Annotated in this window: 212 protein-coding genes, 5 tRNA genes and 1 pseudogene; 117 read left to right on the top strand and 101 right to left on the bottom strand. The window is 58.9% G+C overall.

What is annotated here, in order from left to right; all coding sequences use genetic code 11:
* The first annotated feature begins 169 nt into the window (after positions 1 to 169).
* Positions 170 to 1084: a LysR family transcriptional regulator gene (locus AC2I9W_RS08185; protein WP_486409498.1), complete on the top strand. Its 915-nt coding sequence runs from the start codon at positions 170 to 172 to the stop codon at positions 1082 to 1084.
* A gap of 161 nt (positions 1085 to 1245) precedes the next feature.
* A complete protein-coding gene (locus AC2I9W_RS08180; RefSeq protein ID WP_486409497.1) occupies positions 1246 to 1467 on the top strand; it encodes a hypothetical protein in 222 nt (73 codons plus the stop codon).
* Positions 1468 to 1548: 81 nt separating this feature from the next.
* Here the strand turns inward: AC2I9W_RS08180 and AC2I9W_RS08175 are convergent, their stop codons facing one another.
* Positions 1549 to 2049, bottom strand: coding sequence for a CreA family protein (locus AC2I9W_RS08175; protein WP_486409496.1), 501 nt, complete (start codon positions 2047 to 2049; stop codon positions 1549 to 1551).
* A 395-nt stretch (positions 2050 to 2444) separates the two neighbouring features.
* Here AC2I9W_RS08175 and AC2I9W_RS08170 point away from each other — a divergent pair, with 395 nt between their 5' ends.
* Positions 2445 to 3644, top strand: a complete 1200-nt coding sequence (locus AC2I9W_RS08170) for an MFS transporter (RefSeq protein ID WP_486409495.1) — start codon at positions 2445 to 2447, stop codon at positions 3642 to 3644.
* Positions 3645 to 4057: 413 nt separating this feature from the next.
* On the opposite strand, the gene cphA is transcribed toward AC2I9W_RS08170, so the two are convergent.
* Together cphA and AC2I9W_RS08160 are read right to left on the bottom strand one after the other, a co-directional pair.
* Positions 4058 to 6628, bottom strand: coding sequence for a cyanophycin synthetase (gene cphA / locus AC2I9W_RS08165; RefSeq protein WP_486409494.1), 2571 nt, complete (start codon positions 6626 to 6628; stop codon positions 4058 to 4060).
* Positions 6629 to 6730: 102 nt separating this feature from the next.
* Positions 6731 to 8911, bottom strand: a complete 2181-nt coding sequence (locus AC2I9W_RS08160; RefSeq protein ID WP_486409493.1) for a cyanophycin synthetase — start codon at positions 8909 to 8911, stop codon at positions 6731 to 6733.
* Positions 8912 to 9136: 225 nt separating this feature from the next.
* On the opposite strand from AC2I9W_RS08160, the gene AC2I9W_RS08155 reads away from it, so the two are divergent.
* The 3 genes from AC2I9W_RS08155 (at position 9137) to AC2I9W_RS08145 (ending at position 12595) form a co-directional block, all read left to right on the top strand.
* A complete protein-coding gene (locus AC2I9W_RS08155; RefSeq protein WP_486409492.1) occupies positions 9137 to 11434 on the top strand; it encodes a cyanophycin metabolism-associated ABC transporter in 2298 nt (765 codons plus the stop codon).
* Positions 11431 to 11922, top strand: coding sequence for a cyanophycin metabolism-associated DUF1854 family protein (locus AC2I9W_RS08150; RefSeq protein ID WP_486409491.1), 492 nt, complete (start codon positions 11431 to 11433; stop codon positions 11920 to 11922). Before AC2I9W_RS08155 ends, AC2I9W_RS08150 begins: the two co-directional genes overlap by 4 nt.
* A gap of 235 nt (positions 11923 to 12157) precedes the next feature.
* Positions 12158 to 12595, top strand: coding sequence for a hypothetical protein (locus AC2I9W_RS08145; RefSeq protein ID WP_486409490.1), 438 nt, complete (start codon positions 12158 to 12160; stop codon positions 12593 to 12595).
* A 59-nt stretch (positions 12596 to 12654) separates the two neighbouring features.
* Here the strand turns inward: AC2I9W_RS08145 and AC2I9W_RS08140 are convergent, their stop codons facing one another.
* From AC2I9W_RS08140 to AC2I9W_RS08120, 5 genes are all read right to left on the bottom strand, one after another.
* Positions 12655 to 13110, bottom strand: a complete 456-nt coding sequence (locus AC2I9W_RS08140) for an EF-hand domain-containing protein (RefSeq protein ID WP_486409489.1) — start codon at positions 13108 to 13110, stop codon at positions 12655 to 12657.
* 92 nt (positions 13111 to 13202) lie between these two features.
* On the bottom strand, positions 13203 to 14120 hold the full coding sequence (locus tag AC2I9W_RS08135) for a 5'-nucleotidase (RefSeq protein ID WP_486409488.1): 918 nt from the start codon (positions 14118 to 14120) through the stop codon (positions 13203 to 13205).
* A gap of 153 nt (positions 14121 to 14273) precedes the next feature.
* Complete coding sequence (gene gspF / locus AC2I9W_RS08130) at positions 14274 to 15497, bottom strand: type II secretion system inner membrane protein GspF (RefSeq protein ID WP_486409487.1); 1224 nt, start codon at positions 15495 to 15497, stop codon at positions 14274 to 14276.
* A gap of 80 nt (positions 15498 to 15577) precedes the next feature.
* Positions 15578 to 16582 carry an LLM class flavin-dependent oxidoreductase gene (locus tag AC2I9W_RS08125; RefSeq protein ID WP_486409486.1) on the bottom strand — a complete coding sequence of 335 codons (1005 nt, stop codon included), beginning with the start codon at positions 16580 to 16582 and terminating at the stop codon, positions 15578 to 15580.
* Positions 16583 to 16628: 46 nt separating this feature from the next.
* Positions 16629 to 16913, bottom strand: a complete 285-nt coding sequence (locus AC2I9W_RS08120; protein ID WP_486409485.1) for a hypothetical protein — start codon at positions 16911 to 16913, stop codon at positions 16629 to 16631.
* A 252-nt stretch (positions 16914 to 17165) separates the two neighbouring features.
* Here AC2I9W_RS08120 and AC2I9W_RS08115 point away from each other — a divergent pair, with 252 nt between their 5' ends.
* Complete coding sequence (locus AC2I9W_RS08115; protein WP_486409484.1) at positions 17166 to 17669, top strand: hypothetical protein; 504 nt, start codon at positions 17166 to 17168, stop codon at positions 17667 to 17669.
* Here the strand turns inward: AC2I9W_RS08115 and AC2I9W_RS08110 are convergent.
* The 10 genes from AC2I9W_RS08110 to gspG form a co-directional block, all read right to left on the bottom strand.
* Positions 17656 to 19017: a GspE/PulE family protein gene (locus AC2I9W_RS08110; protein WP_486409483.1), complete on the bottom strand. Its 1362-nt coding sequence runs from the start codon at positions 19015 to 19017 to the stop codon at positions 17656 to 17658. The genes AC2I9W_RS08115 and AC2I9W_RS08110 overlap by 14 nt on opposite strands.
* 13 nt (positions 19018 to 19030) lie before the next feature.
* Positions 19031 to 21421, bottom strand: a complete 2391-nt coding sequence (gene gspD, locus AC2I9W_RS08105; protein ID WP_486409482.1) for a type II secretion system secretin GspD — start codon at positions 21419 to 21421, stop codon at positions 19031 to 19033.
* 3 nt (positions 21422 to 21424) lie between these two features.
* Entirely contained in the window at positions 21425 to 22255 is an 831-nt protein-coding gene (gene gspN, locus AC2I9W_RS08100) for a type II secretion system protein N (RefSeq protein ID WP_486409481.1), read from the bottom strand.
* A 9-nt stretch (positions 22256 to 22264) separates the two neighbouring features.
* Entirely contained in the window at positions 22265 to 22804 is a 540-nt protein-coding gene (gene gspM, locus AC2I9W_RS08095; RefSeq protein ID WP_486409480.1) for a type II secretion system protein GspM, read from the bottom strand.
* Positions 22801 to 24030 (bottom strand): type II secretion system protein GspL, encoded by a 1230-nt coding sequence (gene gspL / locus AC2I9W_RS08090; protein ID WP_486409479.1) that lies wholly within the window; start codon positions 24028 to 24030, stop codon positions 22801 to 22803. Before gspL ends, gspM begins: the two co-directional genes overlap by 4 nt.
* 45 nt (positions 24031 to 24075) lie before the next feature.
* On the bottom strand, positions 24076 to 25002 hold the full coding sequence (gene gspK, locus AC2I9W_RS08085; RefSeq protein ID WP_486409589.1) for a type II secretion system minor pseudopilin GspK: 927 nt from the start codon (positions 25000 to 25002) through the stop codon (positions 24076 to 24078).
* 134 nt (positions 25003 to 25136) lie between these two features.
* On the bottom strand, positions 25137 to 25814 hold the full coding sequence (locus AC2I9W_RS08080; RefSeq protein ID WP_486409478.1) for a PulJ/GspJ family protein: 678 nt from the start codon (positions 25812 to 25814) through the stop codon (positions 25137 to 25139).
* Positions 25815 to 25817: 3 nt separating this feature from the next.
* Entirely contained in the window at positions 25818 to 26183 is a 366-nt protein-coding gene (gene gspI / locus AC2I9W_RS08075) for a type II secretion system minor pseudopilin GspI (protein WP_486409477.1), read from the bottom strand.
* Entirely contained in the window at positions 26180 to 26620 is a 441-nt protein-coding gene (locus AC2I9W_RS08070) for a prepilin-type N-terminal cleavage/methylation domain-containing protein (RefSeq protein WP_486409476.1), read from the bottom strand. The genes gspI and AC2I9W_RS08070 overlap by 4 nt, the downstream gene beginning before the upstream one ends.
* Positions 26621 to 26787: 167 nt before the next feature.
* Positions 26788 to 27240 carry a type II secretion system major pseudopilin GspG gene (gene gspG, locus AC2I9W_RS08065; RefSeq protein ID WP_486409475.1) on the bottom strand — a complete coding sequence of 151 codons (453 nt, stop codon included), beginning with the start codon at positions 27238 to 27240 and terminating at the stop codon, positions 26788 to 26790.
* Between the two features lie 46 nt (positions 27241 to 27286).
* On the opposite strand from gspG, the gene AC2I9W_RS08060 reads away from it, so the two are divergent.
* Positions 27287 to 27760, top strand: a complete 474-nt coding sequence (locus tag AC2I9W_RS08060) for a type II secretion system protein N (RefSeq protein ID WP_486409474.1) — start codon at positions 27287 to 27289, stop codon at positions 27758 to 27760.
* Here the strand turns inward: AC2I9W_RS08060 and AC2I9W_RS08055 are convergent.
* The 3 genes from AC2I9W_RS08055 to ilvA all read right to left on the bottom strand — a co-directional run bounded on the left by AC2I9W_RS08055 (position 27753) and on the right by ilvA (position 30822).
* Positions 27753 to 28316, bottom strand: coding sequence for a histidine phosphatase family protein (locus AC2I9W_RS08055; RefSeq protein ID WP_486409473.1), 564 nt, complete (start codon positions 28314 to 28316; stop codon positions 27753 to 27755). The genes AC2I9W_RS08060 and AC2I9W_RS08055 overlap by 8 nt on opposite strands.
* Positions 28317 to 28323: 7 nt before the next feature.
* Entirely contained in the window at positions 28324 to 29160 is an 837-nt protein-coding gene (locus AC2I9W_RS08050; protein WP_486409472.1) for an adenosylcobinamide-GDP ribazoletransferase, read from the bottom strand.
* 108 nt (positions 29161 to 29268) lie between these two features.
* A complete protein-coding gene (gene ilvA, locus AC2I9W_RS08045; protein WP_486409471.1) occupies positions 29269 to 30822 on the bottom strand; it encodes a threonine ammonia-lyase, biosynthetic in 1554 nt (517 codons plus the stop codon).
* Between the two features lie 383 nt (positions 30823 to 31205).
* Between ilvA and AC2I9W_RS08040 the strand changes: the two genes are divergently transcribed.
* A complete protein-coding gene (locus AC2I9W_RS08040; RefSeq protein ID WP_486409470.1) occupies positions 31206 to 31658 on the top strand; it encodes an OsmC family protein in 453 nt (150 codons plus the stop codon).
* 65 nt (positions 31659 to 31723) lie between these two features.
* Here AC2I9W_RS08040 and coq7 read toward each other — a convergent pair whose 3' ends face one another.
* Positions 31724 to 32341, bottom strand: coding sequence for a 2-polyprenyl-3-methyl-6-methoxy-1,4-benzoquinone monooxygenase (gene coq7, locus AC2I9W_RS08035; RefSeq protein ID WP_486409469.1), 618 nt, complete (start codon positions 32339 to 32341; stop codon positions 31724 to 31726).
* A 326-nt stretch (positions 32342 to 32667) separates the two neighbouring features.
* Here coq7 and AC2I9W_RS08030 point away from each other — a divergent pair, with 326 nt between their 5' ends.
* Positions 32668 to 33732, top strand: a complete 1065-nt coding sequence (locus AC2I9W_RS08030) for a porin (protein ID WP_486409468.1) — start codon at positions 32668 to 32670, stop codon at positions 33730 to 33732.
* 231 nt (positions 33733 to 33963) lie between these two features.
* Positions 33964 to 35118, top strand: a complete 1155-nt coding sequence (locus AC2I9W_RS08025; RefSeq protein ID WP_486409467.1) for a porin — start codon at positions 33964 to 33966, stop codon at positions 35116 to 35118.
* Positions 35119 to 35277: 159 nt separating this feature from the next.
* Here the strand turns inward: AC2I9W_RS08025 and groL are convergent, their stop codons facing one another.
* From groL to AC2I9W_RS07985, 8 genes are all read right to left on the bottom strand, one after another.
* Complete coding sequence (gene groL, locus AC2I9W_RS08020; protein ID WP_486409466.1) at positions 35278 to 36921, bottom strand: chaperonin GroEL; 1644 nt, start codon at positions 36919 to 36921, stop codon at positions 35278 to 35280.
* Between the two features lie 106 nt (positions 36922 to 37027).
* Positions 37028 to 37318, bottom strand: coding sequence for a co-chaperone GroES (groES, locus tag AC2I9W_RS08015; RefSeq protein WP_158389406.1), 291 nt, complete (start codon positions 37316 to 37318; stop codon positions 37028 to 37030).
* A gap of 395 nt (positions 37319 to 37713) precedes the next feature.
* The gene (locus tag AC2I9W_RS08010) at positions 37714 to 38052 is read right to left on the bottom strand and encodes an H-NS histone family protein (RefSeq protein ID WP_486409465.1); all 339 of its coding nucleotides are present in this window, start codon (positions 38050 to 38052) and stop codon (positions 37714 to 37716) included.
* A gap of 189 nt (positions 38053 to 38241) precedes the next feature.
* Positions 38242 to 38736: a GNAT family N-acetyltransferase gene (locus AC2I9W_RS08005; protein ID WP_486409464.1), complete on the bottom strand. Its 495-nt coding sequence runs from the start codon at positions 38734 to 38736 to the stop codon at positions 38242 to 38244.
* Between the two features lie 75 nt (positions 38737 to 38811).
* The gene (locus AC2I9W_RS08000) at positions 38812 to 39972 is read right to left on the bottom strand and encodes a bifunctional nicotinamide-nucleotide adenylyltransferase/Nudix hydroxylase (protein ID WP_486409463.1); all 1161 of its coding nucleotides are present in this window, start codon (positions 39970 to 39972) and stop codon (positions 38812 to 38814) included.
* Positions 39973 to 40084: 112 nt separating this feature from the next.
* Complete coding sequence (locus AC2I9W_RS07995) at positions 40085 to 41788, bottom strand: NAD+ synthase (protein ID WP_486409462.1); 1704 nt, start codon at positions 41786 to 41788, stop codon at positions 40085 to 40087.
* 30 nt (positions 41789 to 41818) lie between these two features.
* Entirely contained in the window at positions 41819 to 43024 is a 1206-nt protein-coding gene (pncB, locus tag AC2I9W_RS07990) for a nicotinate phosphoribosyltransferase (protein WP_486409461.1), read from the bottom strand.
* A gap of 66 nt (positions 43025 to 43090) precedes the next feature.
* Positions 43091 to 43951 carry a cysteine hydrolase family protein gene (locus tag AC2I9W_RS07985; protein ID WP_486409460.1) on the bottom strand — a complete coding sequence of 287 codons (861 nt, stop codon included), beginning with the start codon at positions 43949 to 43951 and terminating at the stop codon, positions 43091 to 43093.
* Positions 43952 to 44074: 123 nt separating this feature from the next.
* Here AC2I9W_RS07985 and AC2I9W_RS07980 point away from each other — a divergent pair, with 123 nt between their 5' ends.
* Positions 44075 to 44758 carry an NUDIX hydrolase gene (locus AC2I9W_RS07980; protein ID WP_486409459.1) on the top strand — a complete coding sequence of 228 codons (684 nt, stop codon included), beginning with the start codon at positions 44075 to 44077 and terminating at the stop codon, positions 44756 to 44758.
* A 61-nt stretch (positions 44759 to 44819) separates the two neighbouring features.
* On the opposite strand, the gene AC2I9W_RS07975 is transcribed toward AC2I9W_RS07980, so the two are convergent.
* Both AC2I9W_RS07975 and metK read right to left on the bottom strand, forming a co-directional pair.
* Positions 44820 to 44993: a DUF1328 domain-containing protein gene (locus tag AC2I9W_RS07975; RefSeq protein WP_158389448.1), complete on the bottom strand. Its 174-nt coding sequence runs from the start codon at positions 44991 to 44993 to the stop codon at positions 44820 to 44822.
* Between the two features lie 271 nt (positions 44994 to 45264).
* Positions 45265 to 46452 carry a methionine adenosyltransferase gene (metK, locus tag AC2I9W_RS07970; RefSeq protein WP_486409458.1) on the bottom strand — a complete coding sequence of 396 codons (1188 nt, stop codon included), beginning with the start codon at positions 46450 to 46452 and terminating at the stop codon, positions 45265 to 45267.
* Positions 46453 to 46585: 133 nt separating this feature from the next.
* On the opposite strand from metK, the gene AC2I9W_RS07965 reads away from it, so the two are divergent.
* On the top strand, positions 46586 to 47434 hold the full coding sequence (locus AC2I9W_RS07965) for a lysophospholipid acyltransferase family protein (RefSeq protein ID WP_486409457.1): 849 nt from the start codon (positions 46586 to 46588) through the stop codon (positions 47432 to 47434).
* Positions 47431 to 48312, top strand: a complete 882-nt coding sequence (locus AC2I9W_RS07960) for a lysophospholipid acyltransferase family protein (RefSeq protein ID WP_486409456.1) — start codon at positions 47431 to 47433, stop codon at positions 48310 to 48312. Before AC2I9W_RS07965 ends, AC2I9W_RS07960 begins: the two co-directional genes overlap by 4 nt.
* Before the next feature lie 51 nt (positions 48313 to 48363).
* On the opposite strand, the gene AC2I9W_RS07955 is transcribed toward AC2I9W_RS07960, so the two are convergent.
* Together AC2I9W_RS07955 and yihA are read right to left on the bottom strand one after the other, a co-directional pair.
* Entirely contained in the window at positions 48364 to 49275 is a 912-nt protein-coding gene (locus AC2I9W_RS07955) for an alpha/beta fold hydrolase (RefSeq protein WP_486409455.1), read from the bottom strand.
* Positions 49276 to 49319: 44 nt separating this feature from the next.
* Positions 49320 to 50060, bottom strand: coding sequence for a ribosome biogenesis GTP-binding protein YihA/YsxC (gene yihA, locus AC2I9W_RS07950; protein ID WP_486409454.1), 741 nt, complete (start codon positions 50058 to 50060; stop codon positions 49320 to 49322).
* 77 nt (positions 50061 to 50137) lie between these two features.
* On the opposite strand from yihA, the gene AC2I9W_RS07945 reads away from it, so the two are divergent.
* From AC2I9W_RS07945 to AC2I9W_RS07925, 5 genes are all read left to right on the top strand, one after another.
* Positions 50138 to 50761, top strand: coding sequence for a c-type cytochrome (locus AC2I9W_RS07945; RefSeq protein WP_486409453.1), 624 nt, complete (start codon positions 50138 to 50140; stop codon positions 50759 to 50761).
* 132 nt (positions 50762 to 50893) lie between these two features.
* Complete coding sequence (locus tag AC2I9W_RS07940) at positions 50894 to 53071, top strand: cytochrome c biogenesis protein ResB (RefSeq protein WP_486409452.1); 2178 nt, start codon at positions 50894 to 50896, stop codon at positions 53069 to 53071.
* Complete coding sequence (gene ccsB / locus AC2I9W_RS07935; protein ID WP_486409451.1) at positions 53068 to 54402, top strand: c-type cytochrome biogenesis protein CcsB; 1335 nt, start codon at positions 53068 to 53070, stop codon at positions 54400 to 54402. The genes AC2I9W_RS07940 and ccsB overlap by 4 nt, the downstream gene beginning before the upstream one ends.
* 204 nt (positions 54403 to 54606) lie before the next feature.
* Complete coding sequence (gene msrP / locus AC2I9W_RS07930) at positions 54607 to 55599, top strand: protein-methionine-sulfoxide reductase catalytic subunit MsrP (RefSeq protein ID WP_486409450.1); 993 nt, start codon at positions 54607 to 54609, stop codon at positions 55597 to 55599.
* Between the two features lie 11 nt (positions 55600 to 55610).
* Entirely contained in the window at positions 55611 to 56207 is a 597-nt protein-coding gene (locus AC2I9W_RS07925; protein ID WP_486409588.1) for a protein-methionine-sulfoxide reductase heme-binding subunit MsrQ, read from the top strand.
* On the opposite strand, the gene AC2I9W_RS07920 is transcribed toward AC2I9W_RS07925, so the two are convergent.
* Both AC2I9W_RS07920 and AC2I9W_RS07915 read right to left on the bottom strand, forming a co-directional pair.
* Positions 56208 to 57032: an oxygen-binding di-iron domain-containing protein gene (locus tag AC2I9W_RS07920; RefSeq protein WP_486409449.1), complete on the bottom strand. Its 825-nt coding sequence runs from the start codon at positions 57030 to 57032 to the stop codon at positions 56208 to 56210.
* 248 nt (positions 57033 to 57280) lie between these two features.
* A pseudogene (locus AC2I9W_RS07915) lies at positions 57281 to 57358 on the bottom strand (LPS translocon maturation chaperone LptM); the annotation flags it as partial.
* Positions 57359 to 57370: 12 nt separating this feature from the next.
* Between AC2I9W_RS07915 and cyaY the strand changes: the two are divergent.
* Entirely contained in the window at positions 57371 to 57712 is a 342-nt protein-coding gene (cyaY, locus tag AC2I9W_RS07910; RefSeq protein ID WP_486409448.1) for an iron donor protein CyaY, read from the top strand.
* Between the two features lie 60 nt (positions 57713 to 57772).
* On the opposite strand, the gene AC2I9W_RS07905 is transcribed toward cyaY, so the two are convergent.
* Complete coding sequence (locus tag AC2I9W_RS07905; RefSeq protein ID WP_486409447.1) at positions 57773 to 60106, bottom strand: penicillin-binding protein 1A; 2334 nt, start codon at positions 60104 to 60106, stop codon at positions 57773 to 57775.
* 359 nt (positions 60107 to 60465) lie between these two features.
* On the opposite strand from AC2I9W_RS07905, the gene AC2I9W_RS07900 reads away from it, so the two are divergent.
* The 10 genes from AC2I9W_RS07900 (at position 60466) to AC2I9W_RS07855 (ending at position 70273) form a co-directional block, all read left to right on the top strand.
* Entirely contained in the window at positions 60466 to 61545 is a 1080-nt protein-coding gene (locus AC2I9W_RS07900; protein WP_486409446.1) for a pilus assembly protein PilM, read from the top strand.
* On the top strand, positions 61542 to 62153 hold the full coding sequence (locus AC2I9W_RS07895) for a PilN domain-containing protein (RefSeq protein WP_486409445.1): 612 nt from the start codon (positions 61542 to 61544) through the stop codon (positions 62151 to 62153). Before AC2I9W_RS07900 ends, AC2I9W_RS07895 begins: the two co-directional genes overlap by 4 nt.
* Complete coding sequence (locus tag AC2I9W_RS07890) at positions 62153 to 62833, top strand: type IV pilus inner membrane component PilO (RefSeq protein WP_486409444.1); 681 nt, start codon at positions 62153 to 62155, stop codon at positions 62831 to 62833. Before AC2I9W_RS07895 ends, AC2I9W_RS07890 begins: the two co-directional genes overlap by 1 nt.
* Positions 62830 to 63381, top strand: coding sequence for a pilus assembly protein PilP (locus AC2I9W_RS07885; RefSeq protein ID WP_486409443.1), 552 nt, complete (start codon positions 62830 to 62832; stop codon positions 63379 to 63381). The genes AC2I9W_RS07890 and AC2I9W_RS07885 overlap by 4 nt, the downstream gene beginning before the upstream one ends.
* Positions 63378 to 65498 carry a type IV pilus secretin PilQ gene (locus tag AC2I9W_RS07880; RefSeq protein ID WP_486409442.1) on the top strand — a complete coding sequence of 707 codons (2121 nt, stop codon included), beginning with the start codon at positions 63378 to 63380 and terminating at the stop codon, positions 65496 to 65498. Before AC2I9W_RS07885 ends, AC2I9W_RS07880 begins: the two co-directional genes overlap by 4 nt.
* A 118-nt stretch (positions 65499 to 65616) precedes the next feature.
* Positions 65617 to 66153 carry a shikimate kinase gene (locus AC2I9W_RS07875; protein WP_486409441.1) on the top strand — a complete coding sequence of 179 codons (537 nt, stop codon included), beginning with the start codon at positions 65617 to 65619 and terminating at the stop codon, positions 66151 to 66153.
* Positions 66154 to 66219: 66 nt separating this feature from the next.
* Positions 66220 to 67311: a 3-dehydroquinate synthase gene (gene aroB / locus AC2I9W_RS07870; RefSeq protein WP_486409440.1), complete on the top strand. Its 1092-nt coding sequence runs from the start codon at positions 66220 to 66222 to the stop codon at positions 67309 to 67311.
* Positions 67312 to 67394: 83 nt separating this feature from the next.
* On the top strand, positions 67395 to 68573 hold the full coding sequence (locus AC2I9W_RS07865) for a deoxyguanosinetriphosphate triphosphohydrolase (protein WP_486409439.1): 1179 nt from the start codon (positions 67395 to 67397) through the stop codon (positions 68571 to 68573).
* Between the two features lie 156 nt (positions 68574 to 68729).
* Positions 68730 to 69347, top strand: a complete 618-nt coding sequence (locus AC2I9W_RS07860) for a DUF1415 domain-containing protein (protein WP_486409438.1) — start codon at positions 68730 to 68732, stop codon at positions 69345 to 69347.
* A complete protein-coding gene (locus AC2I9W_RS07855) occupies positions 69347 to 70273 on the top strand; it encodes a class I SAM-dependent methyltransferase (RefSeq protein WP_486409437.1) in 927 nt (308 codons plus the stop codon). The genes AC2I9W_RS07860 and AC2I9W_RS07855 overlap by 1 nt, the downstream gene beginning before the upstream one ends.
* A gap of 113 nt (positions 70274 to 70386) precedes the next feature.
* Here the strand turns inward: AC2I9W_RS07855 and pgi are convergent, their stop codons facing one another.
* Both pgi and tal read right to left on the bottom strand, forming a co-directional pair.
* Positions 70387 to 71988, bottom strand: coding sequence for a glucose-6-phosphate isomerase (gene pgi, locus AC2I9W_RS07850; protein WP_486409436.1), 1602 nt, complete (start codon positions 71986 to 71988; stop codon positions 70387 to 70389).
* Positions 71989 to 72004: 16 nt separating this feature from the next.
* A complete protein-coding gene (gene tal / locus AC2I9W_RS07845; RefSeq protein WP_486409435.1) occupies positions 72005 to 72967 on the bottom strand; it encodes a transaldolase in 963 nt (320 codons plus the stop codon).
* A 52-nt stretch (positions 72968 to 73019) separates the two neighbouring features.
* Here tal and AC2I9W_RS07840 point away from each other — a divergent pair, with 52 nt between their 5' ends.
* Both AC2I9W_RS07840 and AC2I9W_RS07835 read left to right on the top strand, forming a co-directional pair.
* On the top strand, positions 73020 to 73190 hold the full coding sequence (locus AC2I9W_RS07840; protein ID WP_486409434.1) for a hypothetical protein: 171 nt from the start codon (positions 73020 to 73022) through the stop codon (positions 73188 to 73190).
* A 21-nt stretch (positions 73191 to 73211) separates the two neighbouring features.
* Positions 73212 to 74060 carry an SIS domain-containing protein gene (locus AC2I9W_RS07835; protein WP_158389499.1) on the top strand — a complete coding sequence of 283 codons (849 nt, stop codon included), beginning with the start codon at positions 73212 to 73214 and terminating at the stop codon, positions 74058 to 74060.
* 27 nt (positions 74061 to 74087) lie between these two features.
* On the opposite strand, the gene pcaF is transcribed toward AC2I9W_RS07835, so the two are convergent.
* Positions 74088 to 75299, bottom strand: a complete 1212-nt coding sequence (gene pcaF / locus AC2I9W_RS07830) for a 3-oxoadipyl-CoA thiolase (protein ID WP_486409433.1) — start codon at positions 75297 to 75299, stop codon at positions 74088 to 74090.
* 156 nt (positions 75300 to 75455) lie between these two features.
* Here pcaF and AC2I9W_RS07825 point away from each other — a divergent pair, with 156 nt between their 5' ends.
* The 3 genes from AC2I9W_RS07825 (at position 75456) to AC2I9W_RS07815 (ending at position 82642) form a co-directional block, all read left to right on the top strand.
* On the top strand, positions 75456 to 76163 hold the full coding sequence (locus AC2I9W_RS07825; RefSeq protein ID WP_486409432.1) for a transposase: 708 nt from the start codon (positions 75456 to 75458) through the stop codon (positions 76161 to 76163).
* A gap of 183 nt (positions 76164 to 76346) precedes the next feature.
* Entirely contained in the window at positions 76347 to 81095 is a 4749-nt protein-coding gene (locus tag AC2I9W_RS07820; protein ID WP_486409431.1) for a glutamate synthase-related protein, read from the top strand.
* Positions 81096 to 81166: 71 nt separating this feature from the next.
* A complete protein-coding gene (locus AC2I9W_RS07815; protein WP_486409430.1) occupies positions 81167 to 82642 on the top strand; it encodes a glutamate synthase subunit beta in 1476 nt (491 codons plus the stop codon).
* A gap of 147 nt (positions 82643 to 82789) precedes the next feature.
* Here AC2I9W_RS07815 and AC2I9W_RS07810 read toward each other — a convergent pair whose 3' ends face one another.
* Complete coding sequence (locus AC2I9W_RS07810; protein WP_486409429.1) at positions 82790 to 83245, bottom strand: DUF3293 domain-containing protein; 456 nt, start codon at positions 83243 to 83245, stop codon at positions 82790 to 82792.
* Positions 83246 to 83424: 179 nt separating this feature from the next.
* Between AC2I9W_RS07810 and AC2I9W_RS07805 the strand changes: the two genes are divergently transcribed.
* The 16 genes from AC2I9W_RS07805 (at position 83425) to AC2I9W_RS07730 (ending at position 96562) form a co-directional block, all read left to right on the top strand.
* The gene (locus tag AC2I9W_RS07805; RefSeq protein ID WP_486409428.1) at positions 83425 to 84234 is read left to right on the top strand and encodes an amino acid ABC transporter substrate-binding protein; all 810 of its coding nucleotides are present in this window, start codon (positions 83425 to 83427) and stop codon (positions 84232 to 84234) included.
* 184 nt (positions 84235 to 84418) lie between these two features.
* Entirely contained in the window at positions 84419 to 85072 is a 654-nt protein-coding gene (locus AC2I9W_RS07800; protein WP_486409427.1) for an amino acid ABC transporter permease, read from the top strand.
* Positions 85073 to 85126: 54 nt separating this feature from the next.
* On the top strand, positions 85127 to 85879 hold the full coding sequence (locus tag AC2I9W_RS07795; protein WP_486409426.1) for an amino acid ABC transporter ATP-binding protein: 753 nt from the start codon (positions 85127 to 85129) through the stop codon (positions 85877 to 85879).
* Positions 85880 to 86101: 222 nt separating this feature from the next.
* Positions 86102 to 86914 carry an ABC transporter ATP-binding protein gene (locus tag AC2I9W_RS07790; RefSeq protein ID WP_486409425.1) on the top strand — a complete coding sequence of 271 codons (813 nt, stop codon included), beginning with the start codon at positions 86102 to 86104 and terminating at the stop codon, positions 86912 to 86914.
* Complete coding sequence (gene mlaE / locus AC2I9W_RS07785) at positions 86911 to 87687, top strand: lipid asymmetry maintenance ABC transporter permease subunit MlaE (protein WP_158389517.1); 777 nt, start codon at positions 86911 to 86913, stop codon at positions 87685 to 87687. Before AC2I9W_RS07790 ends, mlaE begins: the two co-directional genes overlap by 4 nt.
* Positions 87688 to 87717: 30 nt before the next feature.
* Complete coding sequence (mlaD, locus tag AC2I9W_RS07780) at positions 87718 to 88218, top strand: outer membrane lipid asymmetry maintenance protein MlaD (RefSeq protein WP_486409424.1); 501 nt, start codon at positions 87718 to 87720, stop codon at positions 88216 to 88218.
* The gene (locus AC2I9W_RS07775; RefSeq protein WP_486409423.1) at positions 88215 to 89018 is read left to right on the top strand and encodes an MlaA family lipoprotein; all 804 of its coding nucleotides are present in this window, start codon (positions 88215 to 88217) and stop codon (positions 89016 to 89018) included. Before mlaD ends, AC2I9W_RS07775 begins: the two co-directional genes overlap by 4 nt.
* Before the next feature lie 77 nt (positions 89019 to 89095).
* On the top strand, positions 89096 to 89728 hold the full coding sequence (locus tag AC2I9W_RS07770; protein ID WP_486409422.1) for an MlaC/ttg2D family ABC transporter substrate-binding protein: 633 nt from the start codon (positions 89096 to 89098) through the stop codon (positions 89726 to 89728).
* A gap of 15 nt (positions 89729 to 89743) precedes the next feature.
* Complete coding sequence (locus AC2I9W_RS07765) at positions 89744 to 90070, top strand: STAS domain-containing protein (protein ID WP_486409421.1); 327 nt, start codon at positions 89744 to 89746, stop codon at positions 90068 to 90070.
* A gap of 69 nt (positions 90071 to 90139) precedes the next feature.
* Entirely contained in the window at positions 90140 to 91066 is a 927-nt protein-coding gene (locus tag AC2I9W_RS07760; protein ID WP_486409420.1) for an ABC transporter ATP-binding protein, read from the top strand.
* Positions 91063 to 91818: an ABC transporter permease gene (locus AC2I9W_RS07755; protein WP_486409419.1), complete on the top strand. Its 756-nt coding sequence runs from the start codon at positions 91063 to 91065 to the stop codon at positions 91816 to 91818. The genes AC2I9W_RS07760 and AC2I9W_RS07755 overlap by 4 nt, the downstream gene beginning before the upstream one ends.
* Positions 91819 to 91892: 74 nt before the next feature.
* Positions 91893 to 92135, top strand: a complete 243-nt coding sequence (locus tag AC2I9W_RS07750) for a BolA family protein (protein ID WP_486409418.1) — start codon at positions 91893 to 91895, stop codon at positions 92133 to 92135.
* Between the two features lie 88 nt (positions 92136 to 92223).
* The gene (gene murA / locus AC2I9W_RS07745) at positions 92224 to 93495 is read left to right on the top strand and encodes a UDP-N-acetylglucosamine 1-carboxyvinyltransferase (protein ID WP_486409417.1); all 1272 of its coding nucleotides are present in this window, start codon (positions 92224 to 92226) and stop codon (positions 93493 to 93495) included.
* Complete coding sequence (gene hisG, locus AC2I9W_RS07740; protein ID WP_158389535.1) at positions 93492 to 94154, top strand: ATP phosphoribosyltransferase; 663 nt, start codon at positions 93492 to 93494, stop codon at positions 94152 to 94154. The genes murA and hisG overlap by 4 nt, the downstream gene beginning before the upstream one ends.
* A gap of 21 nt (positions 94155 to 94175) precedes the next feature.
* Positions 94176 to 95492 (top strand): histidinol dehydrogenase, encoded by a 1317-nt coding sequence (gene hisD, locus AC2I9W_RS07735; protein ID WP_486409416.1) that lies wholly within the window; start codon positions 94176 to 94178, stop codon positions 95490 to 95492.
* Positions 95493 to 95647: 155 nt separating this feature from the next.
* Positions 95648 to 96562 (top strand): hypothetical protein, encoded by a 915-nt coding sequence (locus tag AC2I9W_RS07730; RefSeq protein WP_486409415.1) that lies wholly within the window; start codon positions 95648 to 95650, stop codon positions 96560 to 96562.
* Between the two features lie 33 nt (positions 96563 to 96595).
* Here AC2I9W_RS07730 and AC2I9W_RS07725 read toward each other — a convergent pair whose 3' ends face one another.
* Positions 96596 to 97006: a lysozyme inhibitor LprI family protein gene (locus AC2I9W_RS07725; RefSeq protein WP_486409414.1), complete on the bottom strand. Its 411-nt coding sequence runs from the start codon at positions 97004 to 97006 to the stop codon at positions 96596 to 96598.
* A gap of 137 nt (positions 97007 to 97143) precedes the next feature.
* Here AC2I9W_RS07725 and AC2I9W_RS07720 point away from each other — a divergent pair, with 137 nt between their 5' ends.
* From AC2I9W_RS07720 to AC2I9W_RS07690, 7 genes are all read left to right on the top strand, one after another.
* Complete coding sequence (locus tag AC2I9W_RS07720; protein WP_158389545.1) at positions 97144 to 97419, top strand: hypothetical protein; 276 nt, start codon at positions 97144 to 97146, stop codon at positions 97417 to 97419.
* A complete protein-coding gene (locus AC2I9W_RS07715; RefSeq protein ID WP_486409413.1) occupies positions 97416 to 97865 on the top strand; it encodes a PIN domain-containing protein in 450 nt (149 codons plus the stop codon). The genes AC2I9W_RS07720 and AC2I9W_RS07715 overlap by 4 nt, the downstream gene beginning before the upstream one ends.
* A gap of 69 nt (positions 97866 to 97934) precedes the next feature.
* Complete coding sequence (gene hisC, locus AC2I9W_RS07710; RefSeq protein WP_486409412.1) at positions 97935 to 99053, top strand: histidinol-phosphate transaminase; 1119 nt, start codon at positions 97935 to 97937, stop codon at positions 99051 to 99053.
* Positions 99050 to 99673 (top strand): imidazoleglycerol-phosphate dehydratase HisB, encoded by a 624-nt coding sequence (gene hisB, locus AC2I9W_RS07705; protein WP_486409411.1) that lies wholly within the window; start codon positions 99050 to 99052, stop codon positions 99671 to 99673. The genes hisC and hisB overlap by 4 nt, the downstream gene beginning before the upstream one ends.
* An 81-nt stretch (positions 99674 to 99754) precedes the next feature.
* Positions 99755 to 100423: an imidazole glycerol phosphate synthase subunit HisH gene (gene hisH, locus AC2I9W_RS07700; protein ID WP_486409410.1), complete on the top strand. Its 669-nt coding sequence runs from the start codon at positions 99755 to 99757 to the stop codon at positions 100421 to 100423.
* 100 nt (positions 100424 to 100523) lie between these two features.
* Positions 100524 to 101267, top strand: a complete 744-nt coding sequence (gene hisA, locus AC2I9W_RS07695) for a 1-(5-phosphoribosyl)-5-[(5-phosphoribosylamino)methylideneamino]imidazole-4-carboxamide isomerase (protein ID WP_486409409.1) — start codon at positions 100524 to 100526, stop codon at positions 101265 to 101267.
* Entirely contained in the window at positions 101260 to 102117 is an 858-nt protein-coding gene (locus AC2I9W_RS07690) for a D-hexose-6-phosphate mutarotase (protein ID WP_486409408.1), read from the top strand. The genes hisA and AC2I9W_RS07690 overlap by 8 nt, the downstream gene beginning before the upstream one ends.
* Before the next feature lie 84 nt (positions 102118 to 102201).
* On the opposite strand, the gene pelG is transcribed toward AC2I9W_RS07690, so the two are convergent.
* The 7 genes from pelG to AC2I9W_RS07655 form a co-directional block, all read right to left on the bottom strand.
* On the bottom strand, positions 102202 to 103575 hold the full coding sequence (gene pelG, locus AC2I9W_RS07685) for an exopolysaccharide Pel transporter PelG (RefSeq protein ID WP_486409407.1): 1374 nt from the start codon (positions 103573 to 103575) through the stop codon (positions 102202 to 102204).
* Entirely contained in the window at positions 103575 to 105125 is a 1551-nt protein-coding gene (gene pelF / locus AC2I9W_RS07680) for a GT4 family glycosyltransferase PelF (protein WP_486409406.1), read from the bottom strand. The genes pelG and pelF overlap by 1 nt, the downstream gene beginning before the upstream one ends.
* Positions 105122 to 106024 carry a tetratricopeptide repeat protein gene (locus AC2I9W_RS07675; RefSeq protein ID WP_486409405.1) on the bottom strand — a complete coding sequence of 301 codons (903 nt, stop codon included), beginning with the start codon at positions 106022 to 106024 and terminating at the stop codon, positions 105122 to 105124. The genes pelF and AC2I9W_RS07675 overlap by 4 nt, the downstream gene beginning before the upstream one ends.
* Before the next feature lie 112 nt (positions 106025 to 106136).
* Positions 106137 to 107483, bottom strand: coding sequence for a PelD GGDEF domain-containing protein (locus AC2I9W_RS07670; RefSeq protein WP_486409404.1), 1347 nt, complete (start codon positions 107481 to 107483; stop codon positions 106137 to 106139).
* Between the two features lie 61 nt (positions 107484 to 107544).
* Complete coding sequence (locus AC2I9W_RS07665; protein WP_486409403.1) at positions 107545 to 108108, bottom strand: penicillin-binding protein activator LpoB; 564 nt, start codon at positions 108106 to 108108, stop codon at positions 107545 to 107547.
* 17 nt (positions 108109 to 108125) lie between these two features.
* Positions 108126 to 111974: a tetratricopeptide repeat protein gene (locus tag AC2I9W_RS07660; protein WP_486409402.1), complete on the bottom strand. Its 3849-nt coding sequence runs from the start codon at positions 111972 to 111974 to the stop codon at positions 108126 to 108128.
* Positions 111940 to 114723, bottom strand: a complete 2784-nt coding sequence (locus AC2I9W_RS07655) for a bifunctional glycoside hydrolase/polysaccharide deacetylase family protein (protein ID WP_486409587.1) — start codon at positions 114721 to 114723, stop codon at positions 111940 to 111942. The genes AC2I9W_RS07660 and AC2I9W_RS07655 overlap by 35 nt, the downstream gene beginning before the upstream one ends.
* A gap of 332 nt (positions 114724 to 115055) precedes the next feature.
* Between AC2I9W_RS07655 and hisF the strand changes: the two genes are divergently transcribed.
* The 9 genes from hisF to tatC all read left to right on the top strand — a co-directional run bounded on the left by hisF (position 115056) and on the right by tatC (position 120785).
* A complete protein-coding gene (hisF, locus tag AC2I9W_RS07650; RefSeq protein ID WP_486409401.1) occupies positions 115056 to 115856 on the top strand; it encodes an imidazole glycerol phosphate synthase subunit HisF in 801 nt (266 codons plus the stop codon).
* 67 nt (positions 115857 to 115923) lie between these two features.
* Positions 115924 to 116355, top strand: coding sequence for a phosphoribosyl-AMP cyclohydrolase (hisI, locus tag AC2I9W_RS07645; RefSeq protein ID WP_486409586.1), 432 nt, complete (start codon positions 115924 to 115926; stop codon positions 116353 to 116355).
* 4 nt (positions 116356 to 116359) lie between these two features.
* Positions 116360 to 116758 carry a phosphoribosyl-ATP diphosphatase gene (locus tag AC2I9W_RS07640; RefSeq protein WP_486409400.1) on the top strand — a complete coding sequence of 133 codons (399 nt, stop codon included), beginning with the start codon at positions 116360 to 116362 and terminating at the stop codon, positions 116756 to 116758.
* A gap of 11 nt (positions 116759 to 116769) precedes the next feature.
* Positions 116770 to 117168, top strand: coding sequence for a DUF4870 family protein (locus AC2I9W_RS07635; protein WP_486409399.1), 399 nt, complete (start codon positions 116770 to 116772; stop codon positions 117166 to 117168).
* Positions 117169 to 117350: 182 nt separating this feature from the next.
* Complete coding sequence (locus AC2I9W_RS07630; RefSeq protein WP_486409398.1) at positions 117351 to 118391, top strand: patatin-like phospholipase family protein; 1041 nt, start codon at positions 117351 to 117353, stop codon at positions 118389 to 118391.
* A gap of 151 nt (positions 118392 to 118542) precedes the next feature.
* Positions 118543 to 118911 carry a histidine triad nucleotide-binding protein gene (locus AC2I9W_RS07625; RefSeq protein ID WP_486409397.1) on the top strand — a complete coding sequence of 123 codons (369 nt, stop codon included), beginning with the start codon at positions 118543 to 118545 and terminating at the stop codon, positions 118909 to 118911.
* 124 nt (positions 118912 to 119035) lie between these two features.
* Complete coding sequence (gene tatA, locus AC2I9W_RS07620) at positions 119036 to 119272, top strand: Sec-independent protein translocase subunit TatA (protein WP_486409396.1); 237 nt, start codon at positions 119036 to 119038, stop codon at positions 119270 to 119272.
* Positions 119273 to 119294: 22 nt separating this feature from the next.
* Positions 119295 to 119822, top strand: a complete 528-nt coding sequence (gene tatB / locus AC2I9W_RS07615) for a Sec-independent protein translocase protein TatB (protein WP_486409395.1) — start codon at positions 119295 to 119297, stop codon at positions 119820 to 119822.
* A 156-nt stretch (positions 119823 to 119978) separates the two neighbouring features.
* The gene (gene tatC, locus AC2I9W_RS07610) at positions 119979 to 120785 is read left to right on the top strand and encodes a twin-arginine translocase subunit TatC (protein WP_486409394.1); all 807 of its coding nucleotides are present in this window, start codon (positions 119979 to 119981) and stop codon (positions 120783 to 120785) included.
* A gap of 213 nt (positions 120786 to 120998) precedes the next feature.
* Here the strand turns inward: tatC and AC2I9W_RS07605 are convergent, their stop codons facing one another.
* Positions 120999 to 122159, bottom strand: a complete 1161-nt coding sequence (locus AC2I9W_RS07605; protein ID WP_486409393.1) for a S1C family serine protease — start codon at positions 122157 to 122159, stop codon at positions 120999 to 121001.
* Positions 122160 to 122523: 364 nt separating this feature from the next.
* Between AC2I9W_RS07605 and AC2I9W_RS07600 the strand changes: the two genes are divergently transcribed.
* From AC2I9W_RS07600 to pdxA, 3 genes are all read left to right on the top strand, one after another.
* Positions 122524 to 123849: an MFS transporter gene (locus AC2I9W_RS07600; protein ID WP_486409392.1), complete on the top strand. Its 1326-nt coding sequence runs from the start codon at positions 122524 to 122526 to the stop codon at positions 123847 to 123849.
* A 98-nt stretch (positions 123850 to 123947) separates the two neighbouring features.
* Positions 123948 to 124700, top strand: coding sequence for a Nif3-like dinuclear metal center hexameric protein (locus AC2I9W_RS07595; RefSeq protein WP_486409391.1), 753 nt, complete (start codon positions 123948 to 123950; stop codon positions 124698 to 124700).
* Positions 124701 to 124757: 57 nt separating this feature from the next.
* The gene (gene pdxA / locus AC2I9W_RS07590) at positions 124758 to 125822 is read left to right on the top strand and encodes a 4-hydroxythreonine-4-phosphate dehydrogenase PdxA (RefSeq protein ID WP_486409390.1); all 1065 of its coding nucleotides are present in this window, start codon (positions 124758 to 124760) and stop codon (positions 125820 to 125822) included.
* A 143-nt stretch (positions 125823 to 125965) separates the two neighbouring features.
* Here the strand turns inward: pdxA and mscL are convergent, their stop codons facing one another.
* Positions 125966 to 126397, bottom strand: a complete 432-nt coding sequence (mscL, locus tag AC2I9W_RS07585) for a large conductance mechanosensitive channel protein MscL (RefSeq protein ID WP_486409389.1) — start codon at positions 126395 to 126397, stop codon at positions 125966 to 125968.
* Between the two features lie 149 nt (positions 126398 to 126546).
* Here mscL and petA point away from each other — a divergent pair, with 149 nt between their 5' ends.
* The 6 genes from petA (at position 126547) to AC2I9W_RS07555 (ending at position 130824) form a co-directional block, all read left to right on the top strand.
* A complete protein-coding gene (gene petA / locus AC2I9W_RS07580) occupies positions 126547 to 127149 on the top strand; it encodes a ubiquinol-cytochrome c reductase iron-sulfur subunit (protein ID WP_486409388.1) in 603 nt (200 codons plus the stop codon).
* Positions 127150 to 127163: 14 nt separating this feature from the next.
* Positions 127164 to 128579, top strand: coding sequence for a cytochrome b (locus tag AC2I9W_RS07575; RefSeq protein WP_486409387.1), 1416 nt, complete (start codon positions 127164 to 127166; stop codon positions 128577 to 128579).
* 17 nt (positions 128580 to 128596) lie between these two features.
* Complete coding sequence (locus AC2I9W_RS07570; RefSeq protein WP_486409386.1) at positions 128597 to 129352, top strand: cytochrome c1; 756 nt, start codon at positions 128597 to 128599, stop codon at positions 129350 to 129352.
* Positions 129353 to 129452: 100 nt separating this feature from the next.
* Positions 129453 to 130064, top strand: a complete 612-nt coding sequence (locus AC2I9W_RS07565) for a glutathione S-transferase N-terminal domain-containing protein (protein ID WP_158389608.1) — start codon at positions 129453 to 129455, stop codon at positions 130062 to 130064.
* Positions 130065 to 130162: 98 nt separating this feature from the next.
* Positions 130163 to 130672, top strand: a complete 510-nt coding sequence (locus tag AC2I9W_RS07560; protein ID WP_158389610.1) for a ClpXP protease specificity-enhancing factor — start codon at positions 130163 to 130165, stop codon at positions 130670 to 130672.
* Between the two features lie 76 nt (positions 130673 to 130748).
* A tRNA-Thr gene (locus AC2I9W_RS07555) sits at positions 130749 to 130824 on the top strand.
* Between the two features lie 52 nt (positions 130825 to 130876).
* On the opposite strand, the gene AC2I9W_RS07550 is transcribed toward AC2I9W_RS07555, so the two are convergent.
* The gene (locus tag AC2I9W_RS07550) at positions 130877 to 131185 is read right to left on the bottom strand and encodes a hypothetical protein (protein ID WP_158389612.1); all 309 of its coding nucleotides are present in this window, start codon (positions 131183 to 131185) and stop codon (positions 130877 to 130879) included.
* A gap of 305 nt (positions 131186 to 131490) precedes the next feature.
* Here AC2I9W_RS07550 and secA point away from each other — a divergent pair, with 305 nt between their 5' ends.
* From secA to AC2I9W_RS07530, 4 genes are all read left to right on the top strand, one after another.
* Complete coding sequence (secA, locus tag AC2I9W_RS07545; protein WP_486409385.1) at positions 131491 to 134232, top strand: preprotein translocase subunit SecA; 2742 nt, start codon at positions 131491 to 131493, stop codon at positions 134230 to 134232.
* A 361-nt stretch (positions 134233 to 134593) separates the two neighbouring features.
* Positions 134594 to 135823, top strand: coding sequence for a bifunctional glutamate N-acetyltransferase/amino-acid acetyltransferase ArgJ (gene argJ, locus AC2I9W_RS07540; RefSeq protein ID WP_486409384.1), 1230 nt, complete (start codon positions 134594 to 134596; stop codon positions 135821 to 135823).
* A gap of 253 nt (positions 135824 to 136076) precedes the next feature.
* Complete coding sequence (locus tag AC2I9W_RS07535) at positions 136077 to 137012, top strand: ATP-binding protein (protein ID WP_486409383.1); 936 nt, start codon at positions 136077 to 136079, stop codon at positions 137010 to 137012.
* Positions 137013 to 137028: 16 nt separating this feature from the next.
* On the top strand, positions 137029 to 137496 hold the full coding sequence (locus tag AC2I9W_RS07530; RefSeq protein ID WP_486409382.1) for an NUDIX domain-containing protein: 468 nt from the start codon (positions 137029 to 137031) through the stop codon (positions 137494 to 137496).
* A gap of 120 nt (positions 137497 to 137616) precedes the next feature.
* Here AC2I9W_RS07530 and AC2I9W_RS07525 read toward each other — a convergent pair whose 3' ends face one another.
* From AC2I9W_RS07525 to AC2I9W_RS07490, 8 genes are all read right to left on the bottom strand, one after another.
* The gene (locus tag AC2I9W_RS07525) at positions 137617 to 137826 is read right to left on the bottom strand and encodes a DNA gyrase inhibitor YacG (RefSeq protein ID WP_486409381.1); all 210 of its coding nucleotides are present in this window, start codon (positions 137824 to 137826) and stop codon (positions 137617 to 137619) included.
* A gap of 96 nt (positions 137827 to 137922) precedes the next feature.
* Positions 137923 to 138678: a cell division protein ZapD gene (zapD, locus tag AC2I9W_RS07520; protein ID WP_486409380.1), complete on the bottom strand. Its 756-nt coding sequence runs from the start codon at positions 138676 to 138678 to the stop codon at positions 137923 to 137925.
* Between the two features lie 87 nt (positions 138679 to 138765).
* Positions 138766 to 139392, bottom strand: a complete 627-nt coding sequence (gene coaE, locus AC2I9W_RS07515) for a dephospho-CoA kinase (protein WP_486409379.1) — start codon at positions 139390 to 139392, stop codon at positions 138766 to 138768.
* A 6-nt stretch (positions 139393 to 139398) separates the two neighbouring features.
* Positions 139399 to 140268, bottom strand: a complete 870-nt coding sequence (locus tag AC2I9W_RS07510) for a prepilin peptidase (protein WP_486409378.1) — start codon at positions 140266 to 140268, stop codon at positions 139399 to 139401.
* Positions 140268 to 141485 carry a type II secretion system F family protein gene (locus tag AC2I9W_RS07505; protein WP_158389633.1) on the bottom strand — a complete coding sequence of 406 codons (1218 nt, stop codon included), beginning with the start codon at positions 141483 to 141485 and terminating at the stop codon, positions 140268 to 140270. The genes AC2I9W_RS07510 and AC2I9W_RS07505 overlap by 1 nt, the downstream gene beginning before the upstream one ends.
* A 22-nt stretch (positions 141486 to 141507) precedes the next feature.
* Positions 141508 to 143250: a type IV-A pilus assembly ATPase PilB gene (pilB, locus tag AC2I9W_RS07500; RefSeq protein ID WP_486409377.1), complete on the bottom strand. Its 1743-nt coding sequence runs from the start codon at positions 143248 to 143250 to the stop codon at positions 141508 to 141510.
* Between the two features lie 126 nt (positions 143251 to 143376).
* Positions 143377 to 143453: transfer RNA gene (locus AC2I9W_RS07495), tRNA-Pro, on the bottom strand.
* Between the two features lie 36 nt (positions 143454 to 143489).
* Positions 143490 to 144419 carry a polyprenyl synthetase family protein gene (locus tag AC2I9W_RS07490; RefSeq protein WP_486409585.1) on the bottom strand — a complete coding sequence of 310 codons (930 nt, stop codon included), beginning with the start codon at positions 144417 to 144419 and terminating at the stop codon, positions 143490 to 143492.
* 232 nt (positions 144420 to 144651) lie between these two features.
* Between AC2I9W_RS07490 and rplU the strand changes: the two genes are divergently transcribed.
* From rplU to proB, 4 genes are all read left to right on the top strand, one after another.
* Positions 144652 to 144963, top strand: a complete 312-nt coding sequence (rplU, locus tag AC2I9W_RS07485) for a 50S ribosomal protein L21 (RefSeq protein ID WP_158389720.1) — start codon at positions 144652 to 144654, stop codon at positions 144961 to 144963.
* Positions 144964 to 144981: 18 nt separating this feature from the next.
* Complete coding sequence (rpmA, locus tag AC2I9W_RS07480) at positions 144982 to 145239, top strand: 50S ribosomal protein L27 (protein ID WP_486409376.1); 258 nt, start codon at positions 144982 to 144984, stop codon at positions 145237 to 145239.
* Between the two features lie 158 nt (positions 145240 to 145397).
* Positions 145398 to 146513, top strand: a complete 1116-nt coding sequence (cgtA, locus tag AC2I9W_RS07475) for an Obg family GTPase CgtA (protein WP_486409375.1) — start codon at positions 145398 to 145400, stop codon at positions 146511 to 146513.
* A 109-nt stretch (positions 146514 to 146622) separates the two neighbouring features.
* The gene (gene proB / locus AC2I9W_RS07470) at positions 146623 to 147762 is read left to right on the top strand and encodes a glutamate 5-kinase (RefSeq protein ID WP_486409374.1); all 1140 of its coding nucleotides are present in this window, start codon (positions 146623 to 146625) and stop codon (positions 147760 to 147762) included.
* A 53-nt stretch (positions 147763 to 147815) separates the two neighbouring features.
* Here proB and AC2I9W_RS07465 read toward each other — a convergent pair whose 3' ends face one another.
* Positions 147816 to 148520, bottom strand: a complete 705-nt coding sequence (locus tag AC2I9W_RS07465) for an RNA pyrophosphohydrolase (RefSeq protein ID WP_486409373.1) — start codon at positions 148518 to 148520, stop codon at positions 147816 to 147818.
* Between the two features lie 94 nt (positions 148521 to 148614).
* On the opposite strand from AC2I9W_RS07465, the gene AC2I9W_RS07460 reads away from it, so the two are divergent.
* Both AC2I9W_RS07460 and AC2I9W_RS07455 read left to right on the top strand, forming a co-directional pair.
* Entirely contained in the window at positions 148615 to 150357 is a 1743-nt protein-coding gene (locus tag AC2I9W_RS07460; RefSeq protein ID WP_486409372.1) for a proline--tRNA ligase, read from the top strand.
* A 12-nt stretch (positions 150358 to 150369) separates the two neighbouring features.
* A complete protein-coding gene (locus AC2I9W_RS07455) occupies positions 150370 to 151017 on the top strand; it encodes a lytic transglycosylase domain-containing protein (protein WP_486409371.1) in 648 nt (215 codons plus the stop codon).
* A 35-nt stretch (positions 151018 to 151052) separates the two neighbouring features.
* Here the strand turns inward: AC2I9W_RS07455 and AC2I9W_RS07450 are convergent, their stop codons facing one another.
* The 7 genes from AC2I9W_RS07450 to hemA all read right to left on the bottom strand — a co-directional run bounded on the left by AC2I9W_RS07450 (position 151053) and on the right by hemA (position 158669).
* Positions 151053 to 152663, bottom strand: coding sequence for a hypothetical protein (locus AC2I9W_RS07450; protein WP_486409370.1), 1611 nt, complete (start codon positions 152661 to 152663; stop codon positions 151053 to 151055).
* 137 nt (positions 152664 to 152800) lie between these two features.
* Positions 152801 to 154204 (bottom strand): polyamine export protein PaeA, encoded by a 1404-nt coding sequence (gene paeA, locus AC2I9W_RS07445; protein ID WP_486409369.1) that lies wholly within the window; start codon positions 154202 to 154204, stop codon positions 152801 to 152803.
* A 151-nt stretch (positions 154205 to 154355) separates the two neighbouring features.
* On the bottom strand, positions 154356 to 154796 hold the full coding sequence (locus AC2I9W_RS07440) for a reverse transcriptase-like protein (protein WP_486409368.1): 441 nt from the start codon (positions 154794 to 154796) through the stop codon (positions 154356 to 154358).
* A gap of 45 nt (positions 154797 to 154841) precedes the next feature.
* Positions 154842 to 155162 carry a Grx4 family monothiol glutaredoxin gene (grxD, locus tag AC2I9W_RS07435; RefSeq protein ID WP_486409367.1) on the bottom strand — a complete coding sequence of 107 codons (321 nt, stop codon included), beginning with the start codon at positions 155160 to 155162 and terminating at the stop codon, positions 154842 to 154844.
* A gap of 127 nt (positions 155163 to 155289) precedes the next feature.
* Positions 155290 to 156144: a peptide chain release factor N(5)-glutamine methyltransferase gene (prmC, locus tag AC2I9W_RS07430; protein WP_486409366.1), complete on the bottom strand. Its 855-nt coding sequence runs from the start codon at positions 156142 to 156144 to the stop codon at positions 155290 to 155292.
* Between the two features lie 12 nt (positions 156145 to 156156).
* Positions 156157 to 157236, bottom strand: coding sequence for a peptide chain release factor 1 (gene prfA / locus AC2I9W_RS07425; protein ID WP_486409365.1), 1080 nt, complete (start codon positions 157234 to 157236; stop codon positions 156157 to 156159).
* A 128-nt stretch (positions 157237 to 157364) separates the two neighbouring features.
* Positions 157365 to 158669 (bottom strand): glutamyl-tRNA reductase, encoded by a 1305-nt coding sequence (hemA, locus tag AC2I9W_RS07420; protein WP_486409364.1) that lies wholly within the window; start codon positions 158667 to 158669, stop codon positions 157365 to 157367.
* Between the two features lie 54 nt (positions 158670 to 158723).
* Between hemA and AC2I9W_RS07415 the strand changes: the two genes are divergently transcribed.
* On the top strand, positions 158724 to 159017 hold the full coding sequence (locus AC2I9W_RS07415) for a hypothetical protein (RefSeq protein ID WP_486409363.1): 294 nt from the start codon (positions 158724 to 158726) through the stop codon (positions 159015 to 159017).
* Positions 159018 to 159101: 84 nt separating this feature from the next.
* Here the strand turns inward: AC2I9W_RS07415 and AC2I9W_RS07410 are convergent, their stop codons facing one another.
* On the bottom strand, positions 159102 to 160007 hold the full coding sequence (locus AC2I9W_RS07410) for a LysR substrate-binding domain-containing protein (protein ID WP_486409362.1): 906 nt from the start codon (positions 160005 to 160007) through the stop codon (positions 159102 to 159104).
* A 162-nt stretch (positions 160008 to 160169) separates the two neighbouring features.
* Here AC2I9W_RS07410 and AC2I9W_RS07405 point away from each other — a divergent pair, with 162 nt between their 5' ends.
* The 4 genes from AC2I9W_RS07405 to AC2I9W_RS07390 all read left to right on the top strand — a co-directional run bounded on the left by AC2I9W_RS07405 (position 160170) and on the right by AC2I9W_RS07390 (position 164090).
* Positions 160170 to 161159 carry a tripartite tricarboxylate transporter substrate binding protein BugE gene (locus tag AC2I9W_RS07405; protein ID WP_486409361.1) on the top strand — a complete coding sequence of 330 codons (990 nt, stop codon included), beginning with the start codon at positions 160170 to 160172 and terminating at the stop codon, positions 161157 to 161159.
* A gap of 11 nt (positions 161160 to 161170) precedes the next feature.
* Positions 161171 to 162064, top strand: coding sequence for an N-formylglutamate amidohydrolase (locus AC2I9W_RS07400; protein WP_486409360.1), 894 nt, complete (start codon positions 161171 to 161173; stop codon positions 162062 to 162064).
* A 198-nt stretch (positions 162065 to 162262) separates the two neighbouring features.
* A complete protein-coding gene (locus AC2I9W_RS07395) occupies positions 162263 to 163894 on the top strand; it encodes an SEL1-like repeat protein (protein WP_486409359.1) in 1632 nt (543 codons plus the stop codon).
* On the top strand, positions 163872 to 164090 hold the full coding sequence (locus AC2I9W_RS07390) for a hypothetical protein (RefSeq protein ID WP_486409358.1): 219 nt from the start codon (positions 163872 to 163874) through the stop codon (positions 164088 to 164090). Before AC2I9W_RS07395 ends, AC2I9W_RS07390 begins: the two co-directional genes overlap by 23 nt.
* 56 nt (positions 164091 to 164146) lie before the next feature.
* On the opposite strand, the gene ugpQ is transcribed toward AC2I9W_RS07390, so the two are convergent.
* The 5 genes from ugpQ to ugpB all read right to left on the bottom strand — a co-directional run bounded on the left by ugpQ (position 164147) and on the right by ugpB (position 169249).
* Positions 164147 to 164923 (bottom strand): glycerophosphodiester phosphodiesterase, encoded by a 777-nt coding sequence (ugpQ, locus tag AC2I9W_RS07385; RefSeq protein ID WP_486409357.1) that lies wholly within the window; start codon positions 164921 to 164923, stop codon positions 164147 to 164149.
* Between the two features lie 91 nt (positions 164924 to 165014).
* Complete coding sequence (locus tag AC2I9W_RS07380; RefSeq protein ID WP_486409356.1) at positions 165015 to 166022, bottom strand: sn-glycerol-3-phosphate import ATP-binding protein UgpC; 1008 nt, start codon at positions 166020 to 166022, stop codon at positions 165015 to 165017.
* A 63-nt stretch (positions 166023 to 166085) separates the two neighbouring features.
* The gene (gene ugpE, locus AC2I9W_RS07375; protein WP_486409355.1) at positions 166086 to 166934 is read right to left on the bottom strand and encodes a sn-glycerol-3-phosphate ABC transporter permease UgpE; all 849 of its coding nucleotides are present in this window, start codon (positions 166932 to 166934) and stop codon (positions 166086 to 166088) included.
* A gap of 2 nt (positions 166935 to 166936) precedes the next feature.
* Entirely contained in the window at positions 166937 to 167818 is an 882-nt protein-coding gene (ugpA, locus tag AC2I9W_RS07370; protein WP_158389758.1) for a sn-glycerol-3-phosphate ABC transporter permease UgpA, read from the bottom strand.
* 117 nt (positions 167819 to 167935) lie between these two features.
* On the bottom strand, positions 167936 to 169249 hold the full coding sequence (gene ugpB / locus AC2I9W_RS07365) for a sn-glycerol-3-phosphate ABC transporter substrate-binding protein UgpB (protein WP_158389760.1): 1314 nt from the start codon (positions 169247 to 169249) through the stop codon (positions 167936 to 167938).
* A 499-nt stretch (positions 169250 to 169748) separates the two neighbouring features.
* On the opposite strand from ugpB, the gene AC2I9W_RS07360 reads away from it, so the two are divergent.
* The 17 genes from AC2I9W_RS07360 to AC2I9W_RS07280 all read left to right on the top strand — a co-directional run bounded on the left by AC2I9W_RS07360 (position 169749) and on the right by AC2I9W_RS07280 (position 188514).
* Positions 169749 to 173666: a DUF3683 domain-containing protein gene (locus AC2I9W_RS07360; RefSeq protein ID WP_486409354.1), complete on the top strand. Its 3918-nt coding sequence runs from the start codon at positions 169749 to 169751 to the stop codon at positions 173664 to 173666.
* Between the two features lie 7 nt (positions 173667 to 173673).
* Positions 173674 to 174114: an HIT family protein gene (locus AC2I9W_RS07355; protein ID WP_486409353.1), complete on the top strand. Its 441-nt coding sequence runs from the start codon at positions 173674 to 173676 to the stop codon at positions 174112 to 174114.
* A gap of 73 nt (positions 174115 to 174187) precedes the next feature.
* Complete coding sequence (locus AC2I9W_RS07350) at positions 174188 to 174607, top strand: gamma-butyrobetaine hydroxylase family protein (RefSeq protein ID WP_486409352.1); 420 nt, start codon at positions 174188 to 174190, stop codon at positions 174605 to 174607.
* 244 nt (positions 174608 to 174851) lie between these two features.
* Positions 174852 to 175583, top strand: coding sequence for a bifunctional demethylmenaquinone methyltransferase/2-methoxy-6-polyprenyl-1,4-benzoquinol methylase UbiE (gene ubiE, locus AC2I9W_RS07345; protein WP_486409351.1), 732 nt, complete (start codon positions 174852 to 174854; stop codon positions 175581 to 175583).
* Positions 175584 to 175634: 51 nt separating this feature from the next.
* On the top strand, positions 175635 to 176636 hold the full coding sequence (locus AC2I9W_RS07340; RefSeq protein WP_486409350.1) for a Tim44 domain-containing protein: 1002 nt from the start codon (positions 175635 to 175637) through the stop codon (positions 176634 to 176636).
* Between the two features lie 136 nt (positions 176637 to 176772).
* Positions 176773 to 177384 (top strand): ubiquinone biosynthesis accessory factor UbiJ, encoded by a 612-nt coding sequence (locus AC2I9W_RS07335; RefSeq protein WP_486409349.1) that lies wholly within the window; start codon positions 176773 to 176775, stop codon positions 177382 to 177384.
* Positions 177381 to 178949 (top strand): ubiquinone biosynthesis regulatory protein kinase UbiB, encoded by a 1569-nt coding sequence (gene ubiB, locus AC2I9W_RS07330; RefSeq protein ID WP_486409348.1) that lies wholly within the window; start codon positions 177381 to 177383, stop codon positions 178947 to 178949. Before AC2I9W_RS07335 ends, ubiB begins: the two co-directional genes overlap by 4 nt.
* Positions 178950 to 178983: 34 nt before the next feature.
* On the top strand, positions 178984 to 180435 hold the full coding sequence (locus tag AC2I9W_RS07325; protein WP_486409347.1) for a high affinity choline transporter 1: 1452 nt from the start codon (positions 178984 to 178986) through the stop codon (positions 180433 to 180435).
* Positions 180436 to 180535: 100 nt separating this feature from the next.
* Positions 180536 to 180802 (top strand): FmdB family zinc ribbon protein, encoded by a 267-nt coding sequence (locus tag AC2I9W_RS07320; RefSeq protein WP_158389778.1) that lies wholly within the window; start codon positions 180536 to 180538, stop codon positions 180800 to 180802.
* Positions 180803 to 180816: 14 nt separating this feature from the next.
* Positions 180817 to 181461 (top strand): DUF502 domain-containing protein, encoded by a 645-nt coding sequence (locus AC2I9W_RS07315; RefSeq protein WP_486409346.1) that lies wholly within the window; start codon positions 180817 to 180819, stop codon positions 181459 to 181461.
* Positions 181462 to 181479: 18 nt separating this feature from the next.
* Positions 181480 to 183285 carry an aspartate--tRNA ligase gene (aspS, locus tag AC2I9W_RS07310; RefSeq protein WP_486409345.1) on the top strand — a complete coding sequence of 602 codons (1806 nt, stop codon included), beginning with the start codon at positions 181480 to 181482 and terminating at the stop codon, positions 183283 to 183285.
* 134 nt (positions 183286 to 183419) lie between these two features.
* Entirely contained in the window at positions 183420 to 184256 is an 837-nt protein-coding gene (locus AC2I9W_RS07305; protein WP_486409344.1) for a CsgG/HfaB family protein, read from the top strand.
* Positions 184257 to 184317: 61 nt separating this feature from the next.
* Positions 184318 to 184836, top strand: coding sequence for a dihydroneopterin triphosphate diphosphatase (gene nudB / locus AC2I9W_RS07300; protein ID WP_486409343.1), 519 nt, complete (start codon positions 184318 to 184320; stop codon positions 184834 to 184836).
* Between the two features lie 13 nt (positions 184837 to 184849).
* A complete protein-coding gene (locus AC2I9W_RS07295; RefSeq protein WP_486409342.1) occupies positions 184850 to 185614 on the top strand; it encodes an endonuclease/exonuclease/phosphatase family protein in 765 nt (254 codons plus the stop codon).
* Between the two features lie 238 nt (positions 185615 to 185852).
* Positions 185853 to 186578 (top strand): GTP cyclohydrolase I, encoded by a 726-nt coding sequence (gene folE / locus AC2I9W_RS07290; protein WP_486409341.1) that lies wholly within the window; start codon positions 185853 to 185855, stop codon positions 186576 to 186578.
* A 195-nt stretch (positions 186579 to 186773) separates the two neighbouring features.
* Positions 186774 to 187664 carry an EamA family transporter gene (locus AC2I9W_RS07285; RefSeq protein WP_486409340.1) on the top strand — a complete coding sequence of 297 codons (891 nt, stop codon included), beginning with the start codon at positions 186774 to 186776 and terminating at the stop codon, positions 187662 to 187664.
* A gap of 202 nt (positions 187665 to 187866) precedes the next feature.
* Positions 187867 to 188514, top strand: coding sequence for a LysE family translocator (locus AC2I9W_RS07280; RefSeq protein ID WP_486409339.1), 648 nt, complete (start codon positions 187867 to 187869; stop codon positions 188512 to 188514).
* 159 nt (positions 188515 to 188673) lie between these two features.
* On the opposite strand, the gene AC2I9W_RS07275 is transcribed toward AC2I9W_RS07280, so the two are convergent.
* From AC2I9W_RS07275 to AC2I9W_RS07255, 5 genes are all read right to left on the bottom strand, one after another.
* Positions 188674 to 190161, bottom strand: coding sequence for an ABC transporter substrate-binding protein (locus tag AC2I9W_RS07275; RefSeq protein WP_486409338.1), 1488 nt, complete (start codon positions 190159 to 190161; stop codon positions 188674 to 188676).
* A gap of 160 nt (positions 190162 to 190321) precedes the next feature.
* Positions 190322 to 191155, bottom strand: coding sequence for an ATP-binding cassette domain-containing protein (locus AC2I9W_RS07270; protein ID WP_486409337.1), 834 nt, complete (start codon positions 191153 to 191155; stop codon positions 190322 to 190324).
* Positions 191152 to 192177: an ABC transporter ATP-binding protein gene (locus AC2I9W_RS07265; protein ID WP_486409336.1), complete on the bottom strand. Its 1026-nt coding sequence runs from the start codon at positions 192175 to 192177 to the stop codon at positions 191152 to 191154. Before AC2I9W_RS07265 ends, AC2I9W_RS07270 begins: the two co-directional genes overlap by 4 nt.
* A gap of 18 nt (positions 192178 to 192195) precedes the next feature.
* Positions 192196 to 193095: an ABC transporter permease gene (locus AC2I9W_RS07260; RefSeq protein WP_486409584.1), complete on the bottom strand. Its 900-nt coding sequence runs from the start codon at positions 193093 to 193095 to the stop codon at positions 192196 to 192198.
* Positions 193096 to 193100: 5 nt separating this feature from the next.
* Positions 193101 to 194063 carry an ABC transporter permease gene (locus tag AC2I9W_RS07255; RefSeq protein WP_486409335.1) on the bottom strand — a complete coding sequence of 321 codons (963 nt, stop codon included), beginning with the start codon at positions 194061 to 194063 and terminating at the stop codon, positions 193101 to 193103.
* 282 nt (positions 194064 to 194345) lie between these two features.
* Between AC2I9W_RS07255 and AC2I9W_RS07250 the strand changes: the two genes are divergently transcribed.
* Positions 194346 to 194606: a YfhL family 4Fe-4S dicluster ferredoxin gene (locus AC2I9W_RS07250; protein ID WP_486409334.1), complete on the top strand. Its 261-nt coding sequence runs from the start codon at positions 194346 to 194348 to the stop codon at positions 194604 to 194606.
* An 84-nt stretch (positions 194607 to 194690) separates the two neighbouring features.
* Here the strand turns inward: AC2I9W_RS07250 and pth are convergent, their stop codons facing one another.
* The 7 genes from pth to AC2I9W_RS07215 form a co-directional block, all read right to left on the bottom strand.
* Positions 194691 to 195335 (bottom strand): aminoacyl-tRNA hydrolase, encoded by a 645-nt coding sequence (pth, locus tag AC2I9W_RS07245; protein ID WP_486409333.1) that lies wholly within the window; start codon positions 195333 to 195335, stop codon positions 194691 to 194693.
* Positions 195336 to 195464: 129 nt separating this feature from the next.
* Positions 195465 to 196091 carry a 50S ribosomal protein L25/general stress protein Ctc gene (locus AC2I9W_RS07240; RefSeq protein WP_486409332.1) on the bottom strand — a complete coding sequence of 209 codons (627 nt, stop codon included), beginning with the start codon at positions 196089 to 196091 and terminating at the stop codon, positions 195465 to 195467.
* A 156-nt stretch (positions 196092 to 196247) separates the two neighbouring features.
* Positions 196248 to 197207 carry a ribose-phosphate pyrophosphokinase gene (locus AC2I9W_RS07235; RefSeq protein ID WP_486409331.1) on the bottom strand — a complete coding sequence of 320 codons (960 nt, stop codon included), beginning with the start codon at positions 197205 to 197207 and terminating at the stop codon, positions 196248 to 196250.
* Between the two features lie 44 nt (positions 197208 to 197251).
* Positions 197252 to 197328, bottom strand: a tRNA-Gln gene (locus AC2I9W_RS07230).
* Positions 197329 to 197358: 30 nt separating this feature from the next.
* The gene (gene ispE, locus AC2I9W_RS07225; RefSeq protein ID WP_486409330.1) at positions 197359 to 198222 is read right to left on the bottom strand and encodes a 4-(cytidine 5'-diphospho)-2-C-methyl-D-erythritol kinase; all 864 of its coding nucleotides are present in this window, start codon (positions 198220 to 198222) and stop codon (positions 197359 to 197361) included.
* 54 nt (positions 198223 to 198276) lie between these two features.
* On the bottom strand, positions 198277 to 198795 hold the full coding sequence (locus tag AC2I9W_RS07220; protein ID WP_486409329.1) for a lipoprotein insertase outer membrane protein LolB: 519 nt from the start codon (positions 198793 to 198795) through the stop codon (positions 198277 to 198279).
* On the bottom strand, positions 198792 to 200591 hold the full coding sequence (locus AC2I9W_RS07215; protein ID WP_486409328.1) for a tetratricopeptide repeat protein: 1800 nt from the start codon (positions 200589 to 200591) through the stop codon (positions 198792 to 198794). Before AC2I9W_RS07215 ends, AC2I9W_RS07220 begins: the two co-directional genes overlap by 4 nt.
* A 50-nt stretch (positions 200592 to 200641) precedes the next feature.
* Here AC2I9W_RS07215 and mutM point away from each other — a divergent pair, with 50 nt between their 5' ends.
* The 3 genes from mutM to mutY all read left to right on the top strand — a co-directional run bounded on the left by mutM (position 200642) and on the right by mutY (position 204807).
* Entirely contained in the window at positions 200642 to 201475 is an 834-nt protein-coding gene (gene mutM / locus AC2I9W_RS07210) for a bifunctional DNA-formamidopyrimidine glycosylase/DNA-(apurinic or apyrimidinic site) lyase (protein ID WP_486409327.1), read from the top strand.
* A 262-nt stretch (positions 201476 to 201737) separates the two neighbouring features.
* A complete protein-coding gene (locus tag AC2I9W_RS07205; protein ID WP_486409326.1) occupies positions 201738 to 203735 on the top strand; it encodes a dynamin family protein in 1998 nt (665 codons plus the stop codon).
* A gap of 4 nt (positions 203736 to 203739) precedes the next feature.
* Positions 203740 to 204807, top strand: a complete 1068-nt coding sequence (gene mutY / locus AC2I9W_RS07200; RefSeq protein ID WP_486409325.1) for an A/G-specific adenine glycosylase — start codon at positions 203740 to 203742, stop codon at positions 204805 to 204807.
* 218 nt (positions 204808 to 205025) lie between these two features.
* Here the strand turns inward: mutY and AC2I9W_RS07195 are convergent, their stop codons facing one another.
* The 7 genes from AC2I9W_RS07195 to AC2I9W_RS07165 form a co-directional block, all read right to left on the bottom strand.
* Positions 205026 to 205307, bottom strand: a complete 282-nt coding sequence (locus AC2I9W_RS07195; protein WP_486409324.1) for a hypothetical protein — start codon at positions 205305 to 205307, stop codon at positions 205026 to 205028.
* Complete coding sequence (creD, locus tag AC2I9W_RS07190; protein ID WP_486409323.1) at positions 205304 to 206737, bottom strand: cell envelope integrity protein CreD; 1434 nt, start codon at positions 206735 to 206737, stop codon at positions 205304 to 205306. The genes AC2I9W_RS07195 and creD overlap by 4 nt, the downstream gene beginning before the upstream one ends.
* Positions 206738 to 206844: 107 nt before the next feature.
* A complete protein-coding gene (gene creC / locus AC2I9W_RS07185; protein ID WP_486409322.1) occupies positions 206845 to 208299 on the bottom strand; it encodes a two-component system sensor histidine kinase CreC in 1455 nt (484 codons plus the stop codon).
* 5 nt (positions 208300 to 208304) lie between these two features.
* Positions 208305 to 209012, bottom strand: coding sequence for a winged helix-turn-helix domain-containing protein (locus AC2I9W_RS07180; protein WP_486409321.1), 708 nt, complete (start codon positions 209010 to 209012; stop codon positions 208305 to 208307).
* An 11-nt stretch (positions 209013 to 209023) separates the two neighbouring features.
* On the bottom strand, positions 209024 to 209947 hold the full coding sequence (gene rapZ / locus AC2I9W_RS07175) for an RNase adapter RapZ (RefSeq protein WP_486409320.1): 924 nt from the start codon (positions 209945 to 209947) through the stop codon (positions 209024 to 209026).
* Between the two features lie 3 nt (positions 209948 to 209950).
* The gene (recN, locus tag AC2I9W_RS07170; protein WP_486409319.1) at positions 209951 to 211714 is read right to left on the bottom strand and encodes a DNA repair protein RecN; all 1764 of its coding nucleotides are present in this window, start codon (positions 211712 to 211714) and stop codon (positions 209951 to 209953) included.
* Positions 211715 to 211716: 2 nt separating this feature from the next.
* The gene (locus AC2I9W_RS07165; RefSeq protein WP_486409318.1) at positions 211717 to 212616 is read right to left on the bottom strand and encodes an NAD kinase; all 900 of its coding nucleotides are present in this window, start codon (positions 212614 to 212616) and stop codon (positions 211717 to 211719) included.
* A 29-nt stretch (positions 212617 to 212645) separates the two neighbouring features.
* On the opposite strand from AC2I9W_RS07165, the gene hrcA reads away from it, so the two are divergent.
* From hrcA to AC2I9W_RS07150, 3 genes are all read left to right on the top strand, one after another.
* Positions 212646 to 213653, top strand: a complete 1008-nt coding sequence (hrcA, locus tag AC2I9W_RS07160; RefSeq protein WP_486409317.1) for a heat-inducible transcriptional repressor HrcA — start codon at positions 212646 to 212648, stop codon at positions 213651 to 213653.
* 52 nt (positions 213654 to 213705) lie between these two features.
* Positions 213706 to 213782, top strand: a tRNA-Ile gene (locus AC2I9W_RS07155).
* A 116-nt stretch (positions 213783 to 213898) separates the two neighbouring features.
* Positions 213899 to 213975, top strand: a tRNA-Arg gene (locus AC2I9W_RS07150).
* Between the two features lie 66 nt (positions 213976 to 214041).
* Here AC2I9W_RS07150 and AC2I9W_RS07145 read toward each other — a convergent pair.
* The 5 genes from AC2I9W_RS07145 to AC2I9W_RS07125 form a co-directional block, all read right to left on the bottom strand.
* A complete protein-coding gene (locus AC2I9W_RS07145) occupies positions 214042 to 216405 on the bottom strand; it encodes a CHASE2 domain-containing protein (protein ID WP_486409316.1) in 2364 nt (787 codons plus the stop codon).
* 116 nt (positions 216406 to 216521) lie between these two features.
* Complete coding sequence (locus tag AC2I9W_RS07140) at positions 216522 to 218207, bottom strand: FecR family protein (RefSeq protein WP_486409583.1); 1686 nt, start codon at positions 218205 to 218207, stop codon at positions 216522 to 216524.
* A 113-nt stretch (positions 218208 to 218320) separates the two neighbouring features.
* Entirely contained in the window at positions 218321 to 219034 is a 714-nt protein-coding gene (locus tag AC2I9W_RS07135; protein WP_486409315.1) for a response regulator transcription factor, read from the bottom strand.
* Positions 219035 to 219124: 90 nt separating this feature from the next.
* Positions 219125 to 220426: a tryptophan--tRNA ligase gene (locus tag AC2I9W_RS07130; protein ID WP_486409314.1), complete on the bottom strand. Its 1302-nt coding sequence runs from the start codon at positions 220424 to 220426 to the stop codon at positions 219125 to 219127.
* 43 nt (positions 220427 to 220469) lie between these two features.
* Positions 220470 to 221138 (bottom strand): site-2 protease family protein, encoded by a 669-nt coding sequence (locus AC2I9W_RS07125; RefSeq protein WP_486409313.1) that lies wholly within the window; start codon positions 221136 to 221138, stop codon positions 220470 to 220472.
* A 230-nt stretch (positions 221139 to 221368) separates the two neighbouring features.
* Between AC2I9W_RS07125 and AC2I9W_RS07120 the strand changes: the two genes are divergently transcribed.
* Positions 221369 to 222628 carry a methyl-accepting chemotaxis protein gene (locus AC2I9W_RS07120; protein WP_486409312.1) on the top strand — a complete coding sequence of 420 codons (1260 nt, stop codon included), beginning with the start codon at positions 221369 to 221371 and terminating at the stop codon, positions 222626 to 222628.
* 1 nt (position 222629) lies between these two features.
* Here the strand turns inward: AC2I9W_RS07120 and AC2I9W_RS07115 are convergent, their stop codons facing one another.
* The 3 genes from AC2I9W_RS07115 to AC2I9W_RS07105 are packed head-to-tail and all read right to left on the bottom strand — an operon-like array spanning position 222630 to position 224488.
* Positions 222630 to 222950 carry a hypothetical protein gene (locus AC2I9W_RS07115; protein ID WP_486409311.1) on the bottom strand — a complete coding sequence of 107 codons (321 nt, stop codon included), beginning with the start codon at positions 222948 to 222950 and terminating at the stop codon, positions 222630 to 222632.
* A gap of 11 nt (positions 222951 to 222961) precedes the next feature.
* Positions 222962 to 223606, bottom strand: coding sequence for an L-threonylcarbamoyladenylate synthase (locus tag AC2I9W_RS07110; protein WP_486409310.1), 645 nt, complete (start codon positions 223604 to 223606; stop codon positions 222962 to 222964).
* Positions 223607 to 223624: 18 nt separating this feature from the next.
* The gene (locus tag AC2I9W_RS07105; RefSeq protein ID WP_486409309.1) at positions 223625 to 224488 is read right to left on the bottom strand and encodes a 3',5'-nucleoside bisphosphate phosphatase; all 864 of its coding nucleotides are present in this window, start codon (positions 224486 to 224488) and stop codon (positions 223625 to 223627) included.
* A gap of 179 nt (positions 224489 to 224667) precedes the next feature.
* On the opposite strand from AC2I9W_RS07105, the gene AC2I9W_RS07100 reads away from it, so the two are divergent.
* Positions 224668 to 225509, top strand: an 842-nt coding sequence (locus AC2I9W_RS07100) for a HAMP domain-containing protein (protein ID WP_486409308.1), incomplete at its 3' end; no start/stop codon positions are given.

The following is a 225509-nucleotide window of genomic DNA, read 5'->3' as shown; positions in this document are numbered from 1 at the left end:
TGAGGTCTGACAGCGGGCTTGGCGCTCACTTTAGATTTGTTGGTTATATTTGTATAACGAATAGTTTTTGTAAGATCAATCGAGAGAATAGGTAGATTGCCCTCGAGAGACCCGTGAGGAATTCTCTTGGGCGTTCTAAGCAATTGATTTCATTGAAGCGACAAGCCGCATGCTGCACCTGACCCTGCGTCAATTCGAGATTTTTTGCGCTGTAGCCCAGAGCGGGACGACGGTGGCTGCTGCAGAAGCGGTAGCGCTTTCGCAGTCCGCCACCAGCGCTGCGCTGCAGCAGCTCGAGCAAAGCCTGGGCGTGCAATTGTTCGAGCGTGTGGGCAAGCGTCTGGTGCTCAACGATGCGGGGCGCGCCCTGCTGCCACAGGCGCTAACCATGCTGGAGCAGGCGCGCAGCATTGAGCAGGCCTTTTCTGCCCGCACCGCGAATATGCCGGTGCGGCTGCGCGTGGCGGCCAGCACCACCATCGGGACTTATGCCCTGCCTGAAGTGCTGGCGCGGCTGGCGCGCACGCATCCGCTGGTGCGCGTCGATCTGCAGATCGCCAATACTCAGGAAGTGGGAGACGCCGTGCTGGCTATGGAGGTGGACATGGGCCTGATCGAAGGCAGCAGCCACTGGCAGGGTCTGGAGGTGGAGCCCTGGCTGCGCGATGAACTGGTCATCGTCGCATCGCCGCAAGACCCGCTGACAGAGCAGGCGCGCAGCAAGCCCCTGGGCGTGGCAGCGTTGCGCAAGGCTGCCTGGCTGCTGCGCGAGGCGGGATCGGGCACGCGCGAGATGGTCGAGCATGCGCTGCTGCCCCATCTGCACCAATTGCCTGCGGCGGCCACGCTGGGCAGCTCCGAAGCCATTGCGCGTTGCGTGGAGCAAGGGCTGGGCATCAGCTGCCTGTCGCGCGTGCTGGTGCAGTCCCAGCTGCAGACGCAGGCGCTGGAGATTCTTCCCACCACCTTGCCGCGCATGTGGCGCCATTTTTCGTTGGTGCAGCGCGAGGGTAAGCGCCGCTCTCCCGCGCTGCAGGCCTTTGTCGATGCCTGCAAGGCCAGCGCGCAGCCGCTGGCCGATTAACCAAGGCCAGTAACCAGACATCTACTCACAGCAGCATGGGCTGATAGCTATGGTTTTCATAGGAATGATTTTGCTTGTGCGCTCTGCTTTTGCCCCTATATTGCATAGACAAGCCACGCTCCAGCAGGATGTGGCGACAAGCACAGGCTGGGAGGAATGCCATGAAAACCATCGATGAAATGCTGCATCTGGATTTGCTCACGCATGAGCAGCACCTGCAGATCAGCCATTGGATCCAGGATGCTCAGACCCCCGAGGCCATTTTGCAAATGCCCGCCCCGCTATGGCAGGCCGTGGAGCGCGCCAGCCAGGTCATGGGGGTGAATGAGGATTTGCTGCGCCCGCCGGCGTTGGATGCCGAGGGGCTGAGCCTCAGTCACTGACCCATCTCGTGATTCGAGGCAAAACGCCTCCAGATGCAGGCAGCCAAAGTGCAGCCTGCTCTTGTTTTTGCTGCAGCGTTTTTACTTCAAGGGGATGGGCGTGCTCTGCGGCACAGGCACGGCGGCCACGCTGTTCTGAGGAGAGCCCTCAATCACGCGGTCCGAGTAGGTCATGTAGACCAGCGCATTGCGCTTGGCGTCCACCATGCGCACCACGCGCAGGCGCTTGAACAGCAGCGAAGTGCGCTCGGTAAACACATCTTCTTGCTGCTTGAGCGGCGCGGGGAACTGTATGGGCCCGGTGGCCTGGCAGGCAATCGAGGCTTCCGAGCGGTCTTCGGCCAAGCCCAGCCCGCCCTTGATGCCGCCCGTCTTGGCGCGCGAGACATAGCAGGTCACGCCCGGCACCTTGGGGTCGTCATAGGCATCGACCACGATTTTGTGATCCGGGCCAATCCACTTGAAGACGGTATCCACAGCGCCGATCTGCTCGGCATGGCTCATGCCGACAAAGGCCATGGTTCCAACGGTAGCGGCCGCAACGGCCAGGACGGCGGAAAGCAATTTCATAGTGGTGCGCATGGATTGAATAAAGGGTTAACCCTTGATTGTTGCTAGGGCATTGTGCCTGATGCAAGGGTGCGGGGCGGACTCTTAAGACAATACAGGTCTGCAGCGGAGCCGGGTGACAAGGGTACTCGCAGAGTGCATGGTCCCATGCCTCAATCCGGCACCTGGGACACCCCGGCCGCATGGCCCGGCCCCCATTCAACGTGCTTTCCATCCCGGATGGCTGCATCTCTTGCAGCCATCTGCCTTGGCCGAAACCGCTGCTGACGCGCCTTGTCTTCAGTGCCGGTGCTCCTGATTTTGAGCTGCCCCAGCTGGCATGGGGCGCTATTGCGGTCTTAGCCGCTTCTGTCTGATCACCTCTTTCATGCAAATGCCTCACCCATCGGGTGTAGCTGGTTTTATTCATGTCGGTCAAAGCTTCTGCGCCCGGATTGAGCGCTTCTTCCTTGCTGTTGATGGCCTTGGCCTGCGGACTTTGCGCAGGCGGCAACTATTTCAACCAGCCCTTGCTGCACTCGATTGCCGGGCACTTCTCGGTCAGTGAAGCGACGGCTGCCGCCAGCGTCACCTTGGCCCAGGTGGCTTATGCCGCAGGCTTGCTGCTGTTGACACCGCTGGGCGACAAGCTGCAGCGCCGTGGGTTGGCGGTCAGCCTGATGCTGCTCGCAGCTCTGGGGCAGGCGCTGTGCGGGCTGGCTGGCGAATTCAACGGCTTCTTGCTGGGCACGCTGATGGCGGGATTGTTCTCCGTCGCGGCCCAGGTGCTGGTGCCCATGGCAGCGGCGCTGGCGCAGCCGGGCCAGAGCGGGCGTGCCGTGGGCTGGGTGATGAGCGGGCTGCTGCTGGGCATTTTGCTGGCCCGCAGCGTGGCGGGAATGGTGTCGGATGTCTGGGGCTGGCAGGCTGTCTATCAAGGTGCGGCACTGGTGATGGCTGTGGTGGCGCTGTGGCTGTGGAAGGCACTGCCTGCATCGCGCAACCCCAGCCCGGTCAGTTATCCCCAGGTGCTGTCCAGCATGTGGGGGCTGTTGCGCACCCAGCCAGCGCTGCGCCAGCGCACCCTGGTCAGCGCCTTGGCGTTTGCCTCGGTCAGCGTGCTGTTTTCAACCATGGCATTGCAATTGTCCAGCGGCCCCTTGGCGCTGAATGACGGACAGATCGGCTTGATCGGCCTGGCCGGTGCCGCCGGCGCTTTGGTGGCCACGCAGGCCGGTCGTCTGGTGGACAAGGGTTTGGGCCGGTTGAGCTGCGCCATCGGTGCGCTGGCCCTGTTGCTGTCCTGGCCCATGCTGTGGGTGGGCGGTGCGCATCTGGGCTGGTTTGTGCTGGGCATGGTGGTGATTGATCTGGGGCTGCAATGCCTGAATATCACCAATCAGGCCTCGGTTGCCCAGCTGCTGCCTGCAGCGCGTGGCCGTATGAATGCGGTCTATATGACGGGATATTTCGCCGGGGCTGCTGCAGGTTCGGCGCTGGGGACGCTGGCCTGGCGCATGAACGGCTGGCAAGGCGCATGCGCGTTGGGACTGGTACTGGCATGCATGGCAGGCCTTGGCACGATAGGCATGCGCAAGACGCCCCGCCTGCAGACCCGTGCAGCCTGAGAATCTGTTGGCGATCTCGCTGAATATATAGAAGAAAAAAGGAGCTGAAGGCGCTCGTCACTGCTTGATTTCAGGTGAAAAACTATCTGAAATTCAATGCAGGTAAGCGCTATGTGCTTCCTTTATTGAGCTTGACTGGTATGCCGCCTCATAACGGCTGCCCAGTTGCGTGAATATTCCTGCACCGCATGAGGCATTCCCTCTGCCGCATGCTCTGCCTCTTCAAAAACCAAAAAACCGGCCTGAGCCGGGTGAGGAATCAGTGATCCAGGCATCGTTCAAGACCTGAAACACTGGCACGCTCCCCAGTCGGAGACAGCGAGCAAGCGCCGCCGCGCAGCGAAGCTGTCGTCCCCCTTCCTTAGCGCGAAGCGCGTAGAGAAAGGGGGAAGGCGCGTGAGCGCCTCAGGGGGTTACTGCTGCTCTATATGCTTGCGCAGATGCTCCAGTGCTTCCTCCACCTGATCCACCAGCACCAGGCACAGGTCGCCGGGCTGCAGGCGGGCCAGAGCGTGGTCGATGGCTAGGAATTCGCCGTGGATTTCTGTGCTGTAGCTGGTGCGGACAGCGCCTTCCAGCCCCTTACGCAGCAAGGCCAGCACTTCACCGTCCTCACGGCCGCGTTGGCAGGCATCCTGGTAGAGGATGACGTCGTCAAACACCTTGCCCAGAATCTGTGTCTGCTCGGTGATGTCCTGATCGCGGCGGTCGCCGGCGCCCGAGATCACCACGCTGCGGCGCTGGGCTGGCATGGCCTCCACGGCCTGAGTCAGGGCACGAATGGCATCGGGGTTATGGCCGTAGTCGGCAATGATGGTCGCGCCCTTGTAATCCATCACGTTAAAGCGGGCCGGGGCGTTGTCGCTGTCGCTGAGAAAGCCTGCCAGGCCACGGCGAATGGTCTGCCATGGCAGGCCGGATGCCCAGGCGGCACCAATGGAGGCCATGACGTTTTCCACCTGGAAGGTGATGGTGCCGTTGCGTGTCAGCGGAATGTCGCGCAGCGCAATGGTTTCGCGCCAGGAGCCTTCAGCCGCCACGATGGAATCGCCATCCACATAGACCACACGGTTGCCCTGGGCTCGGTGCGTGGCCATGACGGGGTGGTGGCGGTCGGCTGCAAAGAAGATGACCTTGCCGGGGCAGACATGGGCCATGGCTGCAACCAGCGGGTCGGCGGCGTTGAGCACGGCGTAGCCGGTGGGAGCCACGTTCTGGACAATGACGCGCTTCAAGACGCTCACATCTTCCTTAGTGGTGATGAAGTTCAGGCCCAGATGGTCGCCTTCGCCCACGTTGGTGACTACGGCGACCTGGCAGCGGTCAAAACCCAGGCCTTCACGCAAAATGCCGCCGCGCGCGCATTCGAGCACGGCTGCATCGGTCTCTGGGTGGGCCAGGGCATTGCGGGCGCTACGGGGGCCGGAGCAGTCGCCGCTGTCGATCTGGCGACCGTTGACCCACACGCCGTCGGTGTTGGTCATGGCGGTGCGCCAGCCGTGAGAAGTGAACAGGTGGGCAATGACGCGCGTGGTCGTGGTCTTGCCGTTGGTGCCGGTGACGGCGACCAGCGGGATGCGACCATCGTCGCCGGGGGCAAACAGCTCGTCCACCATGGGGACGCCCACATTGCGGGGGCGACCAAACGAAGGCGCCAGGTGCATGCGCAGGCCGGGCGCGGCGTTCACTTCCACAATGCCGCCGTTTTGCTCTTCCAGGGGTTTGAGCATGGTTTCGCAGACCACGTCCACGCCGCAGATGTGCAGGCCGATGGTCTGCGCAGCCTCGATGGCGCGGGCGGCGATTTCTGGGTGCACGTCGTCGGTCACATCGGTGGCGCTGCCGCCGGTGGACAGGTTGGCGTTGTTGCGCAGCACCACGCGCTGGCCCTGGGCTGGTACGGATTCAGGCGTCAGTCCTTCGCTGGCAATGCGGGCGATGGCGATCTCGTCCAGACGAATCTTGGTCAGTGCCGTGCCATGGCCCGAGCCGCGGCGAGGGTCCTGATTGACGATCTCGACCAGCTCGCGAATCGTGTGCGTGCCGTCACCCAGCACTTGCGGTGGCTCGCGACGGGCAGCGGCGACCAGCTGGCCGCCGACGACCAGCAGGCGGAAGTCGTGGCCGGGCAGAAAGCGCTCGACCAGAATCTCGTCGCCAAACTCGCTGGCTACCTTGAACGCGGCTTCCAGGCCTTCACGACTGGTGATGTTGACCACCACGCCCTTGCCCTGGTTGCCGTCCTGGGGCTTGACCACCACGGGCAGGCCCACTTCCTGGGCCACGGCCCAGGCGTCTTCCACGTCGGTGACGGGGCGGCCCATGGGCACGGGCACGCCAGCGGCGTGCAGCAGGCGCTTGGTCAGATCCTTGTCCTGCGCAATGGATTCGGCCACGGCGCTGGTGGAATCAATCTCGGCTGCCTGGAAACGGCGCGCACGGGAGCCCCAGCCCAGTTGCACCAGAGAACCAGTCGTCAGGCGGCGAAACGGTATGCCACGGGCCACCGCAGCATCCACAATCGCGCCGGTCGATGGGCCAATGCGCTCGTCTTCGTCCAGCTCGCGCAGCTGCGCAATTGTTGTGCTGGCATCGAAGGGGGTGTCGTTCAGGGCAGCCAGTATCAGCGCCTCTGCACGCTCCATGGCCAGCTTGCCCACGGATTCTTCGGTGTACTCGACCACGACCTGGAAAGTGCCGTGCTCCACCGTCTCATGCGTGCGGCTGAAGGTGACGGGGCAGCCCGCCTGGGCCTGCAGCGACAAGGCCGCAACTTCCAGCACATGGGCCAGAGACAGGCGCTGGTCCGCGCCATGGGGCTGCAGCGTGCCGATGGTGGGGAAGCGCGCACGCAGCTTGTCTTCAAAGCCGGGCATGGCGGTATACAGCAGCTCGCTGTCCGCGCAGTGCACGATGGCCTCGATGGCGGTGCTGCGGGTCCAGAGGTTGGGGCCACGCAGGGCTCTGGTGCGGGTGATCTGCATAGTGTTTCTTTCAGCTGAATTTCAAGCTATTTCTTGGTCTAGCGCTTATTGAATAATTGCTAGCAGCTATATTTATTGAAGCGTTTTGTCTTCAGGCCGGTATCAAGCCTGGTATTCAAAGGTCTTGATGCCAGCGCCGATCAGATCGGGCGTGATGTCCAGTGCCCAAGCCGTGGCAATGGCCGCCAGCAGGGCCGAGGTATCAGGCTTTTTGCCTCCGGGCAGGCTCAATGCATCCAGCGTTCCCAGAACGCGCTCTTGAGCGCCAGTCGCCATCACCACGTTCTGGCCCTTGACGAAGACAGCGCGGCCGCCCTCATGACGGGCTTCGGTGTTGGCGCGGTGGGCGGCGACAAACTCGTTGTCGGCGCTGGTGGCGTAGAAAATCACTTCACCGTCGCAGAGCTCGGCCAGATCGGCCACTTCGGGCAGATCGGCGTTGAGCACGCCAGCGCCTTCGTCCAACACCACGTCGATCTGGGTGCGGATCACGCGGCGCATCTGACCGGCTTCCAGCACATCGTGGTCGGCCAGCTGCTCGAAACCATCCATGTCGGTGACTACGCCGACCAGGCAGCGGTCGTAGGCCAGACCTTCTTCCAGAATGGAGCGGGCAGTGGTCTGGATGACGGCGGCTTGCGCCAGGCGGTTGGTCAGCAGTCGGTGCGCACCGGCCCAGTTGCCGGTATTGGTCTTCTGGGTCTGGCGGTTGGCAATGAACATGCCTTCGCTGCTGGCCACACCCGTGAGCTTGCCCGACAGCTGCAGCAGCCAGCCCACCAGGCGGGCGATAAAGGCGTTGTTGCGCGTGCCGACGATACCGGCGATAGGAATACGGCCAGCGCCGGGGCCGTCTTCACGAGGAAAGAGGTGGTCGGCAATCGCCATGCCTACAGGGCGGGGTGCGCCGCTGGTGGGTTTCAAGTGCATCAGCAGGCCGGGGCCGGCGTTGACTTCCAAAATGGCTCCCTGGCCTTGCATGGGCTGGGACACGTCCTTCAGGATCATGTCCATGCCGGCAATGTCCAGCCCGACAATCTTGGCGGCCAGCACGGCGTAGTAGGCCACGTCGGGGTGTACATCGTCCAGGCAGTCAATGGCCATATTGCCGTTGCGCTGCAGCAGCACGGCCTGGCCCTGGGGAATCACGCTGTCGGGTGTCACACGCTGGCGGTTGAGTTCGAGCTTGACGGCACCGGCTTCCAGATTGATCCAGTCCAGTGGGTACTCCTGCTCGGGGCCACGGCGGGGGTCCTGGTTCAGCACTTCGACCAGCTCACGCAGTGTGGACTTGCCGTTACCGTAGACGGAAACGGTCTCGCCCTTGGTGGCGGCGACGACCTTACCGCCCACAACCAGCAGGCGGTGTTCCACGCCATCAATGAATTTTTCAACAATCACGTCCGAGCCTTCGGGCTGAGCCAGCGCGAAAGCGGCCTTGATATCGGCTTCGTGCGACAGCTCTAGCGTCACGCCACGAGCGTGGTTGCCGTCCGAGGGCTTGACGGTCACGGGCAAGCCAATCTCCTGCGCCACTTCCCAGGCCTCTTCGGGCGAAGACACGATCTGGCCTTCGGGCACGGGCACGCCGCAGGCCGCGAGCAGGCGCTTGGTGAAGTCCTTGTCCTGGGCAATGCCTTCGGCAATGGCGCTGGTCTGGTCTGATTCTGCCGTCCAGATACGGCGCTGTGCGGCACCGTAGCCCAGTTGCACCAGGTTGCCGTCGTTCAGGCGGATATGGGGGATGCGACGCTCGGTCGCAGCATCGACGATGCAGCCGGTCGACGGGCCGAGGTAACGGTCATTGATCGCGGTCTTGATGGCGTGAATGGCGGGCTTGAGGTCAAATGGCTCATCGTTGATGGCCGCCATCAACAGCTTGTGGCCATATTCCAGCGCCACGCGGGCCACGGCCTCTTCGGGGCAGCGGAACACCATGCGGTAGACGCCGCGCTTGGAGATTTCACGCGTCTGGCCGAACTCGGCAGGCATGCCGGCCAGGTTCAGCAGCTCGATGATCACGTGCTCCATCACATGACCCATCCAGGTGCCACCTTCCAGACGCTGGATAAAGCCGCCGCGCTCGCCCACGCCGCAAGTGTGCTCGACGAGGTCGGGCAGCCAGCGGGTCAATCGTTCGTTGAGGCCGGGGATCTTGTTGGAGGGGTAGTCTTCCAGCTCTCCCAGATCCAACCAGACCTCCAGAACCGGGCGGTAGGTCCAGACACTGGGGCCACGCAGGAAAGTAGTGCGTAAGAGTTGGATGTCGTTGAATTTCGCCATGTGCGTCAGCGGATAAATGGGGGGAGAGCAGGATTTTTTAGAATCCTGCCCAAGATGGATTGGCATTGTGCGCTCAGAATTTGCATTGTGTCGCTTGTCAGCCTAAATGCAGGTTGGCGCGTTAACCAGAGTGTATTGGGCGTCAGGCACAGCCACGTTCACCATGTCGATGCGGTTGCCCGCATGACACTTGGAGCCGTCATCGGCGGAGAAAAATAACTCAACATGCAACATCACCATACTGTGGACGCCTCGGCAGTCTTTGCCGGTCCCTTGGGGGACGAACTGCGAGCCAAGCTCGCTTCTCATGAAAACGTATTAGCTGTCGTCCCGGTTGACCTGAGTGCGAAATTACAGTTTGGCAGTGGCCTTCTGGCCCTGACACAGGAACGTCTTCTGGCCTGCGATTCCCAGACGCATCAATGGGCCGAATGGCCGCTGACCGTGGACCAAAGCCTCAAGCTGCAAGACCATGGCGGCGTGGGCAATCTGGAGCTGCACAACCATGACGCTCGTCTGGCGCAATGGTTTGTAACGCTCAAGCACCAGACCTCGATGTTGCAACTGATGCAACAGTTTGATCGCCAGCGCGAGCGCATTGCCAAGCAAGAGAGCTACAGCGCCGTCAGCGATGAGGATCAGCCGCATTGCCCGGTCTGCCATACCGTGCTGCCACCCGATACCGAGGAGTGCCCCGCCTGCGCCCGCCAGCAGGCACCGCAGACATCGACCTGGGTGCTGCTGCGCCTGTGGCGCTTTGCCAAGCCCTACCAGGGCCAGTTGCTGCTGGGCTTTTTGCTGACGCTGGCCACCACGGCCGCGCAACTGGTGGCGCCATACCTGACCATCCCGCTGATGGACAAGATCCTGATCCCGTTCCAGAACGGTGAGAAGATCGATCAGGATCTGGTGTTCTTCTACCTGGGCATGCTGCTGCTGTCGGCCGTTGTAGCCTGGGGGCTGGGTTGGGCACGCACTTTTGTGCTGGCCAAGGTGTCCGAGCGCATTGGTTCCAACTTGCGCACCACCACCTATAACCACTTGCTGAAACTGTCCGTGGACTACTACGGCAGCAAGCGCACGGGCGACTTGATGGCGCGTATTGGTGCCGAAACCGATCGCATCAACCTGTTTCTATCGCTCAACGCACTCGATTTCGCGACCGATGTGCTGATGATCGTCATGACATCGGCCATCCTGTTCTCCATCAACCCCTGGCTGGCGTTGGTGACTCTGGTGCCGCTGCCCTTTATCGCCTGGATGATCCACACCGTGCGCGACCGTCTGCGCACCGGCTTCGAGAAGATTGACCGCGTCTGGTCCGAGGTGACCAATGTGCTGGCCGATACCATCCCCGGCATTCGGGTTGTGAAGGCCTTTGCCCAGGAAAAGCGCGAAGCCGACCGCTTTGCCGATGCCAATCTGGTCAACCTGCAGGCCAATGACAAGGTCAACAAGACCTGGTCGCTGTTCACCCCTACGGTGACGCTGCTGACCGAGGTCGGTATCCTGGTCGTCTGGGGTTTTGGTATCTATCTGGTGGCCGGTGGCTCCATCACGGTTGGTGTGCTGACGGCCTTCATCGCCTATATCGGCCGCTTCTATACCCGTCTGGACTCGATGAGCCGCATTGTCTCGGTCACGCAAAAAGCCGCTGCAGGTGCCAAGCGCATCTTCGACATCCTCGACCACGTGAGCAACGTGCCCGAACCCACCAATCCCGTGAAGCTGCCCGGCAGGGCCCAGGGCGCCATTACCATGGAAGACGTGAGCTTCCGCTATGGCAGTCGCGCCGTCATCAAGCATCTGGATCTGCAGATCCAACCCGGCGAGATGATTGGCCTGGTCGGCCACAGCGGCTCGGGCAAGAGCACGCTGGTCAACCTGATCTGCCGCTTCTATGACGTGAGCGAGGGCTCGATTCAGCTGGACGGTGTGGATGTGCGCCGCATGTCCGTGTCCGACTACCGCAGCAATATCGGCCTGGTGCTGCAGGAGCCCTTCCTGTTCTTTGGCACGATTGCCGAGAACATTGCCTACGGCAAGCCTGGCGCCACACGCGAAGAAGTGGTGGCTGCGGCGCGCGCTGCCCACGCCCATGAGTTCATTTTGCGTTTGCCCCATGGTTACGATTCGCTGGTGGGCGAGCGTGGTCAGGGCCTGTCGGGTGGCGAACGCCAGCGCATCTCCATTGCCCGCGCGCTGCTGATCGACCCGCGCATTCTGATCCTGGACGAAGCCACTTCGGCCGTGGATACCGAGACCGAAAAAGAGATTCAAAAGGCGCTGGACAACCTGGTGCAAGGCCGCACCACGATTGCGATTGCCCACCGTCTGTCCACGCTGCGCAAGGCCGACCGTCTGGTCGTCATGGACCGTGGCGAGATCGTGGAAGTCGGCCCGCATGACGAGCTGATGGCGCTCAAGGGCCATTACTTCCGCCTCTACGACGCCCAGGCCCGCCGCGCCGAAGAAGATGCACAGGCCGCCGGTCTGAAGCTGCAGAGCAAGGAGCAAGCATGATTGAAGCCCCTATTTCCGATCTGGCCGGCATGCAGCTGGTGCGTAACGCCCATGGCCGACTGGTGCTGACGCTGGGCAATGGCACGGTGTTCGAGGCCGTGGTGCCCGTGCGTGCCTTTCCGATTGCCGCGCCTACTGAAGGTATGTCGCTGATTGCCGTCGATGGCAAGGAAGCGCTGTGGGTGCCGCGCATGGCTGACCTGCAGCCAGAGCACCGTCAGCTGATTGAGCAGGACCTAGCGGTGCGCGAATTCGTGCCCACCATTGAGCGCATTCTCAAGGTCTCCAGCTTCTCCACGCCCAGCACCTGGGACTTGCAGACCGATCGCGGCCTGACGCAGATGGTGCTCAAGGCCGAGGAAGACATCCGCAAGCTGGCGGGCCGCACCAAGCTGCAGATCACGGGCCAGGACGGCGTGCAGTACCGCATTCCCGACAGCAACAAGCTGGACAAGCATTCGCGCAAGCTGCTGGAGCGCTTTCTCTGAGCGGCTGAGAAAGCAGGCTCTCCAAGACAAAGACCTCGCGGGCAACCGGCGAGGTCTTTTTGATACAGGGGCGTGCCAATTGACATGAAATAGCGCCCTGGCTCATATCCAGCAAGCGCTGGCTGCTATCAAACTGAAACGGAAAAAAAGTACTCAAGATTTCTCAAGCATGGCCGATAACAAGGCGAGATAGCTGTTTTTTCGCCTGCATCTTTCAACATCCGAGGGCCAAGCCATGCAAATACCACCTCTAGACCGGACCCAGACGCCTTGGCGTACGCAAGGTGCTGATTTGTATTCCACAGGCGCCTCGGGGGCTGCACCGGTCAGGCCGGTGAATGCGGTGCACGCGGCCGAATCTGTGGATAAGCTCGGTGAAGGGCGGACGGTGCGCGAGCCCGAGAAGCCTTCGGCACCTGATACCGAAAACCGCGACTGGACGCGACCGGAAGAGGTCAAGCAGAAAGAAGTGGTGGAAGAGCCGCCCAAGGAGCCTATCTCCAAGCAGCTCATTGAGTTCATTCAGTCCATGTGGCGCGCCAGCGCGCAGGCGGTGGAGCAGGCCCAGGAAACCAGCAAGGCCGAAGATGTGCTGCAGAGCAAGCAAATGGTTCGCAGCGAGCCGCTGACTTACGCAGAACCCAAGGTCAAGCGCACGGGTGGAAGCCAGTAACTATCAAGTTTGATAGCTTGAGGCGCTTGGTAGTTAAAGAATTAAGTACGAATCTTCAATCAATTGTTGGAGGGACTTGCGCCTTCAGCTTCTGATTTGTGAGCGCTTTCGGTGGTGCCGCTGCTTTGAGCGGATGCAAGCGCTTCGGCGGCCTTGGCTTTTTCGCGCGCTGCACGGTACTTCACGGCAAAGGCGCGTACTTCCTCATAGGTGACAAAGCCGTCCTTGTTGGTGTCGGTCTCGTCAAAGGCGGCTGCCAGCTTGGGGATGATGGCCACTTCGCTGCGGCTGAGCTTGCCATCCTGATTGAAGTCCAGCATCTTGAACTGTTGCTGGGCCTTGATCTCTCCCTTGGAGAGCTGGGTGCCCGGCTTATCCTGTGCTTTGCCATTGGCGGCTTCCTCGGCTCGCACAGAAGGCAGCAGCAAGACCGCACTGGTCAGCAAAACCCCCATGGCGGTCTTCACGACCGAAGTGCTGCGGGCGGCAATGGGTTTGTTTTTGACTGTATGCATGGTGAAGCAGGTGAGGGTTAGGCCTGTATTCTCAATCGCAGCCCTTGCATGCTTTCAAAGTTTTGCATTCGCTTGCCGGACTTTGCGTAGCTTTACGTGCGGCCTGAGGCCTTGGCATGGGCGATGCCGCTGCGCACATGGCCGGATGGCACATGGCTGGCCGCATTGCGCACATGGCCGGTCTGGTCGTCAAAGAAGAAGTCGGGCTCGAACTCACGCAGAAAAGCGCCTTTGGGCAGGCCCCCCAGGAACATGGCTTCGTCCACGTCGATCTTCCAATCCATCAGCGTGTTCAGGGCGCGCTCATGCGCGGGGGCGCTGCGCGCCGTGACCAGGGCCGTGCGAATGCGCATGCCGGGCACCTCCACTTGCTGCAGGCGGTGCAAAGCTGTGAGCAGCGGTTTGAACGGGCCTTCGGGCAGCGGCTGGGCGGCCTTTTCCTGTTCATGCCTTTGAAAGGCCTCCAGCCCTTCGGACTGGAATATGCGCTCGGCCTCGTCACTGAACAGCACGGCGTCGCCGTCAAAGGCAATGCGCACTTCCTGCGGGTGGCGGTCGCTGGCACGCATGGAGTCGGTAAAGACATGGGCGGCGGGGTAGCCCAGCTCCAGGGCCTGCGTCACATCATCGGCATTGGCAGAGAGAAACAACTGCGCACCCAGTGGGCGCAAGTAGCCAAACGGGTCGCGCCCCTGCGTGAACACCCCGCGCTGTATGGAGTGCAGGCCATGGGCCTGGGCCGAGCGAAACACACGCATGCCGCTGACGGGGTCGTTGCGCGAGAGCAGAACCACCTCTACGCGTTGCTGTCCTTCGGTATTGAAGGCCAGCAATTTTTTGACGAGCGAGAAGGCCACTCCCGGCGCTGCGGGCATGTCCAGTCGCTCACGCTGCAGGCGCAGATAGGTGGCGGGGTCGCTGTCTTCAAAGACGCTGTTTTCTTCCTCAAAATCGAACAGAGCGCGCGAAGAGATGGCGACGACGAGTTTGTCACTGAGAGAGGGAGACATATGCGTTGTCCAAGGATAAGAGCTAAAAAATGGACACAATCCCAAACCAGAGAGAGCAAGCAAGGGCCGCCCCGCAGCGAGGCTTTCGTCCTCCTCCCGCATTGCGCAGCAAAGCGAGAGAGGGGGAAGCGGCGTAGCCGCTCAGGGGGTGCTTCACTTCACAAACTGGTTGAGCTGAATGATGGGCATGAGCACGGCCAGCACGATGAGCATGACGACCAGGCCCATGGCGACGATGAGCAGCGGCTCCAGAATCGTGGCCAGGTGCATGGCGCGGCGTTGTACCTCGGTGGAAAGCTGGGTCGCGGCGCGCTGCAGCATCAGTGGCAGCTGGCCTGTTTGCTCGCCCAGACGGGCAAACATGGCAACCAGGCCGGGAAAGCGCTTTTTCTGCGCCAGGGCCGAGGCCAGCGGCGCGCCTTCGCGCACCAGCACCAGCGCGTCCATGGCATCGGCACGCAGGGCGCGGTTGTTCAGGGTTTCGGCAGCGGCCTGCAGTGCTTTCAGTATGGGTACACCAGCGCCTGCCAGCATGGCCAGCGTGCCGGCAAAGCGGGCCGCGTTGTAGCTGCGCGAGAGGCGGCCTACCAGCGGCAGGTTCAGCCACTGGGCATCAAAGCTTTCGCGAAAGGACTCGTTCTTGAGCGCCATGCGAAAGCCTGTAGCGCCCACAACCAGCAGGCCCAGCATGAGCCAGCCGTAGTTGCGCACAAAGTCGCTGACGTTGAGCATGACCGTGGTCAAAAAGGGCAAAGAGCGCTTGGTGCCGGCAAACACACCGGCCACTTGCGGCACCACGTAGCTGACCAGAAAGATGACGATGACGATGGCCACCAGTGTCACGATGGCAGGGTACAGCGATGCGCCAATCAGCTTGGACTGCAAGGCCTGGCGCGATTCCAGATCATCGGCCAGATTCTCCAGCACCGGGGCCAGACTGCCGCTGGATTCGCCTGCGCCAATCACTGCGCAGAAGATTTCGGAAAACTCGCGTGGGTGCTGCTCCAGCGCCCGTGCAAAGCTGGAGCCGGCATTGACCTCGGCGCGCAGCGCTGCCAGCAACTGGTGCTGGCGCTCGTCTTCGGCCTCATCGGCCAGCGCGGCCAGCGCGCGCTCGATGGGCAGGCCCGAGCTGACCAGCCCGGAGAGCTGGCGCGTCCAGACTGCCAGACTGGTGGAGTTGAAGACCGGGCGTGTGAGCCAGCGTGAAGCGCTGCCGCCTTCTCTGCTCTGCCCGGCGGTGACGGCTTGCACCTGCAGCGGAACCAGAGCCTGGCTGCGCAGCTGGCTGCGTGCAGCACGGGCGTTGTCGGCTTCCAGGGTTCCCTTGCGGGTCTGGCCCTGGGCATCCAGGGCTTCAAAGGTAAAGGCAGGCATGCACGGCAAAGGCGTTGTAATGATTGCCTTCGATGGTAGCGGCTATTGATGTCACTACGCGCACTCTGCGCAGAGCATGTTCAAGTCAGCTGCATGGCCTGTGCCGTGATTTCCAGGCTGCGCAGGCGCAGGTCGGCGTCATAGACATCGCTGACGATCATGAATTCGTCGGCCTGTGTTTCATCGGCCAGTTTTTGCAGACTCTGGCGCACGGTTTGCGGGCCACCGATGGCGCCTACAGCCAGGAAATCGGCAATGGCAGCCTGGGCGCGCGCATCCAGCTGCTCCCAGAAGTTTTCCACAGGCGGCATCAGGCGGCTGCGGTTGCCGGTGAGGATGCCAAGAACACGCTGGTAGGTGCTGCTGGCCAGGTACTGTGCTTCTTCGTCCGTAGGTGCAGCAATGACAGGTACACCCACTATGGCATAAGGCTTGGCCAGCGCAGCGCTGGGCTTGAACATCTGGCGGTAGATCGCCAAGGCCTGGTGCAGCATGCGCGGCGCAAAGTGCGAGGCAAAGGCATAGGGCAGGCCCAGGTGGGCGGCCAGCTGGGCCGAGAACAGGCTGGAGCCCAGCAGCCAGATTGGGACGTTGGTGCCCGCGCCTGGCATGGCGATGATGCGTGCGCCGTCCTGCTCGTCACCCAGCAGGCGCTGCAGCTCCTGCACATCGCGGGGAAAGTCCTCTTCGGTCTCGACTCGGTCACGGCGCAGGGCGCGCATGGTGGGGCCGTCGGTGCCGGGCGCACGACCCAGGCCCAGGTCGATGCGGCCAGGGTACAGCTCGGCCAGCGTGCCAAAGGCTTCTGCCACGACCAGTGGTGCATGGTTGGGCAGCATGATGCCGCCAGAGCCCACGCGAATCTTCTGCGTCGCGCCAGCGATATGACCGATCAGCACGGCAGTGGCGGAGCTGGCGATGCCGGGCATGTTGTGATGCTCGGCCAGCCAGTAGCGGGTAAAGCCCAGCTTTTCCGCCTGCTGGGCGGTGCGTACGGCAACCTGCAGGGCATGGGCGACGGTATTGCCCTCGCGCACAGCCACCAGATCGAGCATGGACAGCTTGACGTTGTTCAGAGGTTTCATGACAGACTCAATGCTTTTAAAAAGATAGCTTCTGGTGCTTGGCTGGTCAGCGCTTGAGGCTAATTTGTCTTCCGAAGAAGATGCCCACCAACATGCCCCAGACCAACAATACGCCAGCGATGGCGTAGTAGGCGCTGCCGGTTTGCATGGCAAAGACGGAGCCCAGCAAGGCCACGAGTGCTGCCACGCGAATCACGCGGCGCAGCTGGTCAACAGGCAGGCGCTGGCGGATGCTCAGCAGAATGCCGAAACTGATCAGAGCCAGAGCAATCAGCACCAGAAAAAGATCGCCGCCATAGGGCTGGGCGAAAGAGCGAAGGTTTTCAAGCATGGATTCATTGTGACAAAGCCCAAAAGGCTTTGCCCTTCAGGGCCATGAGACTGGCTTGTGTACTCGGGAGCAGGAAAACAGCCGTTAATTTGGGCAAAAGTGGGGCCATGAAGAAGCAAGCCTGCGCCTGGCGGAACTGCTTAGAAAAGCCGCAGGCGCTTGGGAGATCGATAAAAGTTTGCACAGCTGCGGAAGTGTGGGTAAATGTGTGCGGTCTCGCGATAACCCGTCATACCTCGACAGGAGGGGGCGATGGCTGATGCTCATCTTTCATCCCGGCTGCAGGAACAAGTGCCTGGCTTGATCGCCTCCATTTATGAGGCCTCTCTGGACTGTCAAAGATGGAGCGGTTTTCTGGATCAATTGGGTGCGGCCTTGCAGTCCCCGGCCCAGGTCATCTGGGACAATGACTTTGCGCAACGCACGGTGAATCTGGACGGAGGCTTTGGCAGCTTTGCGAGCAGCCGTGGCTTTGCAGAGGCGGAACTGCAAAGCTTTGCCGAGTGCTACCGCCAGCGCAATGTCTGGCTCCAGGATCCTGGCCTGCACAAAGCGGGGAAGGTGGTGAATTCATCGGCATTGTTCGCAGACCACCAACTGCCTTCTAAACACACGGCACGCAGTCAGTTCAAGTCTGCGGCGGCCAAGGTGGGCGTGAGGCGGCAGGCAGATTTTGTGCGCGTGCTGCTGACTGGCCCGGCCATGCTGCTCTGGCGGGAGCAGGCGGCACAGCACAGCTATCTCAGTCCCGCGTGACGCGCAGCACTTCGGCGGCGGTGGTAATGCCTTCTCGCACCAGGCGGTCGCCGTCTTCACGCATCAGCTGCATGCCGCTGGCCTGTGCGGTTGCACGAATTTCGGCTTCGCTGGCGCCGCGGTGAATCTGGGCGCGGATGGTGTCGTCCACCACCAGCATTTCGAAAATACCGGTGCGGCCCTTGTAGCCGCTGGGCTCGCTGTGATCGACCTTGCGCACCAGGCGCTGAGCCAGCACGCCCAGCAGCGATGAAGACAGCAAAAAGGGCTCTACGCCCATGTCGATCAGGCGGGTGACTGCGCTGGGGGCATCGTTGGTGTGCAGCGTGGCCAGCACCAGGTGCCCGGTGAGCGAGGCCTGAATGGCGATCTGTGCGGTTTCGAAGTCGCGGATTTCGCCAATCATGATCACGTCCGGGTCCTGGCGCAGCAGGGCGCGCAGAGCCTTGGCAAAGGTCAGGTCTATCTTGGCGTTGACCTGGGTCTGGCCCACGCCGGCCAGCTCATATTCGATGGGGTCTTCCACCGTCATGATGTTGTTGTGCTGGGCATCCATGCGCTGCAGCGCCGCATAAAGCGTGGTGGTCTTGCCCGATCCCGTGGGGCCGGTGACCAGCACAATGCCGTGCGGCTGAGCTGTCAGGTGCGTAAAGCGCTCCAGTGTCTTTCCGCCCATGCCCACGGCTTCGAGGCTGAGCTTGCTCTCGCTCTTGTCCAGCAGACGCAGCACGGCGCGCTCGCCGTGGACGCTGGGCAGGGTGGAGACACGCACGTCAATGGCGCGTGTGCCCAGACGCAGGCTGATGCGGCCATCTTGCGGCAGGCGCTTTTCGGCGATGTCCAGATCGGCCATGATCTTCAGGCGGCTGATGAGAGCCGCGTGCAAGGCGCGGTTGGGCTGGACGACTTCACGCAGATCGCCGTCCACGCGAAAGCGCACGCTGGAATGGCGCTCGTAAGGCTCGATGTGGATGTCCGATGCCCCGTCGCGTGCGGCCTGCGTGAGCAGGGCATTGAGCATGCGGATGATGGGCGCATCGTCAGCGGTCTCCAGCAGGTCTTCCACGGCGGGCAGGTCCTGCATCATGCGGGTCAGGTCGGCGTCGGATTCGACCTCGCTGACCACCATGGCGGCGCTGGAGTCGCTTTGCGCATAGGCGGCGCTGATGCGGTGGGCCAGCGCTGCGCTGTCCAGCAATTGCCAGTGCTGCACGGCGTGCTTGCGCTGCACCTCGGAGATGGCCGACCAGTCAGGCTGCGGGCCGTGCCAGAGCACGGGCTCATTGCCATCGTCCTCGATCAGCAACTGGCTGGCACGGGCAAAGGCATAGGGCAGGGGGTAGCGCATGCGAGGCCTTTGCTTACAGAGTGCCGGGCTGCACGGGCGCTGCAGGCGCAGCAGGCGTTGTGGGGGGCAGGGTGATGGGGCGGCCGTCTACGGTGGGGTGGCCGGGGTGGGTGAAGTCCACCAGTTCGGGCTTGGCACCGGGAACGATCACGACATCAGGCTGTGCCATGGAGGCTGTGCCGCCAAGCACGGGCAGCACCGGGGCTGCGCTGACATTGCGCATCAGCAGATTGGGGTCTGGCTGGGCCTTTTGCTGTATGCCGCGAATCGCCTCGTAGCGGTCTTGAGAGAACTGGTTGGTAGAGCTGGCATCGCGCAGCACGGTGGGGCGCAGAAACACCATCAGATTGGTCTTCTTGCGGGTACGCGCAGTGTTGCGAAACAGATTACCCACGATGGGAATATCGCCCAGCAAAGGAACCCGTTCTTGCTGCTGTGCGTACTCGTCGGCGATCAGCCCGCCCAGCACCACGATGGCACCATCTTCCACCAGCACATTCGACTCGATGGAGCGTTTGGTCGTGGTGGGGCCGGAGTTGGCGTTGGCCGCAGAGGAGGTGGCCTTGACGGCCGAGCTCTCTTGATAGACGGCCATCTTGATGGTGCCGTTTTCGTTGATCTGGGGGCGAATCTTGAGCAGCGTGCCCACGTCTTTGCGTTCATAGGTCGTGAACGGGTTGACGGTGCCGCCAGAGCTGCCGGTGTTGGTGTAGGAGCCTGTGGGGAAGGGCACGTTTTCGCCCACCATGATGCTGGCTTCTTCATTGTCCAGCGTCATGAGGTTGGGGGTGGAGAGGATGTTGGTATCGCCATCGCCCTGCATCAGGTTGACCAGGGCTCCGAGGCTGGTGTTGCCGTTGACCGTCTGGGTAAAGCCCAGGTTGGTGCCCTTGAGGCCGCCGATGGCCGCCGCATTGTCGCTGGAGACTGATCCGTTGTTGACGAGGTCGCCGACCGCCCCGGCCACACCGAAGATATTGGTGATGCCGTTGATGGAGCTGCCGCTGCCCAGCATACCCAGCACCTTGCCGTTGTTGCGGATGATGGAGCTCCACTGCACGCCCAGCTGGGCCGCCTTGTCGGCAGAGACTTCAACGATCAGTGCCTCGATCAGAACCTGGGCACGGCGGCTGTCGAGCTTGTCGATGACGCCGCGCAGCTGGCGGTACATGGGGCCGGGGGCCGTGATGATGAGCGAATTGGTGGACGGGTCGGCCTGAATCATGCCGCCCGTGGACGGCTGCTGGGCGGTGCCAAAGCGTGAGCTGGGGCCGGCATTGCCGCCGCCCAGGCCCACGGTGGCGCTGCCGTCCGTGCCGCGCGAAATGGTGGGCTGGGCCATGGCTGCATTGCTGCCTGTGGAGCCGGAAGCAGCGCCGCCCATGCCGACCTGACTGCCCAGGGCCGAGCTGGCGCTGGTCTGGGCGCTGATGGCGGCGCGCAGCGTGGCCGCCAGCGATACGGCGTCGGCGTTCTTCAGGTACACCACATGGATGTTTCCGTCGTCGCCCTGGCCCGTCATGGCGGGTTGATCCAGTCGTGCGATCAGCGAGCGGATCTGTGCCAGCTTAGCGGGGTTGGCGGCGCGAATCAGCACCGAGTTGCTGCGGGGCTCGGCGAGGATGGAGGTGCGAAAGCTGGTGTCGGCCTGCCCGGTGGCGGCATTGGCGGTGGCCACGGTGCCACCGGCCGGCATGGAGCCGCCTTCCATCAGGCGGCTGACCAGGGCCACCATGTCGCCGGCCACGGCATGGCGCAGGGCAATCACCTCCACATCGGTGGCGTTGGAGACATCGGTGCTGGCGATGATGCGGGAGATGCGCTGCAGGTTGTCCGCATAGTCGGTAATGACCAGCGAGTTATTGCCCGGGTTGACGTTGATGGTGTTGTTGGGGCTGATCAGAGGGCGCAGCACGGGCACCAGGTTGGCGGCATTTTCGTAGTTGAGCTTGAAGATCTGCGTGACGATGCCGCCGCCACTGCGGCCGCCGTGGCCCACTGCCACTTCGTTGGTCTGCAGTTTGGCGTCGGCTTCGGGAATGACCTTGAACAGACCGGCCGACTCCACCACCGTAAAGCCCTGCATGCGCAGCGCCGCAAGGTATTGCTGGTAGGCGGTTGCCGGGGAGACGGCCTTGTCGGTCAGCAGCGTGATCTGGCCTTTGACGCGCGGGTCCACCACCACGTTGCGGTTGGTGATGGCGGCCATGGCGCGCGAGACGGCCTCGATGTCGGCATTGGTGAAGTTCAGTGTGACGGGTTCACCGGGTCTCAAACTAGGAGTAGTGTTCGCAGGTACAGGCTGCGTTTGCGCATGAATCGGTGCTGAAATGCAGACGGCAAGCGCGGCAACAGCTATTGAATTCAGAGTGTTGTGCCAGGCGGTGCGTGAATGCTGAGTCATGGTTCAACCAAAAGTGATGATGGAGCGCGCCCCTTGGCGTCGTCCCAGAATATTGAGCAAGTTCGACAGCGCAGCTTCGCGCTCCGGGCTGGCAGAGGCCTCGCCGTGGAAGCGCAGGCGCGATCCCACCCACTGGCCCTGGCCGCTGAGCTGCAGGTCGCCGTTGAGGGTGGAGAGAGTGAGCTGGGCGTTGTCACCGCCTTGAATATCCAGCCGGTAGCTGCCCAGCGGCTTGAGCGGGGACAGGCGCGAAGACACGGACAGGGCCTCCAGTCGGGTCAGGCCCTGGCTGCTGGCGCGGCCCGCGCGGTACTGCAAGGACAGGCCGACTGTGGACAGGCGCAACTGGCCTTGCAGTGCCACGGTGTTCCAGGGCGTGCCCAGGCCGGCCAGCAAATCGGCCGGCAGCTGCAGGGCGGCATCGCTCATGTGCAGTGTCATGGCATTCCAGCCGGGAACCAGCCGGGCCAGCATGGGAGCCTGGGTGCAGCAATCGCTTTGCAGGGCCACGCTAGCGCCGTGCAGACCAGGGCGCAGTGTCCAGTTCAGGCGCGTGGGCAAGCTGGTGTGGTCGCGGCTGTCTTCGCCCCCGGTCAGCACCAGGCGGGCAGAGCCGCTCCAGACGGTGCCTCGCGCTTCTTGCAGCAACACTTGGCCGGCTGTGGCCGACTGCACGCCAGCGGCCAGCCAGCTTGCCGGCGCGAAGACGAGGGTGGTCAGCAGGGCGCCGAGCACAGCGCCGCAGACCGCCCAGCTGCGGGGCGAGCGCAAAGTGCCGGCCGAGCGAGGAGGGCGGGAGGTTTTTGGGGAGGGGCTGAGGCGGCGCAGACGCATGGCAGCCACTCAGTTGGGGCCGCCCAGGCTGCCGGGCATGTCCAGCAGCAGGCTGCCGCTCCAGCGGGTGATGGCGGCGTCGGCTGCATCACCGGCAATGCGGTTGAGCTTCATTTCGGCCACGGCCGCATGGCTGTTGTCGCGCACCTGGCTGAGCCAGCGGGCCAGGGCCGGGGCCGGGGCATTTGTCAGCGTGACCTGGGCGCGATCGCCCAGCCACTGTATTTGTGCAGTGCCGGCCAACTCTGTCTTGAGGGTTTGCTCCAGCAGCGTGCGGGCGTCGCCCAGCTTGCCCTGGGGCTGCTGGCGCAACTGCTCTGCCTGGGCTTGCAGTTGCAGCATGGTCTGCAGCTCCTGCTCGGCTGCTGCATGGCGTGCCGGTGCGGTACGCAGGCTGTGCAGGGCAGGGGCCAGAGCGATCCACCAGATCAGGGCGATCAGCAGCACGCTGGCGGCGACCAGCACCAGGTTTTGCTCGCGTGCCGCCATGGCGGCCCAGTGCTGGCGCAGCGGGGCGAGGGCGTGGTTCAGGGCGTTGTGCGGTTTCATGGCTGAGCCTTTGCGCTGAGCAGCAGCTCTGCGCCTTCTCGTTGCAGCAGATAGCCATCGGCCTGCAGGTTTTGTTGGGCATCCTCAAGCGCTTCGGCGCTCAGATCCAGCCCGGTCATGCGCAGCTGCTTGTCCTGGTATTGCAGGCTCTGGGCATTTTGTATGCCCTGAATGCCGGCGCTGGCGGCCAGCAGCGCCTCCAGGTCGCTGCTGGAAAGTGCACCGGAATGGCTGCGCAGCAGGTCCAGCTCGCGCTGCATTTGCACGGGCGCATCGATGATGACCGGCACATGGGGAAAGGTGGTCTGCAGCACTTGCTTGGCTTGCTGCTGGCGCTGGGCAATGGCCCGGTTTTCTTTGAAGGCCCAGGCGTTGAGACCGATGAGCTGGGCCACGATGGCCAGACCGGCAGCCCAGCGTGCGGCCCGCCACTGAGGCGCTTTGGCAAAGCTTTGCCAGGCGTCCAGCAGGCGCCGCTTGGCACGGGTGCTGCCACCGAGGTCCAGGTCGAACTGAGCCAGGTCGCCCGCGTAGCTTTGGCTTTGCAGCAGCCGTTGGGCAGCCGTGAAAAGAGAGACCGGGCGCTGCAGCACTTCTGCAGCACGGCTCAGCTGCGGCTCGGCCTGTACGCCCAGCTCGGCAGGCAGAGCTGCCAGCAGTTGCTGGAGCAAGCTGGCATCTGCATGCAAAGGGAGGGTCAGCAGCGTGCTTTGCGCTTCCAGGCCCGTGGCACTGAGCTGTGGGTTGTGGCTGTCGCCCCAAAGCAGCAGCTGGGGCTGGGCGCTGGGCCATTGCTCGGGCACCAGGCGGCTGGCCGGGCGACCGCTGCTCTCCAGAGCCTGCAGATGGGATTGGAGCCAGGCCTTGTCGCAAGCGGCAACCCAGCAGGCTTGGCCGCTGGAGGCTGCGCTATCCAGCGCCAGGTGCAGGGTAGAAGGGTCATCGAGCAGCTTCTCCTCCAGCAGCCCTTCCAGCACGGCACGCAGGCGCGGCTGCTGGCGGCGGCTTTGCACGTTCAGGCCCGGAGGCAGGGAGATGGCGTGCCAGGACAGCTGACTGGAAGGAATGACGGCTGTGACCTGCACGGTACGCCCGGAGGCCGGCAGCAGGGACGCCGCAGTCTGGCCGCTGCTCTGTGCGCTTTGACCATCATCGCTGAGGACGTATAAGTATTCCGTCGCAGGGCTGGCGAACTCTGCGGACAGCTGTATTAGCAAGGTGCTCATGAGGGAAGAAGCCGCATTCTAGAGGGGCGGTATGACGGCAAGGTGTCAACGTCCAGTAATTAAGGGCATACCCCAATCGGCACGCTCCTGCCATACGGTATTGACAGACATGTCCTTGCGCTCAATCAGTGAGCGCTGGCTCAGGACGTTATCGCCCAGCCGCAAACGCCCAAGCGCTTCGAAATAGTCGGTAGTGACAGAGTGGCGTCCCGATTTGAAGAGGCCGGATGCACCGATGGCAGACGCTGCCGCGTTCAGGGATTTGAAAGGTGAAGCGTTGCGTAACTGCACCAGCTGGTTGGCACGTGACCAGTCCAGGTCTTCGGTGGTGGCCCAGATGACTTCCGCACTGGCGGTGTTGAGGTTGACTGGTGTGCGTTGAGGCAGCAGGGTGACATAGGGCTCGATACGAGCGATCAGGCGGGCATCGATGCCCAGCCAGGTCAGTTGCGCCACGGTACGGGGCATCAGCGATGCGTTCTGTGCGTTGCCCCGGGACGCCTGCTGCATGGCCGTGGCAATCTGCGTGGCGGAGCTGGAGGGGACGCCCAGCCGCTCGAAAAGGCGCATGACACTGGTCAAGTCCTCTTCGGAGATGGTTTTGTTCAGGCCGCTGAGCAAGTTGCGCAGGTTGAGGCGGGACTGCAAGTCCACGATCTCGCCCGAGAGAAAGGCATCTTGCACATCAGCCATGCCGTCATCGACCTGACTGACATTGTTGGTGGCCGCCAGAAACGTGGACAGCCTCGACTCGCGCAGCGGAACGGCCCAGGGCTCGCCCAGGTGATCGACAGGGTTGCGGCGGTTGGCGCGTGAATCTTCTTGCAGCACCACGCGCGACCAGTCCAGTGCCCCCAGCAGCAGCCAGTTGGCTTGCACACGATTGCGCTCGGCGGTCTCGATTTCCACATCGCGCCATTGCTGCCAGAGGGCGGCGGAAGCCAGGGTGGCCACCAGCACCACCGTCAGCATGGCGGCCAGCAGTGCCGCGCCGCGCTGGCGCTTGCCAGCAGCGCGCGAAGCACAAGCGAGGGACGCCAGGCAAGAGCCGCCTCGCGGCGAAGGCGTCGTCCCCCTTGGGGGAAGGAGCGAAGCGACACAGGGGGTCATGATCTAGAGTTTGAGCGCAGCGGATTGACCCAGTCCACCGTCATCACGCCATGGAGCGCCTGGCCGGCAGGCAGGGTCAGCTCTATGCGCACACCGTCCGGAACAGCGGGCAGGATGCGGGACTTTTCGCTACCGGCGTTGTTTTGATCGCTGGAGAGCGGGTTGGTCCAGGCATTGCTGCGGTAGTAATACACACGCCACAGCTCCAGAGGCAGGAGCACGGTTTCGCGGCGTATCTGGTCGCTGGAGGGATTGCGTCCCCATTGCGCAGCCTGCCCCCAGGCATCATTCCACTCGCTGACGGTGCGTGTGGGCAGCGATTGCCAGCGCACCCACTGAAACTGGCCATCCACATTGCGGCGGCTCCAGGCCACGACGAGGGCGCCGTTGTCGATGGGGGCACTGGTCTTGCGGGTCAGGCGCAGGACTTGCCCGTCCCAGTCCAGCACCTGACGGCCTTGCAGCGGCATCAGCGCGTTGAGATCGGCATTCCACTGGGCCAGCACAGTTTGCATGATGGCGTGTTGCTCGCCTTGCGCGCGAGTGACCTCCTGAGCCCGCAGCATGCCGTCGATGCCGCGCCAGCTCATGATGGACAGCAGCGCCATGGCTGCCAGTGCAACCAGTAGCTCAATCAGCGTGAAACCCTTGTTTCTGTGGCGCATGCTGCTCATGACTCAATAGCGGCCGACGATAGTGGAGACACGCAGCACCGCAGCGGCTTCTGAAAAAACCTGTGTATCGACGCGTCTGAAACTGGGGTTGGGGGTGGGGCGCACGCTGACCTGCACCTGCATCTGTCTGCCCGCCTGCTGGCAGTTGACGCTGGTGTCGCCCACGGCAGGCATCTGGTTGAACAGGCGCAGGCGCACCAGCTCGTTTTGCGCGCACAGCTGTGCCAGGATGACGTCGGACTGGCGTTGTGCATTGCGCGTCAGGGCGCTGCTGGCCTGAAGACCAGCGAGCAAGGTGATGCCGACAATGCCCACGGCCACCAGTACTTCAATCAGCGTAAAGCCCCGCTGAGTCAAACGGCGCTTCATCGCGCCACCTGCAGGCTTTGAATGTGAAAGGGGCGCAGGCCGTCGGTGCTCAGCTGCAGTGCGGCTGAGTTGCTGCCCGGAAGCGACAAGGTCAGGTTTTGCTTGGGAATCAGGGGCTCAGGCCCTAGTACTAAAGGGGTGTCGGGCTGCACCTGAACGGCTGCTTGCAACCATTGCGTGGGCATGTTCACGTTTTTGGGCAGGCCCTCAAACCGAAAGCCCTGCGGCATGGGACGCCAGACGACCAGCGTGCCATTGGTGCGGGCCTGTGCACGAGCCGACTCCAGCAGCGTTGCCAGCCGCTGGGCTTCGCGCTCCAATTGCTGCTCGCCACTGTCGCGAATGGCCAAGCTCACGCCTGCGGTTGCCAGCGCCATGATGGAAATCACCACCAATAACTCTAAAAGAGTGAATCCGGCGTGTTTGAGTTGAGCCATGAAGGAGTGAGCGGCCGAATTGCTGATGTGAAGCGGGTTAGACGGAGGACGTTTCGCCGCCGGGCAGCCCCAAGGCGAAACTCGGCTTTAGCAGGTCAGGGCCCCTTGGGGCGGCGACCACACGCAGTGAGGGAGCGTGGGGTCGATGCTCTCGTGGGGGCGCATTGCTATTGCCAGGAGCCGATATCCGCATCCTTGCCTTCACCACCTGCCTTGCCGTCACCGCCAAAGGACATGATGTCGATGGGGCCCTTCACGCCGGGGTTCAGATACTGGTACGGATTGCCCCAGGGGTCATTGGGCAGCTTTTCCAGATAGGGCTTCCAGTTCTGCGGGATGGGGCCGGAAGTGGGCTTGGCCACCAGTGCCTGCAGGCCTTGCTCGCCAGTGGGGTAGCGCTGGTTGTCCAGACGGTACAGCTTGAGTGCCTGATTGATATTGGCGATATCGGTCTTGGCAGCGGTCACGCGCGCATCATCGGCGCGGTCCAGCACATTGGGCACGATCAGAGCCGCCAGTACGCCGATGATGACCAGAACCACCATCAGCTCAATCAGGGTGAAGCCACGCGAGGCAGCGTGACGAATAGCAGACAGAGGGCGGCGGCTGTTGGTGCTCATGGGGAACTGTAGGAAAAATGCAGTATTGCGCGATCATAATCGTCGAATGCGACTGCAATCTTTCAATACCGGTTCACTCCAGACCATGCCCGTCAAGTTGACAACCTTGCTGCTGTGGGCTGCTGCGGCAGCCATTGTGGTGTTTTGGGCGCTGCGATTTGCAGGTGGTGACAGTGAGCAGTTGCATTCTGTAACTCCTGCTCAGCCTGTGCAGGCCAATGCCCAAGCAATGGCCAAGGCTTTAGGAGCCGTGGCCTTGCCCGCCACGACCGTCGCCACTGCGCCGGTGAGCAGCCGTTATGCGCTGCTGGGCGTGCTGGCCGGGCATGACTCGGGTGGCGGGGCTGCCGTGATTGCTGTAGAGGGCAAAGGCAGCAAGGCCGTGCGCGTAGGAGAGGCCGTGGAAGACGGCGTCATCCTGCATTCACTGGCTGCGCGCGAAGCCAGACTGGGCGCTGTGGGAGGCCCTGTCAGCACGGTGCTGCAGCTGCCCAAACCGCCCATGGCCTCGTTCAACTGAGGGTGATCTTCATCCACTGCCCGTAGCTCGGGGCGGGCAAGGTCCACTCCTGGCTTTGTGGCTCTTGCGGGCCGTGCTGCACCAGCCACTGTGCACAACGGGCCACTCCCGCATGGCTGATCCAGACGATGTTTTGACAGGGACTGTCCTTGGCATCGCGCAGTGCCAGAGACACGCGCTGCAGCATCTGTGCCAGCGACTCACCGTCGCCAGGGGCGTGTTCAGCCAGGTTCTGTGACCAGGCATGGATGGCCGCTTCGCCGATCTCGTCCCAGCGCTGGCCTTCCCAGTGGCCGAAATCCATCTCTGCCAGGCGGTTGTCCGGCTTGGAGACGAAATCAGGCTCCAATGATTGCAGCTGCAGCGCTAGCTGCTTGCATCTTTGTAGCGGGGAATGCCATATCTGCAAATCGCCTCGGAGTGCTTGCAGTGCGCTTTGCAGCGCCTGTGCGGCCTGATGGGTGGTGTGATCATCGGCGGCCACATCCAGACGGCCATAGCAGCGGTCGGTGTCTATCAGGGGGCGGGCGTGGCGCACCATCCAGAGTGTTTTCATACCCCTGTTATAGCCAATGACGCAGGTAGATGCAGCTTGCCAGCAGCAGTGCCAGTTCATTGAGCTGCAGGCAGGCGCCCAGGCAGTCGCCTGTCATGCCGCCTAGACGCTGGTGCAACCAGCGCTTTAGCAGCCAGGTGGTCAGCAGCATGGCGGCCAGCAGGCAAGGCACAAAGCTCCAGGCACTCATCCCGCTCATCCAGATCAGCAGGCCCAGCGCAGGCAGGCACCACAGGGCGCCGGTCAGCAGCCCTTTCCAGCCCAGTTGCCGACCCGCGATATGCAGGGTCTTGCTGGTCGCGGCCAGGCCGACATGCGGCAGGCTGCGCATCAGCACCAGCGGGGCAAAGCGCGACAGCACATGAATGCTGCAGATCAGCGCCAGAACAGGTACAGGCCCCCAGAAAGGCTGCATCACAGACAGCAGCAAGGCGATGAGTGCCACCTTGGTGAGCAAAGCCATGATCAGCGTCATCACGCCGTAGGCACCCAGGCGCGAGTCTTTCATGATCTCCAGTGCGCGCTCGGGGGCGACAAAGCCGCCCAGTCCGTCTGCCACATCGGCCAGACCGTCCTCATGAAATCCGCCGGTCAGCCATAGCGTTGCGGCAGTGCTGATAAGGGCGGCCACCAAGGGGGTGAAGGGGCTGCTTGGCAGCAGCCAGAGCAGGCCGCCCAGCAACAGAGCCGCCCACAGCCCGACCAGCCAGCCCACGCCCGGCAGGTGTGCGGCGCTGGCGCGCTGCATCTCGGGGCTCCAGCCCACCCAGGCGGCCAGACGTCCGGCCACGGGGATGCGGCTGAAGAACTGAATGGCCAGCAGATAGTGGCGCAGGGCTTGCATAATGAATAAAAAGAAGAGCTGCTTGCGCTTGATGCATCAAGGTTTCAGATAGTTTTGTATCTGAAATCTTTTGCTAGCAAGCGGCGACAGCTCCTGTTATGGGAGTCCTTATTTCAGGAAGAGCTGATAAGCCGGGTTGCCGGTCTCTTCCACCCAGGGGTAGCCCAGGTTTTTAAGGAAGCTGTCGAACTTCTTGCTGTCCTTGGCCGGCACCTGCATGCCCACCAGGATGCGGCCGTAGTCCGCGCCCTGGTTGCGATAGTGGAACAGCGAGATGTTCCAGGTGGGCGCCATCAGGCTGAGGAACTTGAACAGCGCGCCGGGGCGCTCGGGGAAGACAAAGCGCAGCAGGCGCTCGTCCTGGGCCAGCGGTGAATGGCCGCCCACCATGTGGCGCAGGTGCTCCTTGGCCATTTCGTCAAAGGTTAGATCAATCGCCTCGAAGCCGTTTTTCTGGAAGTTCTTGCAGATCTTCTCGCTCTCGCCCTTGGTCGGCGTGGTCAGGCCGACAAACACATGGGCTTTGCTCTCGTGGCTGATGCGGTAGTTGAACTCGGTCACATTGCGCGGGCCGCCGGGCAACTTGCCTACTACTTCGCAAAAGCGCTTGAAGCTGCCGCGCTCTTCGGGAATGGTCACGGCAAACAGGGCTTCGCGCTCCTCGCCCACTTCGGCGCGCTCGGCGACAAAGCGCAGGCGGTCGAAGTTCATGTTCGCGCCGCTCAGGATGGCGGCATAGGTCTCGCCCTTGGTCTTGTGCTTGGCCACATACTGCTTGATGGCGGCAACACCCAAGGCACCCGAGGGCTCCACGATGGAGCGGGTGTCGGTAAAGATGTCCTTGATGGCGGCGCAGACGGCGTCGGTATCGACGGTCACATAGTCATCGACCAGGCCCTGGGTGATGCGGAAGGTTTCCTCGCCCACCAGCTTCACGGCTGTGCCGTCGGCAAACAGGCCCACATCGGCCAGCTCCACGCGCTCGCCCGCCTGCACGGACTGCATCATGGCGTTGGAATCCTTGGTGTGCACGCCAATCACCTTGACATCAGGGCGCACGGCCTTGATGTAGTTGGCAATGCCGGCAATCAGACCGCCGCCGCCGATGGGTACAAAAATCGCATCCAGCCGCTGGCTGCCCAGCTGCTGCAGCTGGCGCAGCATCTCCATGGCAATCGTGCCCTGGCCGGCAATCACATCGGGGTCGTCAAAGGGGTGGACAAAGGTCAGCCCTTCGGATTTTTGCAGCTTGACGGAGTGCTTGTAGGCATCGGAATAGCTCTCGCCGGCCAGCACCACTTCGCCGCCCAGTGCGGCCACGGCATCCACTTTGACCTGAGGCGTGGTGGTGGGCATCACGATCACGGCGCGGCAGCCCAGTTTCTTGGCGCTCAGGGCCGTGCCTTGGGCATGGTTGCCCGCGCTGGCGCAAATCACGCCTTTTTGCAGCTGCTCGGCCGTTAGGTTGGCCATCTTGTTGTAGGCGCCGCGCAGCTTGAAGCTGAAGACAGGCTGCTGATCTTCGCGTTTGAGCAACACCTTGTTGTGCAGGCGGCGGCTGAGGCTTTTGGCGATGTCCAGATCCGATTCCACGGCCACGTCATAGACGCGTGCATTGAGGATGCGAGTCAGATAATCGGCAGGGGTGAGGGCTTGGGTCATGGTGCGAGTCGAGAGCATTGCACCGAAGTCAGGGCAATCTGCCTGCCAGGTGCATGGAAGCCGACCATGATAGGCGCTTGAATGCTGCGCTGCAGTACTCACTCAAGAGGTGAGGGCTGGTGGTCAGAGAAGCAGGATGCACAGGGACGAAAAAAAGCCCCTAGCTAAAAAGCTAGGGGCTGAATCCACCATTAGAGGAGGTGGAGGAGACAACTGATGCGATACAGACTAGGACTATCCATTAATCTGCAGTCTGCCTGCGGGTTTGACCTCACAGGTAACGCTTGAGTTGTATTGTAGAGGGCTTGAAATTTCTGTGCATCAAAAGATTCGGGTTTTTATGTATTTGATGCAAAATTGCAACAGCTTTGAGAGGAGAAACAATGGAATGCACAGTGAGTTGGACTGGCGCGGCTGTCGGAACGCGCTCGGGCATGGGTTTTGTGGCAGAGACTGGCAGCGGCCATGTAGTGAACATGGATGGTGCTCCTGATGAAAAAAATCCTGCCAACGGCGGTCTTAACCAGGCGCCGCGCCCCATGGAGATGCTGCTGGCAGGTGCTGGTGGCTGCACTGCGTACGACGTGGTGCTCATCCTCAAACGTGGCCGTCATGACGTGAAGGGCTGCAGCGTTCAACTGACCTCAGAGCGTGCAGAGACTGAGCCCAAGGTGTTCACCAAGATTCATATGCAGTTCACGGTCAGCGGCAAGAACCTGCCCGCCGCAGCGGTCGAGCGTGCGATTGCCATGAGCCATGACAAATACTGCTCGGCGACCATCATGCTGGGCAAGACTGCTGAGATCACCACGGGCTTTGATATCGTCGAAGCCTGATCTTCACTTCACCCATGAAAAACGGGCCTGAGCGGCCCGTTTGCGTTTTTGTCACTGTGGCAAATTCAAATGCGGTGCGCCGTGGTCGTCATGACCTTAGCCGCCATGCGCATCAGACCTTGAGCGATCGGAGGCAACTGCATCGCGCCCTCGTCAATGGCGGCTGCGGCATGGCGCTCTTCATCCTCTTTCATGCGCTCCACCACAGCGCGCGAGGCCTCATCCTCTTCGGGCAAACGACCCAAATGGCTTTCCAGGTGAGAGGAAACCTGGTTTTCTGTTTCAACCACAAAGCCCAGGCTGGCGGCATCGCTGATCTTTGCAGCGACTGTGCCTATGGCGAAGGCGCCAGCAAACCATAAAGGATTGAGCAAGGACGGGCGATCACCCAGGGCGTGCAGACGCTCACGTGTCCAGGCCAGGTGATCCATTTCCTCACGGGCTGCCTGCAGCAGGTGCTCGCGCAACTCTGAATCTTTGGTCACCATTGCCTGAGCGTTATAGAGAGCCTGCGCGCAGACTTCTCCCACATGATTGACGCGCATCAAGGCTGCAGAGAGCTTGCGCTGTTCATCGCTCAGATCGGCTTCGGCGATCCCAGCTGCAGGCGAGCGCTCTGCGGCCACCGGGTCGGCAAACAGAGTGCGAAGAGCTGCATCGGCAGCGGTCAGAAATTGATCCATGACTAAAATTTGCTAAGGCACAGAAGACGTGCCAATGCCCGTAAGGTACACCAGAGCACTGCATCCATCATTTGTGCTGGGGCAATGCCAGGTGCGAACCCTCAAGAGGTTGCCTCTTGTATAGCGCTGTACTTTGTTGCGGTGCTGCAACGAAAACGCGCCGAATCGAGCGGTTTTGGGTGAATTCCTTTGCGCTGGGCTCGGGGGTCTGGTGCAATAGACCCAACTTCCCCACCAGGAGGTTGGCGCGGGAAACCGGTGGAGCTCGAGGCTCAAGTCTCTCTCCCATAGAACCGGCGCCCTTCTAAACCTTGGAGTAACTCGTAATGAAAAAATCTCTGATCGCCCTGGCAGTGCTGGCCGCTTCCGGCGCCGCAATGGCTCAATCTTCCGTGACCCTGTTCGGTATCGTTGACACTGGCGTGTCGTACGTGAGCAATGCTGACGGCGGCAACGGCAGCAACTACGGTATGCACACCAGCGGTAACGCAACCAGCCGTCTGGGCCTGCGCGGTACAGAAGACCTGGGTGGCGGTCTGAAGGCTGGTTTCTGGCTGGAAGGCGAAATCTTCGGTGACGACGGCAATGCTTCCGGCTTCAATTTCAAGCGCGAATCCACAGTCCGTCTGTCCGGTAACTTCGGTGAAGTTCGTCTGGGTCGTGAAACAACACCCACATTCCGTGCTGGTCTGAAGTATGACCTGTTCGGCGCTACCGGTATCGGCCAGAACATGGGTTACAAGGACTGGGCTGGTACAGGCTTGGCTGATGGCAACACCATCCGTAAGGACAACATGCTGTCCTACTCTTCGCCTAACTTCAGCGGCTTCACAGCTAACGTGAGCTATGCTTTTGATGAAAAGCAAGTTGCTGGTACCAAGCAAGGCCGTTATGTCGGTGGTAACGTTGGCTATGACAACGGCCCCCTGAGCGTGACAGCTGCTTACGGTACAGCGAAGACTGCTGTTGCTGGCTTGCAGGCTGACCGTGACGAATACTCTATCGGTGCCTCTTACAACTTTGGTGTGGCCAAGGTTGCAGGTCTGGCTCAGCAGATCAAGTACAAGCCCGAACTGGGCTCCAGCGCTAAGTTCAACAACTACCTGCTGGGCGTGTCCGCTCCTGTGGGTGGCGTTGGCGAAGTGAAGCTGCAGTACGCTCTGTACGACCAGAAGGCTGCTGACACCAAGGCTCACCAACTGTCCCTGGGTTATGTCCACAACCTGTCCAAGCGCACTGCTGTGTACGGTACTGTGGCTTACCTGAAGAACAAGGAAGGTTCTTACATGTCCCTGGCTTCCAAGGGTGTGAGCAACAACATCGGTCTGAAGGACAGCGGCGCTGCTCGCAACCAGACTGGCGTGCAAGTTGGTATCCGCCACGCTTTCTAATCAGTTGCTGGCATAAGCCAGTCATTGCTTAAAGCTTAAAAGGCCTGTCGAAAGACAGGCCTTTTTTATTTTGCCTTACCAAAGGGTTAGGCCTTAAAGAGTGGTGGCGAGAAGGTAATCCCTAAGAGGGGAAGGCCTGTGTTGCGCTTGCGCCAATGCACGCTCAGTTGTGAAAAGCATTTCTAGAATGAAATTTCCACCAACTGTTTGTGAACTGAGAGAGGCAACACAATGACAGCTTCGTTTGTGAAAAAGACATTGGCTTTGGCGGTACTGGGTTCTCTTGGAGGCATTGCTTATGCGCAAAGCAGCGTACAGCTTTATGGAATTGTGGATGCTGCGATTCGTCACACTACTAATGAAGGGGCAGATAAAAGTGGATTAACCCAAATGATTGGTGGCGGTATGTCGCAAAGTCGTTGGGGTATTAATGTGACCGAAGACTTGGGTGGAGGCTTATCGGCGATTGCAAACCTGGAGGCCCGCTTTCTGACGGATTCTGGTGTCTCGGCTAGTACTAATTTTTTTCAGCAGTCATGGGTTGGGCTGCGAAGCAAGAGTTTTGGTCAGATAACCATGGGCCGCCAATACAACATGTTGTTTGATTTGGTGACCTCAACCTATTCCTCTTTTCCATACTCTCCTTATATGGAGGCCTATAAGCCTGAAATTGGTATGTCCATGGGGGCGCGCGCCAATAACATGCTGAAATATGTGGCTGAGTTCGGCCCTGTGCGTGGGGCTTTGCAATACTCTTTTGATGAGGGTAATAAAGGCCCATTTACTTCTCCTGCTGATGTGGCGGGTGCGGTTGGTGGGCCTACAAAAACAGCAGGTGGCTATTTGCGTTACTCCCAAAGTGGAATTTCTTTGGGTGGTGGATTCTTGAGAACTACATTGCCAGCAGGTACGGCAGTCGATGCTTGGACGTTGGGTGGCTCTTATCGATCTGGTCCCTTGTATGTCAATTTGGGATACGGTGTGAATAAGCGCAAAGACGCATACTCTGCGACAAATCCCATTGATGCAGCGGTTGACTCCACTCTCTTGAGCCTTTACTGGCAAGGCTCATCTAACGGCGGCTTTATGGCAGGGAATGCCGATAAGCGTGAAATGTACAAGATTGGAGCGGGCTATCAAATCACGCCTCAGATTAATGCTGGACTGCATTATTACCATGCCAAACAATCTGGATCTGCTGGCGGAAGCTACAACGGTAAGGCAGACTTTATGGTCGCAGTCGTTGACTATGCGTTCTCGAAGAGAACTGATGCTTACTTTGGTGTAGACCACACCAAGGTGAAAGGTGGCAGTCAAGTGGCGCTGGATCAATATGGGGCCAAGAAGCGTACCGGTATCACTATTGGCCTGCGCCATCGCTTCTAATCATCAGTTGATTTAAAACTAAAAGCCAGCTAATTGATTTTCTGGCTTTTATTGCCCAAGGTATTTGAGAAGATCAAGCAGACGCAAAAAAGGCCGCGAAAGCGGCCTTTTTGTTTGCGGAACTGAGTAGTAAAAACCACCCAGTCAGCAGCCAGGCAATTACATGCCCATGCCACCCATACCGGCCATGCCACCCATGTCGGGCATGGCAGGTGCGCCTTCAGCCTTGGGGGCTTCAGCGATCATGCACTCGGTGGTCAGCAGCAGAGATGCCACGGAAGCGGCGTTTTGCAGAGCTGTACGGGTCACCTTGGTGGGGTCCAGGATACCCATTTCCAGCATGTCGCCGTAAGTTTCGTTAGCGGCGTTGAAACCGAAGTTGCCTTGGCCCTTCAGCACAGCATCCACCACCACGGAAGGCTCGCCACCGGCATTGGCCACGATTTCGCGCAGAGGCGCTTCGATGGCCTTCAACACCAGCTTCACGCCAGCGTCTTGCTCGACGTTGCCTGTCGAGATTTCACCCACGGCTTGCTTGGCGCGCAGCAGTGCCACGCCACCGCCGGCCACGATGCCTTCTTCCACGGCAGCGCGGGTAGCGTGCAGGGCGTCTTCCACGCGGGCCTTCTTTTCCTTCATTTCGACTTCGGTGGCAGCGCCAACCTTGATCACGGCCACACCGCCGGCCAGCTTGGCCACGCGCTCTTGCAGCTTTTCGCGGTCGTAGTCGGAAGTAGCTTCTTCGATCTGGATGCGGATTTGCTTCACGCGGGCTTCAATTTCGTCAGCCTTGCCAGCACCGTCGATGATGGTGGTGTTTTCCTTGCCGATTTCGACGCGTTGAGCTTGGCCCAGGTCTTCCAAAGTCACCTTGTCCAGCGACAGGCCCACTTCTTCAGCGATGACCTTGCCGCCAGTCAGGATGGCGATGTCTTCCAGCATGGCCTTGCGGCGGTCGCCGAAGCCAGGAGCCTTCACAGCCACAACCTTCAGGATGCCGCGGATGGTGTTGACCACCAGAGTCGCCAGGGCTTCGCCTTCAACGTCTTCTGCAATGATCAGCAGAGGACGGCCAGCCTTAGCGACGGCTTCCAGAGTAGGCAGCAGGTCACGGATGTTGCTGATCTTCTTGTCGAACAGCAGCACGAAGGGGTTGTCCAGAACAGCGGATTGCTTTTCGGGGTTGTTGATGAAGTAAGGCGACAGGTAGCCGCGGTCGAATTGCATGCCTTCGACGACATCCAGTTCGTTGGCCAGGCTCTTGCCTTCTTCCACGGTGATCACGCCTTCCTTGCCCACCTTATCCATGGCTTCAGCGATGATGCTGCCCACGGACTCGTCGGAGTTGGCGGAGATCGAACCCACTTGGGCGATTTCCTTGGAAGTGGTGGTGGCCTTGGATTGCTTCTTCAGCTCTTCCACCAGGGCTGCAACAGCCTTGTCGATACCGCGCTTCAGGTCCATGGGGTTCAGACCAGCGGCTACGTACTTAGAGCCTTCGCGCACGATGGCTTGTGCCAGCACGGTAGCAGTCGTTGTACCGTCACCAGCGATGTCGTTGGTCTTGGAAGCGACTTCCTTAACCAGCTGAGCACCCATGTTCTGCAGCTTGTCTTTCAGTTCCACTTCCTTGGCCACGGACACACCGTCCTTGGTCACGGTAGGAGCGCCGAACGAGCGCTCCAGCACCACGTTGCGACCCTTGGGGCCCAATGTAACCTTGACTGCGTTAGCCAGAATGTTCACGCCTTCAACCATGCGTGCACGTGCTTCACCGCCGAAAACTACGTCTTTTGCTGCCATTTTTGGCTCCTAAAGAATTGGGTTCAAATTGCCTGCCAGCCTTTATCTGGTAAGTGCTGGCAGCTATGAAATTCAGTGTTTGAATGAAGTAAATCGCTTGAGCGAATTACTTCTCGACGACTGCGAACAGATCGTCTTCCTTCATGACCAGCAGTTCGTCGCCGTTGATCTTCACGGCCTGGCCAGAGTACTTGCCAAACAGAACGCGGTCACCGACCTTCACGTTCAGAGCGATTTGCTCGCCCTTGTCATTGCGCTTGCCGGGACCCACAGCCAGCACCTCGCCTTGGTCAGGCTTCTCGGTGGCAGCATCAGGGAGCACGATGCCCGAGGCTGTCTTGGTTTCGTTTTCGAGGCGCTTGACGATCACGCGATCGTGCAGGGGACGCAGGTTCATACCAACTCCTAATACATCAACAAAGTTGAAACAAGACTTGCCAGCCATCCTAGCTGGCATTCGGAATAGCTGGGATTAAGTTGTTAGCACTCAACCCCATCGAGTGCTAATAATAAGGCAATTTTCTGGAGTTTCAAGAGCTGGTCTGTGTTGATGGCACAGAACTCATGACTAATGGGATGGAAGAGAGGTGGCGGTAGCCATGGAAGGGGCTTGAATACCCCAAGCAGCACGCAAGTGGTGTGCTGCGAGAACTCATTGCAAGCTCAGTGGGAGGTCAAAGTACATAAGACTGTGATGACCATGTAGGCCTGGGCGGGGCGTAGCGGCATTACTGTTGCAAGAGTTCGCTTCTGTATCCACTCCTGCAGCGCAGCATCGCATGAGTTTGGTGTTTACTGGACCGGGAATGGGTTTTTTTCGTCGCGCGGGGCGTTGAAGTCGTAGGTCGGTGTGGTGTCGATTAGATACTGCTCGCGATCCTTGCCCTCAATCCACTTTGGTGGCTTGCCGCGACCTGACCAAGTGGAGCCACTCTCGGGATCGTAGTACTTGGCTGTAACCTTTTTCTTTTCTTCGGGCTTCCAGGGGAAGACTTGTTGAGAAGTGAAGCCGAAGGTCTGAATCAGTTCTTTGATGGTGGCCAAAGCTTCTTTGGCTTCGGCGAGGCGTGCTTCTTCGATGAGCTTGTCCAGCGCATCTTTTTTAGCTTTGAGTTCTTGAGAGCTAGGCATCCAGGAGTCCAGAGGATAAGTGTGAAAGGCCAGCCCTGAGCGCCGCCTTTGTTGTTGCTTTTGGAAACTTCATATTTTGACGCAAACCAAACCTATTCGCATTGTTGAAGCTGCGTACACACTTGGTGCTGCTTGGGGCGCGCCGCACGCCTGGGCAGCTCTGTCTGAGGATGCTGCGCTGGAGCGTGCTTAGCGGTTTTGCCCGCCGCGTGCCATGGCTTGCAGTGCGTCACCTGTCATGCGGTAACGAATCCACTCTTTCTGGGGAAGTGCTCCGAGGCTGTCATAGAACTTGATGGAGGGGGTGTTCCAGTCCAGGCAGCTCCACTCAAAGCGGCCGCAGTCTTTTTCTAGCGCAATCTGTGCCAGGTGTTGGAGCAAAGCCTTGCCTGCGCCGTGACCGCGCGAGTCGGGTGTCACGTACAGGTCTTCCAGGTACAGGCCGTGCTGGCCTTGCCATGTCGAATAGTTGAAGAAATAAACGGCAAAGCCAACAGGCTTTGCATCGACTTCGCAGATCAAACCAAAGACGGCGGGGTTGTCGCAGAAGAGAGTACGCCGCACATGATCTGGTGTGGCTTTGACTTCATGCTCGGCCTTTTCATAAATGGCGAGTTCACGCACAAAGTGCAGGATGAGGTCTATGTCCTGCTCGGTAGCGGGGCGAATGTTGAGTTGACTCATGAAATTTATATAAAAAGTGCCTCAATCGCTTTCCTGGTAAGCGCTTGTAGCTATGGTTTTAATGTTTTCTCTGCCTTAGGCCACCTGCAGCGCTGGCTCGTGATGCGCCAGGGTAATGGGCAGGAATTGGCACAGGATCTGGAAGTGGTCCTCGAAGAACTCGCCCTCCATCTGCGCCAGATCGGCAATCGGCACCCAGCGGGCCAGGGCGGCATCGTCTGCGCCTTGCACCGGCGGCAGACTGGGCTGCACGCCCAGGTCCAGATAGTGCACATGGGTAATGGTACGCCCGCGCAGGCTGCGATCGGGGTGGTCAAACACCTGCACGGCTTGCAGGGCGGCCAGCAAGTCGGCCTCGCTAACGGCGGAGCAGGTTTCCTCGCGAAGCTCGCGCACGCAGGACTGCCACAGGCTGTCGCGCTGCTCCAGAAAGCCGCCGGGCATGGCCCACAGCCCTTGGCCGGGCGCGTGGCCGCGCTGAATCAGCAGCACCTGGTCCTTGCCTTTGGCGTGGCAGCGCAGCAGCGCGTCCACGGTGACAAACATGGGTGCATACGGTGCCTTGGCCCAGGCTTGCTTATAGGCCTGCAGCATGTGCCACTCTTTTTGCATGCGCACATACAGCGGCGTATGCGCCCAGTGGCGCAAAAAGGCCAGCGAGGTCTCGGGCATCTGGCTGGAGAGCTTGGCGAGGGCAGCCTCCATGGCTTCGGGTGAGACTGAGCCTTCGCCAAAGAAGATTTCGCGCAACGGCGTGGCATCAAACTGACCCAGACGCGGCAGGCTGATCAGCTCCCAGCCCGGAAAGCGCGCCAGATAGCTGCTGCTGGAGTCCTTGAAGTGGCCAACCAAGGCCACGCTGGCGCCCTCTGGCACGCGGGACGCCACGGCTTCGCGCACGGCCTGCACCCACAGCGGCTCGTTGTAATAGTCGCGCACGGGCACGCAGTGCACTCGCTCGGCGTCCTCTTTTGATAGCGCGTCGCGCATCATCTGCGCGCGTTCCTGCCAGCTGAACGGATTTTTTGGGTTGGGTGCCTGCCAGGCGCTGCCCAGCACCACCACAACTTGTCTTGCGCGCTCCAGCGCGGCGTGCAGCAGTGCCATATGGCCGTTGTGCAGCGGCTGAAAGCGGCCAATCAGCACGGCGGTGTGCAGCGGCATGGAGGTGGGCAAAGTCTCGGGAGCGGGAGAGATGACGCGCTTGCTGGCGGTATGGGAACTGGCTTGAGGCATGTGAGCGAAACCCGTACTGAAAACACGGCCCTTACGGGCAGGAAATAGATGAAAAGTGGCTGAAACGCTTGATGGGTAAGCGCTATCAGCTCACTTTTTGATAGATGGAAGCTTACTCGTAGTGTGCCGCAATTGGCATTTGCCGGCCGGTGCCAAAGGCGCGTGGGCGAACTCGCAGCATGGGCGGGGCCTGGCGCCGCTTGTATTCGCTACGGAACACCAGCTTTTGAACGTGGGCAATGATCTCGGGCCCGCCGGCCTGCATTCTGAGCTGCTCCACAAAGGCGGCAGCCTGGGCATATTCCTTGCTGGACAGGTGCTGGCCTTCGATATGCCATTTAAGGATCTCGTCCAGCACGGGGTAAGGCGGCAGGCTGTCATCATCGCGCTGGCCCGGTGCCAGTTCGGCCGAGGGCGGCTTGTCGATGATGGCCTGCGGAATCAGCTCGCGGCCCGCGTATTCATTGATGTGGCGCGACAGCTCAAACACCTCGGTCTTGTACAGGTCGCCCAGCAGGCCCAAGCCGCCGTTGGTGTCGCCGTACAGCGTGCAGTAGCCCACGGACACTTCGGATTTGTTGCCTGTGGTCAGTAGCAGGTGGCCAAAGGCGTTGGAAAACTCCATCAGCGTGGTGCCGCGTGCGCGGGCCTGCAGGTTCTCCAGCGCCAGCCCCTTGAGTGGCTCGCCAAAGCTGGCCTCGAACTGGCGCGCATAGGTGGTGACCAGTTCCTTTATCGGGTGCTCGTACAGCTTGATGCCCAGATTGCGGCACAAGTCCACAGAGTCATCGACCGAGCCAGCCGAGGAATAGTTGGATGGCATGGTGATGCCCACTACGTTGTCCGGACCCAGTGCATCTGCCGCCAAGGCCAGCGTCAGCGCCGAATCAATGCCGCCCGAGCTGCCCACTACTATCTGCTTGAAACCGCAGCGGCGCGCATAGTCGCGCAGGCCCAGCACGATTTGCTGGCGGTAGAACTCCATGGTGGGCAGACCCTGCACGGGCACGGCGGGGAATTGCGTGCCATCCACGCGCTGGAAGTGGCCGTTGTCGCCCAGCTCCAGTGTGTAGATGTCTTCCACAAAGCGCTTGGCTTCATACACCACACCGGCCTCGGGTTCGACGGCAAACGAGGCACCGTCAAACACGATCTGGTCCTGCCCGCCGATCTGGTTCACATAGAGGATGGACAGCTTGTGGCGCGCTGCCGCCTGCGTAAACACTTCATGGCGCTGCTCGCGCTTGCCCAGGTGGCTGGGGCTGGCGTTGATGCTGATGACCATATCCGGCGCGGCATCGCCCATGCGCGAGAACGGGTTGGTGGCGTAATCGGCGCCCTCATCATTCCAGCCGTCTTCGCAGACCAGAAAGCCCACCTGGCAGTTGCCAATGCGCAGCACCTTGGCCGTGTCCGCGCCGGGCTCGAAATGGCGGCGCTCGTCAAAGATGTTGTAGGTGGGCAGCAACTGCTTGTCGTACTGCAGGCGAATCTGGCCGTCTTTCAGCACCAGCAGGCTGTTGTGCAGCGGTTTGCCCGGCCCTTTGTGGCGCGTGGGGGCGCCCACAACCCAGTGCAGATCCGGGTACTGGCGCGTGGCGGCCAGCAGGTCTTGCAGGCCTTCGTCCAGGCGCTGCAAAAAGCTGGGCTCATCCAGCATGTCGCCGGGGTAGTAGCCGCACAGCGATAGCTCGGAAAAGACCACCAGATCGGCCTGATCGGCAGCGGCCTTGGCGGCGGCCTCTGTCATGCGACGGATATTGCCGCGGATATCGCCCACCATGTAGTTCAGTTGGGCCAGTGTGACTTTCAACATGCGCGCTCTCCGGTGAATTCAGGTGGCTGTTCAGGCTGGCTTGACGGCAGGATCAGGAATGCTGAAGACCTGGCGCAGATAGGCCAGATAGGTTTCGTCATTGCACAGCGTTTTGCCGGGCGAGTCTGAAATCTTGGCCACGGGCTGGCCGTTGGCGTGGGTGAGCTTCATCACGATATTGATGGTTTCCAGCCCCATGTCATTGGTCAGGCGGGTGCCAATACCAAAGCCGCACTGGATACGGTCGGCAAAGCGGTGGTAGAGCGCCAGAGCCGTGTCCAGGTTCAGGCCGTCCGAGAACACCAGGCGTTTGCTTTGCGGGGCAATGCGCAACTTTTCATAGTGGGCGATGGCTTTTTCGCCCCATTCAAATGGGTCGCCAGAGTCGTGGCGCAGGCCGTCGAACAGCTTGGCAAAGTACATATCAAAGTCGGCTAAAAAGGCATCCATGCCCACGGTATCGGTCAGGGCGATACCTAGGTCGCCCCGGTATTCCTGCACCCAGTCTTCCAGCGCGGCCACCTGAAAGTCACGCAGGCGCACGCCCAGCGCCTGGTAGGTTTGCAGATATTCGTGGGCCATGGTACCGATGGGCACCAGATTCAGATCGCGCGCCAGCAGCACATTGGATGTGCCTTTGAACCATTGTGAGGTTTCGTCGGCAAAGGCCTGAACGACCTCGCGCTGCCAGGTGCCCGAGAAGCGGCGGCGCACGCCAAAGTCAAACAGCTCAAAGGGGTTGCGCAGCTTGGCTTCCAGGGCCAGATGCTTGAGCTGTGCGACTTTTTGCGCCAGACGCTTGCGGCCCTCGATCAGTGCAGCTTCGGCATCAAAGCGGCGGAAGTACAGCTCGTTGACGATGGCCAGCACATAGATCTCAAAGCCCATCACATGCACCTGCGGGCCGCGTGCCACGATATGGAGGGTGTCGCCCTCGGCCCAGGCCTGAACAAAGGCCCGCTGGAACTGGAAGATGCGCAGAAAGTCGATGAAGTCGCTTTTCATGAAGCGCAGGCTGGCCAGATAGTCCAGCTCGCTCTGGTCAAAGCGCAGGCTGCACAGGGCATCCAGCTCGCGGTTCACCTCGGGCAGCAGGTCGGCCAGCGGGAAGGCGGTGGGCGTGCGGCAGACAAATTCATACTCCGCCTCGGTCTGAGGGTGGCGGTGCAGCATGGCCTGCCACATGGTGAATTTGTAGAGGTCTGTATCCAGCAGGCTGGTGATGATGGGAGTCATGCCGTCTTCTTTTCAAAAATATGAGCTGCTAGCGCTTGATGGGTAAGAGCTAGAGGTCAATTTGTCTTATAGGCCAAAGCTGGCGCTGGTTTCGCAGCGTACACCGATTGCCGCCATGCGCTGCAGGAAGTCGGCGTGGGCGGATTCGAAGCCGCCCACGGGGCTCATGCAGTCCGTCAGCAGCACGATACGAGAGAAGTCGTCGCTGCCCCAGTTTTCCACAATGTGCTCGGTGGTGGCACGCACACAGTGGCTGCTGGCCTCGCCCGCAATTACCAGCGTGTCGCAGTCGCGCAACTGAGCCAGCAAAGCCGTGTTCAGGCCAGTTTCGGGGTCCGTCGGGTCGGGCACCTCGGCGCGGATGGCGCTGTAGTGCTCGGTAAACGGATTCATGCCTTTGAAGACATGGTTGGCTGCGCGCAGCTGTCTTTCTTCCCAATCGCGATAAGCCTTGAGCACGGCTGCGTGCACACTGTGGCCCCAGCTGCCGATTTCGCAGTGCATGGGCCAAACCATCAGCGTGTAGCTGCCCTGGGCTTCGAGCTGATCGAGATAGGCCAGGGTGCGGGGCAGTTCATCACTGTTGCGGGGTACAAACTCACCAGCCCGCACCTGCGCTGCCGTGATCTGGGTGAACGGTTTCACCATGGCGCCATTGCCCTGCTGCCAGAAGGCGGGGTGGGCAATGTCATAGCTCTGGTGCGAATCCAGGGTCACCGTGATCTGGTCAATATGGGCGGCGTTGGCGCTGATCCAGTTAGCCAATCGCAGCATGTCTGCATGCGCCCCCGCAACTGGCAGCACCGGGGCCTGAACGGCATCCGGGTGCTGGCTGGGATTGGTGTATGCGGGCAGCCAGTCGTCCGGCAGATCACAAAAGTCGTTTTGCGGATCAATGATGAGTAGCTGTGTGCGGCGAGTGCTCATGGTTTTCATCTTCCGTGCATTGTGCGATGGCTGCAGTCTAAAATACTTAAAATAAAAATGCAACTAAGTTAATTGAATCCATTGTGAAATAATCTCTGAAAGAGAAAATGACTTGGTAAATAAATGAATCAAACTGCCGAAGATCGTGAGCCCCTGCATGTGACGGTGGATGTGGTGCTGCTGACCCTGGTGGAGCAGCAGTTGCACGCCGTGTTGCTGCGCCGTGCTGCCGCACCATTTGCCGGTGTGCTGGCGCTGCCCGGCGGCTACGTTCACCCGCAGGAGGACGAAGACGCCAAAGCCAGCGCGGCACGCGTATTGCGCAGCAAGGTGGGCATAGAGGGTGCATATCTGGAGCAACTGGCCACTTTCAGCGGCCCGGCGCGCGACCCGCGTGGCTGGTCAGTGGCGATTGCCTATTGCGCCCTGCTGCCGCAGCAAAGCTTGCCAAAGGGACGTGAGGACATCAGCGTGGTTCCTGTATCCAGCCTGCCGCAGCTGCCGTTTGACCACCGCGCCATCGTCGATGCTGCATTGGCGCGGGTGCGTAGCAAAAGCCTGTATTCCTCGCTGCCTGTGCACCTGTGCGGCGAGATCTTTACCTTGCCGCAGCTACAGCAGGTCTATGAAAACATCCTGGGCGAGCCGCTGAACAAGGTCAGCTTTCGCCGCAAGATGGATGAAATGGATTGGCTGGAAGCCGTGCCTGGCGCCATGCAAAGCGGTGCGGCGCACAGACCGGCGCAGCTGTATCGCGTCAAACCTGCGTTCAGGCAGGAGCTGGCACTGAGCCCCAGAGGGTTGTGACTTATCAATAAAAATGCCTGCGTACTTGCAGGCATTTTTCATGGAGTGCAAACCGGCTAGGCTAGCTGACCGCGCCAATGCCCAGCAGGGCCAGTACGACAAAGATCACTGCAATCGCAATAAAGATGAAGAACAGTATTTTGGCGATGCCAGCGGCTCCGGAAGCAACACCGGTAAAACCGAACACACCTGCCACCAGAGAGATGATGGCAAAAATAATGGCCCACTTGAGCATAAAGACTCCTTGTTTGCGTTGATAAAGCAAGATTAGGTGTTGCTCAGCGCTTGGGTGGTGCGTCTTTTTGGCGTTTCTTCGTAGGTTCAGACCTGCAATAAAAAAGCCACCCAAAGGTGGCTTTATGAGGTGAAGCTTGAATTACTTCAGGCCAGCAGCGGCGCGCAGTTCAGCGGCCTTATCGGTTTTTTGGTCTGCGTTCACATCGCTTGCGCGATATGAACTTCGCCCGCTCACCGACAGCCCCCACTTGTGCGGGGCGTCTGAAGTGTTACTTCAGACCGGCTGCTGCGCGAAGCTCCGCTGCCTTGTCCGTCTTTTCCCAAGTGAACTCGGGCTCTTCGCGACCGAAGTGGCCGTAGGCGGCGGTCTTGCTGTAGACGGGGCGCAGCAGATCCAGCATCTGGATGATGCCCTTGGGGCGCAGGTCAAAGTGCGCAGCCACCAGTTTGGCGATTTCCGTATCGGGAATCACACCTGTGCCTTCGGTGTACACGGTGATGTTCATGGGGCGGGCCACGCCGATGGCGTAGGCAACCTGCACCTGGCACTGGCGTGCCAGGCCGGCGGCCACGACGTTCTTGGCCACGTAGCGGGCAGCGTAGGCGGCCGATCGGTCCACCTTGGTTGGGTCCTTGCCGGAGAACGCACCACCACCATGGGGGCAGGCACCGCCGTAGGTGTCCACAATGATCTTGCGGCCGGTCAGGCCGCAGTCGCCCTGAGGGCCGCCCACGACGAAGCGGCCGGTGGGGTTGATCAGGTACTTGGTGTCCAGCAGCCATTCCTTGGGCAGCACGGGCTTGATGATCTCTTCAATGATGGCTTCGGTGAACGAGGCCTTCATCTTGGTCGCTGTTTCCGACTGGTCGGGGCTGTGCTGAGTGGAGAGCACCACGGTGTCAATGCTGTGGGGCTTGCCATCCACATAGCGCAGAGTCACTTGCGACTTGGCGTCAGGGCGCAGGAAGGGCAGGCGGCCATCCTTGCGCAGCTGCGACTGGCGCTCCATCAGGCGGTGTGCATAGTAGATGGGCGCGGGCATCAGCTCGGGCGTTTCATCGCAGGCGTAGCCGAACATCAGGCCTTGGTCGCCAGCGCCGGTATTCAGCTCGTCATCGCTGGCCTTGTCCACGCCCTGAGCGATGTCCTGGCTTTGCTTGTCGTAGGCAACTAGTACCGAGCAGCCCTTGTAATCAATGCCGTAGTCGGTGTTGTCGTAGCCAATGCGCTTGATGGTGTCGCGGGCCACCTGGATGTAGTCCACATTGGCGCCAGTGGTGATTTCACCAGCCAATACCACCAGACCGGTGTTGGTCAGTGTCTCGGCTGCCACGCGGCTGTGCGGGTCTTGGGTGAAAATAGCGTCCAGAATCGCGTCGGAGATCTGGTCCGCCACCTTGTCTGGATGGCCTTCAGAGACCGATTCCGAGGTGAACAGAAAATCGCTGTTTGCCATAAATGAAAAAACTCCTTCAGAACTTGGGCAATTGCGTTGCCCGGGCCCTTCAGGAGCTTGGCGAACGCTTTAGCAGTTTTGTTTTAACGTCGCCCTGCAAGTTGCTCTTTAACTCAGCGACCCCTCTATTCTAATGCCTTCCCTGTTTCGACTGTTTGCTGCACTGCCTTTGTGGCTATTGCATGGCCTGGGTGCTGCTATGGGCTGGGTGACCTGGGTGCTATCTCCCACCTATCGGCGTCGATTTGCGGCTAATGCGGCGCAAGCTGGATATAGCTTTAGGCAAGTGAGTGCAGCCGTAGGGCACGCCGGGCGCATGGTGTTTGAGATGCCGCGTATCTGGCTGGGCCAACTGCCTGCCTGTGATTTTGTGAATGCTGCATGTGCAGAAGCGGCCTATGCCAAAGGCAAGGGCATTGTCTATCTCACACCGCATCTGGGCTGCTTCGAGATGTCGGTACAGGCCGCAGCCCGTCGCTGGTCGGCCGAGCATGGCGATACGACTGTGCTCTACCGCCCGGCACGCCAGGGCTGGCTGGCTGAAATCCTGGAAACCGCACGCAACCGACCCGGTGTGCAGGCCGTACCCACTACGCTGGCAGGTGTGCGCCAGATGATCAAATCACTGCGCCAAGGCAAGGCCGTGGGCCTGCTGCCCGATCAGGTGCCACCCGATGGGCTGGGCATCTGGTCGCCATTCTTTGGCCGCGATGCGTATACGATGACGCTGGCAGCGCGACTGGTGCTGCAAACTGGGGCCACGGTGATCGTGGCCCGGTGCGAACGCAAGTCCTGGGGGCGGGGCTATGCGCTGTATTTAGAGGAATTGCCTGTGCCCGAATCTCAGACGCTGGAAGCCACGGTTCAGCAAATCAACGAGGCCATGGAAGCCACGATTCGCCAGTGTCCGCAGCAATACCTGTGGGGCTACGGTCGCTACAAGCAGCCGCGTGAAGAAAAATTGCAGGGGGAAAAGGCATGAGTGCCAGCAAGATCGCCATTGGATTCATGCATGTGCTGGCCAAGCTGCCGCTGCCCATGCTGCGCGGTCTGGGCAAGTTCATCGGTCGTGTGCTGTTTGTCTTGGCCGGGCAGCGCCGCCGCATTGCGCTGCGTAATCTGGAGCTGTGCTTTCCCGATGTGCCCGAAGCGCAGCGCAAAGCCTGGGCGAAAGAGTCTTTTGAAGTCTTTTGCCAGACGTTTCTGGACAGAAGCTGGCTGTGGTTCGGCTCGGAAGAGTTGGTGCGCAGCCGCGTCAAGCTGGTGGGGGCCACGCATGAGCTGGAAGGCGATACGCCCACCATCGTCTTCGCACCGCACTTCTACAGCATGGATGCGGGCGGCCTGGCGCTGCCGCTGAACACCGAGCGCGAGTTCACCTCTATCTTCGCCACCAACCCTGACCCAGACCTGGATGCCTGGTTCATGGCGGGCCGTCAGCGCTTTGGCCATGTGAAGATGCTCAACCGTGCCGATGGTGTCAAACCCATTATCTCCTGCGTGCGCAAGGGCGGCTTGCTGTATCTGCTGCCCGATATGGATTACGGCAAGCAGGATTCGGTATTCGTGCCGTTTTTTGCTGTGGAAAACACCGCAACCATCCCGTCGCTCTCGCGCTTTGCGCGCCTGGGCAAGGCCAAGGTGGTGGCGCTGTACAACCGCATGACGCCCGAAGGTTATTTGGCCGAGCTGACGCCTGCCTGGGAAAACTTCCCCACGGACAACCATGTGGCAGACACCGCCCGCATGAACCGCGAACTGCAAGCTGCCATCATGACCATGGTTCCCCAGTATTACTGGGTACATAAGCGCTTCAAGACGCGGCCGGACGGAGAGCCGTCGCTCTACACCAAAAAATAAGAGTCAAATTGGCCTCGGGCCCTTGATGGTAAAGCGCTAGCAGCTCCTTTTTCAGGAGTAATTCTGAGCCAGAAAGTCTTTCAGCGCACGCTGCACCGCTTCCGGCCTTTCGTGCACCACCCAGTGGCTGCAGCCCTGCAGGTGCTTCACTTCCAGTTGTGGCACCCATTGTTCCAGTCCATCAAGCAGGGTGGGCTGCAGTGCCCGGTCACTATCGCCCCACAGAATGCGCACGGGTACGGGAATATGCAGCATTTCGTCGGGCAGGCTCAGCCCGCGAATGTCCTGCAGCTCATCTTCGCTAGCGCCTGGGCGCGGCGGCACCAAGGGGCTTGCGGCATAGAACTTGCAGGCGCCATGTACGCCCAGACTCCAATGCTCACGATATTGCTGTTGGCGCTCTGGCGTCAGCCAGTCGGGCAGGCTCCCATCGGGGTGCTGGAAAAAGCCCAGCATGCGGCTCCAGTCGTTTTCGGCCAGCAGCTCGGGTGCATCGGGCCGGCGCAGAAAATGCATGTACTGGCTGGCGTCCTGCTGAGCAGGGTTTTGTTGAAGTTCGCGCAGAAAAGCACCGGGATGCGGGGAGTTGAGTATCAATAAGCGCTGAACCTGCGCGGGGTAACGATTGGCCAGCCCCCAGGCTACAGCGCCGCCCCAGTCATGGGCAATCACGCAGGCTGCGTGCCCTGCGCCTTCGATGGCAATCAGCGCGGCCAGATCTTCCACCAGATATTTGGCGCGGTAGTCGCTGATGGCTGTGGGCTGGCTGGATTTGCCGTAGCCGCGCAAATTGGGGGCCACGCAGCGGTAGCTGCTGCCAAATTCCTTGAGCAGCGCATCCCAGATGAAAGCGCCCTCGGGAAAACCGTGCAGAAACAACAACAGGGGCTGCCCCGGCGCGCCGCTGGTGCGGCATTCCAGTTCAACCCCTGTGGGAAGCGTATGCATGCAAGTCGTGCCCATGAAGCTCTCCTTTTTGTAGCTTCCGGCGCTTGCAAGGTCAGCGCCTACGGCTGATTTTGCTCAGATGCTTCGTCAGCGGGCGTCGCTTGGGCGACGGGTTCTGCTTGTGGCAAACCCTCGGGGTGGCACCAATGCCACAGCAGCTGGGCCACATCGCCCACACCTTGCTTTTTGAGGGCCGAGAACAAACGCACCTCACCACCACCAGCGTTGAGCTTGGTGATGGAGAGAATCTTGGCCTGCTCGGCGCGAGTCAGCTTGTCAGCCTTGGTCAGCACGATCAGGAACTTCAGGCCTGCTTCTACGCGGGGGCGAATCGCATCCAGCAGGGCTTCGTCCAGCTCGGTCAGGCCTAGACGTGGGTCGCACAGCAGCACCACGGCAGAGAGGCTTTCGCGGCTCATCAGATAGTTGAGCATCACGCGCTGCCAGCGGGCCTTGTCCTCGCGGGACACAGCGGCGTAGCCGTAGCCGGGCAAGTCAGCTAGCACGGCATCGGTCACGCCTTGCTTGCCCAGGGCAAACAGGTTGATGTGCTGGGTGCGGCCGGGCTTCTTGGAGGCGAAAGCCAGCTGTTTCTGTTGGGTCAGTGTATTGATGGCGGTGGATTTGCCCGCGTTGGATCGACCCACAAAAGCGATTTCGGGAACATCGACCTTGGGCAGCTGATTGAGCTGGGCAGCGGTCGTAAAGAAGCGGGCGGTGTGCATCCAGCCCATCGCAAGCTTGCTGTCGATCAAAGAAAGTGGTTTTCCGGTAGTGGTATCCGGGGAAGCATGGGTCATGACGGTAACTATTTCAGGGAGGCCCATTGTAGAATTTGGACGATTCGCGCTCTCAACAATAGACCCAGCCCCTTGATATGAAGTTGCTTGCCTCTTTGCTGACTGCTGCCATTCTCGCAGCACCTGCCTTCCCTGCACTTTCCGCAGGAGAAACACCTGTCAAGGCAGATGCCGCCAAAGGGCAAGCCAGTTATGGGGCCGTATGTGCCTCTTGTCACGCCGCTGACGGCAATTCCACCATCCCTCTTCAGCCCAAACTTGCAGGCCAGCACCCAGAATATCTGGTCAAGCAGCTGCGCGAGTTCAAGGATGGAAAGCGCAATGACCCGGTCATGAAGGGCTTTGCCTCCATGCTGAGCGAAGGCGATATGCAGAACATTGCAGTCTGGCTGCATGCTCAGGCACCGAAGAATGGCTTTTCCAAGGACAAGGACTCCATTGCCTTGGGCGAACGCATTTATCGCGGTGGCATTCAGGAGCGGCAGATCGCTGCCTGCGCGGGCTGCCATAGCCCCAATGGCGCCGGCATTCCTGCGCAATACCCTCGCTTGTCGGGACAGCATGCCGACTACACCGTCAAGTCGCTGATTGATTTCCGTGATGGCAAGCGCACCAATAGCATTCCCATGGCTCAGGTTGCTGCCAAGCTTAATGATCGCGAAATCAAGGCCGTGGCAGACTATATAGCTGGCTTGCGTTAAAAATCCTTTACGGCAGATGCTCGGGTGACTCCGGGAACTTTCAGGCATCTGTCACACCCCAAGTCAGGCGGGTCCATCGGCTAATGCGGCAGATGGCCCCGCCTTTTTGCGTCCGGACCTATCTAATCGTTCATGTCAGACCTTCCACTTCGCGATCGTGACTCCTCTCGCTCACAGGCAGTGCGCGCGACCCTGGAGTTGCTGGCCTCCATGCGTTTTGCCATCTCACTGCTGACGGTGATTTGTATCGCATCGGTCATTGGCACGGTGCTCAAACAGCATGAGCCTCTGGTCAATTACGTCAACCAGTTCGGCCCGTTCTGGGCGCAGCTGTTTCTGGCGCTTAAGCTCAATGCGGTCTATAGCGCCTGGTGGTTTTTGCTGATTCTGGCGTTTCTGGTGGTCAGCACCGGCCTGTGTGTGGCACGCCACGCACCTAAATATCTGGCAGATATCCGCACCTACAAGGAAAACATTCGCGAGCAAAGCCTCAAGGCTTTTGGCCATCGTGCCGAGGCCGATGTACCCGGTACCACCGAAGAAGCGGCCAAGCGCATTGGCCAGCAACTGGCCTCGGGTGGCTGGAAGGTCAAGCTGCAGCAGCGCGACACGGCTGCAGGCCCCGGTACCGGCTGGATGCTGGCAGCCAAGGCTGGTGCGGCCAACAAGCTGGGCTATATCGCGGCGCACACGGCCATCATTTTGATCTGCCTGGGTGGCTTGTTCGACGGTGACTTGATCGTGCGCGCCCAGATGCTGCTGGGTGGTAAGACGCCATACACCGGCGGCGGCATGATTTCCGAAGTGGCGCCCGAACACAGGCTGTCGCCCAAGAACCCCACCTTCCGCGGCAACCTCATGGTCTCCGAAGGTACGCAGTCGGGTACTGCCATCCTGGCGCAATCGGACGGCATCTTGCTGCAAGAGTTGCCATTTTCGGTAGAGCTGAAGAAGTTCATCGTGGAGTACTACTCCACCGGCATGCCCAAGCTGTTTGCCAGCGAGGTCGTGATCCATGACCGTGAAACCGGCGAAAAGCTGGAAAAGCGCATCGAGGTCAACCATCCGGCCAGCTACAAGGGCATTGAAATCTATCAATCCAGCTTTGATGATGGTGGCTCCAGCGTCAAGCTGCATGCCGTGCCCATGGACGGCATCTCCCAGCCTTTCGATGTAGAAGGCGTGATCGGCAACTCCACCGAATTCGTACGCAAGCTGGCCGATGGCTCACAAGACAAGGTCACGCTGGAATACACGGCACTGCGCACCATCAACGTGGAAAACTTTGGCGGCCAGGGCAAAGATGGCAGCACCGATGTGCGCAAGGTGGATCTGAAGCAGGCCATTGGAGACCGCCTGGGCGCGGGCCACAAGACGACCGAGACCAAGGATTTGCGCAATATCGGCCCCAGCGTGGGCTACAAGCTGCGTGATGCCTCGGGTCAGGCGCGCGAATTCCAGAACTACATGGTGCCTGTGGATACAGGCGAAGGTCAGCCGGTCTTCCTGCTCGGCGTGCGTGAAAACCAGGCCGATGAGATGCGCTATCTGCGTGTGCCTGCCGACCCTGAGGGCACGATGAATACATTCTTGCAGGTGCGTCAGGCCATGCAAAATGCCACCCTGGCCGAAAAGGCCGCGCGTGCTTATGTGCAGCGGGCGGTTGATGTCTCCAAGCCCGAGCTGGCCGAGCCGCTGACCCAGTCCGCCCTGAAGGCGCTGGAGTTGTTTGCCGGCAAGGACAGCAAGATCAAGGGCCCCGATGGCCGCCAGCTTGGCGGTCTGCAAGCCATTTCGGACTTCATGGACAGTAATGTGCCCGAGGCCGAGCGTGAACGTGCGGGCGAGGTGCTGGTGCGCATTCTCAATGGCGTGCTGTTTGAGCTGACCCAGCAAGTGCGCCAGCAGGCTGGCCTCAAGCCATTGGACAATGACGAAAAGACCCAGGCCTTCATGACGCAGTCGGTTTTCTCGCTCAGCGATGCGCAGTTCTATCCTGCACCTGTGGTCTTCATGCTGCAGGATTTCACGCAGGTGCAGGCCAGCGTTTTCCAGGTGGCGCGTGCCCCTGGCAAGAACATTGTTTACCTGGGTTGCCTCTTCCTGATCATTGGCGTGTTTGCCATGCTGTACGTGCGTGACCGCCGTATCTGGATCTGGCTGACACCCGCCAACGGTGCAAGCCATGCGAACATGGCCTTGTCCACCAACCGCAAGACCATGGATGGTGACCGCGAATTCACCATGCTGGCTGATAAGCTGATTGGGGCAAAACCCTTGCAAAAGAAGACTCCCGGAGGTTCTGTATGAACACCGCAACCACGACAATGACTCTGAACGAAGGCTATTTCGCCCGCCGCAACTGGTTTGACTGGTTGTTTGCGGTCGTGGTGGCTGTAGGCCTGGGCTTTGCGCTGCAGCGCTACGCCGCCTATATGGACGTGTATGAGAAGGGCATCTTGCTCGCCTCCATTCCCGCCATGATCTGGCTGGGCTGGTTCTGGCGTCCGCTGGCCGTGCTGATGCTGGCGGTGGCCGGCTTCTCTCTCATGGCTGTGGGCCTGTATCAGGGGGCAGATGGTGGCGATCTGGCCCGCTCGGAAACGGTCTTCGGCCTCAAATTCTTCCTCTCCAGCCAGTCCGCCATTCTGTGGATGAGCATGGTGTTCTTCATCAGCACCGCCTTCTATTGGGTGGGCGTGTTTGCCAAGAGCGAGAACTCCGTCATGTCGCTGCTGGGCTCTCGCCTGGCGTGGCTGGCCGTGGGTCTGGCGCTGGTGGGCACCATGGTGCGCTGGTACGAGAGCTATCTGCTGGGCCCGGACATTGGACACATCCCCGTCAGCAACCTCTACGAAGTGTTCGTGATGTTTTGCTGGATGACGGCGCTGTTCTACCTGTATTACGAGCAGCATTACGACACGCGTGCGCTGGGCGGCTTTGTGATGTTGGTGGTCAGCGCGGCCGTCGGCTTTTTGCTCTGGTACACGCTGGTGCGTCAGGCCCATGAAATTCAGCCCCTGGTGCCAGCCCTCAAGAGCTGGTGGATGAAGCTGCACGTGCCCGCCAACTTCATTGGCTACGGCACGTTTGCCCTGTCGGCCATGGTGGCTTTTGCCTACCTGATCAAGCAGCAGGCGACCGAGACCAAGTGGTACAAGCTGGCTCCCCTGTGGCTGCTGGGCGTGGTGCTGTGCTTTGAGCCCATCGTCTTTCGCAAGGGTGCGACCGAAAACGGTGGCAGCTACTGGATGGTGTACTTCGGCATCTCGGCGCTGATCGTGGCCGGCATTTTGCTCGCCCGCAAGCGCATTGCTGCCCGTCTGCCCTCGTTCGAAATTCTGGATGACGTGATGTACAAGGCCATTGCCGTGGGCTTTGCCTTCTTCACCATTGCCACCGTGCTGGGCGCGCTGTGGGCGGCCGAAGCCTGGGGCGGCTACTGGAGCTGGGACCCCAAGGAAACCTGGGCGCTGATCGTCTGGCTCAACTACGCGGCCTGGCTGCACATGCGACTCATGAAGGGTCTGCGCGGCACGGTGTCCGCATGGTGGGCGCTGGTCGGCCTGGCTGTCACCACCTTTGCCTTCCTGGGCGTGAACATGTTCCTCTCGGGTCTGCATAGCTACGGCGAGCTGTAAACCTCGAATCAAACACTCTCATAAAAGGAGCTGTTTGCGCTGGTTGGAGAAGGATTTCAAGCTAAAACAGGCTTGAAATGCTTTGATACCAAGCGCAAGCAGCTCCTTTTTTATTTGCATGTGCTCAGGAACTTTGCTGGCGCAGGACGTTTCCAAATGGCAATACGCTTGACCGTCTCATCCAGAAAAGCACAAGGTACGCATATGCTGATACGCCCTAACCACCAAGGCTTTGAGCACCCGCTGAGCAGCGAGATCACGCCGCAGGCCCAGTATCTGCAGCGCCGAGCCTTTATGCAGACTCTGGCCATGGGGGCGGCAGGTGCCACATTGGCCAGCTGGGCCGGGCGCGATGCGCTGGCGGCGGCCGATCGCGTGCATTTGCCCGCGCTCAAAGGCGCGGCCAGCAAGGTGGCGGGTGCCATGACCATGGAGGCGGTGACCAGCTACAAGGATGTCACCGGCTACAACAACTACTACGAGTTTGGCCTGGACAAGGACGAGCCTGCACGCAATGCCCACACACTCAAGACTAGGCCCTGGACGGTGCGCATTGAAGGGCTGGTGCAAAAGCCGCAGACACTGGACATCGACAGCCTGCTCAAGCTCGCGCCCATGGAGGAGCGCATCTACCGCCTGCGTTGCGTGGAGGGCTGGTCCATGGTCATCCCGTGGGTGGGCTATTCGCTGTCCGAGCTGCTGAAAAAGGTGCAGCCGCTGGGCAGCGCCAAGTATGTGGAATTCGTCACCCTGGCCGACAAATCGCAGATGCCGGGGCTGCGCAGCGGCGTGCTGGACTGGCCCTATACCGAAGGCCTGCGGCTGGACGAGGCCATGCACCCGCTGACGCTGCTGGCCTTTGGCATGTATGGCGAGGTTCTGCCCAACCAGAACGGTGCGCCGCTGCGTCTGGTCGTGCCGTGGAAATATGGCTTCAAAAGCGCCAAGTCGCTGGTGGCGATTCGCCTGACGGACAAGGAGCCCGGAACGGCCTGGAACAAGGCGGCGCGTAATGAGTACGGCTTTTACTCCAATGTTAACCCCGAGGTCGACCACCCGCGCTGGAGTCAGGCGACGGAGCGTCGCATTGGTGAAGGAGGGCTGTTTGCCAAAAAGCGCAAGACGCTGCTGTTCAACGGCTATGGCGATCAGGTGGCGCAGCTGTATGCAGGCATGGATTTGAAGAAGTTCTACTGATGCAGGCTGGGTTGCAAAAGCTGCTGTTGCTGCCTTGGGCCAAGCCGCTAGTCTTCACGCTATGCCTGCTGCCCTGTGCCTGGCTGTTCTATGCGGCGTTTACCGATGGGCTGGGCGCCAATCCTGCCGAGGCCTTGCTGCGCAGTACCGGTGACTGGACGCTGCGCTTTCTGTGCATCGTGCTGGCGGTGACGCCGCTGCGCCAGATCACAGGCTGGAATCTGCTGGCGCGCTATCGCCGCATGCTGGGCCTGTATGTCTTTTTCTACGCCTGTCTGCACCTGCTTTGCTATGCATGGTTTGACATGGGGCTGGACTGGGGCGATATCTGGGCCGATATCCCCAAGCGTCCGTTCATTCTGGTGGGCTTTCTGGCCTGGGCCATCTTGCTGGTGCTGGCGGCGAGCTCGCCCAAAGCCGTGCTCAAGGGTCTGGGGGGCAAGCGCTGGCAGTGGTTGCACCGTGCAGTCTATGCCGTGGCGCCCCTGGCACTGCTGCATTTTTTCTGGATGCGAGCTGGCAAGAACAACTTTGCCGAAGTGGCCATTTATGCAGCCATTCTGGCTACCTTGCTTGGCTGGCGTGCAGTGCGTGCTATCAAAAAGTAATTAGCTGACCGCTTGCAGTGGGGCTCGCACCTGGCGCGAAACCGGGTCGATCTCAGCAGAAGGCAGCTGATAAGCGCGCTGATCGAAGAGGTCGATGCCGCACTGCAAGCCTTCCAGCCAGTTGAAGAGATCCGTAATGGCCTGCTTGCCCATGATGGGGGCGCCATGCTGGGGCACGATCATGTCAATCGGAAGCTGACGCGCCATCTGCACCCACAGACGCAGAATCTTGTTGGACACCATGTAGCGACGGTGAAAGCCTTCCATGCGTGCGATATGCGGCATGAGATCGGTGACGGGCTTTTGCGCTTCGGCACCGGTAGTCAGAGAAACGCCCAGGTCGCCTGTAAACAGAATCTTGCTGATGGGGTCGTAGAAGTGAAAGTTGCCCTCGGCATGCAGAAAGTGCGCTGGCAGCAGCACCAGCTCGGTCTTGCCCAGCGGCAGGCGCCCGCCAGAGTCGGGCACGCCAATGACGCGGTTTTCGGTCTTGCCGACCTTGGTGAAATGCGGCGCAAAGCGCTCCCAGATGCGCGAGATCACCAGTTGGGCGCGCGTGCTGGTCATCCAGCGATCCAGCGAAGCAATGATGTCCGGGTCCGCATGCGAGGCCACGACATAGGCCAGCTTTTGCGGCGGGAAATGCCGTGACATGCCCATGAACAGTTCGTTGAAAGCCAGGTTGCCACCTGGATCGATGATGGCCCCCGTGCCGTTGTCCACAATCAGGAACTGGTTGGCCTGAATGGCCTGACCGTCCTCTTCGATGAGGTCGGAGAACATCAGGCAGGCATGGGTTTTGTCGCGGTAGAGCTCAATGGACATGGCGGTTTGCCAAAGGACAAGATGCCGCCACTCTAGGGTTGAATCCAGTGCTGCGTGTTGATGTTTATCAAGTCTCAGGGCTTGTCATCAGGCTCGATGCTGGTGTTCTCCTCCGTCAAGGAGGGTGTGGGGGCCGCAGGCTTGAGGGTGCCCGATGGCGTGCTGGAGATGCCAAGAGATTCAGGCAAGGTTGCCCGATTTTGCGCGGCAGGATCGGTAGGCAGATAGAGCGGACCTTTTTGTCCGCAGGCGGAAAGGACAGCGAGGGACGCCGCACAAGCCGCAAGGGCAATGCTCCTGACTAGAATTTGGTTGGCTTTCAACATGGGCAAATTGTAATGACTGACCTTGAATATCTGGATCGCGCTGACCAACTTCTGCTGGCCGTGGAGCAATGCTGTGACCGTATCAACGATGAAACCGATGCGGACATTGATGCACAGCGCGTAGGTGGCATGGTGACGCTGGTGTTTGCAAACCGCAGCCAGATTGTGATCAACCAGCAAAAGCCTCTGCATGAAATCTGGCTGGCTGCCAAGGCGGGTGGTTTTCACTATCGCTTTGACGAAGAAAAAAAGGCCTGGATGGATACCAAGGGGGCTGGTGAGTTCTTCGCAAACCTGACGCAGTATGCGAGTGAGCAAGGTGGCATTGCACTGGAGTTTAAGGCCCTGGCCTGAGTCTTCCGAATGCTGAAACAAAAAAGCCTGCCTCGATGAGAGGCAGGCTTTTTTGTTGCGTTAGTTGCGGAATAGGTCCAGGATCCGGCTTCGCTCTTCGGCTGCAGGTGCGGGCGTGCCACCGGGCAACGGGGCTCCTTCATCCGTGTTAACGCTTTCCATACCCAGGCTGGAGACGCCGCCGTTGCGGGCATTTTCTTCGTAGTACCAGTCACCTCCCATATTGACCACGCCAGGAGGGGCCTGCACTTCGGCCACAGGTACGCCCTTGAGAGCGTGCTGCATGAAGCTGATCCAGATGGGCAGGCTCAGGCCGCCACCGGTCTCGCGTGAGCCCAGGTTGCGGGGAGTGTCGTAGCCAATCCAGGAGACGGCAGCCAAAGTGGGTTGATAGCCGGTGAACCAGGCGTCCACAGAATCATTGGTAGTGCCGGTTTTGCCATACAGATCAGGTCGCTTGAGCGTTGCCTGGGCACGCGCAGCGGTGCCCACGCGGGCGACATCGTTGAGCAAGGTGCCCGTCAAGAAGGCGTTGCGCTCGGGGATGGCCTGGGGCAGCTCTTTGACGGGGGGGGGGGTGAATTCGGAAAGCACGCGACCCTTGTGGTCGGTCACTCGGGCAATCAGCCATGGGTTGACGCGGTGCCCGCCATTGGCAAATACCGAGTAGGCACCAGCCATCTGCAGTGGTGTAACCGAACCTGCGCCCAGTGCCATGGTCAGGTAGGCAGGCTGCTTGGCGGCCTCAAAGCCAAAGCGGGTGACCCACTCCTGGCCGACTTTGGGGCCTATGGCCTGCAGCAAGCGGATGGAGATCATGTTCTTGGACTTGTTCAAGCCCGTGCGCATGGTCATGGGGCCGTCGTAGCGGCTATCGTAATTCTTGGGCTCCCATGGCTGACCGCCTGTGGTGGCTGCGCTGAAGAAGATCGGCGCGTCATTGATCAAGGTGGAAGGAGAGAAACCATGCTCCAGCGCAGCAGAGTAGATGAAAGGTTTGAAGCTGGAACCCGGCTGGCGCCATGCCTGTGTGACGTGGTTGAACTTGTTCTTTTCAAAGTCAAAGCCGCCAACCAGTGCGCGAATGGCGCCTGTTTGGGTGGACATGGCCACAAATGCGCCCTCAACTTCGGGCAACTGAGTAATCTCCCAAGCGCCCTTGGCTGTCTTGACGGCGCGAATCACGGCACCTGGGCGAATCTTGGTGTTGGGCGGCGCCTTGGGGCTGAGACCAGACTCGGCTGGCTTGAGGTTTGCCCCGGTGATCTCGAACTGGGTGCCATCCGCACGTGCAGCCACAATTTTGCGAGGTGAGGCCTCAAGCACCACAGCAGCAATCACGTCCCCATTGTCGGGGTGGTTGGCCAGCACATCGTCAATGGCATCTTCCAGGTCTTGAGCGTTGCTAGGCAGGTTGATGAACTTTTCAGGGCCGCGGTACTTCTGGCGCCGTTCATAGTTCATGATGCCTTCGCGCAGCGCCTTGTAAGCGGCCTCTTGCTCGCCTGCATTCAGGGTGGTGTAGACATTCAGTCCCCGGGTATAGGCGTCATTACCATACTGGGCAAAGATCAGCTGGCGGGCCATCTCGGCCACATATTCCGCATGGATACGGGTGGAGTTGGAAGCCGTGCGCAGCTTCAGGGGCTCTTCCTTGGCCTGCTTTGCTTGCTCTGCGGTGATGAAGCCGTTCTCTTCCATACGCTCAATGATGTAGAGCTGACGGATGCGGGCGCGCTTGGGGTTACTGATCGGGTTGTATGCGGAAGGAGCCTTGGGAAGGCCGGCCAGCATGGCGGCTTCTGCAACCGTGATGTCTTTGAGTGGGTGGCCGAAATAGGCTTCACTTGCCGCTGCAAAGCCGTAAGCACGGTTGCCCAGGAAAATCTGGTTCATGTAGATCTCGAGGATCTGCTCCTTGGTGAGCAGGTGCTCAAGTTTGAAGGTCAGCAGGATTTCGTAGATTTTGCGGGTGTAGGTCTTCTCGGAAGACAGGTACACGTTACGAGCCACCTGCATGGTAATGGTTGAGGCTCCCTGGCTTTTCACCTTGCCCAGATTGGCGAGAGCCGCGCGCAGCATGCCCTTGTAGTCCACGCCGCCATGTTCGAAAAAGCGAGTGTCTTCGATGGCCAGAACCGCATCGGTCATGACCTTGGGAATCTCACTGATAGGGGTCAGAGTACGGCGCTCTTCACCAAACTCACCCAGAAGAGCTCCTTCGCTGGAGTAAACACGCAGTGGAAGCTTGGGGCGATAGTCCGCAAGCTCAGAGACATCCGGTAGGTTGGGATAGGCCATGGCCAAGGCAACGGCCACGGCCAGCATGATAGCGAGGGTGCCGGCGACAGCAAGACCGATTAGCCAGAAGATGGAGCGGGGCAGCCAGTGCATGCGTTTTTTGGAAGCTTGAGAGCCAGGAGCTTGAGCCTGGTGAGCAGAATGTTCTGGTGGCGGCATGTCGCAGTATTTGCAAGGGATGGGGCATTATAAAAAGCGCCCCCCGGAAAGCATCTCGATAGCAGTGCGCAGTGCGCAGTGCGCATACGAAGTGAATCCTAAAGCACGTGGCAAGCTGGCTCTGGTGTTGGGGATGTTCTGCTTTGTGTTTGACGTTACACAAGGTTGTCTTTTTTTGACCACGAAATTTGTCCCAAAGCACTGCAGCAAAGCATGTGCTGCTATGGCTTGCTGCTAGGATTCCCCTGTATTGCTAGCTTTTGTTTCTATTTTTACAACCTAGGGGGGGCACGTTGATTGCTCTGAGTTCTTTATTCAGCCGTCAGCCTGCGCCTTTGCTTGGCATTGATGTCAGCTCATCCAGTGTGAAACTGGTGGAGTTGTCTAAGAGCAAATCTGGCGAGTGGCAACTTGAGCGTTGTGCGATTGAGCCCTTGGAGAAGGGCTGGATCAGCGACGGCAATATCGAAAAATTCGATGAGGTGGCCGAAGCTGTACGCCGCTTGGTCAAGAAAAGCGGCACGCGCACCAAGCAAGTGGCCATGGCCTTGCCGGCAGCCGCTGTGATTACCAAAAAAATCACACTGCCTGCAGGATTGACGGAACTGGAAATGGAGGTCCAGGTCGAGTCCGAAGCCAATCAGTACATTCCATTTTCTTTGGATGAGGTAAGTCTTGATTTTTGCGTGATCGGGCCTTCACTTGTTGCACCCGGTGATGTCGATGTGCTGATTGCCGCATCGCGCAAAGATAAGGTGCAGGACAGGCAGGGTCTTGCAGAGGCAGCAGGCCTCAAGCCCATAGTGATTGACATTGAGCCTTATGCCGCGCGTATGGCAGCAGCGCGTCTGGTGTCACGCTTGCCTAACTCCGGGCAGGATGCCGTTGTTGCACTCTTTGAAGTGGGTGCAATGACAACCAGCATGCAGGTGCTGCGCAATGAAGAAGTGCTCTATGAGCGCGACCAAGCCTTTGGTGGCGCACAGCTGACGCAGCTGATTGCAAGGCAGTATGGCTTTTCTCCGGAAGAGGCTGAGGCAAAAAAGCGCAGTGGCGAATTGCCCGACGACTATGCTGGTGCAGTACTCAAGCCCTTTGTGCAGAGCTTGACTCAAGAAGTAGCCCGTGCCTTGCAGTTCTTCTTTACCAGCACACCCTACAACCGTGTTGACCATATTCTGCTCGCTGGGGGCTCTTCTTCCTTGCCTGGACTGGCTGAAGCTGTCAGTCAGCAAACCGGTTGCGCTTGTAGTCTTGCAAATCCGTTTGATGGTATGGAGATTGGCAGCGGGATTCGTCTGAAAAAAATGGCCCGTGAAGCGCCGTCCTATCTGACCTCCTGTGGTCTGGCCATGCGGAGGTTTCAAGAGTGATATTGATTAATCTTTTACCCCACCGCGAAGCGGCTAAGAAACGCCGTAAAGAGGCGTTTCAGATCAATATGGTGCTGGCAGCTTTAGGTGGCTTGCTGATTGCAGGGCTGATCTATTGGTACTTTCAAATGATGATCGAAGGGCAGCAAAATAAAAATAATTTGCTGCGCTCCGAGATAAAGGTACTCGAAACACAGATCAAGGAAATTGAGGGACTGGAGGCGGAGATCACAGCATTGCGTGCGCGCCAGAAGGCTGTGGAAGACCTGCAGTCTGATCGCAACCTGCCTGTCTACATGCTCAATGAGTTGGTGAGGCAGCTGCCCGATGGGGTCTACATCAGCAGCATCAAGCAGGAAGGACTGACTGTGACTATGCAAGGGACGGCGCAGTCGAATGAGCGTGTTTCCGAGATGCTGCGAAATCTCACGGATGGCTCCCCTTGGTTCTCCAAGCCGGAGCTGCAGGAAATTGTGGCAAAGACCGTAGAAGTAAGTGCCAAGGACAAGCGTCGCGCTGCGGCGTTTACATTGCGCTTCAATCTGAACCGGGCCAGCGATGCAGAGAAAAATCTGCCTGCACCAGCCTCTTCTGTGAAGGTGCAGTAATGGCAAGGAAAAAGAAAAAATCCCTGGATCTTGATTTTGCTGCACTGCAGGAAAAAGTTCAGCGCCAATTTCGCAACCTAGACCCGAATGATCCATCGGTATGGCCAGCCTTGCCCAAGGCTTTGCTCTATATCGCAGTGGCAGTGGCGGTGGCAGCTTTGTTGTGGTTCGTAATGCTCAAGGACTATGAGGAAGAGCTGGAGACGGAGCGAGCAACCGAAGTCACGCTGCGCGCAGATTACTCCAAGAAGATGATCAAGGCGGTGAGCTTGGAAGGGCTGAAAAAGCAGCGCGAGCAGGTGCAGCAGTATGTGACTCAGCTTGAAAAGCAGCTGCCCAGCAAGGCTGAGATGGCGGCTTTGCTCTCTGATATCAACCAAGCCGGCCTGGGCCGAAGCCTGCAGTTCGAAGTGTTCCGTCCCGGAGCCATGGTGGCCAAAGAGTATTACGCTGAACTGCCCATTACCCTGAAGGTGACAGGGCGCTATCACGATATTGGTGCATTCGCATCGGACGTTGCCTTTCTGTCTCGTATCGTGACTTTGAACAATCTGTCGATTGCGCCCAGTGGCAAGGACACAGATGTGCTGACCATGGATGCTACGGCACGTACTTTCCGCTATTTGGATGCGGATGAGGTTAAGGCTCAGCGAGACGCATCCAAGGGGAAGAAGAAATGAGAGCAGTATTCTTGAATCCTCTTTCGCTGGCCCTGATGAGCAGTGTGCTGATGGTGGGGTGCACCTCTTCCGAAGAGGATCAGCTGCGTGAGTGGATGGCGCAGGAGCGGGCCAATGCAAGGCCGCGTGTGACTCCTCTGGAAGAGCCAAAGCCTTTTACCCCTCAGGCTTACACAGGGGCTGAAGGAATGGACCCCTTCAACTCTCTCAAATTGATTCAGGTGCTGCGCAAGGAATCTGCGCAGTCCAATATCAGCACGGCTTTGCTGACTCCGGAGCTGAGTCGCCGCAAGGAGCCACTGGAGGCGGAGCCTTTGGATGCAATGACCATGGTCGGTAGTCTTGATAAAAAGAATGTGCCCACGGCCTTGGTCAAGGTCGGTGGTCTGCTCTATCAGGTGAAAGTCGGCAACTACCTGGGGCAGAACTACGGAAAGATTACCAAGATCACTGAAAACTCCATCCAACTCAGAGAGATTGTTCAGGATGGTGGTGGTGACTGGATTGAAAGAACAAGCACTTTAGAGTTGCAGGAGGTCAGTAAATGATGGGTATTAACCGTAGCACTATGGCGAAGGCCCGTTGGGGACTGGCTCTTGGCGGCTTTCTTCTGTCATCGGCAGCCTGGGCTCAAGCTCGCATTGAAGCGGTAACAGGCGCTTTGCAGTCAGGCTCTGAAGTGATCCGCGTGGAAATGTCCGAGCCGCTGGCGGTAGATCCGACAGGGTTTGTCGTTCAATCTCCGGCGCGAATCGCGCTGGATTTCCCTGGCGTGACCAACGGATCAGGGAAGTCATTGCTGGAATTCAACCAAGGCAATCTGCGCTCTGCCAACTTGGTGGAAGCCGCAGGCCGTTCGCGCTTGGTGTTAAATCTTAAGACTGCGACGACTTATCGCTTGCAGCGACAAGGCAAGTCTTTGTTGATCCTGCTGGATCCTGCGGGTGCTGCGGCCTCCGCAATGGCCGCAACTCAGACCATGCCTCCCGTCTTTGAAAGTAAGACCGCTAGCTCTGATGTGGAGTCGATTCGTGACGTTGACTTTCGTCGTGGTAGCGATGGCTCAGGCAGGATTGTGGTCGGTCTCGGCAGTAGCCAAGTAGGCGTTGACTTGCGAAAGGAAGGCAAGGGCCTGACAGTCGATTTCTTGCGTACGACCTTGCCTGAAAACTTACGCAAAAAGCTCGATGTAGGAGATTTCGGCACGCCTGTACAGTCGATATCGACGAATCAACAAGGTGATCGCGTTCGCATGCGCATTGAACCGGTGGGGGACTGGGAACATAGCGCCTATCAAAGTGACAATCAGTTTGTGGTCGAGGTACGTCAGAAAAAGGTGGATACCAGCAAGCTGACGCAGGGGCCAGGGTACAGCGGTGAGAAGTTATCGCTCAACTTCCAGAATATTGAAGTACGGTCGCTTTTGCAGGTGATTGCCGACTTCACCAACTTCAATATCGTGACCTCGGACACTGTGACAGGGGCTCTGACTTTGCGACTCAAGGATGTTCCTTGGGATCAGGCTCTTCAGATCATCATGGATGCCAAGGGACTGGGCATGCGCAAGTCAGGCTCCGTGCTCTGGATTGCTCCTAAGGACGAAATCGATGCCCGCACCAAGCGCGACTATGAAGCCGCCATGGAAATCCAGAAGCTTGAGCCCTTGCGTACACAGGGCTTTCAGCTGAACTATGCAAAGGCTGCAGACATCCTGCAGCAAATCACCACATCTTCTGGAGGTGGCTCTGGGGCTACAGGCACCAGTACACGCTTTTTGTCCTCGCGTGGATCTGCCATTTCAGAGCCTCGCACCAACCAGCTATTTGTGACGGACACTCCTTCCAAGCTGGAAGAAATGAAGGCTTTGCTGGCAACTCTTGATGTGCCTGTGCGACAGGTCATGATTGAGGCTCGGATTGTGGAGGCTCGTGATACTTTTGGCCGCTCGCTGGGCGTCAAATTTGGTGGTGGAGCGATTGGAAGCAATGCTGCGTTCGGCACGAATCAGGCATCGGTGCCAGGCAGTAGTGCTTCTGGCTCGTCTGGAAGTGTGGTTGCCAATAATAATTTCGTGAACCTGCCTGCAAGCATCTCTGGTATGAACACGGTGGGACAGATGGCCTTCTCGGTGTTCAACAGCTCAATGTCGCGCTTCTTGTCACTAGAACTTTCTGCTCTCGAGGCTGAAGGCGATGGCAAGATCATCTCCAATCCCCGTCTGGTGACGGCTGACCAGAACAAGGCATTGATTGAGCAAGGTACGGAATATCCTTATTCGGTGACGGCGCCTAATGGAGCTACCACGATTTCCTTCAAAAAAGCAGTGCTGAAGCTGGAGGTGACTCCGCAAATAACTCCTGAAGGAGACATTATTCTTGACTTGGATGTCAATAAAGACAGCCGCGGTGAGACGACTACTCAAGGGGTTGCAATTGATACCAAGCACATCAAGACACAGGTTCTGGTGGAGAACGGTGGAACGGTGGTGATTGGCGGTATCTTTGAGCTGGAAGAAACGAACCAGGTCAACAAGGTTCCTCTTTTCGGTGATCTGCCTGTGTTGGGGCATCTCTTCCGCAATAACACCAAGGCTTCAAGCAAGCGTGAAATGCTGGTCTTTATTACGCCCAAGATGCTTAATCAAGCAAGGAATTCCAATCCTTAAAGCGCTATAGACCTTTTCTTTTTCATAAGGCCTGCATGAATGAATGCAGGCCTTTATTTTTAGGCGCTACAAGCTGCGAAAATCTAGGAGAGGTTAGTTTGGCAAATACCGATTTTTCATGACTTTTCTAAACGATTTTCATATTGCGCTAGTGGGCTTGCCCGGTTCAGGTAAATCTACGATAGGGCGATATTTGGCCAAGCGCTGGTCTGTGCCTTTCGTTGATGTGGATGTGGCGATAGAAGAGCGTATTGGCTGCACGATCCGTGATTTTTTTGCCAGGGAGGGTGAGGCCCGCTTTAGAGATGTAGAGCAGGAAGTTCTCTCTCAGCTACTTGGGCAATCTGAACACATGGTGGTGGCGACAGGTGGAGGAGCGGTGTTAAGGGCGGAAAACCGACGCCAGTTGGCGGGACGGGCCAAAGTGGTTTATTTAAGCGCCTCACCTCATGAAATTGCTAGGCGCCTGCAGCGAGACACTCAGCGACCTTTGCTTCAAGTGGACAATCCTTTGCAGCGCATGCTGGACCTACATGCCATCAGGGATCCGCTTTATAAGGAGGTAGCGCACTTTGTCGTGGCGGGCAGTGGATTGTCAGCTACTCAGGTCGCGCAGCGCGTGGCGATGCAGGTGGAGCTTGGTCAACACTCTTGATTTCTGAGAAGGCTCTACGCCAGTCCAGTCATGGGTGAGTGCTATTTATTTTGTGAAGTATCGAACATGGAAAAAGTGCATATTGATTTGGGTGAGCGTAGCTACCCCATTGTGATTTCAGAGGGCTTGCTGGAACAGGCAGACACTTGGAGCGCATTGCCCAAAGCTGCTACTGCTTTGATTGTGACTAATGATGTCGTCGCTCCCCTGTATCTGAATGCTCTTAAGCAGGCTTTAAGCGGCCAATATTCACAGGTACATGAAGTGGTGCTTCCAGATGGTGAGGCGCACAAGGATTGGCAGACTCTGAATCTGATTTTTGACACCTTGCTTCAGCGCGGCTGCGACCGTAAAACGGTGTTGTTTGCTCTAGGTGGAGGCGTGGTGGGCGATATGACCGGATTTGCCGCCGCCAGCTATATGCGTGGCGTGCCTTTTGTGCAGGTGCCGACCACGCTGCTGTCCCAGGTCGATTCCTCGGTAGGAGGCAAGACTGCCATCAATCACCCTTTGGGCAAGAACATGATCGGAGCTTTCTACCAGCCGCAGTTGGTAGTTTGTGATCTGGCGACTCTGGAGACACTGCCTGCACGTGAGCTGAGTGCTGGTCTGGGCGAAATCATCAAGTACGGTCCGATTGCAGATATGCAGTTCTTCGAGTGGCTTGAGCAGAACATGGATGGCTTGCTACGTCGCGAAAGTGGTTTGCTAATGCATGCGGTCAAGCGCAGTGTGGAGATCAAGGCCTGGGTGGTGGGGCAGGATGAGAAGGAGTGCGGTTTGCGCGCGATTCTCAATTTCGGTCATACCTTTGGTCATGCGATTGAAGCTGGAATGGGCTATGGCAACTGGCTGCATGGCGAAGGCGTAGCCGCCGGCATGGTGATGGCAGCGGAGCTGTCTCAACGCCTTGGCATGGTGGATGCGAGCTTTGTATTGCGTCTGCGTACGCTGATTGAGCGAGCTGGGTTGCCGGTGCGTGGCGCGGTCATCGATGAGCAAGACAACGCGGGGCGATATCTGGATTTGATGCGGGTCGATAAAAAGTCGGAAGCGGGTGAAATCCGTTTCGTGCTGATTGATGGGCCCGGCAAGGCTGTGATGCGCTCGGCTCCGGATGCGCTCGTGCGCGAAGTGATCGACAGTTGCTGCGCTTGATCGCTTGCGCTATGTGAGTGGGCTCAGTGGCATGCGGGCCGTGGCTGTTAGAGTCATTGCATCGATTTGTTGAGGCACTTTGCATGACTGCTCTGGCTTCCTATGCCTGCCATCCCCAGCAAAGCCGCGGTCGTCGCTTTGCCGAGCCCCAGGCTCCCACGCGCAGCGACTTTCAGCGTGACAGGGATCGTATTGTTCATTCCTCGGCCTTCAGGCGGCTGGTCTACAAGACCCAGGTCTTTGTCAATCATGAGGGTGATCTGTTCCGTACCCGGCTCACGCATTCCTTGGAAGTAGCGCAGCTGGGTCGTTCCATTGCACGCTCCTTGCGCCTGGATGAGGATCTGGTGGAAGCCATCTGCCTGGCGCATGACCTCGGGCATACGCCGTTTGGCCATGCGGGGCAGGATGCGCTCAATGAGTGCATGCAGCCTCACGGTGGCTTTGAGCACAACCTGCAAAGCCTGCGGGTGGTGGACAGGCTGGAGGAGCGCTATCCCGCATTTGATGGTCTGAATCTGACTTTTGAGACGAGAGAAGGCATTCTCAAACACTGCTCGCGCAGTAACGCCCAGCTGCTGCAAGCCCGTGAGCCTGGTGGCGTGGCACAGCGCTTTCTGGATGGCACTCAACCCTCGCTGGAGGCGCAGCTATGCAATTTGGCCGATGCGATTGCCTACAACGCACACGATGTGGACGATGGTGTTCGCTCGGGCCTGATCACCATGACTCAGCTGCGTGATGCCGTGCCTTTGTTTGCTCGCTACCATGCGGCGACCTTGGCCCAGTGGCCCGATCTGGCAGTACCGGATGCCCAGCGCAAACTGCTCTACGAAAGCATTCGTCGCATGCTCAGCGACCAGGTCTATGACGTGATCCATCACTCATCTGCCGGTTTGGTGAAGGCGGGCGTGCGCTCGGTGCAGGAGGTGCGTCAGCATGGGCAGGCGCTGATAGGTTTCAGCCCTGAGATGAAGGCGCAGTCGCTGCAGCTCAAGCAGTTTTTGTTCAGGCAGCTTTATCGGCACCCCCAGGTCATGCAAACCATGAACCATGCCCGGCAGATGGTGAAAGAGCTGTTTGCTGCCTATATGCAGGAGCCTGAGCGCATGAAGCCGCGCTTTGTGCAGCGTGCCCATCTTGCAGGCACTCTGCATGAGCGCGCGCGCGTGGTCGCTGACTTTGTTGCGGGTATGACAGACCGCTATGCGGCGCACGAGCATGAGCGCATCACCGGGGTGAGATTGCTGGCACAAGACTGAAGAGTGCTTGCCAACGGTCTTGCTGTCAGTGGCGAGCATGGCCCAGTCCGGATCGCTAAAATAACGGCTCTGTGTATCTAGAGCCGGAATATTTCCCGCCCAGTGCGCATTCTTTGGGGGCGATGCGCCCCCGTTTGCATTTTGGAGGGCTTTGTCATGACCGAAACTTCAACCATCGCCGATCAGGCTTTCCCGCCAGAGCTTGTGATTGCGGATACCGTGCGCTGGCTGGAAAAGGCAGTCATCGGCCTCAATCTTTGCCCTTTTGCCAAAGGCGTGCATGTCAAAGAGCAGATCCACTATGCCGTCAGCGATGCAAGCGATGCACAGGGTGTGGCCGATGCCCTGCATCGCGAGCTCGAGGCCCTGGCAGAAGCCAATGCAGAGAAGCGCGACACCACGCTGCTGATCTTGCCCCACGCCTTGCAGGACTTTCTGGACTTCAATGATTTCCTGGAAGTCGCCGATGCCATGGTCGAAGAGCTGGACCTGGGCGGCATCTTGCAGGTTGCCTCGTTTCATCCTCAGTTCCAGTTCGAGGGAACGGATGTGGACGATGTCACCAACTGCACCAACCGCTCCCCCTATCCCATCCTGCATTTGCTGCGCGAAGAAAGCATCGACAAGGCGGTGGAGGTGTTTCCGGAAGCCGAGACGATTTATGAGCGCAATATGGAAACGCTGGAAAAGATCGGCATTGAGGGTTGGTTGGATCTGGATGTCGGGGCCCGCTGCCCGGTGACCGGTCATGCTGAGATGAAGACTGAGAAGTAATGGCCAAGACCGAAAAAAAACAGAGCCTGCCAAAGTCTGTCAAGACAGGCGCGCAAGATATTGCTGAGCAGCTGGGCCTCAAGCCCGGCCAGAGCGTAGAGCTGCTCAAGGCTCTGCACATCCTCACGCGTGAAGGCAAGCTCAACCAGGATTCGCGCCGCAAGCTCAAGCAGGTCTATCACCTTTATCAATTCATTGAGCCTTTGCTCAATGAATTATCCAAGGATGGGCATGCCGTGACACTGGCCGACCATGGCGCAGGCAAGTCCTATCTGGGCTTCATTCTTTACGATCTGTATTTCAAGGCCTTGGGGCAGGGGCGGATTTACGGCATTGAGACGCGCGCACCGCTGGTCGAGGCTTCTCAGAAGCTGGCGGCTGAGCTGGGCTTTGAGCGCATGGAATTTCTCAATATGTCGGTGGCTGAGTCCACGCGCGCTGACTTCATGCCTGAGCGGTTCGATGTGGTCACGGCCTTGCATGCCTGCGATACGGCGACGGACGATGCGATCGCCTTTGGATTGGAAAAGCAGGCCAGGGCCATGGTGCTCGTGCCTTGCTGCCAGGCGGAAGTGGCAGCATGCCTGCGCCAGTCCAAGGCTGTGAGTCTGGCGCGCACTCCGCTGGCCGAGCTGTGGCGCCACCCGATTCATACCCGCGAGATGGGCAGCCAGATCACCAATGTGCTGCGCTGTCTGTACCTGGAGGCCTGCGGCTACCAGGTCACGGTCACCGAGCTGGTGGGCTGGGAGCACAGCATGAAAAACGAGCTGATCGTGGCCCGCTATACGGGACAGAAAAAGCGCAGTGCAGCTCAGCGCTTGCGTCAGTTGCTAGCCGAGTTCGGTATCGAGGCCCTGCTGCAAAGCCGTTTCAGGGCTTTGCCGGAGCTACAAAAAAGTGAGCGTGAAGCGCCTGCAGTATAAAGATTTCAGATAAGAAATGATCTGAAACCACTATATGGCAAGCGCTGGCTGCTTCTGTTTCAGGAGTTCGCGAGCATTGCTGAAGTGCAGACATGCACGTCAGCAATCCAGGCTCAAGCCTGGGTCAAGCGCTGCATCAGCTTCTGTGTGGAAGCATCAATGCCATTCCAGTCACCGCTGTTATGGCGGGCATGCAACTGAGTGGCCAGCTTCTTGCCAAGCTCCACGCCCCATTGGTCAAAGCTGTTGATATCCCAGATGGCGCCCGAGACAAAGATGCGATGTTCATACAGCGCGATCAAGGCGCCCAGTGAGGCTGGGTCCAGTCTTTCAAGCATCAGAAAGCTGCTGGGGCGATTGCCGGGGCAGTCCTTTTCCAGACCTTCTCCGTGGCGTCCCACCATCAGCGCCTGGGCTTGGGCAATGGCGTTGACCACCAGACTTTGATGGTGCTTGCCCAGGTACTTTCCTCCATCGCGCAGGGTAATGAACTCGACCGGTATGACATCCTGGCCCTGGTGCAGCATCTGGAAGAAAGCATGCTGACCGTTGGTGCCGGGCTCGCCCCAGATCACCGGCGCGGTCGCGGCAGAGAGTCGAGCGCCTTGTTTGCTGATGCTTTTGCCGTTGCTTTCCATCTCCAGCTGTTGCAGATAGGCCGTCAGGCGCCGCAGTCCATGGCTGTACGGTGCAATGCAGCGACTGGGAAATTGGCAGAAATTGCGATACCAAACGTCCAGCAAGCCCAGGAGCACCGGGAGATTGCTCTTAAGAGGGGCAGTGAAAAAGTGGGCATCCATCGCATGTGCGCCATCCAGTAGTGCCCTGAACTGCTTTGAGCCTATGGCGATGACAATCGGCAACCCAATGGCGGACCAGAGTGAAAAGCGTCCGCCCACCCAGTCCCAGAAGCCCAGCGAGCGCTGTATACCGAATTCTTTGGCTGCTTCTACGTTGGTGGTGAGGGCGATAAAGTGCTGGTCGATGGAGCAGTGTGCCTGTGGATCTTCCCTTCCACCATGATCCAGAAACCATTGCCTGGCTGATCGTGCGTTCAGCATGGTCTCGGCCGTGGTGAATGACTTGGAGGCGATCAGAAACAGCGTGCTTTCAGGCTTGACCCTGCGCAGCACATGACCCAATTCATGCCCATCCACGTTAGAGACAAAATGAAAACTCTTTCCGGCGTCGGTCCAGTCCTCCAGGGCGTTGACTACGACTTCCGGTCCCAGATGCGAGCCGCCAATACCGATATTCACAATGTCGGTGATCTGCTTGTTGCTTCTGATCTGCTCGGCCAAGGCAAGCATCTGCTTCAAAGTGCCGTGAACCTCATCCAGGGCTGCATGTATTTCTGGTGTCCAAGACTGAGCGGTAGAGGATGAAGCCAGCTGACCGCCACCTACAGGAGTGCGCAGCAGCCAGTGCATGACACTGCGTTGTTCACTGGTATTGATGGCCTCACCGGCCAGCATGGAGTTGCGCTTTTGCTCAAGCCGACTTTCAACCGCGAGCTGTCGTAGCAAGGCCTCGGTATCTTTAGTCCAGAGGTTTTTCGACAGGTCGGCAAAGACATGGGGCGCCTGCTGACTCAGGTCGTCAAGACGTTTTGAATCTTGCGCAAAGGCTTGTCGCAAATCCAGGTGTTGGATTTGCGACCGGTAATGGCTTTGCAAAGCCTGCCAGGCAGGCAGTTCGTGACAAAGAGGCGTCAAAAGAAATTCCAGTTAATCATGCTGCGGCTTGCTGCATCAATGCTTCCAGCTTCAGCGTGTCTGCGGTGAAAGCTCGAATGCCTTCTGCCAGCTTTTCGGTAGCCATGGCATCTTCGTTCAGCGCAAAGCGAAACGAGGCCTGGTCATGCAACACGCGCTCATGCGGCTGGGCTTTGGCCTTGCCCGGATCCAGGGCGCGGGCGACGGGTGTGGCCTCGTCCTGCTGTGCGCACAGCTGAGCCAGCAGTTCAGGTGCAATGGTAAGCAGATCGCAGCCCGCCAAAGCCAAAATCTGGCCGGTATTACGAAAGCTTGCACCCATGACCTCGGTGGAGACATCGAAGTGCTTGTAGTAATCGTAGATTTTTTTGACCGAGCGTACGCCTGGGTCGTTCGCTCCCGCCATGGCTGATTCGTCCCACTGGGACCCAGCCTGCTTTTTGTACCAATCGTAAATACGGCCGACAAAGGGGGAAATCAATTGCACCTTGGCTTGGCCGCAGGCAACGGCCTGGCAGAAGGAAAACAGAAGTGTGAGGTTGGTGTGGATGCCACGTTGCTCCAAAATGCGCGCCGCTTCAATCCCTTCCCAGGTGGCGGCCATCTTGATGAGCACGCGCTCGGTGTGAATTCCCGCAGCCTGATAAAGCTCGATCAGACGTTCGGCACGTGTGACTGTGGCCACGGTGTCAAAGGAAAGGCGGGCATCGACCTCGGTGGAGACGCGGCCAGGAATGGTGTCCAGAATTTCGCAGCCAAAGCGCACAAGAATCCGGTCCATGATTTCATCAAGGCCTCGATCCTTGAATTGCGCCACAGTCGCGCGCATCAACGGAGCATATTCAGGCTTTTGAACGGCCTTGAGAATCAGGGATGGATTGGTGGTGGCATCTTGCGGTTGAAACTGCGCCAGCTGATGAAAATCTCCGGTGTCCGCGACTACGGTGGTGAATTGCTTGAGAGCCTCCAACTGATTCATGTCCATCCTTTGCTGTGTTTCAAACGAATCAGCAAGTGTAGGGTGCGAAATCATGAATGAGAATGATCCTGCAAAGCAGATTATCCAGAGAGCACTCAGGCAAACCCTGCTGGATATGACGGCTCTTGTCTTTATTTGCCGAAATATTCAAGTTTTGTTGCCATTTTTCGAGACGCTCAAGGCTTCGGTCTTATGCTTGCCATCTTCTGTGCTCATTCACTGACTCTTCCTTACCTGCGCCTATATGCTCGATCGCATCACCGCCTCACTTCCGTCCCTGGCGCCTGCAGAGCAGCGTGTTGCGCGTCTGGTGCTGGCTGACCCCAGGGCCTTTGCCCATCTTCCGGTGCGGGAGCTGGCGGAACGTGCTCATGTCAGCAAGCCGACCGTGGTGCGGTTTTGCCGCAGCATGGGCTATGACGGCCTGGCGGACTTCAAGCTCAAGCTGGCTGGCAGCGTTAGCGAAGGCGTGCCCTTTATTCACCGCAGTGTCGACAGTGATGACAAGACCAGTGATGTGATGGTCAAGGTGGTGGACAACGCGGTGGCTGCTTTTTTGCAGTATCGCAATGCGGCGAGCACCGTGGCCATTGAGCAGGCAGCTCAGGCCATTGCCGGAACCTGGCAGACTGGCAAGCGCATCGAGTTTTACGGGGCCGGCAACTCTGGCATCGTGGCGCTGGATGCACAGCACAAGTTTTTCCGTCTGGGTGTGACCAGCCTTGCTACCAGCGATGGGCATATGCAGGTGATGAGTGCGACCTTGCTGGGTCCGGGCGATTGCGTGGTCATCATCTCGAACTCCGGGCGCACACGAGACCTGATGGATGCTGCGGATATCGCCCGCAAGAACGGGGCCACCACGATTGCGATCACGGCCAGCGGCTCCCCTCTGGCATCGGCCTGCCAGGTGCACCTGGCAGCCGACCACCCGGAAGGCTACGACCGCTACAGCCCTATGGTGTCGCGATTGCTGCATTTGCTGATCATCGACGTGCTGGCGACTTGCGTGGCCTTGCGCATCGGACCAGCGCTGCAGCCAGCGCTGGAGCAGATGAAAAACAACCTCAGAGCCAAGCGCTACACGGGATAGTAGCTATCAAAATGATTATTTGAAGGCTTAGACCTTCTCCAGAATCACAGCAATGCCTTGGCCTACGCCTATGCACATGGTGCACAGGGCGTAGCGGCCACCTAAGGTATGCAACTGGTTGACGGCTGTGGTGGCCAGACGAGCGCCGGATGCGCCCAGCGGGTGGCCCAGCGCAATGGCGCCACCCCATTGGTTGACGCGTGGGTCATCGTCTTTCAGTCCCAACTCGCGCAGCACAGCCAGCCCTTGGGCGGCAAAGGCTTCGTTGAGTTCAATGATGTCCATCTGCTCCAGCTTCAAGCCGGTCAGCTCCAGCACTTTGCGCGTGGCTGGCGCGGGGCCTATGCCCATGATGCGCGGCGGCACGCCTGCGACAGCCATGCCCACTACGCGTGCCTTGGGTGTCAAACCATATTGCTTGGCCGCTTCTTCATTGGCCAGCAGTAGGGCGCAGCTGCCGTCATTGACGCCCGACGCATTGCCAGCGGTCACCAATCCATCGGGGCGAACCACGCCTTTGAGCTTGCCCAGCGTTTGCAGCGTGGTAGCTCTTGGGTGCTCATCCTGGCTCATAACAATGGGGTCGCCTTTTTTGCTGGGAATATGAACGGGAACAATCTCCCGTGCTAGGTTGCCTGCGGCAATGGCGGCAGCGGCTTTTTCCTGGCTGGCCTGCGCCATGCGGTCTTGTGCCTCGCGTTCGATCTTGAATTCGATGGCGACGTTTTCAGCGGTCTCGGGCATCGAGTCCACGCCGTACATGGCCTTCATCTGTGAATTGACGAATCGCCAGCCGATGGTGGTGTCATAAATCGCATTGCTGCGCGCAAAGGCCGACTCAGCCTTGGGCATGACAAAGGGGGCGCGGCTCATGCTTTCCACGCCGCCGGCAATCATGAGACGGGCTTCGCCGGCCTTGATTGCGCGTGCTGCTGTGCCTACGGCGTCCAGACCTGAGCCGCACAGACGGTTAATGGTGACGCCGGCCACCTCCACAGGAAGGCCTGCCACGAGGGAGGCCATATGTGCCACGTTGCGGTTGTCTTCGCCGGCCTGATTGGCGCAGCCATAGATCACATCGCTCACAGCCTTCCAGTCCACGCCAGGGTTGCGTTCCATCAAGGCCTTCATAGGAAGGGCTGCAAGATCGTCGGTGCGAATGTAGGAGAGTGCGCCACCGTAACGCCCGATGGGGGTACGGATTGCATCGCAGATAAAGGCTTGTGTCGTGCTATTCATTGGATGCCTCCGGTGTGCTGGCGGTTTGTGCTGACCAGTCTAGCGAGGCGCTCTGGCTTTGCCTTGCCCATCTGTGACAGTGTCTTTGCAAATTTCGCAGTTTGCGTGACTGCTCATGCGCCAGATAATTGCAAGTCACTGCAGTCGTACAACACCATGGCCCGTCTTCCTCGTCTTACGCTGGCAAATATGCCGCACCACATCATTCAGCGCGGCAACAACAGCGGCGAGATTTTTGTGGATGCACAAGACAGGTTGGCCATGCTTGATTTGATGCGGGAGATGGCTAGGCGCTTCAAGGTTGATGTACATGCCTATGTGCTCATGCCCAATCATTTCCATCTTTTGCCGACACCCCAAACGGAACAAGGTGTGCCTCAGTTCATGCAGGCGGTAGGAAGAAGCTACGTGCGTTACTTCAACAACCGGCATGGGCGTACGGGCACTTTGTGGGAGGGGCGCTACCGATGCACTGTGCTGCAGGCACAGAAGTGGTTGCTGCCCACCATGGTTTCCATGGACCTCAACCCCGTGCGTGCGGGACTGGTGTCGCGAGCAGTGGACTGGCCTTGGTCCAGTTATGCGCACAACGCGGGTTTGCAAAGCGATGCGCTGATCAGTCCACATGCTGTTTTCTGGGCTCTGGGCAATACGCCGTTTGCACGAGACGCTGCCTATGTCAAAGCAGTTGAAGAAGGACTGAGTGCTGATGCGCAAGAGCAAATCAGCCACGCAGCTTTGCATGGCTGGGCCTTGGGTGAGGCAGACTTTATTGAAGATTTGCAACGCAAAACCGAGCGTCGCTTGAAGCGCCAGCAAGCCGGAAGACCTGCAGTACGCACAGATTCGGTACACAGCTCTTAAAAATTGAAAAGCTATCTCGTTGTTTTTATTGAATAGCTGCCTTTGCTTTTATATGTCCCCAATTAAATTCCAATAAAAAAACTCTACCTTTAATTGGTATCTGACCCCAATTAAAAAATATTGCATGAGGTTATGCATTGCCGTAATCTCGCATTCCCTGCGATTGATATAAGAGGATTCCCCATGACGACGGCTGCCGAGATCAAGCATCTCCAGGACCACGGTCTGTACTCCAAGAGCAACGAACACGATGCCTGCGGTCTGGGCTTTGTGGCCCATATCAAGGGTCAGAAGCGCCATGACATCGTGCTGGGTGCGCTCAAGATTCTGGAGAACATCGATCACCGCGGCGCTGTGGGCGCGGATCCTCTGATGGGTGACGGCGCAGGTATCCTGATCCAGATTCCCGATCAGCTCTATCGCGAAGAGATGGCCAAGCAGGGCGTGACTCTGCCTCCTGCTGGCGAATATGGCGTGGGCATGATCTTCCTGCCCAAGGAACATGCTTCGCGCCTGGCTTGCGAGCAGGAGATGGAGCGCGCCATCAAGGCCGAAGGCCAGGTGCTGCTGGGCTGGCGTGATGTGCCGGTGAACCGCGACATGCCCATGTCGCCCACCGTGCAGGAAAAAGAACCCATCCTGCGCCAGGTCTTCATCGGCCGCGGCACCGACGTCATCGTGCAGGACGCGCTGGAGCGCAAGCTGTACGTGATCCGCAAGACGGCCAGTGCTGCCATTCAAAGCCTCAAGCTCAAGCACAGCAAGGAATACTACGTTCCCAGCATGAGTAGCCGCACCGTGGTCTACAAGGGCCTGCTGCTGGCCGACCAGGTGGGTGTGTACTACCGTGACCTGGCCGACGAGCGCTGCGTCTCGGCCATCGGCCTGGTACACCAGCGTTTCTCCACCAACACCTTCCCCGAGTGGCCTCTGGCTCACCCCTACCGCTATGTGGCGCACAACGGTGAAATCAACACCGTGCGCGGCAACTACAACTGGATGCTGGCGCGCGAAGGCGTGATGGCCTCTCCCGTGCTGGGCGAAGACCTGCAAAAGCTCTATCCCATCAGCTTTGCCGGCCAGTCCGACACCGCCACCTTCGACAACTGCCTGGAACTGCTGACCATGGCCGGCTACCCCATCAGCCAGGCCGTGATGATGATGATTCCCGAGCCCTGGGAGCAGCACGAAGCCATGGACGAGCGCCGCCGCGCCTTCTATGAATACCACGCTGCGATGATCGAGCCCTGGGACGGCCCCGCCTCCATCGTGTTCACCGATGGCCGCCAGATCGGCGCCACACTGGACCGCAACGGCCTGCGCCCCTCGCGCTACTGCATCACCGATGACGATATGGTGATCCTGGCTTCCGAAGCCGGCGTGCTGCCCGTGCCCGATAGCAAGATCGTGCGCAAGTGGCGCCTGCAGCCCGGCAAGATGCTGCTGATCGACCTAGAGCAGGGTCGCATGATCGAAGACGAAGAGCTCAAGGCCAACGTTGTCAACACCAAGCCCTACAAGCAGTGGATCGAGAACCTGCGCATCAAGCTCGACGAGGTGGAAATCCCCGCCGACTTCAAGGCACCTGCCGCCAAGACCGAGCTGTCCCTGCTGGACCGCCAGCAAGCCTTCGGCTTCACGCAGGAAGACATCAAGTTCCTGCTGACCCCGATGGCCGAAAAGGGCGAGGAAGGCATTGGCTCCATGGGCAACGACAGCCCGCTGGCCGTGCTGTCCGACAAGAACAAGCCGCTGTACAACTACTTCCGTCAGATGTTCGCCCAGGTGACGAACCCCCCCATCGACCCGATCCGCGAAGCGATCGTGATGTCGCTGGTGTCGTTCGTGGGTCCCAAGCCCAACCTGCTGGACATCAATCAGGTCAACCCGCCCATGCGTCTGGAGCTGCAGCAGCCCGTGCTCGACTTCGAAGGCATGGCCAAGCTGCGCGAGATCGAAAAGCACACGCACGGCAAGTTCAAGAGCGCCACGATTGACATCACCTACCCACTGAGCTGGGGCAAGCAGGGTGTGGAAGCCAAGTTGGCTTCGCTGTGCGCCCACGCCGTGGACGAGATCAAGGGCGGTGCCAACATCCTGATCATCAGCGACCGCAATCTGAGCGCCACGCAGGTGGCCATTCCTGCGCTGCTGGCGCTGTCGGCCATCCACCAGCATCTGGTCAAGGAAGGCCTGCGCACCACTGCCGGTCTGGTTGTGGAAACCGGCACGGCCCGCGAAGTGCATCACTTTGCGGTGCTGGCAGGCTACGGTGCAGAAGCCGTGCACCCCTATCTGGCAATGGAGACGTTGGAAGACATCTTTAGGCGTGAAGGTGCGCCCATCTCTGCGGATAAGGCCATCTATCACTATGTGAAGGCCATCGGCAAGGGTCTGTCCAAGATCATGTCCAAGATGGGCGTGTCCACCTACATGTCCTACTGCGGCGCCCAGCTGTTCGAAGCCGTGGGCCTGAACAGCGAGACCGTTCATAAATACTTCACGGGCACGGCCAGCCGCGTGGAAGGTATCGGCGTCTTCGAGATCGCCGAGGAAACCATCCGCAACCACGTGGCAGCCTTCAGCGACGATCCTGTGCTGGAAACCATGCTGGATGCCGGCGGCGAGTACGCCTGGCGTGCCCGCGGCGAAGAGCATATGTGGACGCCTGACGTGATCGCCAAGCTGCAGCACTCCACACGTGCCAACAACTTCAGCACCTACAAGGAATACGCCCAGCTGATCAACGACCAGACCAAGCGCCATATGACGCTGCGCGGCCTGTTCGAGTTCAAGTTCGACCCCGCCAAGGCGATTCCCGTGGACCAGGTCGAGTCGGCCAAGGAAATCGTCAAGCGCTTTGCTACGGGTGCCATGTCGCTGGGCTCCATCTCCACCGAAGCCCATGCCACGCTGGCCGTGGCCATGAACCGCATCGGCGGCAAGAGCAACACCGGCGAAGGCGGCGAAGATCCCAAGCGCTATCGCAACGAGCTCAAGGGCATCCCCATCAGCAAGGGCGAAACCCTGGCTTCCATCATCGGCAAGGACAAGGTCGAGTCCGATATCGAACTGCAGGCCGGCGATTCGCTGCGCTCCAAGATCAAGCAGGTCGCGTCCGGTCGTTTCGGCGTGACTGCCGAATATCTGGCCTCTTCGGACCAGATCCAGATCAAGATGGCTCAGGGTGCCAAGCCTGGTGAAGGCGGTCAGCTGCCCGGCGGCAAAGTCTCCGACTACATCGGTGCACTGCGCCACTCGGTACCCGGTGTGGGCCTGATCTCGCCTCCTCCCCACCATGACATCTACTCGATCGAAGACCTGGCACAGCTGATCCACGATCTGAAGAACGTGGCTCCGCACGCCAGCATCAGCACCAAGCTGGTGTCCGAAGTCGGTGTGGGCACGATTGCCGCAGGCGTGACCAAGTGCAAGAGCGACCACCTGGTGATCGCAGGGCACGACGGCGGCACCGGCGCCTCGCCTTGGTCCTCTATCAAGCATGCGGGTGGTCCCTGGGAAATCGGCCTGGCCGAGACCCAGCAGACCCTGGTGCTGAACCGCCTGCGTGGCCGTGTGCGTGTGCAGGCCGACGGCCAGATGAAGACCGGCCGCGACGTGGTGATCGGTGCATTGCTGGGTGCGGATGAGTTCGGCTTTGCCACGGCTCCGCTGGTGGTAGAAGGCTGCATCATGATGCGCAAATGCCACCTCAACACCTGCCCCGTGGGCGTGGCCACGCAAGACCCCGTGCTGCGTGCCAAGTTCACCGGCAAGCCAGAGCATGTGGTGAACTATTTCTTCTTCATCGCCGAAGAAGTGCGCCAGATCATGGCCCAGCTGGGCATCGCTAAGTTCGATGACCTGATCGGCCGCTCCGACCTGCTCGACACCCGCAAGGGCATCGAACACTGGAAGGCTCAGGGCCTGGACTTCAGCCGTCTGTTTGCCCAGCCCGAAGTGCCTGCCGACGTGGCCCGCTATCACGTGGAAAGCCAGGATCACCTGCTGGACAAGGCGCTGGACGTCAAGCTCATCGAGCGCTGCAAGCCCGCCATCGAAAACGGCGAGAAGGTGCGCATCATGGAAGTGGCGCGCAACGTCAACCGCTCTGTCGGTGCCATGCTCTCGGGCGCGGTGACCAAGCATCACGCCGAAGGCCTGCCAGACGACACCATCCGCATCCACTTCGAAGGTACGGGCGGCCAGTCCTTCGGTGCCTTCCTGTGCAACGGCATCACGCTGAACCTGACTGGCGAAGCCAATGACTACACGGGCAAGGGCTTGTCTGGTGGCCGTGTGGTGGTGCACCCCAGCCATGAATTCCGTGGTGAATCCGTGCGCAACACCATCGTGGGCAACACCGTGATGTTTGGTGCCACCCGTGGTGAAGCCTTCTTCGCTGGTGTGGCGGGTGAGCGCTTTGCGGTGCGCCTGTCGGGCGCCACGGCGGTGGTCGAAGGAGTGGGCGACCACGGCTGCGAATACATGACCGGCGGTACTGTGGTGGTGCTGGGCAAGACCGGCCGCAACTTTGCCGCAGGCATGAGCGGCGGCGTGGCTTACGTGTATGACGAAGACGGCCAGTTCTCCAAGCGCTGCAATCAAGCTTCCGTGAAGCTGGACCAAGTGCTGCCGCATGACGAGTTCGTGGCCAGCATGCCTCGTGGTGTCTGGCACAACGACCAGAGCGATGACCAGCAGCTGCGCGCCCTGATTGAAGCGCACAGCCGCTGGACAGGCTCCAAGCGTGCCCGTGACCTGCTGGACAACTGGGCCGCTGCGCGTGCCAAGTTTGTCAAGGTGTTTCCGACCGAGTACCAGCGTGCTCTAGGCGAGATCTATGAACGCAAGCAAAAGGCTGAAATGGTGAATTCGCAAGCTGCGAAAGCGTCAGCAGCTCCTCAAAAAGAAGCGGTGGCTGCCAAGTAAGCCAGCCTGAGAAGCGGTGCCCAGTTCGGCACCGCACCGCCAGCGAACACAGATTTCAAGGATTAAAGATCATGGGAAAGACCACCGGCTTCATGGAATACGAGCGCATCGAAGAGGGCTATGCCCCGGTTGCGGAACGTCTCAAGCACTACAAGGAATTCGTCATCGGCCTGACCACCGATCAGGCCAAGGTGCAGGCTGCACGCTGCATGGACTGCGGCACGCCTTTCTGCAACAACGGCTGCCCGATCAACAACATCATCCCGGACTTCAACGACCTCGTGTACCGCGGTGACTGGGCCAATGCCATCCAGGTGCTGCACAGCACCAACAACTTCCCCGAGTTCACGGGCCGCATCTGCCCCGCACCTTGCGAAGCGGCTTGCGTGGCCAATATCAATGGCGACGCCATCGGCATCAAATCCATCGAGCACGCCATCATCGACCGCGCCTGGAGCGAAGGCTGGGTCAAGCCTCTGCCGCCCAAGCACCAGACCGGCAAGAAAGTCGCTGTGGTCGGTGCCGGCCCTGCAGGCATGGCGGCAGCCCAGCAACTGGTGCGCGCCGGCCACGACGTGACCCTGTTCGAGAAGAACGACCGCGTGGGCGGCCTGCTGCGCTACGGCATTCCCGACTTCAAGCTGGACAAGGGGCTGATCGACCGCCGTGTCGAGCAGATGGTGGCCGAAGGCCTGAAGATCCGCACCGGCGTGCTGATTGCCGGCAAGGACGGTCTGGGTAAGGACTCCAAGGTCACCAACTGGGCCAAGGAAACCATCAGCCCCGAGCAGCTCAACGCCGAGTTCGATGCCGTGCTGCTGACCGGCGGCTCCGAGCAGTCGCGTGATCTGCCCGTGCCCGGTCGCGATCTGGAAGGCGTGCACTTCGCGATGGAGTTCCTGCCCCAGCAGAACAAGGTCAACGCGGGCGACAAGCTCAAGGGCCAGATCCGTGCCGACGGCAAGCATGTCATCGTCATCGGCGGCGGCGACACCGGCTCCGACTGCGTGGGCACCTCCAACCGCCATGGCGCCAAGAGCGTGACCCAGTTCGAGGTGATGCCCATGCCGCCCGAGCAGGAAAACAAGCCCCTGGTCTGGCCTTACTGGCCAATCAAGCTGCGTACCTCGTCCAGTCACGAAGAAGGTGTGGTGCGCGAGTTCGCCATCTCGACCAAGAGCTTTAACGGCGAAAAGGGCAAGGTCAAGAGCCTGACCACTGTGCAGGTTGAGTTCAAGGAAGGCAAGCTGACCGAAGTCGCAGGTACCGAAAAAACCTGGGAAGCGGATCTGGTGCTGCTGGCCATGGGCTTTGTGCACCCCGTCTCGCCCGTGCTGGAGGCGTTCGGCATCGACAAGGACGCTCGCGGCAACGCCAAGGCCAGCACCGATTTCATCGGCGGCTATGCCACCAGCGTGCCCAAGGTGTTCGCCGCCGGCGACATCCGCCGCGGCCAGTCGCTGGTCGTGTGGGCGATTCGCGAAGGCCGCCAGGCAGCGCGTGCCGTGGATGAGTTCCTGATGGGCGCTAGCGAACTGCCTCGCTGATCATTCACAGCGGGTCATCACACAAAAGGCATTCCCCGGAATGCCTTTTGTTTTTTGATAGCGGCTGGCGCTGGCTTTACTTTGATTTCAATGAGATTCGATGCGGAGTTCATTGAATCTAGATCGCAGGCAGCTATCAAATTTGATTTACCTCAGCCATAGCAGTTGGGGAATGGCATCGGCGCCTATCCAGAGCACGGCGTTCTGCTCGCACTGCTCTGCCCATTGCACGGCCGTGTCGACATCCATGGACCAGATCAGCACGCTGTCCTCGCCGGGCCACTGGCCCGCGGGGTCCTGGCCGCAGCCGTTGAGGTATTGCCAGTCTTCAAGGCGCAAAGCCTGACGCAGAACGCGCATGCGGCTGGCATTCTGGGCGGCACTCAAAACTTGTCCCCTGGGATTGCAGGACGTCAGATAGCAGGCAGCCGGTATGGGCAACTGGCTCAGCTGCTGTGCCAACCAGTCATTGCGCTGGCCCACACGTAGCGTCTGCGCGACAACGCCTGTCTTGGTCTGGGAGTCAATTTGGTAGAGCGCTGAGCGGTAAGCCGCTTGCAATGGGGCAGGGAGCTGGCTGGTGCGGTAGGAGGTGGCAGGCATGGCAAGAAAGTTTTTGAAGAGCACGCATGGTTTTGCCGAGGGCGAGTGACGTTGGGCCTTGTCTGCGCGACAATAGCGGATTCGGCGCTGGCGGCAGCCCGGCTCTGCGGCTGCTGTAGCGGCCTCGGGCGGGAGACAAAGCCCCTGCCTCCGCTTTTTCCACTTCAAACTTTGACGCCATGAAAAAACGTACCCTGCTGGCCTCGGTGGCCCTGACTGCAATTTTGGCTGCTTGCGGCAAGAACGAGCCCGCTGCGACCAATACCGCTGCAGATCCTGCACCGGCTCCCGTGGCTGCCACCAAGCTGGTGGTGGGTCTGGACGACAACTTCCCTCCCATGGGTTTCCGTGACGAGAAGAACGAGCTGGTCGGTTTCGACATCGACATGGCCCGTGAAGTGGCCAAGCGCGCCAACATCGAAGTGGAATTCAAGCCCATCGACTGGAACGCCAAGGAAGCCGAGCTGCTGGGCAAGCGCGTGGACGTACTGTGGAATGGCCTGACCATTCTGGAAGAGCGCAAGGAAAAGATTCTGTTCTCCGACCCCTACATGGTGAACAAGCAAATCATCATCGTGAAGGCGGACTCCCCCATCAAGACCAAGGCTGACATGGCTGGCAAGGTGGTGGGTGCCCAGGAAGGCTCCAGCGCCGTGACCGCCATGGCCAAGGACAAGGAGCTGTCCGACCAGTTCAAGGAAACCAAGCTGTTTGGTGACAATATCACCGCCTTGATGGACCTGGAAGCAGGCCGTCTGGACGTGGTCGTGGTGGACGAGGTGGTGGGCCGTTTCCTGGTTAACAAGAAGCCTGACAACTATGTGGTGCTGGCCGAAGACTTCGGTACTGAAGACTATGGCGTGGGCTTCCGCAAGGACGACGAAGCTACCCGTAACAAGGTCAACGATGTTCTGACCGAAATGAAGAAGGATGGCAAGGCTGCTGAAATCGCCCAGAAGTGGTTTGGCTCTGACGTCATCAAGCATTAATTTGACTACCCCCTGTGGCGCTGTGCGCCTTCCCTCTAAAAGGGGACGGCAGCTGCGCTGCGGGGCGGCCCTTGCTGGGTGCCCTGGTTTGGGGCACGTCAGCTGAGGGTATGGGCGGTGCTTGCACCGCCTTGTTTTTTGATTCGCCGTGGTGGCCCTGTGTCATTCCCGGTGCAGGCCTACCATGGACTATGTAATTTCGCTTTTGGGGCCCATGTCGGCTGGCGCCCTTGTCACACTCAAGCTGTTTTTCATCACGCTGGTGTTGTCCATCCCTCTGGGGCTGGCGCTGGCGCTGATGCGCATCTCCAGCATCAAGCCGCTGAGCAGCGCCGTAGGCGCCTATATCTGGCTCATGCGCGGCACGCCGCTGATGCTGCAGCTGCTGTTTGTCTATTTCGCGCTGCCTTTTGTGCCCTACATCGGTGTGCGCCTGCCCGACTTTCAGGCTGCCGTAGTCGCCTTTGCGCTGAACTACGCTGCATATTTCGCTGAAATCTTCCGCGCTGGTATCAAGTCCGTGGATCGCGGTCAGTACGAAGGCGCCAAGGTGCTGGGCATGACGTATGCACAGACCATGCGCCGCATTGTGCTGCCCCAGATGTGGGCCCGTATTCTGCCGCCCGTCAGCAACGAGACCATCACGCTGGTCAAGGACACTTCGCTGATCTATGTGCTGGCACTGAACGACCTGCTGCGCGTGGCGCGTGGCGTGGTGCAGCGCGACTTCAGCTTTACCCCGTTTATTGTGGCTGCCGCCTTCTATCTCATCATGACGCTGGTGCTGACCTGGGGCTTCCAGTATCTGGAGAAGAAATATGCAAAGTATGAGGCGTGATCCCGTGAGTGGCCGAGTCATGGAGAGTTTGTAATGGCAGATACAGCTGACGTAATGATTTCCGCCAAAGGTATTCACAAGGCCTTTGGCAATAACGAAGTGCTGCGCGGTGTATCGCTGGATTTGCTGCGCGGTGAGGTCGTGGCGGTGATTGGCCCCTCTGGCTCGGGCAAGAGCACGTTTTTGCGTTGCCTCAATCATCTGGAGACGATTGACCGAGGCACTATCACCATCGAAGGCGAAGTGCTGGCCCGCTCGAAAGGTGGGGCCAAGGCTCAGTACGTGAGCGATGCCGAAATTCGCAAGATCGGTCGCAAGATGGGCATGGTGTTCCAGTCCTTCAATCTGTTCCCTCACCTCACGGTGCTGGAAAACATCATTGAAGCGCCCATGATTGTCAAAGGCATGAAGCGCGAAAGCATCATCCCCAAGGCCGAGGCTCTGCTGGCCAAGGTGGGACTGGCGGCCAAGCGCGATGCCTACCCCAATCACCTCTCCGGCGGCCAGAAGCAGCGCGTGGCCATTGCGCGTGCGCTGGCCATGGAGCCCGATATTCTGCTGTTCGACGAGCCCACTTCGGCGCTGGACCCTGAACTAACGGGGGAAGTGCTGCGCACCATGCGCGAGCTGGCCGAAGAGCACATGACCATGCTGGTGGTGACCCACGAAATGGGCTTTGCCCGTGAAGTGGCCAACCGCGTCATCTTCATGGATGGTGGACATATCGTCGAGCAAGGGCCTTCGGCGACCTTTTTTGCGGCTCCGGTGCATGAGCGCACGCGCGCGTTTTTGCACAACATGTTGTAAATAAGTCGCACTTGTCAATGCGGTTTCATATTGCAAAAATGGTGGTTTTCGCTTCACCAGCAAGCACTGGAAGCTCCTGAAACAAGAGTGAAGACTATGTTTGCAGCAATTCAGACTCAAAGAAACATTCGTGGATGTATGTTTACTTCGGGCTAACCCGCGCTTTTTGCCGAGCTTGTCGGCACAATACCTGTTTGCTTTCTTTTGAGCGGCTATTCACGCATGTCACCTAACGCATCCTTTGTGGAGTTGCGCAATGTCACCTTTGGCTATGGTGAGCGCGTCATCCTGCGCGATCTTTCTTTGAAAGTGCCGCGTGGCAAGGTCACGGCTCTGATGGGGGCATCGGGCGGTGGCAAGACGACTGTGTTGCGCCTTATCGGCGGCCAGAACCATGCTCAGCAAGGCCAGGTGCTGTTCGATGGGCAAGATATAACGACGATGGATTCGCAGCAGCTTTATGCGGCGCGCCGTCGCATGGGCATGCTGTTTCAGTTCGGTGCGCTGTTTACTGACATGAGTGTGTTCGATAACGTGGCCTTTCCGCTGCGTGAGCATACCAACTTGCCCGAAGAGCTGATTCGCGACATCGTGCTCATGAAGCTGCATGCCGTGGGCTTACGCGGTGCGCGTGATCTCATGCCATCCCAGGTTTCAGGCGGCATGGCACGCCGCATCGCACTGGCGCGTGCGATTGCGCTGGACCCTGAACTCATCATGTATGACGAGCCATTTGCCGGGCTGGATCCTATTTCTTTGGGCACCTCGGCGCAGCTGATTCGTCAGCTCAATGACGCCATGGGCCTGACCTCGATTCTGGTGTCTCACGACCTGGAAGAAACCTTCCGCGTGGCCGATCATGTGGTGATTCTGGGTTCCGGCGGTGTTGCTGCTCAAGGGACTCCAGAAGAGGTGCGTGCCAGCACAGACCCGCTGGTGCAGCAATTCATCAACGCCAGGCCGACAGGGCCTGTGCCGTTTCACTATCCCGGCGTCAGTGCCGACGAGGACTTTGGCAGCCGGAGGCGTGCATGAACTTTCTCGCACGCATTGGTCTGGCCGTGCGCACTCAGCTCATCGATATGGGCATTGGCGCACGGTTGCTGCTTCGCTTGCTGGCCTTGCTGGGGCCGGCACTCAAGAGGCCACGCCTGATTGGCGACCAGATCCACTTTCTGGGCAATTATTCGCTGGCCATCATTGGTGTCTCGGGCCTTTTTGTCGGCTTTGTGCTGGGCCTGCAGGGCTACTACATCCTGCAGCGCTATGGCTCGGCAGAGGCACTTGGCATGATGGTCGCGTTAAGCCTGCTGCGCGAACTGGGGCCCGTGGTCACAGCCTTGTTGTTTGCTGGCCGCGCCGGTACGGCTTTGACGGCTGAAATCGGCCTGATGAAAGCCGGCGAGCAGCTCTCGGCCATGGAAATGATGGCGGTTGACCCCGTCAAACGCATTCTGGCGCCGCGCTTCTGGGCGGGACTTATCACCATGCCTTTGCTGGCTGCGGTTTTCAGCGCTGTTGGTGTGCTCGGCGGCTGGCTGGTGGGGGTGGTTCTGATTGGTGTGGACAGCGGCGCTTTCTGGGGGCAGATGCAGCAGGGCGTTGACTGGTGGGCAGACCTGGGCAACGGAGTGCTCAAGAGCTTCGTGTTCGGTCTGGCCGTGACTTTTGTGGCATTGCTTCAGGGCTATGCCGCCAAGCCCACGCCTGAAGGCGTTTCGCGTGCCACCACGCGTACGGTGGTGGTGGCCTCGCTGGCTGTGCTGGGGCTGGATTTCCTGCTCACCGCAACCATGTTCAGCATTTAAGGCTGCACAGCAGATCAAAGGTAAAAAATCATGCAGCAAAAGAAAAGTGATGTCTGGGTTGGCCTGTTTGTCTTGATCGGAGCGCTGGCTCTGGTGTTTCTGGCTTTGCAGTCGGCCAATTTGCTGACGCTGAGCTTCGAGAAGACCTATCAGGTGACGGCACGTTTTGACAATATTGGTGGTCTCAAGCCTCAAGCAGCGGTCAAAAGTGCAGGCGTGGTTGTCGGTCGTGTGGAGTCCATTACCTTCAATGACCAGACTTTCCAAGCCGATGTGGTCATGAATATGGAAAACCGCTATGCCTTCCCCAAGGACAGCTCGCTGAAAATTCTGACGAGTGGTCTGCTGGGTGATCAGTACATTGGTATTGAGGCCGGTGCCAGCGAGGACAACTTGCAGGCCGGTGACCGTGTGACGGCCACTCAGTCTGCAGTTGTGCTGGAAAACCTGATTGGCCAATTCCTCTACAGCAAGGCAGAGCAGGGCGGTGACTCGGGAGGCTCTGCAAGCATTGGCGGAGCGAAAGAATGATGACGACTACAAACCCACAAACGAAATTGTCTTCAAACAAGGACCAAGCCCTGAAGCGTGGGGTGCTGGTAGCTAGCGTTTCCGTAGCGGCTTTGCTGTCTGGCTGTGCCACGACCACAGCGACAGGCCCGGCCAATCCGGCCGATCCGCTGGAGTCCATGAACCGCAGCATTTATGCGTTCAACGATGGACTGGACGAGGCCGTTTTCAAGCCCGTGGCTACGGCCTATCAAACAGTGACCCCGCGTGTGGCGCGCCAAGGCGTGACCAACTTCTTCGACAACCTGGGAGATGCCTGGTCGTTTGTCAACAACCTGCTACAAGGCCAAGGCAGCGATGCCTATAACTCCATGGTGCGCTTCAGCGTCAACACGGTTTTCGGTATTGGTGGCCTTTTCGATATCGCCAGCGAAGCGGGCATTGAGCGCAAGAAGCAGGATTTCGGCCAGACTCTGGGTCGCTGGGGTGTGCCGACGGGGCCTTATCTTGTGCTTCCCTTCTGGGGACCTTCCACGATACGCGACTCGGCTGGTCTGGCAGTTGACGCCTTCGGCTACCCGGCCAACACGATTGACGATGTGCGCTGGCGCAACAGCCTTTTTGGCCTGCGTATGGTCAACAATCGGGCCAACCTGCTCAAGGCGGGCGATGTGCTGGACTCTGTGGCGCTGGATAAATACAGCCTGGTGCGCGATGTGTATCTGCGCTCACGCATTGGCGGGGCCGCGTCTGGCGATGATGGCCGTCTCGAAAACTATGATGACGACGATGCCGGTCAGCTGCCGCCTGAAGGTCAGTGAGCACTTCGCAGTTGGTTACAAAGATGACGCATGGGCTGGACGTTTGCTGTGACACTTGCCAGCCAGGAGAAAACACAATGAAGATGAATCGTCGTATATGGGGCATGGCGGCTGGTGCCATGCTGGCCTTGAATCTGGGTTTGCCCGCTGCTCAGGCGGCAGAGGAAGCCCCTGATGCGCTGGTCAAGCGCGTTTCTGCTGATGTGCTGGAAACCATCAAGAATGACCCGGCCCTGCGCAATGGCGATGCAGCCAAGATCAATGCGCTGGTCAATGAGAAGGTCATGCCCTATGTGGATTTCCGCCGCATGACTTCGGCGGCCGTGGGTCCGGCATGGCGCAAGGCCACTCCAGAGCAACGCCAGAAGCTGCAAGACGAGTTCAAGGCCTTGCTGGTGCGCACCTATGCTGGCGCACTGTCTCAGGTCAGCAACCAGACGATTACAGTCAGGCCACTGCGTATGGCTGCCGGTGACACCGATGTTCTGGTGCGAACCCAGGTCAACGGACGCGGCGACCCTGTGCAACTGGATTTCCGTCTGGAAAAGCAGGCCACGGGCTGGAAGCTTTATAACTTCAACGTGCTGGGTGTGTGGCTGGTGGAAACCTACCGCAACCAGTTCGCGCAGGAAATCAATGCCAACGGCATCGATGGTCTGATCAAGACCCTGGCCTCGCGCAGCTCCATGCCTGCGACTGCCAACAAATAAGGTAGCTCATTCCTCATGGCCCGCTCTGCGACCTCTCCTTTGCAACTACCCAGCGAACTGACGTACCGTCAGGGGCGCGACTGTCTGCTGCGCCTGCGCCCTCTGGTGGCGGCGCATGCAGATACCCAGGTGGTGGTCGATGCCAGTGCCGTCAAGGTATTTGACTCGGCAGCCCTGGCGGTGCTGCTGGCCTGCCGCCGCGCAGCGCAGGAAGTGGGAAAACAGCTCGTGGTTCAGGGTCTGCCCAAGGGCTTGCTGTCCATGGCAACCCTCTATGGCGTTGATGGCCTTTTGCTGCCACCTCTGATGCCAGGCGCTGACGGTGTGGCCCAGCAAGGCTGAGTCGATCTTCAGAATGCTCTAAGCCCCGTTGCGGCACGGGCTGTGGTCAAGCCATAGAATCATGGGCTCATGTCCGCAGTCTCATTTCAATCCGTCTCCAAGACCTACCGCACCCCCAAGGGGGACTTTCAGGCCCTGAAATCAGTGAGCCTGGATATTGAGGAGGGCGAATTCTTCGGTTTGCTAGGCCCCAACGGCGCAGGCAAGACCACCCTCATCAGTATTTTGGCCGGCCTGTCCAAAGCCACGGGCGGGCGTGTGCTGGTGCAGGGCAGCGATGTGAAGGCGAATTACGCTGATGCACGCCGCAAGCTCGGCATCGTGCCGCAGGAGCTGGTGTTTGATCCTTTCTTCAGTGTGCGCGAAGCGCTGAAGTTCCAGTCGGGCTACTTTGGCGTCAAGAACAATGACGACTGGATTGACGAGCTGCTCGACAGCCTGGGCCTGACAGACAAGGCACACAACAATATGCGCCAGCTCTCGGGCGGCATGAAGCGCCGCGTTCTGGTGGCGCAGGCGCTGGTTCACAAGCCACCCATCATCGTGCTGGATGAGCCCACGGCGGGCGTGGACGTAGAGCTGCGCCAGACGCTGTGGCACTTCATCGCCAAGCTCAACAAGCAGGGCCACACGGTGCTGCTGACCACGCACTATCTGGAAGAGGCCGAGGCTTTGTGCAGCCGCGTGGCCATGCTCAAGCACGGTGAGATCATCAAGCTCTCGACTATGAGTGACCTGCTCAAGTCGGCTTCCAGCAATGTGCTGCAGTTCAAGACTGATAGCGCATTGCCCAATCCCCTGGCCAATCGCGCCCGGATTACGGGCCGAATTGTGCAGATTCCCGCAGCTAATGCGGGCGATGTGGAGCAACTGCTGGCCGCGCTGCGCGAAGGTGGCGTGACGCCAGAAGATGTGGAAATCCGCCGCGCGGATCTGGAAGACGTGTTCATCCATGTCATGAACGAAGAAGGCCAGCAGGGCGGAGGTGTGGCATGAACGGCTGGCAGACCCTGCTCAAGAAGGAAGTGCTGCGCTTCTGGAAGGTGAGCTTTCAGACCATTGCCGCGCCCGTGCTCACGGCCGTGTTGTATCTGCTGGTGTTTGGCCATGTGCTTGAAGGCCGGGTCAAGGTTTACGACAGCATCCCCTACACGGCATTTCTGATTCCCGGTCTGGTGATGATGAGCATGCTGCAAAACGCGTTTGCCAACAGCTCCTCCAGTCTGGTGCAGAGCAAGATCATGGGCAATATGATTTTTGTGCTGCTCACACCGCTGTCGCATTGGGCCTGGTTCAGTGCCTATGTGGGTGCAGCGGTCTTGCGCGGTCTGCTGGTGGGCGCTGGTGTGTTTATCGTCACACTGTTCTTTGCCATTCCCGACTTTGCCGCGCCATTGTGGATTCTGGTTTTTGGTTTCCTGGGCTGTGCGCTGATGGGAACGCTGGGTCTGATTGCAGGCCTGTGGGCCGAGAAATTTGACCAGATGGCAGCCTTCCAGAACTTTTTGATCATGCCGCTGACCTTTCTGTCAGGCGTGTTCTATTCCGTTCACTCACTGCCGGGCTTCTGGCAAACCGTCAGCCATGCCAACCCGTTCTTCTACATGATTGACGGCTTTCGCTATGGCTTTTTCGGGCAGAGCGATGTTTCGCCCTGGATCAGTGTCGCCATCGTAGGTGCAGCCTGGGTGGCGGTGAGCGCGCTGGCGGTGCATCTGCTGCGCATTGGCTACAAGATTCGTAACTAATTTTTGGATTGATGCGAGGCTCGCATGCGAGACAATTACCGGTTTCGCCGGCCTTGCGCTGAGAGGCTTTACCCATGACTGCAGACCAACTCAAAGACCTGATCACCGCCGGCCTGCCCTGCGAGCACATCACGCTGGAAGGCGATGGCCGACATTGGTTTGCCACCATTGTCTCGGCACAGTTTGAAGGCCAGCGTCTGTTGGGCCGCCAGCGTCTGGTGTATGCCACGCTGGGTAACCGCATGGCGACCGATGAGGTGCATGCACTGTCCATGAAGACCTATACGCCTGCTGAATGGGCGGCGACTCAGGCCTGACTGCGAAAATCAAAATCGATAGCTGCAAGCCGTTTCTTCATAACGGCTTGAGGCGTTTTTTATACATAAAACCTCAAGGCTTGAAGCCATGGACAAACTCAAGATCCACGGTGGTCGTCCCCTCAAGGGCGAAGTGATGATTTCCGGCGCCAAAAACGCCGCGTTGCCTGAGATGTGCGCCGCACTGCTCACCGCCGAGCCAGTGCACCTGCACAATGTGCCGCGCCTGCATGATGTGGCCACCATGCGCAAGCTGCTGGGCAATATGGGTGTGCAGACCGAAACCCATGGTGAGCGCGGCGGCATGAGCTTTGTCTCTCCTGACAGCCTGAACCCTGAAGCGCCTTACGAGCTGGTCAAGACCATGCGTGCCTCGGTGCTGGCCCTGGGTCCGTTGCTGGCACGCTTTGGCCAGGCCAAGGTGTCGCTGCCTGGCGGTTGTGCGATTGGCTCGCGCCCTGTGGATCAGCACATCAAGGGCCTGCAGGCCATGGGTGCCGTCATCACCGTGGAAAACGGCTACATGAACGCCAGCCTGCCAGAGGGCTGGACCAAGCTCAAGGGTGCACGTATCACCACCGACATGGTGACCGTGACCGGCACCGAGAACTTCCTCATGGCTGCGGCCTTGGCCGACGGTGAGACCGTGCTGGAAAACGCGGCCATGGAGCCCGAGATCACCGATCTGGCCGAAATGCTGATCAAGATGGGTGCCCGCATCACAGGTCATGGCACCAGCCGCATCGTGATTGAGGGTGTGGACAAGCTGCATGGCTGTGAGCATCAGGTGGTGGCCGACCGTATCGAGGCCGGTACTTTCCTGTGTGCCGTGGCGGCCACGGGCGGCGAGGCAGTGCTGCATCATGCGCGGGCCGAGCATTTGGGTGCAGTCATCGACAAGCTCAAGGACGCGGGTGTGAACGTGGAGTGCGTGGAGGGCGGCCTGAAGGTCAGCTCGAACGGCAAGCTCAAGGCTCAAGGCTTTCGCACGACGGAGTACCCCGGCTTTCCCACCGACATGCAGGCCCAGTTCATGGCCCTGAATCTGGTGGCCGAAGGAACCAGCGTGGTGACGGAGACCATTTTTGAAAACCGCTTCATGCACGTCAACGAGATGATGCGTCTGGGCGCAGTCATCACCACCGATGGTCGCGTGGCGACCATCGAGGGTGGCAAGCGTCTGTCGGGGGCCACCGTGATGGCGACCGATTTGCGTGCATCCGCCAGTCTGGTGATTGCCGGTCTGGTGGCCGAGGGTGAGACCATTGTCGATCGCATCTACCACCTCGATCGTGGCTACGACCGCATGGAAGACAAGCTGCGCGCCCTGGGCGCCGATATCGAGAGAATTTCCGCATGAGCACCGCAACGCCTGTGACTATTGCCCTGTCCAAGGGCCGTATTTTTGAAGAAACCGTGCCTCTGCTGGCCGCTGCCGGCATTGAAGTCACGGAAGATGTGGACAAGTCGCGCAAGCTGATTTTTGACACCAACCAGCCCAATGTGCGCGTGGTGCTGGTACGCGCTTCCGACGTGCCTGTCTACGTGCAGTACGGCGGTGCGGACCTGGGGGTCTCGGGTCTGGACTCGCTGATCGAGCATGGTGGTCAGGGCTTATACCAGCCGCTGGACCTGCAGATTGCCAAGTGCCGCGTGAGCGTGGCTGTGCGCAACGGCTTTGACTATGCGCATGCGGTCAAGCAAGGCGCGCGTCTGCGCATCGCGACCAAATACCCCGAGATTGCCCGCAACTTCTTTGCCAAGAAGGGCGTGCACGTGGACATGGTCAAGCTCTATGGCTCCATGGAGCTGGCACCGCTGACCGGCATGGCCGATGCCATCGTCGATCTGGTCTCCACCGGCAACACCCTCAAGGCCAATGATCTGGTCGAGGTTGAGCCCATCATGGACATCAGCTCGCGTCTGGTGGTCAACCAGGCCTCGCTGAAACTCAAGCAGGCACCGCTGCGTCACATCATTGATGCGTTTTCGCAAGCTGTCGCCGCCAAAAATAACTGACCTTCCCTACTGGTAAATACTATGGAATTCGTAGCTGCTCCCGCCCGTCTATCAACCGCTGATGCCCAGTTTGAGCATGATTTTGCTGAACGCCTGCATTGGTCGGCAGACACGGATGCAGCCATCGAGCAGCGCGTGGCCGACATCCTGGCCGATGTGCAAAAGCGCGGCGATGCCGCCGTACTGGAGTACACCGCCCGCTTTGACGGCCTGAGCGCTGATTCCATGGCTGCATTGGAGCTGACCCAGGCCGAGCTGAGGGCTGCTTTCGACAGCCTGCCCTTAGCCGAGCGCGAAGCGCTGGAATCTGCTGCGCGCCGCGTGCGCAGCTATCACGAAGCGCAGAAGAAAGCCAACGGCGAAAGCTGGAGCTACCGCGACGAAGATGGCACGCTGCTGGGCCAGAAGGTCACGCCGCTGGACCGCGTGGGCATCTATGTGCCCGGTGGCAAGGCGGCCTATCCATCGAGCGTGCTGATGAATGCCATCCCTGCCCATGTGGCCGGTGTGCAGGACATCATCATGGTCGTGCCCACGCCCCAAGGCGCCAAGAACCCGCTGGTGCTGGCTGCTGCCTATGTGGCGGGCGTGCACCGTGCCTTCACCATTGGTGGTGCGCAGGCCGTGGCTGCGCTGGCCTACGGCACAGCCACCATTCCCAAGGTGGACAAGATCACCGGCCCCGGTAACGCCTATGTGGCCAGCGCCAAAAAGCGCGTTTTCGGCATGGTGGGCATCGACATGATTGCTGGCCCTTCGGAAATTCTGGTGCTGGCCGATGGCACGACGCCGCCCGAGTGGGTGGCCATGGATTTGTTCAGCCAAGCCGAGCACGATGAGCTGGCCCAATCCATCCTGCTGTGCCCCGATGCGGCGTATATCGACGCCGTGCAGCGCGAAATCGACCGCCTGCTGCCAGAGATGCCACGCAAGGCCATCATCGCCAAGAGCCTCAATGACCGCGGTGCGCTGATTCTGACTCGTGACATGGAAGAAGCCTGCGCCATCAGCAACCGCATTGCGCCCGAGCACCTGGAAGTCTCCAGCCGCGATCCGCACAAGTGGGAGCCGCTGCTCAAGCACGCCGGCGCCATCTTCCTGGGCGCGTACACCTCCGAATCGCTGGGCGACTACTGTGCAGGCCCCAACCACGTGCTGCCCACCAGCGGCACGGCGCGTTTTTCCTCGCCTCTGGGTGTGTATGACTTCCAGAAGCGCAGCTCCATCATCGAAGTCAGCGAAGCTGGCGCGCAGATTCTGGGCAAGACCGCTGCGGTGCTGGCCTATGGTGAAGGCTTGCAGGGCCACGCCCGTGCTGCTGAAATGCGCTTGAAGTAAAGCTTCTCCGCACTTCCGCCAAGCCGCGCCATTGAGCGCGGCTTTTTTACGCCCCTACTGGGGTTGGTAATTGATTTCAAAATGTTATAAGGCTCGTGATTTGAAGGCTGAGTGGAGATACTGCCAAGTTTTATGAACCAGCGAGGCGCCAAAAAATGAAAGCAAACCAAGACATAAAAAGCATCAGTGGGTGGCGCTGGCTGGCAGCTTGGCTAATGGGGCTGTTGCTGGCGACCAGTCTGGTTGCCTGTGGTTCTGTGGCTCCCTCGCAGTCTGAGCTAGCTCAGGCCGAGGCTGCGCCTATTCCTGAGATTGTTGCGCCTGCGGCTGGTGACGGAAAAAGGAGGTCGATTCATGAGCAGCTACGCATCAGCCGCCCGATGCTGGCCAAGGAGCGCTCTACCTTGGGAACCCAGTGGGGAGAGGGGCGAGAGTCTGTGAGCAAGCCGGTGACAGCCTGGCGCGTGACCCCGAATCAGCCGCGTGATGTGCGTGAGCTGCACTACTCGGATGAAGACAGCATTCGCAGCTCGCTGGGGGAGCACTCACAGCGACAAAAAAACATGCTGCTGGCCGATGGCGATGTGGAGCTGTATGTGCTCAATTACAGCGGGAGTGAGTTCCCTATTTACGCTTTTCGCAACCACAGCTTTCATCTGGCCGGCAGCAATGGGGAGCGCTATGAACTGCTGTATGTCAATCGCAGCCAGCGAATCTATGAAGTCGTGGCGAGCGTGGACGGCCTGGATGTCATCAGCGGGCAGGTCGGCAGCGTGAAAAACCGCGGCTATCTGCTGCACCCCGGCAAGAATCTGGTGATTGAGGGCTTTCGAAAAAGTCTGCAAGAAGTGGCGGCATTTCGTTTCACGAATAAGCGCAAAGGTCGTGCCTATGCCAATAACACGCCTGCAGGCGATGCCCGCAATGTGGGCGTGATTGGCACGGCATTGTTCGAGGTGAGCCTGGGTGAGAAGGCGGGGAAAGAGTCGGAGTGGATGAGAAAAAACAACCCCAAGGCATTTCCTGCGGATGGCGCAGCGTTTGCCCCGCCTCCGCAATACGGTCGCTAAGAGTTGTTCCAAGAGTGGTTCTTCGAACCGCTTTTAATTGTGCATCTGTCGCAGGTACTGGGATTTCTGGGCTGTCATTTCCAGCAGGCAGAAGCTTCGATTGGCCTCGCCGCCTGGGGCCGTCGGTGCGACGTATTCAAAGTCGCAGCGCTCTTTGCGGTACTGCAGCCATGCTCTTTGCGCTTTTTTGAGAGTTTCGCGCTGCTCTATGTTCAGGGCTTGCTGCAGCTTCTTGTAGTTGGCGTTCAAGTCTGCATCGACCCTCTTGAGCTCTTGCTCCGCGCAAGCCATCCATTGCGAGTTTTTCATGGCGCCCAGGTCGACCGCCTCCATGCAGTCCTCGTATTGCTTGGAGTACTGCGGTTGCTCGTTGGCATGGGCCGGGCCAAACCATAGCGATGCAAGAGTGAGGCAAAGCGCGGAGCTCAGTGTTTTGAGGTGCATTGAAGGTATGTCTCGTATAAGGGTGAGTCGATGGGTTTGAGCATCCTAGCGGCTGCACAACACATTTCATCCATGAGTGGCTCTGCATAAGATGACACGAATTTAGTGCAACACGAATTTCGTGTAATATTCATGGCATGAAAAACGTCACCATCACCGTCGAAGACAGCGTGCTTGACTGGGCCCGTATCGAAGCGGCGCGGCGCGGCAGCAGTGTCTCGCGCATGCTGGGTGACTTCATGGCCGAGCTGATGCAGCGTGAAGACGCTTATGAGCGTGCCTACCTGGCCTGGCGCACGGACGAACGCAGCTGGCAGGCACAGCCGAAAGAAGCTACGAAGTCTGTAGCGCGTAGCGCAAGTCCTCAAAGGGCTGCACTGCAAAAAGACTTGAATTCTGGAGCCGGGGCATGAGTGCCATGACCACCGTGTTTGTCGATACCTCGGTGCTGATCGCCGCAGAGAATGCCGCCGGCGGTGAGCTGTATGCCGCCACGCTGGCCTGGCTGGACTTGCTGTGGCGCAGTCGCACGGGGCGCACCAGCAATCAGGCGCTGGTCGAGTTCTATGACCAAGCGACCACCGCTGCTACCCCTTTGCCCCAAGGCGATGCCCGTGCCGCCATTCGCCGCTACCAGACCTGGGCGCCGTGGAAGACCGACGCCGCCACGCTGGAGACAGCCTGGGCCGTGCAGGCCCGCCATGCGCTGGACTTTGGCGACTGCCTGGCCGTGGCCTGCGCCCAGCACAGCGGCTGCAACCATATGCTGAGCCTGCACCTGCCCCATGGGGCGGAGTTTGGCGGCGTGACCATCGTCCACCCGCTGCAGCAAGCCGCCCCCGAAAATCTTGAGGCTTGAGCGCCTGAATTGCAGCGATCCGTATCGACTGCATTGGCCAACGCAAGCCCTGTGTGAAAGAGTGAACCCATGACTGCTCAAGACATCCAGACCAAAGCCCTGCAACGCATTCGCGCCGATGTGCGCGCCATGCAGGGCTACCATGTGCAGCCCGCCCAAGGCCTGCTCAAGATGGACACGATGGAGAACCCCTACCGTCTGCCGCTGGAGCTGCAGAAAAAGCTGGGTGAACATCTGGGCAGCCTGGAGATTAACCGCTATCCCGGCGAGCGCCAGGAAGTGCTCAAGAAAATGCTGGCAGACTACGCGGGCGCGCCCGCAGGCACCTCGGTGCTGCTGGGCAATGGCTCGGACGAAGTCATCACATTGCTTGCGCTGGCCACGGCCCAGCCCGATACCGCAGGCCGCGCCAAGATGCTGGCACCCATGCCCGGTTTTGTGATGTACCCGCTGTCGGCCAAGCTGCAGGGGCTGGACTTTGTGGGCGTCGATCTGACGGCCGACTTCGATCTGGACCTGCCCGCCATGCTGGCCGCGATTGCCGAGCATCAGCCCGCCATCACCTATATCGCCTATCCCAACAACCCCACGGCCACGCTGTGGGCCGAAGACAAGGTGCAGGCCGTGATCGACGCCGTGGCCCAGATCGGCGGACTGGTGGTGATGGATGAGGCCTACCAGCCCTTTGCCAGCCGCAGCTGGATCACACGTATGAAGGCCGACCCTGCGCGCAACCAGCATGTGCTGTTGATGCGCACGCTCTCCAAGTTCGGCTTGGCTGGCGCGCGCCTCGGTTATCTGATCGGCCCTTCGGCCATCGTCAATGAGCTGGACAAGGTGCGCCCGCCCTACAACATCAGCGTGCTCAACTGCGAGACGGCGATTTTTGCGCTGGAGCATGAAGCGCTGTATGCCGAGCAGGCCGCCGCCATCCGCTCCGAGCGCCAACCGCTGATCGATGCCTTGGTTGCGCTCGATGGCGTGGAAAAGGTCTGGCCCTCCGAAGCCAATATGGTGTTGTTGCGTGTGCGCGATGCCGGCAAGGCCCAGATCGAGATGAAACAACGCGGCGTGCTGGTCAAGAACGTATCGGCCATGCACCCGCTGCTGAGTAACTGCCTGCGCCTGACCGTAGGTACCCGCGAAGAAAACGCCCAGATGCTGGCGGCCCTCAAGGAGTCTTTATGAACAATTTGGTGACCACCCCTGCAGCCCCGCTGCTGCGTACTGCCGAAGTCACACGCAACACGGCCGAAACCCGCGTGGCCGTGCGCATCAACCTCGATGGCACGGGCAAGGCCAGCCTCAATTCCGGCATCGGCTTTCTCGACCACATGCTGGACCAGATTGCCCGCCACGGCCTGATCGACATGGACATTGAATGTGCGGGCGACTTGCACATCGATGGCCACCACACAGTGGAAGACATCGGCATCACGCTGGGTCAGGCCTTTGCCAAGGCCATTGGCGACAAGAAGGGCATTCGTCGCTACGGCCACGCCTATGTGCCACTGGATGAAGCGCTCTCCCGCGTGGTCATCGACTTCTCGGGTCGCCCCAGCCTGCACATGGATGTGAAATTCACCGCCGGCAGCATCGGCCAGCTCGACACACAGCTGGTGTATGAGTTCTTCCAAGGCTTTGTGAACCACGCCGGTGTCACGCTGCACATCGACAATCTCAAGGGCTTCAACGCCCACCATCAGTGCGAAACCATCTTCAAGGCCTTTGCCCGCGCCGTGCGCTTTGCGCTGGAGCAGGACGAGCGCATGGCGGGTGTGATTCCCTCGACCAAGGGCGCTCTTTAATCAAGAGCTGCTAATGCACATCAGCATTGAATTTCAATGAGATTCAATGCTGAAACGCAATCTCAACAAGCGGTAGATGCTATGAGTTTGAAGAACAACACCGTGGCCGTGGTCGATTACGGCATGGGCAATTTGCGCTCGGTCTCGCAGGCCGTACGCACGGCTGCGGCCGACACCGGCTGGGATGTGGTGGTCACCGCCGACCCTGAAGTCGTGCTGGCCGCCAACCGCATCGTGCTGCCCGGACAGGGCGCCATGCCCGACTGTATGCGCGAGCTGCGTGAATCGGGCCTGCAGGAAGCCGTGCTGCATGCCGCCGCCAACAAGCCGCTGTTTGGCGTGTGCGTGGGCATGCAGATGCTGCTGGACCACAGCGACGAAGGTGATGTTCCGGGCCTGGGGCTGATCCCCGGTGATGTGCGCAAGTTCGATCTGGCGGGCAAGACACAGGCCGATGGCAGCCGGTTCAAGGTGCCGCAAATGGGCTGGAACCAGGTGCACCAGACTTTGCATGGCGGCAAGCCCCATGCGTTGTGGGCAGGCATTGCCGACGGCAGCTTCTACTACTTTGTGCACAGCTTTTATGCGCTGGTGCAACAAAGCGCACATTGCGCAGCCGAGGCCGACTATGGCGGCCGCTTTGCATGCGCGGTTGCACGCGATAATATTTTTGCGACCCAGTTTCACCCCGAGAAAAGCTCGGATCAGGGACTGGCGCTGTTTCGCAACTTCCTCGGCTGGAAGCCCTAGAAGCACGCTGCGAATCGGCTCTTGCGATCTCGGTTCGCCGTATATTTCCTTTTTTCAACCGGCCACCTTTGACGGCCCAACTTGCTAGCAGATCACCATCATGTTGCTCATCCCCGCTATCGACCTCAAGGACGGCCACTGCGTTCGCCTGATTCAAGGTGATATGGACCAGTCCACCACCTTTGGTGAGGACCCCGCTGCCATGGCCGCTAAGTGGCTGGATGCAGGCGCCCGTCGCCTGCACTTGGTAGACCTGAACGGCGCCTTTGCGGGCCAGCCCAAGAACCTGTCGGCCATCAAGAGCATCCTCAAGGAAGTCAATGGCGAGATTCCCGTGCAGCTGGGCGGCGGCATCCGTGATCTGGACACCATCGAGCGCTACATTGATCTGGGCATTGAGTACCTGATCATCGGCACCGCTGCCGTCAAGAACCCCGGCTTCTTGCAGGATGCCTGCAGCGCCTTCCCCGGCCACATCATCGTGGGTCTGGACGCCAAGGACGGCAAGGTTGCCATCGACGGCTGGAGCAAGCTCACCGGTCAGGACGTGATCGAGACCGCCAAGCGCTTCGAGGGCTGGGGTGTGGAATCCATCATCTATACGGATATCGGCCGTGACGGCATGCTGACCGGCATCAACATCGACGCCACCGTCAAGCTGGCGCAGTCGCTGAAGATTCCTGTCATTGCCTCCGGCGGTTTGGCCGGCATGGCCGACATTGAAGCGCTGTGCAAGGTGCAGGACGAAGGCGTGGAGGGCGTGATCTGCGGTCGTGCCATCTATACCGGCGATCTGGACTTTGCCGACGGCCAGGAACGCGCCGACGAGCTCACGGGTGAGTGAGATGGTTTTTCAGGCCCAGGCCATTGATTGGCAAGGGCTACCTGCTATCGCTTTGAGATTGAATCAGGGTGATAGCTGTCTCATCAGTCTGCAAGGCGCACAGGTGCTGTCCTGGATCAGCCAAGATCAGGAGCGCCTGTTCCTCAGCCCGTTGGCCGCCCACGATGGCAAGACTGCGATTCGCGGCGGCATTCCGGTCTGTTTTCCCCAGTTCAATCAGCGCGGCCCTTTGGTCAAGCACGGCTTTGCGCGCCTGATGACTTGGACGGCCGATGATGCGCAGGCACTGGGTCATGACGGCGTGCAGCTGAAGTTGCGGCTGAAAGACACCGAGGCCACGCATTCCGTCTGGCCGCACGAGTTTGAAGCGGTGCTGACCGTGCAGCTCACGCCAGCTCAGCTGCAGGTAGAGCTGGCCGTGAACAACCTTGGCGATAAAGACCTGCCCTTCACCGCAGCACTGCACAGCTATCTGCGTGTACCTGACGTGGAGCAAGCGGCTTTGCAAGGCCTGCAGGATTTGACGTACTGGGATGCGGTGGCCGACACCCACCCCCGGCAGCAAGGCACGGTTCGCTTTGGGGTGGAGACCGACCGTGTCTATCCAAGGGCGCAGGAGGCCTTGCAGCTACAGGCAGACGATCGGCCCTGGCTGGAGATTGCTCAGGATGCTGCATGGAGTGAGACCGTGGTCTGGAACCCAGGCCCCGAGCTGTGCGCCACTCTTCAAGATATGGCTGCTGACAGCTGGCAGCAAATGCTGTGTGTAGAGGCCGCGGCCATTGATGCGGCTGTCACCGTAGCTCCGGCCCAGTGCTGGAAGGCTGCACAAACTCTGCGCAGTTATTGAATTCAGGCTGCTAAAGCCGAATGCAAACAGGCCCCTTCAATCTTGGATTGCGGGGCCTGTTTGCATTCTTGCGCTCTTGTTTGCTTATTGCAGCATAAAGGTCCGGTACTCCAGCCTGTCCATGGATCGCGTGAGATAGACCAGAGCTACGCACAGTGTCACTAGCATGGCCAGTGTGAAGCCGTAGCCGTAGAACGCAGCGCCAAGGGCCAGCGAGATCGAGGTGAAGGCAATATTGAGCACCAGCATCAAGGTGCACAGCATCAGGATGATGCGGCGCTCATTGAGGTAGAAGAAGATGTTGAGAACGGCCATGACGCCAACCTGCAGACCGGTGCCCACGACCTGTACGTGCAGCAGTGGCAGGTAAAGCTGAGAAATACCCAGCAGCTCCAGCAGGCTGGGGCCTGCGACAAAGGTGACCAGAATGGCAATGGTCTGGATCTTGGCGATCTCGCTCAGTCCGGTCTGTATGGAATAGACCATCTCATGGCGCATGGTTTCTATGTATTCCAGCGAACCGCCGCCGCGCACCGCGTTGAAGAACTTGTCGTAGTACTCGACGAAGTCGGTTTCAATGCGTACCAGAAAAACCGCCATTCCGGGAATGATGGACAAGTACGAGAGAAAGACCGGAATGTCGTAAATCAGCGAAGCGCGAAGACCGCCAATGATGGCCTGAGAGGTAGGCAGAAAGAACCAGAAGATGATCTTGTCAATCCAGATCCCCAGGTTGTAGAGAAAGCCTATACCCAGCAGCGATGTAAAAATCATCGAACGCTTGGTGAAGTCAAAGGCAATCCAGCGCCTCTCTATGGGAAAGCGCTTGAGGATGAGCACCCACATGCCCGCTACAAGCAGGGCATGGCCGCAGATGAAGCTCAGCAGCAGGCCTTCCAGACCCCAGTGACGCAGGGGCAGAGACAGAGCCACGATCAGGATGTAGCTGATGGCGAACAGGGCGGTGATGGCTTTGTACTGTTTGAGCCCGGATAGCAAAACCGCCATGGTCCAGACCATGCACATCAGGGTGAAGCCCGCCAGCATCAAGATGCGATAGGTTGCGCTTTGATTTGGCAGAAGGGTGAACAGGGCAACGAGCCCGGTAGCGACGGCCAGTGAGGCAATGATCAGCAGCAGGCCGTGGAGATTGGGAAGGACCGAGGAGTCCTGCTTGAGAAACAGCCGGTCCGAGATAAAGCGTGTGAACGCCAGCTGGGCGGCTCCTGTCAGGATCAGACTGAAGGCCACCAGATAGGTGACCGAGGTCTGAAATTGCGTGACCAGCAGCGGTGGAGCGACAACGCCCACGCTGAAGACTCCGACCAGCAAGATGCCGATGATGGAAAAAACCCAGGGGCCTGAACCGATGACACCGGCATAGGTATAGGCTTGGAAAATGCTGGTCAGCGTGTTTTTGCGCAACATGTGGCGCAGTTCAAATCCAATGCCCGCCATTAGTGGGCCTCCTGGGAGTTTTCAAGGGCGCTGTCGTAGATCTGTTGATAGCGCTCAAACAGCAAAGTGTCGGTGTAGTAGCGCTCGACACGGGCAATACCCGCCGCACTGGCTTCCTGCCATTTCTCAGGGTTGGTCAGCAACTCTAAAGAGGCATCGGCCAAGGCTTCGGGGTTGGCGATGCTCACGATGCGGCCACAGCTTCCGAGCAACTGGTCTTCATCATCCAGACCATGGATCAGCTGGCTGCATGAGCCCACATCGGTGCTGATGACAGGCACGCCTGCTGCCTGCGACTCCAGAATGACCAGAGGCAAGGCTTCGCTCACGGAGGACAGCACGACAAGACCCACCAGAGGCATCAGGTCTTCAATGCGCTGCATGCCTAAAAACTTGACGTGATTTTGCAGGTTCAGGCTTGAGACCAGACTTTTGCACTCCTGCACGTAGTCGGGATCTTCTTCCACAGGGCCGGCAATCCATGCCTGGGCCTGGGGGAGCTTGTTGACGATGCGTCGCATGGAGCGAATAAAGGTCTTGATGTCTTTGATGGGGACAACCCGCCCAATCAGGCACAGTACCGGGGGCGTACTGTCGGGGCGAATGCTGCGCAAAGGAGTGAAGCGCTCGACCCGTATGCCATTGGGCACATTGAGCGTGCGCTCGGGTGGCGCTCCATCATTGATCTGGCGCAGCCGGTTGGCCTCATACAGCGCAATGATGGGATTGGCTGCTTCGTAGCAAAAGCGTCCCATCCACTCAAAGAAGCGGATCCACATTTGCCGGAAGAAGGAGACTTCCATGGGGTCGCGCTGGAAGAAGTTGCGGTTGTCCCGGATCCAGGTGCTTTTGAGCAGGTCAATCTGGCGCTCTTTGGTGTAGATGCCATGCTCGGACAGAATGAGCGGCAACTGGCGCCGGTGGTGTAGCAAGCCGCCCAGAAAGCCTGCGTAGCCCGTGGAGACGGTGTGCAGCACGCGCACGGGGATCAGCGTTTCGGCTATCTCGGCCAGCAGCCACAAGGGCTTGAACATGATGCGCACTGTCCAGAAGAAGTCCACAAAGGAGGGGTCGCTGCAGTAGCGTACATAGCTCTCGCGCAGCAACTGCCAGGCCTCTTCGCTGTGCAGGAAGTCACCCAGGGGAATGCCGCCGCCGGGGCGCAGCTCCATCGCAATGGTCTGAATTTCCTCAAGAATGGCCTGTCGGGAAGCGGCCTTTCCGTCATCCTGCTCAAGAAGCAGCAAAAGCCTTCTGATGTGCTCGAAACTCTGCGGACTGCCGCGGACATGCTCAGGCTTGTCCTTTTCGTCGAGATCATCGTAGAGAAAGTGCTCCTGAAAATGCACGACGTTGGCAGGCAAGGTGTAGCGAAACTCTCCATAGTCTTCGCGCTTGCTGCCCAGGAAGACGATGGCAAATTTGTACTGCGGATAGGCATTCAGAATTTGCTGCACCCAGCTGGAGACACCACCGCTGACATAGGGGTAGGTCCCTTCGAGCAGCAAGGCAATATCTGCCTGAGGGGCTTTGGGGGGCGAGGCGCTCATGCAGCACTCCAGTACTTGATGTTGGCCAGCAGTCTGGGAGGGGCTTGAGCCGGATCCAGTGTCTGCATCAATGCCTGGGCCTGTGAGAAGTGACGCTGCAGAAAGTGAATCTCTGCGAGGTAAGGGGTGACGCGAGCAGCAGGCAAGCCCATGGTCAGAGCGTCTTCATAGGCATTTTGGGCTTGCTTATATTCATGGCGCAGCTGCATCAGCCTTCCCTTGCGCAAAGTCAACAATGCATTGCTTGGCTGCACGGCAAGAACACTCTCGCAGTAATGCAGGGACTGTGCGATGGCGTGATCTTTGACATCACTTTGTGTGACGCCCTGATAGATCATCTCCCAGTACAGGTCTGACAGCGTCCAGCAGGCTTGGATGCCTTGCGGTCCCAGGACATCGGAGCCCTCCGTCTCCTGTGCCTTCTCAAGCTTTTGCTGTGCTTCATGGATGGCCTGGCTGATCTGCTGCTCCTTGGTGTCCAGCATGCTGTAGGCCAGAAGACGCAGGTCGTCGTTGGAATCACTCAGTGCATTGCGCAGCAGGGGGGAGGCCAGCTTTCCTGAGACGCTCCCGAGCGCAACCATGGCGCGCATACGAGCCGCAATCGGAACGCTCTGGTTGCTCAGGAAGGTGCCCAGTCCTGGAGGGCGTCGCTTGTGACTGCTCGCCTGGGACTGGTCAAACTCCGGAAGGCTCACTGAAGGAAAGGGGTGCTGCAAAGAAGGGTTGCGATGGCGCAGCAATGCAAAAAATGCAATGAAGCACCCAATCGGGCCAGCGATCGGCACTGCAAATGACACCACCGCAGTCAAAGCGACCAGGGCGGAGCGCTGATCGCGCAAATAAGGCAGGCCATGGATCAATGGATAGAGACTGAGGCCGAACAGCACGGATGCCATTGCATGGATGATAAAAAAGGCCAGCAAGGCGCTGTTCGCATCGGCTCTAAGCAAATGAGGCAGTGTCCATGCGCATACCTCTACCAAGGTCGCGACCAGGGCAAGGGTAAGGTTAAGCATGGACGAACCCAACAATCTGATCCAAAACGGCCATGGTCTTGCCTTTTTGAATCGGGATGGTGTGAGCGCGAATGCCAGCATCGTCCAGGGAGTCGATGCCGCGCTGCTTGAGGTGGTCTGCGAGGCGATTCATGAAGCCTTCACTGGCTGCATGCGAGCTCAATGGCATCAGAATGGCGAGTACTGTTTTTTCCGCTCCGCTGAGCAGCCATGACTGGTCCAGATTGCGCTCCATTTGCATGATCAGCTGGGGTGTTTCGGCAGCGACAGCGGAGGCGGAGAACTCCAGTACCAAGGCCGTGCTGGAAAGCTGGCTGGTGCAGATCACATGCTCCATACGCTGGAGTTCCGAGGCAAATTGCGCAGGACATTCCGGGTGTGCCTGCAGCAGTGGCCGAGCCAGATCATTGGCTGCGACGCTATCCGTGTAATAGCCGAGCAAAAGATTGATGGTCTGCAGCGTCTCTTCCTGTAAGGCAAAGAAAGGCATTTCCTCAACAACGAGCAGTCCGTAAACCTTTCCCGATAGATCCTGCATGGGCGCCGCAAGAATGTAGCGAGTCTGGTGGCTGTTTTGCAGGCTGTGCGAGATGTGACACATTGAGCCCGTCTCAAGCGCCTGCTTGATCAGTGGGTCATTCATGTCCAGAGCAGATGCTCCTCCGATCTGGGCAACAGGTGTTTTTTCCAACGAGTCCTCTTGGAGGCGCACGATGCTTGCGGTATTGATCTGGCAAAGCTGTGACAGAAGGCTAAGCAGAGTCAGCACATCGTTGGAGCTGCCGCTGAGGTCGCGCAGTTTCAGCAGGGCATCCCGCATGGAAATAGGCTGGGCAATCAACTGCTGCTCCAGCTGTTCATGAGACAGGCGCAGCAGGTAGTGACGACGCACCAGCTGCTCAAGACGCAGGTCTTGATACTGTTGTGCAGTGCGTGCCTTGCGCAAATGGTGGCGCCAGGTACTGGAGACTTCGCCGACGATCATGACCATGATCAGCCCACCCAGAAAGTACTGCTGGGGAAAATGGCTTAAATCCTGTCGATTCAGCCCTAGCCACCCAAGCAGGAACACACCGGAGGCACAGAGGCCGGCAATAGGACCGTAGCGCAGGGCGATGATCATGGGGGCTAGCCAGACCCACGGAAATTCAGCCTCGATCCATAAAGGATTTTCGGGGCTAACCAGATAGCTGATGAGTAGTGCTAGACCCGGAAGCAGAGCCGTCTCGAGAATGACGATCCAAGGCTTGATGTTCGTCACCATTAATTTCCCAAGTGGTGAGCCTTTGAGATCGTCAGAAGGGTGGCTGTTCTGGGCGGTGCTGGCCGGGCTGAGCACAGCGGGTGTTTCTTGAGAGGGCATAGGCTTGCAGTCTGGGGTGCTCAGTGCGTAGCGGGCCTTAGCGGGCGTTCGCAACGCCAGTGCCGAGCAGGCTGCGAATCAGCTTCTGACCGACTGCGGCAAGAGACTCTCGGCTCCAGCCGCTTTTGCCGCCCGTGGCGCTCCATATGGTTTTGCCTTCGCTGACATCGACGATTTCCAGGGTCACGCCGACAGCAGGCTCGCCGTCTACGCCGACTTTGTAGCGCCACTCATCCACCGTCCCTAGCAGTGCATAGTGCACGCCTTCCTCCCGGGCCCAGCTCAATGCTTCTTCGCGTCGCTTTCCGCTCTGGCTATCAAACAGGGCCTCCTGCTGTGCATCGCCGGTATAGCGCTTGACGGAGTTCACACCTCGGGTCTGGAGAATGGCTGTCGCAATGCTTTCGGCCCGGCTGCCAGCCATGGGTGTCTCCGTGTGGTTCTCGAAAGGCAGAACAGCCCAGGATGCGTTTTTGGCCAGGACGGGCGAGGGGGCTTGGTCGACAGTGGAGCAGGCCGCTAGAAGACTGAGCAATCCTGCCGCCAGGCCCGCATTCGTGAGGCGACGGATACGCGATGAAGAAGAGGTGTTGACGTTCATGGTGGTTCCTTGATGTCTCAATAGTGCAGACGATAGGTGAGCTGCAGCTCACGGCTGGTTCCTGTGTTGTTGAGGCCGGTTTTGGAGAGGTTGAAACCGACCATCCAGTGGTCGGGTCCAAGAAGGCTTCCGGAGAAGCCCATACGCGCTTCGTAGCCTGCGCCATTAAGGCTGTGGTGCGTCAAGGCCAGGCTGGCAAAAGGACGCCAGCGCCGCGTGTAGTCTTGTGCGTAGCGGGTATCCGTGGAGACCTGTACGCCCGAAAAGCGGAAATTGCCGGGCAGCAGGTAATCACTGCCTGCGCTGCTTCCCGCAGGCAGGTATCTGAAAATATCCAGCTGTTGCCCGCTTAATGAGGCCGGATCTGTGCGGCTGTAGCGGTGCCATGAGGTAAAGACTCCAAACTCCAGACTCGGTGTTTCGCTGCGGTAGCTATGCGTGTACTGCAGTGTGGCGTGCTGGCCGGAGCCTATGCGCGATCCTCCGGTTTGAACGGAGTAGCGCTCACCGGCCACTTCAAGACCCAATCGATCCTGGCGCGAGAACTGATAGGTGGCGCCCAGTGCGAGCCTGTCCTTCATGCCCCCCATGCGCATGGCGAGAGTGTCTTGCATGGAAAGCTCTTTGCCGATGGATGCATCCAGGGTCCATCGGTTGTCAAAAAGCAGGCTGTGGGACAGTTGCACAGGGTGGTAGGTGCCCAAGCTGCGCCTTTCCCCGAGCATCAGCTCGGTACTTCCCTTGGGAGACAAGCGGCGAAGACGCAGGCCTGCACCATGCTCGCTGGAAGGGCGGCTTACAAAGCTGAAATTGTTGATCGTGCGGCGAGTGTGGTCTGTCTCAAGCTCCAAAGCCCAGCGTGAGTTGATGGGGCGATGCCAGCGCAGCTTGTGCTCTGCCTCATCGATGCCGCTCAGCTGGCGCTGACTGAATCCATAGTCAGAAAAGTGACTCATGGCCAGCAACTGCTCTGTTAGAGCGGTGTGCAGGGTGTCGTCGTCGGGCTGATTGGAGAGGCCGTCAAAGCCGGCGGTCTGCGCCAGGCGCACATCGCCAGCCATGACCGCTGCCGTGAGGTAGTCGTGACGCGGTAGCCGGTCGCCGTAGCGGTCCAGTAACTGGCTAGCCTGTGCAGTGTCCTTTTCCGCGATGGCAATGGTGATCTGTGCCCACAAGGGCGCATTGCCTTTTTTGCCGCGACTACGGGCATATTGCTGCCAGAGATAACCGCGCTCAGCGGAGTACTCACCTTTGTCCTGTAGCCAGGCCAGAGCCAGCTCTTTGGCTTCGGGAGAGTATTCATTGCGGCCAGACGTCTGGAGGTCCTGACGCATCAGCTCGCGCATGAGCGCCATTTCGTCATCTCCATAGGCGCGGTTGAGCGTCAGGCGAATACGTGCCTGCCTTTGTACCTTGTCCAGCGCTTGCGGCGTCAGCCATTCCTGTGCCGAGCGTTTGCCCTTGGGCTCTTTGGCTTGTTGCTTCAGCCAGAGCTCTCGGCGCAGGCGCCAAGCCAGATCCGCTTGCTGGTTTTGCTCCAGAGCGTCGGCATAGCTCATCATCCAGAGAAAGTCTTCTTGCTTGCGTTGTAGCTGCGGCTGCAGATAGCGTTGCAATGCCACAGCCGGGCGAGACAGGTTTTGATTGGCTGCGGATAGGGCGTCATGCATTTCCAGGTCTTGCGCCCAGTTGCTCTCCACGCGTGCGAGAAGGTTGGAAAGGGCCAGTGAATCTTGTGAATCAATCAAAAGCCAGAGCAGTGACTGCCTCAACTGAAGCGACTCCGGTGTCAAGGCCAGGCCTTTGCTGAAGGCTGCCTGGGCTTTGTCGAACTGCTTGGTGCGTTCGTAGTACATCCCCAGAACATGCAAAAAAGAGGGTTGGTTCAGCAGGCGCTCTGAAAGATCGGGTGAGGACATCACCTGCTTCAGATAAGAGCCAAGCCTGCCGGGATCCCCGGCTTCTTCGAGCAGATAAAAGGCTTGGGTCAGATGCCTCAGGGAATGAAATTTTTCCCAGGCCTGCAATGAAAGCTGTGCAGCTTCTTCACGATTGCTGCGCAGCAAGATATTGATGATTCCGTCGTAGTCGCTAATGCTTGCATCAGGAGTCTGTAGCAGCTTGCGAAACGCCTGTGCGGCGACCTGATCATCTCTTTGGCGCTGGGCCAGACTGCCCATGAAGCGCCAGTAGTCGCCTTCATCGGGCATGGGCTGATGAATGTAGGCCTGTGACTCTTCCAGCCAGCGCAGGCCCAGATCCGGCTGTCCTTCCAGCAGCGCCATGGAAGCCGCTGCCATGGCATGGGCAGGTGTGCGCTGCTCTGGAATTTCAAAGACCCGCTTCCATGTGTCCAGAGCGAGCCGGGTTTGACCATCGCGCTCGGCCACACGTGCCAGCATGACCAGAGCCTCAGGCGACTTGCCGTGGTGAAGAAGATAGTCGATGGCTTTTTGAGGCGTGCCCTGACGCTCATAGCTCTCCACCAAAGAGCGAAGCAGGGCGGGATCGTTGGGGCGTTGGTGCAGCAGGTGCAGAATACCTGCCGTCAGCGCATGATCGTCAAACAGGCCGGGAGCCATGCGCATGACTGCCTTCCAGGCATCTTCCCGCTTGGTTCCTTGAGCAATGAAAAGCCAGTTGTCGAGAGCTAGCTGAGAGCGTCCGCTCCACTCGGCCACATGGGCTAGGCGTTCACGCCACACCATGTTCTGGGGGGACTGCTTGACGGCCGCCTGGGCGGTTCTCAGTGCATCTTCCAGGTTTCTGTTCTCCAGAAAAACGTCGTATGCCAGCTTGTAGGTCTGCTCATCAAATGGAAGAACAGGCTCTTTGGTTTTTTTTGGGACGGCATTGGTGGCCGTTTGCTGCATGGACCAGCCATCGCTGGGCTGCATGGGCAGCTTCAAGGACCAGGCGCCATCGTCAAAAGAGGCAGAGGCGTTGCCTGCATCGGCAACCTGGGCTTGTGCTGCATGCCATTGCTCAAGCAAGGAAAGCTTGAGCAGTTTCTTGACATATTTCTCGGCCGTGGCTGGCTGGCCGGCGGCTCGCGCCAGTTCAACGAGTTTTTTCAGGATGAATGGCTCATCGCCAAGTGTCTCGAGGTTGGCTTCTGCCAGAGCCAGTGCATCTTTGCTGCGGTTGGCAGCTTGCAGCACTTGAATGGCATTGAGCAGGTACTCGCGTGTTTGTGGGGTGCCTTCTGCCGACACGCTGGCTTTTTGTAGCAGGCGTGATGCATCCTCATACTGAGAAAAGCCCAGCAACTGGCGGGATGCCTCGGCATAAATCTGAGAGCGCTGTGCGCCATCTGCAGTGTGTTGTGCCAGCTCTTCATAGAGCTCCAGCGCAAAAGGCGTGTCGCGCAGCACCAGGGAGGAAGAAGCCAGATAAAGCATTTGCTCCTGGCTCAGGTCCTGGCGTGGAATGGCGCGAAGTGCCTGCATGACTGCAGGGCGCAGCTGATCAATCTGGTGCGTCGACTTGGCGCTCAGCTTTTCCGCTTCCTGATAGTCGGAGTAAAGCGACTGCCATTGCTTCCACAAGGCCTCAACGGCGGTTGGCAGTGCCTGGCGGCTAGCTTCCTCGGCGGCACGCTTGATTTCCATTTGACGCAATTGCTTGGCCTTGAGCAAAGCCTGCAGGTTCTCGTTGTTCGGGTCGCTTCGGAGCAGGTTGATCAGGTAGTTGATCGAGAGCTCAGACTCGTCCTGACTGGTCGCCAGACGGCGTTCCAAGTCTGTTTTGGGAAACAGCAGCCACAGAGCACCGCAGATCAGAAGAGTCAGCAGTGCAATCAGCCACAGCGGAACGGCCTGTGGGCGCTCATTATTGAGCGCTACATTGGACTTCAAGTTTGGCACTGTTTTGGTTACTTCTGAAGCTGCGGATATGGTCGCTGGAGGCACCGGCCTTGACGGTGGTCAACTCCTTTGGAGACGAGGACTGGCTGCAATGGGGCGGTAGGTACATTTTCCATTCCAGGGGCATATGTCCTTGCAGGGTAAAGCGCATGCCGCCGTCAGGTAAAGACTCCCACTCGGTAACCCTGGCATTGGCTTCTTGCAGGTAAGCAGGCTGCTGGGCAGAGGATTTCTCTGCGGTCAGCATGCTCGCTGCACCCTGAGCCAGGTGGGCATAGTTACCATCGGGACCATTCTTGTAACCCGCAATGCCACTGCTGTGCTCCATCAGAGGAAGGCCCAGCGACGGAGGCAAGCGCACGGTGCGCAAACGACCAGGGCTGCGTAAGATCCATTTGTCACCTTGTCGAGCGACTGCGAACTCATAGTAGTCCTGCACCTTGCGCACATATTCCGAGACAAAGATGGGGTAGGTGTCTTGCTTCAGAGCCCACTGATAAGCGCTGTGCAGAGCTTTGAGGCTGGCGACCTTGGTGGCTGAGTAGAAGTGGTAGTAGACGTCAATGGCTTTGAGGCGGCGAGGACTGCCAGTCATCTCGAAGGTCTCTATAACCTTTTCAAAGCCGTAGAAAGGCCCGTGCCAAAGGTTGGTGTAAATGTTTTCGTTGGTGATAGGTGCATATACCTGCAGGTGCCCGCCTTTTTGGATGCCCCAGCTGCCCACAGCGGTCAGTGAGGGGTTGGCGCGGGTGATATAGGTGTCGCCACCATTCATGTTGAGCAGGCCACCGGCGTCAATGATGGCCAAAGCATCTTCACCCGGCGCCGTATCACCAGACCAAAGCATCACCTCGACAGGCTTGCCGGGAGGAGCCAGATTTTTGCGGATGTAGTCCATGGAGCCGTTAATTTCACGGTCCATGTTCATGGTGTAGCCAGGAATGTTGAGGTTGAGGTTGACCTCTTTGCTGACGGAAGTCTTCTGGCTTTCAGGCACCCAATAGAAAGGGTGAGAGTACGAGTGGCTTGCAATTTCCACATTCGGCATTTTGAAAATGCTTCTGGCAATGTTTTCCAGCTTGGAAGACAGCTGGGGGAAAAGGCCTTGCGGAGAAATCTCTGCTTCCACGATGGAGACCGTGTGTGGAATGCGATAGCGCTGCAGAATTTCTCGCTGAAGCACTTCTGCGGAAAAAGGGGTCCCAGGCAACTCTGCCTTGGAGGGAAATGCATCTCCATCGACATGGGAGAGCAGCAAGCGACGCCCACTTTCCGTAGTGATGTCAGGTACCGGAAAGTCCGTGAGACGCAGCGCCTTTTGCAGCATGCTGAATGGATTGATGACCCAGCGCGCTTGATCGACGCCGGGCAGCTCTTCCACCAGATAAGGATTGAGCACGAAACCACCCCAGGGGGTGACGGCTGCAGAAACAAAACGTCTGCCTTTGGCATCATCAAAAGACAGCAGTTCTTCGCTTTGCTGCTGAATTTCAGGCGTCAATGTCCAGCCTTCAAACTCGTTGTCGGGAGCGAGGGTTTGGGTTTCGAAGTTGTAAATGCTCGACTCCTTCACTTTTTTGAGTGGAAGGGTCGGAGTCACTTCGGTGTGGTTGGCGCCAAAAGGCAGAGCCTTGTTGATTGGGAAACCTGATGCGCTCAGCACCAGAATCGGCATTTTTTTAAGACTTTGGGCCTTGAGCCAGTCCCGAACTTCTTTGATTTTTCTGTCGGGGATGGCACCGTTAAACCAGGTAACCACACCCGCATAGCGGTCCCGATCGATGTCTGTGGGAAGGGGCTCCCGAATATCGGCGTAATCGGCAATGTAGCCCATGTAGTTGAGCGGCATTTCCAGAAAGCGGTGCGCCGCAGACAGGTTCAGCGCAGGAACTTCGGCGCCATTGCGCAAGATCAGCACGCGGCGAGCCTGAGCTTCGATCGTGCCCATGCCCTGGGTGCGCAAGTCGGCATCCGTGACCCAGGGGATGATGCCCAGGGCTTCGATTTTCTTGACGACATCGCGCATGGCCTCTCTGTCATGCGGTGGCACGTAGTCAATGGAGAGAACGGGCAACTTATCTCGCTCGCGGATGCTCTGCAATTGACCCAGAATCCATTCCCGGTCTTTGGGGCTTATGTCGATATAGCGCTTGTTGCTGGCATCCCAGCCGCGAAACAGTGATTCGGCAGCGACCATTTGAATTTGATCGCGTACGCGGGGAACAATTTCAAAGCCGCGGTTCAGAATCAGTTTGATTCCCGGAAACTGGGCATTGAGCTTTTGGATAACCCGCACCAATCCCGCCTGTTGATCTTCCTCGCTGAATTTCTCGGCAAGACGATAAGAATCCATGGTGTCCAGGAAAAAGCCGCGATAGCCTTTATTCCAGAGCGGTGCAATGACTTCATCTGCGAAAAATGCAGGCCATTGCTCAGGAGTCTGATCAATGACCACGGAGTTCCAGGCGCCATTTCTGGCCATCTGCCATGCGGTGGGGATCTTGGAGAAATAGTCGCGCTCACGACCGACCTCTGCCACGGAGGCGTAAGCATAGAGTTCGCTAGTCGGCCACGCCTTGCGATAAGCAACAGGATCGTATCCCTGGCCTGGTTCCACGACCGAAATGTCGTAGAGCGCCAGGGAACTCGGGGAGAGTCCCTTGCCGTAATAAACGGATACCGATGGTGAGGCATGTGCTATGAGGGAGAGCAAAGCCAGGGCGGTAACCAAAAAACTTCGGAATACGATAAACAACTGCTTACTCCAAATGTTTGCGAACTTTTACCGTGATAGATTATAGGTATCGCTTCGTTGTTCTTTATTTCAATATTCCATTGCCTGCCTTGGGCTCTATTGAAAACATCGGGCAACTGAATTAGATGTGCGCGTGTTTGTGTTGAACGCTTTGAGAAATACGTGAATACAGTGAAAGGTTAGTAAAAGAAGCTGATTTACCCACATGACGGTGACAAGGCAGGCATCTTCAAAACCGATTGACTGGCCTGGCGCAGTTGGTTTAAGCCTCCTGAGTCGCGTGGTATCTTTGCTGCCTTTGTTTTTTGCCTTTTTGAGACTTGCCCATGCTTGCCAAACGCATCATTCCTTGCCTTGACGTCACCGGTGGCCGCGTGGTCAAGGGCGTCAACTTTCTGGAACTGCGTGATGCGGGCGATCCGGTGGAAATCGCCGCACGCTACAACGCCCAGGGCGCGGACGAGCTGACTTTCTTGGACATCACCGCCACCAGCGATGGCCGCGATCTGATTTTGCCCATCATCGAAGCGGTGGCTTCACAGGTTTTTATCCCGTTGACGGTGGGCGGAGGTGTGCGTACGGTGGACGATGTTCGCCGCTTGCTCAATGCGGGCGCTGACAAGACCAGCTTCAACTCTGCCGCCATCTCCAACCCCGACACCATCAACGCCTGCAGCGACAAGTACGGCGCGCAGTGCATTGTCGTGGCCATTGATGCCAAGCGCCGCTCGTCCGAAGACGAGCAGCGCATCGGCCCCGGTGGCACGCCCATGGGCCCTGGCTGGGATGTGTACAGCCACGGTGGCCGCAAGAATGTGGGCCTGGACGTGGTGCGCTGGGCCGAGGAAATGGCCAGGCGCGGTGCCGGCGAAATTTTGCTGACCAGCATGGACAAGGACGGCACAAAGAGCGGATTCGATTTGAAGCTGACCCGTGCCGTGGCCGATGCTGTGGGCGTGCCCGTCATCGCATCGGGCGGTGTGGGCTCTCTGGAAGATCTGGCCGACGGCGTGACCATTGGCGGCGCGGACGCGGTGCTGGCCGCCAGCATCTTCCACTACGGCGAATACACCATCCAGCAGGCCAAGGAATGCATGCGCGCACGCGGCATTCCTGTGCGTCTGTAATCATTGTTTTGAGAGCTGCTTGCGCAGGCTAGACGTGGCTTTCAATATGTTTTGTGTCTGAAACTGGCTGTTAGCCTGCGCTGGCAGCTATACAAAACAAAGGTCTGCCATGAGCTGGCTCGATCAAGTCAAATGGGATGCGCAGGGGCTGGTGCCCGTGATTGCGCAAGAGCAAAGCAGCGGCGATGTGGTCATGTTCGCCTGGATGAACCGCGAGGCGCTGGAGAAAACCGCCGAGCTGGGCCGCGCTGTCTACTTCAGCCGCTCGCGCAACAAGCTGTGGTTCAAGGGCGAGGAGTCGGGCCATGTGCAGACCGTGCACGAGATGCGCATCGACTGCGACAACGATGTGGTTTTGCTCAAGATCACCCAAGAGGGGCATGATCCCAGCATTGCCTGCCACACCGGTCGCCACTCCTGCTTCTACAGCGTTTTCAAGGACGGACAGTGGGTTTCTGTCGATCCGGTCTTGAAAGATCCTGCTTCCATCTATAAGTAAAGCCATGTCTGAACAAAATACTGCGTCGGTTGAAGGCGCACTGGCCCGTCTGGCCGCAGTCATTGAAAGCCGCAAGGTCGCCAATGGCGGAGATCCTGAAAAAAGCTATGTGGCCCGTCTGCTGCACAAAGGCCCGGATGCCTTTCTGAAGAAGATTGGCGAAGAAGCCACCGAGGTGGTGATGGCAGCCAAGGATGTGGACTACGGCGGTGACAAGGGCAAAGTCCTCTACGAAGTGGCGGATTTGTGGTTTCACTCCATGATTGCGCTGTCGCACTATGGGTTGACCCCCGCAGACGTCGTGACCGAACTGGAGCGCCGCGAAGGCACCAGCGGTCTGGAAGAAAAGGCTTTGCGCAAAGCCAATGAACGTGCTGCCCAGGAAGGGGTGGCCAAGCAATAAGGAAGCACCAGATGAATGACGACCGCGACATCATTGACGTACACAGCAGCACCTCTGCCGAGGTGGAAGGCCTGAAAGCCTGGGGCTGGGTCAGCTATCTGCTGCATTTGGTCGTAGCCGTGGCAGCGGTGCTGCCGGGCGCGCAGGTCAGTGTGTTCTTGCTGCTGATTGCCGTCGTCATTGATCTGGTCAAGCGCGATGATGCGCGCGGCACCTGGCAGGAAAGCCATTTTTACTGGCGCTTGCGCAGCGTGACCTGGGCGGGATTGCTTTATGTGGTGACCGCGCCGCTATGGCTTTTCTTTCTCGTCCCGGGCTGGATTGCCTGGACAGTGATCTCCATCTGGTTCCTCTACCGCATCATCAGCGGCATGATTGCCATGAACAAAAATCGCGCCATTCAGTCCTGAGCCGATGCCATCTCTCTGCCAAGCCCTTGCTCAACAGCAAGGGCTTTTTTGTGACCCGTCCGCAGTATGCTGCGCTGCAGCAGGTGAGCGCTGACAGGGGTATGCGCCGCCCAGGCATGTGCAGCGCTGATGTGGACGCATAAGCTGTCTGCTGACTCGCCCATCTTTCACAGGATTTCGCAATGACTTTGCCAAGCTCTCACACCCTGAATCTCGCCCTGCAAGGCGGCGGCTCGCATGGTGCCCTGACCTGGGGTGTGCTGGACGCCTTGCTGGAAGATGAAGGACTGGTGTTTGAGGGCATCAGTGGCACCAGTGCGGGGGCCATGAATGCAGCAGCTCTGGCCCATGGCTTTGCGCAAGCAGCAGCACAGGTCAAGAACGTGGAAGAAGGCCGCCACCTTGGGCGTGAGCTGGCCCGAAAGGCATTGCGCGAGCTGTGGGAAGGCGTTGGCACCATGGGGAGCCTTGGGCGAATGTTCTGGGCTGCGCCGCTGCCAGGCAGCAAGCAGTTCATGGGCGTGCTCAATCAGTTTCTCTCGCCCTATCAGACCAATCCGCTCAATATCAACCCGCTGCGCCAGTTGCTGACGCAGGTGGTGGACTTTGAGACGTTGGCGAATCCTGTCCATGCAGAGGTCGTGCCCAAGCTGTTCATTTGTGCCACCAATGTGCGTACCGGCAGCGGCAAGATTTTTACGGGCGAGCAGGTGACGGCCGACGCCATCATGGCTTCTGCCTGTCTGCCGCAGATGTTCAAGGCTGTGGAGATAGATGGCGAGAGCTATTGGGATGGGGGCTTTTCAGGCAATCCGGCGTTGTACCCGCTGATCTATGAAACCAGGAGCAGAGACATCTTGCTGGTGCAGATCAATCCCAAGGAGTCGGATGTGTCGCCCGATACGGCGCGGGACATCATGGACCGCATGAACGAAATCACCTTCAACGCAGGCTTGCTGGCCGAGTTGAGAGCCATCGAGTTCGTGGTCAAGCTGCTGGAGCAAAAGCGTCTGGACCCGGAGCGTTACAAGCATGTGCTGATGCATCGCATCGATGGCGGAGAGGTACTGAAGTCTTTTGGCGCTTCAAGCAAGCTGCGTGCGGATACGGCGCTGGTACGAAAGCTGTTCGAACTGGGGCGTGAGCGAGGACAGCAATGGCTGCAGACCCATCGAGAGAGCCTGGGGCGCAAGCAGACGCTGCGATTCAACGAGAATACGTAAGCCCCTGAGACGCCATGCGCCTTCTTCGAGGGGGCGACACCTTCGCTGCGAGGCGGCGCTTGCTCGGTGCCCCTGATCTCAGGGCTGAGCGGTGCATGAATGACTTGCGGCTCCGGTGTCTTGAAATACTGAATACAGATCAGACTGAGATATGCACAACCACGATTACGACGTCAACTGCATTTTTTGCCGCATTGCCAAGGGTGAGATTCCTTCTCGCAAGGTGTATGAAGATGAAGAGATCTTTGCCTTTCACGACATCAATCCAGCCGCTCCTGTGCACTTTTTGATGATTCCCAAAAAACACATCACCTCCATGGCACAGGTAACAGCCGAGGATGCGCCTTTGCTGGGGCGCATGATGGCTCTGGCTCCCAAGCTGGCGCTTGAACAAGGCTGCAACCCCTATCCGGACGGAGGCTTTCGCATCGTGGTCAACACCGGCAGCGAAGGTGGGCAGGAAGTGCATCACCTTCATCTGCACGTCATGGGCGGTCCGCGCCCCTGGCTCAAGGGCTGACGAGGCCGGGCTAAGCGGGTGTTGCGAGTGACTATAGAGTGACATCGTGCGGGCTTTTCGGGCGATTGTTTCGTATCTGTCACAAGCCCCGTCTAAAATGGTTTGCAATTTCTAGGAGATTCTCATGGGCTCGTTTTCTATCTGGCACTGGGCTATTGTGCTGCTCATCGTGGTTCTGGTGTTTGGCACCAAGAAGCTCAAGAACATCGGCTCTGATCTAGGGGGCGCTGTCAAGGGCTTCAAGGACGGTATGAAGGATGGCTCGACGGATGCGGATGCCAGCGCTGCTGCAGGCCAAGTGGCCAACCAGCAGGCAGCTGACAAGACCACCATCGACGTGGAAGCCAAGCAAAAGAGCTGATTGCGACAGGGCTGACATTTAGATGTTTGATATTGGCCTGTCCAAAATGGCGCTGATCGGTGCTGTGGCCCTCGTGGTCATCGGCCCCGAGAAGCTGCCACGCGTGGCCCGTATGGTGGGTACCATGCTTGGAAGGGCGCAGCGTTATGTGTCCGACGTCAAGGCTGAGGTCAACCGCTCCATGGAGCTGGATGAGCTGCGTAAGATGAAGGATACGGTCGAGAGTGCTGCGAGGGATGTGGAGTCCAGCATGCGCGATCAGGTCTCTGGTCTGGAAAAAGACTGGAACGATGCGACCAAGGACTTGCGTGATGACGCGAATATGACTTCGGCATCGTCCTATGAGTCGTATGACGCTGATGGCGGCTATACCGGCCTGGATCCATACAGCACCAGCACGGTGGTGCCCAGCTACCGTCATCCGCGCAAGAACTGGCGCCTCAAGCGTGCTGCTGTACCTCAGTGGTACAAGGCCAGGGCTGGTGTGCGCAGCAAGGTTCAGTCGGGTGCAGCACGCGTGGCGCGCTTTCGCCCCAAGAAGCTCCATTGAATATGCAATTGAGCAGCTTGCCAGCCGTGGTGCTGGCAATGGTCGGCTTTCAAGGCTCGGGCTCGCTGCTTGCATTTCGCTCATTGCCCGTGATCCGCGGGCGTTGTTGTTTTTCAAGCGTGCAGAGTGATTGCAGCTCTGTCGCGGTTTTGCACCATGTCCGAACCCTCTAAAGAAGACGAACTCGCCGGCACGGAGCAGCCGTTTGTCCAGCACCTGATGGAGCTGCGTGACCGTCTGCTCTATAGCCTGTATGGCGTTTTGATTGGCGTTGGTTTGCTGATGCTGTGGCCCGGCCCGGATGGCTTGATCGACTTCATCGCCATGCCCATCAAGGAGCACATGCCGCCCGGTGCCAAGTTGATCGCGGTGGGCGTTTTCTCGCCCTTTTTCGTGCCGCTCAAGGTGCTGATGATGGTGGCGGTGCTGCTGGCGTTGCCATGGATCATGTACCAGATATGGGCCTTTGTTGCGCCGGGGTTGTACAGCCACGAGAAGAAATTCGCGCTGCCCCTGATTCTGTTCGGCAGCTTGCTGGCCTACGCGGGCATTGGCTTTGTGCAGTTCTTTGTGCTGGGCAATATGTTCAAGTTCATCCAGCACTTCACGCCTTCCAGTGTGGCGGCAACGCCGGATATTGCCTCTTATGTGGAAGCCATTCTCTCGCTCTACATTGCGTTTGCTGCGGCGTTTCAGGTGCCGATTGTGGTGATGCTGCTGGTGCGCTTTGGTCTGGTGGAAATTGAAAAGCTCAAGGCTTTCCGTGGCTACTTTGTTGTGCTGGCCTTTGTGATTGCTGCGGTCATCACTCCGCCCGATGTGATCTCTCAGCTGGCTCTGGCCATTCCCATGTGCTTGCTCTATGAGATTGGCATCCTGGGAGCGGGCTGGTTCAGCAAGGCGTCTCGTGCGCCTGAGGCTGAAGCAGGGTCTGGCACGGAAGTGGAGAAGTCCACCGACTGAAGCGGATTTCTGCCCTGCTTGAAACCCCAAAGCCCTTGAAGTGATTCAAGGGCTTTTGTTTTGATAGCTGGGTGTGATTGATCTGTATGTTTCTGAGCCGCTTTGGGCATATTTGAGGCCGCCGCACAAGAGTCCTTGTGTATTTGTCGGGGAGAAACTCAGGCATGAAAAAAGCCAGCGGCAATCGCTGGCTTTTTGTGGGGTAGATCGCGATCAACGACGTTGGCGGCCTTGCTGCTGCAGCGTGTTTGCAGCGGGGCGGGTGCCTGGCGTGATGTCCAGCACGACTTCGCTGTCGCCACGACGAACCTCGAACTTGGCCACTTCGCCAGGTTTGAGGGAGGCTACGGCCGTCAGAAGTTCGGAGACGTTGCGGGTTGTGCTGTCGTTCACTTTGACGATGACATCGCCTGGACGCATGCCGGCCTGAGCTGCAGGGCCTGCCTGAAGTACGCCCGTGATGATGACGCCGGCATTGGCCTTGACACCAAAGGTTTCTGCCAACTCGGGCGAAAGCTCATTGGGCTCTACGCCGATCCAGCCTCGCGTGACCTTGCCATCCTTGACGATGCCATCAAGAACCATCTTGGCCGTGGAGGCAGGGATGGCAAAGCCAATGCCCATGCTGCCGCCCGAACGTGAGTAGATGGCTGTGTTGATGCCCAGCAGATTGCCGTTGGCATCGACGAGCGCGCCGCCGGAGTTGCCGGGGTTGATGGCCGCGTCCGTCTGGATGAAATTCTCAAAGGTGTTGATGCCCAGCTGGCTGCGGCCCAGGGCGCTGATGATGCCACTGGTCACGGTCTGGCCTACGCCAAAGGGGTTGCCGATGGCCAGCACGCGGTCGCCCACGGCCACCTGATCGGAGTTGCCAAGGACGATGACGGGCAGCTTGTCCAGCTCGATCTTGAGAATAGCCAGATCGGTCTCGGGGTCGGTACCAATGATCTTGGCCTTGGTCTGGCGGCTGTCGGTCAGCGTGACCTCGATATCGTCTGCGCCTTCGACCACATGATTGTTGGTCAGGATGTAGCCATCTGGACTGATGATGACGCCGCTTCCCAAACCAGATTGCTCCTGGGTGCCCTGGTCGCCAAAGAAGAACTGAAACCAGGGGTCGTTGGCGCGCGGGTGGCGCACAGCCTTGCTGGTATTGATGCTGACCACTGCAGGGGCGGCTTTGCGAGCGGCCGGAGCAAAGCTGCCGGGGGCGACCTCGCCGGCAGGCGTGGGAGGAGCTTGGAGCAGGGAAATTCCAGCATTGCTGCGGACGTTTCCGCTCTGAAGCCAAGTGGGCTGTAGGGTAGCCACTACAAAATAGATAGCCACCAAGACGGTGACGACCTGCGAAAACAGCAGCCAGGTGCGTTTCATGTAATGCGTATGAAGAGTAAGAAAAACAAGCCCCCATTGTGAAGCATGGCTGGCAGAGCCGTGGAGGCGGGTATTCGTGGGCCGCTGTTTGCATAGCGCAAAGTGTTACCAGCTGCACGCAGGCTGAATATAGGACTGCTCTCTAATAAAGTTTTATTGCGGCAAGAGCTATGAGTGCAAACCCTAGAATGGTTCATCGACTGCGCTTACGTCGCCGTTTGCTGAAGTGATCGCCCACAAGGTTTTCATGTTCGGCCTGGATTGGCTTTGTACCTGAAGCCACCGCAATCGGTCTGTTGCTGCACGTTGACCCGTGATCAGCGACCTTATCCGCGCTGTCCTGCTGTTCGATCTAGGAAACATCATGACTACGCCTGACCACGCTGCATCGGCTACCGCGCCGACAGCCGCGACCAATCGTCCCCTGAACCGGGAGGACTACAAGACCCTGGGCTTATCGGCCTTGGGCGGAACGCTGGAGTTTTATGACTTTGTGGTGTTCGTCTTTTTCGCCAATGTGATTGGCAGCCTGTTTTTTCCAGCCTCGCTGCCGGACTGGATGCGTCAGCTGCAAACGCTGGGTATTTTTGCGGCCGGCTATCTGGCGCGCCCCATTGGCGGCATTTTGATTGCCCACTTCGGCGACATTCTGGGTCGCAAGAAGATGTTCACGCTGTCGGTGTTCCTGATGGCTGTGCCCACGCTGATCATCGGCCTGCTGCCTACCTATGAAAGCATTGGTCTGGCTGCCCCCATTCTGCTGCTGCTGATGCGCGTGCTGCAGGGTGCAGCCATTGGTGGCGAGATGCCCGGTGCCTGGGTGTTCGTGGCCGAGCACGCTCCTGAAAAGCGTTACGGCTTTGCCATTGGCTCGCTGACTTCGGGCATTACCGGTGGTATTTTCCTGGGCTCCATCATTGGCGTGTGGCTCAACAGCAACTACAGCCAGAGCGAAATTCATGACTGGGCATGGCGCATTCCCTTCATCCTGGGTGGCGTGTTTGGCTTGGTGTCGGTGTACCTGCGCAAGTTTTTGCAAGAGACTCCTATCTTTCAGGAGATGCAGGCCCGCAAGGCGGCTGACCGTGAGTTGCCTTTGAAAACCATTTTGCGTGACCATCGTGAAGCCAGCGTGATCGTGGCGCTGATGACCTGGATTCTGTCCACTGCTGTGGTGGTGGTGGTTCTGATGACTCCAGGCTACTTGCAAAAGGTCTTTCACATTGAGCCATCTTTGGCGCTCAAGGCCAATGCTGTGGCAACCGTGACCTTGACCATTGGCTGTGTGTTCTGGGGCTGGTTGTCCGACAAGTTCGGCACCAAGGTGGCGATGATTCTTGGCTGGGGCGGCATGGCGGTGACGGCCTATCTGTTCTATCTGAACCTGCCAGGTACAGAGACATCGCTGGTCTGCACCTATGCCACTGTGGGATTTTTTGTCGGCTCTATCTCGCTGCTGCCCGTGGTGAGTGTGCGTGCCTTCCCACCTGAAGTGCGCTTTACCGGGCTGTCCTTCGCCTACAACATGGCCTACGCAGTGTTCGGGGGACTCACTCCCATCATCATCTCGGTCTGGCAGCAGGTGGATGTGATGGCCCCTGCCCACTATGTGGCGGCCATGGGCGTACTGGGCGTAGTGATGGCTTTCTGGCCACTGGCCTGCAAGGGCTGGCAGGCCAAGAAGGCTTGAGCCTGAGTCGTTCCTGATTCAAAAAGAGCAGCTTGGGCTGCTCTTTTTTTGTTGTGTATCACTGCGATGGTCTTTACGGGCTTGGGCACAATGCGCGCATGAGCATTGAGCGAAACAACCTCCTATCCGTCTTCAACGGACTGCTTCAGCCAGAGCGATTCAAGGATTACGGCCCCAACGGCCTGCAGGTCGAAGGCAAAAGCGAGATCCGCCGCATGGTCAGCGGCGTCACGGCCAGTCGCGCCCTGATTGAAGCCGCTATTGATGCCAAGGCCGATGCCATTTTTGTGCACCACGGCCTGTTCTGGCGCGGCATGGACGGGCGCATTACCGGCTGGCTCAAGGAGCGTATTCGCCTGCTGCTGGCGCATGACATCAACCTGTTTGCCTATCACTTGCCGCTGGATGCTCACGCCGAGCTTGGCAATAACGCGCAACTGGGAGTCAAGCTGGGTGTACAGGGTCAGGCTGCATTTGGCGATCAGAACCTGGGCTGGCTGGCCGATGCCAACTTTGTCAGCGCCGATGCGCTTAACAGCCATGTACAGACCGTGCTGGGCCGCAGTACCACCTTGGTCATTGCCGATGCAGCGCGCCCCATTCGCAAGCTGGCATGGTGCACAGGCGGCGCGCAAGGCTTTTTTGAGGCCGCGATTGCTGCCGGGGCCGATGCTTTCATTACCGGAGAGATCTCCGAACCTCAGGCACATCTAGCCCGCGAGACGGGTGTGAGCTTTATCGCCGCCGGCCACCACGCTACCGAGCGCTATGGTGCGCCAGCAGTGGCCGACTATGTGGCACGCGAGTGCGGCATAGAGCATCTGTGGATTGAGATTGATAATCCTGCCTGATTAAATTTGATAGCTGCTAGCGCATGACTGTATTGCGCTAGAGGCACTTTTCTTGATATGTCTGCAACTTCTGCCCTTCCTCGTTTGCCCATCGCCATCACCCAGGGAGATTGCGCAGGCATAGGCCCGGAAATCATTGCCAAGGCTTTTCGCTTAGCCCCGCAGGCGCTACATGGCTGCTTTGTGGTGGGCGAGTTGCAGACATTGCGCCGCGCAACCGCTCTGGCAGCCAAGGCTGCTGAGGGTGAACAGGGCATCGCCCAGCCAATAGCGGTCATCTCCAGCCCTGATGAGGCGTGGACGGTTCCAGAAGGAACGATTGCCTTGCTGGCTCTGCCCGGGTTGCCAGGGCCTCAGCCCTATGGAGAAATATCAGCCGCTGCGGGCGACGCTGCTGCCCAATGTGTGGTTTGGGCTGCGCAAGCGGCGCTGCGCCAAGAAATCGCTGCGCTGGTGACAGCGCCGCTGCACAAAGAGGCGCTGCATCTGGCTGGCGTGACTTTTCCTGGCCATACCGAGCTTTTGCAGGCTGAAGCGGCAGCGCATGAAGGTGTGCCAATAGAGCAGATGCCGGTGCGCATGATGCTGGCCAACGATGAGTTGCGTACGGTCTTGGTCAGCATTCATGTCTCGCTGCGCGATGCCATCAATGCGGTGACCGGACCGCAGATTCTGCAGACGCTGCGCATCACCCATCAGGCGCTGAGCAAGAGTTTGGGGCGTGCACCTCGCATTGCTGTTGCCGGACTCAACCCTCATGCAGGTGAGGGAGGTATTTTTGGCTGTGAAGAAATTGAAATCATTGCCCCGGCAATTGCTCAGGCGCAGGCTGAAGGCATGGATGTTCAGGGGCCGCTTGCACCCGATACGGTGTTTATGCGGGCTCGAAATACGCCAGCCCATCCAGGCGAGTTCGACGTAGTGTTGGCGATGTACCACGATCAAGGGTTGATCCCAGTCAAATATCTGGGGGTGGAAAAAGGCGTCAATGTGACCCTGGGGTTGCCGCTGGTGCGTACCAGCCCGGACCATGGAACCGCCTTTGATATCGCCGGGCAGGGTGTTGCCGACGAGGCTAGCTTGCTTGAAGCCGTGCATATGGCGCGTAGTCTGGCGAGTTGATGAAGGCTTAATCGGCAGTTAGCGCCGCAGGCGTTCAATCTCACGCAAGGATTGATTCATACATCGCAGTGGGTCGCGTGAATTGCTCAGTCCCATGAAAAAAGCCTGCCGGATGGCAGGCTTCAATCGTTTTGACAGGACGCTCAGTCCTTGCGGTTGAGGCTGTCGCGAATCTCACGCAGCAGTTGAATATCTTCGGGGGTAGCGGGCGCTTCCTCCGCAGCAGGCGCTTCGCGCTTGAGGCGGTTGATCTGCTTGACCATCATGAAGATGATGAAAGCCAAAATCGCGAAATTCACCGCAACGGTGATGAAATTGCCATAGGCAAACACAGGAACGCCAGCCTTTTTGAGAGCATCCAGAGTGCGCGGAACACCCTCGGGCATGGAGCCTAGAACGACGAAAAGATTGGAAAAATCCAGCTTTCCGAAGATCAGTCCGACCAAAGGCATGATGAGGTCGTTGACCACAGAGTCCACGATTTTCCCGAACGCTCCACCAATGATCACGCCTACGGCGAGATCCATGACGTTTCCCTTGATTGCGAATTCGCGGAATTCTTGCATCATGCCCATAAGCAGTTCCAGTCACTAAGAGTTTGAGATAGCGCAGTATTGCGCGACTTTGGCAGTTGTCAACGTCGTCCGGGGGCTGGAATAACCATAACCCCGCCGCTAGAATTTGCAGTTGACCCCAAATCAAGCGATGTACTTCGAGGAAATCCATGAGTGACTCTTCAGTCGACTCCAGCAAGCGTACGTGGATCATCACGTCGGCATGTGCTGGTGCCGTGGGCGGTGTGGCAGTTGCCGTCCCTTTTGTGAGCTCCTTTCAGCCTTCTGAAAAAGCCAAAGCAGCCGGTGCTGCGGTAGAGGTGGATATTTCCAACCTCAAGGATGGTGAGAAGCTCACCGTCGAGTGGCGCGGCAAGCCGGTGTGGATCATCAAGCGCACACCGGAGCAGCTCAAGGATCTGCCGACACTGGATGCTGAACTGGCAGACCCCAAGTCGCTGCGCCATCCTGAAGAGTTCACCCCTGCCTATGCGCAGAATGAAGCGCGATCCATCAAGCCAGAGATTTTGGTTGTCGTGGGAATTTGCACGCATCTGGGTTGCTCTCCTACCGACAAGTTTGTTGCCGGGCCTCAGCCTTCGCTGCCTGCGGACTGGAAGGGCGGTTTTCTTTGTCCCTGCCATGGCTCGACGTTTGACATGGCCGGTCGCGTGTTCAAGAACAAACCTGCGCCAGACAATCTGCAAGTGCCGCCACATATGTATCTGTCCGACACCAAGCTGCTGATTGGTGAAGACACCAAGGCAGCCTGAGGGAGACAAGAACAATGGCCCACGAATTCAAGCAAATTGACCCGAACTCCACCACTGGAGCGAAGGCTATGAACTGGATGGAGAACCGGTTCCCGACTGCGTTTGACGCCTACCGCGTCCACATGTCGGAGTACTACGCTCCCAAGAATTTCAACTTTTGGTACATCTTCGGCTCATTGGCGCTGCTGGTGCTGGTGATCCAGATCGTCACCGGCATCTTTTTGGTGATGCACTACAAGCCCGATGCGGACAAGGCGTTTGCTTCGGTGGAGTACATCATGCGTGATGTGCCTTGGGGCTGGCTGATCCGCTACATGCACTCCACGGGCGCCTCGGCGTTTTTTGTCGTGGTCTATCTGCACATGTTTCGCGGTCTTCTGTACGGTTCTTACCGTAAACCGCGGGAATTGGTCTGGATCTTCGGCTGTGCCATCTTCCTGGTGCTGATGGCTGAAGCCTTTATGGGCTATCTGCTACCCTGGGGCCAGATGTCGTACTGGGGGGCGCAGGTGATCGTGAACCTGTTCTCCGCCATTCCCTTTATCGGCCCTGATCTGGCACTGCTGATTCGCGGCGACTATGTGGTAGGTGATGCCACGCTGAACCGCTTCTTTAGCTTCCACGTGATCGCCGTGCCGCTGGTGCTGCTGGGTCTGGTGGTTGCGCACTTGCTGGCGCTGCACGATGTCGGCTCCAACAATCCCGACGGTATCGAAATCAAGGGCCCCAATGCACCCAAGGATGAAAAAGGCCGCCCTCTGGATGGCGTGCCTTTCCACCCTTACTACACGGTGCATGACATCTTTGGTGTGGCGGTGTTCCTGTTCCTTTTCTCGGCGGTGGTGTTCTTTGCGCCAGAGTTCGGCGGCTATTTCCTGGAATACAACAACTTCATTCCGGCCGATCCGCTCAAGACGCCCAATCACATCGCGCCTGTCTGGTACTTCACGCCCTTCTATTCGATGCTGCGTGCCATTACCGACGAGATGATGTATGTGCTGATTGCCTGCGTGGTGCTGGGGACAGGCTACGGCGTCTTCAAGTCGCGTCTGCCCGGCTTTGCCAAGGCTGCCGTGGTGATCGTGGCTTTGGGAGCCATTGCCATGATGCTGTCCATCGACGCCAAGTTCTGGGGTGTGGTGGTCATGGGTGGTGCGGTCATCATCCTGTTTGCACTGCCTTGGCTCGACTGCAGCCCGGTCAAATCGATTCGCTACCGTCCGAGCTGGCACAAGTATGTGTACGCAGTATTCGTGGTGAACTTTGTGGTTCTGGCGTATCTGGGCGTACAGCCTCCCTCGCCCATTGGTGAGAAAGTGTCTCAGGTCGGAACGCTGTTCTACTTCGGCTTCTTCCTGCTCATGCCTTGGTGGAGCCGCTTGGGTGAGTCCAAGCCTGTTCCGGAACGCGTGACCTTCAAGCCTCACTGAAGCAGGAGAGAACAAGAATGAAGAAACTGATTCTGACCCTGGTTGCGGCCTTGGGTATCGTGGGTGGAGCGCATGCTTCCGAAGCTGGTATCCATTGGGACAAAGCGCCTGTGAACACCAGTGACATGGCATCGTTGCAAAACGGAGCCAAGATCTTTGTCAACTACTGCCTGAATTGCCACTCGGCAGCCTTTATGCGCTTTAACCGCCTGAAGGATATTGGCCTGACGGAGCAGGACATCAAGGACAACCTTCTGTTCACTACCGACAAGGTCGGTGAAACCATGAAGGCGGCCATCAACCCCAACGAGGCCAAGGAGTGGTTTGGTGCCAATCCTCCCGACCTGACGGTGATTGCGCGCTCGCGTGCGGGATCGGGTGGTTCGGGGGCTGATTACCTGTATACCTTCTTGCGTACTTTCTATCGGGATGACACCAAAGCCACAGGCTGGAATAATCTTGCCTTTCCGAGCGTAGGCATGCCCCATGCATTGTGGGAGCTGCAAGGTGAGCGCCGTGCTATTTTTGAAGAGCATGATGATCATGGGACTAAGACCCAGGTCTTCAAGGGTTGGGAGCAGCTGTCTCCTGGCAAGATGAGCGCGGTGCAGTACGATCAGACAGTTGGTGATTTGGTGAATTACCTGCAATGGATGGGGGAGCCGGCCCAGAACACCCGTACGCGTATCGGCGTTGGAGTGTTGATTTTTCTGGCCTTCTTCATCTTTATTGCCTGGCGCCTGAATGCCGCGTTCTGGAAAGACGTGAAGTAAGCTTTGCTGCCATGCAGATGCCATCTGCAGCCAAACCGTGTTAGTGCAGAGTGGGGAGCCGTGGGCAACCCACTCTTTTTGATTTTTAGGAGTCTCCACCATGATGGTGCTTTATTCGGGAACGACCTGCCCCTTCTCACACCGCTGCCGTTTTGTGCTGTTTGAAAAAGGCATGGATTTCGAGATCCGCGATGTGGACTTGTTCAGCAAGCCCGAAGAGATCGCCGTGATGAACCCCTATGGTCAAGTGCCAATTCTGGTCGAGCGCGACCTGATTCTGTACGAGTCCAACATCATCAATGAGTACATTGACGAGCGCTTCCCCCACCCCCAGCTCATGCCTGGCGACCCCGTCGACCGTGCCCGCGTGCGCCTGTTCCTGCTGAATTTCGAGAAGGAACTGTTTGTTCACGTGAGCGCACTGGAAGAGCGCAACGTCAAGGGCAATGAAAAGGCTTTGGAAAAGGCCCGCGCGCATATTCGCGATCGTTTGACTCAGATGGCACCTATTTTCTTGAAGAATAAGTTCATCATGGGTGAGAACTTCTCCATGCTGGACGTGGCCATTGCTCCTTTGCTGTGGCGTCTGGACTACTACGGTATCGAGCTGTCCAAGAATGCAGCACCTTTGCTCAAGTATGCCGAGCGCATTTTTTCGCGCCCCGCTTACATTGAAGCGCTGACTCCTTCCGAGAAGGTCATGCGCAAGTAATTGCACATGAGCGCCGAGCGGGCATGCTGAAGGAAAGCCTTCATCTGCCCGCTTTTTTGTCTTTGCAATCTTCTGGATTTGATTCTTCGGGAAACGAGATGACCGCCCCTGAAACGACTTCGACTCGCCCATACCTGCTGCGGGCGCTGTTTGAATGGTGTACTGACAATGGTCTTACACCCCACATTGCCGTGAATGCTGATCGCAACACTCAGGTGCCGATGGAGTTTGTGCGTGACGGGCAGATCGTGCTCAATATCAGCTATGACGCCACCAGCGGCTTACTGATCGGCAATGACTATGTTCAATTTACCGCCCGCTTTGGCGGCAAGCCGCGTGAAATCATGGTGCCTATCGCCAATGTGATGGCCATCTATGCAAGAGAAACAGGACAAGGTATGGCCTTTCCTCCAGAGGAGGAGGGCACAGATGAACATGACGCAGAGTCGGTCGATGCTGAGGATGATGTGACTGAGCAGAGCGAGGAAGAAGCACAAGAGCGGGTCGTCCAATTGGTCAGCAGCAAGTCTGACGAGGACCCCGAAGATGATGCGCCTCGCACTCCGCCTCCTGCAGGCGGCCGTCCGACTCTCAAGCGAGTAAAGTAAAGCAGCTGGGTAATGAAAGAAGAATTTGTTGGATTCTTCTTTTTGCCTCGAATTTTTGCGTTATGATTTGGTCTTCGCCGGTTTAGCTCAGTTGGTAGAGCACCCGCCTTGTAAGCGGTAGGTCGTCAGTTCGAATCCGACAACCGGCACCAAACAAATAGGTCTCTTCGGAGGCCTTTTTTGTTTTCTGCCTTCCATAAGGCTTTATGAAGCCTGGACTTTGATGCGAATGCTGGCGACCTGCCAGCCCTTGGTGCGCAAATGTGCAGCCATGGCAGGCAGCAGTTGGCGTACTTTGGCTGCCGCAGCATTGTTTTTGACGATCAGGCACCAGCAGTCGCCTTCAATAGGACCCGCTTGCAGGCTGCTGCGCAGCAGCGGCGGAACCAGTACCTGGATCGCTTTTAACCGGTTGCTTGAGTCCTGAGTTAAAGCCGCCAGACGCGCCAGAGTGGGAGAAGACTCCACTGCATTAATGGCGGTAACGGCATGGTGGCGGCGAACAATGGTCATGTGGCAGCAGGCGGAATGGTCAAACGATGCGCTGAGCTTATCTCATGCATCCGCCCGATGAAGCACTCTTGATATGGCTGGAGACAGTCGCCCCAAGCAGTCAAAACTGCGAAAGACCCAGTCTCGCTTGGGCGGTTAGAATCATTTTTTGGTCCGAATACCAGTTTGGGTGTTTTAAGTCGTTTGCTTCTTTCGAGAAGCTGGACTTGATTGCCACTGGGCCGGCCCCATCTGAAGACCAACAATCAAGGGATTCCGGGCATTCGCTTATGTGCATTCTGTGCATGAGGAATGTCTTTGTACGCATGGCCACCAATTTCCTCACAAAGTTGTTCGGCAGCCGCAATGACCGGTTGCTCAAGCAATACCGCAAAACAGTCGCTCGCATCAATGCGATGGAGCCCGAGTACGAAAAGCTCAGCGATGAGGCATTGCGTGCCAAGACCCAGGAGTTCAAGGACCGGGTAGCCAAGGGCGAAGCCTTGGATGATTTGCTGCCTGAAGCCTTTGCCGTAGTGCGCGAGGGCTCCAAGCGCGTCATGAAGATGCGTCACTTCGACGTGCAGATGCTCGGTGCCATGGCTCTGCACTACGGCAAGATTGCCGAAATGCGCACCGGTGAAGGCAAGACGCTGACCGCAACGCTGGCCGTGTATCTGAATGCACTGTCTGGCGAAGGCGTGCATGTGGTGACGGTGAACGATTACCTGGCCAGCCGCGATGCCTCTACCATGGCGCGCCTGTACAACTTCCTCGGCCTGTCGGTGGGCATCAATTTGCCCAATCTGTCACGCGAAGAAAAGCAGCAGGCCTATAACTCCGATATCACCTACGGTACGAACAACGAATACGGCTTCGACTACCTGCGTGACAACATGGTGTACGAGCCTGGTGACCGCGTGCAGCGTGTACTGAACTACGCCATCGTTGACGAGGTGGACTCGATTCTGATTGACGAGGCGCGTACGCCTTTGATCATCTCCGGCCCGGCCGAAGACCACACGGCCATGTATGTGGCCATGAACAAGATCGTCCCCAGCTTGGTGCGCCAGGAAGGTGAGGCCGATCCGCGTACGGGTGAAGGTGTGACCAAGCCCGGTGACTTCACCGTCGATGAGAAATCGCATCAGGTCTACCTCACCGATCAGGGCTATGAAGCCGCTGAGCGCCTGCTGGCCCAGGCGGGCATGATTGCCGAGGGCTCGTCGCTGTACGACCCCTCGAATATCTCTCTGGTGCATCACCTGTACGCAGCACTGCGTGCCAACCAGCTGTACTTCCGCGATCAGCACTACGTGGTGCAGGATGGTGAGATTGTGATCGTGGACGAGTTCACGGGTCGCCTGATGGCAGGACGTCGCTGGAGCGATGGTCTGCACCAGGCCGTTGAAGCCAAGGAAGGCGTGGAAATTCAGGCCGAGAACCAGACCATGGCCTCGATCACCTTCCAGAACTATTTCCGCCTGTACAAAAAGCTGTCCGGCATGACGGGTACGGCCGATACCGAAGCCTACGAATTCCAGGAAATTTATGGTCTGGAAACCGTGGTCGTGCCGCCGAATAGGCCCAGCAAGCGCCAGGATCAGCTCGATCGCGTCTACAAGACCACCAAGGAAAAGTACGACGCAGCGATCAAGGACATCCGCGAGTGCTATGAGCGTGGTCAGCCAGTGCTGGTGGGCACGACCTCGATCGAAAACTCGGAAATCATCGATGAACTGCTGAACCGCGAAAAGCTGCCGCACCAGGTGCTGAACGCCAAGCAGCACGACCGAGAGGCAGACATCATTGCCCAGGCAGGCAGCGAAGGCATGATCACCATCGCCACCAATATGGCGGGCCGTGGTACCGACATCGTGCTGGGCGGCAATATTGAAAAGCAGATCAAGGCCATTGAAAGCGACGAGTCTCTGACGGAGACTGCGCGCCAGCAGCAGATCGACCAACTACGCGCTGATTGGAAAATTGCACACGACAAGATCGTGGCTTTGGGTGGCCTGCGCATCATTGCGACCGAGCGCCATGAATCGCGTCGTATCGACAATCAACTGCGTGGCCGCTCGGGTCGCCAGGGTGACCCCGGCTCCTCTCGTTTCTATCTGAGTCTGGACGACCAGTTGATGCGCATCTTCGCGGGCGACCGCGTCAAGGCCATCATGGATCGACTGAAGATGCCCGAAGGCGAAGCCATCGAGGCGGGCATCGTGACCCGCTCCATCGAGTCGGCTCAGCGCAAGGTGGAAGCGCGCAACTTCGACATGCGCAAGCAACTGCTTGAATATGACGACGTGGCTAACGACCAGCGCAAGGTCATCTACCAGCAGCGCAACGACATTCTGGATGCGACAGATCTGAATGGCATGCTGGCTGCCATGCGCGAGGATGTGATCACCGATCTGGTGCATCAATACGTGCCTGCCGAGTCCATGGAAGAGCAGTGGGATGTGCCCGGACTGGAAAAGGCGCTGGCTGGCGAATGGCAGATTGATCTGCCACTGCAGCAAGAGGTCGCAGCCTCCGAGTCCATCACCGACGAAGACATTCTGGAGAAGGTTCTGAAGGCCGCTCATGACCTGTTCGATGCCAAGGTGGCGCTGATTGGTCAGGAGAACTTCACCCAGTTCCAGCGTGCTGTGCTGCTGCAAAGCTTTGACACCAACTGGCGTGACCATCTGGCCGCGCTGGACTATCTGCGCCAGGGCATCCATCTGCGCGGCTACGCCCAGAAGCAGCCCAAGCAGGAGTACAAGCGTGAAGCGTTTGAGCTGTTCCGTCAGCTGATCGATCAGGTCAAGTCCGAAGTCACCCGCGTGCTGATGACCGTGCAGGTTCGCTCGCGTGAAGAGATGGATGAGGCGGCTGTCGCCATGAACGAGCGCGGCGCACAAAGCCTGGAAAACATGAGCTATGCCTCTTCTGCGGATCAGGATGCTTCTGCTTCCGAAGAAGAAGCAGAAATGCCAGAAGGCGTGCACGTGGGCCGCAACGACCCTTGCCCTTGCGGTAGTGGCAAGAAGTACAAGCAGTGTCACGGAAAACTTTCCTAACCCCCTGAGCGGCTTTGCCGCTTCCCTCTAGAAGGGGGACTACGGCCTTTGCTGCGGGGCGGCCCTTGCTGGCCGTCTCTGGCGTGGCTCATGCTTCATCAAACAACACGGGCTGAGGCCCGTGTTTGCATTGGTGCGGTGGCTTTTTACTCGGGCAATGGCAATAAAGCGCGGCGCAGCTTCGATTGTTCCGATAATGGCGAACGCTTTAACTTTTACCCTCTAGGCCTCTTGTCAAGGCGCGTGCTTTGCCGATGTGAGACATCGAGCAAGAGCCGCCTCGCAGCAAGGATGTCGTCCCCCTTGGGGGAAGCCGCGCAGCGGCATAGGGGGGAACATTTCAATCACAAGGATTTTTGCAATGCCCGTGAATCTCTCTGCCCCTGTTGCTGCCGACCTGCTGGCGATCAATGGTGTTCGCATCGGCATCACCGAAGCTGGTGTGCGCAAGGCCAATCGCAAGGACTTGACCGTGTTCTTGCTGGACGAAGGCGCTGCGGTCGCGGGCGTGTTCACGCAAAACCGCTTCTGCGCTGCGCCTGTGCAGGTCTGCCGCGAGCATCTGGCTGCAGGTTCGGGCATTCGTGCCATGGTGGTGAATACGGGCAATGCCAATGCAGGCACAGGCGCTGCGGGTCTGGCCAATGCGCGCGCCACTTGCGATGCGCTGGCCAAGGAGTTAAACCTCTCTGCCGCGCAAATCCTGCCTTTCTCCACCGGCGTGATCATGGAAGAGCTGCCCGTGGACCGCATCGTGGCGGGCATGCCCAAGGCCATCGCGGCTGCCAAGGCCGATAACTGGGCCGTGGCTGCCGAAGGCATCATGACCACCGATACCCTGCCCAAGGCCTTCAGCCGCAGCGTGAATATTGGTGGCAAGACCGTGTCCATCACCGGCATCAGCAAGGGCGCGGGCATGATTCGCCCTAATATGGCCACCATGCTGGGCTTTCTGGCCACAGACGCGGTGATCGCCCCCGAGCTGCTGCAGCCCCTGGTCAAGGAACTGGCCGACGGCTCTTTCAACCGCGTGACGATTGATGGTGACACCTCGACCAATGACTCTTTCGTGTTGATTGCGACCAACAAGGCAGGCAATGCGCAAATCACATCGCTTTCCAGTGCCGAGGGCGAGCAGCTCAAGGCAGCGCTGTTGGAGGTGGCGCAAAAACTGGCTCAAGCCATTGTCCGTGATGGGGAAGGTGCTACCAAATTCATTAGCGTCAAGGTCGAAGGCGGCAAGACGGAAGAAGAGTGCCGCCTGGTGGCTTACTCCATCGCTCACTCGCCCCTGGTCAAGACCGCTTTCTTTGCCTCTGACCCCAACCTGGGCCGCATTCTGGCTGCTGTCGGTTATGCCGGCATTGCCGACCTGGACCAGACCAAGATCGACCTGCACCTGGACGATGTGCATGTGGTGGTCGATGGTGGCCGCAACCCTTCCTACAAGGAAGAAGATGGCCAGCGCGTGATGAAGCAGCAAGAAATCCTGGTGCGCGTGGGCTTGGGTCGTGGCAATGCTACGCAGACGGTGTGGACCTGCGATCTGAGTCACGAGTATGTGACTATCAACGCCGATTACAGGTCGTAAACACCCCCTGAGGCGCTTTGCGCCTTCCCCCTCTCTCGCTTCGCGGGAGGGGGACGATGCCATCGCTGCGGGGCGGCCCTTGCTTGGCATCCCTAGCTTAGGGGTGCTGGTTTTAAGCATTGCTGGTGCTACAAATTCAGAAGCTTCTAGCGCTTATATGTATTCGGTTTTAGCCAATTTTTATGGTGAAACCAATTAGTAGCAAGCGCTGGCAGCTATAAAAACAGATGGAGATTGGCTTGTGCAAGATGTGATGAATTCCCTGGAGCGCCTGGTTGAGCGTGCCGAGCTGCTGATGCAGCGCATCGAATCCGTGCTGCCTCAGCCCCTGCAGGCGCCTGCGGACTGGAATGACGCCATTGCCTGGCGTTACCGCAAGCGTGCCAACGGCTGTGGCGTGCTGGAGCCTGTGCGCCATGTGGGTGCGATGCGGCTGTCCGATTTGCAGAACATTGATGTGCAAAAGGAAAAGATTGCACGCAATACCGAGCAGTTCGTAAGCGGTCGCACGGCCAACAACGTGCTGCTGACGGGTGCGCGCGGCACGGGCAAGTCTTCGCTGATTCGCGCTTGTCTGCACAGCTATGCGCCACAAGGGCTGCGTTTGATTGAGGTGGATAAGGCCGACCTGACCGATTTGCCCGACATCGTGGATGTGGTCGCTGGCCGGCCCGAGAAGTTCATCATCTATTGCGACGACCTGAGCTTTGAAGAGGGCGAGCCCGGCTACAAGGCCATGAAGTCCATGCTGGACGGCTCTGTCTCTGCCGCCACGCCCAATGTGCTGGTCTATGCCACCAGTAATCGCCGCCATCTGCTGCCCGAATATCTGACGGACAACCTGGCGCAGCAAAAAAGCGAGAACGGCGAGATTCACCCCGGCGAGGTGGTGGAAGAGAAGATTTCCCTGTCCGAGCGTTTTGGCCTGTGGGTGAGCTTCTACCCCTTCAGCCAGGACGAATATCTGCGCGTGGTGGCGCAGTGGCTGTCGGCTCTGGGCATGGATGCAGCCACCATCGAGGCGGCAAGGCCCGAAGCCCTGGTCTGGGCGCTGGAGCGCGGCTCGCGCAGCGGTCGTGTGGCCCACCAGTTTGCGCGTGACTATGCAGGGCGCAATGAGCGTCCTGTCAGCAGCAACAAGCGCATTGAAGATGTAGATGGCCTGGCTGAGGAAGCCGATCTGGATTGAGTGAAAGAGAAGTGAAGTGACGGCTGAAAACACAGCACAGGCGCCGCGCAAGCACACTGAAGTAGCAGTGGGCGTGCTGCTGCGCGAATCCGATGGCGCGCTGCTGATTACCAGCCGCCCTGCGGGCAAGCCTTATGCGGGCTTTTGGGAGTTTCCTGGCGGCAAGCTGGAAGCGGGCGAGACCGTGGAGCAGGCCTTGCGCCGCGAGTTGATTGAGGAGTTGGGCGTGACCATTGGCACGGCCCATCCCTGGAAGGTGACCGAGCATGACTACCCGCATGCGCTGGTGCGTTTGCACTGGTGCAAGGTGACCGAGTGGACGGGCGAGTTTGAAATGCGCGAAGGCCAGCAAATGGCCTGGCAGCAACTGCCATTGGATGTTCACCCGGTGCTGCCCGGTTCCTACCCCGTGCTGCAGTGGCTCAGCGACGAGCGCGGGCTGAGCTTTGATGCCCAGTACTACGAAGACAAGCAGCCTGCCTGAGCTTTCAGGTATCTAAAAACAAGAGCGCCTTGCGCTTGTTAGATAAGGACTTCAGTATGAAAACTACTGAAATTTCTTAACTGGCAAGCGCGAGGCGCTCTGTTTTTTGAAATGGCTAAATCAGGGTTCGGTCTTGGGATCACCGAAAGGTGCGTCTTCGGGTGGAGTCTGCGCGGGCACGCGGAACTCTTCATTGCCCCAGGCGCCCAGGTCGATATTGCGGCAGCGTTCGCTGCAGAACGGGCGGAATTTGTTGGTCGGCAGAAAAACGCTGGGGCCGCCGCAGGTGGGGCATTTCACCGTTGTTGGGGATTGGTTGTCAGTGCTCATGGCGTAGATGTATCACAGCTGGAAAACACGGGTGGCAGACCCTGAAAGCAATTGAGCCGCGATGGCGGCTCAATGGTTGAAAAGCGGGTGTGCCTCCTAGGCGCAGAGCGTTAGCTCAAAGGAGGCATCCTCATTGCTGGGCTGTGGCTTGCTGCCATTGGCGAGCTTGAGCAGGCGCACGGATACCAGCAGGCGGTTGCCGCTGATCTCGGGCACCAGATTCAGATAGGGGTCAATGCGCAGGCGCAGCAGCTGAAAGCTGCGGCCGGCCGGCATGGCTTGCTGGAAAACGCCTTGCTCGGCCACTACACGCTGCGCAATACCTGTCTCGCGCAGTAGCTGCAAAATCAGCTCCAGCGCTTGTCCAAGGGGCATCAGCTCATTGGCCCAGTCTTCCAGGTCGCGCTGGCGATAGCGCGGATCAAGGCTTTGCCAGGCGTGATAGGCCGGCAGGTCAAAGCTGCAAGTGCCGCCAGGAATGCCCATGCGGCTGCGTATGGACATTAGCCATTCGTTTTCGGTCAGCGCCTGACCGGTCTTGCCGGTCTGTGCATTGATGCTGGCCGAGCAGCCGTCGACTTGGCGCGCCACCTGGTGCAGCATGTGCTGAGAGATATCCGGGTTGTCGCGCAGAATATCCAGCAGGTTTTTCTGGCGCTCCAGATCCTTGATGACATCGGCGCGCAGATCGCTGCGCGAGGCCACATCCATGATCTCGAAAATGGTGGCCAGTGCAAAGTGCTGGTCGACAGAATGTGTGCGCGTCAGCAGCTCGCGCAGACGGCGATACAACTGCTCCAGACGCAGGTAGGTTCTCAGACGCTCGTTAAAGGGATATTCGTACAAGATCACGTTTGCTGGGCTCCTCGGGGCGCACAGGAATCAGCGGTCAACGTGCACATGCGGTGATCACACGCACAGGCCAAGCCATGACCTGCATCATAGCCCGAACCATGCAGCGATTTGATCGGTATATGCGTGAAGGGTTTCGATTGTGACGCCGTCATCGTTAAAGATGATCCAGTCAGCTGCCGCCTGACGCTGGGCGCGTGTGGCCTGGGCATGAATGATGGCTTGTACGGCATCACGCGTCAGTCCGTTGCGGGCCATGACGCGCTCTATCTGAGTGTCTTCCCGACAATCCACTACAAGCACTCCATCTAGGCGGGTGCGCCAGTGCCCGGATTCGATGAGCAAGGGAATGTCGTCAACGATGAGCTTGCTGCCTGCGGCGATGGCGGCCTCATGCTGCAGCCGTGTTTCCTCGGCAATCAAGGGATGGAGAATGGCTTCCAGCCTCTGGCGTGCAGAGGAGTCGGCAAAGACCAGCTCGCGCATGCGGGTGCGATTGAGGGCACCATGGGCGTCAATCAGGTCAGCACCAAAAGCCTGGGCGATAAAAGGCAGAGCCATGCCGCCGGTTGCCGTCAGGCTGCGCGAAATCTGGTCGGCATCGATGAGTGTGGCTCCACGGGCCCTGAGTCGGGTCGCTACGGTGCTTTTGCCGCTGCCAATGCCGCCGGTCAGGCCGAGTCTGAATGCAGGGGGTGATTGACGCTGGGGCATGGCCAGTCAAACGCCCAGGAAGCCGAGCACGGCCTGTGGGCCCCAGATCAGGCTGACAAAGCCGCCGCCCGCGAGAAAGGGGCCGAAAGGCACATAACCGCCTTCACGCAGCTTGCTGTTGATCTTGAGTGCAATGCCGATGATGGCGCCGACGACCGAGGCCATGAGAATGATGGGCACCAGTGCTTGCCAGCCAAACCAGGCACCAAGAGCTGCGAACAGCTTGAAGTCGCCATAGCCCATGCCCTCCTTGCCTGTTGTCAGCTTGAAGGCCCAGAAGATCAGCCACAGCGACATATAGCCGGCCACGGCGCCCCAGAAGGAGCTGAGCAGTGGCACAGAAGTCCATTGCAAGGCGGAGGCGATCAGACCAGCCCAGATCAGAGGCAAAGTAATGGAGTCTGGCAAAAAGGTGGTGTCCCAGTCGATTAGCGCCAGAGCCAGCAGCGCCGCGCTGAAGCCGCACCAGGCAAAGCCGGTAGGGGTCAGACCGTCGCGGCCCAGGCAGAAAGCAAACAATGCAGCGCAGACCAGCTCGACCACGGGGTAGCGCAGGCTGATGGGCTTTTTACACTCCGAGCAGCGGCCGCGCAGGAACAGGTAGCTGAGCACGGGGATGTTTTCATACCAAGCGACTTGATGGCCGCAATGGGGGCAGCGAGAGCGTGGCTTGCTCAGAGTTATTGCAGGTTGAGCAGGCGGCAGCTCAATCTTGGCGCCTTTTTCTTTCTGATCCTCGGCCCATTGGGCGCCTTCTGCATTCCACTCCTGCTCCATCATCAGCGGCAGGCGGTGGATCACCACATTCAGAAAGCTGCCAATCAGAAGGCCCAGCACGCCGCCTGCAGCGGCATTCATCATGAATTCGGAAATCATCAGACAACTTGGCCCAGCTTGAAGATAGGCAGATACATGGACACCACGATGCCGCCGATCAAGGTGCCCAGGAAAACGATGATGATGGGCTCCATCAGGCTGGAGAGGCCCGCCACCATTTCATCCACTTCGCTTTCATAGAAGTCGGCTGCTTTGCCCAGCATATGGTCGATGGAGCCGGACTCTTCGCCAATGGCACACATCTGGATCACCATGGAGGGGAAAATGTTGGCATTCGCCATGGCAACCGTGAGACTGGTGCCGGTGGAGACTTCCTGCTGAATCTTGTCGGTTGCGCTCTGATAGAGGTAATTGCCAGAGGCGCCACCCACGGAGTCCAGGGCTTCGACCAGTGGAACACCGGCCGCAAACATGGTGGATAGTGTGCGCGTCCAGCGAGCCACGCAGGATTTCTCAATCAGCACGCCAAAGATCGGCAGCTTGAGCATCGTGCGATCCATGAACTGCTGCACTCTTTCATTGCGCTTCCAGGCTTGCATGAAGAAGTAGATGCCCCCGCCTAGACCGCCAAAGATCAGCCACCAGTACTGGACGAAGTATTCGCTGATGCCCATTACCAGTAGCGTGGGAGCAGGCAGGTCGGCTCCAAAGGAGGTAAATACTTCCTTGAAGGCGGGAATCACAAAAATCATGATCACGGCCACGACGACAAAGGCGACGATCATGACCGATGTCGGATACATCAGGGCCGACTTGATCTTGGACTTGATCGCTTCCGTCTTTTCCATATAAGTGGCAAGACGGTCCAGCAGTGCTTCCAAGATACCTGCTGCCTCGCCCGCTTCTACTAGGTTGCAGTAGAGGCTGTCAAAGTACAGCGGGAACTTTCGAAACGCTGTGCTCAGCGACGTGCCGGTTTCCACGTCCTGGCGAATGTCGTTCAGAAGCTTGGTGACATTGGGGTTGGTGTTGCCACGGCCCACAATATCGAATGACTGGAGCAGAGGAACGCCCGCTTTCATCATGGTGGCCAGTTGGCGTGTGAAGAGGGCAATGTCCTTGGGTTTGATCTTTTTGCCGCCGCGGGTTCGGCGCTTTTTGATCTTCGAGGGGGTCACGCCCTGGCGGCGAAGCATGGCCTGGATCTGGTTTTCTCCTCCAGCTCGAGTCTCGCCGCGAACGATCTTGCCGTTGCGGTCTTTGCCTTCCCATTCAAAGAGAAATTCCTTGATTCCCTTGGACGCTGCAGTTGCCATGGCGTTCCCTCTCGTATTGGTTTTACTCGTTGGTGACCGCCAGCACTTCTTCGAGTGAGGTCAGGCCCAGCTTTACTTTATGCAGGCCCGAGCCGCGCAGAGAGCGCACTCCTTCGGCCTTGGCTTGTGCTGCGATTTCCATCGCACTGCCGTCACGCAAGATGATGCGTTGAATCTCATCGCTGATGGGCATCACTTGATAAATGCCTACACGGCCCTTGTAGCCGTTGTTGCAGGCCGAGCAGCCTACGGGCTTGTAGCTCACCCAGCTGCCATCCAGCTCAGCTTCCTCGTATCCCGCATCCAGCAGAGCTTCATGCGGAATATCTGCAGGCTCCTTGCACTGTGGGCAAAGGCGTCGCGCCAAGCGCTGGGCAGTAATCAGGATCACGCTGGAGGCAATGTTGAATGGGGCGATGCCCATATTACGCATTCGAGTCAGCGTGGTGGGGGCATCGTTGGTGTGCAGCGTTGACAGAACCAGGTGACCGGTTTGCGCGGCCTTGATGGAGATGTCGGCCGTTTCCAGGTCACGGATTTCACCCACCATGATGATGTCAGGGTCCTGGCGCAGAAATGACTTCAGCGCTGCGGCAAAGGTCAGGCCGGCTTTTTCATTCACGTTGACCTGGTTGACGCCAGGCATATTGATTTCGGAAGGGTCTTCTGCCGTCGCGATATTGACACCGGGCTGATTGAGCAGGTTCAGGCAGGTGTAGAGCGAAACGGTCTTGCCCGAGCCGGTGGGGCCTGTGACCAGAATCATGCCGTAGGGACGCTTGATGGCCGATAGCAGGCGTTCTTTTTCCTCTGGCTCGTAACCCAGGGCGTCAATGCCCATCTTGGCGGAGCTCGGGTCAAGAATACGGATCACGATCTTTTCGCCAAACAGAGTGGGCAAGGTGCTGACACGGAAGTCGATGACGCGATCGGGGCCGACCTTGAGCTTCATGCGGCCATCTTGTGGGACGCGCTTTTCCGAGATGTCCAGGCGCGAAATCACCTTGATTCGTGAGGCCAGCTTGTCCTTGATGGCAATGGGTGGGGAGGCAATCTCCCTCAACTCGCCATCAATGCGAAATCGCACGCGATAGTTGTGCTCGTAGGGCTCAAAGTGCAAGTCCGAAGCACGCATGTTGAAGGCGTCCAGCAGCATCTTGTGCAGGAACTTGACGACAGGCGCATCTTCGACGTCGGCCCCTAGGGCATTGTCTTTTTCTTCGGGCGCGTCTTCAATCTTGACGTCGTCAAAGTCAAAGTCCCCGGAACTGGAATAGGAGTCCAATGACTCGCTGACGCTTTTTCCCGCTTCATCGATCAGCTTTTGCAGTTTGTCGGCTTCGACAACCACCCAGTCCACAAAGAGCTGAGTAGTAAATTTGATCTGCTCGGCGGCTTCTTGTTGTGTGGGATCCGCTGTGGCAATCGTGAGCCGATTGCCACGCTTGCTCAAGGCAAGAACGCGGTAGGTGTTGCTGATTTTGGGGTCTAGCAGCTCGCGCGGTAGTTGACTGGTGTCAATGGCAGCCAGGTCCAGCAATGGAGTGCTGAACATGGTGGAGATGGTTTCTGCAATCTCCAGTGCGCTGATTTCGCCCGATTGGCAAAGCTCGCTGATAAAGGGGCTTTTGCTGGAGGCTGCTTTTTGGGCCGCATTTTCGGCTGCTTGCTGAGAAACCTTGCCTGCCGAGATCAGGGCTCTGCCCAAGCCGGGAATGGCTACAGGAGAGGGAAGGTTCTTTTGCAGATTGTCGGCGGCAGCCATGTATCCGGGTCAGAGTAAAATGATAGGAGACTTATCCTACCATCCTTGCTGTGACACAAGCAGATGCGTTGGCGTTTGTGAGTATAGTTCGCTGCTTTATTGAATATGGCTCAATAAAGTTGCAATTGGTCGGGGTGAGAGGATTCGAACCTCCGGCCTCTACGTCCCGAACGTAGCGCTCTACCAGGCTAAGCTACACCCCGCAAGCTTGTGGCTGAGTGCAGATGTTTCCTAAAGATTCAGGTGCGGCGCTCCAAAAGCTGCGACGCCAATTGTAGCAAACTTGAGGTGTAAGCATTACTTGGTAAGGCTGTCAAGGCATTGATGGCGCGCAGGGCTTCTGCATGGGCCGCTGCCCTGGCGATATCAAGTGCGCCTGTGCCTCGAACGATGTCGACGACGGCATCCAGCTGCTCTGTGGATCCTTGCTCAATGGCATTGCGAACAATGATTGCCTGCTCTGGTGTGCCGCGCTGCATGGCGGCAATCAATGGAAGTGTGCACTTTCCTTCGCGCAGATCATCCCCCAGATTTTTGCCCATCTCCTGCGCATTGCCGGTGTAGTCCAGAACATCATCAATGATCTGGAAAGCTGTTCCAAGTGCTTGGCCGTAGGTCGCACAGGCTTGTTCAACCTCTGAGGGGGCATCAGCCAAAACAGCAGCCAGTTGTGCGCTGGCTTCGAACAGCTGGGCTGTCTTGGAGCGGATAACGTGCAGATATCCTGCCTCGTCCAAGGAGGCATCGTGGGTGTTGATGAGCTGCTGCACTTCACCTTCTGCAATCACATTGGTGGCGTCAGACAGTATTTGCAATACGCGCATGCTCCCCACCTCCACCATCATTTGGAAAGAGCGGGTGTGCAAAAAGTCGCCGACTAAGACGCTGGCAGGATTGCCAAAGGTTTCATTGGCAGTGGCCCGGCCACGGCGCAAAGTGGACTCATCCACCACATCGTCGTGAAGCAAAGTGGCTGTGTGGATCAATTCCACCACGCTGGCCAAGATGTATTTGCTTTTGCCTTGGAAGCCAAGCGAGCCGCAGATCATGAGTAGCAGTGCGGGGCGCAGGCGCTTTCCACCAGCTGCAATGATGTACTGGGAAATTTGGGCAATCAGGGGAACACTGGTCGTCAGTCTTTGTGCAATGACGACATCCACTTCGCGCATGTCATCTGCGATCAAGGCGAGCGGATTGGATGTGGAAATTTCTGTAGTCAAGGTGATGAACCGCCAAGTGGATTCATGATTATAGAAAGATGCAGTCGACTTTTAATCGGAGGGCAAAGAGTCCGCTTAAGCGGGTGCGCAGGGGAATGAGGGCAGGAAAAATGCAGGCGTGCTAGAATTGCTGGCTCCGTGGAAATCATTTCATGGAACTCTCAAACTTTAGAGGTTTTTAATGTACGCAGTCATAAAAACCGGCGGCAAGCAGTATCGCGTTGCAGCTGGCGAAAAGATCAAGGTAGAACAGATTGCTGCGGACGTAGGCCAGGAAATCGTGATTGACCAAGTTTTGGCCGTCGGCAACGGCGCTGAAATCAAGGTTGGTGCACCCCTGGTGTCCGGCGCATCTGTGAAGGCAACAGTGGTTGCTCATGGCAAGCACGACAAGGTACGCATCTTCAAGCTGCGTCGCCGTAAGCACTACGCTAAATCCCAAGGCCATCGCCAGCAGTTCACAGAACTGCAAATTGTGGCGATTGCCGCTTAATTCCGAAGGAGCTAAGTCATGGCACAGAAAAAAGGCGGCGGCTCTACGCGCAACGGACGTGATTCCAAGCCAAAAATGCTGGGCGTAAAGGCCTTTGGTGGCGAGCTGGTGACAGCTGGTTCCATCATCGTGCGTCAGCGCGGCACCAAGTTTCACCCCGGTGAGAACGTTGGCGTGGGCAAGGATCACACCCTGTTTGCACTGGTTGACGGCCACGTGTCGTTTGCAGTGAAGGGCGCTCTGTCCAAGCAAACAGTTAACATCACGGCTGCTTAAGTCGTTTTGTGACTCTCACAAAGCCCCGACTTGTCGGGGCTTTGTTGTTTGAGAAGGCTCCAGGCAGCAGATTTCTGGCAGATGGGGCAGTTAATAGACCACGTAAAAGTGTGGCCCGAGGCTTCTGGTGCACACTGATTTTGTAGACTGGATGCCTCATGAAATTTGTTGACGAAGCTTTTATCGACATCGCGGCCGGTGATGGCGGCAATGGTTGTGTGTCGTTCCGGCACGAAAAATACAAGGAATTTGGCGGCCCCGACGGTGGTGACGGTGGCCGTGGCGGTCACGTGTTTGCCGTGGCCGATGTGAACCTGAATACGCTGGTGGACTATCGCTACTCGCGTCGCCATGAAGCCAAGCGTGGTCAGCACGGCATGGGTTCGGACATGTTTGGCGCTGCGGGCGACGACATCACGCTGAACATGCCAGTGGGCACCATCATCAGCGATGCCGATACCGGCGAAGTGCTGTTTGAGTTGCTGGAGCCTGGTCAGGTCATTACTATTGCCAAGGGCGGTGATGGTGGTTTTGGCAATTTGCGCTTCAAGAGTGCTATCAACCGTGCACCCCGTCAGAAGACGCCGGGCTTTCCTGGTGAGCGTCGCAGCCTGAAGCTGGAACTCAAGGTGCTGGCCGATGTAGGCCTGCTGGGCATGCCTAATGCGGGAAAGTCCACCTTCATCACTGCCGTGTCCAACGCGCGTCCCAAGATTGCCGACTATCCGTTCACGACGCTGCACCCCAATTTGGGTGTGGTACGCGTGGCTGCAGAGCAAAGCTTTGTGGTGGCTGATATTCCTGGTCTGATTGAAGGCGCGTCCGAAGGTGCAGGTCTGGGTCACCAGTTCCTGCGTCACCTGCAACGCACGCGTCTGCTGCTGCATATCGTCGACATCGCTCCGTTTGACGAGGGCGTGGATCCCGTCGAGCAGGCCAAGGCCATTGTGGGCGAGCTCAAGAAGTACGATGCAGATCTCTACAGCAAGCCACGCTGGCTGGTGCTCAATAAGCTAGACATGGTTCCGGCAGAAGAGCGTGCAGCCAAGGTCAAGGACTTCGTCAAGCGCTTCAAGTGGAAAGGCCCAGTCTTCGAGATCTCGGCGCTGACCCGCGAAGGCTGCGAGCCGCTGATTCGCAAGATCTACGAGCATGTACACAACCAGCAATTGGCCGAGCAGGGGCCCAAGGAAGTGGACCCTCGTTTTGCAGGAGGCGAGGATTCTGGTCTGGATATGACCGATCCGCGCTTTGCCCCTCAAGATCCGGAATAAGCTTGAGGCTTCAACCTAGCAGCGCACAGGGTGCGCTGTTTTGCTTTTAATTTAATAGCTAATAGCGCTTGATGGATAAGCGTTTTAAGCAAAAAAACTGTAAATTCTCATGTCCTCCAATGTGTTGCGTGATGCTCGCCGCATCGTCGTCAAGGTCGGCTCTAGCCTGGTCACCAATGAGGGGCGAGGTCTGGATGAAGCGGCCATTGAGGAATGGAGCCGTCAACTAGCGGCTCTGGTGCACGGTGACGATGGCATCAAGCGTGAAGTCATCATGGTCTCCAGCGGTGCGATCGCCGAAGGTATGAAGCGTCTGGGCTGGGCCGCGCGCCCGACCGAGGTGCATGAGTTGCAGGCCGCAGCTGCTGTGGGGCAGATGGGGTTGGCCCAGATGTATGAGACCAAGCTGCGTGCCGAGGGAGTTCCCAGCGCTCAAGTTCTACTGACCCATGCAGACTTGGCAGACCGCGAACGTTATCTGAATGCGCGCACCACGCTGCTGACCTTGCTGCGATTGGGCGTAGTACCCGTCATCAACGAAAACGACACCGTCGTGGTGGATGAGATTCGGTTTGGCGATAACGATACTTTGGGGGCCTTGGTAGCGAATTTGGTGGAGGCCGATGCTTTGGTCATCCTGACCGATCAGCGTGGCCTCTACAGTGCCGACCCGCGCAAGAATCCTGATGCCAAGTTCATCGATGTGGCAGAGGCCGGTGATCCGACTCTTGAGGCTATGGCTGGCGGAGCGGGTCTGTTCATTGGCACAGGCGGCATGATCACCAAGATTCTGGCTGCCAAGCGTGCTGCGGGCTCGGGCGCTTCTACCGTGATTGCCTGGGGGCGTGAGAAAGATGTGCTGCTGCGATTGACGCATGGTGAGTCCATTGGCACCTTGTTGGTAGCTAATACTCACAAGACACAGGCGCGTAAGCAATGGATTGCCGATCATCTGCAACTGCGTGGCTCAGTGACCGTGGATGCAGGTGCGGTGTCCAAGTTGAAGGATGAAGGTAAGAGCTTGTTGCCCATCGGCATGATCGCCGTGGAGGGAGATTTTTCGCGCGGCGAAGTGATTGCCGTGCGCGACGAGAGCGGTGTCGAGATTGCCCGAGGCCTGGCCAGCTACGCCAGCGCGGAAGCGCGGCTGCTGTGTCGCAAGAGCTCGTCGGAGATTGAGTCGCTGCTTGGCTACTCAGCAGGCCCGGAAATGATGCACCGGGACAATATGGTGGTTGCAGGTCATTGATTGCCCTTCATATGTAGAAAAAACCGTAATGCTGCTGAAGCATTACGGTTTTTTCATTGAACAGAGGTAGAGCCCTGGGGCTTGTCAATATCGGTTTGCGGATCTGGATCAAAGCTGGCACCAGGAGGCAACTCTATGCCAGGGTTGATGCGAAAGCTACCGGTGCGGGCCGGGTAAACGGCTTGATTGTGCAGCACTGGGTGGGCAGTCGCATTGCTGATCGGGTTGCCTTCTTGCTCCCGAGGCCGCATTCCGCTTCGCAAATAGCGATTGCGTTGCTGCTCTCCACGGGGCAGAAAACGAGCCAGCTCAGTCAAGGCCATCTCGTACACACCACGCTTGAACTCAACCACTACATCCAGTGGAACCCAGTAATCATTCCAGCGCCAAGCGTCGAATTCTGGGTGATCGGTGGCACGCAGGTTCAAGTCCCAGTCGTGTCCAACCAATTGAAGCAGAAACCATATCTGCTTCTGGCCCTTGTAATGCCCGCGCGCATCGCGGCGGATGTACCTGTCTGGCACCTCGTAGCGCAACCAGTCCCTGGTGCGGGCAACCACGCGAACGTGATTGGGCCTAAGCCCCACTTCTTCGTGCAGCTCGCGAAACATGGCCTGCTCGGGTGTCTCACCCCGGTCAATGCCACCTTGCGGAAACTGCCAGCTGTGGGTGCGAATGCGTTTTCCCCAGAACACCTGGTTTCTTTGGTTGAGCAGGATGATGCCGACGTTCGGGCGAAATCCGTCCCGGTCAAGCATAATCAAACCCCAAATTTTTGAATTGTGTTCATTATGCATGGCCCCTTGTGATCGACAAGCGGGCCATGCCTATTTCCACTGAATTGCCAGTTCCATGAAAGCCTCCCAATTTCTCATCTCCACCCTCAAAGAAGCTCCGGCCGACGCCGAAGTGGTCAGCCACAAGCTCATGACACGGGCTGGCATGATCAAAAAGCTGGGTGCAGGCATCTATAACTACATGCCCATGGGCCTGCGCGTGATCCGCAAGGTCGAAGCCATCGTGCGCGAAGAAATGAACCGCGCAGGTGCTATCGAGGTGACGATGCCTGTGGTGCAGCCTGCCGAGCTGTGGCAGGAAACCGGCCGCTTCGAGAAAATGGGCCCCGAGTTGCTGCGGATTCAGGATCGCCATGGCCGTGATTTCGTGATTCAGCCCACCTCTGAGGAAGTGGTGACTGATATCGCGCGTCAGGAGTTCAAGAGCTACAAGCAGTTGCCCAAGAACCTCTACCAGATCCAGACCAAGTTCCGTGACGAGCGCCGTCCCCGCTTTGGCCTAATGCGTGGCCGCGAGTTCATCATGAAGGACGCTTACTCCTTTGACAAAGACCGCGACGCCGCCCAGATCAGCTACCAGACCATGCGCGAAGCCTACAAGCGCATCTTTGATCGCTTTGGCCTGCAGTACCGCGCTGTGCGCGCTGACTCAGGCGCTATCGGTGGTGACTTGAGCGAAGAATTCCAGGTGATCGCCTCTACGGGTGAAGACGCCATTGTCTATTGCCCCAACAGTGACTACGCGGCCAATATCGAAAAGGCCGAGGCGCTGGCACCTACTGCCACCCGTCCTGCGGCTGGCAAGGCCATGGAGAAGGTCGCAACGCCCGGCAATGCCACCTGCGAGGCCGTGGCCGAGCAACTGGGCCTGCCGCTGGCGCAAACCGTCAAATCGCTGGTGCTAGCCACCGATGAACTGGACGAGAAGGGCTTGATCGTCAAGACGCAAATCTGGCTGCTGCTACTGCGCGGCGACCACGAGATGAATGAGATTAAGGTCGGCAAGGTCGAAGGCCTGGCGGGCTTCCGCTTTGCCACCGTGCCCGAGATCGAGGACCACTTCGGTGCCAAGCCCGGTTACCTGGGCCCCATCGGCCTGAAGAAGCCCGTGAACATCGTGGTGGACCGCGATGTGGCCGTGATGGCCGACTGGGTGTGCGGTGCCAATGAGGAAGACTTCCACATCACCGGTGTGAACTTTGGCCGTGACCTGCCTGAGCCCGCCGTGGTGGCCGACCTGCGCAATGTGGTGGCTGGTGACCAATCTCCCGACGGCGCGGGTGAACTAGCCATTGAGCGCGGCATTGAAATCGGCCACGTGTTCTACCTGGGCACCAAGTATTCGCAAGCCATGAATGCCACCTTCCTGGGCGACAACGGCAAGCCACAGCACTTTGAAATGGGCTGCTACGGCATTGGCGTGACCCGTCTGCCAGCCGCCGCCGTGGAGCAAAACCACGACGAGCGCGGCATGATCTGGCCCGACGCGATTGCGCCGTTCACCGTGGTGATCTGCCCCATCGGCATGGGCCGCAGCGAAGCGGTGAAGGAAGAAGCCTTCAAGCTGTACGACGCGCTGCTGGCACTGGGCGTGGATGTGATTCTGGACGACCGTGACGAGCGCCCCGGTGCGATGCTGGCCGACTGGGAACTGATCGGCGTGCCCCACCGCGTGGTGCTGGGTGACCGTGGCTTGAAGGAGGGTGTGGTCGAGTACCAAGCCCGCCGTGACACAGAAGCGACAAAGCTGGCGACCGATGAGGTGCTGAACCACCTCAAGAGTCGTCTGGGCTTGTAAGCTTCTGTTTCCATGTCACTGAATCGTCGAACCTGTCTGAGCGCTGCTGCATCACTGGCCGTACCCTCGGCCAACTGGCTGCTGCCGCAAGCAGCCTGGGCCGGAGGCCAGCTCGAAGAGCCATTGGCCGACTCTGTGCGCACTGCGCTCAGCGCCGCCGTGGCTGGCTCTGGAGCTCCTCCCGAGCTGGAGTTCACTTCCACCGATGCCCGCATGGAATATCTGCGCTGGCTGGTGGCTTGCAGCGACAAACTGGCGCGGCGCAAGACCGATCTGCAAGCGCGGCGCGAGTTTTTGCAGACGGTTTGGTATGAAGCCAAGCGAGCGGGACTGGATGTGTCCATGGTCATGGGCCTGATTCAGGTGGAGAGTGGCTTTCGCAAGTTCGCAATCTCCAGCGTGGGGGCGCGTGGCTATATGCAGATCATGCCGTTCTGGACGCGCGTGATTGGCGATGGCGACCCCGGCAAGCTGTTCCACATGCAGACCAATCTGCGTTTTGGCTGCGTGATCCTGCGCCACTATCTGGACCGTGAAAAGGGTGACTTGTTCATGGCGCTGGGGCGCTACAACGGCAGCCGCGGCAAGGATAAATATCCCAACCTGGTATTTGGCGCGCAGCGCCAGTGGCAGCTGCAGCCCGCGGTGAGGCAGATTTAGTCAGTACCTGCTGGCTCCACTTTGGCCATCCAGTGCTAGGGCAGGGCGTAATACCGCAGGTTGAGCGCAGGGCTGTGGCTGTCTTTGTCAGCCTCCGAAGAGGGCTCCGCCACGAGCAGCATCTGCTGCGCTTCATTCCAGCCAACGATGTGGCTATCTACCGAATGGGGGAGCTCAAAGCCTTGCCAGCTGTGCCCTTGATCCCGGCTGAAATGAAACGCGCGGGAGCGCTGCTGATTGCAGCGCTCCCGCGCCGCCATACGCGCTGGCAGCAGGCAACTGGCGATGTCCAGCAGGGCATGACCAGTGCTGCGGCTGATCCAGACCTGATTGCCTGTCCAGAGTTGGCTGGTGCTCGTGTGATGCCAGGCTGGTCGAGGCAGATCGACAGGCGCTTGCCAGCGCCAGGTCTGGGGATCAAGGTGCTGCGCCTTTCCTTGCTGTAGCCAAGTCAGACTGCCATCGCTGCTGCGCAGCAGCTGGCCGCTGGGGTAGCGAGGCAGGACTGCGATATCGTCAGCCGTTTCGATGTTCTGCACCTGGATGGGTTCGGGTGCTGGCGGAATCAGCAGTGTGAAGCGACGGGCTTGCGCTGCTCGCCAGTCACCCTGCGGGCTGCCCTGCTCATCTAAAGTTCGCGCCCAGCGGATGGACCAGCCGCGTAACTGAGCGGTCGGGCCAGGCGTCAGCAGGGTTTCATACTCGACTTGCAGTAACGGGTCTGCTGCCAGATCGCCCCAGACGGCAGGGGTAAAGGCTTTCAGGGCGTGGCGTGCATGCCAGGCGGCAGCCGAATAGGCTGGAGGTGGCGTACTCTCCGGGAGCGCGGCCATGGTCAAGGGCGTGTGCACGGGCGGTTGACCCCAGGTGCTGCCGCCGTCATAGCTGATCAGCAGCGCCTGCTCCAGCGAATTCCAGGCAAAGGCTGTTTGTGGCTGAACCCAGCCGAATTGATCCAGAGGCTGTGGCAACTGCTGCTGTTTTGACCATTGCCAGCTTTGGCCCTGGTCGGAGCTGCTAAAGGCCGATTGACTCCACCAGTGCTGGCCTTCCGTTTTGGCCCCTAACAGCAGCTGACCCGCGCCGCTTCCTGCATGCAGCTGCAGAGCTGGAGCAGCCCAGGAGGCTGTGATTTGCAGTGGGGCGGATGGTGGCAAATGGGCGATGAACTGGCGGTCGCGAAAGTTGAGCCACTGCAAGGCCTGGGCTTTTTCATCTTCGGCGGCATCGGTGGACTGAGCGTTTTCCAGAGCAGAGCGCAAAGCCTCTTCCAGCAAGTGCGCTTGCATGCTGTTGCCGGCAGATGGCAAGGGCAGTTGGCGTGACGTGGCCGCATGGCGCTGCTGCCATTGTGGCAACAGCGTCTCCAGAAGTGCGCCTGGGGGCAGACTGTTGGGCGCAGCATCGAGGGCGCGCGAGAAGCGGCCCGTAAGCACAGGGCTGCCAGCATAGGACTGCAGGCGCAGACTTTCGGGCTGGATCTGGAAATTGTCGTCGGCGAGCGGCCAATGCTGGGAGCTGGCCTGCAACTGCGGGCCGCTGGCGCGGCGTTGCCAATGGTCGAACAGTACGGCGGTGCTGACGAGAGCAAAGGCAGATGCGGCGAGCCAGCGAACACGGCGAGATGCAGAAATGGAGGGAGGCATTGGCAGGCTTTGTGTGGCAAATGTCGATATGGAGTTAAAAAGAAAAGCGCATAGCGCTCTTCTTTTCTAGGTTTCACTATGGAATGAATAGGAAATCAATGCACAGCAACCGCAAGCAGCTATGTATTTTGAGCGGCTCAGGGTGCTGCAGAAGGTGCAGCTGGGGCCTCAGTGGTGCTGGCTTGGGGTGCTGACTCTGTGACTGCCATAGCCGCAGCTGCGGCAGACAAGGTGGCAGCAGGGTGGGGAGAGTCCGTGGCCAGGCGGGTCACCAGCACCTGGTCGATGCGGTAGCTGTCCACGTCCATGACCTCGAAGCGATAGCCGCCCCAGTCCACGGTGTCGGTGCGGCGTGGCACGCGGCGCAGCATGACCATGAGGAAGCCAGCCAGCGTTTCGTACTCATCATCATTGGGCATGTCATCCAGGTGCAGGGCGCGCATCACATCCTCAATCGGAGTGATGCCATCAATCAGCCAGGAATGCTCGTCACGGCGGATGATCTGCTCTTCATCGGCCGGGCCGACCAGATCGCCCATCACGGTGCTCATCACGTCATTGAGCGTCACCACGCCGACGACCAGGCTGTATTCGTTGACGATCACGGCAAAGTCCTCGTGCACCATGCGGAACTGCTCCAGCACTTCGGCCAGTGTCAGGCGATCCGGCACGATCAGCACTTTGCGGATCAGGCTGTCGTCGGTGAGTGACAAAGGTTGGTTGTTGAGGGCGCGCTGAAACAGGTCCTTGGCGTCCACATAGCCGATCACATGGTCGATGTCGCCATCGCAGACCGGGTAGGTGGAAAACGGCTCTTCTGCAATGCGGGCGCGGATGATGGCGTCGCTGTCATCACGGAAGAAGAAGGCCATGCTGTCGCGCTGTGTCATGGCCGAGGCCACGGTGCGCGAGTCCAGCTCAAACACGTTGGCAATCACCTGCTGCTCACGGGCGGCCAGCACACCGGCCTTGGTGCCCGCTTCGGTCATGGCCAGGATGTCGTCGCTGGTAATGCGCTCATCGCGTGTGGCTGGCAGGCCCAGCAGGCGGAACAAGGTGTCGGTCGCCAGGTTGTAGAACCAGATGATGGGTTTGAAGACAACCACAAACCAACGCATGGGGGCGAGCACACGAACGACATAGCGCTCCGGCTCATTCATGCTCAGTCGTCTGGGCAGCAGGTCGGCCAGCAAGATGAAGGCCGATGTGACGATGAAAAACGAGATCAGAAAGCCAATGCTGGAGGCGAGGCTTGGCGATAGCCAGTTGGAAAAAAATGCGGTTACGGCAGGGCTGAAAGCCCCTTCGCCCACAATGCCGCCGAGGATGGCGACTGCGTTCTGCCCCACTTGCACGACGGTGAAATATTCGCCAGGTTGCTCTTGTACGCGCAAAGCCTGTTCGGCTCGCACATCGCCATCGTCTGCCATTTGTCGCAGGCGAAGGCGGCGCGATGCGGCCAGAGAAATCTCGGCCACAGAAAAAAAGGCGCTGAGCAAAATCAGCACGACTATCACCAGAAGGCTTTGGGACACACTCATAGGCAAGGCTGCTGCGGCACGACAAGTGCCTGCAACCGGTTATCAAAGACGCTCTATTCGACCACATAAAGCGCGTGGCGGGCAGCTTCACGGCTTGATAGGCTCCTGCGGGGAGCTATAGGCTGGCTGCTTTCACGTCGTCTTCGCAGCCTCAAGCGTTGGCGTCGGAATGTGCAGCACGCGCCAGAGCGTCGGCCTCTGTATTACGGTGACGGGGCACCCATTGCAGTACCAGCTCGTCAAAAGACTGCATCTGCAGGCGTGCGCTATCGAAAAGCGCTTGCAGACGGGCAATTGGGCGTGCAGGCTTGGCCAGCGGTGGCCCCAGCTGCTCCAGTAGTACTTGCGAGTCGGTGCGTATGGTCAGGCAGCGGGCATCGAGTTGCTGCGCTAGTTGCAAGGCAGCGATAAGGGCCAGCAGCTCGGCCTCGTTGTTGCAGCCGCTGCGATGCAGGTTTTTTGACAGCGTGTGCTGCCTGCCATCAGGCAGGTGAAGCACCGCGCCCAGGCTCATGGGGCCGGGGTTGGGCAAGGAGCTGCCATCGATGTGGATGCAGCAGTGGTGGGAAGGGCAGGGTTGAGGTGCTGGCATCAAAAAAGCCACCGTGGTTGCGGTGGCTTGGTTCTGTGGATGGGCTTATTGAGCCGCCAGCACTTGCTGCAGCTCACCGGATTCGTACATTTCCATCATGATGTCAGAGCCACCGATGAACTCGCCCTTGATGTAGAGCTGAGGAATGGTGGGCCACTGGCTGTAGTCCTTGATGCCTTGACGGATTTCCTGGTCTTCCAGCACGTTCACAGTGGTGATGGACTTGGCATCCACACCGCAGGCCTTGAGGATCTGAATGGCACGGCCAGAGAAGCCGCACTGAGGGAAGCTGGCGTTGCCTTTCATGAACAGCAGTATGTTGTTGTTCTTGACCAGGTCGTCGATGCGTTGTTGCGTGTTGCTCATAGTGGGCTCCGGATTTTAGAAATGGCGGTAACAGCCGCGATGTTTGTAATTATTTCACTGACCGCAATGAACGCGGTGAAGTGAGGAAATCTTGTTGTGTATCTATCTGAGGGCAAGGTGCTGAAAATCAAGCCTTACCCGGCCAGCACCCGCCGGTGCAACGTGCAATGCCCGCCAGATCATGGCGGTGCTGAACGTCGACAAAGCCTGCTGTTTGCAGCAGGTTGGCGACATCCTCGGCCTGATCCCAGCCATGCTCGAAGATGAGCCAGCCACCGGCCTTCAAATATTCAGGCGCTTGCGCCGTGATGCTGCGTATGTCCTCCAACCCGTCATTTCCACTGGCAAGGGCCGACAGAGGCTCGTGTGTGAGTGCTGCCAAGTGTGGGTCGTCGCTGCGAATATAGGGCGGGTTGCTGACGATGAGGTCGAAGGGCTCTTGCCCGGCCAGGGGCTGCAGCCAGCTGCCGTGAGCAAACTGCACGGGCAGTTGAAGCTTTTGAGCATTGCTGCTGGCTACGGCCAAGGCATCGGCACTGGCATCGACGGCGGTGATCTGCGCCAAGGGGCGCTGGCTTTGCAGTGCCAGAGCAATGGCTCCACTGCCTGTGCCCAGATCCACCGCGCGGCCACGGCTTTCGGCAGACATCAGCTCCAGAGCCCAGTCCACCAGCGTTTCGGTGTCGGGGCGTGGGTCCAGAACGCGGGCGTCCACACTCAGCTCCAGGCCGTAAAACTCCTTGTGGCCCGTCAGATACGCCACGGGAGCCCCTTGCAGACGCTGTGTGCAGAGCCGACTCCATTGCTCTTGCTGCTCGGCGCTCAGAATATCGCTGTCATGTGTGATGAGCCAAGCACGGGCATGCGCAGGCTGCTGCATTAAATGTAGCAACAGCATTTGCGCATCGACGCGGGCCAGGCCTTGCCGGGAGGCTTGCGCCAGGGCCTGAGCAACGCTGAGGGAGGAGGCAGAGCTCGTCATGTCTTGCGGCACTCAATCTGCCTGCAGCTCTGCCAGCAGTTCTGCTTCGCGGGCATGTTGCAGAGCTTCGATCACATCGCCCAAGTCACCTTCCATCACGGCCAGTAGCTTGTAGAGCGTGAGGTTGATGCGATGGTCAGACAGACGGCCCTGTGGAAAGTTGTAGGTGCGGATGCGGTCGCTGCGGTCGCCAGAGCCAATCAACCCCTTGCGCATGGCTGCTTCCTTTGCGGCGCGTTCGCTGCGCTCTTTTTCCTGAATGCGAGCCTGCAGCACCTGCAGGGCCTTGGCCTTGTTGCTGTGCTGGCTGCGTCCGTCCTGGCACTCGGCCACGATGCCGGTGGGCAGGTGGACCACGCGCACGGCAGAGTCGGTCTTGTTGATGTGCTGGCCGCCGGCGCCGCTGGCACGGAAGGTGTCGATGCGCAGGTCGGCCGGGTTCAGGGTAATGGCCTCTGCTTCATCGGGCTCGGGCATGACGGCCACGGTGCAGGCACTGGTGTGAATGCGGCCCTGGGTTTCAGTGGCTGGCACGCGTTGCACACGGTGGCCGCCGGACTCAAAGCGCAGCGCGCCATAGACGTTGTCGCCATCAATGCGCAGCACCACTTCCTTGTAGCCGCCAATCTCTGCCTCGTTGGCGCTCATGATTTCGACTTTCCAGCCCACGTTGGCAGCGTAGCGGGTGTACATGCGGGCCAGATCACCGGCGAACAAGGCCGATTCATCCCCGCCCGTGCCTGCGCGGATTTCCACAAAGGCCGGGCGTGCATCGTCGGGGTCTTTGGGCAGCAGCAGGCGCTGCAGCTCGTCTTCAAGTCTGATGAGCTCGGCTTCGCCGCTGGTGATTTCCTCTTGCGCCATCTCGGCCATGTCCGGGTCGTCCAGCATCTCGCGTGCGGCCACGATGTCGGCTGCTGTTTGCTGGTGGCGGCGGTAGCGGCTGGCAATGGCGGTGACATCGGCATGTTCGCGCGAAATCGTGCGGTACTGCTTCATGTCGCTCATGATGTCTTCGCGCGAAAGCAGAAAGTCCAGCTCCTCCAGACGTTGGGCGTAGCGTTCGAGCTGGTTGCGCAAAAAGTCTTGCATGGTCGGTAACGAGGCTTGGGAGGGGCGGGTCGGCGCACCCTCGGTGAGTCAGGAAGAGAAAGTGTGAGAGCAGGCTGCAGATGAGCCTTGTGCTGCTCGAGAGGCTGCACTGGAGCGCAAGAGCGTCGCTACAGCTTGCTGGAGTTGCGGCTGGCGCGCAGGAACAGGCGGGAGACGGTATCTGCCGTCTGGGCGCGGGCCTCGGCATCGCCCTTGTGCAGCTCGGCCATGGTGCCGTGCAGCATTTTTTGTGTAAGGCCGCGCGAGAGCGCTTCCAGCACCGTATCAATGTCTTCGCCCTTGGCCAGCAGCTTTTTGGCGCGGGCAATTTCCAGAGCGCGCCACTCGTCAGCCTGGGCATTGACTTGCTGAATCAGGGAAACCGAGCCACCGACGGGCCTGCGCTGGTCCATCCACTGCATGAAGCTTTGCACGCCGGTGTCGATGATGACTTCGGCTTGCTGTACAGCCGCCTGGCGCTGGGCCTGGCCGGTGCGCACCACGGTGGCCAGATCGTCCACTGTGTAGAGGTAGACGTCGTTGAGGTTCTTGACCTCGGATTCAATATCGCGCGGTACGGCCAGGTCCACCATGAAGATGGGCCGGCGCTTGCGCTTTTTTAGAGCGGACTCCACAGCACCCAGGCCGATGATGGGCAGGCTGGAGGCGGTGCAACTGATGATGGCATCGTACTCGTGCAGATGCTCTGGCAGATCGGCCAGGCGCATGGTGCCGGCGCCGAACTGGGCTGCCAGCTTTTCGCCGCGCTCCATGGTGCGGTTGGCAATGGTGATCTGCTTGGGATTGCGAGCGGCAAAGTGGGTGGAGACCAGCTCGATCATCTCGCCCGCGCCGACAAACAGCACGCGAATTTTGGACAGATCTTCAAACAGCTGACCGGCAAGACGGACGGCGGCCGCAGCCATGGAGATGCTGTGTGCGCCGATTTCGGTCGAGCTGCGCACTTCCTTGGCCACGGCAAAGCTGCGCTGGAACAACTGATTGAGCGTGGTGCCCAAGGCACCCGCAGTTTCAGCCGCACGCACGGCGTTTTTCATCTGCCCTAAAATTTGCGCCTCGCCCAGCACCATGGAGTCAAGGCCCGAAGCTACACGGAAAGCGTGGCGGGCGACAGAGCCGTCTTCCAGTAAATAGGAGTGCTGGCGCAGCAATTCAGGGGCCACGCCGCCGCTGTTGGCCAACCAGCGCACTGTATGCTCCATGGCCGGTGCATCTGCGGCACAGTAAATCTCGGTGCGGTTGCAAGTGGAGAGAATGGCAGTTTCCACTGCGCTATGGGCTTTGCCTGCGTGAGTCAGAGACTCGCGCAGGCCCTGCAGCGTCGGCGCGATCTGATCGAGCGCGAACGCAAAACGGCCCCGCATATCGAGCGGAGCCGTATGGTGATTGATTCCTAAAGCCCAGACTGCCATAACTGGGGATTATAAAATTTAGTACCGGATCGGGCACCCCCCGGGGTCAAAGCCTTGGAATCGATTGCTGTCATGGATTTTGTTGCGAGCGTCAATCATTTACTGAGCTTTCTTGCCCCCGCCCTTTTCATGGCTGTGGGGCTAGCAATCTATGCGCGAATATTTAAGCAAAATCAGCCTGGAGCTCCATCATTTATTGCCCAAGTAGCTATCAATTTCATATTGGGAACAGCGGTTTTGCTGGCCGGACTGTGGCTTTTTTCGCGTGATGGAAAAATGATCAGCTATGCCCTCTTGGTCGTCATAAGTGCCTGCTGCCAGTGGGTGATTTCCCGCGCTTGGCGCTGAAGGGCGTGTGAATTGCAAAGCAGTGTTGCGCAAAATCTTGATTTTCCTCAAGCCCGCTGTTGCATCTATGCCAGTGTTCCGGGCTCAGTCGCTGACTGCCTTGGGGGCAGCTTGCTCCAGGATCCAGGCTCTGAATTGCTGCAGCGCTTCGCTGGGAGCCCGGTTGCTTGGCTGGCAGAGAAAGTAGCCTCGCTCGATGTGAACCGGGGCGGGCAGTGCCATGGCTACACGACCTGCTGACAAGTCCTCTTCCACCAGACAGCGCTGCACCACGGCGACGCCCATGCCGGCGGCCACAGCCTGAACCAGCAAGCCCACGGTCTCGAAGTCGGCGGCGGGAGAGGGGCAGGGCTGCATCAGGCCACGGGCCTGCATCCAGCAGCTCCAGTTGCCGGGATAGTTGGTGTGAAACAGCAATGGCCGACTGAGCAAATCCTGCTCGTTACGTATGGCGTCTGATCCTTGCAGTTCTCTGGGGTGGCAGATGGGGATGAGGTCGCGGCCGATCACGTACTCTGCCTCTACGCCTGCAGGCCATTGCTGACTGCCGACGCGAATCCAGGCATCAATCTCCGGAGCATTGAGAGGGTCGTCGCGCCGATAGGGGGCGAAGGACAGCATGGTTTGCGGATATCGGCTGTTGAAGTCCGGCAGGCGCGGTATCAGCCAGTGACTGAACAGCGTCGGGACGACCGACAGGCGCAATTGCGGGCCATGGCGGCGTCTGCGCGCAGTGGCGGATGCCGCTTCGATAGTCATGATGGCGGGCTCTATGGCTTGCAGATAGTCCTGACCCGCGGGCGTGAGTGTGTTGCGCCGGCCCAGTCGCTCGAACAACGCAAACCCCAGGTGCTCTTCCAGGCGTGCGATGGCACGGCTGATGCCACCTTGCGTGACATATAGCTCCTGTGCGGCAAGCGAGTAACTGCCCAGGCGGGCGGCCGCTGCGAAAGCATGGAGTTCGGACAGGGATGGTGAGTGCATGCGCATGACGGTCTGAATTATGACGGCTGGTAATAGTTGTTTGCCTTCTTGTCGCTTTTCGCGGTGCGCGCCCAGGCCCAGAATGACCAAGAGGGAAAAAGAGGACGTCAAGTGCCCTCAGCTAAATCGTCACTCATCTTCGAATTCAAAAACCCAAGGAGAAGCCGCATGGCCATTCGTCGTACCGTTCTGTCTTCCATCGCCGCCTGCGTGGCTGCAACGGCCTTCGCACCCGCTTTTGCGGCCGATGCTGCTGCGGACTACCCCAACCGCCCCATCCGACTGGTCGTGCCTTTTGGTGCTGGTGGCTCTACCGATATGGTGGCGCGTTTGCTGGCTGAAAAGATGAGCACCGTGCTGGGCAAGTCCGTTGTGGTGGATAACAAGGGCGGCGCAGGTGGCTCCATCGGTGCCTCTGAAATCGCCAAGGCAGCACCTGACGGCTACACCATCGGTATGGCCACTGTGTCCACCCATGGCTCCAACCCCGCCATCTTCCGCAAGCTGCCTTATGACGCAATCAAGGATTTTGCTCCCATCACCAATGTGATGAGCGTGCCCAGCGTGTTTGTGGTGAACGCCAGTGTGCCGGCCAAGAACATGAAGGAATTCATTGCTCTGGCCAAGGCCAATCCTGGCAAATACAGCTTTGCCTCTCCCGGCACAGGTTCTTTGGGGCACGCCAATATCGAGAACTTCATGAGTCTGGCTGGTATCGATCTGCTGCACATCCCTTACAAAGGGGCTGGTCAGGCGATTACCGATGCACTGGGTGGTCAGGTCAATGCCATGACGGACAATCTGCCTTCGACCCTGCCGCACATCAAGAACGGTCATCTGCGTCCGCTGGCCGTTCTGGCTTTGAAGCGCAGCGATGTGCTGCCCGATGTGCCCACCTACACCGAGTTGGGCTTCCCCCAGATGGGCGATGGTGGCTGGTTTGGACTGGTGGCTCCGGCTGGCACACCCAAGCCCATCATCGACAAGCTCAATGCGGCTGCCCACAAAGTCATGGCTTCGCCTGACTACCTGGAAAAGCAAAAGTCCATCTCTGGCGAGTCCATGGGTAATACGCCCGAGCAGTTTGGCAAGCAGATCAAGGCCGCCATCGAGCGCTATACGGCCGTGGCCAAGCGCGCCAACATCAAGCTGGACTGATCAAGATCTGAATGTCTTTGCCTGATTTTCTGAAGGCCAGACCGGCTGAGCCGGTCTTGGTTCACCCTGCGCAGGGCGAGGCTCTGCCCATCGTCTGCGACTCGCCGCACAGCGGCACAGCTTACCCGGAAGATTTTGGCGCTGTCGTGCCCATGAGCTTGCTGCGTCGTGGTGAAGACACCCATGTGGCCGCTCTTTGGGATCGCTGGCCCGAGTTTGGTGCGACCTTGCTTGAGGCCACCTTTCCGCGTACCTATATCGATCCCAATCGCAACGAGTCCGATCTCGACCCGGCGCAGATGGAGGGAGAATGGCCTGTCCCATTGGCGCCCAGTATCAAGACCCAGCAAGGGCTGGGGCTGATCTGGCAGCGCATCACCAAGGATGGGGTGGCAACGCCGCTGTATGAGCGCAAGCGCACGGTGGCCGAGGTGCAGCACCGCATAGCAAACTACTGGCGCCCCTATCACGCAGCACTGGCGCAGGCCATTGACGACAGCGTGGAGCGCTTTGGGGTTGTGTGGCACCTGAATCTGCACTCTATGCCCAATGATGTGTACCGCCGCCTTGGCCGCGACGATGCGCCTCCGCTGGCGGATTTTGTGCTGGGTGACCGCGATGGCACGACCTGCTCACCCGAGTTCATTCACCTGGTGGGCGACACTCTCAAGAGCTTTGGCTACAGCGTGGCCTATAACGAGCCTTACAAAGGTGTGGAGCTGATTGGCCGTATTGGTCAGCCGCAACTGGGTCGTCACTCCATGCAGATCGAAATTCGCCGTCCGGTCTATATGGATGAAGACACACGTGAACCCAATGATGGCTTTGAGCCGCTGCGTGGGCACTTTTCCAAGCTGATGCAGGTATTGGCGGACTATGTGCGCCAACAGATGCCCAGGAAATAAAGCGCGCTTGCTGCTTCAAGCCCGGCATTGCCGGGCTTTTTTGTGGCGGGCTCAAATGTCAAAAAACTGTGGCAAGGAAGCTGCGATTGAGGGATTCCTTATCGAAGCTGCTATCAGAATCAGTTACGCTCGCTGACTGGTGTCATCGTATGTCTGATGTAACAACACGAAAACATAGCGTCTAGGAATCGTACCGGAATGAAGTTCACTCCCATCGCAGTGCTGGTCATGTCGAGTCTGGCGGCCTTTGCCCAGAGCGCATCCGCGCAAACCGGTGCGGAAGGTCGCATGAATTTTTTGCGCGATTCCCGAGCCACTACCGCATCGGGGCCTCAGTTTGAATTCAGCCGTCTGCAATATGGCCCGCTGCCGATTGCAGGTTCGCGTGTAGCTTCCACGGCTGGCCCGCTGCAGGCTGCAGAGCGCGGCGATGCCAAGGCGCAAAACCAGCTGGGTGAGATGTATGCGCATGGTCAGGGCGTTCCTCAGAACGCGGCCACGGCGGCACAGTGGTTCCGCAAGGCCGCCGTGCAAAACCATGCGGGTGCGCAAAACAGCCTGGGTGCTCTGTATGCCAACGGTCAGGGTGTGCCGCAGAACTATCGCGAGGCTGCCCAGTGGTATGGCCGCTCGGCTCAGCAAGGCAATGCGGTGGCACAATACAACCTGTCCCATCTCTATCAGCAAGGTCTAGGCGTGCCTCAGAGCTTCAGCACTGCTGCGCAGTGGCTGGAGAAGGCGGCGGTTCAGGGGCATGTGACGGCTCAATTCGAGCTGGGCCAGCGCTACCTCAAGGGGAATGGCGTCGCCGTGAATTACATGACGGCAGCCGACTGGTTCAAGAAAGCCGCAGATCAAGGCCATGCCGAAGCGCAGAACCAGCTGGGCTCCATGCTGTCCGACGGCGTGGGCGTGAAGCTCGATCCCGTGCAGGCCGCCCAGTGGTTGCAGCGCGCAGCCGAGCAGGGCGATGCGCGTGCGCAGAACAGTCTGGGCCGCATGTACATGGATGGCGTGGGTGTGCCGCGCGACTACAAACTGGCGGCCTCCTGGTTCCAGAAGAGTGCCGAACAGTGGAATGCCGAAGGCCAAAATAACCTGGGGCGCTTGTATCTCTATGGCCTGGGTGTGGAGCAAAGCCCTGCTTATGCGGCGCAGTGGTTCCAGCGCGCTGCGGACCAAAACCATGCTGATGCTCAGTACAACCTGGGCACTGTGTATGCAGAAGGCCTGGGTACGCCCCAGAACTACGGCACAGCACTGGTCTGGTATCAGAAAGCAGCCGAGCAAGGCCACGCTGCTGCTATCAATAACGTAGGCACGCTGTACGCGGAAGGCCGTGGTGTGCCGCAAAACTATGCCAGTGCCATGCAGTGGTTCCGCCGTGCGGCGGACAAGGGTGATGCATCGGCGCAGTTCAATCTGGCGCGTCTGTATGCCGACGGTCAGGGTGGTGCCGCCAACCCGGCGCAGGCCGTCAAGTGGTACACGGCAGCAGCTGAGCAAGGCCACTCCGGTGCGCAGAACCGCCTTGGTGTGATGTATGCCGAAGGTCAGGGCACCGCCCGTGACAATGCCAAGGCCGTGCAGTGGTATCAGCGTGCTGCGGAGCAAGGCGATGCCGCCGCCCAGTTCAACCTGGGCATGGTCTATGCACAGGGGCAGGGCGTGCCGCGTGACAACGCCAAGGCCTACTTCTGGTACAACCTGGCTGCGATGGAGCTGGGTGGCGATGCTGCCAAGCGCCGTGACGAAGTGGCGAACCAGCTGAGCATTGCCCAGGTGGCCGAGCAGCAGAACAAGGCTCTTGCCTGGCAGCCCAAGCGTTAATACCGCCAAGCGGCATTTCCAACGCAAAAAGCGCTTCCTGGTGAAGCGCTTTTTCTTTGTCTGTGACCAAGGCAGCTGCCAAGTCTTATCTGGGGCAGGCAAGCCTGAACTCGGTAAACATGATGGCGGCGGGCATGGAGTTGCCTTGGCATTTTTGCTATTGAAAACAAAGCTGCTGCCGCTTATTGTTGAATGATTTCAGGTACTTTTATGCCTTAAACCATTAATGGTAAAGCGATAGCAGCTCTTAAATTAGATTTTATCGCCGGACTGTGAGGGGCTGAACATGTCTACGCGGTCGGTGATGATGCCGTCCGTGCCCAGGTCGATAAGGCGCTGTGCGGCCCACTCGTCATCGATGGTGTAGCTGCTGCAACGCAGGCCGGCACCATGCACTTTGGCGACCAGTTCGGGGCTCCACAGCGCGTGGTTGAGCACCATGACGGAGCAGTCCAGATCCAGCGCGAGTTTCAGGTCGGCATCGCCCGTACCATCGGCAAACTTATCCACCAGCAGCCCGCGTGGAATATGAGGAGCGACATCACGAGCACCCTTGAGCGAGTCGGGCTTGAACGAGGTAAACAGCGGCTGGACGATATCCTTGGGCCAGATGCGATTCATCAGCTCACCGCAGGCGCGGCCGGTTTCTTCTTCCTGGCCGGGCGTGGGCTTGATTTCCACGTTCAGGTGCAGGTGGTTAGCCAGGCACCAGCGGGCCAGGGCTTCTAGTGTGGGCAGGTTCTCGCCTGCATAGGCGCGCGAGTGCCAGCTGCCGGCGTCAAGCTGCGCGATCTCGCCCATGCTCAAATCGCCGCCAATGCCGTGACCGTTGGTTGTGCGCTCCAGGGTGGCGTCGTGCATCAGGAACAGCACGCCATCTTTGCTGAGTTTGGCGTCGCATTCAAAGAAGCGGTAGCCATGGAGGGCGCCCAGGCGAAAGGCACTCATGGTGTTTTCAGGGGCCAGCTTGCCAGCGCCGCGGTGAGCGACCCAGCGAGGGTAGGGCCAGGGTTTTAAAGCAGTTGTCATCACTTTCGTAGCCTTTACGTGACAAGAGCACCGCAAGCAGGGCTTGGGGTGCTCTTTTGAAAAATCAGTCTAGTGCGATCTCCTGGGTAGATCAGACACGTTTTCCTGTCTCTGCATTGAACCAATGCAGGCGGTCTTCGCGGGCAGAGATTTGGGCGGTTTCGCCGGGCTTGGGGTAGGGCTTGCCTTCTTCCACGCGCACGGTCACATTTTCGCCGTTGACTTTGCCGTACAGCAGGCGTTCAGCGCCCAGCAGTTCCACAGTCTCGACCTTGAACTCCACGCCGCCGGTTTCCACCACGTCAATGTGCTCGGGGCGGATGCCCAGGATCAGACCGGGTTTGCCATTGGGCGAGTTCTTGAGCAGGTTCATGGGGGGCGATCCAATGAAGCCGGCCACAAAGGTGGAAGCGGGCGTGTGATAGACCTCTTCGGGAGTGCCGAATTGCTCCACATTGCCGCCATTCATCACCACCATGCGCTGGGCCAGCGTCATGGCTTCCACCTGGTCGTGCGTCACGAACAGGCTGGTGATGCCCAGCTCGGCGTGCAGCTTCTGGATTTCCAGACGGGTTTGGCCGCGCAGCTTGGCGTCCAGGTTGGACAGCGGCTCGTCAAACAGGAAGACCTGGGGTTGGCGCACGATGGCGCGGCCCATGGCCACGCGCTGGCGCTGGCCGCCGGAGAGCTGGCGGGGCTTGCGGTCCAGCAGGTGGCTCAGTTCCAGGATCTTGGCGGCCTTGTCCACGCGTTGCTTGATTTCCGCTTCGGGCACCTTGGCGAGCTTCAGGCCATAGGCCATGTTCTCGTAGTTGGTCATGTGCGGGTACAGCGCGTAGTTCTGGAACACCATGGCGATGTTGCGCTTGGCGGGCTCCAGGTCATTGACCTTTTTGTCGCCGATGAGCAGGTCGCCATCGGTGATTTCTTCCAGGCCGGCAATCATGCGCAGCAGGGTGGACTTGCCGCAGCCCGAGGGGCCTACCAGCACGATGAATTCGCCATCATTGATCTCGACATTAATGCCGTGAATAACGGGCACGGCAGTCTTGCCGGTGCCGTAGCGCTTGACGATGTTCTTGAGGGAGATGGATGCCATGACAGGTCTTCCAGGTATTCGTTCAATAGGTCAAAAGTAGGTGCGAGAGGCGGTGGACGAGTTTTATTTCTCGGTATCCACCAAGCCTTTGACAAACCACTTTTGCATCAGCATCACCACGGCCGTAGGCGGCAGCATGGCCAAGATGGCGGTGGCCATCACAATGTTCCAGTCCACAGCGGCTTCACCACCGGCCAGCATGCGCTTGATGCCGATCACGACGGGGTACATGTCTTCCGAGGTGGTCATCAGCAGAGGCCACAGGTACTGGTTCCAGCCATAGATGAACTGGATCACGAACAGGGCCGCAATCGAGGTCTTGGACAAGGGCACCAGAATGTCTTTGAAAAAGCGCATGGCGCCTGCGCCGTCAATGCGGGCAGCTTCCACCAGTTCGTCCGGCACCGTCAGAAAGAACTGGCGGAACAGGAAGGTGGCTGTCGCCGAAGCGATCAGCGGAAGTGTCAGGCCGGCATAGCTGTTGAGCATGCCCAGCTCGGCCACGACCTTGTAGGTAGGCAAAATGCGCACTTCCACAGGCAGCATCAGCGTCAAGAAGATGGCCCAGAAGCACAGCATCTTGAAAGGGAAGCGGAAGTAGACGATGGCAAAGGCAGACAGCAGAGAAATCGCGATCTTGCCCACAGTGATGAGCATGGCGACCACGAAGCTCACCCACATCATCTGAATGACGTTGGTGTTGGAGCCGAGCTTGCCGGAGCCAATCAGGGCTTCCTTGTAGTTCTCCCACATGTGCGTGCCGGGCAGCAGCGGCATCGGGGATTGCACGATGGCGTCCGCTGTATGCGTGGAGGCGACCAGTGCCAGGTACAGAGGGAAGGCGACGATGGCCACGCCGAAAATCAGTACGGCGTGAGAGAAGAAATTAAGCCAGGGGTTGCGGTCGACCATGATCAGTACTGCACTTTCTTTTCAACATAGCGGAACTGGATCACGGTCAGCACGACAACGATCAGCATCAGGATCACGGACTGCGCAGCCGAGCCGCCCAGGTCCAGCGCCTTAAAGCCGTCCTGGTAGACCTTGTAGACCAGGATCGATGTAGATTGGCCGGGGCCGCCTTGTGTTGCTGCGTCAATGATGCCGAAGGTGTCGAAGAACGCGTAGACGATGTTGATCACCAGCAGGAAGAAGGTGGTGGGCGACAGCAATGGAAGCTGGATGTTCCAGAAGCGGCGCCATGGGCCGGCACCATCAATCGATGCAGCTTCGATCAAAGCCTTGGGGATGGACTGCAGGCCGGCAAGGAAGAACAGGAAGTTGTACGAAATCTGCTTCCACACCGATGTAATGACGATCAGGGCCATGGCCTGATTTTCGTTCATCAGATGGTTCCACTCATAGCCAAGCTTGCCCATGTAGTAGGTCACGACTCCGATGGAGGGCGAGAACATGAACACCCACAGCACGCCTGCAATCACAGGGGCAACAGCGTAGGGAATGATGAGCAGGGTCTTGTAGACCATGGCAAAGCGGATGATGCGATCCGCAAAGATGGCCAGAGCCAGAGACACGGCAATGCCGATGCCTGCGACCAGCACGGAAAACAGTGCGGTGCGCTTGAATGAGTTCAGATAGGTGGGGTCAGCGAACAACTGCTTGAAGTTGTCCAGGCCCACCCACTCGGTGCTCATGCCGAACGCGTCTTCCATCTGGAATGACTGGAGGACAGCCTGACCAGCGGGCCAGAAAAAGAAGATGCCGATGATCAGGAGCTGGGGTGCAATCAGCACCCAGGGAAGCCACCTGGATCGGAAAAGAACGCGTTTTTCCATGAGGAGTCACAAATAAAAAAACCACCGGAGCCTGTGTTCAGTCAACGTGGCATTCAAGGGGCTGTGCCTTGAGTGAAGGCACAGCGGGCCCGCAGGCGCCTTGCGGCGCCGATGGGATTACTTCTTGTAAGAACGCTCGAAACGGGCCAGCAGCTCATTGCCGCGGCTCACGATGGCGTCCAGTGCTTGCTGGCCGGTCTTCTTGCCAGCCCACACTTGCTCGAGTTCTTCGTCCTCGATGGTGCGGATCTGCACATAGTTGCCCAGGCGAATACCGCGCGAGTTGTTGGTGACCTTGCGGACCATCTGCGTCACAGCGGTGTCGGTGCCAGGGTGCTTGGCGTAGAAGCCGGACTTGTCGGTCAGCTCATAGGCGGCCATGGTCACAGGCAGGTAGCCGGTGCGCTGGTGCGAAGCGGCCTGAACCTTGGTTTGCGACAGGAATTCGAAGAACTTGGCAACACCCTTGTAGCGCTCAGCCGACTTGCCAGCCATGACCCACAGCGAAGCACCACCGATCACGGTGTTCTGGGGCGCGCCCTTCACATCGGGGTAGTAAGGCAGGGGAGCCAGCGCGTAGTTGAACTTGGCGTTCTTGGCCACGTCGCCGTAGAAGCCCGACGAAGTCTGGATCATGGCGCATTCACCAGCGGTGAAAGAGGCTTGGGCAGTGGAGCCGCGGCCCTTGTAGACGAACTCGCCAGCCTTGGCGGCAGCAGCCAGGTTGTCGATGTGCTTGACGTGCAGAGGCGAGTTCACCTTCATGCGAGCCTTGTAGCCATTAGCGGAGAGGCCGTTTTGCTCGGTGGCGAACTCCACGTTGTGCCATGTGGAGAAGGACTCCAGCTGGGTCCAGCCTTGCCATGCCAGCGTCATGGGGCAGCTGTGGCCGCTGGCCTTGAGCTTCTTGGCGGCTTCAAACACTTCGGGCCAGGTTTTAGGGGCCACGTCAGGGTTCAGGCCGGCCTTCTTGAAGGCGTCCTTGTTGTAGTAGAAGATGGTGGTCGAGCTGTTGAAGGGGAAGCTCAGCATCTGACCATTGGGGGCGGTGTAGTAACCGGCCACGGCAGGGATATAGGCCTTGGGGTCGAAAGAGACGCCCGCATCAGCCATCACCTTGGCCACAGGCACGGTTGCTCCCTTGGAGGCCATCATGGTGGCAGTGCCCACTTCAAACACTTGAAGAATGTCAGGAGCGTTGCCGGAACGGAAAGCGGCAATCGCAGCTGTCATGGATTCGTCATACGCACCCTTGAAGGTGGGGACGATTTTGTAATCCTTCTGGCTTTCGTTGAACTGCTTGGCCAGGTCATTGACCCACTCGTTGTTCACGGCGGTCATGGAATGCCACCATTGAATTTCGGTGGCGGCTTGGGCCGAGAAGGCGGTGGCGGCGACGGCTGCAGCCATGGCCAGTTGCTTGAATTGCATGAAGGCTCCTCTAACGATCGTTGACGCAATGTGCGGATACGCACATTAAGTCATTCGTATGACATATACGTGTCATTGTTTGCATGGGCTCGGCGCTTCACCATGGGCAGAACCCGCAGACTGAAGTCGCCATGTGACGACCTCGTGACGCTTGATGGTGCGCGAAGCTGCGCCATTTTAGGTCAAGGTAATTTCGTTTGTTGTTGGTAGTCTTTCGTATTGGATTGCTTTTGCTTCGGAAATGTATGATTTTTGTCTCAATAGGCAGCTTGAGGCACAAGGCCTTTTTGCATGTGCCTGACGCAAGACCCTTCAATGCCCTTAAGAGCAGGGTGAGAGTTGATAGAGGCAAGGTTGTGCTAAGAGGGATACCGCTGTTTTGACGATTGCAGGGCTGATTACTCAGAACCCACAGCCAAACATAAGTAAGCAGGCCTCGCTTAAAATCGTCATCCCACTGGCTTCGGGGCGCCACAGGGCGCCCAACACGGTCTACCCCATGAATGTACCGATTGCGCTGGCTGCCGCCTTGCAGGCTCAGGCTGCCGAACCCGCACGACTGCGTGAGATTCCTTATAACTACACCTCGTTCTCTGACCGTGAGATCGTGATCCGTCTGCTGGGCACATCCATGTGGGATGTGCTCAATCAGCTGCGCCAAGAGCGTCGCACTGGTCGATCTGCCCGCATGCTCTACGAAGTGCTGGGGGATATCTGGGTTGTGCAGCGCAACCCCTATCTGCAGGACGACCTGATTCACAACCCAGATCGTCGCAAGTCGCTGGTTGAGGCACTGGAACACCGCCTCTCTGAAATCGACAAGCGCCGTGAGCCTGACGAAGATGCGGGCCGCGATCAGCTGGTGGGCCAGTTGGTGGATGCCGCGCATCGCGCCGTGCATGAATTCAATGCCACGTTTGTCGAGGCCGAGCAGCTGCGCCGTCGCGTCAACAAGACGCTGCGTCGCTATACCGCCAAGGACAATATCAAGTTCGACGGCCTGTCGCGCGTGGCCCATGTGACCGATGCGACCGACTGGCGTGTCGAGTACCCGTTCGTCGTTCTGACCCCTGACACCGAAGCCGAGATGGCAGGTCTGGTCAAGGGCTGTATCGAACTGGGTCTGACCATCATTCCGCGTGGAGGCGGCACCGGCTATACAGGCGGTGCTATTCCTTTGACATGGCGCTCGGTGGTCATCAACACTGAAAAGCTGGAAGCGCTGACCGAAGTCGAGATGCGCATGATCCCCGGTGTGGATCATGAAGTTCCCACGATTTATTCCGAAGCCGGAGTTGTGACCCAGCGTGTGGCCGATGCGGCTGAGCGTGGCGGTTTCGTCTTTGCGGTGGACCCCACTTCCATCGAGGCATCGTGCATCGGCGGCAATATCGCCATGAATGCGGGCGGCAAGAAAGCCGTTCTTTGGGGTACGGCGCTGGACAATCTCGTGTCTTGGCGCATGGTGACGCCCGACGCACAGTGGCTGGAAGTCACGCGTCTGGACCACAACCTGGGCAAGATTCACGACGCCGAGATGGCCTGCTTCGAGCTCAAATACTTTGAAGCCGACGGCAAGACTCACCTGCGCACCGAACGCCTGGATATTCCGGGCAGCACTTTCCGCAAGGAAGGACTGGGCAAGGACGTGACGGACAAGTTCCTGTCGGGTCTGCCCGGCATCCAGAAGGAAGGCACCGACGGCCTGATCACCAGCGCGCGCTGGGTGGTGCACCGCATGCCTGCGCACACGCGCACCGTGTGCATGGAGTTCTTTGGCAATGCCAAGGATGCCGTGCCCTCCATCGTCGAGATCAAGGACTATATGTTCGCCGAGCAAAAGCGCTCGGGCGTGCTGTTGGCCGGTCTCGAACACCTGGACGACCGTTACCTCAAAGCCGTGGGTTATGCGACCAAGAGCAAGAAGGGCAACGGCCATCTCCCCAAGATGGTGCTCCTGGGCGATATCGCCGGAGACGATGCCGACGAAGTGGCCCGCGTGACCAGCGAAGTGGTGCGCATTGCCAATTCGCGCAACGGCGAAGGCTTTATTGCCATTAGTGCCGAGGCGCGCAAGAAATTCTGGCTGGACCGCAAGCGCACGGCAGCGATCTCGCGCCATACCAACGCCTTCAAGATCAATGAAGACGTGGTGATTCCGCTGCCGCGCATGGCCGAGTACACCGATGGCATCGAGCGCATCAATATCGAGCTCTCGCTGCGAAACAAGCTCAAGCTGTGCGATGAGCTGAGCAACTTCTTCAAGCATTCCGACCTGCCGCTTGGCAAGAGCGACGATGCAGGCGATATCCCCAGCGCCGAGCTGCTGGAAGACCGCGTGCAGCAGGCCCTGGGTCTGGTGGCCGAGGTGCGTGCGCTGTGGCAAGGCTGGCTGGACGGCGTGGCCACGCTGTTCCCCCAGCTGCAGGATCACACCCTGCGCGCCAGCTGGAAGACCCAACTCAAGGAGCCGCTGTCCAAGATTTTTGCGGGTGCTGCCTTCCAGCCGCTGCGCGAATCCCTCAACGAGATTCACCAGAAGGTGCTCAAGGGCCGTGTCTGGGTGGCGCTGCACATGCACGCCGGTGACGGCAATGTGCACACCAATCTGCCCGTCAACTCCGACGACTATGAGATGCTGCAGACCGCGCACGAAGCCGTGGCCCGCATTATGGATCTGGCGCGCAGTCTGGACGGCGTGATCTCGGGCGAGCACGGCATCGGCATCACCAAGCTGGAATTCCTCTCGGATGAAGAGCTGGCGCCGTTTGCTGCATACAAGAAGCGCGTGGACCCTGAAGGCCGTTTCAACAAGGGCAAGCTGATCCGCAACGAAGAGTGGGATGCCTCGGCGCACCAGAGCCACGACGGCCGCTCGCCGCGCGAATCGCTGATGTTTGCCGATCTGACCAATGCCTACACGCCGTCCTTCGGCCTGATGGGCTATGAGTCCATCATCATGCAGCAGTCGGACATTGGCGCCATTGCCAACTCCGTCAAGGACTGCCTGCGCTGCGGCAAGTGCAAGCCCGTGTGTGCCACCCATGTGCCACGCGCCAATCTGCTGTACTCGCCTCGCAACAAGATTCTGGCGACCTCGCTGCTGGTCGAGGCCTTCCTCTACGAAGAGCAGACGCGCCGCGGCGTGTCGCTCAAGCATTGGCAGGAATTTGAAGATGTGGCCGACCACTGCACGGTCTGTCACAAGTGCTTCAACCCTTGCCCGGTCAAGATCGACTTCGGCGATGTGACCATGAATATGCGCAATCTGCTGCGCAAGATGGATAAGAAGAGCTTCCGTCCTGGCAACAAGCTGGCGATGGCCATGCTCAACGCCACCAACCCGGACACCATCAAGTTCATGCGCTCGGCCATGGTGGGCGTGGGCTTCAAGGCCCAGCGTCTGGCCGCCGATGTACTGGGTGCCGTGGCCAAGAAGCAGACCGCGCATCCGCCCGCTTCGGTGGGTACGGCTCCCATCAAGGAGCAGGTGATTCATTTCGTCAACAAGAAGCTGCCTGGTGGCCTGCCCAATAAGACGGCACGTGCCTTGCTGGATATTGAAGACAAGGATTACGTGCCCATCATCCGTGACCCGCAGGCCACCAAGTCGGACACCGAAGCGGTGTTCTACTTCCCAGGCTGCGGCTCGGAGCGTCTGTTCAGCCAGGTCGGTCTGGCCACGCAGGCCATGCTCTGGCACGCAGGCGTGCAGACCGTGCTGCCGCCCGGCTACCTGTGCTGCGGCTATCCCCAGCGCGGCTCGGGCCAGTTCGACAAGGCCGAGAAGATGATTACGGACAACCGTGTGCTCTTCCATCGGGTGGCGACCACGCTCAACTACCTGGACATCAAGACCGTGGTGGTGAGCTGCGGTACTTGCTATGACCAGCTGCAGGGCTACCAGTTCGACAAGATCTTCCCCGGCTGCCGCATCATCGACATCCACGAATATCTGCTCGAAAAGGGCATTACGTTGCAGAACAAGGGCGCATACCTGTACCACGACCCTTGCCACACGCCTATGAAGCAGCAAGACCCCATGAAGACCGTCAAGGCCTTGATGGGTGACGATGTGCTCAAGAGCGAACGCTGCTGTGGTGAATCTGGTACGTTGGGCGTGACGCGACCAGACATCTCTACGCAGATTCGCTTTCGCAAGACCGAGGAAATTCGCAAGAGCGAGACCGCATTGCGTGAGTCCGGCAAGTTGGGCGAAAAGGACAACGTCAAGATCTTGACCAGTTGCCCCAGCTGCCTGCAAGGCCTGAGTCGCTATGGCAACGACCTGAACAACGGTTTGCTCGAAGCCGACTACATCGTGGTCGAGATGGCTCGCGACATTCTGGGCGAGAACTGGATGGTCGATTACGTCAAGCGTGCCAACGCCGGCGGTATCGAGCGCGTGCTGGTTTAAGGCAGCCATGAGCAAGCAAGATAACTGCCCTTTGTGCGCCGCCGATGGCGGTAGCCTAGTCTGGCGCGGTGACAAGCTGCGCGTTATTCGTGTTCAGGAAGAAGGGTTTCCTGCTTTCTACCGCGTGGTCTGGAATGATCATGTGGCCGAGTTTTCGGACCTAAGTGCGCAAGATCGCATTGTCTGCATGGATGCTGTGGCGCTGGTCGAGCGGGTTCTGCGCGAGCAACTTGCCCCTACCAAGATCAACCTGGCGGCACTCGGTAATATGGTGGCGCATCTGCACTGGCATGTCATTGCCCGTTATGACTGGGATAGCCACTTTCCCGCATCGGTATGGGCAGCGGCTCAGCGCGAGCGTGATACGCGGCGAGAGCAGGCGGTAGCAGGGCAGTTGCCCCAGGTGGATGCAGCGCTGAAAAAAGCGCTGGACTACTGGTCAGAGTGAAGTTTTTCATCTCCGTCAGGAGATTCAAAGGGCAGCCCAGGCTGCCCTTTTATGCATTGAATAGGAGAGAGCCATGGCCGGATTGCAAGCCAATACTCCCACCCCCCAGTCGCTGATTGTGCATGGCGCATCACGCGTGCTGGAAGTTTCATACACGGATGGAAAGACCTTTCGTATCCCCTTTGAGCTATTGCGCGTGTATTCGCCCTCGGCCGAAGTGCAAGGGCATGGGCCGGGGCAGGAAGTTCTGCAAACGGGTAAGCGTGAGGTCGGCATCAATACCATTGAGCCGGTGGGCAACTACGCTATCAAGCCTTTCTTCAGCGATGGGCATGAAAGCGGCCTCTTCACCTGGGAATATCTTTATCAGCTGGGCAGCCAGCAGGACGAGCTGTGGCAGCAATATCTGCAGCGTCTTGAAGAGGCGGGACTTGATCGTGATACACCCATGCCTGAAAAAGGCGGCAGCGGTCATGGCTGCAGCGTGCATTGAGCTTTGACTCGAAGAGGACTTGTCAGCGCGGTGAAACGCTGCTGGCAGCGTTCCTCTGATGCCACATTGCCCGTGCGTTATGCGCAGGGTTATTGAGGCTGATGCTATATTTACAATAGCTTGTAGCGCTTACTAGATAAGCGCTAGAGGCCGATTCTTTTGAAAAACCATAGTGCTTCAAAGCCTGTAGTCATACGGGGTTGTCGCTGTACGCGCGAGCACTGCCTGCTTAGCATTCTTTGTTATGAGCTCCACACACTTCGGATTCCAGACTGTTGATGAAAGCGAGAAGGCATCGCGCGTACGCGGTGTGTTCGACTCCGTGGCTTCCAAGTACGACGTCATGAATGATGTGATGTCTGGCGGTCTGCACCGCGCCTGGAAGGCATATACCCTGATGGTGGCTAACCTCAAGGAAGGCGACAAGGCGCTGGATATTGCGGGTGGTACGGGCGATTTGGCACTGGCGTTTTCCAAGAAGGTTGGTACTTCTGGTCAGGTGGTGCACACCGATATCAACGAGGCCATGCTGCGCGTGGGGCGTGACCGCCTGACGGACAAGGGTGTGATTCTGCCCACGCTGGTCTGCGACGCAGAAAAGCTGCCCTTCCCCGACAACCACTTCGACCTGGTGAGCGTGGCCTTTGGTTTGCGCAATATGACGCACAAGGACGCCGCGCTCAAGGAAATGAACCGCGTGCTGCGCCCAGGCGGTAAGTTGCTGGTGCTGGAGTTCTCCAAGGTAGCCAAGCCTCTGGAGAAAGTCTATGACTGGTATTCGTTCAAGATTTTGCCAGCCATGGGGCAGATGATTGCAGGCGATGCCGAAAGCTATCGCTATCTGGCGGAATCCATCCGCATGCACCCTGGCCAGAAGGAACTTAAGGCCTTGATGCAGCAATGCGGCTTTGGTCATGTGGACTATCACAACATGACTGGAGGCGTTTGCGCCCTGCATGTGGGAATCAAGTGTTAATTGCGCCTGAGACGCAGACTTTTATTTATTTTTGAGAAAAATGGAGATGAGATGAAGAAACTCTGGTCTATCGCTTTGGTGGCAATGCTGGTCGTAGCCCATGGCCAGGCCGATGCAAAACGCATGGGTGGTGGCTCGTCGTTTGGCAAGCAATCCGGCAACGTCACGCAGCGTGAAGCTTCTCGTGCTCCCGCTCAAAACAACACGCAGCAGGCTCCTGCGCAAAATGCGGCGCAGCAAAACCGCGCAGCGACACCGGCAACGCCTGCTGCTGCGCCGAAGAAGCCATGGGGCGCCATGCTGGGTGGCCTGGCTGCTGGACTGGGCCTGGCTTGGCTGGCAAACTCGCTGGGCATGGGCGAGGCCTTTGCTAATATGCTGATGTTTGGTTTGTTGGCCATGGTCATCATGGTGGTGGTCGGCATGATCATGCGTCGTCGCAAGGCTGCGCCTGCTGCACAAAACAATAGCAGCCCGTTCGCCTTCCAGGGTGCAGGCAATCTGGGTGGCAACGTGGATGCTCCTCAGGCCCGTCAGTACAATCCTGAAAAAGTGGGTAACGATGCATCGGCCCGTCCTTGGGAGCAAAACCACATCCCTGAAGCCGCTGCTGCAGCTGGTGGCTCTATGATCGGCTCGGCCCTGTCCGGCTCTCAGAACTGGGGCGTGCCCGCTGACTTCGACGCCGAGGGCTTCCTCACGGCTGCCAAGCGCAATTTTGTGACGCTGCAGTCGGCATGGGATAACTCGGATATCACGACCCTGCGCTCCATGATGACCGACGAGATGCTGTCGGAAATTCGCAGCCAGCTGTCCGAGCGCGAATCTCAGCGTGCGGGTGAGCCCAATCACACTGATGTACTGATGATTGATGCTCAGCTGCTGGGTATCGAAGATCTGGGCAATGGCTACATGGCCAGTGTCGAGTTCTCCGGCATGATCCGCGAAGAAGCTTCGGCAGGTCCCAGCCCCTTCCGCGAAGTCTGGAACATGACCAAGCCCAAGAGCGGCTCCAGCGGCTGGCTGGTTGCCGGTGTGCAAGCGCTGCAGTAAGCAACATAGCAATCTGGCATGCCCCCTGCCAGAGGCACCAAGCAAGCGCCGCCGCGCAGTGATGGCGCCATCCCCCTCAGGGGGGAAGGCGCAAAGCGCCACAGGGGGGAATCAATTTCATGAATAATCGGGGGCTATGGCAACACAGTCTCCTTTTTCTTTTCTGGGCAGTCTCGTCGAACGCGTGATGGCCGGCCCCCAAGCTCCCGAATGGCTGGTGAGTGAGATGCACCAGCGCCTGGTGCTTTTCCTCAACCATGTGCTGATGCAGGAAAAAGAGGCTATGGATCGCCTCGTGCGTCAGAAAGGCCGTATTGCGCGCGTGCAATGGCGTCAATATTCGGTGGCGCTTCTGGTGACGCCGGCGGGCCTGTTTGATGTCGCTCCAGAGGATGCCGCGCCCGATCTGATGCTGGAGGTGACTGAAACCTCTCCTCTGTCGTTGGCTCAGACAGCTTTGCGTGGTGACAAGCCCAGTATCCGCATTGAAGGTGATGTGCAGTTTGCGGCCGAGATCAACTGGCTGGTGGACAACATCAAATGGGATGTGGAAGAAGATCTGGCTCGCCTGATTGGCGATGTGCCTGCCCACACCTTGGGCAAGTTTGCCCGTATGGCTGCTCAGGGCCTGCGTCAGTTTGTCGGCGCACGCATGGGCGGCAAGACAGGCGCTGCAGATGTTGCCAGCACCCCCGCCAGTACTGCACCCGTGGCATCCATGCCCGGTGCCGATCACACACAGCCATGAGCCGCTTTTTGCGAGGCTGGGCCATCCTCTGGGTGGTGTTCCGTTATGGGCTTGATGAGCTGGTGCTCTCCGGGATCCCTCATCCGCGCCTGCGCAGTCTGCGCAGCGTGTTGACCTTCGGGCGCAAACTCGACAAGCCGCGTGGCGTACGCCTGCGTGAGGCTCTGGAAGAGCTTGGCCCCATTTTTGTGAAGTTTGGTCAGGTGCTGTCTACCCGCAGTGACCTGATGCCGCCCGATGTGGCAGAGGAGCTGGCCAAGCTGCAGGATCGTGTGCCTCCGTTCGACTCGCAAATCGCGGTGGACACCATTGAGCGCTCTTTCCGCAAACCGCTGGAACAGATTTTTGCCAGCTTTGAGCGTCAGCCCGTAGCCAGTGCCTCGATCGCTCAGGTGCACTTCGCTACGGTCAGAGACAAGGCCGGGGTTGAGCACGAGGTGGCGGTCAAGGTGCTGCGTCCGGGCATGAAGTCCGTGATCGACAAGGATCTGGCGCTGATGCACATGATGGCGAGCTGGCTGGAAAAGCTCTCCCACGATGGCAAACGCCTCAAGCCCAAGGAAGTGGTTGCCGAGTTCGACAACTACCTGCACGACGAGCTGGATCTGATCCGCGAGGCTTCCAACGCTGCGCAGTTGCGCCGCAATATGGAAGGTCTTGACCTGGTGCTGGTTCCCGAAATTTTCTGGGACTACTGCCATACCGATGTGATGGTGATGGAGCGCATGAAAGGCGTTCCCATCAGCCAGGTCGAGCGTTTGCGCGAAGCTGGGGTAGATATTCCCAAACTCGCGCGTGATGGCGTGACCATTTTCTTTACCCAGGTTTTTCGCGACGGCTTCTTCCATGCCGATATGCACCCGGGCAACATCATGGTCAGCCTGGAGCCCGATACCTTCGGACGCTATATTTCGCTGGACTTTGGCATCGTCGGCACCCTGACCGAATTCGACAAGGAATATCTGGCACAGAATTTCCTTGCCTTTTTCCGTCGCGACTACAAGCGCGTCGCTGCATTGCACGTGGAAAGCGGCTGGGTGCCAGCCACCACGCGGGTGGAAGAGCTGGAGGCGGCGATTCGCGCCGTGTGCGAGCCGTACTTTGACCGCCCTCTGGCAGAAATATCACTAGGCATGGTGCTGATGCGCCTGTTCCAGACCTCACGCCGTTTTCAGGTCGAGATCCAGCCGCAGCTGGTACTGCTGCAAAAGACGCTGCTCAACATCGAAGGCTTGGGGCGCCAGCTGGACCCCAATCTGGACCTCTGGAGCACCGCCAAGCCATTTCTTGAGAAGTGGATGCTGGAACAAATGGGGCCGCAGCGCTTGTTGCAGGAGCTGCAGGCACAGGCGCCCCGCTACGCGAAAATTCTGCCCGATATTCCTCGAGTCCTGCATCAGTACCTGTCTAAACAGGGGGTAGCTGGTGACAACGAGGCGCTTCTCAAAGAGCTGCTCCAGCAGCAAAAGACAACAAACCGCTTGCTGCAAGCCATTCTCTGGGGCGGCATCGGCTTTGTGATTGGCCTGCTGGTGTTGCAGATTCTGCTGCGCATCCGCTTCTGAACTTTTCCGTTTTCAAAGTCTGAGGAGTGCCAGCGTGCTGCTCTCATTGGTGATCGTCTATCTGTTTGTGACCATTGGCATTGGTCTGTGGGCGGCTAAACGCGTCAAAAATACGGCGGATTTCGCCATTGCCGGGCGACATCTGCCGCTCTACATGATTATTACCACCACGTTTGCGACCTGGTTTGGGTCGGAGTTGGTGCTTGGCGTGCCTGCCAAGTTCATTGAAGGGGGTCTGCAAGCGCTGGTGGAAGATCCATTCGGTGCAGGCATGTGTCTGATTCTGGTTGGGTGCTTTTTTGCGGCCAAGCTCTACCGCATGAACCTTCTGACCATCAGCGACTATTACCGGTCGCGCTACGGGCGCAGCATTGAAGTGATCTGTTCGCTGATCATCATGATCAGCTATCTGGGCTGGGTTTCGGCCCAGGTGACGGCGCTGGGTCTGGTGTTCAATCTTCTCTCGGGTGGGGCTGTCAGCATTCCCATGGGGATGACGATTGGTGTCTTGTCGGTGCTGATCTACACCCTGTTTGGCGGTATGTGGTCTGTGGCCGTGACAGACTTTGTGCAGATGATCATTCTGGTCGTCGGCTTGCTGGTGCTGGCTTTTTTTGCGGGCGACATGGCGGGCGGCGCTGGCAAAGTGATTGACTTGGCCAGCAGCAAAGACCTGTTTCGCTTCCTGCCAGAGCCATCGCTGCATGAAATCGTGTTCTTTATTGGCGCTGCCGTGACCATGATGCTGGGCTCCATCCCGCAACAGGACATCTTTCAGCGCGTGATGTCGGCCGATACCGAGAAGTCTGCTGTACGCGGCACCATCATCGGTGGCGCTTGCTATGTGATCTTTGCCTTTGTGCCCATGTTTCTCGTGGCCAGTGCGCTCATCATCATGCCCACCGAAGCAACAGCCTTGCTGGCAGATGATCCGCAGAAGGTGCTGCCCACGCTGGTCATGGACAAGATGCCGTTTGCCATGCAGGTGCTGTTCTTCGGCGCGCTGCTCTCTGCCATCAAGTCTTGCGCCTCGGCCACCTTGCTGGCTCCCAGCGTGACGTTTACCGAAAACATCTGGCGCCAGTTCCGTCCCTACACCACGGACAAGGACAACCTCAAGACCATGCGTATCAGCGTGCTGGTGTTTTCCGCCTGCGTGCTGGCTTACTCCATCGTCATGGAAGGCACGCCTATCTATGAGTTGGTGGCCAGCGCCTACCAGGTGCCACTGGTGGGGGCTTTTGTTCCCCTGGTCTTTGGTCTGTACTGGAAGCGAGCCACGACACAGGGAGCTATCTGCGCCGTCTCCATGGGCATCGGTGTCTGGCTGATCTTCATGGCGACGCCCGTTCTGCATGAGGCTTTTCCGCAGCAGCTGGCGGGTCTTTTGGCTGCGGTCACGGGCATGCTGGCGGGGTCTTTGCTGCCGCAGTGGATCAGCAATTACCGGCGTGAAATCGAACTTGTGGGTGCAGCCAAGGCCTGAAAAGGCAGATAAACGGCTTTGGTGCTCGATTGCGCTGTCCGGCAAAACGAGGGCTGACGCCTATAATTGAGGGTTTTTGCACTTCCCTCGTTTTAGCGTTATGCCTATTTATGCATACAAGTGTGGCTCCTGTGGTCATGCCAAGGATGTGCTGCAGAAAATCTCGGATGCGCCGCTGAATGTGTGCCCAGCTTGCGGGGCCGAGGCCTTTTCCAAGCAGCTCACTGCTCCGGGCTTTCAGCTCAAGGGGTCTGGCTGGTACGCCACAGACTTCAAGAACAGCGGCAGCAAGCCGGCTGCAAGCACATCTTCATCCAGTGAAAGTGCTGCTGCACCTGCAGCGGCTCCCGCCACTGCCAATTCCTGAGGCGACGTGAGTCTATGTCTGCATTGCGCAAGTGGCTGATTGCCGGTTTGTTGGTCATCGTTCCATTGGTGATCACGCTGGGCGTGCTCAACTGGATCATTGGAACGCTGGATCAGACGCTGGCCATTTTGCCGGAGGCCTGGCAGCCTGACAGATTGCTGGGCGTGCATATTCCCGGCTTCGGCGTGATTTTGACCTTGCTGATCTTGCTGCTGGTCGGCGGCATCACCAGTAACTTCATCGGCCGCAAGCTGGTGGGTTGGGGCGATGCGCTGGTGCGTCGTATTCCCGTGGTGCGCTCTATCTACTCCAGCGTCAAGCAGGTCTCGGATACGGTGTTCTCGGACAGCGGCAACGCTTTTCGCACGGCAGTGCTGGTGCAGTGGCCGCGCGAGGGGGTCTGGACGGTGGCGTTTGTCACCGGTCAGCCTAGCGGCGAGGTGGCAGCCTTGCTGCGTGATGACTATCTCAGCGTCTTCGTCCCTACCACGCCCAACCCCACCGGGGGATACTTTGTGCTGGTGCGCCGAAGCGAGTGCATTGAGCTGGAAATGAGCGTGGATGCAGCGCTCAAATACATTGTTTCGATGGGGGTGGTGGCTCCGCCGGACCTCGCTGCGATCGAAGAATCCAAACAAACAACCTTGTCGCACCCTTAAGGTGCAGGAAGAATTTTCATGGCAATGCGTTCTCAATACTGCGGTCTGGTGACCGAAGCCCAAATGGGCGAAACCGTGACCCTGTGCGGCTGGGTGAACCGCCGCCGTGACCACGGTGGTGTGATCTTCATTGACCTGCGCGACCGCGAAGGCTATGTGCAGGTGGTGTGCGACCCCGATCGCGCCGAGATGTTCAAGACCGCTGAAGGCGTGCGCAACGAGTTCTGCGTACAGGTCAAGGGTTTGGTGCGCCCCCGTCCTGAAGGCACGACCAACGACAAGCTCAAGAGCGGCCAGATCGAAGTGCTGTGCCACGAGCTGAACGTGCTCAACGCCTCCGTCACGCCTCCCTTCCAGCTGGACGACGAGAACCTGTCGGAAACCGTGCGCCTGACAAACCGCGTGCTGGACCTGCGCCGTCCCGTGATGCAGCGCAACATGATGCTGCGCTACAAGACCGCCATCCAGGTGCGCAACTATCTGGACAAGCTGGGCTTCATCGACATTGAAACCCCCATGCTGGGCAAGTCCACACCCGAAGGCGCTCGCGACTATCTGGTGCCTTCGCGCGTGCATGACGGCGAATTCTTTGCGCTGCCCCAGTCGCCCCAGCTGTACAAGCAGATGCTGATGGTGGCCGGCTACGACCGCTACTACCAGATCACCAAGTGCTTCCGCGACGAAGACCTGCGCGCTGACCGCCAGCCCGAGTTCACTCAGATTGACTGCGAAACTTCGTTCCTGAACGAAGAAGAAATTCGCGCCATCTTCCAGCAGATGATCACGGAAGTGTTCAAGACACAGCTGGACGTGGATCTGGGCGAGTTCCCCATCATGACCTACCAGGATGCGGCTTTCCGCTTCGGTTCGGACAAGCCTGACTTGCGCGTCAAGCTGGAGTTCACCGAGCTGACCGACTGCATGAAGGACGTGGACTTCAAGGTCTTCTCCACTCCCGCTACCACCAAGGGTGGCCGCGTGGTGGCCCTGCGCGTGCCCGGCGGTGCTCAGATTTCGCGTGGCGAGATCGACGGCTACACCGAGTTCGTCAAGATCTACGGCGCCAAGGGCCTGGCCTGGATCAAGGTCAATGAAGTGGCCAAGGGCCGTGATGGCCTGCAGTCGCCCATTGTCAAGAACCTGCACGACGCAGCGATTGCTGAAATCTTGAAGCGCACCGGCGCGCAAGACGGCGACCTGCTGTTCTTCGGCGCTGACAAGGAAAAGATCGTCAACGACTCCATCGGCGCTCTGCGTCTGAAGGTTGGTCACAGCGAATTCGGCAAGAAGAACGGCCTGTTCGAGGACAAGTGGGCACCGCTGTGGGTGGTGGACTTCCCCATGTTCGAGCATGACGAGGAAGACAACCGCTGGGTGGCCGTGCACCACCCCTTCACCTCGCCCAAGGATGGCCACGAAGAGCTGATGGTCACCGACCCCGGCAAGTGCCTTGCCAAGGCCTACGACATGGTTCTGAACGGCTGGGAGCTGGGCGGTGGCTCGGTGCGTATCCACCGCGCTGATGTGCAGGCCAAGGTGTTTGCAGCGCTGAACATCACTCCCGAGCAGCAGCGTGCCAAGTTCGGCTACCTGTTGGACGCGCTGCAGTACGGTGCGCCTCCCCACGGTGGTCTGGCCTTCGGTCTGGACCGTCTGATCACGCTGATGACCGGTTCCGACTCCATCCGCGACGTGATTGCCTTCCCCAAGACCCAGCGCGCCCAGGACTTGCTGACACAAGCTCCTTCGCCCGTGGATGAGAAGCAGCTGCGCGAGCTGCACATCAAGCTGCGCAACGCAGCGGTGATTACGACCGAAGCTTGATACAGACACTGACGGCACAAGGTTTTTTCACGGACTTTGTGCCATAGTGCGGGCGCCAGACAGCGATTGTGCTGCTGGCGCTTTTTTGTTTTCTATATTTGATAGCTGGTAGCGCTTGCCAGCTCTTAGTTTCAATGCGTTTTGTATCTGAAATCAATAAGCAGCCAGCGGAATCAGCTATCAAAATTGCGGCAATTGCCGTGCTTCTGGGCCTAGCGGGCTGTGACCGACAGCAGACCGAGCTGGGCCGTGGCGGCTCGGAAATTACGGGCTCGGCCGGGCCGCGAGGCGCCAACCAGGCGGCGCAGTCCCTGGAGCGCTGTCAGGAGCCTATTGCCACGGTGGCGCTGGTGGAGAACCCACGCGGCTACGTCATGCCCTATGGCAGCGGGCGTCTGCCGCCCACGCCGGTGCCGCTGGTGAAGTTGCTGGCACAGCAAAGCGGCTGCTTTCGCGTCGTTGATCGCAATGCGGGCCTGCAGGGCACGATCCGAGAAGGCGAGCTGCGCGACTCCGGCGTGCTGCGCAAAGGTGGCTCGGTTCAAAAAGGCAAGGGTTATGAGGCGCAGTATCAGCTGGTGCCCAGCCTGACGTTCAGTGAGCAAAATGCGGGCGGCGGGCTCTCGGGAATCATCGCCATGATTCCGGGCTTGCGTGACATTGCCGGGCTGGCAGGAATGGCCGAGCAGGTCAAACTCAAGGAAGCGCAGACGGCCCTGTTTCTCACAGATACCGAAACCACGGAGCAAGTGGCAGCCAGCACCGGCTCGGCGCGCGCCACCGACCTGGGTGTCGGCGGCCTGGTGCTGGGGCGCGTGGGCGGGGCCGCAGGGGCAGGCTGGAGCAATACCAACGAGGGCAAGGTCATCGCCGCATCGTTTTTGCACGCGCACAACGAGCTGGTTTATCAGCTGCGTGCGTTGCAGTCCAAGCCATTGCCGCCTGCAGTGCCAACGCGCCCTGTCTCCTAGTCAAGCAGTGAAGTGAGGCAGACTGATCTCGGCGATGTCTGCCGAACGAGCAGGAGTCCAAGTGAAGTCAAGCCAAAGCGACGCAGGCTACAAAATTCCGCAGTCCGTGCTGGTGGTGATCTACCGCCAAGACGGGCAGGTGCTGCTGCTGCGCCGCACGGTGGATGCGCCTGATGGGGTGCCATTCTGGCAGTCGGTGACCGGCAGCAAGGATTTCGAGGACGAGGACTGGTGTGAGACGGCAGCGCGTGAGGTGCAGGAAGAGACCGGCATTGATGCCTTGGCTCCTGGCTGCCATCTACAGGACTGGGAACTTGAGAACCGTTACACCATCTATCCACAGTGGCTACATCGCTACGCTCCCGGAGTCTGGCAGAACCAGGAAAGAGTCTTTGGCCTTCTTGTTCCGTCCTACATGTCCGTGCACTTGAATCCGAGAGAGCACACCGCACATGATTGGCATGATTGGCGCGACGCAGCTGCGCGCTGTTTTTCTTCTTCCAACGCAGAAGCTATCCTGCTCTTGCCGCGTTTTGCTCCTGAGATTGCCGCTTTCAGGGGCTCGCAGGGGCGGTTATAAAAATTGACTGCTTATGTCTGAATCTGAGTTGATCGTGCCACCCGAGCCGCAAATCCTGCGCGTGGCGACTTACAACATTCACAAGGGCGTGCAGGGTCTGGGCCCGGCCCGGCGGCTGGAGATTCACAACCTGGGCCTGGCCGTGGAGCAGCTCGATGCCGACATCGTCTGTCTGCAGGAAGTGCGCAAGATGAACCGCAAGGAGGAGCAGTACTTCGACCGCTGGCCCAGTGTGCCGCAGGCCGAGTATCTGGCTCCCGAAGGCTATGAGTCGGTTTATCTGACCAATGCCTATACCAAAGATGGCGAGCATGGCAATGCACTACTTAGCCGCTGGCCGGTGATTGGTTACCAGCATGAGGACATCTCGGACCACCGCTTCGAGCAGCGCGGCCTGCTGCATGTGGAGCTGGATATTCAGGGCAAGCGCGTGCACTCTATCGTCGTCCACCTGGGGCTGATTCCGGGCAGCCGCATTCGCCAGGTCGCCATGCTGGAGCGCTTTATCGAGCGCGAGGTGCCGCCCGACGCACCTTTGGTCGTGGCGGGTGACTTCAATGACTGGGGCAACCAGATCAAGCGCATGCTGGCCGGATTTGGATTGTTCGAGTTCGAGGAAACGCAGGGCATCATGACCTATCCCTCGCGCATGCCGCTGGCCCAGTTGGACCATATCTATGTGCGAGGCCTGACCCCGCTGGGGCTGCAAGTGCCTAGGGGACGCATCTGGTGGCGGATGTCGGATCACCTGCCGCTGATCGCAGAGTTTCGGCTGTAGATCCCCCTGAGACGCTTCGCGCCTCCCCCCTCTCTCTACGCGCTGTGCGCTATAGGAGGGGGCGACAGCCTCGCTGCGCGGCGGCGCTTGCTTGCTGTCACCTTGCTGGAGTACGCCAGTTTTTGAAATTGCACCCTGATGCTCCTGAAACCATAGCTTTCAGGGCCTTGTAAACCTGCATTTGGACGGCAAATCCTTTGAGGCATTGGGTGGTTGATTCACTGGTACCATTCTTGGCATGTTCAGAGACCTCGCCGATATGAATAAAGACAACCAGACCGACGAAGGCACGCCCGTTTCGGTCAAGATCCGCGAGCGGCTGCAGGCAGCGAACAAGCGCTTTCATGCCAACGACAATATTTCCGAGTTCATCGAACCCGGCGAGCTGGAAAAGCTGCTGGACGAGGTGCAGGACAAGATGCAGGGCGTGCTCGACGCCATGGTCATCGACACCGTGCATGACCACAACACGCGTGCCACGGCTCGCCGCGTGGCCAAGATGTATGTGAACGAGGTGTTTCGTGGGCGCTATGTGGCCCAGCCCGCGATCACTGAATTCCCCAATGCCGAGCACCTGAACGAGCTGATGATTGTCGGCCCTATCACCGTGCGAAGCGCCTGCAGTCATCACCTATGCCCTGTGATCGGCAAGATCTGGATCGGCGTGCTGCCCAACAAGAATACCAATGTGATCGGCCTGTCCAAGTACGCCCGTTTGGTGGACTGGATCATGGGGCGTCCGCAGATTCAGGAAGAGGCCATCATCCAGCTGGCTGATCTGATCGTGGACCGCACCCGCCCGGACGGGCTGGCGGTGGTGATGGAGGCATCGCATTTCTGTATGTCCTGGCGCGGCGTGCGCGAGATGGACTCCAAGATGCTGAACTCGGTCATGCGTGGTGCTTTCCTGACCAACTCCGAACTGCGTCGCGAATTTCTTTCGCTCATAGCGGCTAGAAAGTAAATGATCCCCCCTGAGTCGCAGCGCGCCTTCCCACAAGGGGGACGACACCTTCGCTGCGAGGCGGCTCTTGCTTGGTGTCCCTCACATGTGCTGCGTCAGTCACATCACGCACAGGCCATGTTCAGCCAGATGAACCACTGAATTTTTCTTTTCAAAAGGCTGCGCATCGCGCGGCCTTTTGCATTTCTGGCTCCCATGTCTCTGCAAGCATTCACTCTCATCATTCTGGCTGGCCTGATTCACTCGGGCTGGAATATCGTGGCCAAGAAGGCGGGCGGCGATGCGCGCTTTTCGCTGTATGTCTCGGTCTTCAATGCGCTGATCTGGGCGCCGCTGGGCTGGTGGCTGGGCAAGGACGCTGTGCCGGGCTGGGGCTGGATGGAGTGGGGCTTTGTCACGGCCAGCGCCGTGCTGCATGTGGCCTATTTCGTGGTGCTGCTGCGCGGCTACCGGGTGGCGGATCTCACCGTGGTCTACCCACTGGCCCGGGGCAGCGGGCCGCTGATGTCATCTCTGGTGGCAGTGCTGTTTCTGGGCGAAAAAATTTCCACCCTGGGCGCTGCCGGCATTGCCGCTGTGGTGCTGGGCGTGTTTCTGATTGCAGGCGGCCCGCGCATGATTGCCGCCATTCGTGATGGCAAGAATGTGGAGGCCCGGCGGCGCGTGCTGGCCGGTCTGTACTACGGCCTGCTGACAGGAATGTTCATTGCCAGCTACACGGTGGTGGACAGCTATGCGGTCAAGATGCTGCTGATGTCTCCGATTCTGGTGGACTACATGGGCAACCTCATCCGGCTAGTGATTCTGGCGCCACTGGCAGCCAAGGACTGGCCCGAGACCAAGCGCCTGTGGCGTGTGCAGTGGCGCTATGCGGCCGTGGTGGCCTTCTTCAGCCCTATTGCCTATGTACTTGTGCTGTATGCGGTGCAAAGCGCGCCGATCTCGCACGTGGCGCCTGCGCGAGAGGTCTCCATGCTGTTTGCCGCGCTGATTGGCGGAAAGCTGCTGGGTGAGGGGGACAGGGGGCTGCGTATTACGGGCGCGATCATGATTGCGCTGGGGGTGACGGCGCTGGGCTTAGGTTGACAGTGTTTAGAGTCGCTAGCACTACCCAGCAAACCGAAGGTTTGCGTTTGAGATGAGGCGTGAAGCCGAAGGCAGTACATAAGTACGACAAGGCGAAACAACGACGTATCAAGGGTTGTGTTGGCGGCTCTTATATGCAAAAAAGCCCTCTAACCCTTGCTGCAAAAGCGCAGGCAGCTATTGTTTTGAAAGAGCTTTGACGATGCCGACCTGGGATGTTCTGATGGCCTTCTTTGGCGTGGCCGTGCTGCTGGGCTTGAGCCCGGGGCCGGACAATCTGTTTGTGCTGGTGCAATCGGCTCAGCGCGGCTGGCGCGTGGGCTTGTGTGTGGTGCTGGGGCTTTGTATTGGCATTGTGGGTCACACAGCGGCCGTGGCCTTGGGGCTGGCTGCGGTGGTGGCAGCATCGCCCATGTTGTTCATGGCACTCAAGGTCTGCGGCGCGGCCTACTTGCTCTATATGGCTTGGGGCGCATGGCGTGCGCCGGTGCAGGTCAGCGCGACCGCACAGGCGCAGCCACAGCGCGATGTGCTGACGCTGCAATCGGCCTTGGGCTGGATGGGGCGCGGCATTGTCATGAACCTGACCAACCCCAAGGTGCTGATCTTCTTTCTGGCCTTTTTGCCCCAGTTTGCCGACCCTAGCCGCGGCAGCGTGCCGCTGCAGATCATGGTGCTGGGCTGGGTCTTCATGCTGTCAGCCTGGCTGGTCTTTGGCTCTATTGCCTGCTTCTCGGGACTTTTCGGCCAAATATTGCAGCGCTCGGCGCACGCCCAGCGCTGGCTCAACCGCATTGCCGCCACCGTGTTCGGCGCTTTGGCTTTGCGTCTGATGCTGGTGCAACGATAGTCATCGCGACACCCCTGAGCGGCTGTGCCGCTTGCCCCTCTCTACGCGCTTCGCACTAAGGGAGGAGGACGACAGCCTCGGTGCGCGGCGGCGCTTCCTCGCTGTCTCTGACTTTGGGCGCGCCAGTATTTCCGTGAGCGCCCAGTGCCAAAGACTGCTTTATCCCCAAGATAAAGAAGATAGGTCGTTCACAAAAACGGGCATGTCCTTCCACAGGCCGCGCAGCTTTTTGTCGGCCACGGTCACCCATTGCGGGGTGTAGAGGAAGCCATGCACCGAGTCGCGAGCCAGCAGGCGCTGGGCATCGCCAATCAGGCGGGCGCGGTCAGCGGGGCGCGGTGTGTGCTTGATCTTTTCAAACAGCTCATCGAACTCCTTGGAGTGGTAGCCCCAGTAGTAATCGGGCTTGGCAAAGTTGCCCAGATCAAAAGGCTCCACATGGGAGATCAGGGTCAGGTCGTAGTTTTTGTTGGTGTAGGTGCCTGACAACCACTGCGCCCATTCCACGTTCTGCAGCTTGAGCTGAATGCCGATCTTGGCAAGCTGCGCAGCAACCAACTCACCGCCCTGGCGTGCGTAGGGCGCAGGGGGCAGCGTCATGGTCAGCTTCAACGGGGTCTTGATGCCGGCTTCGGCCATCAATGCCTTGGCTTTTTCCAGATCAAAGGGGTTGACGCCCGTGGTGTCCACATAGCCAAAGGCCGTGGGCACGTAGTAGCTGCCGATTGGCACGCCATAGCCGTCGGCAGCGCCCGCAATGATGGCCTTGCGGTCAATGGCGGCAGCAATGGCGCGGCGCACGCGAATGTCGCTCAGCGGCTTGCGCGCATTGTTGATGGCCAGAATGGTCTTGGCGCGCGAGTTGCTGACCACGACCTGAAAGCGCGGGCTGGCCTTGAACTGCGGTACGCTGCGCGGAGAGACGCGTGGGAAGGCATCCACGTCACCGGCCAGCAGGGCGGCGACCTGCGCAGCAGGGTCGGGGATGAAGCGGAACACGGCGCGCTTGATGCGAATGCCTTGGGCTGCGTGGTAGTCGGGCCAGGCTGCCAGCGTGACCGATGCACCTCGGGCCCAGGAGGCCAGCTTGTAAGGGCCGGTGCCCACAGGCTTGGTGGCATTGGTGGCTGCGCTCTTGGGCTCGACGATGATGGCCGTGGCCTGGCCCATCATGAACAGAAAGTCGGGGTCGATTTCGTGGTGGGTCAGCACCACGGTGTGCTCGTCAACGACCTTGGTGTCCAGGTTGGCGAAGGTGCGCTTGTCCTTGTTAGTGCTTTTGTCGGCGGCGGCACGGTCAAACGAGAACTTGACGGCTGCCGCGTTGAAGGGCTCGCCATTCTGGAACTTCAGATTCTTGCGCAGGCGGAAGGTGTAGGTCTTGAGGTCGGAAGACACTTCCCAGCTCTCGGCCAGCAGTGGCGAGACGCTGCCGTCGGAGTTGATCTTGGTCAGCGTCTCGAAGATGTTGTAGAGCACGACTTCGGCAATCGACGAAGCAGCCCCGGCCGTGGGGTCCAGTCCAGGGGGCTCCAGCGTCATGGCAAGGGTGACGCTGTCTTTTCTGGCCTGTGCCAGCGCGGGCCAGGCAGTGAACAAGGGCAAGCTGGCAGCCGAGCTGGCCAGCAAGGAGCGGCGATTGAGCATCTAACAAAGTCTCCGAAGGGGCAGGTCACATAGGCCTGTAAAAGCGCTGCAAGTCACCGCGTCAGGCGGGACTTGTTTCATCTGTGTTTTTACACCAGACGAGAGCGCGTCCATGCCGCTTGCTGACATATCGCAGTGGCGAGTGTGAACAACTGTGCTCTTAGAGGACGCGTGGGGCGGCCTTGACCAGGGCCTGCGTGTAGGGGTGCTCTGGGGTTGAGAACAGTTTTTGCGGTGTGCCGCGTTCCACAATCTCGCCTTGATACAGCACGATGACCTGATCGCAGACATGCTGGACCACGGCCAGATCATGGCTGATGAACAGATAGGACAGGCCCAGTTCGCGTTGCAGATCCTGCATGAGGTTGAGCACCTGGGCCTGCACGGACACATCAAGGGCGCTGACCGGCTCGTCGGCCACGATCAGCTTGGGCCGTGTAATCAGTGCACGGGCAATGGCAATGCGCTGGCGCTGGCCGCCAGAGAATTCATGCGGGTACTTGTCCGCATCCGGTGCGCGCAGACCCACCTGATCAAGCACGTTCATGACCTGCTGGTGCTGCTCGGTCTGGCTGAGCTTTTCTGCCAGAGTTACCAGTGGCTCGCTGACGATGCGCTCCACCGTCATGCGCGGGTCCAGAGACCCGTAAGGGTCTTGAAACACCATTTGAAAATCGCGCCGGGCAGCGCGCAGCTCTTTTTCAGGCAGCTGATGCAGATTACGGCCCAGCAACTCGACCGAGCCTTGCGTGGGCGTATCCAACGCCATCACCAGTCTTGCCAGGGTGGATTTGCCGGAGCCTGACTCACCCACCACGCCCAGGCTTTGTCCGGCAGCCAGCTCAAAGCTCACGCCGCGCAGTGCTTGCAGAGGCTCGGGCTTGTGCCACAGCGATGTGCGGGTGCGAGAGTAAGAGCGTTTTAGTGCTCTAACCCTTAGCAGCATTGCGCTGTCAGCTTCTTTTTCGGTAGCGTTGAAGGAGGAAGGGATCATTGCTCTGCTCCGGGCTGCAGGGCGGCTTGATACAGGCAAAGCGCCAGATGCGGCTGGCGCCAGGAGGCCAGCGAAGCGGGTGCAGGGGCACTGGGCTGGTGCAGCGTGTGTACCGGTGGCAGCTGGCTGTAGCAGTTGCTCTGCGTATAGCTGCAGCGCCCGGCAAAAGGGCAGCCGGCAGGCAGATCGACCAGCTCGGGCACAGCTCCGGCAATGGTGGGCAGATGCCCCGCAGCCGTTTGCTGAAGCTGCGGGCGTGCGGAAAACAGCCCGCGGGTATAGGGGTGGGCACGCCGGGCGAAGACGGCTTCCGTCATGCCGGACTCGACGACGGTGCCACCATACATGACCAGCAGTTGCTCGGCGTTCTGGGCAATCACGCCCAGGTCGTGGCTGATCAGAAGCAGGGCCATGGAGTGCTCGGCCACCAGCTCTTGCAGCAAGTCCAGAATGCGCTGCTGCACCGTCACATCCAGCGCCGTGGTGGGTTCGTCCGCCACCAGCAGATCGGGGCCGCAGGCCAGAGCCATGGCAATCATGATGCGCTGGCGCTGTCCGCCCGAGAACTGATGCGGATAGTCGTCAAGCCGTTGCACGGCCTGGGCAATGCCTACGCGCTCCAGCAATTCGGTAGCTCGGGAACGGGCCTGGGCGCGGCTCAGCCCCAAGTGCAGGCGCAGAGGCTCTGCCACCTGGCAGCCTATGTTGTGCAGCGGGTTGAGAGCCGTCATGGGCTCTTGAAACACCATGGCCATGCGATTGCCGCGCAGGCCGCAGAGCTGGCGTTCACTGAGCTCAAGCAGGTTTTGACCACCCAAGCGGATACTGCCTTCAACCTGTGCGTGCTCGGGCAGCAGGCCCATCAGGGCCAGCGCAGTCAGTGACTTGCCGCAGCCTGATTCGCCAATCAGGCCTAACGTGGCGCCACGCTCCAGGGTGAAGCTCACATCGCGCACGGCCAGCGCAAGGCCTCGGTGGGTCTGCAGTTGTATGGAGAGGTTGGAGACTTCAAGCAAGGCCATGAACGGTATTCCTGCGCCTTAGCGCTCGCGGGTCAGGCGTGGGTCCAGCAGGTCGCGCAGACCATCGCCCAGCAGGTTCAGGCCCAGCACCGACAGGGCAATGGCCATGCCGGGCCAGACGGCCAGCAGCGGAGCCTGGTACATCAGAGTCTGGGCATCGCTGAGCATGCGCCCCCACGAGGGCAAAGGCGGCTGTGTGCCCAGACCCAGATAGGACAGGGCGGCTTCGGCCAGAATGGCCAGGGCGAACTGAATGGTGGCTTGCACGACAAGCACGGCTGCAATATTGGGCAGCACATGCTGCAGTGTGATGGCGGTGCGGCTTTTGCCGCAGGCGCGCGCGGCCAGCACATAGTCGCGTGCCCAGATGGCATTGGCCGAAGCGCGAGTGATGCGCGCAAACGTAGGAATATTGAAGATGCCGATGGCAACAATGGCATTGACCATGCTGGCGCCATACACAGCCGTGAGCATGATGGCAGAGAGCAGGGCGGGGAAGGCGAAGGTAAAGTCCGCCAGCCGCATGATGAACTCTTCCAGCCAGCCTCGGCGTGCGGCGGCAAGCAGGCCCAGAATCACGCCCACCGTCAGCCCAATGCCCACGGCGATCAGGCCGACAGCAATGGAGGCACGGGCACCGATCAGGATTTGTGAGGCCGTGTCGCGGCCATAGGCATCGGTACCCAGCCAATGCTGGCTGCTGCTGGCTTGCAGGACGGCGTCCATGTCCGGTTCATAGGCCGAGCCGGGCGTCCAGACAAAAGACAGCAGGGCAGCGGCAATCAGCAGGGCGGTCAGGATGGCGCCCAGCACAAAGCTGCGGTGCTGCAGGGCGCGCTGAGCAAAGCTTTGGGGCTGAGTGCGGCTGATGGCGCGTGTGGGGTAGCCGGGCGCAGCACTATTGCTTTGGGCGCTCATCTCTTTCATATGTCGCTGGCCTTGATGCGAGGGTCGATGGCGGCATACAGCACATCGACGACAAAGTTCACCACCACCACCATGGCGGCCAGCAGCAGCACGCAGTTGCGCACCACGATGAGGTCGCGGTTGGAGATGGACTGAAAGATCAGCCGGCCCAGGCCCGGCAGGTAAAACACGTTTTCCACCACGATGGTGCCCGCCAGCAGGCTGGCGAATTGCAGGCCCATGACGGTGATGACGGGGATCATGGCATTGCGCAGCACATGGCCCCAGAGCGCGGCACCCCGTGACAAGCCTTTGGCGCGGGCGGTGCGTACAAAGTCCTCGCGCAGCACCTCCAGCACGGCAGAACGGGTGATGCGCGCCAGAATGGCAGCCTGCACCACGGCCAGCGAAACCGCGGGCAGCAGCAGGGCCTGCAGAGCGGGCCAGAAGCCCCCGCCTTCTTCCTTGCTCCAGCCTGGAAAGCCGCCGGCAGAGAACCATTGCAGCTTGACCGAAAACAGCAGGATCAAAAGAATCGCAAACCAGAAATTGGGAATGGCAATGCCAATCTGGGCCAGACCCATCACTCCCACATCGCCCCAGCGCTTGTGGTGGGCCGCGGCAAACACGCCGGCAGCGATGGCCATTACGGCGCTAATGAGCATGGCCATGATGGCCAGCGGCACGGTAATGAGCAGTCGCTCCCAGACCAGGTCGGCCACCGGGGAGTCATAGGCGTAGCTGATGCCCATGTCGCCGTGCAGCAAGCCGCTGATCCAATGGGCATAACGCGTCAAAGCGGGCTGGTCCAGGCCCAGCTTCACCGTCAGAGCTGTCACGGCCTCAGGCTCGGCATCGGGGCCCATGAGCATCTGGGCGGCATTGCCGGGCAGGATTTCCAGCACGGCAAAGACCACGATGGAAGCACCGAGCAAGGTGGCAAGCAGCGTGAGCAGGCGTTTGAGCAGAAAGACGCTCATGGCTTCAGGCGAGGTTTATCTATTGAAAAAGGAGCAGACATGCAATGTGCTGCGCAGCATAGCGGCAATTGTGCCGCGTCGCGCTATGGCCCCGGGCTTTGCCTGACGCGCAGAGCTGTCTCTTTGCGCGCTGGATAATATGACCATTGAATAATGGATGGATATAGGCAGCCCTCAACAACGGCGCATCCCAAGCCAGGGACAGCGAGGAAGGGCCGCCCCGCACCGAGGCTGTCGTCCCCTTTGGGGAAGGCGCGCAGCGCCTCAGGGGGAAAGGATGATATGGCATTGATGATTACCGATGAATGCATCAACTGTGATGTGTGCGAGCCCGAGTGCCCGAATGATGCCATCTCCATGGGCGAGGAGTTCTATGAGATCGACCCGCATAAGTGCACGGAGTGTGTGGGCCACTTCAATGAGCCTCAATGCGTGGAGATTTGTCCTGTGGCCTGCATTCCTGTGAACCCCGAATTCATTGAGAGTCGTGAGGTATTGCTTAAAAAATATGAGCTGCTTACGCAGGCGAAGAAAGAGAGTTAAGCTCTTTTATCGCTGAAATCTATCTATATCAAGCGCAAACAGCTCCTTTAATAGGAGCTGTTTCGTTTTTTGCAGTGCTTAGGCTCAAGCCTTGTCACCAGCTGCAGGGGCCGCAGCAGCATCGGGCACCGGCTTGCGGGGTGGCTTGGGGCGGGGCGCCTTGGTGGTGTGAATGGCTAAAGTGGCTTTGTCCATCTGGCCGGCTACCAGCTCTGGCCAGGCTTTGAGTGAATGAGCCAGTGCATCTTCGATCAGCTTCATCTGATCGGGGGCAGGTTTTTTGAGCACCCAGTTGGCGACTTCCCCCTTGTTGCCGGGGTGGCCTATGCCTACGCGCAGGCGCCAGTAGTTGGGTGAGCCCAGCTGCGCATGGATATCGCGCAGACCGTTGTGGCCGCCATGGCTGCCGCCATGCTTGAGCTTGACCACGCCGGGCTCGAAGTCCAGCTCGTCGTGCACGACGAGAATCTCTTCGGGCTGAATCTTGAAAAAGCGTGCCAGTGCTCCCACTGACTTGCCCGAGAGGTTCATGAAGGTCTGGGGCTCCAGCAGCCAGATGTTCTGGCCGTTGATGGAGGTGCGAGCCATAAGTCCCCAGTAGCTGCGCTCGGGGACCAGATTAACCTTGAGCTCGCGAGCCAGTGCATCAATCCACCAGAAACCTGCGTTGTGGCGCGTGTCTTCGTATTCCGGGCCAGGGTTGCCGAGGCCGACAAACAGTTTGATCATGTGGTGATTATCTTCTTCTGAACAAAGGCAGGCTGCCGGAGCAGGTCTGTTTGGACCCAAAGAAAAAGCCCACCGAGGTGGGCCTTTTCTTTGGGTACAGCGCCGGGCGCTGTACCGAGGTCACAAGAATTACTTCTTGCCCTTCTTGGCAGGAGCTGCTGCGGGAGCTGCTGCTGCTTCGCCTTCGGCAGGAGCCACTTCAGGCAACTTGATGGAGACCACGGCGGGGTTTTTGTTGGCGCCACGCACCACAGCCTTCACGCCATTGGGCAGCTTCACGGACTGCAGGCCCAGCACAGACTTGGAAGTCAGATTGCTCAGGTCCACCTTGATGAACTCGGGCAGGTTTGCAGGCTCGCAAATGACTTGCAGCTCGTGCATCAGAGGAGTCACGGTGCAGTTCTCGCTCTTGACGGCGGGAGACTCTTCCGCACCTTCGAAGTGCAGGGGCACATTCATGTGCAGCTTTGTGGAGGCTTCAACGCGCTGGAAGTCCACGTGCTGAATCAGCTTCTTGTAGGGGTGGAACTGCACGTCGCGCAGCACAACCTTGGTCACTTGACCGTTGATTTCCATGTCCAGAATGCTGGAGTGGAAAGCTTCCTTGTGCACAGCGTGCCACAGGGAGTTGTGATCAATTTCGATCATCAGGGCTTCACCAGCACCGAAAACGATGCCAGGGGTCTTGCCCGACAGACGCAGACGGCGGCTCGCACCCGTACCTTGCTTAGCGCGCTCTGTGGCGACGATTTGCATAACTAACTCCTAGAGGGGTGGACCGCGACCAGTCTCACCCGATTGAAAAAAGAATCTGTACCTACGAGAAAGGCCCTGGATTCTTACGGTGGCCTCGAACGCGGCAAACCTCCCGAAGGAGGTTTGCTTGGGCTCAAGGCCGAAAAACCTGAGATTTTAAGCGGTAAACAGGCTGCTCACCGAATCACCGGTGGAAATGCGGTGAATCGTCTCGGCAAACAGGCCGGCGACAGACAGCTGGCGAATCTTGCCGCACTGCTGGGCAGCGGGGCTCAGAGGAATGGTGTTGGTCACAACCACTTCGTCCAGAGCCGAGCCGTTACCGATACGCTCCAGAGCAGGGCCCGAGAAAATGGGGTGCGAGCAGTAGGCGTACACGTTCTTGGCGCCGCGCTGCTTGAGCACTTCGGCAGCCTTCACCAGCGTACCTGCGGTGTCGATCATGTCGTCCATGATCACGCAGTTGCGGCCGTCGATATCGCCGATCACGTGCATGACTTCGGACACGTTCGCCTTGGGGCGACGTTTGTCGATGATGGCCAGATCGCAACCCAGTTCCTTGGCCAGGGCGCGAGCACGCACCACACCGCCCACGTCGGGGGACACAACGATCAGGTCTTCGTAGTTCTTCTGGCGCAGGTCACCCAGCAACACGGGAGTTGCGTAGATGTTGTCCACGGGGATGTCGAAGAAGCCTTGAATCTGGTCGGCGTGCAAATCCATGGTCAGCACGCGTTCAACGCCCACAGCCTGCAGCATGTTGGCCACCACCTTGGCGGTGATGGGCACGCGGCTGGAGCGAGGGCGACGGTCTTGACGAGCGTAGCCAAAGTAGGGGATGACGGCGCAGATGCGCTCGGCCGATGCACGCTTGAGGGCATCAACCATCACCAGCAACTCCATCAGGTTGTCGTTGGTGGGGGCGCAGGTGGACTGGACCACGAAAACGTCGCGAGCGCGAACGTTTTGCTTGATCTCGACCGCGACTTCTCCATCGGAGAAACGGCCAACGTCAGCAGCACCCAGGGTAGTGCCAAGGTGCTTAACAATCTCTTCGGCCATGCCAGCGTTGGCATTGCCTGTGAAGACCATGAAATCAGAGTGATGTGAGTGCATTGTGCGTCCCAGTGCTGTGGGTTGCTTTGACGCAAGAAGATGTTTGGCAGGGGAAGAAGGATTCGAACCTTCGCATGCTGGAATCAAAATCCAGTGCCTTAACCAACTTGGCGACTCCCCTACACAGGCGTTCTGTCGGAAACAAAAAGCCTTAAAACTTTTGATCTGAAACCCAACTTGAAAGCGGATGAATTTCAAGATTCTTGCAGATTTTGACCTTCCATGTGCGCGGTGCACTATTTGTGTCGATGATCTGCGTGATCGGTGCAAATACTGCACTTCCTGAGCCCGTCATTCTAGCATGCAGTTGAAGTGATTCGAGCCATGTTCTGACTCTAGTGACTTCGGGCTCCAAGCTTTCGGCGACTGGCTGCAAGTCGTTTTGGCCAAAGCCAAAGTGCTCTGCAGCGAAGTCGGCGATTGTAGCGTGCTTTGTGTCGCGCTTTAGCAAGTCGCTGGAAAAAATCTTTCCGGTTTCCAGTCCTGTTTCGGGCTTGACCACGATGAATTGCTGCTCGGGCAGGGCATTGCGGCCAGCAAGAGGGGTGATGATTTCACCAATTCCACTGACCCAGGCTGAGTGGCCGCAGAGAAAGAATGGCACGTCGGCACCCAGTTTCAGGCCGATGCGCTGAAGTTCTTGGCGCGAAAGGTTCAGGTTCCAGAGACGGTTGAGAGCTATCAGCGTGCTTGCAGCATCGGAGGAGCCGCCGCCCATGCCAGCTTGCGCAGGCAAATGCTTTTCGACGCCGATATGCACACCTTGGGTGCAGCCAGTAGCCTCTTGGAGGGCGCGGGCTGCACGAGTAATGAGATCGTCTGCAGGCAGATCAATGCCGTTGAGATCTTCGCGGCTGATCTGCTTGCTCGACATGCGCTCGAAATGCAGAACGTCATGCCAGTCGATCAGCATGAAGACCGACTCCAGAAGGTGGTAGCCATCGGGACGGCGGCCCGTAATGTGCAAAAAGAGGTTGAGCTTGGCCGGGGCCGGCACGTCATAAAGCGAGTGCATGGCGTGTATCTGTCAGTGAAAACGGTGCAACGATAGCACCAGAGTGGCATGGGTTCAGCGAGGGTCCTGGTCCAGGACGATGCGCAAGGAGGCTTCCGGAGGCGGGCTGACACGGTCTGCGCGAAGGCGGCCTTCGCTGACCCGGGAAAGGTCGGTCTGCCAGCCGCTCACAACCGTATTTTTTCCTTGCAACCAGTCGAACAGCGCAGCGACGGGAATGTCACTGCCAGTCATTTGGGTGATGAGCTCCGGCAGGGAGTCAGACTGGGTCAGCTGGTCGCCCTGCTGCAAGCTGGCGCCAGACTGCGTCCATTGCAGGCGGGCAATGGTGGAGCCCAGTGGACTGAAAACCAGCAAGGTGCCACTTTCGGGCTTGCCCTGAAGCTCGAAGCTGGCACTGAAAGATTGCTGCTGTGCATCCTGGACTTGCAGGGCCATGCGCCCGGACCAATGGTTGCTGCTGGAGGCATCCGTTGGCAGTTGACGTGCAGGCTGGGCGCAGCCGCTGAGCAGGGCCGCACATGCCAGGCTCAGGGCAGGAAGAGACTTCACCAAGAAAGACAGGCGCATCATGGTTTCACTTTGAGGCGCTGAAGTGTTTCCTGCAAGGTGCTGTTGCGGCTGTCGGTCTGAAGCGCTTGGCGCCAGATGAGAAGCGCACGCTCTTGCTTGCCTTGTGCCCAGAGCACTTCACCCAGGTGAGCGGCGATCTCTACATCCTGGCGTGTGGCATAGGCTTGCTCGAGCAGCTTCTCGGCTTCGCTCAAGTTGCCTAGACGAAAGTGAACCCAGGCCAGACTGTCGGTGATGAAGGGGTCTCCGGGAGCCATGTCCAAGGCTTTCTGGACCAGCGTTTTGGCTTCTTCCAGCTTGATGTTTCGGTCCGCATAGGAGTAGCCCAGCGCGTTGTAGGCATGCTGGAAGTCGGGCTTGCGCTCGATGATGTCGCGCAGCAGACGCTCCATTTCATCGAATTTCCCCACTCTTTCGGCAAGCAAGGCCGTGTCGTAGCTCAGCTCCACGTCGCCGGGATACTGACTTAGCAAGCGAGCTTGCAGGGCATAGGCCTCTTGGTGAAGGCCTGCGGCACGCAGCAATTGCACCTCGGCGACTTGCTTGAGGCGTTTCTGGTTGGGACCGTTGGCAGGAATGGCCTGTATCAGCGCTCGGGCCTCTGGAATCTTGCCTTGGCGCACCAGAAGATCGGCACGACGCGCTTGGACGCTGAGCAGGTTGGCGGAATCGGGAATGCGCTGTAGGTAGTTGTCAGCCTCTTCGTAATGCTGGCGCTTTTCAGCCAGCTCGGCTTTGAGCAGATAAAACTGCGACTCTCCTGCGTTGCGGCCTACTCCGTCGGGGAGCTTGGGCAGCAGTGCGTTGAACTGTGTCAGAGAAACTTCGGCGGCATCCAGCTCGTTATCCTGCAACTGCAGATTGGCCAGCATGGCCCATGCTTCGGGAAACTCCGGCGCTTCTCGGGTGGTGCGCTGCAGCTGGGCCTTGGCATCCGCATTGCGGTTTTGTCCTAGCAGCACACGGGCATAGGTGATGCGTAGCTGGGGAGAGTGGTTCTTTTCCAGATAGCGTTGAACCAGTGGCTCGACCTCGGCTGAGCCCGACTCCAGCAACTCCATGGCCAGCAGGGCAATCGCTCCCGACTCTGGGCTGAGCTTGGCTCCGTTTTGCAAAGCCAGTAGAGCGGCGGGCTTTTGTCCGGCAATCAAGCGCATGTGACCGACAGTGGCCCAGGCCATGGGGCCGTTTTTGGGGTCTTGGAAGTTGCCCTGAAGCGCTTGCTCCACGATATCGGCGGCCAGAGGCTTGTCGGAGGCGTTGTTGTAGAGCTGCGTAATGCCCAGGAAGATGGCGCTGCGATTGGCCTCGGGCGTCAGCTCGACCTCCCGGCGCAGATGGCTGGCGGAGTCGGCAATACGGTTCAGGGCCACCAGAATGCGCAGCATGGCACGGTTGGCATCTCGTGATTCGGGGTAGGCTTCCAGCCAGGCGCGGGCATTGCGCAGGGCCCGATCACCTGAGCGCGATTGCAGGGCCAGCTCTGTGGCGCGGCGATACAGCTTTTCATCGTTGCTGCTGCGCGCGGCTTCCATCATCAGCGCTTGGGCATCGCCCAGGGCGCCGGCTTGGGCCGCCATTTCGCCGACCAAAATTTCATAGAACAGTTCTGCCGAAAGTGCAGCCTGCTCTTGCTCTTGCTCTGCGGCTTGCTCAAGATCGCTGAGCTGCTTGGCCTGAGCTTGTTGAGCAAGCGGACGGGAAACGGTGGACGCGGGCAGGGTGGAAGCGATTGCCGAACCCATGGCCAAAGCGGCGGCCACGGCGAGTCCCTGGAAACGAAGAGGATGAACCATCGGCTCATAATAATCCAAGCTTGTTGAACACTTGGTGAAGATGAGGTTGCATGCCTGAGTTGCCCGAAGTCGAGGTTACGCGACGTTCTTTTGCGGATCGCATTGCGGGTGCCCGCATAGAGCACGCGACGCTGGGGAAGCCTTTGCGCTGGCCTTTGGGATTGCGCCCGGAGGAGCTGGTGGGGCGCGTGGTGCTGGGAGTGCGTCGGCGCGGTAAATATTTGTTGCTGGATTTGAGCGAAGGTTTGCTGCTGGTTCATCTGGGGATGTCGGGCAGCTTACGTTTCGTTGGCAGTGATGAAGAGCCTTTGGGAGCGGCGGGCTCCCACGATCACTTTGATTTGCAGACTTCACGTGGCTTGCTGCGTCTGCATGATCCGCGTCGCTTTGGGGCGGTCATTTATGTACCGGCTCAAAGTGATGCTCTGGCTCGCAAGCTGCTTGATCATCTGGGCATGGAGCCCCTGAGCGATGACTTTTCGCTGGCCGCTTTCCGTGCAGGGCTGGCCGCCAGCCGTGCGCCGATCAAGCAATTACTGCTCAGTGGGAGCGTGGTGGTTGGCGTCGGCAATATCTATGCCTCTGAAGTCTTGTTTCTTTCGCGCATTCACCCCGCCACTGCAGCGCGCGACGTAGGGCCGCGCAAGGCCAAGGTTCTGTACGAAGCCATTCGCAATGTGCTGGCTCTGGCTGTGGAGCAGGGAGGTACCACCTTGCGTGACTTTTCGGCAGCCAATGGCATGGAAGGGCATTTCCAATTGCAGGCCAAGGTGTATGGCCGAGATGGACAGCCCTGCACGCACTGTGATGCAGCCATTCAACTCATGCGACAGGGGCAGCGCAGCACGTATTACTGCGCACGCTGTCAGCGGGTCGCTAAGTAACTTTAAAATTCATAGCGTATAGCGCTTGCTTGGTAAAGGTTCTGGCCTTTTTGAGTAAAAACAATGGAAATGCTTGATCTGGCTCAGAGCTTTTTCAGCTGAGAGGGTATCGGGGACAGCAGCGGCGCTGATCCACAGATACTTCGCTGCGCGAGAGAGCAGGCTCTTTGGGTACCCAAGGCGGTAAAGAGGCCGTGCTATATATTGACCGCATCGGCAGCTGAGGCTGGCCCGAAGACTCAAATCAACAAGAGGGGTAGACGTGACAGCTTCATTCAATGAGCAGTTTGGCCAGTATGGCGCGTGGCGACGAAGCTTCGCCACTCAGCTGCAGGAGCTGCGCGAGTGGTTGATGAGCCAGGATTTGCTGGACTCGTCGGTGCAGGAGCGTCTGCAGCGGCTGGAAGAGCAGATGCGCAGCGACAAGGTCATGGTCGCTTTTGTGGCAGAGTTTTCGCGTGGCAAGTCCGAGCTGATCAATGCGATTTTCTTTGCCCACTATGGGCGCCGCCTCATGCCGGCGAGCGCGGGTCGTACCACCATGTGCCCGGCGGAGCTGGCCTGGGAGCCGGAGCTGCAGCCCTGTCTGCGACTGCTGCCCATAGATACTCGCGAGTCCCCCCAGAGCCTGGGGCAATGGCGCATACGCACTGATGCATGGGTATTGCACCCGCTGGATATTGCCAATGCCCAGCAGATTGCCGATACCTTGGCCAAGGTGGCGGAAGTGCGCAAGGTGTCTATCGACCAGGCAAGAGCCTGGGGCTTTTGGAGTGATGATGATCAGGCGGACAACCCCATGGTGGACGCTGATGGCTGGGTGGAAGTGCCCATGTGGCGTCATGCACTAATCAATATGCCCCACCCCTTGCTCAAGCAGGGGCTGGTGATTCTGGACACGCCGGGGCTGAACGCAGTGGGGGCCGAGCCGGAGCTGACGGTCAACCTGATTCCTCAGGCGCATGCCGTGGTGTTTGTGCTGGGCGCCGACACGGGGGTGACCAAGTCCGATCTGGCCATCTGGCGTGATCATGTACTGCCAGCAGGTGCGGGCAAGGCGGGTGGCGACGAGCTGCTTGCTGCCTCGCGTCTGGTTGTCCTCAACAAGGTCGATACGCTGTGGGACAGCCTTAGCTCAGGGGCTCAGGTGCAGGCGCAATTGCGTCGTCAGCAGCAGGACTCCGCTCAGTTACTGGGAGTTCCGGTGGAGCGCGTGCTGCCCGTGTCGGCCCAAAAAGGGCTGGTGGCTAAGGTGGGCCACAACGAAAGCCTGCTGCAGGCCAGTGGTCTGCCCGCGTTTGAGGACCTTCTGGCCAACGGCATCATGGGGCAGCGCCAGAAAGTGCTTCAGGCAGCAGTGCGCACCAATGTGCAGCAGTTGCAGTTGCAGGTCGAGCGGGTGATCAACATGCGCCGCAGTGATCTCGATGATCAATTGGCCGAGTTGTGCGGACTGCGCGGCAAGAATGCGACGGTGATTGCCAGCATGCGAGCCCGCATCGAGGCGGAGCACAAAGAGTTCGATCAAAGCGCCAGCCGCATTCAGGCCATGCGCAATATCCATATGCGCATGCTCAAGGAGCTGTTCCAGCTGCTGAGCTCATCCACGTTGAAGGCTGAGCTGGCTGAGCTGAAACTGGCGCTGGACCAGCGCGGCCTCAAGCTGGGTCTGCGCAAGGTTTATGAGCAGACGTTTGAGCGGCTGAATGCCGTATCTGCCAAGGTGCAGGCGCAGGCCGATGAAGTGCAGGCCATGATGAGTGCCGCTTTCAAGGACCTCAATGCCGAGTTCGGATTCTCGTTGCAGTCACCGCCTCCACTTGTGCTGTCCGAGTTCACGGATGACCTGCGCAGCATCGAAGGCAGCTACACCCAGTACCTGGGGCTGAGTAATACCTTCAAGCTCAGCGGCGCTGATTTTTCTCAGCGCCTGATCAAGGCCTTGGCGCTGCGCTTGCGCACGGTGTTCGAGGCGGCTTCGAACGACGTGGAGATGTGGAGCAAATCCCTGACGGCGCCTGTCGATGCACAATTGCGCGAACGCAAACGCAGCTACACACGCCGCCTGGAAGCAGTGGATCGCATCAGCGGCGCTGCCACAGACTTGGAGGAGCGCATTACCGAAATGGAGAATGCACAAGCCCGTCTTGGCTCGCTGCAGACGCAGCTGATCAGTGCATCGGCGCAGCTACTGGAGCCGCTGCGCGCAGAGCGCCAGCAGCCTGCCTCCATGCCGCTGGACATCAATTTGGTAGTTTGACATCTTGACTCTTCCCTCAATTGCCACCGCCGTTGTGCAGTGGCAGGCCAGTCATGGCCGCAATCATTTGCCCTGGCAACAAACCCGCGACCCCTATCGCGTCTGGCTGTCTGAAATCATGCTGCAGCAGACTCAGGTCGCAACCGTGCTGGGCTATTACCAGCGTTTTCTGGATGCGTTTCCCGATGTGGCCAGCCTGGCGGCAGCACCGCAAGATGCCGTGCTGGCGCTGTGGAGCGGCCTGGGCTACTACAGCCGTGCGCGCAATTTGCATAAATGCGCGCAGATGGTGGTGGAGCAATGGGGCGGGGCGTTTCCGAAAACGGCTGAGGAGCTGGCGACGCTGCCGGGTATTGGCCGCTCCACCGCCAGTGCCATCTCGTCGTTTTGCTTTTCCGAGCGGGTGCCGATTCTGGATGCCAATGTGCGCCGCGTGCTGACGCGTGTGTTGGCGTTTGATGGTGACCTGGCGCAGTCCAGAAATGAAAAGCAGCTGTGGGAATACGCGCAGCTGCTTTGCCCGCATGACAATTTGCACGAGGCCATGCCGCGCTATACCCAGGGCATGATGGACTTGGGTGCCAGCGTTTGCACGCCCCGCAATCCGACTTGTCTGGTCTGTCCTTTGCAGACTGAATGCAGAGCGGCGCAAGCAGGCAACCCCGAGCGCTACCCCGTGCGCACACGCAAAGTCAAACGCAGTGCGGAGGCTTGGTGGCTGCTGCTGGCGATGGATGAGCAGGGACGTGTGCTGCTACACAAGCGACCTCAGGCCGGCATCTGGGCGGGGCTTTATAGCCCGCAAGTATTTGACAGCTATGAGAGCTTGAAGAGCGCTGCACAAGCGGCCTGGCCGCACAGCGAGGAAAAGAGCTGGCAAGAGTTGCCCGGCTTTTTGCATGTGCTGACGCATAAGGACTTGCACTTGCATCCAGTGCTGGTCCCTGTCCGGCAAGGGGCGGCTGCTCTGGCTTCTGAAGAGCAGCAAGCCTGCTGGGCCAATGCCCAGGAGTGGAGTGATCTGGGCTTGCCCGCGCCGGTGCGCAAGCTGCTGGATGCCGAGCTGGCTTGAGGCACATGGACCTGCGCACGAAAAAGGTGATGTCATGCATCACCTTTTTTGTTGGAGCATTTGCAGGATCTTTATAAAAAAAGGAGCTGATAGCGCTTGCTGTATATAAGTTTCCGATAGGAAACTATTGGAAATCATTGCAGGGAAAGCGCCCTGTGCTCCTGTTTATAAATGCTTTTATGAAGCTTGATATGCATTGATGCGATGGGCTAACGTTTTCAGAAGCGCAGCCTGGGCATGAGCATGGAGCAGCGCAAGCCCATCAAAGCCAGCCACGAGGCTTTGGCGTGAGGGCTGCTGCGCTGACTTTGCAGCCGTTTTCCAAGCGCAGTCACTTGCTCGCGCAATGCGTGTTGCGCAGATCGATCTCCCAGCCTCTGGGCCTGCAGCCACTGTTGCTGGAAGGACTGCGCACAGATCTGAGGGTGTTCATTGAGCAGATGCTGCGCTGAAAGCTGCAGCCAGGCCTGCACTTCTGGGGACAAGGAGGTGGGGGTCATGGCAGCTCCTTGGGTGTGGTGGTCTCGCGGGTCTTGCCTGCCGCCTCTCCTTCGCTGCGACCAAAGGCATACCAGTCCACATGGCGGGTGCAGATCATGACCAGGGCCAGCACGCCAAACAAAGCCAGAGAGCCAACGACCAGCGCGGTCTGCTCCAGCTGCAGCAGCACGTAAAGCAAGCCGTACAAGGCGGAGATGGCCAGAGTAAATGGCAGGCCGCGCTTGATGCTGCCCAGAATATGGCTGGCATAAAAGCCCAGCAGCGCAACGCAGCCGCTGGCGGCAATGGCGTAGGCCGTGGCAAAGCCCAGGTGTTCGGACAAGCTGATGAGCAGCAGAAAGAAACTACTCAGTGCAGAGCCGACCAGTAGGTATTGCACGGGGTGTACGCGCAGCTTTTTCAGCACTTCAAACAGGCCGACGGCCACAAAGGTCAGGATGACAAAAAGAATGCCGTATTTGGTGGCGCGCTCGCTCAGAGAGTAGATGTTGACGGGGTTGATGAACTCCGTGCTCATGGTCTCCAGGCAGGGGCCGCTGTCGTCATGGCCGCGCGCTGCAGAGATGGCATAGGCCTCGGCTCCATCGGAGCCGCCGCTTGGGCACAGGCGTTGCTGGCGGCTAAAGGCGGTGCTGGCCGAGGTGGCCAGAGAAGACAGCTCCCAGCTGGCGGTAAAACTGCTGTCTGTGATCTCGCGCCGGCTGGGCAGAAAGCTGCCGCCAAACGAGGGGTGGGGCCAGTCGCCCGTTAGCGTGACCTTGTTTTCGTTGGCGATGGGGCTGAAGGCAACTTGCTCGGTGCCCAGCAGTTGCAGCTTGAGCGTTAAATTGAGGGCTTCTCCTTTTTTGAGCAGACTGTTGACGACTTCGGCCTGTATACCTTTGTTGTAACGCTCCATCGGTGTTCCTGATTCGACACCCAGCTCTTGCCCATTGGCCAGCAGGCTTGCACTGCGGATGCCGCGCGGGTCGCTGAGCGCGAACGCGGCATAAACCTTTTTGCAGCGCACGACGGCATTGGGCTCGCTGGGTTTGGGCAGCTCTGCAAGCTGCTCTGCGTTGGTAAAGCTGGCGCTGATCTGGTCGTGCAGCATATAGGTGTTGATGTGGTGCAGTCCGCGAGACAGCTCTTGCATGCTGGCATTGGCGTCGTGATGGAGCGTATCGGGCAGCAGCATGCGCTGAAATTCACTCGTGCTGTATTCCACTTTTTTGCCGTTGAGGGTGCTGGTGGTTTCCGTGCAGTTCTGCACCAGCGCCGGCCCCATGAGCGTTTGCGCACCGGCCAGGCTGGAGACCACGTTTTGCACCGCGTAGTCGCGGTTGCGTATGCGGTCTTTCACAACGTCTTGAATCATGGACAGACCAGCCATCAGCAAGGCCAGAACGATTAGCAGTGAGACTGTCTTGAACAGCAGTCGGTTTTTCATGCGTGCTCCTGGATATGAAGTTCAGGGCGCAGTGTCTGCAGTGACTGTGTGCTGGGAATGAAGTGTGTGAAGTGAGTGTGAAGTGGTGGCCTCCAACACAAGAAAGCTTAAGTTTGAGGAGCAAAGTCCAGAGTCACAGCAAGGCCGGGATGCAGATTCTTCACCTGCATGGCACCTCCATGCAGGTGCATGATGCGGGTCACGATGGACAGCCCCAGTCCAGTGCCGCTGCGCTGACCGTTGGGTCTGGGGGTTGTGAAAAAGCGCTCTCCCAGGCGGGCCAGCAGGGCCTCGGCAACCCCGGGGCCTTGGTCGCTGACGGTGATACGGTGCGGGGCAAGTTCCAGAGAAATCACGCTGCCATCGGGTGAAAAATCCAGTGCGTTCTGCAGCAGGTTGCTGATGGCCAGCGTGACCAGTCCGGCCTCCCAGGGGCCGGTGCTGTCGCTGCCGTGAAGGTGGATGCGAATGCTGCGCTGCTCGGCATGGCTTTGCAACGCTGCAGTAGCCCGCCGGGCACATTCAAGCAGGCTGCAGTGCTGGCTGGTGTCCAGTTGCTGACGCTGCTCAAGACGGCTGAGCTGCAGCAGTTGATCAATCAGGTTTTGCAGGCGCAGGCTTTGCTCGACCACCTGGTTGGCAAACATGAGGCGATCTTGCGGCGGCAGCTCTTCCTGCAGCAACTCGCCAGCGCCCCGGATGGCGGCCACCGGGCTTTTGAGTTCATGGGTCAGGGCGCGAACATAGCCCTCGATATAGTCACGCCCTTCCAGGCGCTTGCGCATCTTGTCCATGGCCTGGGCAAGCTCTCCCAGCTCTCCGGGCATATCGGGCACGGGCGCTGGTGGCATGGCTTGCACAGGGTGGGCGGCCTCGTGGAGTGTGGGCGCCTGTACTTGCAGCGCATAGTTGCGCAGCCGGCGAACATGGATGACAAACCATAAGGTGATGGCGCAGCCCACGCCTGCGGAGAGGAGCACAAACAACAGGCCGCCGCGCAAAATTTTCTGCTCAGCGCCATCCACAATCTTTTGTACCGAGCTGGCGGGCTTGGATGTGGTCAGCACCCCGGCAATCTGGCCGTTCACCATGATGGGGGCCGAGACATACATGACGCTGCTGGACTCGTCTTCCTTGACGGCACGGGTGGTTCGGGCGCCATATTCGCCGCGCAGCGTCAGATAGACATCGCGCCAGCGCGAGTAATCGGCACCTTCATCCTTGCCCTGAGAGTCGAACAACACCATGCCTCTGGCATCGGTCACGGTGATGCGCAGATCGAGTGTGGTCTTGCGGGAGTCCCAGATCCAGGCCTGTATCGGCTTTTGCGTGTAGTTCTGTAGCTGCTTGGCAAACGCACTGTTGGAGCCAGGCTGGAGCAGGCCTTGTTCCATGTCTGCGCTGACCAGTGTGGCGAGTGCGTAAGAGGTTTCGACCAGCGTGTCTTCGGTCACCTTGCGCACGCTGGGCTTGATCTCCACCATGAAGACCCGCAGCACAAAAAAGGCGGCCAGACCGTTGATGAGGAAAAAGGCAAAAAACAGTCGCAGGCCCAGGCGCATGGCAGCTATCGAGGTGGGGTCAGGCTGTAGCCCAAGCCGCGGTGGGTGATGATGATGTCTTGATCGGGCAGGTGTTCGCGCAACTTGGCGCGCAAGGTTTTGATGTGGGTGTCCACCGTGCGGTCGGTGCTTTCGTTGTTCAAGCCCCAGACCTGCTCGAGCAGCGTGTCGCGGCTCAGGATGCGGCCGTCTGCATTGGCCAGGCTTTGCAGCAACTGGTATTCACGCCGAGTCAAATCCAGCGCCAGGTTGTGAATCAGTGCACGCTGTCCTTGCTCATCTATTTGAAGTGCCTGCGCAGGCGGGGTAAGGGCTGCAGGCTGAAATTGCCTTGAACGGCGCAGCAAGGCTCGGGTGCGAGCCAGCAGCTCGCGCGGGCTGAAGGGCTTGCTCAAGTAGTCGTCGGCACCCAGCTCAAGTCCCAATACCTTGTCCATCTCCTCCCCTCGGGCGCTGAGCACAAGAATGGGAGCGATGTCGCCTGAAGAGCGCAACTCGCGGCACCAGTCCAGGCCGTTGCCGTCGGGCAGGCCCACATCCATGAGCAGCGTATCAAAGGCCCTTTTGCTCCATTGCTGGCGGGCATCGTAAATCAGCAGGCAGTGGGTTACCGCAATGCCGTCGCGTTCAAGGGCATAGCAGATGGTGCGGGCAATGGCAGGGTCATCTTCAAGCAGTAGCACATGCGGTGCCGAGGAGCTAAAGCCGGGCATGGCTGAGGTCTTCAGTGAGGCGCTTGAGCAGAGTCAGTGCCGAAAAACTGCTGCGATATCTGCATGAACTTGCCACGAAAATCCAGCGAGCGATGACGGCGCACGGTAGGCCACTGCTTCTCAAAGTGTTTGGCCAGGGCTTCGGTCAGGTAAACGGAGCGATGCTGCCCGCCCGTGCAGCCAATGCCCACGGTGACATAGCTGCGATGGTCTTTTGCCAGCAGCGGCAGCCAGCGCTCGAGAAAATGCTGAATGTCCTGCTGCATTTGTTGCACTTCAGGCAGGTGCTGCAGGTAATCAATCACAGGCTGATCCAACCCCGTCAGTGCGCGCAAGTCTTTCTCGTAGTGCGGGTTTGGCAGCATGCGCACATCGAAGATGTAGTCCGAGTCTGCGGGAATGCTGTGCTTGAAGCCAAAGGACTGGAACAGCAGCGTCATCTGACCTGCAGGGGCCTGAATGACCTGCTTGATATAGCTTTGCAGCTGGGAGGATTTGAGATCGCTGGTATCGATGATGGTGGAGCGCTCGCGCAAGCTGCTCAGCAGCTCGCGTTCTTTCTCGATATCCTGGACTAAGGCCTGACGCTCATTGGTTTGCGCGCCGGGCGACAGGGGGTGGCGTCTGCGTGTTTCGGAAAAGCGGCGCACCAGAGTGCCTGTGCCAGCGTCCAGAAAAATCATGCGGGGTTTCAGCCCCAGTGCATCCAAGCGCTCCAGTTGTTCAGGCAACTGAGGCAGTCCCTTGGCGCTGCGTGCATCCATGGCAATAGCGACCTTGGCGTCTTGCTGCGCGTACTTGAGTTCGACAAAAGATTGAAGCAGCTCAGGCGGCAGATTGTCCACGCAGTAGTAGCCTGCATCCTCCAGCGCATGCAGCGCAACGGACTTGCCCGACCCGGACATGCCGCTGATCAGAACAATCTCCATAGACATGATTCACACTCCCCTGACTTTGCTGCTGCTTTTGCGCGCCGTAGCCGCTGGCTTGTCGCCGCGGACTTTGCTGGCCGAAGGCTGCACGATGGTGTCTGCAGCCGGCTGTTGTGATGACGATCTTGCCATGCTCAGCATTTCTCTGGCATGAGCCATGGTTGCTTCGGATAAATGCTCTCCCCCCAACATGCGAGCCATCTCCATCTCGCGCTCTTCGCCCGTTAGCGGATCCACGCTGCTGATGGTGGTGTTGGACTTTGGACGCTTGGTGACGCGGTAATGCTGATCGGCATAGGCGGCTACCTGGGGCAGGTGGGTGACGGCCAGCACCTGGCGCGAGTGACCCAGGGAGTGCATGAGACGGCCCACTGTTTCGGCAACGGCACCACCCACGCCTGAATCCACTTCGTCAAAGATCAACGTCTCGGCCTGGCCGAGTTCGCTGGTGGTCACGGCAATGGCCAGCGAGATGCGCGAAAGCTCGCCGCCCGATGCCACCTTGGCAATAGGTTTTGGGGTGGCGCCGGTGTGGCCTGCGACCAGAAAGGTAATGCTGTCCGAGCCCGCAGGGCTGGCGATTTCGGCTTGTTCCAACTGTACTTCAAAGCGCCCCCCCTTCATGCCCAGGGTCTGCATGGACTGAGTGATGGCTCGCGACAGGCGCGGTGCAGCAAGAGCACGTTGCTGAGAAATCTGGCGTGCTTCGAGCAGATATTTCTGATGCGCAGCCTGTTCAGTTGCGCGTAAGCCATCGACATCGACGGCGGCGTCTAGCTGACGCAGCTCTTGCTTCCAGCCTTCGAGCAAGGCAGGTAACTCCTCGGGGGTACGCTTGTAGCGGCGTGCCAATTGCATCCACAGTGACAGGCGCTCGTCCAGATCGGCCAGCAGCTCGGGATCCAGATCGGCACGGCGCAAATAGGCCTGCAGGGAGTGACGAGCATCGTGCAGCTGAGCGACGCAGGAACCCAGCACATCGGCAATGTTCTGAAACTGAGGCTCCAGATGCTCTTGATCTTGTAGCAAGTGGTGCGCTCTGCCTAAAGGGTTGGCTGCACCTGAGTCATCATCTTCCAGTAATTGCAAACAGGTCTGGGCAGAGTCCATCAAGGTTTGCGCGTGAGAGAGCCGGGTGTGTTGTGCGTTGAGCTCATCCCACTCATCAGCGCGTGGGGAGAGCTTTTCCAGCTCGGAGATCTGCCATTGAAGGCGCTCACGCTCGCGCTGCAGATTGTCTTGGGCTGCCAGCGCCTGCTCCAGCGTCTGGTGGCTTTGACGCCAGCTTTGCCACAGAGCCTTGAGTGCTGCAGTGTCAATACCGCCATAGGTGTCCAGCATGGCACGCGCAGCATCCGGACGGGTCAGGCTTTGCCAGGCATGCTGACCATGAATGTCTATGAGCTGCTCGCCTAGATGGCGCAGCTGCGTGGCTGTGGCGGGAGAGCCGTTGATCCATGCCCGGCTGCGGCCTTGACTGTCTATAACGCGGCGCAGCAGCAGGTCAGGCTCTTGCGAAAAGCCTGCTTCTTCCAGCCAGGGGCGTAAATCAGTCGGGCAATCAAATGCCGCGCAGATATCGGCTTGGCTGCAGCCCTCGCGCACGACCTGAGCATCGGCTCGTGCACCGAGGACCAGTTGCAGCGCGTCTAGCATGATGGATTTTCCGGCACCGGTTTCGCCAGTCAGAACGGTAAATCCAGACTGCCAGTCCAGATCCAGTGCTTGAACAATGACAAAGTCCTGCAAGACGATGCGCTTCAAAGCCATGTTCAGACGCCTCCCTCGTTCCAGCCCAGTTTTTTGCGCAGGGTGGCGTAGTAGTTCCAGCCTTTGGGGTGCAAAAAGTGCACGCTGTGGTCTGCGCGTTTGACCAGAATGCGATCGCCATGCTGCAAGGAGGCCAGAGATTGCATGTCAAAGTTGGCACTGGCATCGCCTCGCCCACCCACGACCTCAATCGTCACTTCCTGAGAGTCGGACAGAACAATGGGGCGGTTGGAGAGATTGTGTGGGGCAATCGGAACAATGACCCAGGCGGGAATGGATGGGTGAAGCATGGGGCCTCCAGCTGAAAGCGCGTATGCTGTCGAGCCTGTAGGCGAAGCCACAATGAGGCCGTCGGCGCGCTGGTTGGAGACGAAGCGCCCACCGACTTCAATGCGAAGCTCTACCATGCCAGAGGTTGAGCCACGGTTCACAACGACATCGTTCATGGCTTGTGCTTCGAATACACATTGCCCTTCACGCATGACTCGTGCGTGCATGAGAGGACGCTCATCCTCCTCATATTCGCCGTGCAGAATGGGCGTGATGGACGCTTCAAACTCTTCTAGGGCAATATCGGTCACAAAGCCCAGGCGGCCCTGGTTGATACCCACTAGGGGCGTGCCATAGCGAGCCAGATGGCGACACACGCCTAACATAGTGCCGTCCCCGCCTAGGACTAGACCCAAGTCGCAATGTCTGCCCAGGCCGTCTACATCCATGCTCGGGTAGTCGCTCATGCCGGAATTAAGAGCGGACTGGGTATCCAGAATCACCTCACAACCCTGGCTGCGCACATAGTCCGCAATCCTTCGAAGTGCCGTGCTGGCAGCTTCGGATGGCGCGCCTGCGGCGGGTGTGTGGTACTTGCCGATCAAGGCAATATGGTGGAACGTGGATGTCATCTTGGAAATTACATCATTAAAATCAAATCATGCTCGACGAACGTGCCAAGTTATTGCTCAAAGCGCTGATCGAACGTTACATCGCTGATGGTCAACCAGTCGGATCGCGCACTCTTTCACGTGCCTCGGGTCTTGAATTGTCGCCTGCCACCATCCGTAATGTGATGGCCGACCTGGAAGAAATGGGGCTCATCATCAGTCCTCACACATCGGCAGGACGTGTCCCGACCGCCAGAGGGTATCGACTGTTTGTCGACACCATGCTGACTGTGGAACGGTCCGACCTTGTAACGCCCGGTCTGATGCCTGAACAGCCGCAAAAGGTCATTGCCAATGCGGCGAATCTGCTGTCCAACCTCTCCCAGTTTGTGGGCGTGGTCATGGTGCCGCGGCGCAGCTCGGTCTTCAAACATATTGAGTTTGTGCGCCTGTCTGAGCGCCGCTTTCTGGTCATCATCGTCTCGCCAGAAGGAGATGTGCAAAACCGCGTAATTTTTACGGATGTGGATTACCAGTCTTCTCAGTTGCTCGAAGCCTCTAATTTCCTCAATCATCATTACGCTGGTTTGACGATGGAAGAGGTGCGTACGAGACTGCAGGGCGAAGTCGAGCAATTGCGTGGAGAGGTCGCGGCACTTATGCAGGCTGCGGTTAATGTAGGCACAGAAGTCATGAGCAGCCACGACCAGGAGGATGTGGTGATCGCGGGTGAGCGCAACCTGCTGTCAGTCAGTGATTTCTCCAGCGACATGGGCAATCTGCGGCGGGCCTTTGATCTTTTTGAGCAAAAAACGCAGATTCTGCGATTGCTCGATTTCTCTAATCAGGCTGATGGTGTGCGCATCTATATCGGTGGAGAGAGCCAGACCGTGCCGTTCGAAGATCTGTCTGTGGTGAGCGCTCCCTATGAGCTCGATGGCAAGGTGGTTGGGACCTTGGGGGTGATAGGGCCCACACGCATGCACTACGACAAGATGATTCAGATTGTGGATATCACATCCAAACTGGTGAGCAATGCCTTGAGCCACAAGCGTTAGGCCCTACAATAGCGAAGTTTTTCTGGTGGCGGCCACGGCTGTTGTCAGTGTTGGGGCGTTAGCTCAGTTGGTTAGAGCAGAGGACTCATAATCCTTTGGTCGACAGTTCAAGTCTGTCACGCCCTACCAAAATACATTGAAAGCCTGCTGTCTTGTAGATAGCAGGCTTTTTCTTTGGATGCAGTGAAAAAATTGCCAGATTTGATCTGTAGGCCGTTTTTACGCTGCTAGAATACAACCCTGTTGCGGCTGTAGCTCAGCTGGATAGAGTACTTGGCTACGAACCAAGGGGTCGTGGGTTCGATTCCTGCCAGCCGCACCAAAAAACGTCAAACCTCAGAACTGAAAAGTTCTGAGGTTTTTTCGTATCTGGAGGGTGGAAGTGCTCTCAGGCCTTGGGAATCAGCAAGGTAAAGCTACTGCCTTGGCCTAGCTGGCTCTGGATCAGCAGGCGGCCTCCATGGCGTTGAGCCACGGTGCGCGTGAAGGTCAGGCCCAGGCCAACGCCATCAATGCGCTGGTGCTGTTGAAGTCGCTCAAAGGGCTGGCTGAGTCTGGCGAGGGAGTCTTCATCCATGCCGGGGCCGTGATCACGCACGGCAATGCCCCAATGCTTGCCCTGATCGGTGATGCTGACTTCGACCGTGGTGTGTGCGTCAGAGTCTTGTGGCTTGCCGTATTTGATGGCGTTGGTCAGCAGGTTGATGACAGCGCGATGCAGCAGGCCAGGGTCTCCGCGTACAGATGCTTCGGCTTCTGGCAATTCAAACATCAGATCGACGTTTTGTTGCTGGGCTTGTGTCCAGCAGTCCGAGACTGCCTGATCGGCTAGCAGCCCCAGCTCCAGCATTTCGCTGCGGTAGTGTTGCTGCTGGGCGCGAGCCAGGTGCACGAAGTCGTCGGCCAGTTGTAGCGAAGATTGGGCGTAGCTTTCAATGCGTGCAAACAGCAATTCTTCGGACTCGATGCGCTTGCTGGTTTGCTGCATCTCCAGCAGGGTGATGATGGAGCCGATTGGCGAGCGAATATCGTGCGAGATGAACTGCATGGCCTGATCACGCTGGGCTTGTGCGCTGCGCAGGTCGCTGATATCGATCAGGGTAATCAGCCAGCCCGAAGTGGGTGGGGCCTCGAAGGCCTGGCTTAGCAGCATCAGATAGCGCCCCTGTGTGTCACGCCCTTCGCTTTGCTGGGGCAAGCGCGCTTGCTGCAAGGCGGCGCGGGTGAGCAGCGGAGCACTGCTGGCTGGCAGGTTCGCTGAGCGGTAGTCGTGACTGGTGGCGTTGCTCAGCCCGCTTAGCAACTGCACCAGGTCATCGCCTTGCTGAAGGTTTTCGCCCAGGCTTTGTATGTAGCGATGAGCGGCGGTATTGGCGAGAAGCAGATATCCATCGCGGTCGCAGACAAAGGTGGCCGAGGGCAGCTGGCGCAGGCTTTCGCTGACGAAGTGATGCAGGGCGCGAAGTTGGCGAGAGGCGTGCTCTACGGCAGCAATGCGCTGATCAAGGGCATCGTTTTTGAATGAGAGGGCTGGCAGGCCCTGGCCTTGCAAATCTTGTAGCTCCAGCGCCAGAAAGCGCGTGGCAGCGCGCAGTCGCAGCCAGCTCCACAAAGGGTAGGCAAGCGACAAGCCCAGCAGCGCCGCTGCCGGGGCGGTTTGTATATGGCCCCAGCGTGGTGCCAGGCCGGCTGCCAGCAGGCATAGTAAGGCCAGCAAGCCGCTTGCCAGTAAGCCGCCCGAGGGGCCAAACCAGGCCAGAGCCAGTAGGCCCAGCAACACTGGCAGCAGGTTGAGAGCACGATTGAGCAGGGGCGCGGCCGGCTTCAGGTGCGTGTCCTGCAAAATCCCGTTGAGCACATGGCCCTGCATCTCCACGTTGGAGATCAGGCGCGCATCCAGGCCAATGGGGGCGGTGAATTTTTCGCCCAGTCCGGCGGCAGTGGCACCGATCAGCACATATTTGCCGCGAAACGTGGCGGCTGGAATATCGCCGCGCAGCACGTCAATGTAGGAGTACGTGGTGAAAGGCGGCTGATAGCCTTTGCGGCGATCTTGCGCCGCTGATGCAAAGGTGACGATCTGAGGGTTGTGGCGCTGCCATGTGGAGGAGGCGGTGGCGGGCAGCGCTTCCGCAGATACCGGCTTTTGCTGGCAGGCAAGACGGGTTTCGCCAATGCAGTGAAGGCTTAGCGCCATATGCCACCAAAGCTCATCTGCCGTGCCTTCCTGAGCGTAGAAGCGCCGCACCATTCCGTTGGCATCCACGGGCATCTGGGTGTGGCCTAGCGCTGCGGCGGCCTTGGTGAGCTCTTGCAAAGGCAGGGTGACACTGCCCTGGGCCGAGCGCGTGACGGGCAGCACCACCTTGCCGCTTTTTTGCAGAGCACTTTGCAGCAGCAGGTCGTCTTCGGGGTAGTCCCAGTCTTCTTCGCTGAAGACGATGTCCATGCCTATGGCGCGCGGCTGGCCTTGAGCGATGTGGTCAATCACGGCGGCATGCAGTGCACGGCGCCATGGCCAGCGGCCAATGCTGCTGATGCTGTCGTCATCGACGGCGACGATGATGATCTCGGGGGAGGCTGGGCGCTGGTGTAGCCAGGCCGAGGTGTCCTGAATGATGCCGTTGACCCGGGCCAGTTGCTGGCTGCCGCTGAGCCACCAGGTCATGCCAAGCAAGAAAGCACTGAGTAGCAGCCAGCTCAGACGCAGGTCTTGCAAACGGCTTTTGCGGGGGCCAGGAGCTTCCTGCATGGAGTCAGGCTAGGAGGTTGCTTATAAAACCATAGCTGATAGCGCTTTTGCTGCAATGGTTTGATGATTGAATCAATCTGAAGTTCATTGCAGATGGGCGCATGCAGCTATTGTTTTTACTGGCGCATGAGGCGTGAGCCATCACCGGAAGTCAGTGGCTGCCCTTCGGCAGAAGTGACCCAGTTGCCGGTCTGAAACTGCCGTGCGGCAGAGAAATTGCTGCGCAGGCCGTTGGCATCTTCGACCTGCATCTGCAGGTAGTAAGACCCTGCAGGCAAGTCCTGCGTGCTCCATTGCGGCTGCGTCACCCAGGTGTCGACCATGGGTGCGGCAAAGCCCGGTTCGCTGGCGACGACGATGTGGTAGCGCATTCCCTCTTCGCCTTGCCAGCGGATATTGCGGCTGCCTTCACCGGGGCTGCCACCCATTTGCAGCTCTGGGGATTGAGGCGCTTGCGCCAGCTTCAGCGTCTGGGGCGCGGCAAAGGGGCCGGCGTCGGGCTGCCCATTGTTCAAAGTGCGAATACTGCCCACGCGCCACTGATAGGAGCCGGCGGGCAGCTTGGCCAGAGTACTGGCTGGCAGGGCGCAGTCCTTGAGGTCGCTGGCATCGATGACAGGCTGGGCAAAGTTGCCATCAGCCGCGCTGACCTGAATGCGATAGGCAGAAGCCTCTGCCACCTTGGTGCATTGCAGGCCGTGCTGGCCCAGGCCGATGGTGGCGCCGGGCTCGGGGGACTCGTACAGCGGCGGCACGGGATGGGCTTTGACACGCAGCGCATGAAAGCTGCGTTTGCCGGGAATGCCGTTGGCATCCATGGCACGAATGGCAGCAATGTAGTCGCCATCGTCCACGCCCGTAAGCCGAGCGGGCGATTGTGTGAAAAGGCCGCTACGCACGATCTGGGTCAAATCCTTGTCGTGAGCAATCACTACTTGATAGCGCACGGCCCCTTTCATGACGGGCAGGGGCAGGCTGACCCAGTTGGCATCTTCGGCAACTGCAGGCCAGGCTGACACATCGGGCGCGTCCAGCATGGGCGTGGGCTTGCCCAGAGAGCCGTTAGCTGCAACTGCCAGGCCCTGACCGGGCTTGAGCAAGGCCGAGGGCTGACCGGCCTGTACGGCCACAGAACCCTCATCTACGGCCGCAGCCGTCTGGCCCTGGCGGTCGGTCAGCACCAGAAATTGTGTGCCGCGAACACTGGTCGAAGCCGCCAGAGTGCGGATTTCAAAGCGACGCTCGCCATGAGGCTGATTGCTGGACTGTCTGGGTACGGAGGCCTCTACCGATCCTTCTCGCAAGTCCAGCACGGACTGCAGACTACCGGCACGGCCCTTGCGGCGCATTTGGCGCAGTTCCACATCGGATTCGGACTGTACACGCACCAGCGAGCCATCAGCCAGGCGCACGGAGACAAAGGCATTGGCGGGAACCTTGAGCGCATCGCCCTCTTGCAGCTGCTGACCTTTTTGTACGGGCTCGGGCGTGGCATCGGCGGAGTCCGCCAGGTGATCCAGAGAACGGGTGCGGCGCACATCACCTTGCACAAACTCTACGGAGGCGGCGGCAGCGCGCAAGAGGCGCGCGGGGATTTCCAGCACCGATCCGGGGCGCAGGCGGAAGGGGTCATCCACCTTGTTATGGCTTTGCAGTGCGGTCCAGCGCGAGCGGTCGCCCAGGTAGCGAGCGGCCAGCACTTCCAGTGTGTCGCCAGTGACAACGCGGTGTGCAATGACATCGCTGCCGCGTGGCGCGATCTGGGCGTGGGACAGGGATGCCATGGTCAACCCGGCAGCCATGACCCAGACCACGCGGGAGCCAAGCGAGGGCGGCGTGTTGGGGGCGGGGTGGCGGAATTGACGTGAAATAGGCATTTTGTGAAGACTGGGTATGGCTGTTTAGCTATGAAAAATCAAGTGCTTTGCGGGTCTGAAGGGTCTGCGGTTTCTGGTGCGTCGAGTCGGTAGCCATAGCCGTAGACGGCCGAGATGGCATAGGGCTGACCCGCCCGCAGGTTCAGCAGATTGCGCAGGCGTGAGACATGGGTGTCCAGTGAGCGCGACTGCACTTCGGCGTTATGACCCCAGACGACCTCACGCAGATGGTCGCGCGAGAGCAGGCGACCCCGGTTCTGAAACAAGGTCAGTGCCAGCGTGTATTCGCGGTGGGTCACTTCCACGGGCTTGCCGTCGATCTCAATGCCATTGGTGGCCGTGATGAAGCGATAGGGGCCGAAGTTCAGCACGCTTTGCGAGGCCAGAGGATAGGCGCGGCGCAGCAGTGCAGAGATACGGGCGCGCAATTCGCCTGCCCGGATGGGCTTGATCATGAAATCATCGGCGCCGCTGGCCAGGCCTTCCACAATGTCGGCTTCTTCACTGCGGTGGGTCACAAAGATGATGGGGACATCCTTGCTGACCTGCGCACGTACCCAGCGCACGACGTCTGGCCCGTTGGTGTCGGGCAGCTCCCAGTCGATGAGCAAAAGGTCGAAGCTCTCGCGTCGCAACTCCTGCTGCAGCGTCGCACCTTTGAGAAACGTGTGGCAGCTGTGTCCAGCGTCTGTTGCGACTTCACGCAGCAATTCCAGTTGCAGAGGATCATCATCCAAGGCGGCAATACGCATTCATCATTCCTTTAGCGCTAAGGATTGCATGGGTGCTGCCTGTTGCCTGAGGGCGCGCAGGCAGCTCTCTCTACATTGATAGAGAGCAGTTTATTGCTCTGCGGCTTCCCGCAACTGTTCCAGAGCCTGGATGACCTGCTCGTCGCTGACGCCTTCCACGGTTTGCAGGCGGGGCTTGAGTGCCTCCAGGGCCTTTGCACCTTCGCGCTGCAGCTGGCCAATGCTTTGACCGGCTTCTTTGGGGGCTGTAAAGCCTTGGCTTTGCAGCAGCAACTGGCCGTCGGCGGCCACCAGCTTGAAGTAGAACTGGCCATCGGCTTCGCGGTATTGCTTGAATTGGGGCAAAGCTGCCTTGGCCACCTTGGCCTTGGCTTGGCTGGCCTGGGCCAGGTTGCGAATACCCACGGCGCTGCGCAGTTGTTGCAGCAGCGGAGTAGCCAGCTTGCGTGCCTTGACGGCACCGGCCTGCAAAATTGCTTCCAGCTCTGCGGGGTGGGCAATCAGGTATTCGTAGCGCTCACGCATGGGGGCGATTTCGCGGTCGATGCGCTCGAACAGCATCTGCTTGGCGTCACCCCAGGCAATCCCTTGGGCATACAGCTTGCGAAGGGCAGCGGTTTCCTCTTCGCTGGCAAAGCCTTGATAGATCTGGAACAAGGCCGAGCCTTCGACTTCCTTGGGCTCGCCAGGTGCACGCGAGTCGGTGGTAATGCTGTTGATGAGCTTTTTGAGCTGTTCGCGGGGTGCAAACAGCGGAATAGTGTTGTTGTAGCTCTTGCTCATCTTGCGGCCGTCAAGGCCGGGCAAGGTGGCAACGGACTCTTCCACCACGGCTTCGGGCAGGGCGAAGTATTCGCCGCCATAAATGTGGTTGAAGCTGGAGGCCATGTCGCGTGCCATTTCCAGGTGCTGCACCTGGTCGCGGCCCACGGGAACCTTGTTGGCGTTGAAGATCAGGATGTCGGCGCCCATCAGCACGGGGTACATGAACAGTCCTGCAGTCACGCCGTCATCCGGCTCGGTGCCCGAGGCATTGTTCTTATCCACAGCGGCCTTGTAGGCATGGGCGCGGTTGAGCAGGCCCTTGCCGGTCACGCAGGTCAGAAACCAGGTCAGTTCGGGAATCTCGGGAATGTCCGATTGGCGGTAGAAGGTAACGTGCTCGGGATCCAGCCCAGCGGCCAGCCAGCTGGCGGCAATCTCGATGGTGGAGCGCTGAACGCGCTCGGGGTCTTGGCACTTGATGAGTGCGTGGTAGTCGGCCAGGAAGTAGAAGTTTTCTACGCCCTTGTCGCGGCTGGCTTCGATGGCCGGGCGCATCATGCCTGCGTAATTGCCCAGGTGAGGGGTGCCGCTGGGGGTGATGCCGGTCAGAAAACGGGTGGTGCTCATAGGAATCAACAACAAATATCAGTAGCAGACCAAGGACGCGCCATCAGCGCAGCAAGGCCATGAAGGGATAAAGAATCAGGTCAATGGCGGAGTAGCCCAGGCTCATCAGAGGGCGCAGCCAGTAGGTGCCGACAATGCCGGCAATGACGAGTGCCATGACGATGAAGAAGCCATAAGGCTCGACACGAGCGACCTGTTGCGCCTGCTTCCAGGGCAGCAGGCCCACCAGAATGCGGCCGCCGTCCAGCGGCGGCAGCGGAAAGAGGTTGAAGGCCCACATCACCAAGTTGACCATGATGCCGGCGCGGCACATTTCCAGAAAGAAGCGCTCGTGCACACCGGTGCCCACCAGCAAGATCAGGATCAGGCCCCAGAAAATGGCTTGTACAAAGTTGGAGGCCGGCCCTGCCAGCGCCACCCAAATCATGTCGCGCTTGGGGTTGCGCAGATGGCCAAAGTTCACGGGAACGGGCTTGGCATAGCCGAACAAAAAGGCTCCCGATGTGGCGAAGTACAGCAGCAAAGGCATCAATATGGTGCCAATGGGATCGATGTGCTTGATGGGGTTGAGCGTGATGCGACCCATCATGGCTGCGGTGTTGTCGCCAAAGTGGCGCGCAGCATAGCCGTGTGCCGCCTCATGGACAGTGATGGCGAAAAGCACAGGCAGTGCGTAGATCAGTACGGTTTGTATGAGTTCAGTAAATTCCACGCGCTGATTGTCTCAGACACAGCGTCTTACCGCTGTCATGTTCATGGGCAAGACATTGGCAATGGCAGAAATACGGGTGGCACATAGTTGCGCAATCAAGCAAATGTTGCAAAATGCAACGTCTTTGCGAATGCTCTGCTTTGAAAGCGCAGATTGGCGGGCAGGCTTGCGCAAGTCGATGAAATCAAAAGATAACAAAATGTTCAGCAGGGTTGAGCAAGGGGACCAATATGACGGTGAGCAATCGACTGGTGATTGCATTTGTCAGCATCAGCGTGTTTGTGCTGGCATTGATGGGGATTGCCTGGTCGGCAATGACGGATGTGCTGGCGGCGCTTAAAACGGGCTCGCTGAGCACTCAGCAGGGGCAGGCGCTGCTGAGCGAGGTGGAGCTATCGCGCTGGTGGTTGCTGGGCTTGGGGTGCTGGATTTGTATTTCCTGCGCCTGGTCCTGGGTCAGCTTGCGTCGCCGCATTGTGGCCCCCTTGCAGGAAGCCATTTTGATTGCGGAGACCGTGGCTTCGGGGGATTTGAGCAAGGAGTTTTCCTCCAATGCCGAGGGTGAGTTTGGCCGCCTGCTGACGGCACTGAGCACCATGGAAGACACGCTGACCGAGCTGGTGGGGCGCATCAAACAGTCCACGGATTCTCTGGCGGTATCGGCTTACGAAATTGATGCCGGCAACTCCAACCTCTCAAGCCGTACCGAGCAGCAGGTCAGCGCACTGACCGAGACGGCGGCCAGCATGGAGCAGCTCACGGTGACGGTGCGCCAGAACGCGGAGCGGGCCCATTCAGCCAGTTCTCTGGCGGTGACGGCATCGGCCACGGCAGGGCGTGGTGGTGAAGTGGTGGATCAGGTGGTACACACCATGGATGCCATCAGCGGCAGCTCGCGCAAGATCGTTGACATCATTCAGGTGATTGAAGGCATTGCCTTTCAGACCAATATCCTGGCCCTCAATGCGGCGGTGGAGGCGGCGCGTGCCGGTGAGCAAGGCCGGGGCTTTGCCGTGGTGGCCAGCGAGGTGCGCTCATTGGCCCAGCGCAGTGCCGAAGCGGCCAAGCAAATCAAAGAGCTGATTACGGCAAGCGTGGCCCAGGTTGAAAGCGGCTCGGGCCTGGTGGAGCAAGCGGGCAGCACCATGAAAGACATCATGCAGTCCGTGGGGCAGGTTACCGGGCTTCTGGGCGAAATTTCCGGGGCACTGCAGCAGCAAAGCGAGGGCATTGCCCATGTGAATACTGCGGTAGCGCATATGGACAGCACCAATCAGGAGAACGCAGCGCTGGTCATGCAGGCATCGCAAGCAGCAGCCGCGTTGAATGCGCGCACACAGGATTTGCAGCAGGCCGTTGGGGCTTTCAAACTCGATGACGAGCCGATGCCTGCATTGGCGCCTGTTGGCATGGCGGCTCCGCGCACCAGACTGTCCGTGCCGGCTCAGGGAGCGCGCGCCCGTGAACTGGTTTACGAAGAGGTCGTTTGAGCTAGGCTTGCTTGTACAGGTAGTTGTAAGCCGCTAAAGCGGTAAAGCTCAGATGTAGAGCACAGGAGATGGCAAGCATCAGGCGGCGCTTGCTCAGAGAGTCTTCGGCTTCTGCGTACAGGCCGGGTGACACATGAAATGCTTTGCCACGGGCATAAGCCTGAATGTTCCAGGAGGTCCAGGCAGTAGCGATGGCATAGACCACCCAGAGCTGAGAGGGCCTCCAGAACATGGCAGCGACAGCCAGTGACCAGACCAGCAGTGCTGCGATGAGCTTGGGCCAGTGGAGCTGTACGAAGTCGGGTGCAGGAAGTGGTTGCATACCGGACTCTGTTATTCCGCCTGAAGGCCTATGTCTTCCAGACTGCCCAGTCCCTGACGTACTACGGTCGGCGGGTTGTTCAGCGCCATAGGGGTCAGGTCCAGCACAGTGGTTGGCTCCTGAGGGCAGGCTCCTGAGTCGACCACGGCATCAAGCTCATGGGGGAAGTGTTCGAGGATGGCATCCACATCATTGAGCGGGTCGCTTTCTCCAGGCGGAATCAGCGTGGTCGCCAGCAGAGGCTCGCCCAATTCTTCCAGCAACAGCTGCAGACCTTTGCGATCAGGGACACGCAAGCCAATGGTTTTGCGTGAAGGGTGGCTCAGGCGCTTGGGAACTTCCTTGCTGGCTTCCAGAATAAACGTGTAGGGGCCGGGTGTTGCCAGTTTGAGCAGGCGGTATTGGCGGTTGTCCACGCGGGCGTAATTGGCCAGCTCCGACAGGTCGCGACACAACAGTGTGAGGTGGTGCTTGTCGTTGATCTGACGGATGCGGCGCAGGCGATCGACGGCATGCTTGTCATCAAGGTGGCAGACCAGTGCATAACTGGAGTCGGTGGGAACGGCAAAGATCGCGCCTTTGCGCAGCATCTCTGCCGCCTGCTTGAGGATGCGTGGCTGAGGGTTTTCTGGATAGACTTCAAAGACGGTGGTCATGGGACTTTTCTCCGTGATTCATGCGCGCTGTATACGGTCCTGCAACAGTTCCCAGACAGGCGTGAGCTGGCTGGACAGATATGGCAACTGCCCCAGGTCAATCTGTGACTCGGCAGGACTGTGGAAGTCACTACCCCGCGATGCCGCAAGCCCAAATTCAAGGGCTATATCGCCATAGGTCCCATATTCATGGGGGCGGTGGCTGCCGGTAATGACTTCCACGCCTTGCCCGCCCAGCTCTTTGAACTGGGAAAACAGGGCGTACTCCTCGTTCTTGCTCAGTTCGTAGCGTGCCGGGTGAGCAATCACCGCAACCCCGCCTGCATCCACAATCCAGCGCACGGCGTCTTGCAAACTGGCCCAGACATGGGAGACATAGCCTGGCTTGCCTTCGGTCAGGTAGCGTTTGAAGACGTCGTAGGTGTCTTTGCAGACACCGCTTTCCACCAAAAAGCGGGCGAAGTGGGTGCGTGATATCAGTGCGGGGTTGCCGGCATGGCGCAGCGCGCCTTCATAGGCGCCGGGAATGCCTGCCTGCTCCAGCAGGCGGGCCATCTCGCGGGCGCGCGGTTCGCGGCCATTGCGGGTTTCATGCAGGCCCTGCTTCAGAGCAGCGTTGTCGGCATCAAAACCCAGTCCGACGATGTGAACGCCACTACCTGCAAAGCTGACGGAAATTTCGGTGCCCGTCAGATAGTCCAGTCCAGCTGCTTTGGCAGCCGCTGCTGCACGTGTCTGACCTCCGACCTCATCATGATCCGTCAACGCCCATAGTTCGACACTCCGCTCGACTGCGCGTTGTGCGAGCTGCTCGGGAGTCAGGGTGCCGTCGGAGATGACGGAGTGGCAATGCAGGTCTGCGTTCAGATAGGTTTGGGGCACGACTCATTGTAGGCGGCTCGTCTAGGAATAGCAGCAGAGACATCGCTCTGTAAGAAACACAAAACTAAACTTCGCGGTCAAGTTACCGATAAGCTGAATGTCATCAGCTGAGTGGAAAAGGCTGAAGAGGCCCTTGCAGCGTGGTGCAAAGCCGAGGGTGTGGAGAGAGGCGAAGGAATATGAATCAATTTTCGGTGTCGCAAAAGCTATGGTGTCTGGTGGTCGGGCTCTTGCTTGGCTTGCTGATGGTGCTGGGAGGCAGTCTTGCTTATCTGGATCGCGTGTACGTCCAGGTCGCAACCGAAGCCACCCGCGCACAGGATGCGGTGACTCTTGCCAATATGTGGCGCAACCTGACAGAGAAAAGTCTGGATCACACCATTGTTGCGGCGACAGCCAGCGACTCTGCCTTGATCACACAGCAGCAGCAATTGCTGGCGAATAGCCAGAACCAGATTGCCGAGGTGCAAAAAAAATTACAGGCAGTTGCGACTGATGCAGCCTCTTTGCAGGCGTTGGATGTGATTGCTCAGCAGCGCAGCCAAACCTTGCAAAGCAATGCCGCTGTACAGGCCGCCATTGATGCGGACAATCACGAAGGAGCGCTGGAGCTGGTTGAAAAACAGTTGCGCCCGCATGCACAAAGCTATATCGCCGCCCAGCAGCAGTTTGTGGAGTTGCAGGACCGCATTCGCTTGCAAGCCATGGCAGATGGAGAGGCCATGCAGTCCCGGGCCTACTGGATCATTGGCGTGGTCAGTGCGGTGATTGTGTTGCTGAGCATCATGGCTGCCATGTGGATCTTGCGCACCATCACAGCTCCTTTGCAGGAAGCGGTTTCTTTGGCTGACAAGATCGCTGCAGGCGATTTGACGGCGGCTGTCAGTGACAACCGCCAGGACGAGCTGGGGCATTTGCTCCGTTCGCTGAACACCATGGCAGAGCGCCTGCGCACCGTGGTTGGTCAGGTGCGCTCGGGCGTGGAATCGGTGTCTTCGGCCTCCGGCCAGATCGCCACAGG

Source organism: Comamonas sp. FUJ_7, assembly GCF_057369555.1.
Note: the sequence above shows the minus strand (reverse complement) of the source record. Positions and strands in the feature narration are given on the sequence as shown.

Coding starts and splice junctions, on each gene's coding strand:
- AC2I9W_RS08185 (WP_486409498.1), top strand. CDS start 170: ATGCTGCACCTGACCCTGCGTCAATTCGAGATTTTTTGCGCTGTAGCC.
- AC2I9W_RS08180 (WP_486409497.1), top strand. CDS start 1,246: ATGAAAACCATCGATGAAATGCTGCATCTGGATTTGCTCACGCATGAG.
- AC2I9W_RS08175 (WP_486409496.1), bottom strand. CDS start 2,049: ATGCGCACCACTATGAAATTGCTTTCCGCCGTCCTGGCCGTTGCGGCC.
- AC2I9W_RS08170 (WP_486409495.1), top strand. CDS start 2,445: ATGTCGGTCAAAGCTTCTGCGCCCGGATTGAGCGCTTCTTCCTTGCTG.
- cphA (WP_486409494.1), bottom strand. CDS start 6,628: ATGCAGATCACCCGCACCAGAGCCCTGCGTGGCCCCAACCTCTGGACC.
- AC2I9W_RS08160 (WP_486409493.1), bottom strand. CDS start 8,911: ATGGCGAAATTCAACGACATCCAACTCTTACGCACTACTTTCCTGCGT.
- AC2I9W_RS08155 (WP_486409492.1), top strand. CDS start 9,137: ATGCAACATCACCATACTGTGGACGCCTCGGCAGTCTTTGCCGGTCCC.
- AC2I9W_RS08150 (WP_486409491.1), top strand. CDS start 11,431: ATGATTGAAGCCCCTATTTCCGATCTGGCCGGCATGCAGCTGGTGCGT.
- AC2I9W_RS08145 (WP_486409490.1), top strand. CDS start 12,158: ATGCAAATACCACCTCTAGACCGGACCCAGACGCCTTGGCGTACGCAA.
- AC2I9W_RS08140 (WP_486409489.1), bottom strand. CDS start 13,110: ATGCATACAGTCAAAAACAAACCCATTGCCGCCCGCAGCACTTCGGTC.
- AC2I9W_RS08135 (WP_486409488.1), bottom strand. CDS start 14,120: ATGTCTCCCTCTCTCAGTGACAAACTCGTCGTCGCCATCTCTTCGCGC.
- gspF (WP_486409487.1), bottom strand. CDS start 15,497: ATGCCTGCCTTTACCTTTGAAGCCCTGGATGCCCAGGGCCAGACCCGC.
- AC2I9W_RS08125 (WP_486409486.1), bottom strand. CDS start 16,582: ATGAAACCTCTGAACAACGTCAAGCTGTCCATGCTCGATCTGGTGGCT.
- AC2I9W_RS08120 (WP_486409485.1), bottom strand. CDS start 16,913: ATGCTTGAAAACCTTCGCTCTTTCGCCCAGCCCTATGGCGGCGATCTT.
- AC2I9W_RS08115 (WP_486409484.1), top strand. CDS start 17,166: ATGGCTGATGCTCATCTTTCATCCCGGCTGCAGGAACAAGTGCCTGGC.
- AC2I9W_RS08110 (WP_486409483.1), bottom strand. CDS start 19,017: ATGCGCTACCCCCTGCCCTATGCCTTTGCCCGTGCCAGCCAGTTGCTG.
- gspD (WP_486409482.1), bottom strand. CDS start 21,421: ATGACTCAGCATTCACGCACCGCCTGGCACAACACTCTGAATTCAATA.
- gspN (WP_486409481.1), bottom strand. CDS start 22,255: ATGCGTCTGCGCCGCCTCAGCCCCTCCCCAAAAACCTCCCGCCCTCCT.
- gspM (WP_486409480.1), bottom strand. CDS start 22,804: ATGAAACCGCACAACGCCCTGAACCACGCCCTCGCCCCGCTGCGCCAG.
- gspL (WP_486409479.1), bottom strand. CDS start 24,030: ATGAGCACCTTGCTAATACAGCTGTCCGCAGAGTTCGCCAGCCCTGCG.
- gspK (WP_486409589.1), bottom strand. CDS start 25,002: ATGCTGACGGTGGTGCTGGTGGCCACCCTGGCTTCCGCCGCCCTCTGG.
- AC2I9W_RS08080 (WP_486409478.1), bottom strand. CDS start 25,814: ATGAGCAGCATGCGCCACAGAAACAAGGGTTTCACGCTGATTGAGCTA.
- gspI (WP_486409477.1), bottom strand. CDS start 26,183: ATGAAGCGCCGTTTGACTCAGCGGGGCTTTACGCTGATTGAAGTACTG.
- AC2I9W_RS08070 (WP_486409476.1), bottom strand. CDS start 26,620: ATGGCTCAACTCAAACACGCCGGATTCACTCTTTTAGAGTTATTGGTG.
- gspG (WP_486409475.1), bottom strand. CDS start 27,240: ATGAGCACCAACAGCCGCCGCCCTCTGTCTGCTATTCGTCACGCTGCC.
- AC2I9W_RS08060 (WP_486409474.1), top strand. CDS start 27,287: ATGCGACTGCAATCTTTCAATACCGGTTCACTCCAGACCATGCCCGTC.
- AC2I9W_RS08055 (WP_486409473.1), bottom strand. CDS start 28,316: ATGAAAACACTCTGGATGGTGCGCCACGCCCGCCCCCTGATAGACACC.
- AC2I9W_RS08050 (WP_486409472.1), bottom strand. CDS start 29,160: ATGCAAGCCCTGCGCCACTATCTGCTGGCCATTCAGTTCTTCAGCCGC.
- ilvA (WP_486409471.1), bottom strand. CDS start 30,822: ATGACCCAAGCCCTCACCCCTGCCGATTATCTGACTCGCATCCTCAAT.
- AC2I9W_RS08040 (WP_486409470.1), top strand. CDS start 31,206: ATGGAATGCACAGTGAGTTGGACTGGCGCGGCTGTCGGAACGCGCTCG.
- coq7 (WP_486409469.1), bottom strand. CDS start 32,341: ATGGATCAATTTCTGACCGCTGCCGATGCAGCTCTTCGCACTCTGTTT.
- AC2I9W_RS08030 (WP_486409468.1), top strand. CDS start 32,668: ATGAAAAAATCTCTGATCGCCCTGGCAGTGCTGGCCGCTTCCGGCGCC.
- AC2I9W_RS08025 (WP_486409467.1), top strand. CDS start 33,964: ATGACAGCTTCGTTTGTGAAAAAGACATTGGCTTTGGCGGTACTGGGT.
- groL (WP_486409466.1), bottom strand. CDS start 36,921: ATGGCAGCAAAAGACGTAGTTTTCGGCGGTGAAGCACGTGCACGCATG.
- groES (WP_158389406.1), bottom strand. CDS start 37,318: ATGAACCTGCGTCCCCTGCACGATCGCGTGATCGTCAAGCGCCTCGAA.
- AC2I9W_RS08010 (WP_486409465.1), bottom strand. CDS start 38,052: ATGCCTAGCTCTCAAGAACTCAAAGCTAAAAAAGATGCGCTGGACAAG.
- AC2I9W_RS08005 (WP_486409464.1), bottom strand. CDS start 38,736: ATGAGTCAACTCAACATTCGCCCCGCTACCGAGCAGGACATAGACCTC.
- AC2I9W_RS08000 (WP_486409463.1), bottom strand. CDS start 39,972: ATGCCTCAAGCCAGTTCCCATACCGCCAGCAAGCGCGTCATCTCTCCC.
- AC2I9W_RS07995 (WP_486409462.1), bottom strand. CDS start 41,788: ATGTTGAAAGTCACACTGGCCCAACTGAACTACATGGTGGGCGATATC.
- pncB (WP_486409461.1), bottom strand. CDS start 43,024: ATGACTCCCATCATCACCAGCCTGCTGGATACAGACCTCTACAAATTC.
- AC2I9W_RS07985 (WP_486409460.1), bottom strand. CDS start 43,951: ATGAGCACTCGCCGCACACAGCTACTCATCATTGATCCGCAAAACGAC.
- AC2I9W_RS07980 (WP_486409459.1), top strand. CDS start 44,075: ATGAATCAAACTGCCGAAGATCGTGAGCCCCTGCATGTGACGGTGGAT.
- AC2I9W_RS07975 (WP_158389448.1), bottom strand. CDS start 44,993: ATGCTCAAGTGGGCCATTATTTTTGCCATCATCTCTCTGGTGGCAGGT.
- metK (WP_486409458.1), bottom strand. CDS start 46,452: ATGGCAAACAGCGATTTTCTGTTCACCTCGGAATCGGTCTCTGAAGGC.
- AC2I9W_RS07965 (WP_486409457.1), top strand. CDS start 46,586: ATGCCTTCCCTGTTTCGACTGTTTGCTGCACTGCCTTTGTGGCTATTG.
- AC2I9W_RS07960 (WP_486409456.1), top strand. CDS start 47,431: ATGAGTGCCAGCAAGATCGCCATTGGATTCATGCATGTGCTGGCCAAG.
- AC2I9W_RS07955 (WP_486409455.1), bottom strand. CDS start 49,275: ATGGGCACGACTTGCATGCATACGCTTCCCACAGGGGTTGAACTGGAA.
- yihA (WP_486409454.1), bottom strand. CDS start 50,060: ATGACCCATGCTTCCCCGGATACCACTACCGGAAAACCACTTTCTTTG.
- AC2I9W_RS07945 (WP_486409453.1), top strand. CDS start 50,138: ATGAAGTTGCTTGCCTCTTTGCTGACTGCTGCCATTCTCGCAGCACCT.
- AC2I9W_RS07940 (WP_486409452.1), top strand. CDS start 50,894: ATGTCAGACCTTCCACTTCGCGATCGTGACTCCTCTCGCTCACAGGCA.
- ccsB (WP_486409451.1), top strand. CDS start 53,068: ATGAACACCGCAACCACGACAATGACTCTGAACGAAGGCTATTTCGCC.
- msrP (WP_486409450.1), top strand. CDS start 54,607: ATGCTGATACGCCCTAACCACCAAGGCTTTGAGCACCCGCTGAGCAGC.
- AC2I9W_RS07920 (WP_486409449.1), bottom strand. CDS start 57,032: ATGTCCATTGAGCTCTACCGCGACAAAACCCATGCCTGCCTGATGTTC.
- cyaY (WP_486409448.1), top strand. CDS start 57,371: ATGACTGACCTTGAATATCTGGATCGCGCTGACCAACTTCTGCTGGCC.
- AC2I9W_RS07905 (WP_486409447.1), bottom strand. CDS start 60,106: ATGCACTGGCTGCCCCGCTCCATCTTCTGGCTAATCGGTCTTGCTGTC.
- AC2I9W_RS07890 (WP_486409444.1), top strand. CDS start 62,153: ATGGCAAGGAAAAAGAAAAAATCCCTGGATCTTGATTTTGCTGCACTG.
- AC2I9W_RS07885 (WP_486409443.1), top strand. CDS start 62,830: ATGAGAGCAGTATTCTTGAATCCTCTTTCGCTGGCCCTGATGAGCAGT.
- AC2I9W_RS07880 (WP_486409442.1), top strand. CDS start 63,378: ATGATGGGTATTAACCGTAGCACTATGGCGAAGGCCCGTTGGGGACTG.
- AC2I9W_RS07875 (WP_486409441.1), top strand. CDS start 65,617: ATGACTTTTCTAAACGATTTTCATATTGCGCTAGTGGGCTTGCCCGGT.
- aroB (WP_486409440.1), top strand. CDS start 66,220: ATGGAAAAAGTGCATATTGATTTGGGTGAGCGTAGCTACCCCATTGTG.
- AC2I9W_RS07865 (WP_486409439.1), top strand. CDS start 67,395: ATGACTGCTCTGGCTTCCTATGCCTGCCATCCCCAGCAAAGCCGCGGT.
- AC2I9W_RS07860 (WP_486409438.1), top strand. CDS start 68,730: ATGACCGAAACTTCAACCATCGCCGATCAGGCTTTCCCGCCAGAGCTT.
- AC2I9W_RS07855 (WP_486409437.1), top strand. CDS start 69,347: ATGGCCAAGACCGAAAAAAAACAGAGCCTGCCAAAGTCTGTCAAGACA.
- tal (WP_486409435.1), bottom strand. CDS start 72,967: ATGAATCAGTTGGAGGCTCTCAAGCAATTCACCACCGTAGTCGCGGAC.
- AC2I9W_RS07840 (WP_486409434.1), top strand. CDS start 73,020: ATGAATGAGAATGATCCTGCAAAGCAGATTATCCAGAGAGCACTCAGG.
- AC2I9W_RS07835 (WP_158389499.1), top strand. CDS start 73,212: ATGCTCGATCGCATCACCGCCTCACTTCCGTCCCTGGCGCCTGCAGAG.
- pcaF (WP_486409433.1), bottom strand. CDS start 75,299: ATGAATAGCACGACACAAGCCTTTATCTGCGATGCAATCCGTACCCCC.
- AC2I9W_RS07825 (WP_486409432.1), top strand. CDS start 75,456: ATGGCCCGTCTTCCTCGTCTTACGCTGGCAAATATGCCGCACCACATC.
- AC2I9W_RS07820 (WP_486409431.1), top strand. CDS start 76,347: ATGACGACGGCTGCCGAGATCAAGCATCTCCAGGACCACGGTCTGTAC.
- AC2I9W_RS07815 (WP_486409430.1), top strand. CDS start 81,167: ATGGGAAAGACCACCGGCTTCATGGAATACGAGCGCATCGAAGAGGGC.
- AC2I9W_RS07810 (WP_486409429.1), bottom strand. CDS start 83,245: ATGCCTGCCACCTCCTACCGCACCAGCCAGCTCCCTGCCCCATTGCAA.
- AC2I9W_RS07805 (WP_486409428.1), top strand. CDS start 83,425: ATGAAAAAACGTACCCTGCTGGCCTCGGTGGCCCTGACTGCAATTTTG.
- AC2I9W_RS07800 (WP_486409427.1), top strand. CDS start 84,419: ATGGACTATGTAATTTCGCTTTTGGGGCCCATGTCGGCTGGCGCCCTT.
- AC2I9W_RS07795 (WP_486409426.1), top strand. CDS start 85,127: ATGATTTCCGCCAAAGGTATTCACAAGGCCTTTGGCAATAACGAAGTG.
- AC2I9W_RS07790 (WP_486409425.1), top strand. CDS start 86,102: ATGTCACCTAACGCATCCTTTGTGGAGTTGCGCAATGTCACCTTTGGC.
- mlaE (WP_158389517.1), top strand. CDS start 86,911: ATGAACTTTCTCGCACGCATTGGTCTGGCCGTGCGCACTCAGCTCATC.
- mlaD (WP_486409424.1), top strand. CDS start 87,718: ATGCAGCAAAAGAAAAGTGATGTCTGGGTTGGCCTGTTTGTCTTGATC.
- AC2I9W_RS07775 (WP_486409423.1), top strand. CDS start 88,215: ATGATGACGACTACAAACCCACAAACGAAATTGTCTTCAAACAAGGAC.
- AC2I9W_RS07770 (WP_486409422.1), top strand. CDS start 89,096: ATGAAGATGAATCGTCGTATATGGGGCATGGCGGCTGGTGCCATGCTG.
- AC2I9W_RS07765 (WP_486409421.1), top strand. CDS start 89,744: ATGGCCCGCTCTGCGACCTCTCCTTTGCAACTACCCAGCGAACTGACG.
- AC2I9W_RS07760 (WP_486409420.1), top strand. CDS start 90,140: ATGTCCGCAGTCTCATTTCAATCCGTCTCCAAGACCTACCGCACCCCC.
- AC2I9W_RS07755 (WP_486409419.1), top strand. CDS start 91,063: ATGAACGGCTGGCAGACCCTGCTCAAGAAGGAAGTGCTGCGCTTCTGG.
- AC2I9W_RS07750 (WP_486409418.1), top strand. CDS start 91,893: ATGACTGCAGACCAACTCAAAGACCTGATCACCGCCGGCCTGCCCTGC.
- murA (WP_486409417.1), top strand. CDS start 92,224: ATGGACAAACTCAAGATCCACGGTGGTCGTCCCCTCAAGGGCGAAGTG.
- hisG (WP_158389535.1), top strand. CDS start 93,492: ATGAGCACCGCAACGCCTGTGACTATTGCCCTGTCCAAGGGCCGTATT.
- hisD (WP_486409416.1), top strand. CDS start 94,176: ATGGAATTCGTAGCTGCTCCCGCCCGTCTATCAACCGCTGATGCCCAG.
- AC2I9W_RS07730 (WP_486409415.1), top strand. CDS start 95,648: ATGAAAGCAAACCAAGACATAAAAAGCATCAGTGGGTGGCGCTGGCTG.
- AC2I9W_RS07725 (WP_486409414.1), bottom strand. CDS start 97,006: ATGCACCTCAAAACACTGAGCTCCGCGCTTTGCCTCACTCTTGCATCG.
- AC2I9W_RS07720 (WP_158389545.1), top strand. CDS start 97,144: ATGAAAAACGTCACCATCACCGTCGAAGACAGCGTGCTTGACTGGGCC.
- AC2I9W_RS07715 (WP_486409413.1), top strand. CDS start 97,416: ATGAGTGCCATGACCACCGTGTTTGTCGATACCTCGGTGCTGATCGCC.
- hisC (WP_486409412.1), top strand. CDS start 97,935: ATGACTGCTCAAGACATCCAGACCAAAGCCCTGCAACGCATTCGCGCC.
- hisB (WP_486409411.1), top strand. CDS start 99,050: ATGAACAATTTGGTGACCACCCCTGCAGCCCCGCTGCTGCGTACTGCC.
- hisH (WP_486409410.1), top strand. CDS start 99,755: ATGAGTTTGAAGAACAACACCGTGGCCGTGGTCGATTACGGCATGGGC.
- hisA (WP_486409409.1), top strand. CDS start 100,524: ATGTTGCTCATCCCCGCTATCGACCTCAAGGACGGCCACTGCGTTCGC.
- pelG (WP_486409407.1), bottom strand. CDS start 103,575: ATGGCGGGCATTGGATTTGAACTGCGCCACATGTTGCGCAAAAACACG.
- pelF (WP_486409406.1), bottom strand. CDS start 105,125: ATGAGCGCCTCGCCCCCCAAAGCCCCTCAGGCAGATATTGCCTTGCTG.
- AC2I9W_RS07675 (WP_486409405.1), bottom strand. CDS start 106,024: ATGGCATCCGTGCTGTTCGGCCTCAGTCTCTATCCATTGATCCATGGC.
- AC2I9W_RS07665 (WP_486409403.1), bottom strand. CDS start 108,108: ATGAACGTCAACACCTCTTCTTCATCGCGTATCCGTCGCCTCACGAAT.
- hisF (WP_486409401.1), top strand. CDS start 115,056: ATGCTTGCCAAACGCATCATTCCTTGCCTTGACGTCACCGGTGGCCGC.
- AC2I9W_RS07640 (WP_486409400.1), top strand. CDS start 116,360: ATGTCTGAACAAAATACTGCGTCGGTTGAAGGCGCACTGGCCCGTCTG.
- AC2I9W_RS07635 (WP_486409399.1), top strand. CDS start 116,770: ATGAATGACGACCGCGACATCATTGACGTACACAGCAGCACCTCTGCC.
- AC2I9W_RS07630 (WP_486409398.1), top strand. CDS start 117,351: ATGACTTTGCCAAGCTCTCACACCCTGAATCTCGCCCTGCAAGGCGGC.
- AC2I9W_RS07625 (WP_486409397.1), top strand. CDS start 118,543: ATGCACAACCACGATTACGACGTCAACTGCATTTTTTGCCGCATTGCC.
- tatA (WP_486409396.1), top strand. CDS start 119,036: ATGGGCTCGTTTTCTATCTGGCACTGGGCTATTGTGCTGCTCATCGTG.
- tatB (WP_486409395.1), top strand. CDS start 119,295: ATGTTTGATATTGGCCTGTCCAAAATGGCGCTGATCGGTGCTGTGGCC.
- tatC (WP_486409394.1), top strand. CDS start 119,979: ATGTCCGAACCCTCTAAAGAAGACGAACTCGCCGGCACGGAGCAGCCG.
- AC2I9W_RS07605 (WP_486409393.1), bottom strand. CDS start 122,159: ATGAAACGCACCTGGCTGCTGTTTTCGCAGGTCGTCACCGTCTTGGTG.
- AC2I9W_RS07600 (WP_486409392.1), top strand. CDS start 122,524: ATGACTACGCCTGACCACGCTGCATCGGCTACCGCGCCGACAGCCGCG.
- AC2I9W_RS07595 (WP_486409391.1), top strand. CDS start 123,948: ATGAGCATTGAGCGAAACAACCTCCTATCCGTCTTCAACGGACTGCTT.
- pdxA (WP_486409390.1), top strand. CDS start 124,758: ATGTCTGCAACTTCTGCCCTTCCTCGTTTGCCCATCGCCATCACCCAG.
- mscL (WP_486409389.1), bottom strand. CDS start 126,397: ATGGGCATGATGCAAGAATTCCGCGAATTCGCAATCAAGGGAAACGTC.
- petA (WP_486409388.1), top strand. CDS start 126,547: ATGAGTGACTCTTCAGTCGACTCCAGCAAGCGTACGTGGATCATCACG.
- AC2I9W_RS07575 (WP_486409387.1), top strand. CDS start 127,164: ATGGCCCACGAATTCAAGCAAATTGACCCGAACTCCACCACTGGAGCG.
- AC2I9W_RS07570 (WP_486409386.1), top strand. CDS start 128,597: ATGAAGAAACTGATTCTGACCCTGGTTGCGGCCTTGGGTATCGTGGGT.
- AC2I9W_RS07565 (WP_158389608.1), top strand. CDS start 129,453: ATGATGGTGCTTTATTCGGGAACGACCTGCCCCTTCTCACACCGCTGC.
- AC2I9W_RS07560 (WP_158389610.1), top strand. CDS start 130,163: ATGACCGCCCCTGAAACGACTTCGACTCGCCCATACCTGCTGCGGGCG.
- AC2I9W_RS07550 (WP_158389612.1), bottom strand. CDS start 131,185: ATGACCATTGTTCGCCGCCACCATGCCGTTACCGCCATTAATGCAGTG.
- secA (WP_486409385.1), top strand. CDS start 131,491: ATGGCCACCAATTTCCTCACAAAGTTGTTCGGCAGCCGCAATGACCGG.
- argJ (WP_486409384.1), top strand. CDS start 134,594: ATGCCCGTGAATCTCTCTGCCCCTGTTGCTGCCGACCTGCTGGCGATC.
- AC2I9W_RS07535 (WP_486409383.1), top strand. CDS start 136,077: ATGAATTCCCTGGAGCGCCTGGTTGAGCGTGCCGAGCTGCTGATGCAG.
- AC2I9W_RS07525 (WP_486409381.1), bottom strand. CDS start 137,826: ATGAGCACTGACAACCAATCCCCAACAACGGTGAAATGCCCCACCTGC.
- coaE (WP_486409379.1), bottom strand. CDS start 139,392: ATGCCCCAGCGTCAATCACCCCCTGCATTCAGACTCGGCCTGACCGGC.
- AC2I9W_RS07510 (WP_486409378.1), bottom strand. CDS start 140,268: ATGATTTCCGAATTCATGATGAATGCCGCTGCAGGCGGCGTGCTGGGC.
- AC2I9W_RS07505 (WP_158389633.1), bottom strand. CDS start 141,485: ATGGCAACTGCAGCGTCCAAGGGAATCAAGGAATTTCTCTTTGAATGG.
- pilB (WP_486409377.1), bottom strand. CDS start 143,250: ATGGCTGCCGCCGACAATCTGCAAAAGAACCTTCCCTCTCCTGTAGCC.
- AC2I9W_RS07490 (WP_486409585.1), bottom strand. CDS start 144,419: ATGCGCGAAGTGGATGTCGTCATTGCACAAAGACTGACGACCAGTGTT.
- rplU (WP_158389720.1), top strand. CDS start 144,652: ATGTACGCAGTCATAAAAACCGGCGGCAAGCAGTATCGCGTTGCAGCT.
- rpmA (WP_486409376.1), top strand. CDS start 144,982: ATGGCACAGAAAAAAGGCGGCGGCTCTACGCGCAACGGACGTGATTCC.
- cgtA (WP_486409375.1), top strand. CDS start 145,398: ATGAAATTTGTTGACGAAGCTTTTATCGACATCGCGGCCGGTGATGGC.
- proB (WP_486409374.1), top strand. CDS start 146,623: ATGTCCTCCAATGTGTTGCGTGATGCTCGCCGCATCGTCGTCAAGGTC.
- AC2I9W_RS07465 (WP_486409373.1), bottom strand. CDS start 148,520: ATGCTTGACCGGGACGGATTTCGCCCGAACGTCGGCATCATCCTGCTC.
- AC2I9W_RS07460 (WP_486409372.1), top strand. CDS start 148,615: ATGAAAGCCTCCCAATTTCTCATCTCCACCCTCAAAGAAGCTCCGGCC.
- AC2I9W_RS07455 (WP_486409371.1), top strand. CDS start 150,370: ATGTCACTGAATCGTCGAACCTGTCTGAGCGCTGCTGCATCACTGGCC.
- AC2I9W_RS07450 (WP_486409370.1), bottom strand. CDS start 152,663: ATGCCTCCCTCCATTTCTGCATCTCGCCGTGTTCGCTGGCTCGCCGCA.
- paeA (WP_486409369.1), bottom strand. CDS start 154,204: ATGAGTGTGTCCCAAAGCCTTCTGGTGATAGTCGTGCTGATTTTGCTC.
- AC2I9W_RS07440 (WP_486409368.1), bottom strand. CDS start 154,796: ATGCCAGCACCTCAACCCTGCCCTTCCCACCACTGCTGCATCCACATC.
- grxD (WP_486409367.1), bottom strand. CDS start 155,162: ATGAGCAACACGCAACAACGCATCGACGACCTGGTCAAGAACAACAAC.
- prmC (WP_486409366.1), bottom strand. CDS start 156,144: ATGACGAGCTCTGCCTCCTCCCTCAGCGTTGCTCAGGCCCTGGCGCAA.
- prfA (WP_486409365.1), bottom strand. CDS start 157,236: ATGCAAGACTTTTTGCGCAACCAGCTCGAACGCTACGCCCAACGTCTG.
- hemA (WP_486409364.1), bottom strand. CDS start 158,669: ATGGCAGTCTGGGCTTTAGGAATCAATCACCATACGGCTCCGCTCGAT.
- AC2I9W_RS07410 (WP_486409362.1), bottom strand. CDS start 160,007: ATGCGCATGCACTCACCATCCCTGTCCGAACTCCATGCTTTCGCAGCG.
- AC2I9W_RS07405 (WP_486409361.1), top strand. CDS start 160,170: ATGGCCATTCGTCGTACCGTTCTGTCTTCCATCGCCGCCTGCGTGGCT.
- AC2I9W_RS07400 (WP_486409360.1), top strand. CDS start 161,171: ATGTCTTTGCCTGATTTTCTGAAGGCCAGACCGGCTGAGCCGGTCTTG.
- AC2I9W_RS07395 (WP_486409359.1), top strand. CDS start 162,263: ATGAAGTTCACTCCCATCGCAGTGCTGGTCATGTCGAGTCTGGCGGCC.
- ugpQ (WP_486409357.1), bottom strand. CDS start 164,923: ATGACAACTGCTTTAAAACCCTGGCCCTACCCTCGCTGGGTCGCTCAC.
- AC2I9W_RS07380 (WP_486409356.1), bottom strand. CDS start 166,022: ATGGCATCCATCTCCCTCAAGAACATCGTCAAGCGCTACGGCACCGGC.
- ugpE (WP_486409355.1), bottom strand. CDS start 166,934: ATGGTCGACCGCAACCCCTGGCTTAATTTCTTCTCTCACGCCGTACTG.
- ugpA (WP_158389758.1), bottom strand. CDS start 167,818: ATGGAAAAACGCGTTCTTTTCCGATCCAGGTGGCTTCCCTGGGTGCTG.
- ugpB (WP_158389760.1), bottom strand. CDS start 169,249: ATGCAATTCAAGCAACTGGCCATGGCTGCAGCCGTCGCCGCCACCGCC.
- AC2I9W_RS07360 (WP_486409354.1), top strand. CDS start 169,749: ATGAATGTACCGATTGCGCTGGCTGCCGCCTTGCAGGCTCAGGCTGCC.
- AC2I9W_RS07355 (WP_486409353.1), top strand. CDS start 173,674: ATGAGCAAGCAAGATAACTGCCCTTTGTGCGCCGCCGATGGCGGTAGC.
- AC2I9W_RS07350 (WP_486409352.1), top strand. CDS start 174,188: ATGGCCGGATTGCAAGCCAATACTCCCACCCCCCAGTCGCTGATTGTG.
- ubiE (WP_486409351.1), top strand. CDS start 174,852: ATGAGCTCCACACACTTCGGATTCCAGACTGTTGATGAAAGCGAGAAG.
- AC2I9W_RS07340 (WP_486409350.1), top strand. CDS start 175,635: ATGAAGAAACTCTGGTCTATCGCTTTGGTGGCAATGCTGGTCGTAGCC.
- AC2I9W_RS07335 (WP_486409349.1), top strand. CDS start 176,773: ATGGCAACACAGTCTCCTTTTTCTTTTCTGGGCAGTCTCGTCGAACGC.
- ubiB (WP_486409348.1), top strand. CDS start 177,381: ATGAGCCGCTTTTTGCGAGGCTGGGCCATCCTCTGGGTGGTGTTCCGT.
- AC2I9W_RS07320 (WP_158389778.1), top strand. CDS start 180,536: ATGCCTATTTATGCATACAAGTGTGGCTCCTGTGGTCATGCCAAGGAT.
- AC2I9W_RS07315 (WP_486409346.1), top strand. CDS start 180,817: ATGTCTGCATTGCGCAAGTGGCTGATTGCCGGTTTGTTGGTCATCGTT.
- aspS (WP_486409345.1), top strand. CDS start 181,480: ATGGCAATGCGTTCTCAATACTGCGGTCTGGTGACCGAAGCCCAAATG.
- AC2I9W_RS07305 (WP_486409344.1), top strand. CDS start 183,420: ATGCGTTTTGTATCTGAAATCAATAAGCAGCCAGCGGAATCAGCTATC.
- AC2I9W_RS07295 (WP_486409342.1), top strand. CDS start 184,850: ATGTCTGAATCTGAGTTGATCGTGCCACCCGAGCCGCAAATCCTGCGC.
- folE (WP_486409341.1), top strand. CDS start 185,853: ATGTTCAGAGACCTCGCCGATATGAATAAAGACAACCAGACCGACGAA.
- AC2I9W_RS07285 (WP_486409340.1), top strand. CDS start 186,774: ATGTCTCTGCAAGCATTCACTCTCATCATTCTGGCTGGCCTGATTCAC.
- AC2I9W_RS07280 (WP_486409339.1), top strand. CDS start 187,867: ATGCCGACCTGGGATGTTCTGATGGCCTTCTTTGGCGTGGCCGTGCTG.
- AC2I9W_RS07275 (WP_486409338.1), bottom strand. CDS start 190,161: ATGCTCAATCGCCGCTCCTTGCTGGCCAGCTCGGCTGCCAGCTTGCCC.
- AC2I9W_RS07270 (WP_486409337.1), bottom strand. CDS start 191,155: ATGATCCCTTCCTCCTTCAACGCTACCGAAAAAGAAGCTGACAGCGCA.
- AC2I9W_RS07265 (WP_486409336.1), bottom strand. CDS start 192,177: ATGGCCTTGCTTGAAGTCTCCAACCTCTCCATACAACTGCAGACCCAC.
- AC2I9W_RS07260 (WP_486409584.1), bottom strand. CDS start 193,095: ATGAGCGCCCAAAGCAATAGTGCTGCGCCCGGCTACCCCACACGCGCC.
- AC2I9W_RS07255 (WP_486409335.1), bottom strand. CDS start 194,063: ATGAGCGTCTTTCTGCTCAAACGCCTGCTCACGCTGCTTGCCACCTTG.
- AC2I9W_RS07250 (WP_486409334.1), top strand. CDS start 194,346: ATGGCATTGATGATTACCGATGAATGCATCAACTGTGATGTGTGCGAG.
- pth (WP_486409333.1), bottom strand. CDS start 195,335: ATGATCAAACTGTTTGTCGGCCTCGGCAACCCTGGCCCGGAATACGAA.
- AC2I9W_RS07240 (WP_486409332.1), bottom strand. CDS start 196,091: ATGCAAATCGTCGCCACAGAGCGCGCTAAGCAAGGTACGGGTGCGAGC.
- AC2I9W_RS07235 (WP_486409331.1), bottom strand. CDS start 197,207: ATGCACTCACATCACTCTGATTTCATGGTCTTCACAGGCAATGCCAAC.
- ispE (WP_486409330.1), bottom strand. CDS start 198,222: ATGCACTCGCTTTATGACGTGCCGGCCCCGGCCAAGCTCAACCTCTTT.
- AC2I9W_RS07220 (WP_486409329.1), bottom strand. CDS start 198,795: ATGATGCGCCTGTCTTTCTTGGTGAAGTCTCTTCCTGCCCTGAGCCTG.
- AC2I9W_RS07215 (WP_486409328.1), bottom strand. CDS start 200,591: ATGGTTCATCCTCTTCGTTTCCAGGGACTCGCCGTGGCCGCCGCTTTG.
- mutM (WP_486409327.1), top strand. CDS start 200,642: ATGCCTGAGTTGCCCGAAGTCGAGGTTACGCGACGTTCTTTTGCGGAT.
- AC2I9W_RS07195 (WP_486409324.1), bottom strand. CDS start 205,307: ATGACCCCCACCTCCTTGTCCCCAGAAGTGCAGGCCTGGCTGCAGCTT.
- creD (WP_486409323.1), bottom strand. CDS start 206,737: ATGAAAAACCGACTGCTGTTCAAGACAGTCTCACTGCTAATCGTTCTG.
- creC (WP_486409322.1), bottom strand. CDS start 208,299: ATGCGCCTGGGCCTGCGACTGTTTTTTGCCTTTTTCCTCATCAACGGT.
- AC2I9W_RS07180 (WP_486409321.1), bottom strand. CDS start 209,012: ATGCCCGGCTTTAGCTCCTCGGCACCGCATGTGCTACTGCTTGAAGAT.
- rapZ (WP_486409320.1), bottom strand. CDS start 209,947: ATGTCTATGGAGATTGTTCTGATCAGCGGCATGTCCGGGTCGGGCAAG.
- recN (WP_486409319.1), bottom strand. CDS start 211,714: ATGGCTTTGAAGCGCATCGTCTTGCAGGACTTTGTCATTGTTCAAGCA.
- AC2I9W_RS07165 (WP_486409318.1), bottom strand. CDS start 212,616: ATGACATCCACGTTCCACCATATTGCCTTGATCGGCAAGTACCACACA.
- hrcA (WP_486409317.1), top strand. CDS start 212,646: ATGCTCGACGAACGTGCCAAGTTATTGCTCAAAGCGCTGATCGAACGT.
- AC2I9W_RS07145 (WP_486409316.1), bottom strand. CDS start 216,405: ATGCAGGAAGCTCCTGGCCCCCGCAAAAGCCGTTTGCAAGACCTGCGT.
- AC2I9W_RS07140 (WP_486409583.1), bottom strand. CDS start 218,207: ATGGCTGCCGGGTTGACCATGGCATCCCTGTCCCACGCCCAGATCGCG.
- AC2I9W_RS07135 (WP_486409315.1), bottom strand. CDS start 219,034: ATGCGTATTGCCGCCTTGGATGATGATCCTCTGCAACTGGAATTGCTG.
- AC2I9W_RS07130 (WP_486409314.1), bottom strand. CDS start 220,426: ATGAGCACCACCCGTTTTCTGACCGGCATCACCCCCAGCGGCACCCCT.
- AC2I9W_RS07120 (WP_486409312.1), top strand. CDS start 221,369: ATGACGGTGAGCAATCGACTGGTGATTGCATTTGTCAGCATCAGCGTG.
- AC2I9W_RS07115 (WP_486409311.1), bottom strand. CDS start 222,950: ATGCAACCACTTCCTGCACCCGACTTCGTACAGCTCCACTGGCCCAAG.
- AC2I9W_RS07110 (WP_486409310.1), bottom strand. CDS start 223,606: ATGACCACCGTCTTTGAAGTCTATCCAGAAAACCCTCAGCCACGCATC.